The organism is Kribbella sp. NPDC051586 (assembly GCF_044453965.1).
GTDB lineage: Bacteria > Actinomycetota > Actinomycetes > Propionibacteriales > Kribbellaceae > Kribbella.
The window spans coordinates 342,343-569,277 of sequence record NZ_JBITDF010000003.1 but is presented as its reverse complement, the minus strand read 5'-3'; the positions used below and the strand labels follow the sequence as shown (position 1 = coordinate 569,277).

Sequence of the window (226,935 nt, the reverse complement as noted above, 5' to 3'; positions counted from 1 at the left end):
GCATCAGCTGCTCCTGGAACAGCGGCACACCCATGGTCCGCTCCAGCACCGGCCGCAGCTTCGGGTGCAGGTAGGTGATCGGCTCCTCACCGGTCCGGCGGCGGATGTACGGATGGACGGCGCCGCCCTGGATCGGGCCGGGCCGGATCAGGGCGATCTCGGTGACCAGGTCGTAGAACCTCCGCGGTTTCAGCCGCGGCAGTGTCGCCATCTGGGCGCGGGACTCGACCTGGAACACCCCCACCGAGTCCGCCCGGCAGAGCTGGTCGTAGACCCCCGCCTCCTCCCGCGGGATCGTGTGCAGCTCCCACGACTCGCCGATCTCCTCGCGGACCGTGTCCAGGCAGTACTGCAGCGCGGCCAGCATGCCGAGCCCGAGCAGGTCGAACTTCACCAGGCCCATCCAGGCGCAGTCGTCCTTGTCCCACTGCAGGACCGTCCGTTTCTCCATCCGGGCGTGCTCGATCGGCACCACCTCACCGACCGGGCGCTCGGTCAGCACCATCCCGCCGGAATGGATGCCGAGGTGCCGCGGGAACTTCAGCAGCTCGGTCGCCATCGACACCACCTGCGGCGGGATGTCGTGCTCGGTCGAGGTGACCTCCGGGCTCCAGCCGTCCACCTGCTTCGACCACGCGTCCTGCTGGCCGACGGAGTAGCCCAGCGCCTTCGCCATGTCGCGGACGGCGGACTTCGGGCGGTAGGAGATCACATTCGCCACCTGGGCGGCGTTGTGCCGGCCGTACTTCTCGTAGACGTGCTGGATGACCTCTTCGCGCCGGCCGGAGTCGAAGTCGACGTCGATGTCCGGCTCCTCGGCCCGGGTAGTGGCGAGGAACCGCTCGAACGGCAGGTTGTAGAGGATGCTGTCCACCGCGGTGATCCCGAGCGCGTAGCAGACCGCCGAGTTCGCCGCCGAGCCGCGGCCCTGGCAGAGGATCCCGTTGTCGTGCGCGAACCGGACGATGTCCTCGACGATCAGGAAGTACCCCGGGAAGCCCTTCTCCGCGATGACGTCGAGCTCCCGCTGCAGCCGCTCGTAGGCATCCGGCCGCTGCTCACGCGTCCCGTACCGCCGGGCGGCGCCGGCGAACGTCAGCTCCCGCAGCCAGGACATCGGGCTGTGGCCGTCGGGCACGTCGCGCAGCGGCAGCTTCGGCTTCGCGCGGGCGAGGTCGAACGCGAGCTGGTCGGCCAGCGTCACCGAGCGCGCCACGGCCCCGTCGAACCGCCGGAAGCGGGCTGTCATCTCCGCGCCGGAGCGGACGAACGCCATCCCGCTCGGTGGCAGCCAGCCGTCCATCGAGTCCAGATCGCGCCGCGCCCGGACGGCGGCCAGCGCCGCGGCCAGCTTGTGCTGCGTCGGCGTCGCGTAGTGAACGTTGTTTGTGGCAACGACCGGCAGGCCACGGTCAGCCGCCAGGTCGGCGAGGATCCGGTTCCGCGTGGTGTCCGCGGGCAAGTGGTGGTCGATCAGCTCCACGACCACGCGATCTTTGCCGAACAACCCGGTCAGCCGATCCAGCTCGCGCCCCGCGGCGGCCGGACCGTCGGCGTGCCCGCCGAGCTCCAGCGCCTGCCGGACCAGCCCCTTACGACAGCCGGTCAGGATCACCCACTCATCCCGACCCGCGGCAGCCAGCTCCTCCAGGTCGTAGACCGGCTTCCCCTTCTCTCCACCGGCGAGCTGCGCCTCGGTGATCGCCCCGGCCAGCTTGTGGTAACCGTCCTGCCCCTGCGCCAGCACCAGCAGGTGACTGCCCTCGGGGTCGGCCACGCCGTTCTGCGGGCCGGTCAGCCCGAGCGACAGCTCCGCCCCGAAGACGGTCGGCAACGAGTACGCCGCGGCGGCCTCGGCGAACCGCGCCGCGCCGTAGAACCCGTCGTGATCGGTCAGCGCCAGCGCGTGCAGCCCCTGGCGGATCCCGGCCTCCACCAGGTCCTCCGGCTGGGAGGCGCCGTCCAGGAAGGAGAAGTTCGAATGCACGTGGAGCTCGGCATACGGCACCGCGTGCTCCGGCCGGACGGCCGGCGCAGGCACATACGGCCCGCGGTGCTGCGACCACGCCGGGCTGTCACCGCCGTCACCCGTCACCGGCCGTCCGCCATGGCTGCCGGGGCGGGAGCGGTCCGACAGCTTGCGCTCCAGCTCCGACCACTTGATCGGCGGATTGTTGTAGCCCACGCACTACATATTAGAACACCTGTTCGATCACGCAAAATCGATGGCCGCGACGGCGATCAGCTTGGTACGGTGCCGTGGTCCGTGACACCACACCTGGAGGTGATGCCCCCATGAACGCTGCGAAGCAATGGGTGCTCCCCCTGTCGTGGTCACGGGCGGGCGACTGACACAGGTGTCAGCCGGGAGCGCCGCGACCAGCTCCCGAAGGGAAACACCTATGTCCAGATCAGCAGGCGGCATCGAAGTCGAGGGCACCGTCATCGAGTGCCTCCGCAACGCCAACTTCCGGGTCGAGCTCACCAACGGCCACCGGGTCCTCGCCCACATCAGCGGGAAGATCCGGAAGAACTACATCAAGATCGTCCTCGAGGACCGGGTCCTGGTGGAACTCAGCCCCTACGACCTCGACCGGGGCCGGATCGTCTTCCGCTACCGGAACTGATCGCCTATCGCACACACCTCCCGTCGACATCAAGACTAGAACATATGTTCGATCAGGCGCTAATCTGAAAACATGCTTGGTCGGTTCACGGTGCGCCCGTCCGACGACGGATCCAACAGGTTCGGCGTCTGGGACGGTGCGGTCAACGGGTGGCGTGCAACAGGGATCGACGACGAGGAGAAGGCCTACGAGCTGGCCTCCGATCTCGACGTCCAGTACGACGCCCACGGTCCCCGGGCGGCCGATGCCGTCCGCCACGTCGACCCGGCACAGCCGGTGCAGCGCGCCGCCTGGGCCACCGGGGAGCTCGACGTCTGGATCCGGGACAACGGCGAGTGGCTGGGTCGGGTCCGGGACAAGAACGGTCACATCACCTGGGTCCCGGGCACCGACCTCCGCCCACTCTGACGGCCCGGCCTGTTCCCGCCATCGGTCGCCCGATGCCAAACTCCGGAGAGGACGACAGGCATGACGGGAGGCGCCATGGCGATGACCGTGCAGCAACTGTTCCGCCGCAAGCCGGTTCCGGAGATGTCGCAGGAGAGCGGCACCGACACCGGCCGGAGCGAGCTGGTCCGATCGATCGGACTCTTCCAGCTGTCGATGTTCGGCATCGGCGCCACCATCGGCACCGGCATCTTCTTCGTTCTGGCGCAGGCGGTCCCGGTCGCCGGCCCGGCGGTGATCTGGTCGTTCGTGATCGCCGGTGTGGTGGCCGGACTGACCGCGATCTGCTACGCCGAGCTGGCCGGCGCGGTCCCGGTGTCGGGTTCGTCGTACTCGTACGCCTACGCGACGCTGGGCGAGCTGCCCGCGATCGGTGTGGCCGCGTGCCTGCTGCTCGAGTACGGCGTATCGGCGGCGGCGGTCGCGGTCGGCTGGTCGCAGTACCTGAACGAGTTGTTCGACAACCTGTTCGGCTTCACCCTGCCGGACAAGCTGTCCCAGGCGCCTGAACAAGGCGGCGTGTTCAACCTGCCCGCGGTCATCCTGGTCGCGCTCTGCGCGCTGCTGCTGATCCGCGGCGCGAGTGAGTCGGCCACGACCAACGCGGTCATGGTGTGTCTCAAGATCGGCGTGCTGATCCTGTTCGTCGTCCTCGGGCTCAAGGGCTGGAACGCCGATAACCTGTCGGACTTCGCGCCGTTCGGCATCACCGGGATCACCTCGGCCGCCGGCATCATCTTCTTCTCCTACATCGGCCTGGACGCCGTGTCGACCGCCGGTGAGGAGGTCAAGAACCCGCGGCGGACGATGCCGCTGGCAATCCTGATCGCGCTCGTCACGGTCACCGGGCTCTACATCCTGGTCACGCTCGTCGCGGTCGCGGCGCAGCCGGCGGACCAGTTCGAGGACCAGGAGGCCGGGCTGTCGGCGATCCTGGAGAAGGTGACCGGATCATCCTGGCCGGCCACGGTGCTGGCGGCCGGCGCGGTGATCTCGATCTTCAGCGTCACGCTGATCGTCATCTACGGGCAGACCCGGATCCTGTTCGCGATGGCACGCGACGGGATGATCCCGGAGCTGTTCCACCGGGTGAACCCGCGCACGCACACCCCGGTGCCGAACACGCTGATCGTCGCCGTGCTGATCGCGCTGCTGGCCGGGCTGATCCCGATCAACTTCCTCGCCGAGATGACCAGCATCGGCACGCTGGTCGCGTTCCTGGTGGTGTCGATCGGCGTGATGGTGCTGCGTCGTACCCACCCGGAGCTGCCGCGTGGCTTCAAGGTTCCGGGGTATCCGGTCACACCCGTCCTGTCGGTCCTGGGCTGCCTGTGGATCATCAAGGACCTGCGCGCGGTGACGATCTACGTGTTCCTGATCTGGCTCGCCGTCGCCCTCGTCTGGTACTTCGTCTACGGCTTCAAGCACTCGCACCTCGGCCGGCACGAGCACGTCGGGCTGATCCACGACGAGGACGAACCGCAGCCATGACGATGATCGTCGGCTACGCCTCCGACGAGCGGGGGAAGGCGGCCCTGCAACTGGCGGGCATGCTGGCCCGGTCCGCCGGCGACGACCTGATCGTCTGCAGCGTCGTACCCGCGCCGTGGATGCCTGGGATGGCGCGGGTGGACGCGGAGTACCAGGGCTTCCTGGCACAGGGTGCCGACCAGGCGCTGGAGCGGGCCCGGAGCTTCCTGCCGGACGACGTCCCCGCGACGTACGTCCGGCACAGCGCCCGGTCGGCGCCGGCCGGGCTGCTCGAGATGGCCGAGCAGAACGACGCCCGGCTGATCGTGCTCGGCTCGTCGTCGGCCGGCGCGTTCGGCCACATCGCGCTCGGCAGCGTCGCCGACCGGTTGCTGCACAGCTCGCCTGTCTCGCTCGCGCTGGCCACGCGCGGCTTCCGGTGCCCGGCGGATCGCAAGGTGTCCCGGGTGACCGCGGCCTTCGGCGGCACCGGGACCGCCGAGGACCTCGTCCTGGCGGCCGCCTCGATCAGCGCCGACGTCGACGCATCGTTGCGGATAGCAACGTTCGCGGTCTGGGCCCGGCCCGCCTACACGACCAGGCTCGGCACCGACTCCGAGGACCTGGTGACGCAGGAGTGGCGGTCCGAGCTGGACAAGGCGGTGGCCGCCACGCTCGCGCAGGTGCAGGACCTGCCCGGGCACCCGCGCACGGTCGAGACGGTGATCGGCTCCGGTACGACGTGGGCCGAGGCGATCGACGAGGTCGGCTGGGAAGCGGGCGACGTGCTGGTGGTCGGGTCGAGCGAGCTCGGACCGGTCGCGCGGGTCTTCCTGGGATCGCGGGCGACCAAGATCCTGCGGCACTCCCCCGTCCCGGTGCTGGTCGTCCCGCGCCGGCGGGCCGAAGAACTGGCCGGACAAGCTGCTGAGGACTGACCGAACTCACCCACGACGAGGACAAGCCACGGCGACGCATCCCCTCGAGCCGCTGGACGAGCACGAGTTCCGGCAGACGGCCGCGAGCAGGTGAACGCGCTCGGTACACACCACCCGGAGTGAGGCTCAGCGGGGGCCGGTGTTCGGCCTGGGGGTCGGTTTCGTGCTGGGCTTCTTCTCGGCGTCCGGCGGCTTGGGGTTGGGGTCGCCGATCATCTTCTTCGGCGGGGCGACGAAACGCTCGACCGGGAGGCCGCGGACGGCGCCCTGCATGGCGGACTCCCAGAGCGGACCGGCGGTGCCGGAGCCGGTGGGGTCGGCGATGTCCTCGCCGTTCAGCGTGTGGTGGAACATCAGGTTCGTGTACGGCAGGCTCGCGTCCGCGACGACCGCCGCCGCGGCGAGGTTCGGCGTGTAGCCGGCGAACCAGACGGCCAGGTTCTGCTGGATGGTGCCGGTCTTGCCGGCCATGTCGCGGGTGCCGAAGCGCAGGTGGCCGCCGGTGCCGCCCGGCATCATCACCGCGCTGAGGACCCGGTTCACCCCGTCCGCGACCGCGCGCGGCAACGCCTGCCTGCAGTCGAAGCCGGGACCGGGGATCGCCTTGCCGGAGTTGTCCCGGATCGACGTGACGACCAGCGGCTTGCAGTACTTCCCGCGCGCCGCGAAGGTCGCGTACGCGTTCGACAGCATCAGCGGCGTCACGTACCCGACGCCCAGAGTCATCGACGCCACCTGGTCGAGCGGCTGGCCGGTCTGGCCGTTGTACACCCCGAGCTTGGCCGCGATCTTCGCGATCGGGCACAACCCGGTCCGTTGCGACAGCTGCAGGAAGTACGTGTTGGTCGAGAAGCGCGCCGCCTCGACCATGGTCAGGTCACCGCTGTGCGTCGAGTTCTTCGGCTGGTACGTCGGATCGCGGGTGTACCCCGTACAGGTCTTGAACTTCTTGTTCCGCAGGTCGATCTGCTCCGGCGAGTTGATCCGGTAGTCCATCGGGATGCCCCTCGACAGGGCCGCCGCGATCGTGAACGCCTTCATCGTCGAGCCGTTCTGGAACCCGCCGAACCCGCCGGCGTACGACTTCTCGACGTTGTAGTTGTAGTTCGTGTGGTTGCGCCCGTTGCCGTACGGCTTGCTCTGCACCATCGCCTTGACCAGTCCGGTGCCGGGCTCGACCACAGTGATTGCCGCGACCGCGGTGTCGCTGCGCTTGCTGTGCTTGTCGATCGACGCCTGTGCGGCCGCCTGGATCCGCGGGTCGATCGAGGTCCGGATCAGCAGGCCGCCGGTCTTCAGGTAGTGGTCACGGTCCTTCGGGGTCGCGCCGAGCGCCGGGTTGGCCAGCAGCTTGGAGACCAGGTAGTCGCAGTAGAACGGGTACCGCGAGTTGGCGCAGCCGTTCGGCACCGGCTCGACCGTGGCCAGGTCGATCACCGGCGTCCGCAGCGCCTCGTTCGCCTGGTGCACCGTGATCACGCCGAGCTCGAGCATTCGCTTGATCACCACGTCGCGGCGAGCCTTGGACCGGACCAGGTCGTTGGTCGGGTCGTACCCGGTCGGGTTCTTCACCAGGCCGGCCAGCAGCGCGGCCTGCGGGAGCGTGAGTTTGTCGGCCGTGGTGCGGAAGTAGTGCTGCGCGGCCGCCTGGACGCCGTACGAGCCGTCGCCGAAGTTCACCAGGTTCAGGTACCGCTCGAGGATCTCGTCCTTGGACAGCTGGTCCTCGACCGCGATCGCGTACCGCAGCTCGGTCAGCTTGCGTTCGTAGGTGACCGCGGTCGCCGCGGCCCGCTCCGCCGCGGTCCGCGCCTTCTCGACCAGGCTCATCTTCACGTACTGCTGGGTGATGCTCGAGCCGCCCTGCTGCACCTCGCCCTCGGTCTGGTTGCGCAGCATCGCGCGCAGCGTGCCCTTCAGGTCGAGCGCGCCGTGGTCGTAGAACCGGGAGTCCTCGATCGCGACGATCGCCTTGCGCATGATCGGGCTGATCGTGCTGAGCGGGACCGGGACCCGGTTCTGCTCGTACAGCGTCGCGATCAGCGTGCCGTCCGCGGCCAGGATGCGGCTGCGGACGGCCACCGGATCGACCTCGAGCTCCTTCGGCAGGCTCTCGACGCTCGCCGCGACCTCGGCCGAGCCGCGCCCGACGAACCCGGCGAACGGCACCGCGAGCCCCGCCGCCAGCGCGCCTGACAGCACGCTCACGCCGATGAACGTGATCAACGACCGAGCCCAATTGCGACCGCCCCTGCCGGCACGCATATCTCCAGGGTAGGCGAGTGATCAGCTTCCGGGTACCCCGGAATTGATTGCCTCGATCAACTTTGGCCGCAATTCCCTTGCGCTGATGACCGCGTCGACCGACCCGACCTCGCGGGCCCGCTCGATGCTGTGCACCCGATCGAACTCGGTCGCGACCTCGCCCAGCTTCTCCGCCCGTACGACGGTCCGCACGTCCGAGAGCTCCGTCGCCAGCGCGGCCCGCTCCGCTCCGGTGGCCTCGCCGACCCGCTCGGCCAGTGTCGCGACCCGCGGATCCGCGGCGGTCCGGGCGTCGACCTCACCGGCGAAGACGACCGCCGCGGCCGGCGCGCCGCCGAGCACCGAGGCGAACGAGCCCTCGACCGCGAGGACCGTCATGGACGGATTCAGCGACTTCGAGAACACCACGAACGCGCCGCCGTGGTACCGCGAGACGACGCAGAAGACGATCGGTCCGGAGAAGTTCACGATCGCGCGGCCGATCTCGGCGCCGTACTCGAGCTGGAGGTTCCGCATCGAGTCCGGTGATCCGTCGAAACCGGACAGGTTCGCCAGCACCACCAGCGGCCGGTTGCCGCTGGCCGAGTTGATCGCCCGGGCCACCTTCTTCGACGACCGCGGGAACAGCGTGCCCGCGGTGTAGGTGTCCGGGCCGTCGGTGGGAGGGAAGCCCCGGCGCGGCACCGACTTGGACTCGATCCCGACCAGGCAGACCGGGAATCCGCCGAGCCGCGCGTCCTGGACGACCGCCGTGTCGGCGTCGGCCATCCCCGCCCAGCGCTCCAGCACCGGGTGGTCCTGGTCGGTGACGGCCCGCATCAGCGTGCGGATGTCGAACGCCTTCTTCCGGTCCGGGTTCGTCGACGGCGAGAAGATCTCACCGACCGTCTTGAAGTCGCTCCCGGCCACGTCGTGCGGGTAGGGCGTGACGTCGCGGTCGACCGGATCGCTCGTGAGCGCCCGGCGCGGACCGCTCTCCCCCGGCACGACGTAGGTGTGGTCGTAGTGCGTCATCAGCACGTCCCGGGCCGCCTTCAGGTCGGGCGCCCAGTACTGCGCCTGGCCGTTCGGGCCCATCACCCGGTCGTAGCCGCCGATGCCGAAGTTGTCCTCGGCCGACACGCTGCCGGAGAAGTCCAGCGTTTGCTTGCCGGTCAGCACCATCGCGCTGTCCGGCGTCATCACCAGGATGCCCTTGGTGTGCATCAGCATCGTCGCCTCGGCGTTCCAGTACGGCTGGGCGCCGACGTTGATGCCCGCGACGACGACGTTGATCTCGCCGCCGTCCTGGGTGAACTCGACGATCCGCTTCAGCGCCTTCGCGACCCAGTCCATGTTCTCGGTGCCGGAGTCCATCGAGATCCGGGCGCCGGCCGACAGCGAGTACCACTCGACCGGGACCTGCATCCGCTCGGCCAGGTCGAGCGCCGCGATGATCCGCGAGCACTCCCCCTCGGCGACCGCGCCGAGGGCCATCGTCGGGTCGCCGCTCATCGCGACCCGGGTTACACCCTCGGGGTACCGCTCGCTGGGCGTGGTGACGATGCCGACGATGATGCCGGCCTTGTTCAGGCCCTTCGGCCGCTCGACCGGGACCAGGTTGCCGGCGTCGTCGAGGTCGTGCTCGACGAACGAGCCGCCCTGGCCGGCGACCATGCCACTGACCTCGTACGGGTAGATCGTGTTGCGCCGCCGGGACCGCTGCACCTTCTGCGCGTAGTCGTCGAGCGGCATCAGCCGGCCGGTCGGCGGCTGCTCGATCGAGGTGACGACGCCGGCGCCGTGCTGGTAGTAGAACCGGGCCGCGACCGGGTTGATCGAGCCGTCCGGCGCCACGACGTCGCCTTGGACCAGGACTTCCTCGATCCCGGCGCCAGCGGTCATCGGGGCGATGTTGCGCTGCAACGCGGTCACCTCGTCGACCTGAACGTCGACCACCGGCCAGATCTGCACCCAGACGTGGTTCATGTCCAGCTTGGCGCCGGCGGCTCCGCGGGCCGAGCGGGCCCGGCGGATCGCCTCCAGGCAGTTCGCGATGGCGCGCTCCGCGTGCGGCAGCGACGTGACCTGGCCGTCCTCGTCCCGGACCACGGCGAACTGTCGAACCTGGGCCAGCGCGACGAGCCGCCGGTCGGCCGGATTGTCCCGCGCGACGCAGTAGTAGAGCAGGACGTCCTCAGGTGCCTCGAGCCGGGTGATCCGGAAGTCGCGCAGCCGCCACAGGTTCAGGCGGCGACCGACCATCGGGTGGACCCCGCGGACGTTGTCGTCCTCGGCCATCGACCCGCCGGCCGGGCGATAGGTGAAGTACGACACCGTGTGGTCCTGTCCCGATGCGACCGCGACCGAGATCCGGCGTACGCGCTGGGCGACCGGGAGGTCGGCGACCATCCGGCGGTACAGGTCGGAGGCCTCCTGCTGCGACTCCGGCAGGTCCGGCCCGTACAGGTAGAGCTCGATGACGGCCTCGTGGCCGGCCGTGCGGGCGTCGACCCGCGCGGTCAGTGCGCGCGACAGAGCGCTATCGCGGTCGGCGAGCTCGGCCACCGTCCCGACCGTCGTGACCAGGTGGCTCGGACGGTCGTCGATCGAGTAGTCGGCGGTGGCGACCGGGCGCCCGTCGACGGCGAACTCGCGCAGGTCGTGCAGCTCGTACTCGCGGTAGTGCCGCCGGACGAGCACCTCGAGCATCGGCTCGCGGTCGCCCCAGCCGCCCGCGAGCCGCTGGGCGAGGAACCGGACGATCGGCTCCGGGATCGCGGCCAGCGCGTCGATCCGCTGCTGCCGGTCCAGCGCGTCCGGGTGCGCGGCCAGATCGGCGACCTCGTCGCTCACGCCGGCGATGATCGACGCGCGCTCGGCGTCGACCTGCGGCTGGTCGAACCAGCGGAACCGGACACTCCGGGCCAGGTCGCCAACGACGGGGAAGCGCAGCTGGGTGGCCAGCACCAGGCGGTCCAGCAGCTCGTGCACGGACTCGTCGAGCGGCGCCTCCGGCAGCGGCTCGGCGATCCACCGCTGCAGCACGGACGTCACCAGCACGACGTCAGGACTCGACCGCTGTTGCGCCAGGAAGATCCGGAAGACCGCCTCTTCCAGCTCAGGGCTGCGCTCCAGACCGGTGACGCCGTAGTTGCTCAGCACTCGCGTCAGCCGGGCCTGGAACTCGGCCGGCAACCCGCCACGGTCCGGATCGAGGCTCTGCAGGTAGGTGTAGAAGTACTCGCGCGGGCTGTGCACCCGGTTCTCGATGGTCGTGTCCGTGCCGGCCGGCCGGTTCCGGCTGAGCTCGGCGAAGTCGGCGAACACCGTGAGCAGCTCGATCTCGGGCCCGACCGGTGGCTCGGCGAGCTGATGCGCGAGCTCGGCCCGCGCGGCGAGGTAGTCGGCCAGCATGCCGCCCTCGTCCTGCGGGTCGATGTCGAACCCGAGCAGCATGCTCCGCAGGTCGTCCAGCCCGCGCTCCACCCGCTCGGCCGCGGACTTCTCCCCCGAGCCGTTGGGCAGATCCAGCTGTACGCCGTTCGTGGTCGGAGCAACTTCTTCCGCGCCTGATTCGTCGGCGACAGGCTCCAGCCGGAGCAGCGGAGCGCCGGTCTCCACCTGGCTGCCGGTCGAGACCAGCAGCTCCTTCACGGTCGCCTTGAACGGCGCGTACAGCACCGTCTCCATCTTCATGCTCTCGAGCACGAGCACCGGCGCACCGGCCTCGATCTCGGCGCCGGTCTGCACCGGCGTCGCCACGACCAGCGCCGGCGCGGGCGAACGCAGTACGCCGCCCTCGTCGCGGCTGACGCGGTGGGTCACGCCGTCGACCTCGACGAGGTGCACCGGACCGTGGGTCGCTGTCACCAGGCGGAACCGCTGCCCACCGACGACCAGACGGCTCGTGTAGTCGTCCAGCCGCTCCAGCTCGGCGTCGACGACCTTCAGGTGGCCGCTGCCGTTGCCCACGCCGACCCGGAACCGCTCCGGGCCGATCCGCGCCACCGTCACCCGGTAGCTCGCGCCGCGCAGCTTCAGATCGATCGCGCGACCGACCTCGTGCTGCACCTGCGGGCGGCCGCCGTGCGCGGTCTCCAGCAGCCGGGTCCGCTCGACGCGCTCGGCGTCCTCGTACCCCTCGATCGCCGCCGCGACCAGCGCGATACCGGAGTGCCGGTGCGAGATCAGGCGGCCCTCGCCGCGGACCCGGTCGATCCAGCCGGTGTCCGCGCTGCCGTCGATCACCTCGGGCTGGTCGAGCAGCTCGAGGATGAAGCTCTTGTTGGTCGCGCCGCCCTCGATCAGCACGGTCGTCGCCTGCATCGCGCGCCGCAGCCGGGCCAGCGCCTCCTCGCGGGTCCGCCCGTACCCGATGATCTTCGCGATCATCGAGTCGAAGTCGGCCGGGATGCTGTCGCCGGCACTCACCCCGGTGTCCACCCGGATCCCGGGTCCGGCCGGCAGGTCGAGTACGGCGATGCGCCCGGGCGACGGCGCGAAGTCGCGGTCCGGGTCCTCGGCGTTCAACCGGGCCTCGACGGCGTGACCGCTCTCGACCGGCTTGACGCCCTCCAGCCGGCCACCGGACGCGACCTGCAACTGGGCCTTCACCAGGTCGAACCCGGTGGTCAGCTCGGTGATCGGGTGCTCGACCTGGAGGCGGGTGTTGACCTCGAGGAACGCGAAGGACTTCTCACCCGGGTGGTACAGGAACTCGACCGTCGCAGCGCCCTTGTAGCCGACCGCGAGCGCCAGCCGCTCGGCGGAAGCCTTCAGATCGTCGACCTGCGACGCGGACAGCAGCGGGGAGGCGGACTCCTCGATCACCTTCTGGTTGCGGCGCTGCACCGAGCAGTCCCGGACGCCGAGCGCCCACGCGGTGCCCTGGCCGTCCGCGATCACCTGTACTTCGACGTGCCGCGCGCCGGTGACGAGCCGCTCCAGGAACACGACGCCGCTACCGAACGCGCGCGCAGCCTCGTCACTGGTGCGCGCGTACGCGTCGGACAGCTCGTCGGCGGTGCGGACCACGCGGATACCGCGGCCACCGCCACCAGCCGTTGCCTTGAGCATCAACGGGTAGCCGATCCGGTCGGCCGCCTCGAGCGCGGCCTCGAGCGACTCGACCGCACCCCGGCTCCACGGCGCGACCGGTACGCCGACCTCCTCGGCGATCAGCTTCGACCCGATCTTGTCGCCGAGCTTGCGCATCGCCTCGGCCGACGGACCGATGAAGGTCACGCCGATCCGGTCGCACAGCTCGGCGAACGCGGGGTCCTCGGCAACGAAGCCCCAGCCGACCCAGGCCGCGTCGGCGCCGCTCTCGCGGAGCGCCCGCTCGAGGACGGCGAGATCCAGGTACGGCCGGGCCGACGCCGGGCCGAGCGGATAGGTGATGTCCGCCGCGCGCACGAAGGTTGCGGTCCGCTCACCCTCGGTGAACAAGGCCACGGTCTCGATCGGGTCACCGCCCTCGGCGTTGACTTCCCGGACCGCATTGATCAGCCGCATGGCGGCCTCGCCCCGGTTCACAATCGCGATACGCTTGAACATCGACCGCCTCCGTGTCTCACCTTGCTTGTACAGAAGGGATCGCCTCCTGCTGGCACAGGTTTTCAGCCCATGCCCGTTACCGTCGAGTCGGCCCCCCTTTCAGGCGTGTTTGCGCCGTCGTCCGAGCCTGACCCCGGCCTGGTGAAAGACTTCCGGGCAGTCGACGGAGGGGACGCATCGTGACGGATGAATTGATCGGCCGGCTGCGGGGAGCGGTCGCGGGCCCGGTGCTCGCGCGCGGCGAGGAGGGCTTCGCGGAGGAGCTGTCGGGGTTCAACCTGGCGGTCACGCACAGTCCCGACGTGGTCGTCGGGCTGACGTCCGAGGACGACGCGGTGGCCGTGGTCCAGGCAGCCGCGGAGACCGGTACGCCGGTCCGCGTGCTCGCGACCGTGCACGGCGTGCCGAACCCGATCCAGGACGGGATCGTGGTGACGACCTCCCGGCTCAAGGGCGTGACCGTCGACCCGGAGACCAGGGTCGCGCACATCGACGCCGGCTCGGTGTGGGCCGATGTCATCAGCGCCGCCGCACCGCACGGGCTGGCGCCGATCGCGGGCGCTTCGGACGTCGTCGGCTGTATCGGGTACACGCTCGGTGGTGGACTCGGGCCGCTCGCGCGGACGTACGGCTTCTCGTCGGACTGGGCCCGCGAGTTCCGAGTGGTCACGGCCGGTGGTCCGGTGACGGCCAATGCCACTGAGAACGCAGACCTGTTCTGGGCGTTGCGCGGCGGCAAGGGCGGCTTCGGCATCGTCACCGCGATGGACTTCGAGCTGGTCGAGCTCAGCACTCTGTACGGCGGGTCGGTGTTCTTCGACGCGGAGCACATCGCTCCCGTCTTCAGTACCTGGACCGAGTGGACGAAGACGCTCCCGGAGAGCGCGAACTCGTCGGTCGTGATCCTGCGCCTGCCGCCGCTCGAGTTCATCCCGGAGCCGCTGCGCGGCAAGACGGTGCTCAGCGTGCGGTTCGCGTACGTCGGTGATCCGGCCGAGGGCAAGCGGCTCTTCCAGCCGATCCGCGACGCCGGTGCGACGCTGATCGACGCGCTCGGCGAGATGCCCGCGAGCGACATTCCGCTGATCCACAACGACCCGAAGGCGCCCACGCCGTCGTGGGATCGCGGCATGATGCTCGACGAGCTGGACGCCGGCTTCGTCGCGGCCTTCCTGGCGGCGGCCGGTCCGGAGCAGCAGATCCCGTTGATCGCGGTCGAGATCCGGCACCTCGGTGGCGCGACCGAACGGGACGTGCCCGGGGGCAGTGCGGTCGGCGGGCGCGGCGGCGCGTGCACGATGACGCTGATCGGCGTACCGGATCCGAGCCTGTTCGAAAAGGTGCTTCCGGCAACGGTTGACGAGTTGCTGACCCCGCTGCGGCCGTGGATCTCGGCGGCCAACACGCCGAACTTCGCCGGCGGGTTCACGGTGCCCGGATCGTACGAGGCGTCGTGGCCCGCGGAGACGTTCGCGCGGCTGGCCGAGCTCCGCGCTGTTTACGACCCGGACACGCTCTTCCCGTTCGGTCCCCGCCAGGAGAACTGAGGTTCGTAGCCGAGCAGGCGCCGCGCCTTGTCGATCGACAGCAGCGTCTCGTTCGGCCCGAACGGCCGCTTCACCTCGACACCGGGGAACACCTCGGCGAGGAGTTCCTCGTTGGGCCGTGACATCACCGTGTCCGCGTTCGCGACGATGAAGACGTCGGTCCCGGTCACGCCGTACTCGAGTGCCTTGCGGACCGCCTGCGCGCCGTCGCGGGCATCGATGTAGCCCCAGAGGTTCCACTTGCGGGCCTGGGCGTCGGCGTCGAACGACGGGAAGCGGGCGTAGTCCTCGGGGTACATCACGTTGGAGAACCGCAGCCCGATCAGCTTGAGGTCCGGATGCCACCGGCACAGCTGCCGGGCCATCTCCTCCTCCAGCGTCTTCACCAGCGAGTAGGTGCTGTTCGGTCGCGGCGGGTAGTCCTCGTCCACCGGGACGTACGGCGGGAACTCGTCGAACGGCAGGCCGAGCACGGTCTCGCTCGACGCCCAGACGATGTTCCGGACGCCGGCCCGCAGTGCGGCGGAGAAGACGTTGTACGTCGAGGTCATGTTGTTGTGGAACGTCGCCGCGTTCGGCCGCAGGCCCGGCGCGGGGATCGCGGCCAGGTGCACGACCGCGTCGACGCCGTCGTGCCGGTCGTCGATCCCCGCGATCGCCTCGTAGGTCTGGCCGAAATCGGTCAGATCGAGCCGTGTCGACGTCACGTCGGCACGCGCCGGTGGAGCCTGGTCGAGGGCGACCACGTCCCAGCCGTTGTCCGCGAGGTGGTCGACCACGGCGCGGCCCAGCTTGCCGCTGCTTCCTGTCACCGCTACCCGTGCCATGTTCTTCATCGTTGCAGATTAGGATTTGCGTTGTGAAACTTGCTCAGCGGATGGGACGACTGGGGACCGAATCGGCCTTCGAGGTGCTGGCCAAGGCGAAGGCGCTGGAGGCGCAGGGTCGCGAGATCGTGCACCTCGAGATCGGCGAGCCCGACTTCGACACCCCGCCGCACGTGATCACCGCCGCCCAGCAGGCGCTGGACAAGGGCTTCACGCACTACGTGCCGGCGCCGGGCATCCCGGAGCTGCGCACCGCGGTCGCGGACTTCCTCGAGCGCACCGGCCGGCTGCACACCTCGCCGGACCGGGTGCTGATCACGCCGGGCGCGAAGCCGATCATGTTCTTCACGATCCTGGCGTTGTGCGAGGAGGGTGACGAGGTTCTCTACCCCGACCCCGGCTTCCCGATGTACGCGTCGATCGCCGCGTTCGCCGGCGCGAAGCCGGTCCCGGTGCCGCTGCGGGAGGAGAACGGGTTCGTCATCGATCCCGACGAGCTGCGCTCGCTGGTCACCGACCGGACCAAGCTGCTCATCCTCAACTCGCCGCACAACCCCTGCGGCAGCGCCTCCACCCCGGAGCAGCTGCAGGCGATCGCCGAGATCGCGATCGAGCACGACCTCGTCGTCCTCAGCGACGAGGTCTACTGGGCCTTGCGGTACGACGGTTCCGGTTCAGGGGAGCACCACAGCGTCCTCGAGGTCGACGGCATGCGCGAGCGGACCATCCTGCTCGACGGCTGGTCGAAGACGTTCGCGATGACCGGCTGGCGCCTGGGCTTCGGTGTGTTCCCGGAGCCGCTGGTCGAGCCGGTGACACGGCTGATGATCAACTCGGTGTCGTGTACGTCGGCCTTCAGCCAGTACGCCGCGATCGCCGCCCTCGAAGGGCCGTGGGACGACGTCGACCGGATGCTGGACGCGTTCCGCGAACGGCGCGAGGTGATCGTGTCCGGGCTCAACGCCGTACCGGGTGTCTCCTGCGTCGAGCCGAGCGGGGCGTTCTACGCGTTCCCGAACATCAGTGAGCTCGGCATGTCGGCGTCGGAGCTGGCCGACCGCCTGCTCGACGAGGCCGGGGTCGCGTGTCTGCCCGGCACGTCGTTCGGCGTGTACGGCGAGAACCACCTGCGGTTCTCGTACGCGAACTCGGTCGAAAACATCCGCAAGGCCCTGGATGCATTCTCAGAACTCGTGAAAGCGCACTGAGATGAGCGGCGAGAGGAATCAGCACGGGCACACGCATCGGCTCGACCTGGACGACGCGTCGGTCCGGGAGTGGGATGCGACGGTCGTCGGGATCGATCCGGAGCGTGGGATCGTGCTCGACCGGTCGGCGTTCTATCCCGGTGGTGGCGGGCAGCCGCCGGACGAGGGCGTGCTGCTGTGGGGCGGCGTGCGGACGCGGATCGTCGGGACGGTCCGCGGCGACGACCTGTACCTGGTGCCGCAGGACGGCGATCCGGTGCCCCCGGTCGGTACGGCGGTGCGCGGCGCGCTCGACGACGAACGGCGTACCCAGCTGATGCGGACCCACTCCGGGCTGCACGTGCTGACCGGGGTCGTGTTCCGCGACTTCGGCGCGCTCGTGACGGGCGGGAACATGGAGCCGCTGTCCGCGCGGATGGACTTCGACCTGACCGAAGTACCGCCGGACTTCAAGGAGCGCGTCGCCGAGGCGGTGAACGCCGAGATCCGCACCGACCGCCGGATCACGGTGAGCAACCTGCCGCGCGAGGAGGCCTTCGCGATCCCGGACATCATCCGCACCGCGACGAACCTGCTCCCGCCCGACATCGAGATCGTCCGCATCGTCGACATCGCCGGCCTCGACACCCAGGCCGACGGCGGCACCCACGTAGCCTCAACCGCCCTCATCGGCCACCTAGAAGTAACAAAAATGGAAAGCAAAGGCAAAGGCTTCCGCCGCCTCCGAGTCAAAATCACCTGAAACAAAGAGAACGAGAAGGCAAGGAAAGAACAGGATTTAGAGTGATGACCGACCTCGGTGGTCAACCGGAGGTTTGTCTGGCCCAAGGAGGCCGGAGCAAAGCAGAAGAGAAGAAGATCGAGAGTGGCGGCTGACCTGGGCGGTCCGCTGGACGTTTGCCTGAGCGCCGGCGCACGCCCGGAAGCTCTCCTCGGAGCATCCGGTCCTCGGCTCCCAGGTGCTCGCCGGACTTCTGGAGCGGCTGATCGCCGAAGCCAACCGCTACTCTAAATTTCTCTTCTTTCTTTTACTTTTCCTCAAGACCTCTAAAGCTTCTTCTGCTTTTGTTCAGCGGCCTGGCGGACCTCGGCTTGGGTGGCGCGTTTGTGTTCAGCCAGTCGGCACCTGCACGACGCTGGCCTGGGTCCGCGTCGAGCAGGGAATGCCGCCGCGACCAGCATGGTCCTCGCAGAGGCTGCAGACCCCGGCCGCAGAGCTTGCCCGCGATGATGGGAGCAAGCAGCCGTTCGCCTTGTAAATAAGGGGATTCGCCGCTCGAACCGATTTGGCAAACCAGAGTCGAACAGATAGAATCGAACACATGTTCGAGAACGATCTGAGTGAGCTCTCCACGGCCGACCTGCTCGAGTCGGCCGCCGAGCACCGCGCGATGGCCAACCGGGCCGACGCGCGGCTGCTGCAGCACGCCCAGATCTACGCCGACCGATTCCACCCGTCGGTCTGCGACGTCCGGCCCGGCCGCCGCTCCGCCGACGGGCGCGAACGGGCCGTCGTGCTGGGCGGTGACGGCTGTCCCGAGATCGCGGAGTTCGCTGTCGCGGAGTTCGGTGTGATGCTCGCGATCTCGCCGATGGTCGCGGCCGGGCTCCTGGGTGAGGCGCTGGCGTTGCGGCACCGATTCCCGTTCACCTGGGCCCGCGTCCAAGCCGGTGACGCCACCCCATGGAAGGCGCGTCAACTCACCTCGCTGTGCGCGAAGCTGTCCGAGGACGCCGCCCGCTACGTCGACCAGCGCGTCGCGCCACTGATCGACTCCATCACGCCCTACCGCCTGGACAAGATCATCCGCGCCGCCAAGCTCCACGCGGACTCCGACCTAGCCCGCGACGAAGCGGCCGAAGCAGCGAGCGAGCGTGGCGTCTTCATCGGCCGCAGCGACCACCACGGCAACAAAACCATCTACGCCAAAGCCCCCGTCGGCGCCGTCATCCGCCACGACGCCACCATCACCGCCATCGCCGAAGCCCTCAAAACCATCGGCGACACCCGCCACCTCCAACACCGCCGCGCCGACGCCATCGGCATCATCGCCGACCCCCGCTTCACCCAAGAACTCCTCACCCAAGCCCACAACCACCCATGCTCAACCACCCCGTCCTCCGCAGAAAGCTCGAGCCCAGCTTCGAGCCCCGGCCGGCGTTCGGCGAAGGAGAGCTCCGAAGCCGCCCCTGGCCTGCACCCGGAAGCAGCAGACCAGCAAACAGGCGTCGGTACGCGATCCGCAAGAGCGGGCTCGACGTCAGGTGCCAGCACGCGATCCGCAGCAGCGGACCCGCAAGCCGGCAGCGGCACGCGGCCGGCAGCTGGAGGTCGCGGCGCGTTCGGTCCGCTCGACCGCACGAGCCACGGACCGTGTACGTCGGCGGACCCGGCACGCGGTCGCACTACGGTGCGCACGGCGAACCCGTCGTACGAACGCCCGGATGGCGGTGCCTACCTGGCTGAGCCGGTCGCTGACCCGTTCGACAACCGGCCGATCGAGTACATCCCCGGCCCACGTAGCCAGCCCGACGAAGGCGTGCCAATGGACACCGCCGCGCAGCGGGCGCTCGACGCACGGCTGGCGCAGATCAAGCGCGACGCCTACGCCAACCCCGCGAGTCGCAGCGGCGGACAGGTGCGTCCCGGGCAGACCGAGGTGTTCGTGCACCTCACGGACCTCACGCTTGCTACCGGCAACGGGGTGCTTCGTGCTGAGGGGATCGGTCCGCTGCTCGCCGATCAGCTCACCGAACTTGTGGGCCACGCGCCGTACACCGTCAAGCCCGTGATCGACCTCAACGACGCCGTCAGCGCCGACGCCTACGAGATTCCCACCCGGATCCGCGAACGGGTACGACTCACCTATCCGGTCGAGCTGTTCCCATTCGGCACCCGCGAAACCCACCGGACCATCGACCTCGACCACATCGAGCCCTACGACCCGTACGGCCCCGCGGGGCAGACCAGCACCCGCAACCTGGCCCCGCTCAGCCGCTTCGGCCATCGGGTCAAGACCCATGCCCGCGGCTGGAACGTCCGCCGTGTCGACCACAAGACCCTGGAATGGACCACACCACACGGGTTCATGTTCGAGGTCGGTCTCACCGGGACGCACCGACTGCCCAACTCCACACCCGACAGCCGGCCCTGAGCTACCTCCTCACGCCCACTCGGAGGCCGGACGATTATCTGAGCACCGACGCACGACCAGCAGCCCTCTTTAGACCTTCGGCTTCGAGCGTCTCGCCGGCCGGTCGGAGCTGCTGTGCGGACGGACATTCGGACTCATGCCGATCTTGCTGGGAACCTCCGGCCGACCGCCGAAGCCGGCCACCACCCTAAATATCTTTCTTTGCTTTTTCTTTGATCTCTACGGCTTCTTTTGCTTTTGTTCGGCGGCTTGGCGGCGGACCTCGGCCTGGGTGGTGCGTTCGTGGTCTAGCCAGTCGGGGTTTTCGTCGCGGATGGCCTCGATGTCGGCTGTGGTTAGGGCCTCGGTGATGCCGGCCCGGGCCAGGCCACTGATCGAGACGCCGAGTCTGGCGGCCACCACGGAGCGTGGGTGCGGGCCGGTGCGGCGGAGCTCCTGAAGCCACTCGGGCGGGTCGGTTTGTAGCGCGTTCAGCTCGTCGCGCGAGACGACGCCCTCCTGGAACTCCGCCGGGGTGGCCGGGAGGTACACGTCCAGCTTCTTCGCCGCCGTCGAGGGCTTCATCGTCTGCGAAGTCTTCTGGGGTGCCTTGCGCGCTGTCATGACAGCAGGGTAACGCCCGGTAACCTGTGAGCTGTGACCGGATTCCGGCTGGGCTACGTTCCCGGTGTGACCCCAGCGAAGTGGGTCCGGATCTGGGCCGAGCGCCTCCCCCGGGTCCCGCTCGAGCTGATCCAGGTCACCGCGGCCGACGCTCCGGACCTCGTACGACGCTCCGAGGCCGACGCCGCCCTTCTGCGCCTGCCAATCGACCGCACCGGCCTGCACGCCATCCCGCTGTACGTCGAGCAGACCGTCGTCGTGGTCCCCAAGGATCACGTGATCACCGCCGCGGAGGAGATCACCGTCGAGGACCTTGCTGACGAGCTGATGCTGCACGCGCAGGACGACGTACTCGACTGGGAGGGACCGCCCGGCCGGGTGATCGACGAACGCCCGGCCCGCACCGCGGACGCGATCGAGCTGGTTGCCATGGGCACCGGCCTGCTCGTCGTGCCGCAGTCGCTGGCGCGGTTGCACCATCGCAAGGACCTGACCTACCGGCCGCTGACCGGCGTACCGGAGTCGCAGGTAGCGCTGAGCTGGCCGGAGGCCGAGACGAGTGAGCTGGTCGAGCATCTGATCGGCATCGTCCGCGGCCGAACCGTCAACAGCACCCGCGGCCCCGCACCCAGGACCCCGCAGCAGGCAGCCCCGAAGAAAGCAGCACAGAAGAAAGCCCCGGGCAAGAAGGCCGCGCCGGGCACCCGGCAGCAGAAGCCACGGCGCCGTCGCTAGTCTCAAGTTGAGTCCTCAACTACCATGGCGGTATGGCGATCTTCCGGCTGAACCACGCGGTCCTGTATGTGCGCGACGTCGCGGCGAGCGTCGCGTTCTACCGAGACGTTCTGGGCTTCGGGTACACCGAGACCGGTGACTCGATCCCGGGCGCGGCGTTCCTCCGGGCACCCGGGTCGAGCAACGACCACGACCTCGGCCTGTTCCAGATCGGCTCGCAGGCCGGCGCGTCGGGCGCGGGCCGGACGACGGTCGGGCTGTACCACCTGGCGTGGGAGGTGGACACGCTCGGCGACCTCGAGGAGTTGGCCGGCAAGCTGAGCGACCACGACGCGCTCGTCGGCGCCTCGGACCACGGCACGACGAAGTCGCTCTACGGCAAGGATCCCGACGGGCTCGAGTTCGAGATCGTGTGGATCATCCCGGCCGATCTGCTCACCGACGACGACCGCAACAAGACCGGTATCGCGCGGCTCAACCTGGCCGCCGAGATCGAGAAGTACGGTCGCGACGCCCGCAGCGGGGTTGGCATCTCCCGCGTCCTGGGCTGACCCTCACCGCACGATCTGGCCGGCGATCCGCAAGGAGTTGGCCAGGACGGTGAGGACCGGGTTCACCCCGCCGTTGGTGACGTGGAGCGAGGCGTCGGCAATCCACACGTTGTCGTGACCCCAGACCCGGCCGTGTGGATCGGTGACCGATCGCGCCGGGTCGTCACCCATACGGCACGACCCTGCCTGATGCTGTCCGGAGCTGGCCCGGCCGAGCGTGCCGACCCCGCCGACGGCTGTCCGGACCGCACCCGCTTCCTCGAGCCACGCCTTCGCCTTGGCGCTCATGAAGCCGTGGGCACGGACGTCCTCCGGATGGATCGACCCGCTGGTCACCACGACCGGATTGCCGAACCGGTCGACCACCGACGGATCGACCCGGACCCGCGACTCGGCCGACGACACTTCCTGGACCGGCCCGACCACGCGCAGCATCCGGCGTATCTCGTGCCGCATCGCCTGCTTGCTCGCGGCCCCGGCCGGCGGGATCAGCCCGGCCCCGGTCAGATAGTCGTACGTCGACGCCGGCGTCGGCACGAATTCGTTCGCGAGCATGCCGCCGCCGACGATCCCGTCGTTCCCGTGCCGGAAGTCGCAGGTCGCGATCGACGCGCCCGGTCCGACGAGATCGACCACCTCGTCCTCGAACAGCCCGACCGCACCGGCGTACACGTGGGCCTGCAGATGGCGGCCGACCTGGTCCTGGTTGTTGCCGATGCCGTGCGGCTCGCCGTCGTGGGCGCTGTTCAGCAAGAGCCGTGGCGTCTCCGATGCGCCCGCGGCGACGACGACCTCGCTGCAGGAGACAGTTCGACGCCATCCGCCGCTTGCCACGAGCGCGACGCCGGTGACCCGCCCGGTTGAGTCGGTCACCAGTCGCTCTGCGGTCGTCTCGGTGATCAGCGTGCAGTTGCCGGTCGCGAGCGCCGCCGGGAGCGCGGTGTTGTGCGTCCCGCCCTTCGCTTCGACCGGACAGGCGAATCCGACGCATTGACCGCAGCGCACGCAGCCGGAACGCCCTTGGTAGTCGACCGAGTTGATCAGCAGCGGTACGTCGAGAATCCCCCACCCCAACCGCTCCGCCGCTGCCGACAGCAGCTCAGCCGGCCCTGTCCGCGGCATCGGCGGCATCGGCAGCGGGATCGACCGCGGCCCGTGCCACGGATCCACCCCGCCACCACTCACCCCGAACCGCTGCTCGGCCAGCGAGTAGTACGGCTCGAGGTCGTCGTACGAGATGGGCCAGTCGGCGAGCGCGCTCCCGTCCGGTACGCCGTACGTCGTCGCCATCCGGAAGTCCCACGGTACGAACCGCCACGCCTGCGCGCCGTACACGCGCGTCCCACCGCCGACCGTGAACGCGTTGTTCCCCCAGCCACCATCCGGCGGCAGCACCTGACTCCGCACCCCGTCGACGACGGAGATCCGGGGCCGGCCCGCAGGATCCGGATCCGTCACCGCCGGCAGGCCCGCCACCGACCGCGGATTCCGCAAGTGGTCGCGGCTCAGCGAGTCGGTCGTCGGATAACGACCCAACTCCACGACGAGCACCGACCGCCCCGACTCCGCCAGCACCTGCGCCGCCGCTCCCCCACCGGCACCCGAGCCGATCACGACACAGTCGTACCGATCGGCCAGCCCGGGCCGCGGGGTGATCGCCAACTCGGTCTGCACCGTCGCGAAGTCGCCGCTCTGCCACCCGACCATCCCCCACGCCGCAGGCTCCGCGTAGTACCCCTGCGCCACCAACCGAACCAGCCAGGCCCCGTCCCCATCAGCCAGGGCCCCGTCGAGCCCAGCAGCGTCGGCAACCGCCAGCCCTCGCTCGATCCGCGGCAGCCAATCCGGCCGATCCTCAGCCAGCACCCGCTCGACGAACCCCACCGCGCCACCTGCCGCCGACGGATACTCGTCCGCGGGCACGACAAGCTCCGCCAGCCGCTCGAGTACGATCCGTTGCTGTTCAGAAAGGGCCACGACCAAATCCTTTCACGCACCACCGTGGGCCGCGACTTTGTACTTGCCGGTCCAATTTTGGCGAGCAACGCTGTGGGTATGGCACTTGACGAGTACTACCTGCTCGGGCGGTCGGGGCTGCGGGTCAGCCGGCTGGCGCTGGGCACGATGAACTTCGGACAGGCGGGTTTCCACGCGCCGTACGGGAAGAGCGAGGACGAGGCGCGGGCGATCTTCCGCACCTATCTCGATGCCGGCGGCAACTTCATCGACACCGCCGACTTCTACACCGCCGGTGAGAGCGAGCGGATCCTCGGCCGGCTGATCGCCGAGGCGGGCGTCCGGGAGCGGATGGTGCTCACCACCAAGGCGACCAACAGCGTCGACCCCGGCGATCCCAACGCCGGCGGCAACAGCCGCAAGCACCTCGTCCGCGCCCTCGACGAGTCCCTGCGCCGCCTCGGCACCGACTACGTCGACCTGTTCCTCCTGCACACCTGGGACCGCATCACCCCGGTCGACGAGGTACTGCGAACCCTCGACGACCTCGCTCGCGCCGGCAAGATCCGGTACGCCGGCCTGTCCGACGTACCGTCCTGGTACGCCGCTCGCGCGCAGACGCTGGCCGACGCGCATTCGCTGACCCCGATGGTGAGCCTGCAACTTCCGTACTCGCTGGCCGAGCGGACGATCGAGACCGAGCATGTCCCGATGGCCCGGCAACTCGGCCTCGGCATCACCGCGTGGAGCCCACTGGCGAGCGGCTTCCTCACCGGCAAGTACCGGCGCGACGACGCTCAGGGCGTAGCCGGCGAAGGCAGACTCACCGGGGACGGCTCACCCGCGCGGACGTGGGGCGACCGGCACTGGGACCTGTTGACGACGGTGAAGGACGTGGCGGACAAGCTCGGCGTGACGATGGCCCAGGTCGCGGTGAATTGGGCCGCCACCCAGCCCGGCGTCGCGTCCGCGATCATCGGCGCCAGCCGTCCGGAGCAGCTCGAGTCGAGCATCGCGGCGCTCGGTCTCGAACTGCCGTCCGAGCTCCGTACTGCGCTCGACGACGCCGGCGCCGTACCGCCGGAGTCGGTGTACCGCATGTTCACTCCGGAGTACCAGGGCTGGTTGGTCAACGCCGGAGCGAAGGTCGCCGACAAGCCGGCCGGCTACCGGCCGCCGGTGCTCAACTGGAGGTAGTCAAGGCAGAGGTCGAGCGCGTACTCCAGATGGGTCGACGAGCCTGACGACATCAGGATCACCACGCCGCCCTGGATCGCGGCGATCAGCGCGGCCGCGGCGCGGGCGGGATCCACATCGGCACGGATCTCGCCCGCGGCCCGCATCTCCTCGATACCGCCCTCCAGCCGGTGCTGCCACTGCGCGAGCAGCTTCCCCGTCACCGCTTGCGCCGCGGGCGTGTGCCGCCCGATCTCGGTGATCAGCACCCCGAGCGGACAGTGCACGCCCTGGCGCCGGTACTTCTCCACGACGACGTCACGCCACTCGGCCCAGGCGTCCCAGCTGGTCAGCCGGCCGAGGTGCGGCTCCTGGTCCTCGAGCACCCGCTCGGCCTCGCGCTCGGCCACGGCGAGGAGCAACTGCTCCTTGCCTTCGGGGAAGTAGTGGAACAGCTGACTCTTGCCGGTCCGGCTCCGCCGCCCGATGTCGTCCAGCTTCACCGCAGTGATGCCGCGCTCCCGGATCTCGGCCGCGGCCGCCATCACGATCCGATCCCGCGTCGCCGCACCCTTCGCCGTCAGCACGCCATCAAATGTACCCGTCAGTCCAGCACCGGATGCGGCCGGTACCTAGCCTCCAGGCGAGCCCGCTCCTCGGCGCTGAGCGTCAGCCCGACCGCTGCCACCGCATCGTCGACGTGTTTGGTCTTCGTCGCTCCGACGATCGGCGCGGTGACACCACGGGCTCCGCTCAACCACGCGAGCGCGACCTGCGCCGGCGGTACGCCGCGGTCCGCGGCCAGCGCGTGCACCTCCTCGACCACCTCGAGGTCGTTCGCGCCGTACAGGTCGTCGGCGACCGGGTCCGTCCCGGATCTCGTCGTACTCCCGGTCCGGGCCAGCAGACCGCGGGCGAGCGGGCTGTACGGGATCACGCCGACGCCCTGGTCGACGCAGAGCGGGATCATCTCCCGCTCCTCCTCGCGGTACACGAGGTTGTAGTGGTTCTGCATCGAGACGAACGGGATCGGTGCCGCCCGCTGCGCCTTCGCGAACTGCCACGCGTACATGCTCGACGCGCCCAGATACCGCGCTTTGCCCGCGCGGACGACGTCGGCGAGCGCCTCCATCGTCTCCTCGATCGGCGTCTCGTCGTCCCACCGATGGATCTGGTACAGGTCGACGTACTCCGTCCCGAGGCGGCGCAGCGACGCGTCGATCCCGGCCAGGATGTGCTTGCGCGACAGGCCACGGTCGTTGGGACCCGGACCTGTCGGGTAGTACACCTTCGTCGCCAGCACGTAGTCCTCGCGGTGAGCGAAGAACTTCCGCAGCAGCTGCCCGGTCAACTCCTCGCCGGTCCCCTTCGAGTACGCGTCCGCGGTGTCGAAGAACGTCACGCCCGCGTCGACCGCGCGCCGGACGATCGGCTCCGCGTCCTCGGCACCCAGGTGCCACTCCCGCGCCCCGCCGGTGCCGAAGCTCATCATGCCCAGGCAGATCTGCGACACCCGGAGCCCGGTCGCACCGAGTCGGACCTGGTCCATCAGCGCCGGCCCGCGTTCAGCTCGGCGAGCTTGCCGAAGACCTTCTTCGGCCGCCACTGCCCGTCGTCGCCGACCGCGACCAGCCCGTACGCCGAGAGGTCGAGATCGTGCCGCGGATCACCCGGACGGTGCGGCAGCTCGAAGCCCGCGAAGCTGAACCAGAACGCGGCCGCCAGCTCGATCCGGTGGAATTCCTCGACGAGCTCGGACAGATACTCCACTTGCTCCTCCTCGTCCCGTTCGTACGAGCCGTTGATCACCGGCGGGTCGACGCCGCGGTCCACGATCATCCAGCCCGATCCGCCCCGATCGGCCGCGCCGCGGTACGCGCAGCAGCCGAACTCGGTGGCGACCACCGGCTTGCCCCATTTCGACCGCGCCGCCAGTTCGCCGGCGAAGGTCGCCGCGTTGGCCGCGTCCCGGTACGCGTCGACGCTGACGATGTCGAACAGCTCCCAGTTCACGTCCTCCCACATGCCCGCGGCGTACGTGATCCGGCCGCCGAACGCACCCCTCGCGGCGCTTGCCAGCTGCTCCTGCACCTCGCCCCAGCGCTCGAGCCCGGCCTGCAGCTCCATCAGCTTCGCCGGATCGGTCCAGGTCGCCGGATCGCCCATCAGCGCCAGCCGCTCGCCTGTCGTCTCGCCCGGCACGAAGCCCTTGCAGAACACGGACAGCTCGCACCCGAGCACGAGCACGACGTCGCCGCGCCCGGACTGCCGCAGGGTCTCGGCCCGTGCGGCGCAGTCGGTGAGGAAGGCGATGAACGCGGACGGCTCGAGGTTCATCGGCATCGGCGAGAACCACAGGTCCATCCCGGCGGCCAGCGCCGCCTCGCCCGCCACCTCCAGCCGGTCGAGCTCGGTGCCCACCACCCGGACCGCCGGAGCGTGCAGCTCGTGCGCGATCACCGTCATGTCGAACCGCACCGACGCTGCGTCGAAGCGGTCGCGCGTACTGCGGCCTTCGTACCGCAGGCCGGTGTCGTAGTTCACCCCGATCGATTGCATGACGGCCAGCCTAGCAATCAAACCCATACTCGGTACATCTTTTTATCCAGTATGGTTTAGTCGTGAACCACTACGGCCGCCGGGAGCGGAAGAAGGCCGAGCTCCGGGTCCGGATCTCGGAGGTCGCGACCGGGCTCTTCCTCGAGCGCGGGTTCGACGCGGTGTCGGTGTCCGAGGTGGCCGAGGCGGCGGACGTCGCGCGGCCGACGGTGTTCGCGCACTTCCCTCGCAAGGAGGACCTGCTCTTCGACCGCTACCCCGAGGCGGAGGCCCTGGTCGTTGCCGCGGTCAACGATCGTGCCGACGGCACGTCCGCGGTCCAGGCGCTGTCCGGCCTGCTGGTCGCGCTCGCCGACGAGGGGCACCCGCTGTCCACGATCCGCGGTGCCTTCCGCCGCTTCTGGGAGGTCGTCGCCGAGTCCCGGGCACTGCAGTCCCGCGCCCGCGAGTTGCTGCAGCAGATCGAGCAGGCGATCTCGGCAGCGATGGCGAACACCGGCGTACCGGACCCGCGGCTGACCGCCGCCCTCACGGTCGCCGCCTACCGCACCGTCCATCTGGAGTCGGTACGCCGGATCTTCGCCGGCGACGATCCCGCCGTCGTGGCCGCCGAGCACCGCGAGCGCATCATCAGCACGCTCACGGTCGTCGATCAGCTCTTCAAGTAGGCGGCGATCGTTCGCGCGCAGTCGACCGGCGCGGTGTGCGACGTGTCGATCTCGACGTCGTACGTGATGCCTTGATGGACGATCAGCGCCTGCCCTTCGGCCATACCGGTGGGCCGATCCCCGCGGGCCGCCTCCCGCTGCGCTGCGATCGCCGGGTCGCAGTGGACGCCGACCCAGACGGTCTCGAGGTCGCCGATCGCGTTCTGCCAGCGCTGCTGGGAGGCCGGGCCGCCGAGGAATACGTCGTCCATGAGAACCCGGCCGCCCGCCCGGCACATCGCGACGATCCCGGCCGTCCAGCCTGCCTCCAGTTCGCGGAACGCGGGCCCGACCGACACGTCGCCGTCCGGGCCGATCTCGATCCCGTCCGGCGACCCTTCCAGCTTGGCCGGCAGCGCGTCGACGAAGTCGTCCACACTGAACCCGAGCCACGGCTCGTCCAGCACCTCCTGCAGAGCCCGCACGATCGCGGTCTTCCCGGAACTGGATCCGCCGTTGAGGATGATCAGTCGAGCCGTCACGCCTGCAAGGCTAGAGGTTGGCCCGGCTCGGGATCGACGGATTTCCGGGTCCGGCGGGCCAGGCTCAGGAACGGCACGGCCAGGATCTGGATCCCGGCCGAGACCAGGTACGCCTGTCCGTAGCCCCACAGGTCCGCGGACCGACCGAGTGCCGGCTGGATCACGACCCCACCGGCCGAGCCCAGCAGGTTGTCGAAGGACAGCACGGTCGCCCGCTGCGCCGACGGGATGTGACTGTTCAGGTACGCCTGGCGCACCGGCGTCATCGCGGCGAACATCGTGCCCCACACCATCAGCAGACCCAGCGCCGCCCAGAACGACGTCACCAGACCGATCAGCACGATCACGACGGCAGAGGTGACGATCGCCCCGATCAGGATGTTGATCCGATCGCGGAAGACGCGGGCGACGTACGACGCCGACGCCCCGCCGGCGATCTGGGCGCCGGCCACGATCCCGGCCGACAGACCGGCGATCCAGTACGAATCGGCGTGCCCGTAGAGCTGCAGAAGATAGGGCTGCGCGGCGTAGAAGCCGTACACGCTGACGCCGGCGGTGAACGGGCCGGCCAGCATCACCCAGCGCACCGGCGGGTTGAGCAGCCCGTGCCGCAGCGAGGCGCGGACGATGCCGCCCATCTCGCCGCGCACCGACACCCGCGGCTTCGGCGTGAACCCCAGGTCGCGCATCGCCCGCCAGGCCACCGCGAAGGTGGCCGCGAGCAACAAAGCGCGGACGACGTACGGCGCGCCGAGGTTGGTGACCTGCGCCAGGAACCCGCCGCCGATCGAGCCGCCCATCATCGCGATCCCGCTCGCCACCTGCCCCTTCGCGAACGCCGCGTCGAGCGAGCCGCGGTACCCGGTCGCGTGCAGCCCGTCCACCAGCCACGCGTCGGTCGCGCCGCTGAAGAACGTGAACCCGAGGCCGAGCAGCACCGACACCACCGCCCACAGTACGAACGGCGCGTGCGCCCGCCACAGCAACAGGTAGAGCAGCGTGGATCCGAACAAGGTCGCCGTCCCCAGCAGGTACGACATGCGCCGGCCGACCGTGTCCGCGACCACACCGGTCGGGACCTCGAACAGCACCATGCCGGCGGTGAAGAACGCGTTCGCGGCGAAGGTCTTCCCGATGCTCAGCCCGGCGTCGAGCAGGAACAGCGTGTTGATGCCCCAGATCATCGACGACGCGCCCGTCGACACCGCGACCAGCGTGACGTAGGTCCGCAGTACCCGCTCCGGTGTCATGTCCGGTGTCATGTCCCGTGTCATGTCGGTGTCCTCCTCGGTAGTCATGGGGTACGTCGGAACCGTGGCCGCGGACTCGACATCCACCTCGGAAACACTCGGGGCGGGTATCGTCCGGTCCCGTGACGGATCAGCAGCCGGGGACGGCAGACACCCCGGGTACGGCGGGCACAGCCGCGAGCGAACCAGACGATGTCGACAGCGGAGCGGCGCATGTGCCGAACGCGCACAACACGGCGAAGCTCGCCGTAGTCGTGGGAGCACTCGGTGTCGTCTTCGGCGACATCGGCACCAGCCCGATCTACACCCTCCAGACGGTGTTCAACCCCGAGGACCCGCACCCGGTGCCGGTCAGCGACAACAACGTCTACGGGGTGGTGTCGCTGATCTTCTGGTCGGTGATGATCATCGTCACCGTCACCTACATCCTGCTGGCGATGCACGCCGACAACGACGGCGAGGGCGGCGTGATGGCGCTGATCACGCTGCTGCGCCGCTGGCGGTCCACCCACCCGAGTCGCCGGGCCGCGGTCGTGCTGGCGTCGGTCGGGCTGTTCGGCGCGTCGCTGTTCTTCGGCGACGGGATGATCACACCGGCCATCTCCGTCCTGTCGGCGGTCGAGGGCCTCAAGGTGGTCGAGCCGTCGCTGACCGACTACGTCGTACCGATCACCGCGGTGATCATCATCGTGCTCTTCATGGTCCAGCGCCGCGGCACGGAGACGGTCGGCCGGGTCTTCGGACCGGTCATGATCGGGTGGTTCACCGTGATCGGCGCGTGCGGCATCGTCGGCATCACCGAGCATCCGCGGATCCTCGAGGCGCTCTCGCCGACGTACGCGATCGGATTCCTGGTCGGTCATTTCCACATCGCGTTCTTCGCGCTCGCGGCGATCGTGCTCGCCGTCACCGGCGCCGAGGCGCTGTACGCCGACATGGGCCACTTCGGCCGCCGCGCGATCAGCCGCGGCTGGCTGTTCCTCGTCCTGCCCGCCTGCACGCTCAGCTACCTGGGCCAGGGCGCGCTGATCCTGAAGGACCACGCGAACATCAGCAGCCCGTTCTTCCTGCTCGTCCCCGGCTGGGGCCGGCTGCCGCTGGTGCTGCTCGCCACGGCCGCCACCGTGATCGCATCGCAGGCAGTCATCACCGGCGCCTACTCGGTCGCGTCACAGGCTGCCCAGCTCGGGTACCTGCCGCGTCTGCGGGTGGCGCACACCTCGGCGACGACGATGGGCCAGATCTACGTGCCGTTCGTCAACTGGCTGCTGTTCGTCTCGGTCCTGACGCTGATCTTCGCGTTCCGCAGTTCGGCCGCGCTGGCGTACGCGTACGGCATGACGGTGACCGGCACGATCAGCATCACGACGCTGCTGTTCTTCTACGTGGCGCACTACCGGTGGAACGTGCCGAAGTGGCTGATCGCCCTCGGCGCGGTCCCGCTGCTGTCGGTCGACCTGCTGTTCATCGCGGCGAACCTGACCAAGCTGGTGCACGGCGCCTGGCTGCCGCTGCTGATCGCGCTGACCGCGTTCACGATCATGACCACCTGGCAGCGCGGCCGGCAGGTGGTCACAGCCGAGCGTGAGCGGGCCGAAGGCTCGCTGCAGGAGTTCATCGACCAGCTCGCCTCCGGGAGCATGACGGTCCGCACGGTGCCGGGCGCGGCGATCTTCCTCAACCGCGGCGGTGTCAGCGCACCGCTCGCGCTGCGGGCCAACGTCCAGCACAACGAGGTGCGCCACGAGCACGTCGTGATCGTGGCGATCGAGACGGAGCCGGCCCCGCGCGTACCCGAGGACCAGCGGGTCACCGTCAACGATCTCGGGTACGGCGACGACGGGATCACTCACGTCACGATCAAGTTCGGCTACATGGAGTCGCCGGACGTCCCGGCCGCGCTGGCCCGGCTGGACCCGGACGCCACCGAGGGCCCGATCGACCTCGACACGGCGTCGTACTTCCTGTCCAAGATCGAGCTCCGCCGCGGCAAGGCCGCCACGATGGCCGGCTGGCGCAAGCAGCTGTTCCTCGCCACGTCCCACATCACCGCCGACGCCGCGGAGTACTTCGGCCTGCCACGCGACCGCACCGTCATCATCGGATCCCATATCGAGGTCTAGCTGTGGACCAGACGTACGACGAGAGCCACCCGCTGCGACTGCTGTCGGGACTCGTCCGTACGGTCTGGATCCAGCGCACGGGGACACAGCCCTATCCGCAACGCGATCTGCCGACGGGTGGGGTCGAGCTGCAGTGCCCGGTCGGCGGCGTACCGCGGTTGATCGGGCCGCTGACCAGGGCACATCTGCAGGTGATCCCACCCCGGACGACGATCGTCGGAGTGCGGTTCATGCCGGGCGCGGGCACGCCGCTGCTCGGCGTACCGGCTGACGAGCTCGTCGATTGTGCCGTCGACCTGTGGGGGCCGGCGGGCGTGGCGATCGGGTCGATCGTGGCGGACGCGGTGACTCCGCAGGAAGCGTTGCTCGGAGTACAGCGGTATCTGGCTCGTCAGCAGCTGCGGCCGGACCCGGTGGTGGCGGAGATGGTCCGGCGGCTGATGCCGTGGGACCGCACCGGGATCGCCACGCTGGCCGACGATCTGGCGTTGTCCGAGAGTCAGTTGCGGCGGCGGTGCCTGACCGCCGTCGGAGTGAGTCCGAAGGCGTTGCAGCGGACGCTCCGGTTCCAGGGGTACCTGGCGTTGGCGCAGGCCGGGTTCGGCGGCGGGCTGGCCGATCTCGCGGCCGAGACCGGGTACGCCGACCACGCGCATCTGACCCGGGAGTGTGTGCGGCTGACCGGGGTGACTCCGCGGGAGCTGCTCGGCGACAAGGCTGATCGGTGCGACTGCGGTCATGACCACTCGGCGTCGTACGCGCCGTTCCTGGCCGGGTGGTACGACCGTTTCGTTCAAGCGCGGTCGTGGGAGGCGGCTCTAGCGTCGACCCATGGAGCTGATCGGACCTGACCACCCGCAGTACGACGAACTCCGCCGTCCTGCGCTGCCTCAATACGGTCATATCCGCCCGTCGGTGATCGCTCTGTGCGGCTCGACCGAGGACGTGGTGGAGGCGCTGGCGTACGCGCGCTCTGCCGGTCTGGCTGTAGCGCCACGGGGCGGCGGCCACTGCTTCGCGGGACGTTCGTCCACCACTGGGGTGCAGCTCGATCTCTCGGGACTTAGCGCTATCTCGGTGGCTGACGGGGTGGCGACGATCGGGGCGGGGGCTCGGTTGGCTGAGGTGTATCGCGGGTTGCACGAGCACGGGGTGACGCTTCCGGCGGGGTGTGGGCCGACGGTCGGGATCGCGGGGCTGACGCTCGGCGGTGGGCTGGGGTTGCTGGGGCGGCGGTACGGGCTGACATGCGATCGGCTCGTCGGGGCGACGGTCGTGCTCGCGGACGGCCGGGTTGTGGGGTGCTCTGAGGAGCAGGAGCCGGATCTGTTCTGGGCGCTCCGCGGAGCCGGAGGCGGGCAGTTCGGAGTGGTCACGTCGCTGGTGTTCGCCGCCGTACCGTCGCCGGACGCCACCCGCTTCGACCTCACCTGGCCGCGCACCCGAGCCGCCGAGGTGATCGCCGGCTGGCAGGCCTGGGCTCCCGACGCCCCGGACGACATCACCGCGAGCCTTGCTGTCACTGCCCACCAAGCCCGCGTCTTCGGTGCCACCCTCGCGCCGCTCGACCTCGGTCCGCTCAGGCAGCTCGACGGAGACCTGCGCGTCCGCTCCGGCCTCGCCTGGCCTGCCCTCAAACGCAGCTACTCCGAGGACGATCCCGCCGACGACCGCATCATCTACAGCAAGTCCGAGTTCTTCAGCTCGCCGCTCACCCGCGACACTGTCACCCAGCTCCTCGACAGCGGCTGTGACCTCAACTTCACCCCGATGGGCGGCGCGTACAACCGCGTTCCGGTCGACGCCACCGCCTTCGCCCACCGCACCGAACGCTTCCTGCTCGAACATGCCGCACCCGACCACGACGCAGTACGGCGCTCCTGGTCCATCGCGCATCCGCACGCCTCGGGGCACACCTACCCCAACTTCCCGGACCCCGACCTCGCCGACTGGCAGTCGTCGTACCACGGCGGCAACTTCGCCAGGCTGGTTGCCATCAAGCACAAGTACGACCCCGAGCTGGTGTTCACTTTCCCGCAGGCCCTAGGAGGAGTCCGATGATCGTCCTCTACATGAGCATGTCGCTCGACGGTTTCGTGGTCGGACCGGACGACAGTGTCGACGAGCCGATGGGGCGGGGTGGATTCCGGCTGTTCAACTGGCTCGACGACCGCGACTCCGACGGGCCGAGCGGGCACGTGTACCGCGAGGCGCAGGCGACCGGCGCCCTCATCGCCGGCCGCCGTACCTTCGAGCACGCCGGCCGCTGGCAGGGCGACCACCACGACGGCGTACCGATGTTCATCCTGACCCACCACATCGACGAGAACGACGTCCCGCCCGGGACCGCCCGCTTCGTCACCGACGTCGCCGAGTGCGCGGCCCAGGCCAAAGCCGCCGCAGGCGACCGCAACGTCCTCGTCCACGGCGCCGGCGCCGCCCAGTCCCTCCTCCGCGCCGGCCTCCTGGACGAACTCGAGCTCCACGTAGTCAACGTCCTGCTAGGCCAGGGTCGCCGCCTCTTCGACAACCTCCCCGCCAACTACATAGAACTAGAACAAGTCCGCCAACTCCCCTCCCGAGACGTAACCCACCTCCACTACCGAGTCGTGAAGTAGTCCGGCGATGGAGACCGAGAAGGCACAACTACTGAGGCACCTCGACGAGATCCAGCAGTCGCTCCTCTGGAAGGTGGAGGGCCTGGCCGACGCCGAGCTCCGGCGGCCGATGACGGACACCGGGACCAATCTGATCGGGATCGTCAAACACCTGACCGGTGTGACCTACGGCTACTTGGTGTCGGCGTTCGGGCGGGAACACGAGCCGCTGCCGATGGAGGCCGACGAGGAGTTGTTCTTCGGGCTTGATCTGTGGGCGACACCGGACGAGTCGACGGACGAGATCGTCGCCACCTACCGGCGGGCTTGTGCGGCTGGGGCGCGGACGATCGAGGAGCTGGAGCTCGACACGGTGGGCAGCCATCACAGCGGGTCGGCCGTCACGTTGCGGGAGATGGTGCTGGTCGTGCTGCTCGACACCACGCGGCACGCCGGGCACGCAGACGTCGTACGCGAACTGGTCGACGGGCGGGTCGGTAATCGACCCGGGGATCCGATGTCACCGGATGACCCGGAGTACCTGCGGATGTACCGGGCGCGGATCACCGGCGAGATCGACCGGGACACGTGGATCGCTTACGTGAAAGGCCGCCCTGACTACGACCCGTCGGTCTGGGCGGAGCACCGCGCGCGGCAGGCGGCTCAGAGCCAGGGTGGGAGTGGTTCTGCGGGGTGGCCGTCTGGGGTTAGTACGTTGGAGTATGGGCGGCCGGCCAGGTAGGCGGCTTGTTCGGGGAGGGGGCCGCGCAGTGGGGGTACGTCGGCGCGGAGGGTGCGGATGTCTTCGCAGAGGGCTTCGAGGAAGTCGGGTGGGAGGTCGGCGAAGGTGATGCCTGTGGCCAGGTCGACGGCGTGGATGAGGACCTCGCGGGAGCGCATCCAGGGGATTCGGGTGGCTGGGACGGGGGCGCCCTGGGCGGTGCGGACGGGAGACTGCCATTGGGCGTCGGTGAGTGCGGCCATGGCGGCGGTGAGGGTCGCGGCGGACGAGTCGAACCACGTGCGCAGCTCGTCCTCGGGGCGGAGGGCGCCGGATTGGATATCGGCGTTGCGGGCCTCGGGGGACGGATACATCGGGCGCTCTTCGCCGGTTCGGGCCCAGTGCACAAGGTTGCCCAGGGCCTCGGCGTTCAGCGACAGATGGGCGGCCACGTGCCGTCGTGTCCAGCCCGGCAGCGCCGACGGCGCGTCCAGGTCAACCAGTGCCGCGCGGCATCTCGCCGTACCCTCGTCGATCCACTCGTCAACCCGTGCCATGAGGGGAACGTAGCCGACGACGGCGCGGGTTCTTGCAGCGGTGGGTGGTTCTGGTGAGACTGAGCCGATGAAAGAGGGGGCCCCGCCATGGTGACGACGATCGGGGTGGTGGGACCGTCGGACCTGGTCACCTCCACCGGCCGGATCCTCAAAGGACTGCGCGGGGTCGAGGTCGTCCCGCTGAAGTACCGGCGAGAGACCGACACGCCCAAGGTGATGGCCGCCGCGCCGGGCAGTGTCGACGCGTGGCTGTTCACGGGCGTCGTCCCGTACCAGATGGCCGCCGCGCAGGACCTGCTCGACCGTCCGGCCGCGCACGTCGAGTACACCGGCGCCACGCTGATGCGCGCCCTGGCCCAGCTGCTCAGCGAAGGCCGCGACGTCACCTCGATCAGCATCGACGTACTCGACGAGGCCGAGGTCCGGGAGACGTTCGACGAGGTCGGGCTGCCGACACGCGACGTCCGCGTCCTGCCGTACCGGCCGGGCCTCAGCCTCGACGAGATCCTCGCCTTCCACCACGACGCGGGTGCCACCGTCGCGATCACCTGTCTGCGATCGGCGTACGAGAAGCTCCGGACCGAGCAGACCACGCTGCGACTCGCCCCGTCGGTCCACTCGGTGCGCAGCGCCGTGAACAGTCTGCTGCTCGTACATGACGCTTTGCGCAGTGACGATGCGCAGATCGCCCTCGGCCTGGTCGAGATCTCCCCCGACGCCGAGAGCGCGCTCCGCCGCGAGGCCGGTTCGCTCGGCGGCAGCGTCATCCGGTACGACGACAAGCGGTGGCTCGTCATCGCGACCCGCGGACCGCTCGAGCAGGCGACCGCCGCGTTCACCGAACTCAGCATGCTGACCCGGCTGAAGGAACAATTCGGACCGGTCCGGATCGGGTTCGGTATCGGTGGCTCGGGCACCGAGACCGAAGCGTTGGCGCGCCGCGCGCTCGGGCGAGCCCGGACCGCGGGCCGGACCGCTGCTGTCGTCTCGCTGCGGAACGACATCGACCTCGTGCTCGTCGGCGGAGCGGCGCCACGGGCCCAGCAGCGGTCGAAGCTGCAGTTGCTCGCGCAGCGCGCCGGCTTGTCCAAGGCGACCCTCGAGCGCCTGCAGGAGCTAGTGCACGCCACACCCGAGGACGGCCTGACGACGCGTTCGGTGGCCGACTACCTCGGCATTCAGCCGCGGACCGCCCGCCGCGTCCTCAACCGGCTCGAGCGCGCCGGCCTGGCCGACGCCACCGGCACCCAGCTCGGCACCGGCAGCGGCCGTCCCCTCGTGGTCTACCGCGTTCATCTCTGATTGTTTGCCGAGCGGTTGACGCATTGACGCACGTCCGGCTAATTTCAGCCATGACCGTAATTCAGTGCGTACTGTCCCGGGAGGCCTTGTGGACAAGCGAATCGCACGGGGATTGATCGCTGCTCTGGTCATCTGCGCAGGACTGGTGTGCGTTTCCACCCCAGCCGGCGCCGCTATTCCGGACGTGACCGAAAGTCCAACCGTCACCGATCTCGGTCCGGCGTCGGCCGTGACCTCGACCAGCGTCGCCGAGCAGGTCGGTGACCGGATCTGGACCATCACCTCCGGCGTCTCACCCGTCCAGGTCGGCGCGTTCGACCCGGTCGGCAAGACCGTCGACCGCAAGTTCTCGTTGCCGACCGGCGCCGGCGCGTGGGCGATGACCCACCTCGGCACCGACCTCTACATCGGCCTGTACACCCCCGGCGACGTCTACCGGGTCGACACGACAACCGGCACCGCGACCAAGGTCACGCAGTTCGGCTCGTTCATCTGGTCGATCGCCGCCACCCCCGACGGCAAGATCGTCGCGGGCACCTACCCGGACGGCGCCGTCCACGAGTACGACCCGGCCACCGGAGCCACCAAGTCGTACGGCGCTGCCGTCGCCGGCGAGCAGTACGTCCGCAGCATCGCCGCCGACGCGACCACGATCTACGCGGGTGTCGGCACCAGGGCGCATCTGATCGCCATCGACCGCGCCACCGGTGACCGCCGCGACGTACTCCCGGCCAAGTACGCCAACCGCACGTTCGTCGCCACCCTCGCACTCGACGGCACGAAGCTCGCCGCCAGCTTGTCCCCCACCGGGACGATGCTCGTCTTCGACACCGCCGACCTCGGCAACCCGGTCGAGGTCCAGACGCCCGGCGGCGACCAGTACATCACCGCGATCACGATCGACGGCGCCGACATCTACCTCGGCACCAGACCGTCCGGCACCCTCTACCGGTATCGCGACAACACGCTGACCAGGCTGGGTTCGCCGTACGACGGCGCGTACTTCAACCGGATCTTCGTCGACGGCTCGACGATCCGCGCCGGGCTGACCAGCCAGGTCGTCGACTTCGACGAGGCCACCGGGGAGTTCACCGGCACCGACCTCGGCCAGGCCGGCCTGCCACCCGCGCCCGAGCAGGCGATGGCGATAGCCGCCACCCAGAGCTCCGTGCTCGTCAGCGGCAAGGCCGGCATCCAGGTCCACGACCTGACCACCGGCGCGAGCACGCGCACCTTCCTCCCCGGCGAGGCGAAGACGCTGACCCCGATCGGCCGCGACATCTACCTCGGCGTCTACACATTGGCCCGCCTCTGGCAGATGCAGCCCGACGGTTCCGGCCTGCACGAGCTCGGCCAGATCGGCAACGAGCAGACCCGCCCGACGGACGCCGCGTACGACGCCCGGTCGCGCACCTGGCTGGTGTCCACCGAGCCCGACTACGGCAAGTACGACGGCACGCTCGTCGAGCAGCACCTGGACAACGGTCAACGCGAGGTCCACCGCGGCGTCGTACCGCAGCAATCGGTCCGCTCGGTGACCACAGCCGACGGCATCGCCTACCTCGGCGGAGCGACGCGCAACAGCCTCGGCACCGATCCGATCTTGCCCGAGGCAACCGTCGTCGCCTTCGACCTGCGCCGCAACAAGGTGCTGTGGGAAAACGCTCCGTTGTCGAAGGCACAGAGTTACAGCGATCTCATCGTCTACCGCGGCCGTCTCTACGCGACCACCGACGACGGCAGGCTCGCCGTCCTCGATCCGCGCACCGGCAAGCTCGTCAACCGCGCCACGCTCGGGACGACCCAGAGCCGGCTGACGATCGCCCGCTCCGGCCTGTACGGCACCGACAACAAGCGCGTCTTCAAGATCATGCCGGACCTCCAGATCACCACCGTGGTCGACAACCTCGGCGCCCAGATCTACAGCTACCCGCTGATCACCACCTCCCACAACGGCGACGCCCTGTACACCATCAAGGGCCGCGACCTGATCCGTATCGGAGGACTCCGATGATCATCTCCCGCCGTACGGCGCTCGCAGGCGCCCTGGCCGGCACAGCCGTCGGCGCCCTCAGCACCCTGCCCACCACCGCCCACGCGGAGGACACTCCCATCGACGGATCCACGCTGCCCAGCGCCGGCCCCGCGGTCGAGACGGCTGCCGTCGTCGCGATGGCGGTGCACGACGGACACGCCTACGTCATCAGCCGCGGCATCGTGCCGCCGAGGCTGACCGAGATCGACCTGACCACCCGTCTCGTCACCAGGACCGTCGAACTGCCGACCGGCGAGGGCGGCTGGGGCATCACCGTTGCTGCCGGCAAAATCTACGCCGGGCTCTATCCGGTCGCCGACGTCTACTGTTTCGACCCGGCCGACGGATCCGTGACCCACGTCGGCACCTTGGCCGGGGCGGGCGGCTTCGTCTGGGACATGGCAACGGCTCCCGACGGCCAGGTGTTCGCGGTCAGCTATCCGAACGGCGCCGTCTGGCAGATCGACCCGGCCACGAACACGCCGACCCAGCTCGGCGCGCCGGTGCCCGGGGCGCAGTACGGCAGGTATGTCGGTGCCGCTGGCAACCAGGTGTACGCCGGGATCTACACGCCGTCGCAGCTCGTCGGATATGACCGCGGTACCAAGGTCTTCCGGGATCTCACCCCCGAGGCGTCCCGGGGGCAGAACTTCGGCCCGTTCGCAGGCACCGACGACCGGATCTTCGTCGGCAGCAGCCAGGCGGTGCTCAGCATGGCGCTCGACGGCACCGATGTCCGCAGTACGCCACTCCCCGCCGGCGAAACGGGCGTCGACGCGATCACGGTCAGGGCGGACGGCACGGCGTACCTGACCACCCGGACGTCGGGCACGGTCTGGAGATGGGAGCCGGCGGGCCTCGTCGCGGTGGCGACGCCGGCGCCGCAGGACGAGCACCGCAAGCTCGAGTTCCTCGACGCGACGACGCTGCTCGGCGCTACCGGATCCGGCGTGCTCTGGTGGCTGGATGTGTCCACCGGTTCCTTCGAACTGCTCGATCTGATCGACGCCGGGTTCACACCCGCGCCGGACAAGCCCCAGTCGATCGTGCTCGGCGACCCGCACGTGTACGTCGGCGGGCACTGGGTGATCGCCGAGCACGCGATCGGCACCGGCACCGTCCGCCGGCTCAGGGTCGCTGGTGAGGCCAAGACGCTGACCTGGGTGCGCGGCGAGCTGTACTCCGCGCTGTATCCGAGCACCGAGGTCGTCCGCGTCAACCCGCGGACCAAGGAGGTGCACAGCTTCGGCACGATCGATCACGAGCAGATCCGTCCGTGGCAGGCGGCGTACGACGAGAAGTCGAAGCTGCTCGCGATCGCGTCGGCGCCAGGCACGGGGAAGCTCACCGGCGCGCTGACGCTGCTGGATGTGCGCACGGGCGAGCTCGACGTGCACTACGGGATCCTCCCAGACCAGAGCGTCATGACCGTTTCGATCGTCGACGGCATCGCCTACCTCGGCGGCGACGTGGTCGGCGGTGGCGGCGTCACCCCGACCCGTACTTCGGCCGCGATCGCCGCCTTCGACCTGTGCCGGCGCGAGCTGCTCTGGACCGTCGAACCGCTGGCCGGCGAACGCTCCATCCAGAGCGTCGCGGTCCACAACGGCGTCCTGTACGGCGTGCTGAAGCGGACCAGCGGCGGCTGGTTCCGCTACGACCTGCGGACCAAGACCGTCGTACGCGGCGAGAACAAGCTGTCCGGCTACGGCCAGATCCACACTGACCGGACCGGGGTCTACTGTGAAACGAACTTCGGCGGGAACCTGTACCAGCTCGGCTCCGGACCGGCGAAGCTCCTCGTCAACAAGCTCGGCGACGGCTGGTACACCGTGCCGCAGCTGACCCCCGTGCGCGGGGCCCGGCACAGCGTCTGGGGCCTCGCCGACCGCGACCTCGTCCAACTACCGTTGCCCTAAGCAAAGGATCTATCGCGATGGAGAACAGTCAGCTCGCCAAGGACGGCGGTACGCCGGTGCGTACCGAGCCGCTGCCGTCGGTGATGAACGCCAGCGGCCGGCGCTTCGGCGACGACGAGGTGAAGGCGGTCGAGCGGGTGCTCCGCAGCGGCATGCTGTCGGCCACCTGGGGCACCGAGGTGCCCGCCCTCGAGCTGGAGTTCGCCTCTCTCCTTGGCGCCGGCTACGCGGTCACCTGCAGCTCGGGTACGGCGGCCCTGCACCTGGCCGTCGCCGCGGTGAATCCGGCGCCCGGCGACGAGATCATCACCACGCCGATCAGCGACATGGGCACTGTGTTCCCGATCATGATGCAGAACGCCGTACCGGTGTTCGCCGACGTCGACCCGATCACCGGGAACCTGACGCCGGAGTCGGTCGCGGCCGCGATCACGCCGCGGACCAAGGCCGTGATCGTGGTGCACCTGTTCGGCAAGCCGGCCCGGGTGCGTGAGTTGCGGGAGCTGTGCGACCAGCACGGGATCCTGCTGATCGAGGACTGCGCGCAGGCGTACCTCGCGCCGGTCGGCGACTCGTTCGTCGGCCGGATCGGGCACATCGGCTGCTTCAGCCTGCAGCAGACCAAGCACATCAGCGCCGGGGACGGCGGCCTGACGGTCACCGACGACGCGCAGAAGGCCCGGCGGATGCGGTTGTTCGCCGACAAGGGCTGGCCGCGTGACACCGACGAGCGGACGTACCTGTTCCTCGCGCTCAACTACCGCATGACCGAGCTCGTCGCCTCGGTGACCCGAGCCCAGCTCAACCGGCTCCGCGGCGTCGTCGAGGATCGCCGTACGGCGGCCCTCCGGGCGACGGCCGCCATCTCCGACCTGGCCGGCATCACGCCGCCACCCGACGGGCACGACCACGTGTACTGGCAGTACCCGCTGATCATCTCCGAGGCGGCCGGCGACATGCGCGAGTGGGCCACCGCGCTGTCCGCCGAGGGCATTCCCGCGAACGGCGGCTACCTGACCAGCCCGCTGTACGCCGCACCCGCGGTCCGCGAGCGGATCACGTACGGCGACTCGGGGTTCCCGCTGCGGGACGTCTCGTACCCGGTCGGCCTGTGCCCGAACGCCGAGGAGCTCATCAACAACCGCCTCCTCGTCCTGCCCTGGAACGAGAACTACACCGAATCCGACGTCGACGACATCGTGGCGGCCGTCCGCAAGGTGCACCACGCTCTGGCCCGGGAGACCCGATGAGTGAAACTCCCGTACTGCTCGACTGCGACCTCCTGGTCGGGCACGACGTGACGACGGGACGTTGGGGGCAGCCCGACAAGGTTCGGGAGGTGCTCGACGCGAGCGGCATCTCCGGCGGGGTCGTGTCCGCGCTGCGGGCCGTGCACTTCGACGTACCGTCCGGGAACGACGAGGCACGCAAGGTTGCTGAGGGCAACGGGTGGACGTTGTGCCCGGTGCTCGATCTGCGCGATCCGCTCGGCGCCGAGAAGGAGCTGGAGCGACAGCTGTCGGGTGACGCACCGCCGCGGGCGGTGCGGTTGGCACCGACCGCGCAGAGCGTCGAGCCCGGATACCCGGCCTTCGGTCATGTCGTGCAGCTGCTGGTCGACGCCGGGCTGACGATCTTCACCGAGGGCGACGTTCGCAAGGTCGGACCGGCGTTGCGCGGGCTCGGGGCGCGGGTGGTGTTCCTCGACACGCACTTCTACTACCTCGGCGACTTCGTGGTCATGGCCCGGTCGGAGCCCGGCTTCCACACCTCGACGCGGATGCTGACCGGGCCCGACTCGCTCGAGATCGTCGCCGCGGAGGTCGGCGCGGAGCGGCTCGTGCTCGGCTGCCGGACGCCGTTCCACGAGACCCGGTCCGTGGTCGGCCGGCTGCTGAGCTCCAAGCTCAGCCCGGACGAGATCGCGCAGGCCGGCAGCCGCAGCCTCGAGACCCTCCTGGAGCCCGCATGCTGATCGACGTACACGCCCATTGGGGTCCGTGGTTCTTCTCGATGGACACCGCGAGCATCGATGTCAACATCGACCTGATCGACCGCTTCGGCATCGACCTCCAACTCGTCTCGGCGATCGAGGGCATCGTGTACGACGCCCCGCTCGGCAACCGCTCGCTGGCCGCGCAGCTACCGGCCGATCCGCGGCTGCGCGGGATGATCGTCGTCGACCCGCGGCGCCTCGACGAGGCCCGGACCGACCTCGACGAGTTCCTCGCCGGCGACGGTCGGACGCGGTGGGTCGGCGCGAAGATCCACAGCGAGTACAGCCGGACGCCGATCAGCTCGCCCGCGATGCAGGCGGCGATCGAGCTCACCACGGAATACGACCTGCCCACGCTCGTGCACACCTGGGGCGACACCGTCGTCGATCTCGCCGAGGTCGCCGCACGGATCCCCGGCGCGCGGGTGCTCGCCGGTCACATGGGCGCGAACGGCTGGCCGCGGGTCCCCGAGGCCGCCGACCGGTCCGACCGGATCTGGTTCGAGCCGTGCTGGTCGGCGCCGGAGGCCAACCGGATCCGCTGGATCCTCGACCGGATCGGGTCCGACCGGCTGATGTTCGGCACCGACGCCACGCTGATCGACCCGTCGGTCGCCCTGGGCGCCCTCGAAGCCGCCGAACTGACAGCCACCGAGCACGAGGCCATCACCTGGCAGAACGCGAAGGCACTCTTCGGGCTCTGAGCGCTTTGCGGAAACAAGTGGTCGCGTGGTGGCGACTTGTTTCCGGAGAAGCTCAGTGGCCGGCGGTGAAGACGACGATGTCGTGTTCGGGGCCGCGGACCTCGGGCTCCTGCCAGCCGAGGTGGCGGTAGAAGGCGATCGCGTCGTGGTTCTGGTTCCAGGCGAGGAGCCAGGCGCGGGAGCGCTCGCGGGTGGCCGTTTCGAGCAGGCGCCGCGCGAGTCCGGTGCCGCGGGCGTGCGGCAGCACACCGAGCTCGTCCACCTCGAAGGCGCCGATCAGCAGCTCCTCGACCTGCTCGGCGCCGAGCCGGTCGAGGACGCTGCCGTACGACCGGTCGGTCCGGAACGGCGCCGGCGTCGTCCACCCGGTCACGAACCCGGCGATCCGCCCGTCGTCCGAGCGCTCGATCCACGCCTGGAACCCGTCCCGCTCCACATCGCCCTCGAGGCGTTTCCGGAACGCGACCCGGGTCGCCTCCGGATCCCGGCGCTCGAACGGCGGCGCCGTGAACACCTCGACGTACGCCGTCGTCAGTTCGTCCGCGATCTCCAGCAGGTCCCGCCCATACCTCTGCACCGCTCCAACCTAACGGTGGAGCGGTGCCGTCGTGCGGCTCAGCTGGTAGACGCCGCCGATTCGAGGTCCGCTGCCGCGGCCGTCGGACCCACCGCCGGGCTGGTGATCGCCGAGTCCGGTGTCGCCGCGATCGTCTCCAGCTCGGTGCGGAACTGCGGCAGCAGCCAGCGCAGCGGCTGGTCCAGGACGCGCGCGATGGTTGCCTCGTCGACCCGGAGCAGCGCGCCGATCCGGGCCAGCGCGTCCGGCTCGTCGGTGGCGGCGTACAGCAGGTGGACGACCTCGTGCCGGTGCGCGAACACGGCGAGCGCCGCGGCGGCCAGACCGGCGTCGATCTCTGGCGGACTGGTGATTTCCCCGTTGACTGTCACGACAACCTCAACCCGTCAGAGCCCCGATCGGTTACGTGTCAGTCTTTACACTTGTCCAGTTTTCAACTGGGTAGCCAGGAAACCTTGCCCAGCAGGTACGTCGCGCCGATCAGCGCGGCGGTGTCGATCAGGGTGTGGGCGACCACGAGCGGCATGATCCGGCCCCAGCGCCGGTACAACCAGGTGAAGATGACGCCCATGATCACGTTGCCGGCGAAGCCACCGAGGCCCTGGTAGAGGTGGTACGACCCGCGGACGAGCGAGCTGGTGACGGTCGCGCGGCGGACTGACCAGCCGAGTTGGTCCAGCCGGTGGTTCAGGTAGCCGAGGACGATGACCTCCTCGAGTACGGCGTTCTGCGCGGAGACCGCGATCAGGATGGGGATCCGCCACCAGTAGCCGGGCAGCTGGGACGGGTCGACGGTCAGGTTGGCGCCGGTGGCGTGTGCACCGATGTAGAACAACAGGCCGGCGCCGCCGATGATCGCCGCGATCGCCGTACCCCGGCCGAGGTCCCGCAGGCGGTCGCGCAGGTCGAAGCCGATGGTCCGCAGCGTCTCGCCGCCCCGCGCGAGGAAGTGCCCCACCAGCGCGACCGGCACCAACGCCGTCACGATCGCGAACACCTGCCAGCTCAGATCCAGCCAAGGCCGTCCCGGCGCCCGCGACCCCACGATGACCGCCGTCTGACCGCTGATCGGCTTGGCCGACGTCAACACCCCCAGGAACGAGATGACCGCCGCCACCCCCGAGGCGCCCAGCGACAACGCCAGCACCAGCCAGATCTCCCGGACCAGCACCCGCCGCCCGACCGCCGGAGTGGCAGCCGCCTCATCCGCGAATCGCACCATGCCCCCAACTATCCCGCGCTCCACCAGCCCTTCGAAATTTTCATGGCAAGCGCTTGCTCTTGATCGCGTCCGAAACGGTCTGCAGGGTGTTGCCCGCCCCCCTCCGCCCAAGGGAGAACCGATGACGAACCCGTCCTTCAGCCGTCGCGCCCTCCTGCTCGCGACCAGCGGAGCGCTCGCGAGCACTCACCTCTCCCCGGCCGGCGCCACCACCGGGCTCACCACTCACCCGGTCGCCGGCGCTGCCTTCGCCCACCCCGGCCTCCTTCACTCTGCCGCGGATCTCGCCCGCATGCGGGCCGCCGTCGCCGCCGGTCTGTCCCCGATCTACAACGGCTTCCGGGCGCTCGCCACGCACCCCCGATCGTCGTACGAGTATCGCGTCGGCAACTCCGGCCAGATCACCTCCTGGGGTCGCGGTCCGGCGAACTTCATGGCCGAGGCGGTCAGCGACTCGTGTGCGGCATACCAGAACGCACTGATGTGGTCCGTCACCGGCGACATCCGGCACGCCGACAAGGCCCGCGACATCCTCGACGCCTGGTCGAGCAGCCTGACCGCGATCACCGGCGCCGACGGGCAACTCGGCTCCGGGCTGCAGGGGTTCAAGTTCGTCAACGCCGCCGAACTGCTCTGCCACACCGGGTACGACGGGTGGCCGCAGGCCGACCGCGATCGCTGCCGCGAGTCGTTCCGCAAGGTCTGGTACCGGTCGTTCGCCGGCTACGCGTTGTTCGCCAACGGCAACTGGGACCTGGCCGCGCTGCAGTCGATCATCGCGATCGCCGTGTTCTGCGACGACCGGGTGATGTTCGAGGACGCGATCCGGTACGCCGTCAACGGCGCGGGCAACGGCCGGATCGAGCACATCGTCGTCGCGGCCAGCGGTCAGGGCCAGGAGAGTGGACGCAGCCAGGGGTACGCGCAGCTCGCCATCGGGCTGCTCGCCGGCACAGCGGCCGTCGCCTGGAACCAGGGCGTCGACCTGTTCGGCCACGCCGACGATGCCATCCTGCGCGGGTTCGAGTACGTCGCCCGCTACAACCTCGGCAACGACGTACCGTTCGAGACGGACCTCGACCGCACCGGCAAGTACCTCAAGACAGTCGTTGCCACCGGCAACCGCGGCCAGTTCCAGCCGATCTACGAGCTCGCCTACGGCCACTACGCCGGCCGCCGCGGCCTGCCGGCGCCGTACCTGGAGCAGGTCGTCCTTCGGCAACGACCCGAGAGCACCAATGACGACCATCCCGGCTTCGGCACGCTGACCCACGCGCAACCGCCGGCCACACCCGGGGAACCGACCGCACCGCCAGGCATCCCGTCCGGCCTGAACGCCCGTCGCTCGGCGCAGGGCGTCGTACTGTCCTGGGCACGATCCGTCGACGCCCACAGCTACACCGTTCACCGCTGGACCGACGGCCGTCGCATCACGATCGCGACCGGCGTCACGGGCACGACCTACACGGACCGTCCGGCGAGAAGCTGCTCCTACACGGTCGAAGCCTCCAACTCCGCCGGAACCAGCCTCGAATCATTGCCCGTCGCGACCGCACGCTTGCCTTGGGCAACCGAGGACTTCGGTACTACCGGCAGCACAGACTTCGATGGCCGGCGCATCGTCGTCGAGGCCGGTGGGACCGACATCGGCGGCACCGCGGACAGCTTCCGATTCACCTACCGGACGCTGACCGGCGACGGCACCGTCACCGCGCGGGTCGTGAACCCGGTCAGCTCGCAGTACGCCACGCTCGGCCTGATGATGCGCGCCAGCCTGACGCCTGACTCCGCCCACGCCGCCATGCTCCTCAAAGGACTCCCCCTGCATACCTGGAGTGGCGTCTGGACCGTCCGCCGAACGTCCGGCGCAGCCACCACAGGCACCGGCAGCACACCCGTCCCGCCCACCCAGCAACAGGCCATCACCAGCGACGCCGGCTTCCCCATCTCGAACCTCGGCACGCTGCCCGAATCCGCCACGCCCCTCGAGGCGCCGTACGTCGAAGCAGCCAGCGACGGCTACCGCCTGCGCCGCCCGTACTGGGTCCGCATGATCCGCCAAGGCACCACTTGCACCGGCCTCATCTCCCCCGACGGCAGCACCTGGACCGAGGTCGGCTCGTCGCGGCTCGACCTCGGACGAACCCTGTACGTCGGTCTCGCGGTCTGCTCGACACTCGGGCAGGACACGACCACGGCCACCTTCGACAAGGTGAGCACTCCCGACTGGTCCGCGACCGAGGCGCCCGCCCTCACCGGAACCCTGACCGCCACACCTGACACCAGCGCGATCGAACTCGCGGTGACCGACCTCGACCACGCCGCCGACTTCACGATTCACCGCAGTACAAAGCCCACCGGCCCGTTCCTGGTGATCGCGAGAAACGTCACCGGTTTCGGCGTGGAGTGCCGCTACCGCGACGCGACGGGCACACCCGGAGCGACGTACTACTACCGCGTCACCAAGACCGGCCGCAGCTTCCTGACCGCCACCGCCACGATGCCCACTCCGCCCGCACCCGCCATCACCAGCGCGACAATCGCGTACGCCAATGCCGGCCGCACCTTCAGCTACCGGATCGCAGCCGCCAACGACCCGACGACTTACCACGCGACACGCCTCCCCCACGGCCTCACCATCGACCCGACCACCGGAATCATCTCCGGAACGCCTATTCAGCAAGGGCAATTCACCATCAGTCTCCAAGCGAGCAACGCGACCGGGACAGCCACCGCACAACTCACCCTGACCGTCGCCGCGCCTCCACCTGAGCCCTGGGCTTACCGCGACGTCGGCGACTACGTGCTCGACGAACGCCTACTCGCCACCTTCAGCGCGGTGCCGATCCGCGTCCCCGGCATCACCAGCTACCACGACGGCGCCTTCACCGTCCGCGGCGCGGGCGACGACCTCAACGTCATCAACCAAGGCATGAACGGCCACTACGCCGCCGTACCACTCACCGGCGACCTCACCATCACCGCGCGCATGGTATCCACCGAGGCCGGTGGCCGGGTCGGTCTGGTCATCGCCAAGTCCCACTCGCCGTTCGACCAGCTGGCCGGCCTGATCCTGACCGGCGGCAAGGCACAGTTCGTACGCCGTCTGCGCGTCGCGACCGGACTGGTCACCGTGGAAACCACCAGCTCCGCGACCTGGTTGCGCCTGCATCGCAGCGGCGAGACGTTCCACGCCGAGACATCTGCCGACGGCATGACCTGGTCCCCGCTCGGCGAGCCGGCCGCGATCCCCGGCTTCGGCGACGCCCAGTACTATGCCGGACTCGCCGTCGTGTCCGGCAAACCCTTCGTTCTCAACACCACCGTCTTCGACCACGTGTCGATCAGCCAAGGAGCCGACCGATGACCGGAGAATTGACCCGCCGCCACCTCCTCCAGGCCGCGGGCGCCACCCTCGCCGCGGGCTACCTGACCACTGAAGCTGCCACGGCCGAGGCCGTCACTCCCGCCAAGGCGCCGCGCCTCGTCACCTACCCGATCCCCGACGGCATCACCCAGGCCTCGACGTTCGACGTAAAGGTCCGGACCGGAGCCGGTCCCTGGCAGTCATTGTCGACGTACGACGTCGACCTCAAACAGATCGACGCCACCACGGGCCGCGGCGAGATCCACAAGTCGTCGCTCGGCTACTTCGACTTCGCGGGCCGGGTCGAGGTCAAGGTCACCTACCGCAAGGGCGCTGTCACCAAGGCCCGCATCCGCCCGCTGTCCACCGGCATCGAACCGGAGGTCGCGGACAACGAACTCACCTTCGTCCTGACCGAGCCCCGCAAGCTCGTCGTCGAGGTCAACGACGAGCTCTTCGACTGCCTCCACCTGCTCGTCCGCCCGATCGAACACACCCGCCCGTCCGCCGGCGACCCGGACGTCATCTACTACGGGCCGGGGGTCCACACCACCCCGACCGGTGAGCTCGTCGTGCCCAGCGGGAAGACGGTCTACCTGGCCGGAGGCGCCGTACTCAAGGCCTCGGTCACCTTCAGGAACGTTAGCGACGCCGCTCTGACCGGCCGCGGCGTCATCACCGGAACCAACGGCGGCGGCTGCACGATCGTCGACTCCAAGAACATCCGCGTGGACGGCATCTCCATGCTCAACCTGGCCACCGGCTACGCGATCACCGCCGGCCAGTCCGAACAGGTGTCGATCACCGACTTCGGGTACTTCAGCGCCGGTCAATGGGGTGACGGCATCGACCTGTTCTCCAGTCGTGAGGTGCTGATCGACGACTCGTTCCTGCGCTGCTCGGACGACTGCATCGCCGTCTACACCCATCGCTGGGACTACTACGGCGACACCCGCAACGTCACCGTCCGGAACTCGAGTCTGTGGGCGGACGTCGCGCACCCGATCAACGTTGGCACGCACGGCAACACCGACAGTCCCGAGCTGATCGAGAACCTGACCATCAGCAACGTCGACATCCTCGACCACCGGGAGCCGCAGAAGCTGTACCAGGGCTGCATCGCGCTCAACCCCGGCGACAGCAACCTGATCCGCACCGTCCGGATCGACGACGTCCGGGTGGAAGACTTCCGCTGGGGACAGTTCATCCATCTCCGGGTCGCCTACAACCAGACCTACAACACCTCGCCCGGACGCGGCATCGAGGGCGTCTACGTCAACAACCTCACCTACACCGGCACGCACGCCGAGACCGCCATGATGCTCGGGTACGACCAGACCCACGGCATCACCGACGTCACGTTCCAGAACCTCGTCGTCAACGGCACCGTGATGGCCTCGACCATGCGCAAACCCGGATGGTTCACGGTCGCCGACATGGCCGACATGCACGTCAACGAGCACGTGACGAACCTGCGCTGGCTCGACGCCGCCACCGCACCCACGACGGCACCGCCCGTCGTCACCACCCCGGACACGCTCGAGCTCGCAAAAGCTCCGACCGTGACCACCATCACCGCAACCGGCTTCCCCACTCACTTCGCCGCGACCGGACTGCCTCGCGGTCTGACCGCCGACCCCGCCACCGGAGTCATCACCGGCACACCCGCGAAGCCCGGAACGTACGCCGTCACGCTCAGCGTCACCAACGCCGTCGGAACCACCACCAAGACCCTCACCCTGACCGTGTCCTGAACTGTCCTGAACTGTCCTGAACTGTCCTGACACCCGCCCCAGAAGGAGAAGGATGAAAGACAGGGAGATCGATCGACGCACAGCACTCAAGGCCGTCGGAGGCGCCGCCGCTGCCGTACTGGCGGCCGGCGCCGGCGTCACGGCATTCGGCCGGCCGGCGGGTGCCGCACCGGCCACCTTCACCCACCCCGGCGGCCTGCACAACTGGGGCGACCTGAACCGCGCCAAGGTGCGAGTTGCCGCCGGCAACGACCCGTGGCTGTCCGGTTGGAACCGGCTGACCGCGAACGGACATTCCCAGTCGACCTGGCAACCGAACCCGCAGGCGACCGTCGTCCGCGGCGGTACCGGCGAGAACTACGGCATCCTCTACAACGACATCCACGCCGCCTACCAGAACGCCCTGCGCTGGTGGGTCCAGGGCAGCACCGCGAACGGCGACTGCGCCCGCGACATCCTCAACGCCTGGTCGGCGAAGCTGACCACGGTGACCGGTAACGCGGACCGGTTCCTGGCGGCCGGCATCTACGGCTACCAGTTCGCGAACGTGGCCGAGTTGATGCGCGGCTACTCCGGCTTCGACCTGGCGCGCTTCCAGACGATGATGCTGAACGTCTTCTACCCGCTCAACAACCAGTTCCTGGTCAACCACAACGACGCCTGCATCACCAACTACTGGGTCAACTGGGATCTGTGCAACCTGAACTCGATCCTTGCCATCGGCATCCTCTGCGACGACGCGGCGAAGTACGACCAGGCCGTCGGCTACTTCAAGACCGGCGCCGGCAACGGCTCGATCCAGCACGCGATTCCGTTCGTGTACGACGACCAGGGCCTGGCGCAGTGGCAGGAGTCGGGCCGGGACCAGGGCCACACGCTGATGGGCATCGGCCAGATGGGCGCCTTCTGCGAGATGGCCTGGAACCAGGGCGAGGACCTGTACGGCTACGACGACAACCGGTTCATGAAAGCCGCGCAGTACGTCGCGAAGTACAACCTCGGCCAGGACGTCCCGTTCACGAAGTACACCTGGGGCACCGGCCAGAACTGCGCCTACCAGGAGCACACCGTCATCTCCAGCGCGAGTCGCGGCCAGCTCCGCCCGGTCTGGGACATCCTCCACTTCCACTACACCCGCCGGAAGAACCTCTCCGTCCCGTACATCTCCCAGCTGGCAGCGCTGGTCCGTCCCGAAGGCGGGGGCGGCGACTACGGCTCGACCAGCGGCGGCTTCGACCAGACGGGCTTCGGCACCCTGGCGTACGCCAAGTAGCAAGCCGGTCAGGGGCGCAGAAGTCCCACCACATGATCCATCAGCTCGGCCGCCTCGGTCCCCAGGCGGAACTGGGACTGGATCTGCAGACCGTCGGACAGGGCGATCAGCACAGTTGCGATCTTCTCCGGATCCGCCGCCGCGTCGATCGTCCCGTCCGACTGCCGCGCCCGGACCGCCTCGGCCAGCGCGTCACGCAGCCGGTCGTAGCGTTCGACGAAGAACTCGTGCGCACTGTGTTCGGAATCCCCGGCCTCGGCCGAGAACGTCGAGTAGAGCTGCACCAGTCCCGGTACGTCGCTGTTGTGGCGGACGACCGAGATCAAGCGATCGATCAGATCGTCCCGGCCCGCGGACCGCTCCTGGTCCGCCTCGTCGCGGGCCCGGAGTACCGCCTCGAACAGCTTCTCCTTGGAGCCGAAGTAGTGCAGTAGGCCGGCCTCGCTGAGGCCGACCGCGGCGGCCAGTTCGCGGGTCGACGTCTTGCGGTAGCCGTGTCGCGCGATCACCTCGAGCGCTGCCCGCAGGATCTCCTCCCGCTTGGCGACACCCTTCGCGTACGGACCTCTGGAAGTGGCCATACCCAAAACCTAGCATCACTCGGTTTTCGGACGTACAGTCTTCGGCATGAACTTCGACGACCTGCTCGGCCGCCTCTCCCTCGAGGAGAAGGTCCGGATCCTGACCGGCCAGGACTTCTGGTCCACCCACGCGCTGCCCGTGATCGGCCTGCGCTCGATGGTGCTGTCCGACGGCCCGAGCGGCGTCCGCGGCCCGGTCTGGGACGAGCGCGACCCGTCGCTCAACCTCCCGTCCGCCACCGCCCTCTCCTCGTCCTGGGACGTCGCCATCGCCCATCGGTACGGCGTGGTGTCGGCGCTCGAGGCCCGCCGGAAGAACGTCGACGTCGTGCTCGGCCCGACGATCAACCTGCACCGCTCCCCGCTCGGCGGCCGGCACTTCGAGGCGTTCAGCGAGGACCCGGTGCTGACGGCGGAGCTCGCCGCGGCGTACGTCGCCGGTGTCCAGGAGCTCGGCGTCGGCGCCACCCCGAAGCACTACGTGGCGAACGACTTCGAGACCGAGCGCTTCACCGCCAACGTCGTGGTCGACGAGCGGACGCTCCGCGAGGTGTACCTGCTCGCTTTCGAGAAGGCCGTGACCGAGTCCAAGGCGTGGCTGGTGATGAGCGCGTACAACTCGATCAACGGCGCGACCGCCTCGGAGAACGACCTGCTCGAGACCCCGCTCAACTCCGACTGGGGATTCGACGGCGTCGTGGTCAGCGACTGGACCGGCGTACGCAGCGTCGAGAGCGCCAAGCACTCGCAGGATCTGGCCATGCCCGGTCCGATCGGCGCCTGGGGCGACGCGCTCGTCGAGGCCGTCCGGTCCGGCGAGGTGAAGGAGGACGCGATCGACCGCAAGGTCCTCCGCATCCTCGCCCTCGCCGCCCGCGTCGGCGCCCTCGAAGGCTTCGAGAAGCCCGCCGACCTACCGCAGGTCGACGGCGTCGCCTTCGCCCGGACGGCGTCCGCCGAAGGCACCGTCCTGCTCACGAACAAGGACGAGCTGCCGTGGGCCGCGCTGCAGCGCGTCGCCGTCATCGGCCACAACGCCCGCGACGCGCGCACCCAGGGCGGCGGCAGCGCGACCGTCATCCCGTCGGCCGTGGTCTCCCCACTCGACGGCCTCCGCGCGGCCCTCCCGAATGCCGAGGTCACGTACTCGATCGGCGCAGTCGTCCAGGAGGGCGTCGCCGAGCTCGCACCGGCCACGATGACCAACCCGCAGACCGGCGAGTCCGGGGCGCGCATACGTTTCCTGGCCGCCGACGGATCCGAGCTGTACGCCGAGGACCGGTTCTCCAGCGCGCTGGTCTACCTCGGCGGCGACGCACCGATCGCCGAGTCCGCGGTGTTCGAGTTCCGCACCACCTGGACCCCGGCCGAGTCCGGCGCGGTCCAGCTCGGTTTCGCCTCGGTCGGCCACGGCCGGATCTTTGCCGACGGCAAGCTCCTCCGCGAGGACACCGCAGTACCGGTCGGCACCGACCTCGGCGCCGCGCTGCTCTCACCGCCCTCGATCTCCACGCCGCTGGAGGTCACCGCCGGGACGCCGATCGAGGTCCGCGTCGAGCTCGACCTGCCCAAGCTCGAAAGCGGCCTGAGCAACGCTTTCGGAATCGTCGTCGGTGTCGAGCCGACCAACGACGACCCGCAGGCGCTGATCGACGAGGCCGTCGCCGCGGCCCGGGCCGCCGACGTGGCGCTAGTTGTCGTGGGCACCAACTCGAAGGTCGAGTCCGAGGGCTACGACCGCTCCTCGCTTGCGCTTCCAGGCCGCCAGGACGACCTCGTCCGCGCGGTGACCGCTGCCAATCCCCGCACGGTTGTCGTGGTCAACGCGGGCTCCCCCGTCCTGCTCCCCTGGCGGGACGACGTCGCGGCCGTGCTGGCGACGTACTTCGGCGGTCAGCAGTACGGCGAAGCGCTCGCCGACGTGCTTCTCGGCCGGACCGAGCCCGGCGGCCGCCTCCCGACCACTTGGCCGCGCGAAGAGGCCGACGTACCGGTCATCGACGTCACCCCGAAGGACGGCGTCGTGCGGTACGACGAGGGCATCCACATCGGGTACCGCGCCTGGCTCAAGGCGGGCACCGAGCCGGCGTACGAGTTCGGCCACGGTCTCGGGTACACCGCCTGGGAGCTGTCCGACCTCCGCGCCAACGACCCGACCTCGGTCGCGCTGACGGTTCGCAACACGGGCGATCGAGCCGGCAAGCACGTCGTCCAGGTGTACGTCGAACGCCCCGGCAGCACGGTGGACCGCCCAGTGCGCTGGCTGGCCGGCTTCGCCGTCGTACGCCTCGACGCCGGTCAGGCCCGCGAGATCACCGTCAACTTGCACGGGCACACCTTCGAGCACTGGGCTGCTGCCGAAAATGGCGCAGGCTGGACGACCGAGCCGGGTGCCTTCACGATCCGAGCCGGCTCGTCGGTTTCGGACCTGCCGCTCTCCACGGAGCTGCAGATCCGTTAGCTGCCCGGCTGTGCGAGCTCATCGGGGCTCGGGGCCGTTCGACGCCGGTCGCCGTACGACACGGCGACCGGTGTCGGACTGCCAGTACAGAACCGACCGGCCGGACCGGCGGCGTTCCAGCAGCCCGCTGTCGGTCAGGACCCGGAGATGGTCAGAGATCGTCGCGAGCGACAGTCCTGTCGTCGCGACCAGCAGCGTCGTACTCACCGGTGAGGCAGCCTCGACCAGGATGCGAGCCCGGTTGCGGCCGAGCAGCTGCACCAACGGCTCGGTCGGCGTCGCGGTCGTCGCGAAGATGCCGGTCACGGGGTAGGCCAGCGCGAACCGATCCGGCAACCGCCAGCTCACGTTCACCCGCTGGGTGTGCGCCGCGATGAACATCAGGTCCCGTCCGCGGACGTCCGTCGGCGGATAGTCCCACCGATTGACCTGGATCCGTCCGTCGCCCAGCCAGCGCACGTCCGGCCCCAATCCGCGGAGCACTCCCGACCACCCTCGTTCGCTGAGCCGCGACGTCCGCGACACGATATCGGCCTGCAGCACCCGCAATCGACGCGGCCACTCCGGCTCGATCGTCACGCGCCAGATCCACCGCAGCAAGTCAGCGGCCTCCGCGGCCAGCCCGGACGACGAGAGCAGGATCGACGGCAACGGCGTGCGTACGACGCTGAGGTCCGCGCGGATCTGGTCGTCGTCCAACGAGGTCAGGTACTCGAGCTCCGCGTCCAGGGCGAGGTCCGGCTCGAGCGGCGGCACGGTGAAGAAGTCGGCCGCCCAGCTCGTCCCGAACGCGCTGTCGACGATCGCCGCCCAGACCGGGTGCGTCGCGAGCTCGGCCTGGTAGGCGGCGTTGTGCGCGTCCTTCCACGGCCGGTACCACGGCTCGACCGGCGCTCGCAGCAGCTTCAGCGCCGAGACGGTCTCGGTGAGTTGCGACGTACCGAACCGGGCGTTCACCAGCGTGTCGGCATCGACCAGGAACTCGGACAATGTTTCGCCTCCACCCGAAACTGTAGGCGGCGAACGGGCCGCGGTCGATGGTGTCGTCATGAGCACGTATCGAGCGATCTTCGCCAACCGCGAGTTCCGCAACCTGTGGATCGGCAGCGCGCTGGGCAACGCGTCCGCGACGATGACCAGCCTGACGCTGGCGATCGTGGTCGACGCCACCACCGGGTCCGCGCTGCTCGCGGCGACGATCATGTTCGGCCCGTCGCTCGCCCAGGTCCTCGGTATCTCCACGCTGATGTCGGCCGCGGACACCGCCCGGCCCCGGCAGATCCTCACCCTGCTCGCGACCGGTTCGGCCGTTGCGGTCGGCATCCAGGCCGCGCTCGACCTCTCCCCCGGACTGCGCCTCACCCTGTCGCTCACGCTGGCGTACGGTCTGTCGATCGGCGCCGGCGTCCGCTACGGGCTGCTCGGCGAGGTTGTGCACGACGACCAGTTCATCCTCGGCCGGTCCGCGATGAACCTGTCGGTCGGCGCGATGCAGATCGCCGGGTTCGGCATCGCCGGCATCCTGCTGCAGGTCGTCAGCCCGTCGACGGTCCTGTGGATCGCGACCGGCTTCGCCACCCTCGCCGTACCGGTCATCCGCTTCGGGCTGCAGGACCGCCCGCCCCGCCGGGTCGCGCGGACCGGTCTCGCCGAGACCTGGCGTGGCAACCGCACGTTTCTCGCGGAGACCCGCACCCGTCCACTCCTGCTCGCCCTGACCTTGCCCAACGGCCTGATCGTCGGCTGCGAGGCTCTCTTCGTCCCGTACGCCGGACCGCGCGCCGGCTGGTTGCTGGCCGCGGGAGCCGCCGGCATGATGTCGGGCGATCTCGTCGTCGGCCGCTTCCTCACCCGCGCCGGCCGTCGGTCCGCGGGACGGTGGCTCCGGTTCGTGCTCGCCGCACCGTTCCTGGGCTTCGCGTTCGACCTGCCGATCGCCGCGCTGTGTGTGCTCGTCGCCGTGGGTAGCTTCGGCTACTCGGCTTCGCTGGCCCAGCAGGAGGTTCTGGTCGACCTGACTCCGGCGGAGCTGCGCGGACAGGTGCTCGGGCTTGAGTCGGCGCTGCGCGGGACGACGTTCGGCGTGGTCGCGATCCTGGCCGGCGCGCTGGCCGACCTGACCGCGGCCGCCCCGGCGATGACGGCCTTCGCCGTCGCGTCCCTGGTGGTCTCGGCGATCCTCACCCGTCCGCTGTCCCGGGTGATGCGGCCCGCCGTCTGGATAGGCTCGGCGCATGGAAGTGGTCCGGCTGCGGAAAGTCTCGAAACGGTACGGGCGACGGGAGATCCTGGCGGCCGTCGACCTGCAGGTGAACGCGGGTGAGCTGCTGGCACTCGTCGGCGCCAACGGCTCCGGCAAGTCCACGGTGCTCAAACTGATGGTCGGCCTGTCCCGGCCGTCGGCAGGATCGGTACGCCGCAACGCCGGCGTCGTCAGCTACGTCCCGGATGTCTTCGCATCCCACGATCGGCTCTCCGCGTCGGCGTACCTCAGGCACATGGGGCGGATCCGCGGACTCGGCACGAGTACGGCGCGAGCGCGCGCCGACGAGCTGCTGGACCGCCTCGCGCTCGCCGGCGGCGCGGACACACCGATGCGGAAGCTGTCGAAAGGCAACGGGCAGAAGGTCGCACTCGCCCAGGCGCTCCTCGCCCCGCCCGAACTGATGGTCCTCGACGAACCGTGGGCCGGTCTCGACGCAACCGCTCACACCACGCTGCGCGAGCTTCTCACCGAGACCGCCGCTCAGGGCGCCGCGGTTGCGTTCACCGAGCACTCCGCCCAGGTGGTCCGGTCGACGGCGACCCGGGTCTGCGAGATCGAGCACGGCCGTCTGGCGGCGCTGACCCGGCAGACGGACCTGACCGAGATCTCGATGGTTCCAGGGGCACAGATCGATTGGTCGAGGTACCCCGACGTGGTCGAGGTGCGGCCGCACGAGGCAGGCGTCACGTTGATGGTGCCGACCGGCCGTCACGACGCGACCCTGCTGACGGCTCTCCAGCACGGCTGGTCGGTCACGACGGTTCGCCAGGTGAGGTCAGAGTGACTGCTCTCTACCGCTACTTGCTGACCAGCGTCCTGCTCTCCCAGCGCTATCTCCCGCCGACGCTGATCTTCCTCGCGGCGATGGCCGTCGGTACGACGTCGGACAACGGGCCGCTGCAGTCGTCGTACGCGTTCTGCGTGCTCGCGATGCTGGTGTGTACGACGTGGTTGACCGTGAGCATCGTCAATCACGAAGACCCGACGCAGCGGCAGATCACCGTCGTGATGGTCGGGAGCTCCCTGCGTGTCGTCGCGATGACGGTCGCCGTCGTGGTGACGTGGTGCGTGCCGCTGGTCGTGATCGGCTTGGTCTATCCGATCGTCACCGGGAAGCACGACATCACCGCGGGAGATCTCGCGGTCGGTGCCGCGGCACAGTTGGGTGCCGCGCTGGTCGGGGCGGCGATCGGGCTGTTGTGTTCGCGGCTGGTGATCCGGCGGATCGGGATCGCGATGCTCACCGCGGCTGCCGCGATCCTGGCGGTCCTGCTGCTCCGCTGGGTCTCGCCGATCCGCCCGATCATGACCGTGCTGTCGGACGACAAAACGGCGGGTGCCAACGCCGTACCGCTCACTCTGCTGGCAGCCCTGTCCGTGGTGGTCCTGGTGGCGGCGGTGTTCGCGACCAAGGCCCTCGCAGACCGCAAGGAATGATCAGGACACCGCGACCGACGACAATTCGTGGGGCGCGGCCGAACCGCGGACGATGAGGCTCGTCGCCAATTCGACGTGGTGCGACGCCACCTGCTCTCCTGCCGCCAACTGCAACGCGGTCCGGAGCGCGACCGCGCCCATCTCGCGCAGCGGCTGCCGCACTGTGGTGAGCGGCGGCGACGCGAGCCGGGCCACCTCGGTGTCGTCGTAGCCGACCACGCTGAGGTCTTCGGGCACCCGCAGGCCGCGCGCCCGGGCCGCCTCGAGGATTCCGAGCGCGACCTCGTCGCTGCCGGCGAAGATCGCGGTCGGCGGGTCCCGCAGGTCCAGCATCGCCGAACCACCGGCCACGCCGTCGTCGTACAGGAAGTCACTCAGCCAGATGTACTCCGGCGGCACCGTCGCGCCGACCGCGTCCATGGCACTGCGGAAGCCGCTCATCCGCGCCCGGTTGCACCCGGACGTCGGCTGGCCGCCGACGTAGGCGATCCGCCGGTGCCCTAGCGACAGCAGGTGCTGCGCCGCGGCCGTCCCGCCAGCGAAGTTGGTCGAGCCGACGCTGGTCACCTCGGGCTCCGGAGTGTTCGCCGGGTCGATGACCACCAACGGCACCCGGGCCCGGGCCAGCGCGGCCAGATCGGCATCCGTCAACTCACTGGTGAGGCCGATCGCGGCCCGGCGGCCACTGGCGATCAACTCCCGGATCCAGCGCGCCGCGCGGCCCGTGCCCGCGTGCCTGGCCCCGTTGGTGGTCCCGGTCGTGGTCCCGATCGGCGGATGTTTCGGGCGGGAGTTCAGGACGACGTCGACCCCGGCTGCCTGGCCGGCCTCGACGACGCCCTGGATCACCTCGACCGAGTAGGCGTTGACCACGCCCTGGTAGAACAGCTCGATCGTGTCCCGGCGCGCCGGCTCCGGACGGCGGCCGACGTACCCGTGCTTCTCGAGGACCTCCTGGACGCGGGCGCGGGTGACCGGCGAGACGTCGCTGCGCCCGTTCAGCACCTTGGAGACCGTGGCGACCGAGACACCGGCCGTCCCGGCCACTGTCGCCAGGGTGACGCGACCCTTCAACCGAGTCATGTCGTCATCCTCCGCCAGGATCCTGGATCGTCACCGGCGTCGTCAGGACCCGGTCATGCCCTACCACCCTCACATCCCCGGTGATCCGCACCATGGCACGACACGGCAGGTCCAGGGACGACGTGCCGATCATCACTTCGAACTCTCCGGGCTCGACGATCCGCCGCAGATCCGGACCCGTGTACGCCGTGCGATCGGCGTGCACCTGGAACGTCACATCCGCCGCCTGGCCCGGCTCGAGCGACACCCGCGCGAACCCGGTCAGCAGCTTCAACGGCCGCGCGACCCGGGCGACGACGTCGCGCAGGTACAACTGCACGACCTCGTCGCCGGCCCGATCGCCGGTGTTGCGCACCCGGACGGTCGCCGTGAACTCGCTGTCGGCGGCGAACTCCTCCGCGCTCAGGCGCAGATCGCCGACCGTGAAGCTCGTGTACGACGCTCCATAGCCGAACGGGTACAACGGGCGGACCTCGAGCCCGCTGATCCCCGCGCTCTCCACGCTGCCGAGCGCCGGCTGCAGATACGTACCGGGCTGCCCACCGACGTGCCGCGGGATCTGCACCGGCAGCTTCCCGCTCGGCATGATCCGCCCGCTGAGCACGCCGGCGATCGCGGCCGCGCCTTCCTGCCCCGGGATGAACGCCTGCACGAGCCCGGCAGCCCGATCAGCGAAGAGCCCCAACGCGTAAGGCCGACCCGAGATCACCACCACGACGACAGGCTTGCCCGTGTCGAGCAACGCGTCGAGCAGCTCGCCCTGTACGCCGGGCAGTCGCAGATCCTCGGCGTCACACCCTTCACCGGACGTCCCGTGCCCGAACAGCCCCGACAGGTCACCGACGAAGGCAACGCACACGTCCGAGTCCTGGGCGACCGCAACAGCTTCCTCGAAACCGGAGCGATCGTCGCCGGTGACCTCACAGCCCTTCACACAGGAGAGTTCGGCGCCGGCCAACTCGTTGCGCAGGGCATCAAGCGGTGTCGGGATCTCGATCCCCATCCCCCGCTCGGGATAGCGCGGCAGAACGTGATTCGGGAAGGCGTAACAGCCCATCAGGGTTCGTGGGTCGTCGGCGCACGGCCCGACCACGGCGACCTTCGCCAGATCGGTCAGCGGCAACGCCGTGCCCGCGTCGAGCAACACGACCGATTTCTCCGCCAGCTCGGCAGCGAGCGTCCGGTTCTGCTCGGAGTCGAGGTCGACCGGTCCGGCGGCGACCGATCCTTCCGGAGTCCAGTCCTCGTCCAGCAGCCCCAGCTCGACCTTCTGCAGCAGCATCCGCCGCGCCGCGCGGTCGACCAGCTCCTCGGACACCTCGCCCGACTTCACCTTGTCCACCAGCCCGGCGAACCCGATCGTGTCCGGCAGCTCGACATCCGTCCCGGCCGTCAACGCCAGCGCTCCGGCGGCCGCGGTGTCCGCGGCGACCCGGTGCATCGACGCGAGGAACGGCACCGCCCAGTAGTCCGAGACCAGCGTCCCCTCGAAGCCCCACTCCCCCCGCAGTACGTCGGTGAACAGCCACGGATCCGCGCTCGCGGGCAACCCGTCGAGGTCGGCGTACGAGCTCATCACCGACCCGGCGCCGGCCGTCGCGATCGCGGTCTCGAACGTCGGCAGGATGACGTCGAGCAGCTCGCGCCGGCCCATCGACACCGGTCCGTGGTTGCGGCCGGCGCGCGAGGCGGAGTACCCGGCGAAGTGTTTCAGGGTCGCGAGCACACCCGCGCTCTGCAGACCACGCACGTACGCCGAGCCCAGGATCGCCACCAGGTAGGGGTCCTCCCCGATCGTCTCCTCGACTCGCCCCCAGCGATAGTCACGCACGACGTCGAGCACCGGCGACAACCCTTGGTGCACCCCGACCGCGGCCATGTCCCGCCCGATCGCGGCCGCCATCCGCTCGACCAGCGACGGGTCGAACGTCGCGCCCCAGGCGATCGACGCCGGGTAGACGGTCGCGCCGTACGTCGTGAAGCCGGTGAGGCACTCCTCGTGGACGAGCGCGGGGATGCCGAGTCGTGAGCTCTTGAGCACGACCTCGTGCTGCCGGATCACCTCGGCGATGCCCTGCTCCACCGTCTGCGGATAGCTGCCCCAGACGCGGGTGAGATGGCCGAGGCCGTCGCGGCTCGCGTCCTCCAGCGACCGCGATCCGCCGGCCGAGAAGACGTCTTCCATCGGTGCGACGTTGAGCGTCTCGTCCTGCGGGAGCTCCGCGTCGGCCATGTCGTTGCCGGCCCAGCGACTGCCCAGCTGCGCGACCTTCTCCGCCAGCGTCATCGCCCGCAGCAGCAGGCCGACCCGCTCCGCGGCCGGGAGGGCCGGGTCGCGCCAGGGCTGGTCAGTCGAGATGGACAAGAAAATCTCCCTTGATGATCATTCTTTTCGGTGAGCAATTATCGAAAAGTTTTCGAAGCTCTCCGGTCGACCCTGGCGATCCGCCCCGGATCTGTGAATCGCCTGTACCAGCAGGCGATTGCGTGACCTCACTGTGACCCCAAAGTCGACTTAGTTCAAGTCTTGACAGCACTATCTTCGAAATCTATGTTTCGAAAACAAGTCACATCGGCAGGTGCCTTCCGCAACCTGTGGGGGCAGCACGGAGTACGGAGATCACAGTGGATCCCATGACGACATCCCGGCGTACCTTCTTAGGTCTCGTCGGTGGCGGCGCTATGGCGGCCGGCCTTGCCGCCTGCGGCAGCTCCGGCCCGAAGAGCACGCCCGGTTCCACCACCGGAGCGGCGGCCGGCAGCGGCACGACGTACTGGTTCCTCACCGGTCAGCCGCAGCAGGCGATCCGGGAGGCGCAGGTCAAGCGGTTCAACGACGCGAACCCGAACAGCAAGATCAAGACCACCGAGTTCCAGAACGACGCGTTCAAGGCGAAGATCAAGACCGCGATCGGCGCCGGCCAGGGCCCGACGCTGATCTGGGGCTGGGGCGGTGGCGGCCTGAAGTCGTACGTCGAAGCCGGCCAGGTCGAGGACCTGACCGACTGGTTCAACCAGCAGTCCGACCTGAAGAACTCGATCTTCCCGTCCGCCTTCACGGCGGCGACGGTCAACGGCAAGCTCTACGCGGTGCCTGGTGAGACCGTGACGCCGATCGTGCTGTTCTACGACAAGCGCTCCTTCGAGAAGATCGGCGCCGAGCCGCCGCAGTCGTGGGGCGACATCATGGACCTGGTGCCGAAGTTCAACGACAAGGGCATCGCGCCGTTCTCACTCGGCGGCCAGTCCCGCTGGACCAACATGATGTGGCTGGAGTTCCTGTTCGACCGGATCGGCGGCAGCGAGGTCTTCCAGAACATCTACGACGGCAAGAAGGACGGCTGGTCCGACCCGTCCGCGCTCAAGGCGCTCGACGAGATGCAGAAGCTGATCAAGGCCAACGGCTTCGTCAAGGGCTTCTCCTCGATCACCGCCGACTCCAACGCCGACCAGGCCCTGCTCTACACCGGCAAGGCAGCGATGATGCTGCACGGCGCCTGGACCTACGGCAACATGAAGTCGTCCGGCAAGGACTTCGTCACCGGTGGGCACCTCGGGTACATGAACTTCCCGCCGGTCGACGGCGGCAAGGGCGACCCGAGCGACACCGTCGGCAACCCGGGTCAGTACATGTCGATCTCGTCCAAGGCGAGCCAGGGCGACAAGGACAACGCCAAGAAGTTCATCGCGAACAACACCCTCGACGACGCCACGATCGACGCCTGGGTGAAGTCCGGCAACATCCCGGTCGTGAAGAGCGCGAAGGACAAGCTCGCGTCGATCACCGACAAGAACGACTCCGAGTGGCTGAACTTCGTCTACGACACGGCGGCGAACGCGAAGAACTTCGCCCAGTCCTGGGACCAGGCCCTCAGCCCCACCCAGGCCGAGACCCTCCTCGACAACATCGCCAAGCTCTTCCAGCTGTCGATCTCCCCGCAGCAGTTCGCCGACAGCATGAACGCGGTGATCGGCCAGTGACTGTAACCGCTCCGCCCGTCGCCCCGGCGACCGGCCGCAATGTCTCGTCCGGCGCCGGGGGATCCCGGGTCGGGCGGAGCGGTCCGGTCACCTGGATGGTGCTGCCCGCGCTGTTGCTGTTCGTCGTGTTCGGGGTCGTCCCACTGATCGGCGTGATCGTGCTGAGCTTCACCCAGTGGGACGGCCTCGGCCCGATCCACGCGAACGGTCTCGCGAACTGGCGCTCGGTGCTGTCCGATCCGCAGACGTGGCACAGCGTCTTGGTGACCTTCGAGATCATGATCCTGTCCTGGGCGGTGCAGACTCCGATGAGCCTGCTGCTCGGCACGTTCCTGGCCGGCCGCCAGCGGTACCGCGCGTTCCTGGCCGTCCTGTACTTCATCCCGTTGCTGCTCAGCTCGGCCGCGATCGCGATCACCTACAAGGCCCTGCTCGATCCGAACTTCGGCCTGGGCGCGGGACTGCACATCGGTTTCCTCACCCAGGACTGGCTCGGCAAGAGCAACCTCGCCATCGGCGTGGTGATCTTCATCGTGTCCTGGCAGTTCATCCCGTTCCACTCGCTGATCTACCAAGGCGGCGTACGGCAGATCCCGACCACGATGTACGAGGCCGCCTCGATCGACGGCGCCGGGCGGGTCCGGCAGTTCTTCAGCATCACCGTCCCGCAGCTCAAGTACACGATCATCACGTCGTCGACGCTGATGGTGGTCGGTTCGCTGACCTTCTTCGACCTGATCTTCGTGCTGACCGCGGGCGGTCCCGGCGACGCCACCCGGGTCCTCGCCCTGGACATGTACAAGCGCGGCTTCATGTCGAACCAGATGGGTCCCGCCAGTGTGATCGCCTCCATCATCGTGCTGCTCGGCCTGGCGCTCGCACTGCTGCTCCGGCGGCTCGGCGGCAGTACGACGGCCAGCCAGCAGGAAGGTGCGTGACATGGCGGTCGCAACCACCTCGAGTACGACGACCCGCCCCGCGCGCGGCGGGCCGGTGCGCGCCCACAAGCTGCTCCAGCTGAACTGGTTCGGCGGACTGGCCGGCTGGATCTGGCTCGCGATCGTCGTCATCCCGCTGTACTGGATCGTCGTCACCAGCTTCAAGGACCAGAGCGACTACTTCACCCAGAACCCGTTCGCCCTGCCGTCCGCGCCGACGTCGGAGAACTACAAGCTGGTCATCGAGTCCGACTTCCCGCGGTACTTCATCAACAGCGTGATCGTCACCATCGGCACGATCGTCCCGGCGGTCGGGATCTCGTTCATGGCGGCGTACGCGATCATCCGCGGCGCCGGCAGCAGGTTCCTTGCCGGGGTCAACGGTCTGTTCCTGATGGGGCTGGCGATCCCGCTGCAGGCGACGATCATCCCGGTCTACCTGCTGATCATCAAGATGCACCTGTACGACAGCCTGCTCGCGCTGATCCTGCCGTCCGTGGCGTTCTCGATCCCGCTGTCGGTGCTGGTGCTGTCGAACTTCATCCGCGACGTACCCAAGGAACTGTTCGAGTCGATGCGGGTTGACGGCGCGACCGAGTGGGGCATGCTGCGCACGCTCGCGTTCCCGCTGACCCGGCCGGCCCTCGTGACCGTCAGCATCTACAACGGTCTCGCCGTCTGGAACGGCTTCCTCCTGCCGCTGATCCTGACCCAGAGCCCGGACAAGCGCACGCTGCCGTTGGCGCTGTGGACCTTCCAGGGTCAGTACAGCGTGAACGTCCCCGCGGTCCTCGCCTCGGTCGTCCTCACCACGTTGCCGATCGTCATCCTGTACGCCGTCAGCCGCCGCCAGCTGCTCTCCGGCCTGACCGCGGGCTTCAGCCGCTAGAGACGTCTGCTCCGGGGTCTGATCGCCCACGACGCGAGCGCCAGTACGGCGAACGTGGCGGGGGCGATCATCCCGGAGTACTGGTGCGCGGCGGCGTTCGAGGCCGCCGCGCCGATCATGTTGATCAGCACGCCGGCGTACGCCCACTCCTTCAGCCGCGGCAGCCCGGGCGCGAGCACGACGACCGCGGCGATCAGCTTCGCCGTACCGAGGATCGTGGCCAGGTAGCTCGGGTACCCGAGGTCGATCATCATCGGGTAGAACGGCGGCAGCCGGAGCAGGTCCATCGCCCCGCCGACGGCACACTCCCCCACCACGACCGTGGTGATCGCCCAGTACGCGCTGCTCCTCATCGGACCACCTGCTATCGAAACGGTTCCGTACTCTTATCTATCGGTACGATAGCGTTTCGATGGAGGAGGATCAATGGACGCTGGCAGCTTCCGTGCCACTCGCGGGGACGGCGCGCGGCAGCGCATGCTCACCGCCGCTCTCGAGGTCCTGGACGAGGCCGGACTGGCCGGCTTCACGATGGAGGCGGTCGCGCGGCGGGCCGGGGCGAGCAAGGCCACGCTCTACCGGCGCTGGCCGACCACCGGCGCGCTGCTGGTCGACGCGATGGACGCCACCTTCCGCCCGTTCCCGGCGCCGGACACCGGGTCCGTGGTCTCCGACGTCGCCGAGATCCTGAACGCGTTCGTGACGATGCTCGAGCGGACGCCGTTCCCCCGCCTGCTGGCCGCGTTCATCGACGCCGCCGAGCACGACCCGGCGCTCTCGAGCCTGCACACCGACCTCACCAATCGACGCCGCGAGCCGATGCTCATCGTCCTGTCCCGCGGTCGCGATCGCGGTGAGCTAGGTCCCGACACCGACCCAGAACTGACCACCGACCTGCTCACCAGCCCGTTCTTCTACCGTCACTTCGTTGCCCACCGCCCCATTCCGCGCAGCATGGTCGACGATGTCGTCTCACGCGTCCTGTCCCCGAAGAGCTGACGCGTCCCGTCGGCTAGGACGATCATGCCGGCGCGACCCGGACGTGACTGCAGCCAGGTGAGCGCGTCGGCGCCGAGCGCAAAGGCTGCTGTGGCGTCGATGTCGGCCTGTGTGAGCGATCGGTGCACGACGGTCACCGACGCGAGTGCGGTCGGCGTCGTACCGCTGCGAGCGTCGGTGATGTGGTCACCGCGGCGGTGCAGCCCGGAGGTGGCGATCGCACCGTTGCGGATCGGCACGACGGCAACCACCTTGTCCGGGTCGTGCGGATCCTCGATGCCGATCCGCCACGCGGCCGAGTTCGGGCCGGCGACGCGACAGGTCATGTCTCCACCGGCGGACAGGCAATAGTCCGTGCCGGCCAACAGGTCGAGGGCCTGCGCAGCGCGCTCGACCGCCCATCCCTTCACAACGCCACTCGGATCCAGCCCGGCGGCCCGCCGTACATCGAACGCACCATGGGATTCGAGGCGCGCCTGCTCGCCGAGCGCGAGGACCTCCGCGACCTCGGGCGGGCAGTCCGTCACAGTCAGCTCGCCGCGGTTGAGCCGGCAGACGTACGAGTCCGCTCGATACGTGCTGAACATGCGGTCGGCGGCACGCAGTACGTCGAGGGCCTTCGCCCACGCGCGTGTTGCAACGTCGTCATCGGTATGGCGGCCGCGCAATGCCAGGCTGATCGGCATACCCATCACGTGCTCGACGTACCGCGTGGTCATTTCGCCTGATCCAGAGCGCTTTGCAGAGAACGGATGTAGCCGTCGCTGGTCACCGTCGCGCCGCTGACCATGTCGATGTCGGCACTCTGCGCCTGGACGGTCTCGTTGATCAGGATCGGCAGCGCGTAGTCGTTGATCTCGCCGTCGCGGCGATTCCCGTTCGGGTACTGCGGAACGCTGACGGCCGTGATCTTGCCGCTTTGCAGGGTGAGTTGGACCTGGACCGGTCCCCATTGCGTCTGCGCGACGTCGCCGGTGACCGTCGACGACCCGCCGGCCGAGGACGGCGCGGCCGTCGGAACCGAGGCCGCGCCTTCCCCACCGGCCTGCGGGGTCGAAGTCTGTGGGATCACGGCCTGCGGGCCGGAGGTCGACGTGTGGTAGCCGAACATGAGAGCCACGGCCGACGCCGTACCGAGGAACCAGAGCACGATGCGTTTCACGGGGTCACCACTTGAAGGTTTCGAGGTGGAGCCGTTCGGCCGGGAGGCCGGCGGCGTCGAGGGTGTGTTTGACCAGCTGGGTCCAGGCGTCGGGTCCGCACAGGTAGACGTCGCGGTCGGCGATGTCCGGGATCCAGTGCCTCAGGGCCTGCAGGTCGTCGAGCTCGCCGGGACCGGGGCCGAACCACGAGGTTGGGCTGCGCCGGTGGCCGGGCAGGGTCAGCAGGGACAGGCCGCGCTCGTGATGAAGCGCCTGCAACTCGCTCCGGAACAACTGGTGCTCGGTGTACCGCTGGATGAGAACGGCATCTCCCGGGGCGTAGTTGAGCCCCTCGGCCAAGGCCCGCAACGGGGTGATGCCGACGCCCGCTCCGATCAGCGCGATCCGCCGCTCGGTGCGGGCTCGCGCGCTCAACCGGCCGAACGGTCCCTCGACAAGGACGCGCGTACCTGGCCGTACGCCGCGAAGTGCGGCGCTGCCGTCGCCTGCTTCCTGGACCGTGATCCGCAGCTGCCGGCCGTCCGGCGCGGCGGACAACGAGTACGGGTTGGCGCGGGTCCAGCCGGGCCGGCCGAGGAATCGCCAGGAGAAGAACTGACCCGCCTCGGTCCGGAGCTGGTCCAGGCGCCGTCCGGTGACGTACACGGAGACAACTCGATCGGCCTCGGGTACGACGGCCGTCACCCGCAGCCGGTGGCGCGCGTTGCGCCAGATCGGCACCCCGATCCGGAAAATCAGGATCGCCGCGGCGGCCAGCGCCCAGGCGGTCCACCAGAAGACGGTCCGGCTGGTCGATGACAGGAACTCCTCACCGGTCCACAGCTGGTGCGGCAAAGCCAGTCCGACGCCGAGGTACGCGTACAGGTGCAGGAGATGCCACGACTCGTACCGGATCCGGCGCCGTGCTGCCTTGACGCTCGTCAGCACGCTCAGGAACAGGCACGCCGGCGACCGCGAGCAGCATGCCCGGATAGTCGACCGTGAGGTCCCACAGCATCGCGGGCGTCCTGCCCAACTCCCCCGCCGCGTAGCCCCAGGTGATCATGACGAGATGCGCCAGCATCAGGTTGAACGACGTGAACCCGGTCAGCCGGTGGATCCGCGCCAACTGGTCCTGCCCGTACGCGGCCTCGAGCATCGGGACCCGGGCCATCAAGACGACCTGCGCCAAGAGCAGTGCTGCGGCGAGTAGGCCGGTGAGCCGGCCGAGTGACGTGAGGCCGGTCGCCCAGCCGCCCAACTCCTGGACGCCGCCGTCGGCCACCCACCAGTAGGTGACCAGCAGCAGGCTCAACCACAACGTCACGAACGCGATCGTCCGCACCGTGCTGTCGGTGTGGGCCCGCCGACCAGGCAGCACGGCGGCAGGCGATTCGATCATGGCGGCTCCTCGGGATGGCGGATCCACCCCAGTGTCGAGTCGCCGGCTGAGCGCGCCCTTCGGTCTTCCTGTGAGCCTGCTGTGAAGCGGTCGTTCCAGGAAGCCGGTCTTACCTGTTGCCCGCGGCCGGGGAAATGGCTATTGTTGGGTATTTGTGCGGGCAATAAAAAAGACGCCCGATTGGGCATCTGTTTCCAGATTAGCAGATGTGATCGGGGGTTCGCAAGAGCATTGGGGGCAGCGTGACGGATCGACTACTCGCGGACGAGATCACCGCAGAACAAGGAGAAGTGGACCGGATGTACGACCGGCTGGACATTCTGCGCGAACGATCCCGGACGGAACTCGACCGGGTCCTGATCGAGGAAACCACCGGAACCGAACAAGGCTGGACCGAGCGCGAGTCGTTCACGGATCTGTTTTCCGGGCGATTCTCGCAGTTGTCGTCGGTGGAGCGGGGATTGTGCTTCGGACGGATCGACGAGACCGCGGGCGAACAGTTCCACATCGGCCGGATCGGGCTGTTCGACGACGACTACGAGCCAATCCTGATCGACTGGCGGACGCCGGTCGCGCAGGTGTTCTACCGGGCGACCGCGGCCGATCCGCTCGGCGTCAAGCGCCGCCGGCACATCCGGCTGCACGGACGAACCGTCGTCGCGGTGGACGACGACCTGCTCGACCTGGACGCGCTGGGTGACGGCGAGCGCGGCACGCTGATCGGCGAGGCCGCGTTGCTCTCGTCGCTGACCGCGAGCCGCACCGGCCGGATGAACGAGATCGTCGCGACGATCCAGTCCGAGCAGGACCAGATCATCCGGGCCAGCCTGCCCGGCGTCCTCGTCGTCCAGGGCGGTCCGGGCACCGGCAAGACCGTGGTCGCGCTGCATCGCGCGGCGTACCTGCTCTACACGCATCGCGAGCAGCTCGGGCGCAGCGGCGTACTCGTGGTCGGACCGAACAGCACGTTCATCCGCTACATCGACCAGGTGCTCCCCTCGCTCGGTGAGACCGACGTCGTCCTCGCGACGATCAGCGAGCTGTACCCCGGCGTCTCGGCGACCGCGCCGGAGTCGGTCGAGGCCGCGCGGATCAAGGGCGATCTGGCGATGGCCGACGTACTCGCGGAGGCCCTCAACCATTTCCGCGTCGTACCAGCGGCGCCGATCAAGCTGAAGGTCGACCAGCACGAGCTGGTACTGCGGCCGAACGCGATCCGGAAGGCGCAGCAGGGCGCACTGGCGGCGAAGGAGCAGCACAACCGGGCGCGGCCCGTCTTCGTCCGGCGGATCCTCAAGACGCTCACCCGCCAGATCGTGGAACGGATCGGCCGGCAGTACGTCGGTGCTGTCGACATCGAGGACATCGAGAAGGAGCTGGCCGAGGACGATCGTGTCCTGGAACTGCTGGACCGGCTGTGGCCGGAGCTCACACCGCAGCTCCTGATCTCGGTCCTGTTCTCCTCGGCCGATCGCCTGGCCGCGGCCGCGCCGCAGCTCACCGACGACGAGCGGGCCGCCGTACTGCGCCCGTTGACGGCGGACTGGAGTCAGTCCGACGTCGCGCTGCTCGACGAGGCGGCCGAGCTGCTGGGCGAGACCGCCGGAGTCGTTGCCGGACGCAACCGTCAGGCCGCCGAGGAGGTTGCCGCGGTGGAGGCCAACCGCGAGTACGCGCACGGGGTGATCGACATCGAGCTGACCGCCGAGCGGATCGAGATCATGCCCTGGGAGATCGAGCAGTTCAAGGACCTGATCGCCCAGCGCACGCGGCTGATCGACACCCCTGTCACGCTGGCCGAGCGCGCCGCGTCGGACCGCACCTGGGTGTTCGGCCACGTCATCGTCGACGAGGCGCAGGAACTGTCCGCGATGGACTGGCGGATGCTGATGCGCCGCTGCCCGCGTCGGTCGATGACGCTGGTCGGCGACATCGCCCAGACCGGCTCGGCCGCCGGCGTCCGCTCCTGGGCGGACGTCCTCGACCGCTACGCCCCACGCCGCTGGCGAACCGCCGAGCTGACCGTGAACTATCGCACCCCGGCCGAGATCATGGCCGTTGCCGCCGACATCCTCGCCGCCATCGACCCGACGCTGCGTCCGCCGGCCTCGGTCCGCGTCACCGGCACAGAGCCCGTGATCGAGAACGTCGCGGCCGAAAAGCTCACCGACGCACTGGCCACCGCGATCAAGTCGGCACGCGACGCGATCGGCGACGGCCACCTGGCAGTGATCGTTCCCACCTCACGCTACGAGGAGTTCGCCCGCGCCCTTCCCGACGCGGCCCACTCCAACGACCCCGCAGTACTGGACGCCGCGGTCGCCCTGCTCGACGTCAACCAGTCCAAGGGTCTCGAGTTCGACGCTGTCGTCATAGCCGACCCAACCACCATCACCACAGAGTCCCCGCGCGGCCTCTCCAACCTCTACGTGGCCACAACCCGTCCCACCAAACACCTGACCATCCTCACTCCGGTGTGACGGACTCCGCGGTCGTCGCGGCCCAGCTGGCGAGGAGTTTGAAGGCGTCGAGGGTCGGCGATCCGGGTGGGGCGGTGTAGACGACCATGGTCAGTCCGGGGTCGGACGGGAACTCCATGGCCTCGAAGTCGATCTCGAGGTCGCCGACGACCGGGTGATGCAGCTTCTTCGTGCCGGACCGGTGGAAGCGGACGTTGTGCGCCGCCCACCGGGTCCGGAACGTCTCGCTGCGGGTGGAGAGCTCGCCGATGAGCTGGGTCAGGGCCTTGTCGTGCGGGGTCTTGCCGGCCTGCAACCGCAACGACGCCGCGACGTCGTCGGCCGCGCGATTCCAGTCCACGAAGAAGTCCTGCGAGGCAGGGTCGAGAAACGTGAAGCGGGCGGTGTTCGCCGGACGGCGCGGATCGGCGAACATCGACGCGTAGAGGGCGTGGGACATCCCGTTGGCCGCGACGACGTCGAAGTTGGTGTTGCGGATCCACGCCGGTACGTCGGTGATCGCGTCCAGGATCTGCTGGAGCGCGGGCCGGAGCGCCTTCGCCGGCGTACGTCGACGGACCGGCGCGGCGTCGGACTCGCGGGCGAGTGCGTACAGGTGGTCCCGCTCGGCGTCGTCCAGCTGCAGCGCCCGGCTGAGCCCTTCGAGAACGCTCTCGGACGCGCCCGCCAGATTCCCGCGCTCGATCCGCACGTAGTAGTCCACCGAGACTCCCGCCAGCAGCGCGACCTCCTCGCGGCGCAGCCCCTTCACGCGACGATTTCCGCCGTACGCGGGCAGACCTGCCTGCTCCGGTGTCAGGCGGGCTCGCCGGGAGCTGAGGAACTCCTTGATCTCGGCTCGGTGGTCCATGCACACAACATTACGGACCGTCGCCGCGACGAGGGAGGCACTGGCAGTACCTGGAACGACAGGATCTCCCGCGTGCACAGTGCGTGACCTTCACTGGATCCATGCGAGCGACTTACCTGTACGGCCCCGGCGATGTCCGAGTGATCGACGTACCGGATCCGGTGATCCAGCAACCAACTGATGCCGTGGTGCGGGTGGTCGGATCCTGCATCTGCGGCAGCGACCTGCATCCGTATCACAACCTGCCCGTCACGCCGGGCGGCAAGACCATGGGCCACGAGTTCGTGGGTGTGGTCGAAGACCTCGGCCGGGACGTCACCACGCTGCGGAGGGGCGACTTCGTCATCGCGCCGTTCGCGTGGTCCGACGGGACCTGCGACTTCTGCCGCGAGGACTTGCAGACGTCCTGCCGGCACGGCGGCTTCTGGAACGCGAACGGTGTCGCCGGCGGTCAGGCCGAGGCTGTCCGCGTACCACTGGCGGACGGCACGCTGGTCAAGGTGGCCGGGGGCGACGACCCTGCGTTGCTTCCTTCGTTGCTGACGCTGTCCGACGTCTACGGGACCGGCTATCACGCTGCGCTCAAGGGCGGCGTCTCGGCGAAGACCACCGTCACCGTGATCGGCGACGGGGCAGTCGGGCTGCTGGCGGTCCTCGCGGCGCGGCAGTTCGGCGCCGAGCGGATCATCCTGATGGGCCGGCACAAGGACCGCACCGATCTCGGTGTCGAGTTCGGCGCGACCGACGTCGTGGCCGAGCGTGGCGACGAAGGTATCGCCAAGGTCCGCGACCTCACCGGCGGCGACGGCACCCACGTGGTCCTCGAAGCGGTCGGCCACTTCCCGGCGTACGAGCAGGCCCTCGGCGTGGTCCGCCCCGGCGGCGTGATCAGTCGCGTCGGAGTCCCGCAGTACGACGAGGCGCCGATCGGGTTCGGCACGCTCTTCCTGCCGAACATCACCCTGACCGGCGGCCCGGCCCCGGCCCGCGCGTACATCGAACGGCTCCTGCCGGGCGTCCTCGACGGAAGCGTTGCCCCCGGCAAAGTGTTCGACCGGACCGTCGACTTCGACGGCATCGCGGACGGCTACCGCGCGATGGACGACCGCGAGGCCCTCAAGGTGCTCATCCGGCCGTGGTGATCGCCCAGCAGTGAGGAAACGGTCACTGTTGGTGAGATCGGTGGGCAAATGTGTAAATTCTGTAACGAGAAGAGTGCCGGAGGTACTCCACCTGACGTAATCTGCCCAACCATGCACAGAGGCGAACGGCGGGCCAAGCGGCCCAATGCCGTGATGTCGGTGTTCGTGTTCCTGCTGGTCAGTGTTCTCGCCGGAGCACTGAGCGCCGGGCTGGCCCTCCCCTTCGCCGGCCTGGCTGGCGTGACGACGGCCACCGCGCACGACACCGTGCAGTACCTGCCCCAGGACCTGAAGACCGCTCCGCTGGCCGAGAAGACCATCATCCAGGACGCGGCCGGTAAGACGATCGCGACGCTGTACCAGCAGAACCGGACGCCGGTGACGCTGAAGCAGATCAGCCCGGTCATGCTGAAGGCGATCGTCGCGATCGAGGACGACCGGTTCTACGAGCACGGCGCGATCGATGCCAAGGGCACGCTGCGCGCGCTGCTGCGCAACCAGTCGTCGGGCGGGGTGCAGCAGGGCGGTTCGAGCATCACCCAGCAGTACGTGAAGCTGAACCTGATCAACAAGGCCCGCACGCCGGAGGAGGTCAAGGAGGCCACCGCCGAGACGTACGAGCGGAAGATCGCCGAGCTGCGCTACGCGATCGCGGTCGAGAAGGAACTGAGCAAGAGCCAGATCCTCAACGGCTACCTGAACCTGGCCTTCTTCGGCGACCGCTCGTACGGCGTCGAGGCCGCGGCCATGCACTACTTCGGCGTCCACGCCGCCAAGCTGAACCTGCCGCAGGCCGCGATGCTGGCCGGTCTGGTGAAGAACCCGACCGGCTACGACCCGATCGACCAGCCGGTCCGGGCCAAGGCACGCCGCGACGTCGTCCTGCGCCGGATGCAGGAGCTGAACATCATCAACGCCAAGCAGGCGGCGGAGGCGATCAAGACGCCGGTCATCGACCCGGGCAAGGTCCGGGTCGCACCGAGCGGCTGCGCGAACTCGAAGTACCCGTTCTTCTGTGAGTACGTGGTGTCGAAGCTCAAGGAGAACGCGGCGTTCGGCAAGACGCCGGAAGATCGCGAGAACTACATCGAGACCGCAGGCCTGGTGATCAAGACCTCGCTCGACCAGAAGATCCAGGCGGCCGCGCAGACCTCGATCAACCAGCACTCCAAGGCCGGCGACCAGGCCGTCGCCGCGATCACGATGGTCGAGCCGGGCACCGGCCTGGTGAAGGCGATGGCGCAGAGCCGCTCGTACGGCTCGAAGAAGGGCCAGACGGCGTACAACTTCAACGTCGAGAAGTCGTACGCCGGTGGCTTCGGCGGCTTCCAGAACGGTTCGACGATGAAGGCCTTCACGATCGCGGCCGCGATCGCCAAGGGCGTGCCGACGACGTACCGGATCAACTCGCCGCAGACGATCAGCCTCGGCGGCAAGGAGTTCAGCACCTGTAGCGGCCCGACCTCGGTCGACAGCTACAACCCGACCAACTCGACCAAGACGATCGCCGACCCGTCGATGGTCGACGCGGCCAAGGCCTCCACCAACACGTACTTCCTGCAGCTGTCCGAGCAGATCGGGCTCTGCCCGATCGCCACGATCGCCTCGAAGCTCGGCATGTACGACGCGCAACTGCTGAAGCCGCTGAAGCAGGTCGTCTCGTTCACCCTCGGCTCGGCCGGTCTGATCACGCCGCTGATGCTGTCGAACGCCTACGCGACCTTCGCGGCCCGCGGCATGTACTGCAACCCGCAGATCGTCACGTCGGTCACCGTGATCAAGACGCAGAAGGCGATCCCCACCCCTGGCCCGGGCTGCCACCGGGTGCTCTCGCCGGGCGTCGCGGACGGCGTCAACTACGTGCTGCACCAGGTGATGATCAACGGCGGAACCGGGTCCAAGCTGAACTTCGGCAAGAGCGACCTGGCCGGCAAGACCGGAACGATCCAGGAGAACCAGGCGGTCTGGTTCTCCGGCTACTCGTCCAAGCTCGCGGCCGCGGCCGTCGTCGGGGACGCCGATCCGCCGGCGGAGAACCTGATCAAGCAGGTCTTCAACGGCAAGAAGCTGAAGGACGCGTCCGGTTCCGGAACCGCGGGCCCGATCTGGGAGACGGCGATGCAGGCCGCCCTGCAGGGCATCCCGACCAGCAAGTTCGTCAAGCCGGACGACAAGATCATCCGCGGCAACGTGAAGGACCTGCCCTACCTGAAGGGCATGACCCCCGCGGATGCCGGCGCCAAACTGCTGTCGATGGGCTTCAAGGTCGTCATGTCGCACGGCGACCGGGTCGACTCCGACGCCCCCGCCGGCACCGTCGCCTGGACCAACCCCCGCCAGGAGGACGGCGCACCGGCCGGCTCCACGGTCACGCTGATCATCTCCAACGGCAGCAAGGCCCAGCCGACAACCCCACCCACCGTCCCGCCGACCGTCCCGCCGGTGCCACCCACCGCACCACCCACCATCAAACCCCCACCCAACATCCCCACCTGCCTCCCCCAGATCCCCAAATGCCACCCCCGCCACGGCGGCTGACCCTGGTCCCCCGTTTCAGCGCGCTGCCGGGCGATCACTAGGCTGGGGCTCAACACCTAGCACTTGTGAAAGGACTCCCCGGTGAGTGTGGATGAGTTGGCTGGTCAGGTTGAGCGGGCGCGGCGGGATTACGAAGCGCTGGTGGCCAAGGGGCTCAAGCTGGATCTGACGCGGGGGAAGCCGTCGCCCAAGCAGTTGGACGCGGCCAACGGGGTCCTGGGGCTGGATGGCGAGCCGGTGGCGGCCGACGGGACCGACCTGCGCAACTACGGCGGCCTGCAGGGGCTGCCGGAGGTGCGGGCGATCTTCGCCGAGGACCTGCAGGTGCCGGTCGAGCAGCTGCTCGCCGCCGGGAACTCGAGCCTCGAGCTGATGCACGACGCGGTCGTGTTCGCTCTGCTCGGGAAGGTTCCGGGCGCCGAGCAGCGGTGGGCCGACGTGGAGGGCCTGGCGTTCCTGTGCCCGGTGCCCGGCTACGACCGGCACTTCGGGATCTGCGAGCGGTACGGGATCACGATGATCCCGGTGCCGATGACCCCCGAGGGTCCGGACATGGACGTCGTCGAGCGCCTGGTCGCGGAGAATGCCGCGATCAAGGGCATCTGGTGCGTGCCGAAGTACAGCAACCCCGACGGCACGGTGTACTCCGACGAGACGGTCCGCCGGCTCGCCGCGATGGCCACCGCCGCGCCGGACTTCCGGATCTTCTGGGACAACGCGTACGCCGTGCACCACCTGACCGACTCCCCCGCCAAGATCGCCGACGTGCTCGCCCTGTGCGCGGAGAACGGCCACCCGGACCGGGCGTTCGTGTTCGGCTCGAGCTCGAAGATCACGTTCGCCGGGGCCGGCGTGGCGTTCTTCGGTTCGTCGCCGGCCAACATCGAGTGGTGGCTGAGCCACACGGTCAAGCGGAGCATCGGGCCGGACAAGATCAACCAGCTCCGGCACGTGCAGTTCCTGCGTGACGCCGAGGGGTTGCGCGAGCACATGCGGACGCTGGCCGCGCTGATCCGGCCCAAGTTCGACGCCGTCGACAAGATCCTGACCGCGGAGCTCGGCGGCACCGGCCTCGCGTCCTGGAACGCGCCGGCCGGCGGCTACTTCGTGAGCCTGGAGGTCCCGGAGGGTTGCGCCCGCGAGGTCGTCGCGAAGGCGAAGGCGGCCGGTATCGCCATCACTCCGGCCGGCGCCACTCACCCCTACGGCGACGACCCGACCGACCAGGTCATCCGCATCGCCCCGACGTACCCCGAGCTGCCCGAGGTGGAAGCAGCCATCACCGGCCTGGCCACCTGCGTCCGCCTGGTGGCCGGCGAGAAGCTCCTCGCCGATCAGGCCGGCTGACGTCTCACCGCCGTGGCTTCGGGCGAGGCGATCTTCGGGCCGGGCGTCGCGCGCCGGCTCCAGGCCCAGTCCTGCAGCAGCCGGTCGTCGACATGGCGGCCTGGTTCCTGATGACGGTCAGCTTCGCGTGCTGCGCGATCGTCGTACTGCGGACGTCCGACGACGACTGGGACGTCCCCCCGCTCAGGACGTGAGCTCGAAGATCAGGCAGGTCGAGGTCGCGTGCGCGAGGAGTTTGCCGCGTTCGTCGTACAGGTGGGACTCGGCGATCGCCGTACGACGGCCGCGGCTGATGATCGCGCCCTCGCAGCGGAGTACGCCGGAGTTGACCGTGACCGGCTTGATGAAACGGGTCATCAGGTCGAGCGAGGTGTAGCCGACGCCGGCCGGCAGCGTCGAGTGGACGGTGCAGCCGGCGGCGGTGTCGAGCAGGGTCGCGATGACGCCGCCGTGCACCGAGCCGAGCGGGTTGTAGTGGAACTCGGCCGCCGGCATGAACACCGTGACCTTGCCTTCCTCGGCCTCGAACCCGGTCGCCCCGACCAGCTGCAGGATCGGCGGCGCCGGGATCAGCCCGTCCCGCATCGCCTGCAGCATCTCCAGCCCGGACGAGCCGCCGACCCGCACCGCCGTCTCGGCCGGGTCCGTCCAGGTGAAGGTCCGGCTCCGGGCGGCGGCTGCGTCGGCTTCGTCCGCCGGCACCTGCTGAGTCTCAGTCATGGATCGAGCCTCACACCACACCCCTGGGTCTGTCAACGAGACCTAGAACTCACTACGATGGCCGGATGAACAGCTTGACGACCTACAACGCGCTGGACTGGTCGGTGGCGAACTGCCCGATCGGCCGCACCATGGAGATCCTCGGCGAGCGCTGGACGGTCGTCGTGCTGCGCGAGGTGTTCAACGGCATCCGCCGGTTCGACGATCTCCGGGTCCGCACCGACATCCCCCGGCAGGTGCTGTCCAACCGGCTCGCCAAGCTCGTCGAGCACGGCATCCTGCGGCGTACGCCGTACCGCGAGCCGGGCGCTCGGCAGCGGTACGAGTACCGCCTCACCGCGCAGGGCCTCGATCTGTACCCGGTCCTGATCGCGATCCGCGACTGGGGCGACAAGTACCTCGCCGGCCCCGAAGGCTCACCGCTCACCATCGAGCATCGCGACTGCGGCGCGCAGGTCCACACCGAGCTCCGCTGCGAGTCCGGTCACGCGTTGACCACGCCACGCGACGCCGTACCTCGTCCCGGACCGGGGGCCCGCCGGCGGGCAAACGTATAAAACAAAGGGTTTTCGGTGGGTTTCGGTGGACCGGGTGTTTCTTCTCGCGACGTGGTGGTTAGGCTGCCCTCCGGGGAGGATGGAAAGTGCGGCAGTTCAACACACCACCACAGTGGCCTGACCCACCTACGCCGGATTGGCGACCACCGAGGCGGTGGCAGCCACCCAAGTCCTGGCCGACGGCGCCGGAGCGTTGGGTGTTCTGGGTCGACGAGTACGGCCGGTCCGTTCGCGGACCGATCGGACGGTACGGCGGACCACGCCGGCTGACGACCCTGGCGATGGTCGTCGTGCCGACTGCGCTGATGGCGCTCGTGCTGCTGAACCCGTTCAGCAGCACCGACTCGGAGAATTCGGTGCCGAGCCTCGGTCCGACGGCACCGGTGACACATGCGCCGGTGGTGCGCAGTGCAAAGCCGGCCCGCGCGGAACGTACGCCGTACTACCGGAGCTGCGCCGAGGTCCGCGCGGCCGGCAAGGCTCCGCTCCGCCGTGGCGAGCCCGGCTACTCCCGCGCGCTCGATCCGGACGGCGACGGCGTGGCCTGCGAGCGCGGCAGGTCCTGACGGATCCCGTCGTTCCACAGCTCCTGCGTCTGGCTGATCCAGAAGGCCGCGAACAGCACGATCAGCGTGCCCTCGATCCACAACACGGCGTGGTCCCACCCGAAGAGCTTCTTCCACAGCACCATCAGGAGCGGCGCGACCACCATCGCGGCGGCGATCACGGAGTACCGGTTGGCCGGCGAGTGCGGGACCGCGTGCTTGCGTTGCTTGCGCCGGAACTGCTCCGCGTTCAGCAGCACCACCGCGACGATGCACAGGAACATCACGATCGCGGCCGCGTAGTGCGCGTGCCCGATGAACCCGGACCGGTCGGCGAAGAACCAGGCCAGCCCGCCGCCGAAGATCAGCACCGCGACGCCGAGGCCGAGCAGGTACATCGGCGTCCAGCGATCCGGATGGTTGGCCCGGTCACGGAAGATGAAGACCGCGGTCAGGAGCAGGCACGGTACTCCGACGATGAACAAGGCAAGCATGTTGTTCGAGACGTTCGCCGCCGCGTCCCCCAGGGCCACCTGCACCGAGTGGCACGTGCCCTGCCCCGGCGTCGGGACCAGCGCGACCGCGGGCGCCAGGATGCCGGCCACGTTGAGCAGGATGTCCTCCGGCTCGGTGTTGCCCTTCAGCACCACCATGCAGACGCCGATGGTGATCAGCGCGCCGACGAAGATCGCGCGCACCGGCGTGTAGTAGTACGCGCTGATCGACGTCTGCAGGCAGCGCGGATCCGTCTTCGTCCACTCGATCACCACGGCGGTGCCGAGCAGGACGATCATCGCCACCATCGCCATCCGCAGGTAGCGATAGGTCTTGATGGAGTATTCACCGGGCACGGTCATCATCGGTCCCCCCTCGCTTACTCGCAGTATGCGCGGTTCACGGCCTCACGACGAGGGGTTGGAACGCGGACCGGATCGTTCCGGCCGTCGGCTTCACGTCCTGCGCCGTGTCGGGTGAGCCGATGCCGTTGTATGTCGTGTACGAGATCGTCGCGGGACAGACCGACCCGCTGATCTGCACCTTGCCGGTCCGTATCAGGCGGCCGGTGCGCAGTTCGTACACGCGGACCGGGACCTGGATCTTGTAGAACGTGACCCAGGTGTCGGACCCGCTGGAGCCGATGAACGGCGTGTACCGGCAAGTGCGCACGGCCGAGCCTTGCGTCTCCTCACCCGCGCAGACGACCAGGGCTGCGTTGTCGGCCGTAGTTCCCTTCCACTGTGACGGCAGCTTGCTCGTGTACTCGCCTGCTCCGGAGAACACCGCCCGGTTGACGCCGGCGCGAAGCCGCGGTGCGGGGCTGTACTTCGCGGGCACCGAGCAGTAACCGCCGGACGAAACGAGGCCGCGCACCCGCGCCAGCTCCGCCCGGATCTTCGCCTGCAGGATCTGGTAGTTCGCGTTCTGCACGCCGGCGCGAGCCCGGACCGCCTGCTTCGCCTGCGGATACCGGGTCACCAGCAGCTGGTACGTGCTGCGCGCATTCGTCCAATCGGCTTTGGCCGCCTGGGCGTCGGCGCAGCCGAGCAGCGCGTTCGGCTCGATCTTCGGGACCAGCGCGTTCGGCCGGTCGAGCACGTTGCCGACCGGCTTCCGGGTCCGCAACCAGTCGGTCAGCTCGAGACTCGCGCACGAGTCCTTCAATGGAAACCTGCCCACGAACTGGTCGACGGCCCTGCCCACGGTTTGCTGCTGGTTCGGGTCAGCGGCGACGGCCGCCAGTTGGTCGAAGCCCGCCTTCATCCTGGGTACGTCGACCAGAGCGGTGGCGCTCTTCAGCCCGTCCGCGGCGGCGTCGATCCGATCGCACGCCGCGACATCGCCCTCGACGCGGACGGTCCGCGACGCGTCGCCGATCCGATGCCCGAGGTTGTACTTCGCCTGGGCCGCCCGAACGCCGCCGCAGTCACCGGCCGCACGCGCCGCGACGGCCTGCTTGTCGATCCGCTGCGCGTCGTACCGCCCGAAGGCGATGCCACCGAGCACCACGACGGTGACGCCGAGGGCGACCAGCCGCTTGGTGGGACTGGTCGTCCGCAGCCGCTGCCGGCGGGCCAGGAACCAGCCGTGGACGATCTGGAGCACGCCCCACCCGAGCAGCGCGAGCTCGTAGCCGGACTTCCGTTGCGCGCAGAGGAGAACGACAAGGATCGCCGTACCGGCGAGACCGAGGATGCCGAACAGCCACCGGCGGATCAGGAAGTAGCCGAGGCCAAGCAACGAAGCGTTGCCTAGGGCAACGGCTAATGGGTCGTGCGGGCTGAGCTGCTTCGGCGGCCGTCCTGGGTACGGCGTACCTTGCGGGGGCGCGAACTGCTGGAAGCTCATATGCATCGCTCTCGGTCACGGATCGTCACCCCCAAGGATGGTGGGCTCCGCCCGCCGCCGCGGCTCGATGACCGGTTCCTGACATCAGAGCCGGATGGACTTCTTGTTCATGAATTCCTCGATGCCCGCGGGCCCGAGTTCGCGGCCGAGACCGGAGCGTTTGATGCCGCCGAACGGGAGGTCGGCCTGGGAGCCGCCGGCGCGGTTGAGGTAGACCATGCCTGCGTCGATCCGGTCGGCGACCCGGCGGTTGCGGTCGGGGTCGGTGCCCCAGACGGAGGCTCCGAGGCCGAACGGGGTGTCGTTGGCCAGGCGGACGGCGTCCTGTTCGTCGGAGGCCTTGAAGACGATCACGACCGGGCCGAAGATCTCCTCGTAGTACGCGTCCATCGCCGGCGTGACCTCGGTGAGGACGGTCGCCTCGAGGTACGCGCCGGGCGTGATGCGGCGGCCGCCCGCGCGGAGGGTCGCACCCTGCTCGACCGCTTTGGCGACCTGTCCCGCGACCTCGTCGGCGGCTGCGGTCGACGCCAGGGGCGGGAGCTTCGTCTCGGGGTCGGACGGATCGCCCGGGACGTAGTACTCCGCGACACGTTTGGTCAGGCGGTCGACGTACTCGTCGTAGATGCCGGCGAGGACGATCATCCGCTTCGGCGCGTTGCACGACTGGCCGCAGTTCCGCATCCGCGCGGTCGCGGTGGCGTTGACGGTCTCGTCCATGTCGTCGGTGTCGAGGATGACCAGCGGGTCGGAGCCGCCGAGCTCGAGGACGGTCTTCTTCAGGTTCTTACCGGCCTCGGCGGCGACCGAGATGCCGGCCTGCTCGCTGCCGGTCAGCGACACGCCCGCGATCCGCGGGTCGGCCAGGATCCCGGGGATCTGGCGGCTCGACGCGAACGTGTTCACGTACACGTCCTCGGGTACGCCGGCCGTGTGCAGGATCTCCTCGATCGCACTCGCGGACCGCGGGCAGATCGAGGCGTGCTTGAGCAGGATCGTGTTGCCGAGCACGAGGTTCGGCGCGACGAAACGGGCCACCTGGTAGCAGGGGAAGTTCCACGGCATGATCCCGAGCAGCGCGCCGATCGGGCCCTTGGTGATGACGGCCTGCCCGCCTTTGATGTCGATCGGCTCATCCGCGAGCAACGCCGGGCCGTGCTCCGCGTAGTACCGGAAGATGTCGACCACGATGCCGACCTCGCCGCGGCCCTCGTTGATCCGCTTGCCCATCTCCAGCGTCATGATCCGGGACAGCTCCTCCGCCCGCTCCTCGAACAGGTCGGCCGCCCGCGCCACGATCGCGGCCCGCTCCTGCACGGATCGACGTCGCCAGTCCCGGTACGCGTCGTACACCCGCCCGATCGCGACCCGCACCTCCTCCTCGGTCGAGTTGGCCACTTCCTCCACCAGCTGCCCACTTGCCGGGTCGGTGACTGAGTACATCGCTCCTCCATCCAAAGCCGGGACCACCGCTCACCGTGACTCACCACGGTCACCATACTGTATACAGTGATCCGAGCTGTTGTGGTCAGGCGTCTCGCCAGGCATCCTCATGACTTGTTCGATGTCCCGCCCTTCGTCGATCGGATGCCCGCCCGTGTCTGAGCAACGGAAAGTTCGTCGTGTCTTGCGGCTGGTCGCAGTGCTTGCCGCTGTCTCGGTGCCTTCGATGGCGCTCGCCGCACCGAGCACTCCCCCTGACCCCGTGAACGCCTGGCAGTACCCGCACTGGCCGCAGAAGCAGCCGTGGCAGGAGTCGGGGCAGGACCAGCGCGTCGCGAAGACCGTGTCCAAGGGTCTGCCGGGTCCGATCGACCCGCAGAACTGGGAGAACCCCGACCACATGACGTGGGACGACTACACCAAACCGCCGGGGACGAACTGGGCCGACCCCACGGTGAAGGGATCGCAGCGGACCTTCAAGGGTGCGCTCGTGCTGCTGGACTACCCCAACCAGGACTTCGTCATCACCAAGCCCAAGGGCTCGACCGTCTTCGGCAACCCGAGTGCCGCGGCGAACGGCGTCCCGCGGGACCAGGTCGCGTCCTTCTACCACGACTTCCTGAACAAGCCCGAGCCGCTGAACCACGGGCACACGCTGCACGAGTACTGGATGGAGGACTCCGGCGGCCGGTACGGCGTCGACCTCACCGCGTTCGGCCCGTACCGGATGCCGGGCAAGTCGCACGAGTACGGCATGGAGTTCCAGAGCCCCGCGGAATGCCCGGCCGGCGACAACTGCGACCGCGACATCCGCACGGACGGCAAGGCGGCGTGGGTCGCCGACCAGGGCCCCGAAGTACCGGCCGGCTACGACTTCGTGTTCTTCCTCAGCGCCGGGCAGGACGAATCGTCCACCTGGCAGGAGTTCGGGATGATGAAGTTCCCGACCAAGGAGGACGTCACCGATGACTTCGGCCCGCCCGACCCGGCGCTGCCGAACTGGTCCGACACGCGGTACGTCGACTGGACGTCGTGGGCCGCCGGCTCGTCGATCTGGCCGAACGCCGGCGGCGGCTCCTCGACGCAGGCCGAGAGCTCGGGCATGGGGGTGTTCGCGCACGAGTTCAGCCACATCCTCGGGATCGGCGACAACTACAACAACCCGTACGGCGTACCGCCGAGACGCTCGTACACCGGCATCTGGGAGATGCTGTCCCGGGGCAGCTTCAACGGTCCGGGCGGTCCACACAGCCGCTGGATGATTCCGGCGACCGGCGGCGCCTCGATGGGCGCTCAACACATGCTCCGCAACAAGATCAAGCTGCAGATGGTCGACGAGCAGAATGTACTGCGGCTGTCCCGCGAGGCGCTCGCGTCGTCAGGTGTCGTGATCGCGAACGTCACCGCGCGCAGCGTGAACCCGGGCGCGAAGGACCTGTCCGGCATCAACGTCGAGCTCGGCGGTGCCGGTGATCTCGACGCACCGTGCGACGCGACGGCGGATCCGCTCTGCGACGGCCGCGGGTACCAGAACTACACGGTCGAGGTGGTCGACCGGATGGGCACGGACTCGTTCACGCCCGATTCCGGCGTACTGCTCGCGAAGACGAAGAACCAGGACCGCGCGCCGTTCGAGTGGGTGGTCGACGCGAACCCGCAGGACATCAACCTGACCGACTACGTCCTGCCCGACGGCACGAAGGTCCCGATCACGATCGGCGACTACCGTCAGCTGTCGGACGCGCTCTTCCACGCCGGCACGAACTCGGGCAGCGAGTACGAGTACACCGACACCGCGAACCGCCTGCACTTCTACATCACCAACCTCCACCGCAACAGCGAGGGCGTCCTGTCCTACACCGTCGCGATCCGCTCGCTCGACGGCTCGGGCGCACAGAAGCGCGGCGTACGCGTCCTGCCCACGGTGGCGAAGCCGGACCGCAGCGGCGTACAGACCTGCAACTTCAGCCTCACCAACACCGGCAAGGCCGGCACGACGTCCGGTCCCGAGGACATCACGCAGTACCTGAAGGGCGACGTCTACCGCCTGACCGCCAAGTCCAACGGCTGGCCCGTCGCACTCCCGAACGCCCTGGCCACCGCGAACGCCGGCCAGCACACCACCGTCCCCGTCTACACCAAGGCCGGCGCCGGCCCCATCGGCAAGATCACCCTCACCGCCACCTCCGAAAGCGACCCCACCAAGTCATCCACCGCCACCTGCATAGCCATCAAGCGCTGACCGCAACGCGCCGGGCGTCCAACCCAGCTGGACGCCCGGCGCCGCGTGCAGATACTCCACAATCCGATCACTCCCCCATCCGTGCGCCTCAACGAGCCCAGCAGCAATCCACCGCAAGTACGCCGCGGTGGGCGCGACCGGGACGAGGTCCGCGACGGTGCCATGGGTGACCGTGAACATCGGGATGCCGTCGAGTTCGCCGAGCCGGGCGACTGTTTCGTAGCGGCCGGGGCCCATGGTGTGGAGGGTGTCGACGACCGCAAGGAGACCAGCCAGATCGCGGGCGAACTCGCCGCCTGGTTCGCGGCGCATCTCCTGCGCCGCGACATCGCCCAACTGGTCGGCCGACAGCAGGTAGGCCCGACCAGCGACCTGTCCGGACGCGGCAGGGTTGTAGAACGCGGACCCGCCGCCCCAGACGAGTGACTGTCCGGCGAAGACGAGGCCGCCGGGGAACTCGACACCGGCGACGCGTTCTGGATCGCTGTGGTCGCGGCAGCCCGGATACACCCGCGCGCCACCGGCCGGGCGGCCGCCGGCGAGGTAACACCGGAACCGCCCGAGAGCGAGATTGGAACCGTAGGCGACGTACCAGACTCGCTCCATCGAACCCCTCAGACCGGCAACGGATGCTCCGCGAAGGCCTGGTCTGCCTCGGCCAGCACGATGCGGGACGCATCACGGTACCGGCGATCGGCCTCGGCCGGGGTGTCGCCGACAGCCGTCAGCCCCAGCCGGCCGCACTCGGTCAGGCAACTGATCATGTGGAACACGATGCCCACCTGCCGCGACTGGTCGAAGTGCAGACCGTGCCGCGCCACGATGTCGAACAGGTCGGCCGGCATCAGGCCCCTCAACCGCTCCGATTCGAGGTGATCGGTAGCGACCAGATGCTTCTCGTCACCGAGTGGTGTGCGGAACATCGCGGTCTGCGGGTCGTACCGTCCGTCGGTCAGGAACTGCAGCGTCAGGAACGGATGCGTCGTCCCGCCCTTGCGCAGATTGAGTTCGATCGCGTACGACGTCCAATCTCCGTCGGGTCCTCTCACAACGACGAAGTCGACCGCGAACCGTCCGAGCGCACCCTCGCGCGCGAGCCGCGCACCGATCGTCGCCGCCTGCTCGGTGATCATCCGCGCGTACTGCGGCGCCGCCGGGAACACGCAGCCCAGGTAGCTCTGGCCGCTCGCACCGCCCAGCAGCTGGTCGTGGGTCGACAACAGCTCGACCTCGCCGCTGGGCAGGACCCGGAGCTGCACACTCGGACTCCGCAGTTCGTCGCCGACGATCCGCTCCTCGACGATGCCACCGTTGTCGGCGAATCTGGCGACGTAGGTCTCGAACGACAGCGTGGCCGACTCGAGCTCCATCTCCTCCAGCCGCTTGAGCACCTCCGTCCGCTCCTCCGGGGACCCCGGCGCGGGCAGGCCCTTCAGGCGGACCACGGCATTGCCCTCGCCGGAGACACCCTCGTTGAGCTTCACGATCGCGCTGTCCATCGCGGGATGCTCCGAGCGCATCGTCAGCACGGCGTCGGCGAGTTCGTCGAGACTGTGCAGGTTCTCGGCCCCCAACGGATGCGGTACGCCGAGCTCCGCGAACAGCTGCCGGCAGCCGGACTTCGACCCGAGCGGGGCCAGCCGGGGATCCGCGGCGTACATCGGGATCCCGAGGCTGATCGCGACATCGCGTTCGAGCTCGGTCGTGTTGTACGGGATGAGATGGGACCGCAGCGGGTTCGGGATCAGCGCTGCGATGCGCTGCAGGAGGCGCGGCCGGACCAGCAGCTTCTCGCTGAGCGAGATCGGCGACGCGTCGTTGACCGCGATCAGCGACAATCGGGCCCGCGCGTGACTCGGGATGACGCCCGGCAGCAAGGACAAGTAGTACTCGATGATCTCGGGCGCGATCGGCACCGACGTCACGTAGACCATCCGCAGTCGCGGCTCCCGCAGCAGGATCAGCAGGAACAGGAAGCGTTCCTCGTACGCCTGCATCATCGTCCCGGTCCCGAGCGACTCGCTGCGTTCCAGGGTGAGCGACGGTATGACGATCACCGACTCGTCCTCGTAGTTGAGCCGCATGGCGTCCCACACACCGCGCATCCGCGCCTGCAGCCGATCGAACACCTCGTACCGCTCGTCCTCGCTCAACGCCGACAGCATCCGGGCGCCGCCGTGCGGCGGGGTCCACAGGCCGCCGGTCATGAGACGACCCTCGAGTTGTCGAGCCCGCGGACGCTGTACGCGTGCACGGTCCGGGTGAAGCCGCGGACGTCGCGGAGTCCCGCGTCGTCGCCGATGACCGCGTCCCCCGCGGCGCTGAAAACCCGTTCGGTCACGAGGATCTGCCACGACTCGGCGTCGGCGCACAACCGGGCCGCCAGGTTGGTCACGCTCCCGATCGCGGCGTAGTCGAGCCGCCCGTCGAACCCGATCGTGCCGAGCGTCGCGTACCCCTGGGCGACACCGATGCCCAGGCCCAGGTCGTGCCCGCGCCGGCCCCAGGCCTCGGCGAGCCTGCGCACCCGGGTCCGCATCGCCACGCACATCCGCAACGCCCGCAGTGGCCCGTCCTCGCAGCGCACCGGATCGTTGAAGAACACCATCAATCCGTCGCCCGCGAAGCGCTCGAGGGTGCCTTCGAAGCGGAAGATCAGGTCACCGAGCGCGCGGTGATAGTCGTCCAGCACGCCCATCACCTCCTCCGGTTCGCTCGCCTCGGCGAACGAGGTGAAGCCGCGCAGATCGCAGAAGACCACGACGATCTCGCGGCGATGGCTGGCCAGGAACGACTCGTCCCCGGAGTCGACGATGAGCTCGGCGAGTTGTGGGCTGAGGAACCGCCGCAACCGTCCCATCCGCTCCAGTTGCGACACCTGGGTCTCGACCCGCGACTCCAGTTCGTGGTTCCACGCGGCCAGTTCGCCGGCCTGCCGCTTGATCGTGTCCTGGTACTGCTTGATCCGGGCCAGCGACGCCACCCTGGCCAGCAACTCGTTCTGGTTGACCGGCTTGGTCAGGAAGTCGTCGGCTCCGGCCTCGAGCGCCTTGACCTTCTGCTCGTCCCCGCTGGCGGTCACCATCACCACCGGCAGGTACGCCGTGTCGGCCTCGTCCCGGATCCGGCGGCACACCGTGTACCCGTCCATGCCGGGCATCAGGATGTCCAGCAGCACGAGGTCGACCTCCTGGGTCTTGACCAGATCCAGCGCCTGCTCACCCGAGGATGCGGTCAGCACGTCGTACCCGCGCGGACCGAGGATCGCCTCCAGCAGTCGGACATTCACCGGCTGGTCGTCGACGACCAGCACCCTGGTCATGTCGCGCCGCCGAGGCGGAGGAAATCCCTGATCTGCTGGGGTAACCGGCGCACGCTGATCGGCTTCTCGACGTACCCGGTGAAGCCGGAGTCGAACGCGTCCCGCCGGTCGTTGTCCATCGCGAACGCAGTCACCGCCACCACCGGCACGGCGTGACTGTTCTCGCCGGCGCGGATCCGGCGCAGCGCCTCGGCTCCGTCGATGCCCGGAAGCTGCAGGTCCATCAGGATCAGGTCGGGATGCTCGGACGCCGCGAGCCGGACCCCGTCCTCGCCCGAGGTCGCCTCGATCACGTCGTAGCCGGAGAACCGCAGCACGTCCCGTACCAGCTTCAGGTTCTTCGGGTTGTCCTCAACCACCAGGATGCGTCCTGGATTCATCGATCTTCCCCCTCGTCGAGTGCTCCCACCGCCCGTAGTGCCTGCAACAACGCATCCCGGCTGACCGGCTTGACCAGGTACTCCGCCGCACCGAGCGCCGCGCCACGCGTCTGTTCGTCGACGATCGACACGATGACGACGGGGATGTTCCGGGTCGCCTCCTCGGCCTTCAGCGCCTGCAGCACGGCCCATCCGTCGATCCCCGGCAGCCGGATGTCCAGGAGTACGGCGGCGGGCCGGACCCGGCGTACGGCGTCGAGGCCGGACTGGCCGTCCCCAGCGACCGTGACCTTCAGCGCGACCCCGGACAGGTACGCGGTGATCAGGTCGAGCGACGGCCGGTCGTCCTCGATGACCACCACGTCGCCGAGGCTCCGGGCAGGACCCGAACGGTTCCCGTTCTCCCTGGTGCGCAAGGAGAATCCGAACGTGCTGCCGACGCCGACCTCGCTGTCCAGCCAGATCCGCCCGCCGAGCAGCTCGACGATCCGCCTGCACAGCGTCAGCCCGAGCCCGGTGCCCTCCTCCTGCGAGGGTCCGCGGCCGCCCTGCTGGAAGGATTCGAAGATCCGCTCGCGGTCCTCGGGCGGCACGCCGCGGCCGGTGTCGGTGACCTCGATGTGGATGTCGGTCCCGGCCCGCGTCGCGCGGACCAGCACCGACCCGCCGTCATCGGTGAACTTGACCGCGTTCGTGATCAGATTCAGTACCACCTGCTTCAGCCGCAGCTTGTCGGCGTACACGTCGTCGATCCCGGGGCCGACCTCGACCCGCAGATCGATGCCATGGGCAAAGACGCGTTCGCGCAGCATCGACGCGGTGTTGTCGAGCAGCTGGTGCAGCGAGAAGGTCGTGTACTCCAGCTCCATCCGGCCGGCCTCGACCTTGGACAGGTCGAGGATCTCGTTCAGCAGTTCGAGCAGGTGCCGGCCCGAGCTGTTGATGTCGCGCAGGTACTCCTCCTGCCGCTCGTTCAGGTCCCCGAACATCCGCTCCAGCAGCACCTCGGAGAAACCGAGGACGGCGTTCAGCGGCGTCCGCAACTCGTGCGACATGCTCGCCAGGAACTCGGACTTGTGCCGGCTGGCGACCTCCAGCTCCGCACTGCGCTGCGACAGTTCCCGGTACAGCTGGGCGTTCAGCAGCGCCAGCGTCGACTGGTCGGCGAACATCTCCAGCAGGGAAAGCGTCTCCGCCGAGAACTCACCCGGCTGCTTGCGCCGGACGACGAGCGATCCGACGATCTGTCCGCCCTGCAGCAGCGGTACGGCGACCAGCGACCGCCAGCCGGCCTCGTACAAGACGGTCAGATGCGGATCGAGCTCGGCCTCACCGAGGTCCGGCACCGCCAGCGGGCGCCCGAGCTTGGCGGCCCGGCCGACCAGGGTCTCGTCGAGGTGGATGCGGGTCACGCGCAGCCGTTCGACCACCTCCGGGTCGGTGCGGTAGACGCTGCGGACCAGGAAGCACCGCTCGTTCTCGTCGTACTCCATGATCGAGCCGCCGTCGGTCGCCGAGATCCGGACCGCGTGCTTGGCGACCGTCGACAGCACCTTGGACACGTCGAGGCTGGAGTTGACCGCCTCACCCACCTCGCGCAACGCCTCCAGCTCACCCACCTTCCGCGCCAGCTCCGCCCCCCGAGCCTCGAGCTGCTGGACCAGCTTCACACTGTTCACGGCCATCGCGGCCTGGCCCGCGAACGCGGTGACGAGGTCCTGCTCGGCCTGCCCGAACGGGCTGACGTCGTTGCGCCAGACCACCAGCGCACCCACCACCTCGTCGTCGACGAGCATCGGCGCACCCATCGTGGTCCGGAAACCGGCCATCCGCTGGAGGTCCTGCCGTCCGTACGCCGGGTCGGCGAGGACGTCGGCGATTTGCTGGGTGGTGCAATCGAGGCCGACCCGGCCGATCAGCGTCGACCGGTCGAGCGGCGTCGGATGGGCGATCAAGTACTGGGTCGTCTCAGCCGTCAGGCCGACCGCTTTACTCAGCTGGAAGCGCCCGCCTTCGAGCTGGTACAGATGTGCGGCCTGTGAGCGGCAAAGGCGACAGGCGCTCTCGACGATCGTGGTGAGGACGGTGTCCGGGTCGCCGGCTGAGCGGCCGACGGCGGACAGGACCTCGTTGGCGGCGGCGAACTGAGTGGCCAACGACGTGAGTTCGCTCTGCAGCCGGTCCAGCTCGGACGCCGTACCGCCGACGAGCGCTCGTCCGCCCATCGCAGCCTCCCACCCCTGGGTCCCCCAGGCCGCGCTAGTCCAGTGTCTCGCCGTTCCCGGTGGGGAGCAATCAGGTTGGCGGTTTCGAACCATCGTTTGAGAGTGCGGAACGGTTTGAAAGCCATAGGAACGGGACAGGAAAGTTCATCTTCCGTCAGTTAATCGTTCAGGCTAAGGTGCGGGCGACGCAGTGCTGGTGTTTCAGACTCCACCCGCCCCGACAGCCGTTCCACCGCCCGTCAGGAGACTCGCATGCCAGACATCAATCGCCGGAGGTTTCTGCAGCTTGCTGGAGCGTCGGCCGCGTTTGCCGCGATGGCGAACAGTATCGAGCAGGCCGCCGCGATCCCGGCGCATCGCCGGTTCGGCGATATCCAGGACGTCGAGCACATCGTCGTGCTGATGCAGGAGAACCGGTCGTTCGACCACTACTTCGGCACGCTCAACGGGGTTCGCGGGTTCGGTGACCCGCGGCCGGTGACGTTGCCCAGCGGTCAGCCGGTGTGGCACCAGAAGGATGCGCTCGGCAGGGAGATCCTGCCGTTCCGGCCGGAGGCGGACAACCTCGGGCTGCAGTTCATCCAGGACCTCGCGCACAGCTGGGGCGACGCGCACCAGGCGGTGAACGGCGGCAAGTACGACCAGTGGATCCCGGCGAAGACGTCGACCACGATGGCGTACCTGACCCGCGAGGACATCCCGTTCCATTACGCGCTCGCCGACAAGTTCACGCTGTGCGACGCGTACCACTGCTCGTTCATGGGCTCTACCGACCCGAACCGGTACTACATGTGGACCGGTTACACGGGCAACGACGGCGCCGGTGGCGGCCCGGTCCTCGGCAACGACGAGGCCGGCTACGGCTGGTCGACGTACCCGGAGCGGCTCGAGCAGGCCGGCGTCTCGTGGAAGATCTACCAGGACATCGGCGACGGCCTCGACGCCGCCGGTGGCTGGGGCTGGATCGACGACGCGTACCGCGGCAACTACGGCGACAACTCGTTGCTGTACTTCAACAACTACCGCAACGTCTCGGCCGGGAACCCCTTGTACGACAAGGCTCGCACCGGTACGAACGCCAAGGCCGGCGAGAGCCTGTTCGCGCGGCTCGCCGCCGACGTGAAGAACAACCAGCTGCCGAAGATCTCCTGGATCGCGGCGCCGGAGGCGTTCACCGAGCACCCGAACTGGCCGGCCAACTACGGCGCCTGGTACATCTCCCAGGTCCTCGATGCGCTCACCGCGAACCCCGAGGTCTGGAGCAAGACCGCGCTGTTCATCACCTACGACGAGAACGACGGCTTCTTCGACCACGTCGTACCGCCGTTCCCGCCGCTGTCCGCCTCACAGGGCTTGTCCACGGTCGACCCGGGACCGGACCTCTACACCGGCACGAAGGCCGCGCATGGCGCCTACGGTCTGGGTCAGCGGGTGCCGATGCTGGTCGTGTCGCCGTGGAGCACCGGTGGGTACACGTGCTCGGAGACGTTCGACCACACGTCGATCATCCGGTTCATGGAGTCGCGGTTCGGGGTCCACGAGCCGAACATCTCGCCGTGGCGCCGCGCGGTCTGCGGCGACCTGACGTCGGCGTTCGACTTCGGTACGACGGCGACGCGGCCGGCCGAGCTCCCGGACACCAGCGCGTACCAGCCGCCGGACAACAAGCGCCACCCGGACTACGTGCCGACGCCGCCCGCGGTCGGTAAGGTCCCGGTGCAGGAGCGCGGCTGCCGCCGTACCCGGCCGTTGCCCTACGCACCGATCGTCGACGGAGCGGTTGCTGCTGGCAAGTACAAGCTGACCTTCAGCTCCGGTCCGCACGCCGGCGCACAGTTCCTGATCACGTCCGCGAACCGGACCGACGGCCCGTGGACCTACACCGCCGAGGCCGGCAGGACCGTCGCCGACAGCTGGAACCCGATCTACTCCGGCGGCGTCACCGACCTGACCGTCCACGGCCCGAACGGCTTCCTCCGCACCTTCAAGGGCAAGCCCGCCACCGGCCTCGAGATCACCGCCCGCGACAACGCCGGCAACGTGACCCTCACGCTCACCACCGACGTAGCCCGCACCGCCACCATCACCAGCGCGTACGGCGGCGCGGCGAAGAAGCTCACCCTCAAACCGGGCAAGACCACCTACACGGTCACCACGACCAGCCGCTGGTACGACGTCTCCGTCACCACCGACTCCGACCCGACGTACCTCCGCCGCTACGCCGGCCACGTAGAAACCGGCGCCCCCGGCACCAGCGACCCCGCCATCAAAACCGCCTGACCACGCCCGACCACGCCCGACCCGCCCGACCCGCCCGACCATTTGAGTGGTGAACCTCGGGCGTTGTCCCTTCACCCGCCGCATGCGTCAGGTGAAGGGACAACGGGAGCGGTGAACCACTGAAATGAACCGTCAGAGGATCGGGGCTTCCGGCTTGGTGGCGTCGGCGGGGGCGTTGTCGTCGACCGACTCCAGCTCGTCGACCTGGATCCGGGTGGTCCAGCGTTGGTCCGGGTCGGGGGACGGGATGGAGTCGAGGAGCAGTTTCGTGTACGGGTGGGTCGGCTCGTGCATGACCGTGGAGACCGGGCCGCGTTCGACGATCTGGCCCTTGGTGATGACCATGACCTCGCCGCCCAGGTAGTAGACCGTGGACAGGTCGTGGGTGATGAACAGTGTGGTCATGCCGTGCTCGCGCTGGAAGTCGAGCAGGATGTCGAGGAAGTGCCTGCGGACCTGGGCGTCCAGCATCGACACCGGCTCGTCGGCGATGATGAACGACGGGCGGAGCATGTGGACGCGGGCCAGCATGATGCGCTGCCGCTGGCCACCGGACAGCTGGTGCGGGTAGCGTCCGAGGACGTTCTCCGGCTCCAGCCGGACCGCCTCCAGGGACTCCTCGATCAGCTTCAGGCCGGCCTCGCGGGTCGAGGCCAGCTTGAACTTCTTGACCGCCTTCCAGAGCACGCGATCCACCCGGTAGAAGGGATTGAAGATCGCGTACGGGTCCTGGAACACGGGCTGCACGTCGCGCCGGTAGGCGTCGTACTCCGCACGGCTCAGCTTGAAGATGTCCTTGCCGCCGTACAGCACGGACCCGGCCGTCGGCTTCTGCAGGCCGAGCACGTTCCGCGCGATCGTGCTCTTCCCGCTGCCGCTCTGGCCGACCAGGCTGACGATCTGCGGCGGTGACGCGGCCAGGCTGAAGCTCACGTCGTCGACCGCGGTGATGTAGCCGTCGGCGACCCCACGGGCATGGAATCGTTGCTGTACGCCACGAAGTTCGAGCTCGGATTTCATGATGCCCTCCGTCCTACCTGCGGGATGGATTCGATCAGCTGCCGCGTATAGGGGTCCTGCGGATCCTTGAATACCTGCCGTACGTCGCCGACCTCGACCAACCTGCCCTCGTACATCACCGCGACCCGGTCCACCAGCTGCGCATGCACGCCCATGTCGTGCGAGATGACCATCAGCGTCACGCCGAAGTCGGTGCGCAGGTCCGCGAGCGACTGCAGGATCACCCGCTGGATCGTCACGTCCAGCGCGGTGGTCGGCTCGTCCGCGATCACCAGATCCGGTTCGAGTGCGACCGCGATCGCCATCAGCACCCGCTGCTTCATCCCGCCGGACAGCTCGTGCGGATACATCCGGGCCACCCGCGGCTCCAGACCGACCTGGCCGAGCAGCCGCGGGATCAGCTCGTTCAGCGATTCCTTGCGCGCCGGCGCGTGCTCCAGGATCACGTCCTTGAACTGCTCCTCGACGCGCATCACCGGGTTGAGCGAGCTCATTGAACCCTGTGGCAGATAGGACAACGCCGACCACCGAAGGACCCGCAGCTCTTCGCCTTGGACCTTGAGCAGATCGACGGGCGATCGGCCGGCCGGGTGGAACATCACCGAGCCGCCGGTCACCTTGCCCGGCGCCTTCAGCAGCCGCAGCAGCGCGACCGCGAGGGTGCTCTTGCCGCTGCCCGACTCCCCGGCGATCCCGAGGATCTCACCGCGGCGTACGTCGAGGTCGATACCGCGGACCGCCTGAACGTCGCCGCGGTTGGTCGAGTAGACGACCTCGAGCCCCTTGACCTCCAAGACATTCTGAGACTCGTCACTCACCGGCCACTCCCCTCAGTCGCGGGTTGTAGACCTCTTCGAGGCCGATGTTCACCATGTTCAGCGCCGCGAACAGCAGCGTCAGCAAGGCGATCGGGACCACGAACATCGGCCAGGCGCCCAGCGTCAGCGCGCCGGTGCCGATCGCGTTGAAGATGATCTGGCCGAGGTCGATCACGCCGCCCGGGCCGAGGCCGATGATCTCCAGGCCGACCAGGCCGAAGATCGCGCCCAGCGCCGACGATGCGAAACCGACGCCGATGAAGGGCAGCAGGTTCGGCAGCAGCTCGGTCACGATGATCTCGATGTCCCGCGCCTTGCTCACCCGCGCCAGATCGACGTACGGCCGCGTCCGCAGGCTCAGCACCTGCGAGCGGATCGTCTTCGCCGCGAACGGCCAGGAGAAGATCGAGATCATCACGCCGACCTGGAACAGGCTGACGTTCTTCGCGTACGCCGACAGCGCGATCAGCAACGGGAACGTCGGGATGACGAGCAGGATCCCGGTGAACGTGGAGAGCACGTTGTCGATCCAGCCGCCCTTGTACCCGGCGACGAACGCGACGATGACGCCGGCGACGGTCGAGATCACGCCGGCGATCGCGCCGATCTGCAGCGAAACCGCGAGCGCCTTCACCACCATCGCGAACACGTCCCGGCCGAACTGGTCGGTGCCGAGCAGATGCTTCGGTCCGGGCACCTGCCACTTGTCGTACGCCGCCAGCTCGATCGGGTCCTGCCCACCGCCGATCGCCTTCACGATCAACGGGCTGAGCAGCGCGACCAGGACCAGCAGCCCCAGGATGACGAGCCCGGTCGCCAGGCGCCGGCTGTTGCGGATCGTCCGCAGTACCGCGGTCAGAAGTCTCATCGTCATCACTTCCAGTACTTGACCCGCGGGTCAAGCAGCGGGAGCAGGAGGTCGAGGAGCAGTACGGCGGTCAGCACCGAGAAGATCGCGATGTCGGTGACGCCGAGAATCGTGTTGAAGTCCAGCTGCTGGATGGCGGTGACGAGTGTGGTGCCGAGCCCCGGATAGCTGAACAGCTGCTCGACCAGCACGTTGCCGTTGAAGATGAAGCCCAGCGAGATACCGAACGCGGTGATCTGCGGCAGGTAGCAGTTCCGCAGCGCGTACCGGGTCAGGATCCGGGAGTTCTTCAGCCCCTTGGCCTCGGCGTACACCAGGTAGTCCTCGCCGAGAATGGGGATCATCAGCATCCGGGTGGACAGGATCCAGCTGAACGTCCCGATGATCACGATCGACAGACCGGGCAACAACCCGTACTTCAGCACACTGCCGATGAAGGCCAGATTGATCCCGGGATTGATGTTCGAGTCGTACGCCGATCTCGCCGGCAACAGCCCCATCGAGTACGCGAAGACGTACACGAGGATCAGCGCGACGAAGAAGTACGGCACGTGCGACAGCGCGATCGACAGGTTGGTGGCGATCGCGGAGCCGACCTTGCCGCGCCGCCAGCCGGCGATGGCGCCGATGATCACGCCGAAGATCCAGGCCAGCACGGCCGAGATCCCGAGCAGACCGATTGTCCAGGGCAACGATCGCAGGATCACCGTCTGGGCCGGCGTCGGGTAGTTGATCAGGCTCGGCCCGAGGTCGCCGTGCAGGACCAGCTTCTCCATGTACTTGAAGTACTGGGTCAGCAGGTTCCCGTCCAGCCCGAACTCGTGCCGGTAGCGGGCGATGAGCTCCGTGCTCGCCTGAGCGTTGTAGACATAGTTCTGCTGCAGGGTCTGGATCAGCGTCTGGACCGGATCTCCGGGCATCAGCCGGAAGAAGAAGAACGCGATCGTCAGCGCTCCCCACAGTTCCACCAGGTAGAGGCCGAACCTGCGGATGGCGTACGCCGCCAGCGGATGCCGCGACAGCCAGGCCCGCACCCCCGACGGAGGTGCGGAGTCCTGGCTCTTGTCCACGGCTACCGCAGGCGGGGCTTCCGCCGTCACGCCGGTCCCTTCTGCCCGGTGGCGCTGATCTTGGCGAGCACGAAGATGAAGTGCGGCCACCAGTTGAGCGGCACCTCGTACAGGTCGTCGTCGGTCGGCCAGTCCTTCCAGAACGCCGTGTTGAAGTACGACGGGTAGCCGGTCTGGATCGAGGCGAGCAACGGCAGCTGCTGGAAGTAGATCTCCAGCGCCTTGTCGAGCAGCGGCTTGGCCTGCGGCGAATCCGGGTTGAGCTGGCCCAGTTGTTCGACGACCTTGTCGAAGTCGGGATTGCGGAACCGCATCTTGTTCTTCTGCGCGGCGTTCTTGCCGATCGGCTGGTACTTGTCGCTGGTCCAGTCGGTGTACAGCTGCACCGGGTCGATCGCGAAGCCGGCCCAGTTGGAGTCGATGTCGTACTGGCCGCGCTGGAACTTGTCGTCGTGGACGCTTCCGGCCAGGCTGCGCAGCGTGGCCGGGACGCCGACCTTCGCGAGTGCCGTCTTCAGCACATTGGCGATCGCGTACTCGGCGCCGTCGACCGGCGAGACCGTGATGATCTCGAGGTTGATCTCCTTGCCCTTGTACGTCCGCTTGCCGGCCGCGTTCTTCGGCGCGATCTCGTCCAGCAGCTGGCTCGCCTTGTCAGGGTTGAACTCGAACTTGTACTTGTTCGCGAGATCGTCGTTCTTCCACTTGTCGTTGGTCGGGTAGTCCGCCCACGGGTACTGGGCAGGCGGGACCTTGACCGGCCAGATCGAGTTGCCGATCTTCTCCCGGTCGATGCAGTAGTTGATGGCCCAGCGCATCTTCGGCTCCGCCATCACGCCGCGCGCCGGGTCGCAGTTCAGCCAGAAAACCCGGGGGTTCGGGTCGTGGAACTGCGTCGTCACGAGGTTCGGGTAGCCGGTGTTCCGCAACTGCTTGGCGTGCGGCTCGTCGACCGAGCCCACATCGAACTCGGCGCGCTCGAACGCCAGCGACGCCTGGTCGAGCTGCTTCGACGTGCTCTGGAACACGACGTACTGCGGTTTCACGTCGAGCTTGTCCTTGTTCCAGTAGTTCGGGTCCTTCTCCCAGACGAACATCTTCTGGTTCCGGATCGCCGTCTTCAGCTTGTACGGCCCGGAGCGAACCGGCGGGTTGTCCTTGTACTTCGTCGGGTCCTGCGACTTCCAGATGTGCTCGGGCATGATGTTGTTCGGCGCCCCGGAGATCGCGGCGATGAAGTTGTAGTGGAAGCGCGGTGCCGGCTTCAGGAAGGTGACCACCGCGGTGTGCGGGTCGGGAACGTCGATGGTCTTGACGAACTCCTTGAGGTCACCACCACCCCCGAAGAGGTCCGGACGATCCTTCAGCAGCATCACGGTGAACTTGAAGTCGTTCGCGCCCAGCGGCTGACCGTCGTTCCAGTGGGCCTTCGGATCGAACTTCAGGGTCAGCTCGGTGAAAGCGTCGTTGTACTTGTACTCCGTCGCCAGCCACGGCGTCAGCTTGCCGGTGGCGAAACTGAGGAAGAACAACGGCTCGGTGCTCAACTCCACGCCGGCGCCCGACGGCGAACCGTTCGGGATCATCCCGTTGAAGCTGTCGAAGACGGTGTACTCGACCTGGCCGACGATCACCGACTGGTCCCGTGGAACCGGGATGTTGGCCTTGCCGATCTGGATCGACTTGGTCGCAACCGGCTTGTTGTTGTTGGCCGGCTTGTCGGAGTACGAGCCGCCGCCGGAACAGGCCGCGAGGAACGCGGTCATCGCCGCGGCGGCACCTCCTCCGACCAGGCTTCGCCGACTCAGCTGGTAGCGGACGACATCTTGAACGTCTTCGAACTGGGGCCGCGGCCCACTGGATGACACCTCGTTCATGACGAAAGTCACCTCCGTTTCCGTTGCGCGGACAGGCTCATCACCCACCGAGAGGTGTCACGGACTATAAGTAGCTATGACAACGTTGGCAAGAGTTCATTGCCACGTTGAAACTTGGAGGTCATATCCGCAGATCAGTCGATATACCAACCTATGACAACGTTGGCTAGCTCTGAGTGACGCCCGTAGGCGGAAACGCTTCCAACCGCGATCACAGGGCGTACATTTTCGGCGCGGCGGCCGGATCCGGTCAGTCGTATACGGCGTCGACCAGAAGTTCCGTACTGCGGTCCGGTTCGTTCAGAACCGCACGGACAACGTGCCTGCGGTCCCAGCGACCGGCTGCCCAGGCAAGCGCTTTCGCAAGTCCGTCGAAGGTCGCCGCGTGTGGCGCGCCGTCGGCGTCCACCCACCACGAAACCTCGACGCCGTCGACCGTCAGCTCCTCGTGCTCCCACCAGGTCGCCGGTACCCCGGGCACCAGTTGTCGCACGATCGGCGGTACGTCGGCCGCCGTACCCGGGCCGTCGATCTTGCCTTCGGCAACTTCTTGTGCGGGCGGTACGTCGAGGAGGTCACTCAGCCCGTCGGCCGCCGCACCGGAGGCGATCACGAACCCGCCCAGATCCTCCCGCTGCACCCACATCGGACCGTCGATGACGACGGCCCGGTCCGCGTCGATCACCCGGGTCTCGCCGTCCGCGCCGAGCACGCGGACCTGCTCCGGAGCGTCGCCCGGGAACAGGGCGAGCGTGCCGAGGCGGGTCCACAGGCGGAGGATCGATGCGGCATCGACCTGGCGTTCTGGGTCTGCCAGCCGCTCGAGCACCAGACTGATGCCGTCGGCATCGAGATCGCCGACGTCGCGGACGAGACCGACCGCGGTACGGACCTCGGGATCGAGTCCGGCCGTCCAGGCGGGTGCTTCGTCCAGGAAGCTCGCGAGGACCGGTTCGGCGTCGGGGTCCGCCCGGCCGGCGAGGGGTTCGCCGTCTTCGAGCAGGACGTGCTCGCGGATCCACCAGGCGGCGTACGACGGTACGCCGAGTGGGCGGTCGTCCGGGCCGACGACGCGCACCTGGGTGACGAGTGCCCGGCGCAGATCGGGCTCGGAGCCGATGATTTGCAGGGCTTTCGGCCAGTTGTCGTCGGTGATCCAGTCGAGGTCGCGGATCGCTTCGAGTTCGCCGACCGTCGCGCCGTAGCGGGATCCGTCGGGGGCGACGTCGTACGCCCAGTCCTCGATGGCGTCGAGGTCCTGGACGGCTTCGGGCAGTTGGTCGAGCGCGACGTCGGAGGCAGTGACGAGGCCGAGGGACGCGAGGACGCCGACCGCTTCGAGCGCGGGCAGGCCGTAGCGATCCACGAGGTCACCTGCGATGGGTGCGACCTCGTCGGGGTCGAGGATGCTCTGGACGGCAGAACCCTCGACAACCAAGGCGTTCGCGGGGACGAGGTCACCCTCGGCGTCGCGGAGTACGAGGTCGTTCAGCCACCAGAGACCCTCGGCCTGGGCTGGGTCGGCTGCGACGAGGCTGAGTACGGCGTGGGCGACCGCGTCCGGGTCGTCGGCGTCGGCGGAGTGCTCGACCGCCGTACGGACAGCGCTGTCTTCGAGGAGTGATCGTGGAGTGGCGGGGATGGCGCCGAGTCGCTCGAGGGCCGGGTCGACGGCGTCAGGGTGGACGACGCGTACGCCGTACTCGCCGAACGCGGCGAGGATGTCGACCGGGATCTCCGGACCGGGCAGCAGCAGACCGCGGGCGCCGCGGACGAGACGACCGTCGGCCAGCGGGACGGGGAGAGTGCCGAGGGATTCCCGGATGAGCGCGTCGGTGACCATGGTGCCGAGCGAGTTGTAGAGCGCGCGCCACCAGCCCGGCGGCTCGTCTCCCCCGAGCTGATCCACGACTTCGGCCAGCTCCAGACGCTTTACCTGCAAGGCATCCAGCGCCAGCTGATCCTCACGCCGCGATCTGATCAGGCCCGGCACGATCGGCGCCAGCTTCTCGTCGAACGCGTCGTCCGCCCCCTCCACCACGACCGCATCCCGCGGCCGCAGCAGAGCCCCGCCCTCCACGGCTCTCAGCAACGGAGTGGCGGGGAGGTGGTCCAGGATCTGTTCGCGGAGGGCTCGATCCAGTGGGCCTGCCGCCAGGCCGGTTGGGACGAGTTGGAGGACCTCGTCGCCGGCCTCGGCCCGCTCTCGCAGAAGCTCCGCGAAGGCGGCGGCCGCTTCCCCGACCAGGCGATCGGTCAGCGGACCCTTGGCAACGTGCCGCCGGGTCGAGTCGAGCGGGAAAGTTGCCAGTAGCAACGCACCGAGCGATACGAGTTCGTCAGTGGGTGTTGGCGCATGGACTACTCCCGGTACGTCGGTCGTCGGGTTGCGGGGCAGGGCCCAGACGACCGACCAGGTCGGGCGCGTGCGTTCCTCGCTCGGGCGATCGGCCAGCAACTGCTCGCGTTCGGCAGTGTCGAACACGCCGCCGGCGCGGTGGATGTGCCAGCGGGACTCGGCGTCTTGCAGTACCCGGTGGTCGTCGTCGGTTTCGATTTCAATGCGTTGGAGGCCGGGAAGGGCGAGGAGGAGCGCGTCGTCGGCTTCGGCGAGCAGGCGCCGGACGAGCGCCGCGGCCGCCTCGTCGCGGAGGGGCAGGATGACGGCGGTGTCGTACCCCGCAGGCGGTTCGCCGTCCGCTTCGAACGGCAGCCGTAGAACAGGCACTTGCCCGTCACGTCGCCGTACCTCGGTGTCGAGATCACCTGCGAGTCCGGCGATCGCGGCCGCGGTGTCGGCCTTCGAGAACCGCACTCCGCCGGTGCGCGACAGGACGACCGGTTCGTCGGTCACTGCAAGCACAGCGGAGAAGCCGACCCCGAACCTACCCACCGAAGGCTCTTCGCGCTTCGCTGATGCCCTCAGGGTCGCCAGCGACTCGACGCCCTCCGCAGTCAACGGCGCACCAGTGTTCGCCACAACCAGCGTGTTGTTCTTGAACTCGAACAGCATCCGGCCCGGTACTCCGGCGCGGGCGGACGCGTCGGCGGCGTTCTGGGCCAGTTCGATCACCAGCCGGTCGACGTACCCGCCGAGGGCCAGTTCCTCCTCTGCGTTCGCGTCTTCACGGAAGCGAACAGGTGCGGCCGTCCATCCGGCCAGCACCCGTTCGCGGATTCCCGCCGTACCGAACACGTCGTCAGTCACCGAGGCAGTATGTCGCACCTCCGGGAGGACTATCGTGGTGCGGTGATCGCATCCGGCAGCCGGTACGTCGCCCTTGGCAGTTCGTTCGCGGCCGGACCGGGGATCAACCCGATCGTGCACCCTCCCGCCGGACGCTCGGGCAACAACTACGCGCATCTGGTCGCGGCCGAGCTCGGGCTCGAGCTGACCGACGTCACGTACTCCGGCGCGACCACCGCACACCTGCTCGACACACCACAGGACGACGCACCGCCGCAGCTCGAGGCGCTCACGCCGGACACCGCCCTGGTGACGATCACCGTCGGCGGCAACGACCTCGAGTACGTCGGCACGTTCCAGCGCGGGAGCTTCCTCAACACGGTCGCGAAGCCCGCGACGATCCTCGGCCGCCGGGTCGCGAACCGGATCCGCGCGCGGGTCAGCTACCTCAAGGCCGAGGCGTCGTACCAGGCTGTCGCGGACTCGTTGACGACTGTGGTCGAGCGAGCCCGGGACCGTTCGCCCGAGGCGCGCGTCCTGCTCGTCGACTACCTCAGTCTGGTCGGTCCGGCCACGCGGCCGCGTCTCGACGTACCGCTGAACGAGGAACAACTGCCGAGCGTCGCGATGATGGCCGACGGCCTGGCCGGCGCGTTCGCGAAGGCCGCGGCGGCAACGGGAGCGGATCTGGTCGCAGCGTCTGCCGCGAGCCTTGACCACGCGGTCGGTACGGCGGATCCGTGGACGACCGGTTTCACGCTGCGACCGCCGAGCCTCGGGGGCTTCGTCCCGTACCACCCGAACGCGGCGGGCATGCGTGCAGTCGCCGGCCTGATCCTCGAGGTGCTGCGGACGTGAAGGTTCGCGAGGCGACCGAGTCCGACGTCGACGCGGCCGTCGGCACCCTCACCCGCGCCTTGGTCGACTATCCGATGTCCCGGGCCTGCGTAGACCCGGACGGGTATCTCGAGCGACTGACGGAGTACCACCGGCTGTTCGTCGAAGCGATCGGGCTGCCGCACGGCCGGGTGTGGGTCACCGAGGACGTGAGTGCGGTCGCAGTCTGGTTCCCCCCGGACATGCCGGCGGACGCGTTCGCCCCGCACACCGCCGCCTTCCAGGAGCTGGCCGGATCCAGGGCCGCGCTCAACGCGGAGTACGGCCAGGCGATCGGCATCTTCCACCCGCGCGACCCGGTGTGGCTGCTCGCGCTCGCCGCGGTCGATCCCGATCGTCAACGCCAAGGCCTTGGCCATGCGGTCATCGAGCCGGGTCTGGCCGTGGCCGACGCCGCTCACTCCCCCGCGTTCGTCGAGACCCAGGACCCCGCAAACGTAGGCTTCTACGAGTCCTTCGGCTTCACCACGATCGCCGAGCTAGAGCTTCCTCACCACGGCCCGACCCATTACTCGATGTACCGCGCCGCCCGCTAGGCGGGCTTGTACACGTACGGCGTGGTGGTGGTGACCGCGAGGAAGCCGAGGCGTTGCAGGATCGGGGAGCTGTCGTCGGACGCGTCGACGTGGAGGTACTTGTAGCCGAGCTCGACGGCACGAGCGGCGCGTACTGCGACGAGCGCCGTGTAGATGCCCTTGCCGCGCCACTCGGCGAGCGTTGATCCGCCCCACAGGCCCGTGAACTCGGTGCCCTTCTTGTACACGGCCCAGGCGGCGGAGACCACCTGACCGTCGGCCTCGGCGACGAAGATGTCGGTGCCGCTCGCGTGCCGGCGTACCAGGTCGTCGGCCAGCCAGGACCAGTCGTCGTTCCACACGGTCGACTCCATCGCGGCGATCCGCTCGAAGTCGGCGCGGTCGGAGACCAGGCGGATCGTGACGCCGTCGACCGTGTCGCGGCCGCGCAGGCGCTCGGCGATGTCGGCGCTCTCGGCGACGAGCACGGTCTCCTGCTCCTCGGGCTCGAACCCGGCGGCCCGCAGCCGGTCCGGCAGGTCGGCGGGCCGGTCGTGGCCGCGGAGCTTCCATTCGACCGACTGGCCCTTCGCCGCGAAGTAGTCGCGCTGGCGGGCGATCAGTGCGTCGATCTCGGCGCTGTCGAGACCGTCGAGCGTGCGGTAGCTGACGAACCCGCGGCTCGGGTACTCGACCCGGATCACCGGGCCGTCCATGCTCGTCGGCACGTCCGCGCTCTCACTGGTTCCGCGCAGTTGGCCGTCGTACACGGCGAGCAACTGCCCGCGCTTCGAGGCATCAGTCACGAAAGGACTCTGACACGCGATCGGATCACCCACCAACTGCGACGACGCGCGCTCTTGTTCGTACGCCGATGACCGCGGCCGGCGGGCTCGCTGAGGCCGTGCTTGGTATCGCGGTTGTCGTTGGCGAAGTGGCTCAGCGAGACCATCAGGTTCAGCGGTTCCATCGGTCGGTCCTCCAGGTTCTCGGCGCTTATACCCAGAGGTCGGCGCCGACGGACTCAGATTGACATCCCGCGGCTAGGAATCTTTCTCGGTGACGAGAACCAACTGCCGCAGCAGGTCGTCGAGCCGGGTGCGATCAGCGGCCGGCAGTTGGTGGACCAGCTCCTCCTCGACCCGGCTGATGTCGCCGATGGCGCGCTCCCAGAGGTCGCTCCCGGTCCGGGTGAGGGTCGCGACGACCTTGCGCCGGTCGTCGCGGTCGTGCGCGCGGTCGATGAACCCACGCCGCTCCAGCGCATCCAGCCGATTGGTCAGCGCCGCCGCGGACATCCCGAGCCGCTTGGCCAACCCACCTGGCGTCTCGCGGTACGGCCAACTTCCCGCCGCAGACGTCGTCACCGCCGCCACTCACGACCTGGCGCTGGCGAGGCAACAGTGGGAGCGATCGACCGAACTGCGGCAGAAGGTCGGGCATCTGCTCGGAGCACTGGCCCAGCAGACGTTGCTCGCCGTACTGCTACGCGACGAAGGCGACATCGCGGGCTCGCAAGAACTGGCCGCCGAGGTCAACCGCTGGGCGACCCAGGTCGACCTGAAGTTCATCGTCCAGGAGACGGCTGGCCTGATGGCAGACCGAACGCAGCAGGCACGCCCGCGCTGAATGCGACATGATCCGGCGGCCGCCCCGGAGGCACCAGACCGACGGATTTCAGCAAGGCATCAGCGTCCAGCGAGGTAAGCGTCGCGGAGTGCAGGATCCACGGAGGGTGTTCGTTGGGCAGGTACCAGGTGCGGCCGGCGCGCTCGATGTGCAGACCCCAGCGCGCGGTGAGGAAGTCTTCAAGCGGCCCGACCGGCAAGCGCTCCCCCAGCGAGATCCCAACAGCTGACTCGATCCCACGCAAGCTCGACGTGTAGGTGTGGTGGCTGCGGTCGCGCACGTGACTCATGCGAGCCCATCGATACGGCAGCCCGAAGACAGTCCGCGCCGCCGCGACCACGGCCAGCCGGTTCGCGTCGAGGCTGAGGAACACGACACCACGCCGACCGGTCTCGTCGATCGAGTACAGGCGGATGTTCGTTTCCAGGAACGAGCCGAAGTACGGCACGCCCGGACCGTGCGGCAAACCGGTGTCGACCATCCGGAACGGCACGAGACCGACGTACGTGCGTCCTTCGAAGGTGTCCGGACGCGTCCCGGGCGGGAAGAACCGGGCAACCGCGGCCGGCTCGACCGCCCAGTGCACGAAGGTCAGATCCAGCCACCGCTGCCGCAGGATCCGCGGTCGCCGCAGCGCCGGAGCCGCTGGCCAGACCACCTAGTCGGCGGTCGGACGGATCTCGCACCTCGGCCGCCCGTCGTTCAGCTCGCAGACGACGTACGCCGTACTCCCCGACTCGGCCGGCTTCCACGGCATCACGGCGTCACCGGCGAGCAGTGCGTCCAGCGTCTGCAGTTCGGGGTCGCGCTGCTCCTCGTGGTGCCGGTATCCGGCCGCGCCCAGGGCCAGCGCGATCGCCATCCCGAGCAGGTTCACCTCGTTCGGCTGGTCCGGGACGGTGGTGCCCTCCCCCGGCTCCAGCTTGATGCCGTGGTCCGGGACCTCGACGATGCGCGCGGTGTACTTTCCAGCACTCATAGGCCGAGCGTAACCGTAGCGGTCAGCTGGTGTCCGCTACACCTTCTAGTGTCGGAGGTATGGAGTTTCGGACAGCGGTACCCCAGGCAGAGCTGGACGAGTTGCAGCGGCGGCTGGACGCGGCCCGGTGGCCGGATCAGTTGCCGGAGGCCGAGTGGTCGTACGGCGTGGAGCGCGAGCGACTGCGGGAGGTCGCGGAGTACTGGCGCGCGTCGTACGACTGGCGACGGTTCGAGGAGCGGCTCAATGCGCAGCCGCAGTACCTGACCGAGATCGACGGCCAGCGCGTGCACTACATCCACCGGCAATCGTCGGGCATCCCACTGCTCCTGCTGCACGGCTGGCCGGGAGCGAACTCCGACTTCCTGGACCTGATCGAGCCCCTCGCGGAGGACTTCGACCTGGTGATCCCGACCATGCCCGGCTTCGGGTTCTCGGGCCCGACGACAGCCACCGGCTGGGGCGTCGAGCGGATCGCGCGGGCGTGGGCGACGCTGATGGAGCAGCTCGGGTACGAGCGGTACGGCGTACACGGCTACGACTGGGGTGCGCGGATCGCGCCGGCGCTCGCCCGGTTGGCGCCGGAGCAGGTGATCGGGTTGCACCTGGACGGCTACCTGGCGTTTCCGCAGGGTGAGGAGCTGACGGAGGACGAGCAGCAGCGGCTGAGCGGCTTGGACAAGTGGCAGGCCGAGCGGTCCGGGTACGCGTCGATCCAGGCCACGCGACCGCAGACCCTGTCGTACGCCTTGGTCGACTCCCCCGTCGGTCAGCTGGCCTGGAATCTGGAGTGGTACGACGACTACGGCCACCGGATCGGCGCCATCAGCAACGACAAGATCCTGGACAGCGTGACGTTGACCTGGCTGACCGGGACCGCGGGGTCACAGGCCAGGCTTTACCGCGAAGGTCAGTCGTCGTGGGGCACCGAGGTCGCCTGGTGCCCGGTCCGGACGGGGCTTGCCGTGTTTCCCAACGACAGCACGGTTCGCAAGCTGGTCGAGCGGGAGTTCGACGTCGTGCACTACACCGAGTTCGACCGCGGCGGCCACTTCGCGGCGCTGGAGGTCCCCGACCTGGTGATCGAGGACCTCCGGGCGTTCTTCGCCAAGCTCTAGGACGAGAAGGCCGCGTCGAACGACGCGGTCGGCGCGTCGAAGGCGAGCGAGCGGACGAACTGGACGGCCTCGGCCGCACCGACCAGGCGGTCCATCCCGGCGTCCTCCCACTCGACCGAGATCGGGCCGTCGTACCCGATCGTGTTGAGCATCCGGAAGCACGCCTCCCACGGGACGTCCCCGTGGCCGGTCGAGACGAAGTCCCAGCCGCGCCGCGGGTCGCCCCAGGCGAGGTGCGAGCCCATCCGCCCGTTGCGGCCGTTGCCGACCTGACGCTTCGCGTCCTTGCAGTCGACGTGGTAGATCCGGTCCTTGAAGTCCCACAGGAACCCGACAGGGTCGAGGTCCTGCCAGACGAAGTGGGACGGATCCCAGTTCAGCCCGAACGCCGGCCGGTGCCCGATCGCCTCGAGCGTCGCGGTCGTCGACCAGTAGTCGTACGCGATCTCTGACGGGTGCACCTCGTGGGCGAACTTCACGCCCACCTCGTCGAACACGTCGAGGATCGGGTTCCACCGGTCCGCGAAGTCCTGGTACCCGGCCTCGAGCATCGCCGGCGGCACCGGCGGGAACATCGCGACCGTCTTCCAGATCGACGACCCGGTGAACCCGACCACGACGTCGACGCCGAGCGCACGCGCCGCCCGGGCGGTGGTCTTCATCTCCTCCGCCGCCCGTTGCCGGACGCCTTCCGAATCACCGTCGCCCCAGATGTGGGCGGGCAGGATCGCCTGGTGCCGCTGGTCGATCGGATCGTCGCAGACCGCCTGCCCGAGCAGGTGGTTGGAGATCGTCCAAACCTTGAGGTTGTGCTTCTCGAGGATGTCGAGACGATCCTGCACGTACGCCGGATCCTCGGCAGCCCGCCGTACGTCGAGATGGTCGCCCCAGCAGGCGATCTCGAGGCCTTCGTAACCCCACGACGCCGCCAGCCGGGCCACCTCCTCGAAGGGGAGGTCGGCCCACTGCCCGGTGAACAACGTGATCGGTCGAGCCATGTCGTCTGCCCCTTACCGGACGCCGAGGAGGTGTTCCATCGCCAACTGGTCCAGGCGTTCGAACCCGAGACCGCGGTCGCCCAGCGCGTCCGGGTCGTACGACGCGCTGCGGATGTCGGCCAGCGACTCGCCTTCGGCCAGCGTCGGCTCGTTCAACTCCCCGACCCGCGCGGCTGCGAGCGCCTCGACGACCTCCGGGTCGGCCCGGAACGCGTTCACCTTCTCGCGCAGGATCAGGTAGTTCCGCATACAACCGCGCGCGGTCTCCCAGACGCCGTCCTCGTCCTCGGTCCGCGGCGGCTTGTAGTCGAAGTGGATGTGCCCGTCGTACGCCGGGTAGCTTCCCGCCCCCTGCAGTACGTCGACCGTCCAGAACGCCTCGCGCAGGTTGCCGGCGCCGAACCTCAGGTCCTGGTCGAACCGCGGACCGTGCTGCCCGTTGAGGTCGATGTGGTACAGCTTCCCGTGCCACAACGCCTGCGCGATGCCGTGCGCGTAGTTCAGCGAGGCCATCTGCTCGTGCCCGACCTCGGGGTTGATCCCGACCAGCTCCGGGTCGGCGAGATCGTTGATGAAGGCAATGGCATGGCCGATCGACGGCAGCAGGATGTCACCGCGTGGTTCGTTCGGCTTCGGCTCGATCGCGAAGCGGAGGTTGTACCCCTGCTCGCGGACGTACGCGCACAGCAGGTCCATCGACTCCTTGTACCGATCCAGCGCGGCCCGCACGTCCTTCGAACCACCGGACTCGGCACCTTCACGACCGCCCCACAGCACGTACGTCGTCGCGCCGAGCTCAGCAGCGAGGTCGACGTTGCGCAACACCTTCGCCAGCGCGTACCGCCGTACCTGGCGATCGTTGGCGGTCAGGCCGCCGTCCTTGAAGACGGGGTGGCTGAACAGGTTCGTGGTCATCATCTCGACGCCCATGCCGGTCTCGGCGAGGGCCTTCGTGAAGCGCTCGAGCACCTGCCCGCGAGTGCTGTCGTCAGGTACGACGTCGTCGTCGTGGAACGTCACGGCCGCGGCGCCCAGTTCCGCGAGCTTCTCGACGGCGTGGACCGGGTCCATCGCCGGGCGCACCGCCGTACCGAAGACGTCGACGCCCTGCCAACCGACCGTCCACAGACCGAAGGAGAACTTGTCGTCCTTGGTCGGGGTAAAGCTGTTCATGCCGGAATCTCCTGCCATTGACGGGATGTGGAACTGGTCTCGACCGCGGCCAGCACGCGCTGGACCTGCAGTCCGTCGGCGAAGGACGGCGCCGGATCGGTGCCGTCGGCAATCGCAGTGACGAGGTCGACGACCTGGTGGGTGAAGCCGTGCTCGTAGCCGAGCAGGTGGCCCGGCGGCCACCACGCACCGACGTACGGGTGGTCGGGTTCGGTGGCGAGGATGCGGCGGAAACCGGCCGTCCTCGAGTCATCGGTTGCGTCGTAGTAGTGCAGTAGGTTCATGTCCTCGAAGTCGAACGCCAGACTGCCGAGGCTTCCGTTGATCTCGATCCGGATCGCGTTCTTCCGGCCGGTCGCGAAGCGGGTCGCCTCGAAGACACCCAGCGCCCCGGAGCGGAACGTCGCCAGGAACACGGCCGCGTCGTCGACGGTGACCGGTCCGCGCCCTGCGTCAACAGGCCCCGCCGTACCCGCGAGGCCGGAGTGCTCGGCCGCCACCGGACGCTCCTTGACGAACGTCTCCAGCCGCGCGCTGACCTCGCCGATCGTGTCACCGGTGATGAACTGCGTCATGTCGATGATGTGCGCGCCGATGTCGCCGAGCGCGCCGGAGCCCGCCTTCGACTTGTCCAGCCGCCACGACAGCGGCGCCTCCGGATCGGAGATCCAGTCCTGCAGGTACTGCGCGCGCACGTGCCGGATCGTCCCGAGCTTGCCCTCGGCAACGAGCTGGCGGGCCAGCGCGATCGCCGGCACGCGGCGATAGGTGAACCCGACCATCGACCTGATGCCCTTGGCCTCGGCCGCTTCGGCCGCCGCGGTCATCGCCTCGGCCTCCTCGACGGTGTTGGCCAGCGGCTTCTCGCACAGGACGTGCTTGCCGGCCTCCAGTGCGGCGATCGCGATCTCGGCGTGGCTGTCGCCCGGCGTACACACGTCGACCAACTGGACGTCGTCGCGGCCGAGCAGCTTGCGCCAGTCGGTCTCGGTCTCCTTCCAGCCGAGCTTGGCCGCGGCCGCTTGGACAGCGTCGGCGTTGCGGCCGCACAGCACGTTCATGGCCGGGTCCAGTGGCAGGTCGAAGAAGCGCGGCGCGCTCCGCCAGGCCTGCGAATGGGCCGCGCCCATGAACGCGTAGCCGATCAGGCCGATGCCCAGGTTCGTCATGACTCTCCTTAGCTCTCGTCAGTTCTCGAGATCTGTCATTGCGCGACGCCGGTCGCAGCGCGTCCGACCAGGGTCGGGTCGACGAAGACCTGGTCGAGGGAGATCTGCGCGCCGCCGCGGACGGCCGCGGTGAAGCCGAGCTCCGAGCGGACGACCCGGCAGCCGCCGCCGTCAGGTACGATCGCGCGGTCGCGGATCGCCTTCTCCAGTGGCTCCTGCAGCCAGGGCCCGAGCACGGCGAAGTACCCGCCGAGCACGAGCACGTCCGGGTTCAGCAGGTTGACCAGGATCGCTCCCCCGATGCCCAGCCAGCTCCCGACGTCCTGCAGCGCGGCCAGCGTCCGCGCGTCCCCGGCCTCGGCCCGCCCGGTGATCCAGGCCAGCCGTTGCTCCACGTCCAGCGACGGGTCCCGCACCGGGTCGTCCCTGTCCGTTGCCTTGTGCAACAGCGCGGTCAGTCCGACGACGGTCTCCCAGCAGCCGGTCCGACCGCAGCCGCAGGTCCTTCCCGGCGGCGCGACCGGCATGTGCCCGACCTCACCGCTGTAGCCGTGCCCACCGCGCAGCAGATGCCCGCCGGTGACCACGCCACCACCGACACCGATCGCGCCGGTCAGGAGGACGAGGTCATGAACCGCGCTCTTGTCCTCGGCTCGGCGGAGTTCGGCGTACGCCGCCAGCGTGGCCAGGTTTGCCTCGTTGTCGACGTGCAGCGGGTACGTCGGCTCGCCCAACCGGGTCCGCAGCTCCTCCGTCACCGACACCTCGCTCCAGCCGAGGTTCGGAGCGAGCCTCAGCTCGCCCGTCGCAGCGTCGACCAGACCCGGGACCGCGAGGGTGACGCCGGCGATCTGCCCGCTCTCCGCTGTGACGGCCGCGACAGCTTCCTGGACGAGCTCCGCCAGGTCGTCGAGCGTCGTCGCAGGATCGAGGTGAGCGACATCGATCGGCACCCGCTTCTCGAACACCACGCCGCCGGCGAGGTCGAGCGCGGCGACTGCCAGGTAGTCGACGTTGATCTCGGCGCCCACACCGCAGACGCCTGACCCGTCCAGCTCGACGAGCAGTCCGGGGCGGCCGAGGGCGCGGGAGGAGTCCGCGGAGCCTTCGCGCAGCAGCCCACGCTCGACCAGTTCGGCGACGAGGCTGCTGACGGTCGCTTTGTTCAGGCCGGTGTCGTCGGCGATCCGGGCCCGGGAGCGCGGACCGAGGTCCCGGACGTGCCGCAGTACGACCGAGAGGTTGTTGCGCCGGAGCGAGACGTGGTCGGCGGCGACACCCCGGCTGCCCGGGCGGCGACCGTCGGTCAACGTCATCTCGATGCCTCCAGCCTCGACTTTGTCTGTTGATCCAACAAACTAAGTTCAGGCTGACCGGGCGTCAAGAGTTCCGTAACCGTGAAGTTCTTGCAGGACTTTGTCCAGATTTGTACGCTCGCGGCGCACCTCCTGTCCGCCCCCTCCAGGAGCACACTCATGAAACTCACCCGCCGTTCCCTGCTCGCCACCGCCGCGGCGGCTGCCGTGGCCGGCAGATCTCAGCTCTCGTTCGCCGCGAGTCCGGCCGGAGACGTGGTCGGCAAGATCACCGTCGGCTACCAGGGCTGGTTCGCATGCCCCGGAGACGGCGCCCCGATCAACGGGTGGTGGCACTGGAGCAGCAACTGGGGTCAGCCGCCCTCGCCGACGAATACCGCGATCGTGAGCTGGCCGGACGTGCGCGACTTCAGCTCGACGTACGAGAGCGCGTACTCGAACCTCGGCAACGGGCAGCCCGCCAAGCTGTTCTCGTCGTACGACCAGCAGACCGTGAACACGCACTTCCAATGGATGCAGCAGAACGGCTGCGACACGGCCGCGCTGCAGCGGTTCAACCCGACGGGCGGCGAAGGGCCGACCCGCGACGCGATGGCCGCGAAGGTCCGGCAGGCTGCCGAGCAGTACGGGCGGAAGTTCTACGTCATGTACGACGCGACCGGCTGGGCGAACATGCAGTCGGAGATGAAGGCCGACTGGTCCGCGAAGATGAGCGCTTACACCTCGTCACCGGCGTACGCGCGGCAGAACGGAAAGCCCGTGGTGTGCATCTGGGGCTTCGGGTTCAACGAGGCGAACAAGGACTTTCCGGCGTCGGTCTGCCTCGACGTCGTGAACTGGTTCAAGGGCCAGGGCTGCTACGTGATCGGCGGCGTGCCCACCCATTGGCTGCCCGGCAACGAGGACTCGCGGCCCGGGTACCTGGACGTGTACCACGCGTTCAACATGATCTCGCCATGGATGGTCGGCCGGATCAGTGACATCGCGGGCGCGGATCACTACTACAACAACGTGAACCAGCAGGACCAGGCCGACTGCAACACCCACGGGATCGACTACCAGCCGTGTGTGATCCCGGGCGATCTGCAGTCCGGGCACCGGCTGCACGGCGATCTGATGTGGCGGCAGTTCTACAACCTGACGCGGGTCGGGGTGCAGGGCATGTACATCTCGATGTTCGACGAGTTCAACGAGGGCAACCAGATCGCGAAGACCGCGGAGACGTCCGCCTGGGTTCCGTCCGGGTCGGGTATTCGCGCACTCGACGAGGACGGTACGGCGTGCTCGGCGGACTACTACCTGCGACTGACCAACGACGGCGGTCGCATGTTCAAAGGCCAGGCGCCACTGACCTCGGTACGGCCGACACCGCCTCGGATCTAGAACAGCTCCATGCTGTCGGCGGTCGCGGTGATGACCGGGTTGTCGAAGTACATCCGGCAGGCGATGGCGTGGCCGGAGCAGGTGAGCAGGGCCGGGCCGGCAGCATCGACGACCTTGTAGGCGACCGGGTGCTCGCAGCGCTCGACCTCGCCCTCGTTCTGCCGGCCGCAGCCGAGGACGTGACAGGTCGCGGTGTCGCCGATGTTCATCAGCGTCAGGCCGTGCTCGGGGCAGACGCCCCAGCCGACACCGCAGACCTGGCCTTCGTTCGCGGCGAGCCGGACGAGTTTGCCGGCGGTGGCCTCGAGCTTGGTCGCCATCTCCCGGAACGTGGTGGCGGCCTGGTCGAGCTCGTGCCGGAACCGCCGCAACTCGGTGGAATCGGGCATGCTCTGCGTCGCAGCCTGCAGGTCCTCGGCCAGCGTCATCGCCGCGACCGCGATCTCGTCGACACGGACCGGGGTGTTGAACTGACGCAGCGTCGTACTGCTCTGCGCCCGCGGACGATCGCGCACCTCGGACAGCCAGTCCGAGCGTGGCGGTGTGTCGGTGCGGATCTCGGCGATCCGCTCGTCCGGCTGCCATGCGGCCGGCTTCACCGGCGGCATCGGCTGCTTCGGCTCAGGACGGCGGCCGTTCGGCCCGTCCGACTGAGCGGACTGCGCGGATTGTGTGGATTGTGCGGACTGCTCCGCGGCCGGCGGTTCGAGGTGAGCGGCTGGTTGCGGATCGTGACCGTTGGTCCCGTTGGCTGATCCGTTCACCGGGATCCGGCTCTCCTGCGCTGTCCGCCCGTTCATGCAGCCTCACTTATCAGTGCCTGGCACCCGCCACGCGATGCGCGTCCCCTGTTGTGCCCTCGGTGGCCGATCGTCGCATGTTCCAGGTACCCACGACCAGAGGAAAAACAACGGCGTCACGCACCGCTCCCCCGCCCTTGCAGACCGCAACGATCAACCCCCAGGCACAGGAAGATTCCCCGGTCCGATGGCCACCGAATCACATCGGGTGGGTTACTCAACGTGGTTTTGACATTTCCGCACTGACCGTCGTCAGGTGGTCGCTGTGAGGTGCTGCCGGAGGAACTCGACCGTGCGGGCGCGGGCGCGGAACGCCGAGTTCGGCGGGTTGTCGCGGATCTCCGCGGTGAGCACCGCGTGCGCGCCCTTCCCGTAGCCGTCCGGGTTGCCCGGCGAGGAGTCGAGCTCGATCACCTCGAACGCGTCGCCGAGCTGTGCACGGAGCGTGCTGAACCGCTCGGGGGCCGCCGCCCGGTCCCCACTGAACCGCAGGCCCAGGACGCACAATCCGTCGGTCCGGGTCCGCTCCTTGACGACCTCGAACTCCTGCTGCGACAGACCGGGATCACGGCGCCGCTTGGCGCTCACCGGGAACGGCACCGACGGCTGGCTGAGCACCGGTGCGTTGACGACGTCCTCGACGGCTGCAGCGAGTGCGAACCCGCCGGTGAAACACATCCCGATCACGCCGACCCCACGACCCGGCGTCCGCGCGGCCAGGTCCCTCGCGACGGCCCGCAGATACTTCGTGATCGGCCGCTCGGCGTTGACGGCGAAGCTGCGGAACTCCTTCGCGACGCACAACCGCGCGACGATCCCGAGCGTGTAGCCGATTGTGGGCGGGCGCCCTGGCGTGCCGAACGGGGACGGGATCACCACCGTGAATCCTTCGCCGACGAGATGCTCACCGAACTCGGCCACCTCCGGACTCAGGCCCGGGATCTCCGGAATCAGCACGACCCCCGGCCCCTTGCCCTTCTCGAAGCAGTCGTAGGTCAGCCCTGCGCCGGCAAACGGCGCCTTGCGCCACGATCCCAGATCCACGGTCATCACTCGCCGATTAGTGTCTTCAGGTCGTCGACGACCGGGCGGATCTCGACCTGGCCGGCTCCGGCGACGGGATGGGCAGCGGCGATCTCGATGGCCTCGGCGAGAGTTTCGCACTCGATCAGGTCGAAGCCGCCCATCTGTTCCTTGGACTCGGCGAAGGGACCGTCGGTGGTGACGATCCTGGCGCCTTGGCGGCGTACGCCGGTGGCCTGCGCCGGCGGGTGGAGGGCGCCGCCGGTCAGGTGGACGCCGCGGGCCTGAACGTCGGCGACCCAGGCTTCGGTCCGGCGGATCATGTCCTCGGGAACGCCGTCGGGATAGTCCTCATCCGGCCGGATCAACAGCATGTACTTCACGGGGCACCCTCCGTTGCTGCGGCGCCGCGGGCCGGCGCTCGATCGGGACGTCGTTGCGGGATTGCAGCTTTGGACATCAATTCTGGTCTGCACTGGAGTTCCTGGCTCTGGAATACTCCGCGTGTCTACCACTTTGACCCGTTTGGGGGGTCCTGTGAGTTTCCGCCCTGCTCATCTTCTGCGCCTCGGTCTGCCCGCCGCCCTGGTCGCCGGTTCGCTGATCGTTCTGACCGGCTCGTCCGGTTCGGCCGCACCGCTGCGGCCGTACAGTCCGCCGTTCACCGCCCATCGGCCGGCGCAGGCGGAGTTCGAGCCGAACGCGGCGATGGTGAAGTTCAAGCCCAAGGCAACGGCCTCCGCCCGCCGGGCTGCCGTCGCGAAGGCCGGCGGCAGCGCCGAGGACTCGGTCGCCTCCGACGTCGTGAAGGTCAAGGGTGCGCAGTCCGCGCCCGACCTGCTGAAGAAGATGAAGGCCGATCCGAACGTGGAGCTGGCCTCGCTCAACTACAAGCGTTACATCTCGGCCGTACCGAACGACGAGTACTACAACACCGATCAGAAGACCTATCTGAACACGGCCCGCGTGCCGCAGGCCTGGGATCTCTCGAAGACGACCGGCAGCCAGATCGTCGCCGTGCTGGACACCGGCGTCGACGCCGGCCACCCGGATCTCGTCGGCCATCTGGTCACCGGCTACAACGCCACGTCGCCGAACCGCGGGCCTGTCGACGACAACGGCCACGGCACGATGACGCTGGGCATCATCGCCGCCGCCGCGAACAACGGCGTCGGGGTCGCCGGCGTCGGCTGGAACGTGAAGGCCATGCCGGTCAAGGTCCTCGACTCCAACGGCGGCGGGTACGACGTCGACATTGCCGAGGGCATCGACTGGGCGGCCGCGCACGGCGCCAAGGTGATCAACATGTCGCTGGGCGGTCCGGGCGACAACCCCGTACTGCACGACGCCGTGAAGCGCGCCGTCGCCAAGGGAGTCACCGTCGTGGTTGCTGCCGGCAACAGCGGCACCGACGAGCTGCAGTACCCGGCGGCGTACCCGGAAGCGATCGCGGTGGCCGCGACCAACGCGGGCGGTGTGCTGACCGACTTCAGTTCGTACGGCGACTGGGTCGACGTCGCGGCCCCGGGCTGGAACATCCTCAGCACCGGCTCACGGGCGCTCACCCCGCCGGAGTACGCGCCGTACTGGTACTGCACCGGGACCTCTTGCTCGGCGCCGATCGTCACCGGCATCGCGGCACTGGTGAAGAACAAGTGGCCGACGCTGACCCCCGCCCAGGTCGCCCAGCGGCTCGAGGTGCTCGCCCGGGACGCGGGCCCGCGCGGCATCGACCCGTACTACGGCCACGGCATCGTGGACGCCTACGCCGCCCTCGGCGGTCGCTTCGCTCCGGACTTCCCGGTCAACCCCGAGGACAACCTCGACCTGCCGTCACGCTCGTTCCCGCTGGCGGTCCCGCCCTCGGGGTCCGCGACGACCAGCTCGACGATCAGTGTGGAGGGCGACGTCGACTGGTACCAGGTGACCTCGGCGACGAACCGCAACCTCAAGGTGTCGGTGACCGGGCCGCTGTTCAGCTGTGCCTACTCGGTGAACTTCGGGCCTCGCGTCGATGTCTACGACGCCCAGCTGCACTCGTTGGGGCATGCGGTGAACCCGTATCCGTCGACGCCGATCGACCCCGCCACCGGCTGTCCGAATCCCACCGCCCTCACCGCGACCGTGAACGTCACCGCGGGCGACACGACATTCATTGCCGTGCGCAACGATAATGGGTCGCGGGACACCCGGAAGTACACGTTGACCGTCTCCGAGGAGGGCGCCGGCGCGACGCCGAACGGAACCGCCTACCCGGTGGTGGACGTGCAGCCGCACGACCTGTCCGCGAACGCTGCGCTCACGACGGCGCCGATCGTGATGTTCGCGCGGGACGTCGTTGCCGGCAGCGTCACCCCGACGACGGTAAGGCTGCTGAACGGGAGAACCGGTACGGCTGTCGGCGCCACGGTTGCCTACGACGCCGGGACCCGGCTGGCCACGCTCAAGCCGACGGTGCCGTTGCTCGACAACACGCCGTACCGGATCGTCGTCGACGGCGTGCAGGAAAGCGGCGCGGCGCTCGCGCCGTTCACCAGCGTGTTCTCGACGGTGGACCAGGTGCCGGCCACGGTCGGGTCGTTCGATGCGACCGGCGCTTATCTGGCCGCGAACCTCGCCTGGAAGATCCCGCCGACGGGTGACCTCGACCAGGTGATCGTGCGGCGGAACCCGATCAGCAAGCCGCCGACCATCGACACCGGGACGTTGGTCTACGCGGGCACGGGCTCCGCGGTGAAGAACACCGGACTCGCTCAAGGCGTGACGTACACGTACGCGGCCTGGGTCAAGGATCGTGGCGGCAAGGTCAGCCCGGTGGCGACGACGCAGTTGCTCGGCATGAAGACCGGGATCTCGACGACGTCGACGCTGATCAATTACGGCGGGACGATCACGCTGCGCGGGAGCACGCTGCGGATCGACAACAAGGCGTACGCCGGATTGCCGACCAACCTGTACGTGCGACCGAAGAACTCCTCGAAGTTCACGCTGCTCGCGGCGCTGAAGACGTCGTCGACCGGGACCGTCAGCTTCGCGTACAAGCCGCTCGTGTCGTCGGTGTTCATGATGACCTTCCCGGGCAACGCCGACCTGATGGGGACGCGGACGCCTGACATCACCGTCCAGGTGGCGCCGACGATCTCGGCCACGATGACGCCGACGTCGATCAAGCTCGGGAACACCACGGCGATCAGCGGGTACGTCGCTCCGGCGCACGCCGGTCAGTCGGTCTACCTGCAGCAGTACGGGAACAAGGTGTGGAAGTCGATCGCCTCGGTGAAGCTGATCTCGTCCGGCAAGTACGCGTTCGGCATCAGGCCGGCGGTCCGGGGCCAGATCGCGTACCGGATCTGGTTCCCCGGTGATGCCGATCATGCGCAGGCGTTCTCGGCGAACAAGATCGTCACCATCAGCTGAGGCCGCACGTCGCGTCGTACGCCCTGGTCGCTTCGGCCGGGGCGTACGTGCGTTCAGGGGGCGTAGTGCTGGATCGCGCCTCCCTTGGAGAGGTCCACGAGCGTGTGGGCCAGGGACTTCGCGTCGGCCAGGACTTCGGTGAGGTCCATGGTGGTGAGGCTCCGGTCGCGCACCACGACCTGGCCGGCGACGAGGACGGTGACGACGTCGGAAGCCCGGACGGAGTACACGAGGGCTGCTCGTGGGTCGTGAACCGGTTGGTTGTGCGGTGCTGCGAGGTCAACGAGGGCGATGTCGGCTTGGCGGCCAGGCTCGAGGACGCCGATGTGGTCGGCGAGACCTGCGGCTGCGGCGCTGCCCCGGGTGGCCAGGCGGAGGGTGTCGGACAGGGTCATCCACTCGGCGTCGTGCTCGCGTTGCTTCTGGGTGAGAGCGACCATGCGGATCGCTTCCCAGACGTCGAGCGTGTTGTGTACGGCGGCTCCGTCCGTGCCGACGCCGACTGGGACGCCGGCTGCTTGGAGGCCCTTGATCGGAGTGACCTCGCCCATCGCGAGTTTGAGGTAGACCTTCGGGCAGGACGCGACGGTGGTGCGGTCGGCGTACCGCTGGAGGATCGGGAGGTCGGACTCGTGGATGCCACACCCGTGGGCGATCAGCGCACCGGCGTCCAGCACGCCGGTGCGGTTGAGCACCTGGATCGGCGTGACGCCGTGGTTGTCGAGAGATGCTTGTGTCTGGTCGTCGGTCTCCGCGGCATGCAGGTGGATGCGGAGGCTCTCCGCCCGCGCGAGGTCCGCCGTACGCTTCAGGTCCTCGTCGGTGACCGTGTACGTCGCGTGCGGGCCGAGGCTCGCGGTGATGCGCGGATGGAGGCGACTCAGCCCTCGGGTCGTGTCGATGGCTGCGTCGATGCCGTCCTGGCTCGCGGAGGAGAAGTAGGTCGGGGCGAGATCCGCGCGGATGCCCGACTCGATCGCGGCGGCTGCGATCTGGTCGGCGTGGAAATAGTGGTCGACGAACGTGGTGACGCCGGCCAGCAACATCTCGGCACACGCCAACCGTGCCCCGACTCGCACCCGCTCCGGCGTCAGATTCACCTCCATCGGCCAGATCCGCCGGTTGAACCAGTCCTCGATCGACAGATCCTCCGCCGCCCCGCGCATCATCACCATCGGACTGTGCGTATGCGAGTTCACCAACCCCGGCACCGCCACCAACCCCGTCCCATCCACCACGTCCATCTCACCCCGCACTCCAGCCGCACCGGCCACCTCAGCTGGCTCGGCCACCCCGGCCAGCTCAGCCACCCCGGCCACCCCGGTCGCGCCGGTGGAGGCGGTTGGGGTGATTGCGGTGATGAGGTTGTCCTGGATGTGGACGTCCTGGGCCTCGTCGACTCGGCATTCGCCGTGTTCGGGCACGACCAGGACGGCAACGTTGCGGATCAGGGTGCGACTCATCCAGCCTCCAACCATCGGGGTCGTCGTACAGCAGTCTTGTGGGTGCTCGGGTCCACACCGAGCGATCAGGGATGGCGGCTCGCGAGGATGCAGAACTCGTTGCCCTCGGGGTCGGCCAGGGTGACCCAGCTTTCGTCGCCGGTCTGGCCCACGTCGGCGTGCCTGGCGCCAAGGTCGAGCACGCGGCGTACCTCGTCGTCCTGGTCGACGTCGGTCGGATTGAGGTCGAGGTGGAGCCTGTTCTTGATCGTCTTGCCCTCCGGCACGCGCGCGAACGTCAGCGTCGGCGGCACCGGTCCGGGACGATCCCTGCCTTCAGGCACCTGCGGCGAACCGATCGTGACCACGCCGTCCTCCTCTTCCTGCACCTCGTAGCCGAGAACCGAGCACCAGAACCGCGCAAGAGCGCCCGGATCGGCACAGTCGATCGCGAGCTCGGTGAACTTACTGGTCATTTCACGACCTCCAGGTCGGGTACGGGGTCATCAAGCTACGTCGGAGGTGTACTGGAGGCCGGGACAATTCCTGCTCGCGGCCTGTCGGATCCGGGGCACGGCGTTCGTTGCGAGGGTGAGAGGCGGCCGGCGGGAGGCCGTCCGGACAAGGAGTGGTGAGATGACCGAGTATCTGATCTCGTTCGGCATGAACGCGATGGACTTTCCCGAGGAGGTCATGCCTGAGATCAGCAGAGCTGCCCGCGCGGTGATCAAGGAGGCCATGGCGGCCGGCGTGTACGTCTTCACCGGCGGACTGGACCCGGACGAGAAGCCGGCCGTGGTCGCCACGGACGGGACGGTCACCGAGGGAGAGCTCACCGAGGGAACGCGCGCCGAGGAAACGCGCACCGTGGGAATGGTCACCGACGGCCCGTACCCGGAGAGCAAGGAACTCATCGGCGGCTTCACCGTCGTCGACGTCCCCACCCGCGCCGAAGCCCTGCAATGGGCCGCCAAGATCGCCGCCGCCTGCCGCTGCGCCCAGGACGTCCGCGTCTTCCAGCCCGGCCCGAACAGCTGACCAGCAACATGTCCCCCGCCGCGATGCACCGGAATGGTCGGTGGAGGCTGCAAGTGTGTCGCCATGAGCGAACGTGTGCGGGCTGCAGCCGTTATCCAGCGAGGTCAGCGGGTCCTGATGGTCCGCGAACGGGTCCAAACCGCGCCTGGTCGCCACGACGGATCCGAGTACTGGACCCTCCCCGGTGGAGGCGTTGAGCCCGGCGAGGAAGCTGCGCTCGCGGTGCGGCGTGAGGTGCTTGAAGAGGTAGGACTCGAGGTGATCGCGGCACGTGAGGTTGCCCGCGTGCCGTACCCCTCCGGGACGACCATCGTCTTCCGGGTCGAGGTGTCGGCCGGGGAGCCCAGGCTCGGTGTCGATGATCTCGGCTGCGACTGCCCGCGCATGGTCGGCCTCGACTGGATCGACGTGCCTACCGTAAAAAGTCGGCTCGGCGGCTCCCCGGTGCCGCTGCTGATCTACTCGTGGTGAGTCGAGGCGCCGACTACCTCAAAAGGGTCACGTCATACCAGGCTCGGCGAGATTCGACGGAGGAGTGCGGGCCAGGGCTCCGTTGCAGCACTGGTCGTGAACGCGAGGATGTCGAGGAGTGTCGCACTGCGCGGCGCTGCCCAGTTTCGATCCTCCGACGTGGACGGCTCCTTGAGGAGTCGCGCCAATGCCAGGTAGAGGTGGTACCAGAGCGCGTCGCGCTCGAGAGCGAGGCCACCGTCTCGGTCGTCCCCCGAGGGAGCGACCCCGAGTGCTCTTCGATACCCGGACAGCAGGTCGGGCAGCGCCCGGATCGGCAGACCGACGAGATCACGAGCCGGAGAACCCCATTCGGCACAGCCCCAGTCCAGCAGCGCCGTCACCCGCCCTTCGCGGTCGACCATCACGTTGGACGGGATCACGTCGCGGTGGAGTAGCGCCGGATCCGCCTGGGACGGACCTTCGGGTTGCAAGAGCCCGAATCGCTCCAGCAGCCAGTCGTGCTGGGCACTGCCGATCTCGCCCGCCTCCATGAGCCTGCGGAGCAACGCGGGTGGTGCGAACGTGAAAGGCGCCGGGATCGCGCTGACAGGCCCGACCCTGCTGAGCCGGACCTGGTGAAGTGTCACCAGGATTTCGCCGAGGGATCCGAGCACGCGCCGTCGGCCGCTCGGATCGGGCGCCTGCGCCGCCAGGGTCGCGCCGTGCACTCGCTGCAGGACCATGTATGGCACGCTCCCGACCCGCAGGGTCGAGTCGTAACTGACGAGTTCCGGAGTCGGCACACCCGCGTCCTGGACCAGCGGGATGACCTCAGCCTCCTTCGAGAGCGACTCCGCTGCTCTGGTGGTGCGAGGGATGCGCAGGACCAGCTCACTGCCGAGGAAGACCGTCAGGTTCACCTCGCCCTGCGCGGGAGCCGGCGCCACGTCCTTCTCCGCCACACCGTAGTGCGCAGCCACGGCGCGCACGTCGTCAGCGAACGGGCTTTCATTCAGCACGCTCGTCATTTGAGCTCCTTCTGGTCAGCGGGATCCTCGAGTCCCTCCAGTGGGCGAGTTGCGACTGAGCACGGCGATCGCGGGGCGCGCTCGACGTCGCGGCCTAAGCCGCGGCGCCGACTGCAGGGCCAGCTCGTCGTTCACGTGATGGCCCTGGGCGTGGAGCCGATCACCGGCAAGCCCTACAAACCAACCACACAAGGCAAGAACGAACGCTTCCGGCCTGCCTGCTGTTGACCCACTCGATCCGAAACCTGATTGACAGTGGACGGGCCGACCGGTCCGATGGGGCTCGTGAGTCCCCGCAAGGTCCACGCCGATCAGGCCCATATCGACACACCGCTCGTCCGCGAGCTGGTGGCCGGTCAGTTCCCGCAGTGGGCCGCGTTGCCGCTGGAGCCGGTCGACTCCAGCGGATTGGTGAACGCGATCTACCGCCTCGGCTCCGACCTGTCCGTACGGCTGCCACTCCGCCCCTCGAGCATCGACGCAGTCCGTCGGGAGCTGGCGAAACTCGCGGCACTCGCGCCGTTCCTGCCGGTGGCCATCCCCGCTGTGGAGGCGATCGGCTCACCCACCGACGCGTTCCCGGGCGAGTGGTCCGTCCACCGCTGGCTCACCGGTGGGCACCCCTGCCCCGACGCGCTCGCCGACCCACGCGGGCTGGCGACGGACCTCGCGGCGTTCGTCGACGCGTTCCGCCGGATCGACCTGCCGGACCGGCCGCCGGCGTATCCGGGCGAGCGCCGCACGCGCGCTCCAATGGTCGAGATGGACTCCTCGACACGGAAGGCGATCGGCGAGCTGGACGGCCTGATCGACACGCGCGCAGCGCTGGCGTCGTGGGAGGAGTCGCTCGCGGCTTCGTACGACGGGCGCGAGGTTTGGGTGCACTCGGACCTGACGCCGGGCAACCTGCTCGTGTCGTCGGAAGGCCGCCTGACCGCGGTGCTCGACTTCGAGACATGCGGTGTCGGCGATCCGGCGTGCGACCTGTTCCCCGTGTGGCACCTACTGCCTCCGAGCGTCCGCGACGAGTTCCGCGCGGCGCTGGACGTGGACGACGCGACCTGGCTGCGCGGACGCGGGCGCGTGCTGTCCCAGGCCCTGATCGTGTGGTCGTACCAGAAGGACACCAACCCGGCGACGGCGAACCACGCGCGGCACGTCGTCGGCGAGGTGCTCGCAGCTCCTCGATGAGGTCTCTGCGCCGGCGTCCGGTGTGACTTGCCTCGGTAACGGCCGACCTCCCGGACAGCGCCCAAGACCGGGCTGAACGTCACCGATGTTCTGAGACAACACACCTGCGGAGGCGCCGGGATGAAGACTCATGGGAACACCTGTTCGAGTTTCGGGTATGGTGGGGGGTATGGGTGCTGATCTTCAGGGCTCGTTGCTGGATGCTTTCGAGGATCCGGAGTTGGGGTCGTTGGACGGGCTGGCGCGGACCGAGTTGGGGCGCGGGGCCTGGATCGACGTGTTGCCGGGGTGGTTGACCGGCGCCGACCAGGTGTACGAGCGGCTGGCGCGGGACGTCCCGTGGCAGGCGGAGCGGCGGCAGATGTACGACCGTGTGGTCGACGTACCGCGACTGCTCTGCTTCTACGGGGAGAACGTCGACCTGCCGCTGCCGATCCTCGAGGAGGCGCGGGACGCGTTGAGCGCGCGGTACGCCGAGGAGCTGGGCGAGCCGTTCCGCACGGCGGGGTTGTGCTTCTACCGGGACGGGCGGGACAGCGTCGCGTGGCACGGTGATCGGATCGGTCGCGGGGATCGCGAGGACACGATGGTCGCGATCCTGTCGGTCGGTGAGCCGCGGGTATTGGCGTTGCGGCCGCGGCCGGGTGGATCGGGTGGGCTGAGTGGGCCGGTGGGTTCGACGGTTCGGTATCCGCTGGGACATGGGGACCTCATCGTGATGGGTGGATCGTGTCAACGCACCTGGGAACACGCGATCCCCAAGGCTTCTGGCCGCGTCGGCCCGCGCATCAGCATCCAGTTCCGCCCGCGCGGCGTCCGCTAGCAAGACGCCCAGAGCAGCGCAGAGCAGCCCAGAGCGGCACGCGGCTGCGCGGAGCGGCGGGATCAGGCTGCGGTCAAGTTGGCGCGGGGCTGGTCGGTGAGTGGGTGGTTGACGGGTGGCTGGTAGACGCCGTCGCCGGTGGCTAGGTAGAAGCCGAGCAGGCGTAAGCGGGCGGCATGACAGATCGCGGTGCCGGCGTTGGCCCAGTCGAGGTCCACGACGGGCGAGCGAGCTGGCCCGGGTCGCCCGAGCGCGAGGATGACGCCTGTGCCGGGAGCTGTCTGAACGGCCGCGACAATCGGACGGAGTGCGGTCGAGCACAGTTGGCTGGTGTCGATGGCAGGATCCAGTCGATCGAACTCCGACGGCAGGTCGACGGTGATGGTGGCGCGGTAGCGGTCGTCCGGATCGCAGAGGATGACTGCCAGGGTGCCCCGTTGGCGGTCGCCGAGGGTCAGCATCAGGTCCACGACGTCGGCGGCGACTCGTGGGTCGGTGAGTGATTGGTCGGTCCAGGCGGGTGTCAGGTCGAGGAAGCTCATGTCTAGAAAGTGCCGCGTTTCCGGCCCCGGATCCGAGTTGTCCACAGAGAAAAGTGGCCCAACCTTCCAGGCGCGGAGTGGACCTGCCTGTTGGGCCGGTGACTACCTAGGCTCAAGTCATGAGCAGCAGAATCGGACAGATGCTTCCCCCGGCCGGAGCGCCGCGGGACCTGGCGATGGCGCAGTTGGCCAACGCGGTCGGCGACGGCGCGTTCGTCGTCACCTCGGCGTTGTTCTTCACCCGGGTGGTCGGGTTGTCGACCGCGGAGGTCGGCCTCGGCCTGACGATCGCATGGCTGGTGGGCTTCCTGGCCGGCGTCCCGTTGGGCAACCTCGCGGACCGGCGCGGAGCACGCGGCACCGCGGTACTCCTGGCGCTGATGACCGCTAGCGGCGTGGGAGCGTTCCTGTTCGTCCGCAGCTTCGCGGGCTTCCTGATCGCCGCCGTGGTCTATGCCTGCAGCCAGACCGGACTCACCGCAGCTCGCCAAGCGCTGCTCGCGGGCCTGGTCCAGCCGGCCGAGCGCACCCGCATCCGCGCCTTCCTGCAGTCCACGGTGAACGCCGGTCTCGCGGTAGGCGCGCTCCTCGGCGGTATCGCGCTCCGCTTCGACACGGAAACGGCGTACCTGACTGTGTTCGCGATCGATGCGCTCAGCTTCCTCATCGCCGCCGGTCTCATCCGCCGGGTCCCGTCGATCGCGACGACGATCCGCGTCAAGGGCGAGCCGCGCCTGGCCGTCCTGCACGACCGCCCGTACGCCGTCCTCGCGCTGCTCAACGCGATCATGCTGCTCTTCATGCCGCTGATCAGTCTCGTCGGCCCGCTGTGGATCGTCACCCGGACCAGCGCACCGAGCTGGGTCGTCGCTTCACTGATGATCGTGAACACGCTCGGCGTCACGTTCTTCCAGGTACACATCGCCAAGCGGGTCAAGGATCTCCGCACCGCCGCCCGCTCCGTCCGGTACGCCGGAGTTGCCATGCTGGCCGCCTGCGGCGTGTTCGCGACGACCGCCGCCCACCTGAGCCCGGCAGTCACCGCGGGGATCCTGGTGATCGCCGCCGCGCTGCTCACCGTCGGCGAGATGAAGCTCGCCTCCGGCGCGTGGGAGATCAGCTTCGGACTCGCACCCGCCGACAAGCAGGGCCAGTACCAGGGCTTCTTCGGGACCGGCCCCGCGATCGCCAGGATGCTCGGCCCCGCGCTGCTCACCACGGTCATCCTCGGCTGGGGCCCGATCGGCTGGATCGTCGTCGGCGCACTGTTCCTGGGGACCAGTTGCGCAACTGGTCCCGCCGTACGATGGGCTGCGCGGACGAGGGCCGTCAAGGAGGACGCCACGCCGTCGCTGGTAGAGGAGAACGCCGCCTGATGGAGATTCCCGGACTGGTCGAGTTGACGACGTACGACGAGCTGCGAGAGATCGTCCCGGCGCCGTTGGCAGCCGCCGCAGCCAAGGAGCGCAAGGAGCTGCACGACCTGGACCTGCAGTGGCTTGCCGCCTCCCCGTTCTGCCTGATCGCCACCTCCGACGCCGACGGCAACTGCGACGTCTCCCCCAAGGGCGACCCGGCAGGCTTCACCATGATCCTGGACCGTTCGACGATCGCGATCCCGGATCGGGCCGGCAACCGCCGCGTCGACGGCTTCACCAACATCCTCAGCAACCCGCACGTCGGGCTGATCTACTTCGTCCCCGGCCGCACCGACACCCTGCGCGTCAACGGCCGCGCCCGGATCGTCCGGGAAGCGCCGTTCTTCGACGACATGATCGTCAAGGGCAACCGTCCGCAGCTGGCACTGCTGATCGAGATCGAGCAGATCTTCCACCACTGCTCCAAGTCGTTCATGCGCTCGAAGCTCTGGAAGCCCGAGACGTGGAACCCGGACGCCCTGCCGCGCCGCGCGGTGATCTCCCAGACGCTGGAGCGTCCGGACGACGACCTCGAGACGCTGGACAAGCACTACGGCCCGCAGTACGAGGAATCGATCTACAAGGTCAAGTACTGAACTACCTCAGCAGGAGCAGGCCGAAGTACTCCGTGGCGACGATGACACCCGGCTCGCGGCCCTCTACGGTTTCGTACTGTGAGCACGACTGAGCCGATCGACGCACCCGCCATCGGGTACTGGGCGCGGCGGATCGGCCTGCCCCTGGTCGTCTCGATCATCGCGGTCGTCGGTTCGATCGGTGCGGCGGTCCACGGGGAGCCGGACAGTCGTCGGCCGGACTGGTTCATGGTGCTGCTGATCCTGATCGGATCGGTGTCGCTGTACTGGCTCCGGACCCGGCCTGTCCCGGTGCTGTGGGCAACAGTCGGGTCGACGCTCGTCTACATGCTGATGGGGTACGCCTACGGCCCGATGATCTTCGCGTTCGTCATCGCCGTGTTCACCACGATCCGGCTCGGCTACCGGGTTTCCGGCTGGTCGGCGCTGGCCGCGCTGTACATCGGGCACGTCGGCGGGCGGATCATCTTCGGGCTCAGCGAACTCGGTCTGTACCAGACTCTCCTCGTCGGCACCTGCTTCGTCGTCCTCGGCTTCCTCGCCGAGCTGTTCCGCGCGCACCGCGACCGCGTCAACGCGGCCGCTCGCACCCGCAAGGAGGAGGAACTGCGCCGCGCCGGTGAGGAGCGACTACGGATCGCGCAGGAGCTCCACGACGTCGTCGCGCACCACATCTCGCTGATCAACGTGCAGGCGTCGACCGCCCTCCACCTGGTCGACCGCCAGCCCGACCGGGCCGCTCCGGCGCTCTCCGCGATCAAGGACGCCAGCAAAGAAGCGCTGGTGGAGCTCCGCTCGATCGTCGGCATCCTGCGCCAGTCCGACGAGTCCGCCCCACGCCAGCCGGTCGCCGGTCTCGACCATCTGGACCATCTGGTCACCCGTACGTCGCGGGCCGGCCTCGAGGTGCACAAGATCGTCCACGGCGAGCCACGTCCCCTCACTGCGGGGCTCGACCGCGCCGCGTTCCGGATCATCCAGGAGTCACTGACGAACGTCGTACGGCACGCCAAGGCCACGTCCGCGACCGTCCGGATCCAGTACGGCGAACAGGCGCTGGTGCTCCAGATCGACGACGACGGCCGATCGCTGACCGCACCGCCGAAGGAAGGCAACGGCATCGGCGGCATGCGAGAACGGGCCACCGCGCTCGGTGGCACGCTCTCTGCCAGCCGCACACCCTCCGGCGGCCTGCGGATCACGGCGACCCTGCCGCTGTAGGTTTCCTGTGAAAACGGGCAGCGGCACGGGGTCGAGGCTCGACGTTCCGCTGGCACTACGGCAGGCGGACGTGGGACGGGTTCAGGTCGGCCACGCTGGAGACGCCGAGTAGCGCCATCGTGCGGCGCACCTCCTTGGTCAGGATCTCGGCGGCGCGGGCGACACCGCGCTGGCCGCCGGCCATCAGGCCGTACAGGTACGCGCGGCCGACCAGGCAGGCGTCGGCGCCGAGGGCGATCGCGGCGACGATGTCGGCGCCGGACATGATGCCGGTGTCGAGGTAGATCTCGGCGTCGCTTCCGACAGCCTTGCGGACGTCCGGGAGGATGCGCAGCGGTGTCGGCGCCCGGTCCAGCTGACGGCCGCCGTGGTTGGACAGCACGACCGCGTCCGCGCCGGCGTCGACCACGCGGCGGGCGTCCGCAACGGTCTGGATGCCCTTCACGATCAGCGGGCCGTCCCAGATCGAGCGCAGCCAGTTCAGGTCGTCGATCGTCATGGTCGGGTCGAACAGCTTGTCGAGAAGCTCGGCGACCGTGCCGTCCCAGGTGGAGAGCGAGGCGAACGTCAGCGGCCTCGTCGTGAGCAGGTTGGCCCACCAGGCCGGGTGCATCGAGGCGTCCAGCACCGTCTTCACAGTCAGCGACGGCGGGATCGTGAAGCCGTTGCGTACATCGCGGAGGCGTGCGCCGGCGACCGGTACGTCGACGGTCAGCATGAGCGCCTCGTACCCGGCCGCGGCCGACCGCTTCACCAGATCCTCACCGGCGTCGCGGTCCTTCCACACGTACAGCTGGAACCACTTGCGCGCGTCCGGGGCGGCGGCCGCGACATCCTCGATCGAGGTGGTGCCCATGGTCGACAGCGCGTACGGGATGCCGATCTGCTCGGCGACCTTCACCACCGCGCTCTCGCCCTCGTGGTTCATCATCCGGGTGAAGCCGGTCGGCGCGAACGCGAACGGCAGCTCGGAGCGGCCGCCGAGGATCGACGTACCGAGGTCGATCTCGGAGACGTCGCGCAGGATCGACGGCTGCAGCTCCATCTCGGCGAACAGCCGGCGGGCGCGGCGCAGGCTGATCTCGGCCTCGGCGGCGCCGTCGGTGTAGTCGAAGACCGAGCGCGGGGTACGGCGTTTCGCGATCGCGCGCAGGTCCGCGATCGTCAGGGCCTTGTCCAGCCGCCGCTCGGTCGCGTTCACCGTGATCGGCTTCGGCCGCAGCAGCGGCTTCAACTCGGACCATTTGGGCATCTGGCGATCGGTCATCACAACTCCCGGCTCAATCTGTGGTCGGACCACACCCTACCCTGTGGTCCGACCACACAGGTAGGCTCGTCCACATGAAGAACTACGAGCTGGTCCTGCACCGGGTCGAGAGCGATCTGGCGGCCGGGCGGCTGCGGATCGGCGGCCGGTTGCCCGGCGAGCGGGCGCTGGCGGAGCAGCTGGGGATCAGCCGGCCGTCGGTGCGCGAGGCGGTCCGGGTGCTCGAGGCGATGGGCGTGGTGCGGACCGCCACCGGGTCCGGTCCGGAGGCAGGCGCGGTGATCGTCGCGGAGCCGGTCTCGCCGCTGACCGCCGTACTGCGGTTGCACCTGGCAACGAATCACCTGCCGATGGGGGACGTCGTGCAGACGCGCCTGCTGCTGGAGTCGTGGTCGGCGCGCGAGGCTGCCGGGCGGCAGCTGGGGGCGGACGAGCTCAAGGAGGCCGAGGAGCTGCTGGATCGGATGGACGACACCGGGTTGTCGCCGGAGGAGTTCCATCTGCTCGACGCGGAGTTCCATGTTGCGTTGTCGGGATTGGCCGGGAACGTGTTGATCGCGGCGGTGATGACTTCGCTGCGGTCGGCGATCCACGGGTACGTGCTGGCCGCCGTACCCAATCTGCCGGACTGGGAGGCGGCGGCGGTCGGGTTGCGGGGCGAGCATCGTGGGATCCTGGCCGCGGTCCGGGCCGGAGAGCCGGAGCGCGCGGCCACGTTGGTGACCGCGCATATCCGGGGGTTCTATCAGGCGGCGCAGTTAGCACCGTTCGGCGGCGGACAATGCGGTGCGGCGGAGGCCGAGGATCACCGTCACGCCGACGATCAGGTGGAGTGACGCCAGACCGAGCTTCGCGCCGAGGCCGATGCCGTTGGTGAGCGGGCTGCCGAGCGACAGGACACAGACGATGGCCGCGATGACGGTCCAGGTGTCGCGCGCTCGCGAGGTACGGCGTTCGAGAATGGCGAGGAGGCCCCAGCCGGCGAAGGCGACGACGATGGTCGAAGCGAGGACGGCTGCGGCGCCGATGTGCTGGACGCCGCCCTGACGTGCGGTCAGGGTGAGGCCGGCGAGCGGGGCCAGGATCGCCCACCCGGCCACTGCAGCAGCTGCTGCTACCGCAACCACGGCGAGCCGACTACGTCCGGGGACGCGCCGCGAACCCGCGGCCGCGGCGGGGTTGGAGAGGGTTTGGGGGGTGGTGGGGGTTGGCATTGTGGCTCCTTCGGCGAGGTTGGTGGGACCACAGTGCGGGAGGTCCGGCGGGTGCGGCATCGGTCCGGCGGCCGGGGTGGGTTCGACTTTGGTCGGTGGTGGAGACGGTGGCGGGCCGCTTAGTCTCGGCGGCATGGAGCAGTTGTGTGAGCCGCGGCGGTCGGGGCGGTTGGCCGGTCTTGTGGCATTGGGCTTTGTCGCGGCGATGGTCGCGGGGACGATCGTCGGGCGGCAGTCGGACCCGGAGCATCGCAAGTTCCTGGTACTCGACATCGCGGTCGGGATCGTCTCCGTCGCGGTGATCCCGATACTGATCCGCCGGCCGGTCCACGGCGCGATCGCGCTCGCCGTACTCGCGATCTTCTCCCCCGCCGGTACGCCGCCGTCCACCGTCGGCACGCTGACGGTCGCACTCCGCCGCCCCTTCCGTACTGCGCTCCTGGTCGCGATCGCCGGCACCGTCGGCCACCTGATCCAGGGCCTCTGGCAACCGATCCACGGCCTCCCGTACCTCTGGTTCGCCGTCCTGGACGTCGTCGTGCACGCCGCCCTGCTCGGCTGGGGCCAAGGCGCCCAGGCCCGCCGGCAACTCCTGGAGTCGCTCCGCGAACGCGCCGACCGCGCCGAGGCCGAGCAGGGCCGCCGGGTCGCCGAGGCGCGCACCCTCGAACGCACCAAGATGGCCCGCGAGATGCACGACGTACTCGCACATCGCCTGTCCCTGCTCGCGACGTACGCCGGTGCACTCGAGTACCGGCCCGACTCGTCCCCGGAGCGGCTCGCGAAGGCGGCCGGCGTGATCCGCGCCGGCGTACACCAGGCGCTCGACGAACTACGTGAGGTCATCAACGTCCTGCGGGACGAGGACATCTACGAGGGACGGCCGCAGCCCACGTTCGACGACGTCCGTGCGCTGGTCGACGAGTCCCGCGAGGCGGGTACGACGGTCGCGTACGACGAGCGCGTCACCGATCCCGCATCATTGCCCCCGGCAACAGGACGGACGGCGTACCGGATCGTGCAGGAGGGGCTGACCAACGCGCGCAAGCACGCCGCCGGACGACCGGTCACGGTCACGGTGGACGGGCGGCCGGGCGACGGCCTGCGGATCGAGCTGAGCAACCCGGCGTCGAACGGGACCTCGCTGACCCCCGGGAGCGGGACCGGGCTCGTCGGTCTGACCGAGCGGGTCCAACTGGCCGGCGGGACGCTGGACCACGGGCAGGTGCCCGGTGGCGGCTTCCGGCTCGAGGCCTCGCTACCGTGGCCCGTATGAGCGAGCAACCGACGATTCGTGTGCTGGTGGTGGACGACGACGCGTTGGTCCGGGCCAGCCTGGAGATGATGCTCGACGGGACGAACGGGATCTCGGTGGTCGGCCAGGCCGCCGACGGCGACGAAGTGCCGGCCGCCGTCGACGCGCACTTCCCCGACATCGTGCTGATGGACCTGCGGATGCCCCGGGTGGACGGGATCGTCGCGACCCGGCGGCTGCGGGCGCGGACGAACCCGCCCGAGGTCGTCGTACTCACCACCTTCGACACCGACGAGAACGTGCTGCACGCGCTCCGCGCCGGGGCGAGCGGATTCCTGCTGAAGGACACCCCGCCGGCCCAGATCGTCGAGGCCGTACGCCGGGTCGCGGCCGGCGACCCCATCTTGTCGCCGGCGATCACCCGCCGCCTGATGGACCGCGCCGCCACGCAGGCAGACGCCCACACGATCGCCCAGGACAAGCTCCAGCGGCTGTCACCGCGCGAGTACGACGTGATGCTGGCGGTCGCGCAGGGCAAGGCGAACGCGCAGATCGGCGCCGAACTCTTCATGAGCCTCGCGACGGTCAAGGCGCACATCTCCCACATCCTCACCAAACTCGAGTTGGGCAACCGCACCCAGATCGCCCTCCTCGCCCATGACGCCGGGCTCGCATAAGCTCCAGCGCATGATCAGGGTGTTGCTGGCGGATGATCAGGCATTGGTGCGGGCCGGGTTCCGGTCGTTGCTGAACGCCGAGGACGACATCACGGTGGTCGGCGAGGTGGCCGACGGAGCGGAGGCGGTCGCGGTCGCGCGCACCGAGAAGCCCGACGTTGTGTTGATGGACATCCGGATGCCCGGCACCGACGGCCTGGAGGCGACGCGGCAGATCGGCGCGGACCCCGAGCTGGCCGACGTACACGTGGTGATCCTGACGACCTTCGATCTGGACGAGTACGTGTTCGAGGCGCTGCGGGTCGGGGCGAGCGGGTTCCTGGTCAAGGACACCGAGCCGGTCGAGCTGCTGCAGGCGGTGCGGGTGGTCGCCCGCGGGGATGCGCTCCTCTCCCCCGGCGTCACGCGGCGGCTGGTGGCCGAGTTCGCGTCCCGCAGCCGGCAACCACATGCCAGCAAGGAACTCGACGTACTCACGGACCGCGAGAAGGAGATCGTCGCGCTGGTCGGCGAAGGCCTGTCGAACGACGAGATCGCGGAGCGGCTCGTGCTGAGTCCGGCGACCGCGAAGACGCACGTCAGCCGCGCGATGATCAAGCTCGGCGTCCGCGACCGGGCGCAGTTGGTTGTGGTCGCGTACCAGACCGGGTTGGTCCGTCCTGGCTGGCTGGGTTGACCTTCCAGCTACTCGAAGCCCGAAGGTGGTCGCATGATTCGCCTTGAGGAGATCACGGCCGCCGTCTCGCTGGGACAGGCCGGAGATCGCGACGCGGCACGCACGCAACTGACCGCGCTGTGGGACGCAATCGACGACGGGCCGACCCGGTGCGTCATCGCGCACTTCCTGGCCGATGTGCAGGACGAGACCGAGGACGAGCTGACCTGGGACCTCCGTGCGTTGGAGCTGGTCTCCGACGACCAGTGGCTCCCGTCGCTACATCTCAGCCTCGCCGACGACTACCGCCGGCTCAGCCAGGCCGACAGAGCGCACGAGCATCTGAATGCCGCGCAGGCTCACCTCTCGAAGCTCCCCGAGGGTGATTACGGCGACGTGGTCAGGAGCGGCTTCGACCACGTCGCGGAGGCGCTCGCCGCGGGCAGCGTGCAACGCCTGGAGTCCAACCCGAGCACCTGAGTACTCCGCCGGGGGTAGGCGCGGTCACTCCTCCTGGGCGACGCCGTACGGGGGTGCTGAACGCCACGCTCTAGGTATGGATGCGCTAGTTGAAGTCAGTGGACTGACGAAGAGGTACGGCGACACCCTTGCGGTCGATGGTGTCGATCTGACAGTGCTGCCGGGCGAGGTCTACGGATTCCTCGGACCGAACGGCGCAGGCAAGACGACCACGCTCCGGATCCTCACCGGGCTGATCGCGCCGACCAGCGGAAGCGTGCGCGTGCTCGGCGGACAGCCCGGGCAGGCCGACGTACTGGGGCGGACCGGGTCGATGATCGAGTCGCCCGCCTTCTACCCGTACCTGTCGGGGCTGGACAACCTGCGGCTGCTGGCCGAGTACGCCGGGGTGTCGCGGCAGCGGATCGACGAAGTACTCGAGCTGGTCGACCTGGCCGACCGCGCCAAGGACCGGTTCTCGACGTACTCCCTGGGGATGAAGCAGCGGCTCGGGGTCGCGGCCGCGCTGCTCAAGGATCCCGAGCTGGTGATCCTCGACGAGCCGACCAACGGGCTCGACCCGGCCGGGATGCGCGACATGCGCCGGCTGATCCGCGAGCTCGGCACCGACGGCCGGACCGTGTTGCTGTCCAGCCACCTGCTCGGCGAGGTGCAACAGATCTGCGACCGGGTCGGGATCATCAACGCCGGCCGGATGGTTGCCGAGCACAACGTCGACGACCTGCGCGGCGAACAGGAACTGGTCGTCCGCGCCGACCCCAAGGACGCGGCGCAGGCGATCCTGACCCGCTTCGGCAGCGTGCATCAGTACGACGACACGCTGCGGGTGACCGTGGACCCGGCCCGCGCCGCGGAGGTGAACACCGTGCTCGTCGAGGCCGGGATCGCCGTCTCCGAACTGCACATGACCGAACGAGCGCTCGAGGACATCTTCTTCGAGCTCACCACGGAGGAGAAGGCCGATGTTGGGTAGCTACCGGGCGGAGATGCTCAAGCTCCGCAAGCGATCCGCGGTCTGGGTGCTGTTCGGCGCCGGGCTCGTGCTGAGCCTGATCTTCGGGTATCTGCTGCCGTACCTGAGTTACACCACCGGCGACGAGAACCCGTCGACCGGCGGCATACCCCGCGCGGAGGTTCTCCGCGGGATGCTGCCCGGGCGCGTCATCGACAACACCATCGGCGGGTATCCGATCTTCGCCGGTGCCCTCGCACTCGTCCTGGGCGCGATCGTGATCGGCGGCGAGTACACCTGGGGCACGCTCAAGACCGTGCTCACCCAGCGCCCACACCGCGGCACGATCCTCGGCGCGCAGTTCCTGGCGCTCGGCACGATGATCGCGCTGTGGGTGCTCGGGATCTTCGTCGCCTGCGGTCTGTGCAGTGTCGGCATCGCCGCCGCCGAGGACGGTTCGATGTCCTGGCCAAGCGTCGGGAGTCTCCTGCAAGGCCTGGCCGGCGGCTGGCTGGTCCTGATGATGTGGTGCCTGGCCGGCGCGGTACTGGCCGTTGCCTTCCGCAACGTCGCGCTGCCGATCGGGCTGGGCGTCGTGTGGATCCTCGGCATCGAGACGCTCTTGGCAGGCGTGGTCAGCAGCCTGCTACCGAGCCTGAAATGGCTGGCCAACGCCCTCCCCGGCACCAACGCCGGCTCCCTGGTCTTCGCCGTCACCGGCATGGCCAGCTCCGACGCCCCACCCGGAGTACGCGACGCGGTAGGCGGCACCCGAGCCCTACTAACCCTCTTCGCCTACTGCGCAGTCTTCGCCGCCCTGGCGACCTGGACAACCCGCCGCCGCGACGTCACCTGATGCCGGCGTGGACGAGGGCTAGTTCGCAGAACATGGCGTTGGCCCAGGAGAACCATTCGCGGGTGTACTGGTCGGGGTCGTCGACGTCGAAGCCCTCGTGCATCTGGCCGGTGCCGCCGGTCGTGTCGCGGAGCAGCTCCAGCAACTGCTGCCGCTCGTCCTCCGACGTGCTCGAGATCCCCTGCACCGCAAGGGCAATGTGCCAGATGTACCGCGGCGGCGTATGCGGACTGCCGATCCCGGCCGCGTGCGTACCGCTGTAGTAGTACGGGTTGTCCGGGCTGAGCAACACCTTCCGGGTGGCAAGGTACGTCGGATCGTCCGCGGCGGCGTACCCGGTCAGCGGGATCGACAACAGACTCGGCATGTTCGCGTCGTCCATCAGCAACGACTCCCCCAGCCCGTCGACCTCGTACGCGTAGACCTTCCCGTGCACCGGGTGATCCACGGTCCCGTACTCCGCGATCCCCTCGTCGATCTCCGCCTTCAGCGCCTTCGCGCGATCGGCCAGCGGCTCGTCCCGCAGTACCTCGGTCGCGATCTCCTGCAGGTACCCGAGCACCACCGACGCGAACATGTTCCCCGGCACGTTGAAGCCCAGCTCGGTCGCGTCGTCGCTCGGCCGGAACGCACTCCACGACATCCCGGTCGGCCGGGTCAGCCGCCCGCGGCCGTCGCGCACCAGCGTGTCCGACGGCCGGTCGTCGTGCCGCTGGAACCGGTACGGCGACCTCGCCTCATGATCCTGCTCCACGGTCCACAACTCGACGATCGCCTCCCCCGCGGCGCGGAACCGCTCGTCGATCACGTCCGCGCGACCGGTGATCCGCCACAACCGGTACGCGAGCTCGAGCGGGAAGCACAGCGAGTCGATCTCGTACTTGCGCTCCCAGACCCACGGCGACATGTCCGTCTCGTCGGTGACATGCCCGGCGCCGTTCGCCTCCTGGTTGAACGCGTTCGCGTACGGATCCAGTACGACGTACTCCAACTGCCGGTGCAGCACCCCGATCAGCGTGTCCTGCAGTCCCGGATCGTCCTTGCACAGCAGCAGGTACGGGCGAAGCTGCGCCGCGGAGTCGCGCAACCACATCGCGGGGATGTCGCCGGTGAGCACGAACGTCGTCCCGTCCGGCAGCCGCTCGGCGACCGCGGGCAGGTTCCCGGCCATCGAGCGCCGGAACATCTCCGCGATCACCTCGTCGCCGGTGGCCTGCTGAACAGCCGCAACGGCGCGGGCGAGGACCTCGGGGTCGATCATCAACACAATCACCTTTCAGCGGCAACAGAACTGCTTTGCAGCAACAAGGACGGGTTCGGCGAGAACGTCTGGTCGAGGACGAGGCTGGCGGCGCCGATCGCGCCGACGTCGGCGCCGAGCGCGGTACCGGCAACCTCGAACGGATGCACCGCGCGGACCAGGAAGCGACCGTCCAACGCATCCCGCACCGCGTCGCCGAGCACGGGCGCAAGGTGTTCCCAGTGCGGACCGCCGAAGACGACCCGCTCCAGATCGAGCAGGTTGGCGACATCCTCGACCACCTTGGCGATCCGGCCGGCCAGCGCGGCGACGATCTCCCGGGCGGCACCGGGACCATCCGCAGCCAACGCACACAGCTGGGCGAACGCCGCCTCGACCGCGGCCCGATCATCGATGCCTTGGGCAAGTACTCCGGCCTCGACAGCCTGCTGCACCAGGTACCGCGGCTGGCTGCTCTCCCCCACGCATCCACGCCGCCCGCAGTAGCAGACCGGCCCGTCGGGATCGACGATCACGTGCCCGACCTCGCCGACGTTGCTGGACGCGCCCCGGACGATCTCGTCACCGATCACCAGGCCGGCGCCGACTCCGGTGCCGAGGTAGAAGAAGAGGAAGCTGCCGCCCTGGCCGGCCCACCTCTCCGCGGAGGCGGCGGCCGTGACGTCCTTGTCCAGCACGACCGCGAGGCCGGTCCGCTCCCGCAGTTCGTCGCGGAGCGGGACCAGGTGCCAGGCCGAAAGGTTCGGCGGATCGAGGACCATGCCGCGCTCGACGTCGATCGGGCCGGGCGCGGCGATGCCGACGCCGGTGACGCGCTCACGGGGCGCACCAGATGTGCTGATCACCTCGTCGATCGTCTTCGCGATGCCGTCGATGAGTACGTCGGGATCGTCCGCGAACTGGTCGACGGGCCGCCGTGCGACCACCTCGCCGGTGAGATCGAGTAGGACGACGGTGACGACGGACGGGTCCAGATGCACGCCGACGGCGTACTGCCCGGTGGGCTCGAGCTCGAGCAACGTCCGCGGCTTGCCGAGACCGGCGCCGCGCAATCGGCCGGCTTCCCGGACGAGTCCGGCGTCGAGCAGTCGGCGGGCGATGTTGGAGATTGCCTGGCCGGACAGACCGGTGGCTTCGGCGAGTTCGACCCGGCTGAGTTGCTCGCTGCGGCGGATCGCGCCGAGCACGACGGCGTCGTTGAAGCCGCCGACCCGATCGAGATTCGTACCCCGCCGTACGCTCACAAGGCCCCCAGTCCGTTCAAATCCCGGCCCACCCACCGCCCCGGTCATAAGCCGGTCGGGTCCGCACCCCACGGACGAGACCAGTCGTAGTGGATGGCCTCGTCGCCCGACCGCCAGGCATTGGGTGTGGTGTTCACGAGCCAGTCGGTCGGCTCGATCCCAGCCGCCGCGCCACCACTGAGCGCCAAATGTATACCGTCCCGCAAGGCCCGGTCGGACCGCTCCGTCCGGGCTGCTGGATCGATCGACAAGAACAGCGCCGTACCGGACCGGGCGACCAGGTCGAGGAAGCGCGCGTTGAGCTCCCACGGCGTCTGCGGCGTACACGGAACGCAGTCCGCGTCGACGGCGAAGAAGCGGTTGTGCTGCGGGAGCCGGAACGCGAGCGTATTGACCCCCATCTTGCGGGTCCGCTCCCAGTCCCGCCCGGACGTGTCGTCCCCGGTCCGCTGTACGTCGACCAGTCCGGCAGCCAGATGGCCGACGGTGTTGCAGCCGATCAGTACGACGTCCTCTGCCGCGGCCCGGATCTCCCGGTAGAACGCGAGGACGATCTCGGCCGTAGTGCGCGAGGTGTCGTGAAGCTGCCAGCCCGAGTCGGTGAGCCGCGAACCCATCGCGGGGCCGAAGCGGCCGAAGACGTCGTAGGTGCTGAAGTCGTGCTTCACCAACTCGAAGCCCCAGGACCGGAAACGCTGCAGGTCGGCCCGCACACCATCCAGGACCTCGGGGTACGACGGATCGAGCGCGCGCCCCGGCTTGTCGTGAGGTCCCGTCGACGCCCACGGACCAGGCTCGCGGACGAGCAGCGGCCGGAACCACAGACCGGGTCGGGCACCGATCGCCTTGATCGCGGCCGCCGTGCCCGCGAGATCGTCGAAGACACCCGGCGTACCGCGGTCCCAGGGACCGCCGGAGGCGATGCCGCCCGGATACCAGCCGTCGTCGACGACGCTGAACGGCTTGACCGGGTGGCCGTCCGCGAGCTCGACGATCGTGGTCGCGTCCTGGAGGACGGCCTTCTCGTCGAAGTTCTCGCCGTAGGCGTAGTACCAGTTGTTGGCCCCGACCACCGGCGCGGGCTCAGGTCGCGCCGGTAGTCGGGTGCTCATGGTGGCGACCGCTGCGTTCAGGGTCTGCCAAGGTGTGCCGCCGTCCTCAATGTAGCCAGTCCTGAATGGTCGCACGGTCGCCGCGGTCAGCGTCCGGCCCCTCAAGTGTGCCGGACCGCCGCCGTTGCGCAGGTCGAGCCAGAGCGTGAACCCCTCGCCGTCGACGGTCCAGGCGCAGAACGCGCTCGGCTGGACGTCCACGCCGGCGCCGGTCGTGCTGCCGGTCTTCGGGTCGTGGACGAGGAAGTACCAGGGCAGCAGGCGTTCGGGTTGTATGTGCCGCCACTGCAGGTCGCCGTACGAGCGTTCCCAGGCGTCGCCGAAGACCAGCGCGTCCGTCGGGAGCCTCTCGGCCCAGCGGAGGGCGACGCGGGCGATCGTCGTCGCGGTGACGTCGACGACCCCGTCGTTCCAGCTGACCTCGGCGCCGGCCGCCGACCAGGTCGTGCCGGAGCGGACCGCGGTGGCCAACCCGTCCGAGAGATCCGGCTGGACGAAAACAGCACTCGGTTCTCTCACCAGGCTCCCTCGGGGCGGATTACTTTCCCCACAGACTTTAGTTAGTCTCGCTCGCACCGGTCAAGGCGGAGACCGCGGCGACGAGACGGTCGACATCCGACTGGTCCGTGTACGGCGCGAGGCCCGCGCGGACGGCTCCGGCCGGGCCGAGACCGAGGTGGCGGGCGGCCTCGTAGGCGTAGAACGAGCCGGCCGGAGCGTTGACGCCGGCCTTGGCGAGGTGCTCGGCGACGGCGGCCGGGGTGTGGCCCTCGAGCGAGAACAGCAGCGTCGGCGTCCGGTCGGCGGCATGCCCGTACAGCGTGATGCCCGGGATCGCGGCCAAGCGGGACTCGAGGTCGTCACGGAGGTTGTCCTCGTACTCCTCGACCAACTCCAGCGAGCTGACGAGTCGCTCCCGCCGGGTGGCGCCCGTCCCGCCGAGGCCGGCCAGGAAGTCGACCGCCGCGGTCGTGCCGGCCAGCGACTCGTACGGCAGCGTGCCGAACTCGAACCGCTCCGGTACGACGTTCGACGACGGCTCCAGCTTGTCCGGCGTGAGCGTCTCGAGCAGCTCCGGCGCAGCGGTCAGGACACCCAGATGCGGCCCGAAGAACTTGTACGGCGAGCAGACGTAGAAGTCGGCGTACGTCGCGTCCACCGGCGCGTGGGCGGTGAGGTGCACGCCGTCGACATAGATCAGCGCGCCGGCGTCGTGGACCTGATCGGCCAGCCTTCGCGTGTCGGGCCGCGTACCGAGGAGGTTGGAGGCGCCGGTGACCGCGACGAGGCGGGTGCGATCGGTGAGGAGCGGGGCCAGGTCGTCCAGCTCGGAGGTCTCGGGATCGAAGCCGAGCCACTTGATGGTGGCGCCGGCGGCCTCGGCGGCCTGGACCCACGGACGGACGTTCGCGTCGTGGTCGAGCCGGGTGACGATCACCTCGTCGCCCTCGGACCAGGTCTTGGCCAGCGTGCGGGAGAAGTCGTAGGTCAGCTGGGTCATGCTGCGGCCGAAGACGATGCCCTGCGCGGTCGTGCCGAGCAGGCCGGCCATCGCCTCGCGGGCACCGGCGACAACCTCGTCCGCCCGGCGCTCGGCGGCCGTCAGTCGGCCCCGGTTCGCCAGCGCCGAGGTCATGGTTCTCGCGACCGCGTCGGCGACGACCTGCGGGGTCTGCGAGCCACCCGGACCGTCGAAATGGGCCGCTCCCTCGTCGAGCGCGGGGAACTGCTTCCGGACCGCAACCACATCGAAGGCACTCATGAGCGTCATCCTCTCTCGCCCCTGACACCTGCCGCTATGTGCTGTCCATTACTGACGACCAGCTGCCCGAATACGGATAAATAGCTCCGGAATGTCGGCGACGTGGTGCAGGATGTCAGGAGTGAGTACCGTAACGACTCCTGACAAGGCTCCGGTTCGGGCCTGGCTCCCGGTGATGCTGGCCCTGGCCGCGATCTGGGGCTGCAGCTTCCTGTTCATCTCGGTCGGCGTGCGGGAGTTGCCGCCCCTCTACCTGGCGCTCGGGCGGGTGATCGCCGGGTCCCTCGTACTGCTCGCGATCCTGGTCGTGAAGCGCGAGCCGCTGCCGCGCGATCCGCGGGTGTGGGCGCATTCGTTCGTCGCCGGCGCGATCGGGTCGGCGATCCCGTGGACGCTGTTCGGGTACGGCGAGGAGCGGATCCCGTCCCTGCTGGCCGGCATCTGGAACGGGATCACCCCGCTGATCGTGCTGCCGATCGCCGTGCTGATCTTCCGGACCGAGGTGTTCTCGGTGCAGCGCGGGTTCGGGCTGCTGATCGGGTTCGTCGGGATGCTCGTCGTGCTGGGGGCCTGGCGGGTGGACAGCGGAGCCGATCTGGTCGGGCAGGGGCTGTGCATGCTCGCGGCGGTGTTCTACGGGCTCGCGATCCCTTATCAGAAGAAGTTCCTGGCCGGGACGACGTTGTCCGGTACCGCGCTGTCGGCGACCTTGTTGCTCTGCGCAACTGTTCAGCTGGCCGTCGTCGCGCCGATCGTGACCCGGCAGGCGCCGCCGGCGCCGTGGTCGTTGTCGGTCGAGGTGGCGCTGAGCGTCGTCGCGCTCGGCGCGCTCGGCAGCGGGCTCGCCTTCGTGCTCAACATGCGCAACATCCGGCTGATCGGCGCGAGCCGCTCGTCGATGGTCACCTACCTGATGCCGATCTTCTCGATCGTGGTCGGCGTGATCGTCCTGCACGAGCACATCACCTGGTACCAGCCCGTCGGCGGCCTCATCGTCCTCCTCGGCGTAGCCGTCTCCCAGGGCGTGCTCAGCGTGCGCCGCAAGCCGGTCGTCGCGCCGCCGGCACCGGCGACCACCTGAGACACGGACCTCCACCACTCACCAACCATCGCCGATCGGCGGCGCGGACCATCGGGTGAGCGTGAACCACGCGGATGGCGTGCGGTTGATGAGTGCTGGAGGCCCGCTCTCATCTCCGCCGGAGGTTGGGGACGGCGGCGACTGCCACGGCCACCAGGGCGAGGAGGGTGCCGGCCACGACCGGGGTTGTGACCGGCTTGTCCGCGACCGGGACGAAGATGTCGATGAACAGGCTGGCGATGAGCTGGCCGGCGATCGTGCCGAGGCCGAGGACGAAGACGCCGACCACGCGGACCACAGCGGCCGCGGCGCTGATGAAGATCACGCCGCACGCGCCGCCGAAGTACAGCCACGGTTCGCTCGGGAGGTGACGCGGTGCGCCGCGGAGTGCGAGGTCGACGAGGAAGACGAGCAGGAGGGCCGTGAAGCCGACCAGGAAGTTGACCACGCCGGCCGCGACCGCGCCGTAGGCGTCGGAGGCAGCGGTCCGCGCGACGCGTCCGTTGATGGCTTGCTGTACGGCGGTGCCGACGCCGCCGAGCGCGGGCAGGACGGCGAGCAGCAGACCGTCGGGGTGACTCACCTGCTCGGACACCGCTAGGGCGACCGCGACCAGCGCGATGGCTGCGCCGACCACGCGGATGGCCGTGAGCGGCTGCGGGCCGGCCGGGCCGAAGCCGAGGCGATCGACGACGAGGCTGCTGATCGCCTGACCGGCCACGCCCGCCACCAGGAACACCGCGACGCCGATCACGGACACGGTGATCGACTGGGTCGCGACGAGGAACGCGCCGGCGAGTCCGCCGAGACACTGCCACCAGCGCAGGCCGCCATGCGCGCGTACCGGCGTACTGATCGCCTGCCAGACCCGGCCGAGCGCCTTGCGGACCCGCGGAACGATCGCGGTAGCGACCAGCAGGATCAGCAGGCCGGTGCCGAACGAGATCAGCGCCGCCGGGATCCCGTCGCCGAGGATGCCGCCGAGCTCGCCGTTCAACCGCGACTGCACGGCGACGAGCATGCCGATCCCGAAGGCCGAAACCAGACCGACGACATGGTGCTGCCGGGTCGAGACGGCGGGACGCGTGGCGGTTGTTGTCACCTCACCATCATGACCGTCCGGCCTGTAGCGCCTGACAGCAGGTCCGCATTATGACCGGCGGATCAGCGCCAGGTACATCGCGTCGGTGCCGTGCAGGTGCGGCCAGAGCTGGACGTCCGGGCCGTCGCCCAGATCCGGCACGTCGGGGAACAGCGGCCGCGCATCCTCGAGGGACGCGTCGTCGCGCCGACCCAGTACGGCGTCGACGACGGCACGAGTCTCGTCGGGATGAGGTGAGCAGGTCACGTATGCGACCACCCCGCCCGGACGGACCGAGGTGATCGCGGAGTCGAGCAGGGCCTCCTGGAGCGGACGCAGCTCGACGACGTCTTCCGGCGTACGGCGCCAGCGGGCCTCCGGTCGACGCCGCAGCGCACCGAGTCCGCTGCAAGGCACGTCGGCGAGCACCCGGTCGAACGAGCCGTCCGGCCAGGTCGGCTTGGTCCCGTCGCCGACCAGCACCTTGTGGTTGCCGGGGATCGCCCGCAGGTTCGAGCGGACCAGTTCGGCGCGGTGCTTGAGCGGCTCAACCGCGGTCAGCTGCCCGTCCCGCTGCTGCACAAGCGCCGCAAGCAACGCCGACTTCCCGCCCGGCCCCGCACACAGGTCCAGCCACTCGGCGTCGTCGCCGTCAACCTTCGCCGAGGCCAACGCGATCGCCACCAACTGCGACCCTTCGTCCTGTACGCCGGCCCGCCCGGTGGCAACCGCCCCGATCCGCCCCGGATCGCCCCCACCCTCAAGCACAGCCCCGTACGCCGACCACCGCGCGGCGACCGCTCCCGCGGCAACCAGCTCGTCCACGTCAGCCAGCCCAGGACGGGCGACCAGCGTCACCCGCGGAGGATCGTTGTCAGCGGCAAGCAAATGCTCCAGCTCGACCGCCGCGTCTCCCGATGGGGCGGCGCCAGGCCCATCAGTGAGAGCTCGGTCGAAGGCCTCGATGACCCAGCGGGGATGTGCTTCAGCAATTGCCAGGTAGCCGAGGGGGTCGTCCTGGGGAGCGACTGTGGAGATCCACTGGTCCAGTGAGCGTTGGCTGATTTTGCGGAGTACGGCGTTGACGAGGCCGGTCCGCTTCTGGCCGAGCTCGGATCTGGTCAGGGTGACCATCTCGTTCACCGCGGCATACGAGTCGACTCGCATGTTGACGAGTTGGTGTGTGCCGAGGCGGAGGAGGTCGAGGAGCTCGGGGTCGAGGTCCGCGAGTGGTCGCGAGACGCTCCGCGCCAGGAACGCGTCGTACGTGCCCTGCCAACGCAACGTCCCGTGCACGAGCTCGGTGCAGAACGCGGCATCACGCCCCGACAGCCGGGCCTCCCGGAGCGCCTTGTTCAGTGCGAGGTTCGCGTACGCGCCTTCGCTCGTCACCTGGCGGATGACCTGGTACGCAACCCGGCGGACCCGATCCGGCCGGACCTGCGGGGCGCGGTTACGAGGAGACCGATCGCTCACGCGGACGGCCCCAGCACGTCCTCATCGGTGAGGCGGATACCGCGAGCCCAGTCGGCTGCGGCCATCGGCTTCTTGCCCTGCGGCTGCACCGTGACCAACTCGACCGCGCGGCTCCCGGTGCCAACCGTCACGCTCGACTTCGTCGCCTGCAGCTCGCCGGGCTTGAGCTCGTCGTCGGTCAGCCGTACGGCGAGGACCTTCAACCGCTCGCCCCGGAACGTCGTCCACGCCCCCGGAGCCGGATTGCACCCGCGCACCAACCGGTCCACCCGTTGCGCCGGCGCACTCAGATCCAGCTCGGCATCCTCGACCGTGATCTTCGGCGCGAGTGTCACACCGTCGGCCGGCTGCTCCCGGGCCTCCAGCACGCCGGCCTCGATCCCGTCCAGCGTGTCGACCAGGAGCTTCGAACCCGACACGGCCAGCCGATGCAGCAGGTCGCCCGATGTGTCCGAGGGCCCGATCGGCTCGGTGAGTACGCCGAACACCGGGCCGGCGTCGAGCGCCTTCACGATCCGGAACGTGCTCGCGCCGGTGACGTCGTCGCCCGCGATGATCGAGTGCTGCACCGGCGCGGCCCCACGCCACGCGGGCAGCACCGAGAAGTGCAGGTTGACCCAGCCGTGCTGCGGGATGTCGAGCGCGGCCTGGGGCAGCAGTCCGCCGTACGCGACGACCGGGCAGCAGTCCGGCGCGATCTCCCGCATCCGGGCCAGGAACTCCGGGTCGCTCGGCTTGACCGGCTTCAGGATCTCGATCCCGCCGAGCTCCTCGGCGTACTGCGCGACCGGTGAGGCGACCAACTTCCGTCCACGCCCGGCTGGCGCATCCGGGCGGGTGACGACGCCGACAAGCTCGTGGCGGCTGGCAACGATCGCCTCGAGTGCGGTGACGGCTGGTTCCGGCGTACCGGCGAAGACGACTCTCACAGTCCGAATCCGTTCGTGGGGTGGGGTGAGACCTTGAGCTGGGGTGGGCCGCTCAGGCCGGACCAGTCGGCTTCGCGGATCGCCTTCATCGCCAGCTTGCGGGTCTCCCGGTCGAGCCGGTCGACGAACAGGATGCCGTCCAGGTGGTCGGTCTCGTGCTGGATGCAGCGGGCGAGCAGGTCGGAGCCCTCGATCACCACGGGATCGCCGTACATGTTGAAGCCCTTGGCGATCACCGACTGGGCGCGCCGGCAGTCGAAGGCGAGGCCGGGGATCGAGAGGCAGCCCTCGGGGCCGAACTGCTCGTCGGCCGACAGCGACAGCTCGGGGTTGATCAGGTGGCCCAGCTCGCCCTCGACGTGGTACGTGAACACCCGCAGCCCGACGCCGATCTGCGGCGCGGCCAGCCCGGATCCGGGCGCCTCCTGCATGGTGTCGGTGAGGTCCGCGACCAGGCGGCGCAGCTCGGCGTCGAAGTCGACGACCGGGTCGGCCTTCGTGATCAGCACGGGGTCGCCGAACAGGCGGATGGGTTGGACCGACACAGACTCTCCACAGCGTTCCAGCAGGCAGGACCGGGCAAGTCTAGTTGGCCCGGCAGGTGGATTCAGGACGGGAGGGGCCTCCCGTTTGTTGCCACAAGCACGTACTGTGGTCTCAGGCGTACCCTCAGTCACTGCCGTCACACGCCGCTCGGGAGACCCAATGCTCACTGCAGCACGGGGGGCAACTCTGATCCTCCTGGGTGCACTGCTTGCGCAGGCACCCCTCACTGCCCAGGCCTATCAACCACGCGAGCCCGGGTACTCCGGGCCTCCGGCCGGCGCGACCGCGTCTGTTGCGCCCACCTCGGCGCCGATGTCTGCTCCTACCGCGGATCCCTCCGCGACACCGACAAGTACGCCCACAAGTACGCCGACGGGCGCGCCGACCGTGAGTGAGCCGGTCGCGGAGCCGACGGCGCGGTCGTGGAGCGAGGTGGTCAAGCAGGTGACGGAGACGTCGCCGGGTGATCTGCAGGTGCGGTCCGCGGACGAGTCCGAGCAGGCCGAGGCCATGCTGCGGTGCTTCAAGCTCGACACGGAGAACTACTGCCTCGGACTCGGGTTCGTCGACCGTGTCCCGACCGGTGCTCAGCTGCAGGAACTGGTGAGCCCGCCCAGCCTGCGGGCGGCGGACGAGGTCGGGGTCGAGCAGGACATCGCGACCGGCGATCTCACCCCGGCCGCGCTCGTCGCCGAACGCGCCGCGATGCCGAAGAGCACCCGGGTCACCGCCGAGCTCGACGAGATGCAAGCCGCCTGGAGCGGCCGCGAGAAGGCCCGCGAACTCCGCGAGTTCGCCGCAGCGAACACACCTCCGGTGAACCCGCAGAATCCGGGCGGCTCACCGGCGAGCGAGGAAGGGTTGGGGGAAGCACCGGCAGCCGGGACGACCCCTACGGCGACGCCGACGGTGGTGCCTACTCGTACCGCTCCTACGGTCGGGCCGTCCAAACCTGCGCCTCCGCAGACTCCGGCTGCTCCGGTGAAGACGCCGGCTTCGGCGTACATCATGAAGGGGTTCCAGACCTCGCAGGAGAAGGGGTACTGGTGCGGGCCGGCGACGTTCCAGTCGATCGACTGGGCCGACGACAACCAGAAGGACACGCAGGCCTCGTGGGCCAAGGATCTCGGCTCGACGACCGGCGGTACGGCGATCTCCGCGATGGTGAAGCAGACCAACGTGAAGACCGCGTGGCCGAAGTCCGCCGGCACCTACATCGTGCAGAACGTCTCGGACTGGAACGCGCAGACGTTCTTCACCGTCCACCAGAAGCACCTCGGCGTGTACAAGGCCCCGGTGATCGAGCACGTGCAGCTGCTGAAGCGGTACTTCCCGTACCTCGCCTTCAACCATAGCGGGCACTACCAGGTCGGCCGCGGCTACGACAAGGCGAACGGCACGATCGCGATCTTCGAGGTGTTCAACGAGCGCCGGTTCAACAGCCGCGGCAACGTCACCGACGGCCCGCGGAACGTTCCCGCGAGCGCACTGTTCAACGCCACCCTGGCCAACTCCTTCAAGAACATCGGGCTGTGATGCGTCGCCGTACGGTTGCCGCAGGCACCCTTCTCGTCCTGGTCGTGGCCGGCTGCTCGTCGACCGAACCGACCACCACACCAACACCAACACCGACACCAGCCACAACGACGCCGAAGCCGTCGATCACCACGCCGGGGCGGCCGACGGACAGCGGTACGGCGATCCCGGCCTGGGCGAACGTGCTGCGGCAACCGGTCGACGGCCAGCACCTCGTCACCCAGCAACGCAGGTACGTCGTGACCCGCGGAAGCGACGAGGCCGGTACGACGACGATCACCGACCGCACCAGCAAGAAGGTCGTCGTCCACCACGTCCCCGCGACCGGTTTCGTCGCCCAGTCCCCCGTCGTCCTCGACGACCACTGGGCCCTGATCGAGGACATCCGCTCCGACGGCCCGGATCCGCAGATCACGGTGATCCGCTACGACCTGACCACCGGCAAGGGCACAAGCCCCGCCACACTCCCGCCGGTGTCCGAACCCGAGATCGGCGCGTACGACGGCACCTTCGCCTACAGCTCCACCGACGCGAAGAACCGTTCCTGCCTCATCGTCGCGGACCTCGCGACCCTGAAGTCGCGCGCCGTCACCTGCGTCGCCGCCCCAGGCTACATCGCGGATCCGGTCGTGTCCGTCGACACCGTCACCTTCAGCGAGATCATCGCGCCCGAGACCGCCGGCCGCTGCAAGCGCGTCCTGTCCGCATCCCTGTCCAGAGGCACAGCACAACCGGTCCCCGCGGCAACCAACTGCATCCAGTGGAGCGGTGCCACCATCGGCGGCTCGACAGTGTGGTCCGAGGTCGCCGCCAATGACCCCGACCAGTACCAGAGCAAGGCCTACGTCCGTGAGTCCGGCGACTCCCCCGCCCGGCCGCTCGGCACCGTCGTCACCGACACGATCCTTGCCTGCGGCAACTGGATCCTCTGGGAGGTCCGCACCGTCGGCTCGACCGGCGAGGAGAGATACCAGATCAACCGCTGGCGTCGCGGTCTCACCACCCCGCAACGCATGTACGCTGCCAAACCCGGCGTCGCGCTCACCCCGATGACCTGTCAGGACAACACCGTGTACGTCGAGGCGGCGTACCTCGCGAGCACGCCGACGTACACCGAGACGATCTCGGCGGCAGTCTGAAAGCGGCTACCAGCGCGCGTGCCGGATCCGCACCTTGCCGAACCCGACCGCCCCGGTGATCCGGATCCGCGGACCGGTACCGCTGGACTGACGCGGCGGCTTGTACTGCGAGTCCTTCCAGGTGGTGTGCAGACCCTCGAGCTCGACGACCGCGTTGCGCGGCACCCGGATCTTCGCGCCGCCGGTGCCGAGTTTGAGCTCGATGTCGACCTCTTGGTGCTCGAAGATCGCCCGGGTCAGATCGAGCCGGACCCGGCCGAACGCGGAATGCACCTTCAGCTTCCGCGGCACCCGCCAGACGCCGGCGCGGGTGATCCGCCCGGACGCCGCGCCGATGGTCGCCGAGCGGCCCGGGTCCGGGGCCGGCAGCGAGGCCAGGGCCCGCTGGATGTCCTGCCGGGTCCTGGCGCTGAGCACCTGGTGCAGCCGTGCGTCCATCTCGTCGTGGGTGAGGATCCCGTCCGTATAAGCCTCCTGCACGCGTCGCACGGCGGTGTCGCGATCCACGTCACCGATTGCGGGCGAGCGGTCTCCAGGTACGGATGTCACCAAACCACTGTAGTACCGCTACACGGCCAGACCGCGGGCGCGGAGTTGCGTGCGCAGGTCGTCGGCGCCGGTGAAGACCTCGGCGTCGAGGCCGACCGCGCGAGCACCGTCGACGTTGTACGCCATGTCGTCGGTGTAGAAGGTGCGGGCCGGGTCCAGACCGAAGCGGTCGATGAGGATCCGGTAGATCTTCTCGTCCGGCTTCGCCGTCTGCTCGACCCCGGAGACGACCTCGCCGTCGAAGCGGGTCAGGATCGGGAACGCGTCCTTGGCCACCTCCCACTTGTCCCCGGAGAAGTTCGTCAACGCGTACGTCGGGAGGCCGAGCGCCTGGATCTCGGTGAGTACCGCGGCCGTGTCCTCGAAGACGCCCCTGACCATCTTCAGCCAGCCGGTGTCGTACGCCTCGATCCACTCGGAGTGCTCCGGGTGCAAGCCGATCAGCTCCGCAACCGCCTCGGCCCACGGGCGTCCTTCGTCCTGCTTGTGGTTCCAGGCCGGCGTGGCCACGTTGGTCAGGAAGTGCGACCGCTGTTCCTCGTCAGGAATCAGGTCGGCGTAGAGGTAGTTCGGGCTCCAGTCCAGCAGCACCCCGCCGATGTCGAACACCACCGCGTCGATCGTCATGTCCGCCACCCTACGAGACTCGGTGAGAACGGCGCGGCGGCCTTCACCCTGCCTCACTCGACCACGCTGTGTGGGTTGCGGACGCGGTCGACGTGGTGACGGTCGCGACCGCCCACCTCATGCGGTCGCCGCGTTTGCTGCGGCGCGGGCGTGGAGCGCCGGAGCCAGCGAGTACTGCCCGATGAAGATCGCCACACCAAGTACCGCGCAGCCGAGCCAGGTGGCGGCGGGGCCGAGGTGCTCGAGGGCGTTGGTGCCGGCCAGCGGGCCGATCACGGTGCCGACGCCGAACGCCATCCCGGACAGACCCATGTAGCGGCCGCGCAGATCGATCGGCGCGAGGTCGGCGAACACCGCGCCGATCACCGCGGCGAACCCGATCTCCCCGATCGTCCACACCACGACCGACAACGCGTACCCCCACCAGCTGTGTACGACCGCGCCCACCCCGAAGCCGAGGCCGACCACGAGCATCGACGCCGCGAGCAGCTTCGGCCGGTCGAGCTTGACGTACCACTTGCCGAGGAACGGCTGGACGAGCACGATCACCACGCCGTTGAGCGCGATCACCAGACCGTACGTCCGCGACGACAGGCCGTCGTCCGACATCGCCAGCGGGAGGGTCGAGTAGCCCTGCATGTAGATCGTCGCGTAGCCGATCTGGATCAGGATCATCAGCAGGAACACGGTGTCGCGTACGACGACGGGCAGCAGCGCGCGGCGTACCGAGTTGTCCTCGGGGGCCGGGCGACTCTCCGGCACCATCAGCCAGATGACCAGGCCGGCGATCACCGACGTCGCGGCGTTCACCCAGAACAGCAGGCCGTAGCCGAAGGACGCCAGGACGCCCGCGCTGACGGTCGAGACGGAGAAGCCGAGGTTGATGGCCCAGAACAGCAAGCCGTACGCGCGGACCCGTTCGGTCGGCTGCAGCAGGTCCGCGACCGTCGCCTGCACCGCCGGGCGGAACAGGTCGCCGAGGAGACCGACCAGGAAGGCGGTCACCCAGATCAGCGCCATCGAGCGGCTGGAGCCGAGCAGGATCAGCGCGGCGCCGGTGCCGAAGAAGCAGACCAGCATGGTCACCCGGCGTCCGACCCGGTCGGCCAGCCAGCCGCCGACGAGTTGCGCGCACACGGTCCCGGCGCCGACAGCGGCCGCGACCGCTCCCGCCGTACCGGCCGAGAGGTGACGGTCGTGGGTGAGGTAGAGGACGAGGAACGGTTGGACGAAGCTGCCGAGCCGGTTCACCAGCTGGCACACCCACAGCGCCCAGAAAGCCCGCGGGAGGGCGGTGTGGGGCGGACTGCCGACGGCTACTGCGCTCATGGGATCAACTCTCGGGTCCGGATTGGCCATTGTCGATGATTAGGGTCAGGACTAATCTTGGGCGGGTGATCACGATCAGGCTGAACGCCGGGGACGTCGGGCGGATCCGGTTCGCGCTGTCGCCGGTGTGGGAGGCCGTGACGAGCGTGCGGGCGCTGAGCAACAACACCGCGCGCAGTGTGCACGGCCCGTGGCTGCAGAAGGTCCGGCCGACGATCGAGGGCGACGACCTGACGTTGCTCAGGGCACTCATCCCGTCGTACGGGTACATCCCCGACTTCCTGACGCCGGCGCCGCCGCGGCGGTCGACGAGCTTCGAGTCGGGGCTGGCCGCCATCGCGGCAACGCCGTACGAGCTGGTGGTGGACGAGCTCGGGAAGCTGCAGCACGACACGCCGCATCCGCTGCTGCCAGAGCTGATCGCTCAGCCGGCGAAGGCGCTGGAGTTGATCACATCGGCGCTGGAGAGGTACTGGCGGCGGGCGATCGAGCCGGACTGGCGGCGGATGCGGTCCCTGCTGCAGGAGGACCTGGCGTTCCGGCTCGATGAGCTTGCCAGTGGCGGGATCGAGCGGCTGTTCCGCAATCTGCATCCGTCGATCTGCTACCGCGGCGACCGCGTCGAGATCGACCGGCCGTACACCTGCGACGGCGAACCAACGGCCGGACAGGGCCTGCTGCTCGTGCCCTGCGTATTCACGTGGCCCGCCGGGTTGGCGGTGACGTGCGCGCCGCACGTGCCCACGATCACCTACCCGCCGCGCGGCCTCGGGCGCCTGTGGGAGGACCGCCTGGACACCACGGACTCACCCCTGGCGGACCTCGTCGGCCGCACCCGAGCCGCCATCGTCGGCCACCTCGACCTCCCGATGTCCACGACCCACCTGGCCCACCAGCTAGGCGTCTCGGCTCCGACCCTGAGCGTCCACCTCAGCATCCTCCGCAACGCCGGCGTAGTCGATTCCCGCCGCGACGGCCGCGCTGTCCTCTACCACCGCACACCCCTCGGCCACCAACTCCTCGCTGCCGCCCCCATGGCCGCCTCCACCTGTCCGTGACGGATCAGCGCACTGATTCGAGCATGTTCAGCAGGTCGCTCCAGGCGCCGGACGCCGCGGCCGCGGAGTAGTCGGGGTGCGATTCGTCGGTGAAGTAGTGACCGGCGCCTTCGTACTCGCGGATCAGCGCGACCGCGGCGGCGGCCTCCGCGCTGCGGCGGAACTCCGTTACCTGCTCCGGCGGGGCGAAACGGTCGCCCGCCGCGTAATGCAGTTGCACAGGCGTGCCGGGGCGGACGCCCGGCGGGACCGCGGCCGGGGCGTGGAGACAGGCGACCGCCGCCGCGCCAAGCCGGTCGGACCAGACCTGACCGATCACGCCGACGCCCATCGAGAACCCGATCAGCGCGGCATCGTCGGCCACCCGGGACAACGCGTCGTACGCCCGTCCGGTGATCGTCGACCAGCCGATCTCCTCCATCAACGCGAAGCCCGCCTCGAGCTCAGCTGGAACGGTCCGGCCACCGAACAGGTCAGGCAACAAGACCTCGTAACCCAACGACCGCAGCCGCTCGGCCGCGGCCGCCTCCACCGGCCGCAGACCCCACATGGAATGGAACAGGACGATGTCCATCGGCTATCCGAAGCTCGGCGGGTCTACCTGGACTCGGACTGTGCCGGGGTTCTTCTTGGTGGTGCGGGCTGATTGGGATTCTTTGAGGGAGCGGACGAGGGTTGGGCCGTGTTGGCGGGGGGTGCGGACTACGGCTCGGACGGTTTCGTCGTCCAGGTCTACCGGGCCCAGCACCTCCAGGCCGGCGGATGGGGGGACCAGGTCGCGGAGGCGGGTGATGAGGTCGTTGACGGACTCCGACGGGCCGGTGAGCTCGGCCAGTTTGGCGGCGGGGGCCAGGCGGGCTGCACGGCGTTCTTCGATCTCGCGGGTTGCGTAGCCTTCGGGGCTCCATCGGACGATCGCCTGCAGCGGAAGCGCGGACGGGTCGCCGACGAGGATGACGGTGCCGCCGTCGCGGGCCGATCGGACCAGCGCGGCCGCGTTGAACCACCGGCGCACTGCTTCTTCCGGAGCTCGGAGGTCCTGGCGGGCGAGCATCAGCCAGGTGTCGAGCAGAAGCGCCGCGGCATACCCTCCCTCGGCCACCGGCTCGGCGCCTGGCGTGGTGACGATGAGCGCCGGCGTGTCCGGTACGACGTCGAGCATGTTGTCGCCCCCCGACGTACGCACCACGACACCGGGGAACGCCCGCCCCAACTCCTCCGCCGTACGACGCGCGCCCACGATCGCCGCCCGCATCCTGGTGTCGCCGCACTCCGGGCAGCGGTGATCGGCCGCCGGTCGCCCACAGACGCTGCAGCTCGCCGGCCCGGCTCCCCCGGTACGACGCAACGTCCCGCCACAGGTCGCGCATCGCGACGGCGCCCGGCACGTCTGGCACACCAGGCTCGGCAGATACCCGGCCCGCGGCACCTGCACCAGCACCGGGCCGGACCGCAGCCCGTCCCGCGCGATCTCGAACACCCGGTGCGGCAGCCGCGCCGCCCGCGCCTGAGGATCACGCGCCAGCTCGATATCGGACTCGCCCGCGATGTGCACCGACGGCGCCGCCGCGCGGATCACCTTCCGGTCCGCGATCAGCTCGTGCGCGAACCCGGACTCGATCAACGCCGCCGCCTCCGCGGACCGCGCGAACCCACCGAGCACGGCCGCGCAGTTCTGCCGGAAGGCACGCAGCAGCAGGACCTCGCGCGCATGCGGGTACGGCGCGCGCGGCTCGGCGTACGACTCGTCGCCGTCGTCCCACATCGCCACCAGCCCGAGATCCGCAACCGGTGCGAACGCGGCCGCTCGCGTCCCGATCACGACCCGCGCGCACCCGTGCAACGCGGCCAGGAACGCCCGATACCGAGCTGTCGGCCCCAGATCCGCCGACAACGTGACGAACCCCGACTCCCCCAGCACCGCGGTACACGCAGCAGCCAACCGCTCCAGATCCCGCGCGTCCGGCGCCAGCAACAACGCTCCGCGCCCGGACGCCGCGCACACCGCCGCGGCCTGCGCGAACGCGAGCGCCCAGTCAGCTCCCGGTACGGCGGTCCACACCGCGCGCGGCGACTCCGCCCGGGCGATCGCGTCGAGGAATCCAGCCGGGTACGCCGACCACTCCGAGCGTGACGTCGACACCGGCGGACGCGGCGGCTGATCGCACCGCAGCGGCTCGCCCTCGACCTTCGCATGCCGCGGCGGGACAGCCAGCCGAGTCACGTCCGCGAGCACCCCGGCGTACCGATCGGCGACCGCACGACACAGGTCCGCGACCTCCGGCGTCAGCACGCGCTCGGGCGACACGACCTTGCGCAGCCTCATCAGCTTGCCGTCGTGATCGGACTCCTCGAGCCGCTCCAGCACGAACCCGTCGAGATCCTTGCCGGCGAACCGGACCTTCACCCGGGCGCCCGACTGGGCCGCCGAGGCCATGTCGTCGGGAACGAGGTAGTCGAACGGCCGGTCCAGATGCGGGAGCGAGACATCGACCGCGATCCGGGCCACCGGCAACGTCTCGGTAATCTCGGCCGGCTCCTTGGTCCGGGATTTGCGCACGGTGTCCCGCAGCAGCGTGAGTTGCTCCGGCGAGTCCGATGTCACCGGGAAATGCTAGTCGTAGGGGACGACAGTGCGCTGACGCACTGCCGTCCCCTGTGGACAACTACTACTTGTTGACTACTTGTTGACTACTTGTTGACCGCGGCCTTGAGGGCTTCGACGCGGTCGGTGTGCTCCCAGGTGAAGTCCTCACCGGTCCGGCCGAAGTGGCCGTTGCGGGCGGTCTGGGCGTAGATCGGCCGGAGCAGGTCCAGGTCGCGGATGATCGCGGCCGGCCGGAGGTCGAACACCTCGCGCACCGCGTCGGCGATCTTGGCCACCGGCACCTTCTCGGTCCCGAACGTGTCCACGTAGAAGCCGACCGGCGCGGCCTTGCCGATCGCGTACGCGACCTGGCACTCGACCCGGTCCGCGAGCCCCGCGGCGACGATGTTCTTCGCCACCCAGCGCATCGCGTACGCCGCCGACCGGTCCACCTTCGACGGGTCCTTGCCGGAGAACGCGCCACCGCCGTGCCGCGCCATCCCGCCGTAGGTGTCGATGATGATCTTGCGCCCGGTCAGCCCGGCGTCGCCCATCGGGCCGCCGATCTCGAACCGGCCGGTCGGGTTCACCAGCAGCTTGTAGTCGGTCGAATCGATGTCGAACTGCTCGAGCACCGGGTCGACGACGTGCTTCTTGATGTCCGGCGTCAGCATCGAGTCGAGGTTGATGTCCGCCGCGTGCTGGCTGGACACCACCACGGTGTCGATCCGGACCGCCTTGTCACCGTCGTACTCGACCGTGACCTGGGTCTTGCCGTCCGGCCGCAGGTAGGCCAGCGTGCCGTTCTTGCGGACCTCGGACAGCCGCTCGGACAGCCGGTGCGCGATCGTGATCGGCAGCGGCATCAGCTCCGGCGTCTCGTTGGACGCGTAGCCGAACATCAGCCCCTGGTCGCCTGCCCCCTGCAGGTCCAGCGCGTCCTCGGACGCGGACGAGCGCGTCTCGTACGCCGTGTCGACACCCTGTGCGATGTCCGGCGACTGGCTGCCGATGGCGACCTGCACCCCACAGGACGCACCGTCGAAGCCCTTCAAGGACGAGTCGTAGCCGATCTCCAGGATGCGCGATCGCACGATCCCGGGGATATCGACGTACGCCGTCGTGGTGACCTCGCCCGCGACGACGACCAGACCCGTGGTGATCAGGGTCTCGACCGCCACGCGGCTCTTCGGGTCCTCGGCCAGCAACGCGTCGAGGATGGAGTCGCTGATCTGGTCAGCGATCTTGTCCGGGTGACCCTCGGTCACGGACTCGGACGTGAAAAGGCGCCTCGCCACAGGTTCTCCCTCGGATTCCTCTCGTGCCGCACGACCGTTCCCCACTGTCGCACGGTCCCCCCATGCACCGACGGTTGGCGATGCATCTTGGGCAGTATGCCAGCAGTTTCCACCCACGTCCCGGTGACGCTCCGAATTCATCCGGAATATGAGATCAGTGATCATATGCTGGGCGGTTGGCTCGCTTTCAGGCGTGGGCGCCGACCGTCACGTCGCCGAGTGTGAGCGACGGCGCACCTCCGAGGATCTCGCCCAGCCGATCCACCTCGGCGTCGAGCAGTGTGCGGCGGCGCCGGTTGAGCGGCCTCAGCGCCTCGACTGTGACGCGCAGCGTCCGGCCCGCCTTCTTCTGGTGCCAGACACCACCGACGATGCCGTCGACGAGCAGCAGGGGGTAGTTGCCGGCCTGCCCGCGGGCGGTCGCCCGGTCGAACACCTTGCCGGGGAAGAGCAGCTCTCTCGGGTAGCTGCCGACGCCGTACGCGTCGAAGTACGGCAGCAACCGCACGCCCTCGGCCCGCTCGTCCGGGAAGTCACCGTCACCTGGGGCATACCATACGGTATGGTCTGCCAGCTTCGCGTGCGGCAGATCGGCGAAGTACGGCTTGACCCTGGTCGGCGTAGTGCTCAGCCAGCGTGCGAACTGCTGCGGGGTCGCTGGACCGTACGAGTACAGGTAGCGGTGCAGGAGTTCGGTCATCGCCTTGTCGGCCGGCAGCGGCTCGAAGGGGCGAAGGCGGTGCGGGTTCGCGTAGGTCATCAGCCGGCCGCGCATCGGACCGTGGCAGAGCACGCCGGCGTTCGCCGCGACCGAGGTCGCCTGCCGCCACCGCGCCCACGCGCCCTGGAAGGCGGGGATCGTCGGCTCCCGTGCCCACGCCCCGGTCCGCCGTACGACTTCCTCGGTCAGCTCGTCGACGGTCAGGTCGTCGTGCGCGAGCGCCTCCCCGATGGCGACGATCACCTGGTCGACCTCGTCCGGGGACATCCGGATCGGCTCCGGCTGGCTGCCGGCCGACGGCAAGGCCGACAACGCACCGGTCCACATCGGCAGGTCCTCGAGCGGCAACAAGTGCACGGTCCCACGCGGCCCGAACGTCTTCACGAGCTCCTCGTCGCCCTGCACGGTCGCCCGCGTCGCCCCTCCGACGCGCAACGCCACCGACGCCTCCCCCGCCGTCGCGATCTGCGCATGCGCCCCGCACATCGCCCGCACGGCGTCGACCGGCGCACTGAACGCCTCCACCAACCCGTGCCGCCACATCCGCCGCGCAACAACCGCGTCCCACGTGATCTCCATACGCCCACGCTAGTACGCAAAGCGGACAGCTTCTGACCTCTTCCTCACCCCTCGCTCCCCTGCTCCCATTTGAGAGGTGAACCCTTTCCGATGCCCGTTCGCCAGCCGTATCCGCCTCAGGAACGGACAAGTTCAGAGGTTCACCCCTCAAAGGCTTTTGGTCAGGCGGCTTGGCGGGCGCGGACGAACGCGTCCCGGATACTGGTCAACAGCCGGTCCGGTCGGTTGAAGTCCACCCAGCCGGCCCGTACCACCTGGAGACCCAACGCTCGCAAACGGTCTTCGCGGACCTTCTCCTGCACGAGTACGTCGCCTGCCGCCTCCGCGTACTTCAGCCTCCCGTCGAACTCGACCACGGTGGAGAACTGGGGAAAGAAGAAGTCGACCCGGGCAACGAACCCGCGGATGTCGTGAAACTCGACCTGGAGCTCAGGGGCGGGCAATTCGTTGTTCGACATCAGCACACGAAGCCGGGATTCTCCGACGGATTCCGAGCGCGCATCGCCGAAATTCAGGGCAGCGCGCGCCGTCGGGCTCCCGGGCCAGTACTGCGTCACGTCAACAAGGCGGCGTACGTCGTCCTCGCTGATCGAGTGATCGCGCAAGGCCGCGTCGAAGGCCACGACGGCAGCCTCGAAGGACGTCGTACAAGCAGTCTCGAAGACCGCCCGAGCAACAGTCGTCGATGCGAGTCCGTCCGCGTCGGTCAGGTCGGCGTCCACCAATCCGCCTGCGTGGCAGTGGACACCTGCGACAGTCCCGCTGACCGTCTCGTCCTGCCGGGTGATGTGGGCCCGGCCGAGGTCGAGCCCCCACAGCGGCAGCCCATGCAAGGCCAGCGCAGACTGATGACTGACCACAACGCTGCTACGCCTGCGGGAATTGACGACGGCATGAACCAACTGGAGGTGCTCCAGTCGACTCCGGCTCCACGGTTCGAGGGCGGTCAGATCAAGCGGCTCGGCGTACTGTCCGTGGCGGATTCGAAGCCACCGACCGTCGTTCAGTCGCGCACGAATCTGCTTCGGCGTGTAGCCACAGCGCAGTGCCTGCTGCCGACTGAAGACACCGCGCTGCTGTTCCGCCACGAGTCTGAGTTTCTGGTTCACCCCGCCAGCATCGGCGCGGCGCCCACTCCGCGGAACCGGGATTCGCCGTTCTGTGGATAACACATTTCAGAGGTTGACCCTTGAAATGGTCGGTTCATCCCACGTATGCCGACTGCGAACGGGCACGCGGAGAGGTTCACCTCTGAAATGGCCCTGGGGAGCGGGCGGGCCTGGGTGGGGCGGGGCAGGTGGGTGGTCAGGACCAGTGGGTGGCGACCAGGTTCCAGATGACGCCGGCCAGGGCGTCCTTGCTGGTGGAGGGGACGGGGAGGGCGGTGCCGGCGCGGTCGAGGATCACTGCTTCGTTGACGTCGCTGCCGAAGACCTTGCCGCCGGAGACGTCGTTGATGACCAGGAGGTCGCACCCCTTGCGCTCGAGCTTGGCCTGGCCGAGCTCGAGGACCGTGTGCTCGGCGTCTCCGGTCTCCGCCGCGAACCCGACGATGACCTGGTCGGGGCGGGCGCGGTCGTGCGAGATGGTCTGCAGGATGTCCGGGTTCTGGATCAGGTTGACCGCGGGCACGGCGCCGTCGGCGGTCTTCTTGATCTTGTGCTCCGCCAGGTCGACAGGGCGGAAGTCCGCGGGCGCGGCCGCCATCACGATCGCGTCGGCGTCGGCGGCCCGCCCGGTGATCTCGTCGTACAGGTCGCGGGTGGAGACGACCGGGACGACCTGAACGCCGGCCGGGTCGGGCAGCTCGGAGTTGGCCGCGACGAGCGTGACCTTGGCGCCGCGGGCGGCGGCGATCCGGGCGAGGGCATAGCCCTGCTTGCCGGACGACGAGTTGCCGAGGTACCGAACCGGGTCGAGGTGTTCACGCGTGCCGCCCGCGCTGACCAGCACGTGCTTGCCGGTGAGGTCCGCGACGGACTGCCCGGCCGCGCGGGCCGCCTCGTCGGCGAGCATCAGCTGGCTGATCGCGAAGATCTCGGACGGCTCCGGGAGTCGTCCACGGCCCGTGTCGGCGCCGGTCAGCCGGCCCACCGCCGGGTCCAGCACCGTGATCCCCCGGGACCGCAGGGTCGCGACGTTCGCCTGGGTGGCCGGGTGCTCCCACATCTCGGTATGCATCGCGGCGGCGAACAGGATCGGGCAGCGCGCGGTCAGCAGTGTGTTCGTCAGGAGGTCGTCGGCCAGCCCGTGGGCGGCCTTGGCGATCAGATTCGCGGTCGCGGGCGCGACGACGACCAGCTCCGCGGCCTTGCCGATCCGGACGTGCGGCACCTCTTCGACGTGGTCGAACGGGTCGGCCGTCACGGGCTGCCCGGACAGCGCCGCCCAGGTCGCCGCGCCGACGAACTCCAGCGCGGCCGCCGTCGGCACCACCCGCACACTGTGCCCGGACTCGGTCAGCCGCCGGAGCAGATCACAGACCTTGTACGCCGCGATGCCGCCGCCGACCCCGAGCACGACATTCGGCTTGTGCTTGGACGGCGTCGCGGGAACGACAGAGTCCCCCGGGACGGCATGGGTCCCAGGGGTGTGCTCTTCACCGGATCCGGACATCAGCTGACTCCGTTCCCGGGCGTCATCGCGGGGCTGGTTACTCGGACTTCTCCGCGGCTGCGGCTTCCGCCTCGGCCTCGGGGTCGATGTCGGTGCAGGTCAGCACGCCCTCGTTGATCTCGCGCATCGCGATCGAGAGCGGCTTCTCCTGGACGTGCGTCTCGACCAGCGGTCCGACGTACTCCAGCAGGCCCTCGCCGAGCTGCGAGTAGTAGGCGTTGATCTGCCGCGCCCGCTTGGCCGAGTACAGCACCAGCTTGTACTTGGAGTCGGTGTGGGTGAGCAGGTCGTCGATCGGCGGCGAGGTGATGCCGATGGCGACGGGCTGGTTGCCAGACAAAGTCAGCTCTTTCCAGAGATGGAGGGTGATCGAATCAACTTTACCAACTGATCGGCAGCCTCCCGAACCGAGGCGTTCACGATCGTCACGTCGAACTCCTTCTCGGCCGCCAGCTCCAGTACGGCGGTCTCGAGCCGGCGGTCGCGCTCTTCCTTGGTCTCCGTGCCCCGGCCGACCAGCCGGCGGACCAACTCGTCCCAGGTCGGGGGCGCCAGGAAGACGAACTGCGCCTCCGGCATCGTCTCGCGGACCTGGCGGGCGCCCTGCAGGTCGATCTCCAGCAGGGCCGGCCGGCCGGTGGCGAGCTTGTCGAGCACCGGCTGCTTCGGCGTCCCGTACCGGGCCGCCTTGTGCACGACCGCCCACTCGAGCAGCTCACCGTCGGCGATCATCCGGTCGAACTCCGTGTCGGACACGAACAGGTAGTGCACGCCGTGCACCTCGTTCGGCCGCGGTTTGCGGGTCGTCGCCGACACCGAGATCCAGATGTCCGGGAACCGCTCGCGGATCTCCGCCGCGACCGTCCCCTTCCCCACCGCGGTGGGCCCGGCCAGCACAGTCAGCCGCGCCGGGCCGGGATCAGCCGGCACCGGCTCGTGCGAAACATTGTCAGGGTGCGTGGTCATCGTCACACCAGTGTCCAACGAGCCGGGATGGATTTCGGTCTGGCTCACCCTCAGCTCACTCGGCGAATTCGCGCTCGAGCGCCGCGATCTGGTTGGAGCCGAGGCCGCGCACCCGCCGCGTCTCCGAGATCCCGGCCCGCTCCATGATCTGCTGGGCCCGGACCTTGCCGACACCCGGGATGCACTGCAGCAACTGGCTCACCCGCATCTTGCCGATGACCTCGTTCGTCTGCCCCTCGTGGAGCACCTCCGTCGGAGACGCTCCCGAGTGCCGGATCCGGTTCTTGATCTCGGCTCGTTCACGCCGCGCCGCCGCGGCCTTGTCCAGAGCAGCCGCACGCTGCTCCGGGGTCAAAGAAGGAAGTGGCACCGTTTCACCTGTCCCGTTGTATGGCTTCGCAAGGGAACCTAACACGGGTCCAGCCCGTCGTCGGGCCGTGGTTGAGCAGAGTCGCGGGACAGGCGGCGGATTGGAACGATCAGTTGATCAATTCAGCGCCGGAAGGTCGACCTTGCAGCTGTCCTTGGCCTGGCTGCTGATGTTCTTGTACGCCGTCATCACGGCGCCGGTCTGCTTGCTCAGCTTGGCGAGCTCGACCCGGTCCGTGCCGGCCTTCTGTGCCTTCTCGGCGAACGTCACGACGGCGGCCCAGTCGTCCTTCACGTCCTTCGGCGCGGACTCCTGCAGCTTCTTCGCGTCGTCCAGGATCTTCACGTAGTCGACCGGCTTCTGCGGGTCGACGTCGACGGCCTTCGCGGCGTACTTGGCGAGGTCCACGCAGTACGCCTGCTCGTCGGTACAGGCGGTCAGCGCCCCGGCGGTGGCGGTCACGGTCGCGATGATGGCGAGAGTACGTTTCACGGCTTCATCCTCGGGGGTCGGGAGGTCGTGTGCGGCCGACGCTACCGGGAGTCACCAAACTATCCGAAACGAATACGTTCCGCTGTCAGGTGATTCGTCGTGACGCCGCCGTGGCGCCGGCGGGACGGCGATGCGACGCCGCCCTGCCGGCACCGCGGGCGTCAGTTGTTGCCGGCGCCCGAGAGGTCGATCTTGCAGGTGTCCTTAGCCTGCTTGGTGATCGCGTCCATGGCGGGCTGGACCTTGGAGCCTTCGCTCTTCGCCAGCTCCATCAGCTTGTTCGTGTCGCCCTTGGCGTCCTGCGCCTTCTCGGCATAGTCGATGACGGTCTTCCAGTCGTCCTTCAGGTCGTCCGGCGCCGACTTCGACACCTTCTTGGCCTGGTCCAGCATCTTGCCGACGGCGTCGGCGTTCTTGATGTCCAGGTCCTTCGCCGAGTCGACGTAGCCCTGCAGGTCACCGCAGTAGTCGCCACCCGAGCAGGCCGTCAGGACACCGGCACTCATCGTCACAACGGCCGCGAGGGCTGCCAGCTTCCGCATTCTGTTCCTTAACAAGTCGCGCGGGAAGACTGTGGCTCCCCGTCCGCCGACACCTTTCCGAACGCCGGGGTCACCGCGAGCTCCGGCAGGCCGTGAAGAAGATCGCACGGCACGACCGGAACCGGGCTGTGATGTGCCGCGTCGGGCCGGTCACATGTTCTCGAGGTCGAACTTGCACTTGTCCTTGGCGTTGGCGGCGATCGCCTTCCATGCAGCGTCGACCTTGGCAGCGTCGGCCTCGGCGACCTTCTCCTGGTTGCCGTTGGCACCCTTCACCTTGTTGGCGAAGTCCCGCACGGTCTTCCAGTCGTCCTTCACGTCGTCCGGCGCCGACTTGGACAGCTTGTTCGACCCGTTGGCGATCTTGTCGAGCGCCTGTGAATCCTTGATGTCGAGGTTCTTCACGAGATCGCCGTAGCTCTTCAACTCCTGGCAGTAGTCGCCTCCGCGCGAGCAGGCCGTCAGCAGGCCCGCGCTCATCGTCGTCGCCACCACCAGAACCGCAACCCGCTTCATGTCCGTCCTTCGGTCTCACGCGGCCAGTCCGGTGCTGCCCGTCGCGTCAACCCTGGCGGACCGCGGGGGTCACTGGTTTAGCACATACACTATGATTTACATCATATACTTTGCGATGCTGCCGGCTGCTGCTCGCTGCCGAGATCGCCACGGCGTTCGCCGACACGATGACGAGAATCGCCACCCAGTCGAGGATCGCCGGCTGCTGATGCAGAACCACCAGCCCGACCATTGCCGCGACCACCGGATTCACGCTCATGAAGACGCCGAAGAACTGCGCCGGCACGCGCCGCAACGTCAACAGATCAACGAGGAACGGCACCGCCGACGACAGCACGCCGGCCACCAGGGCGTACGACGCGGCGGCGAGCGTCGCGGGGTGGTGCAGCAGAACCACCACCCCGACAGGCACGTACGCGAGTCCGGACAACGCGGCAGCGGTGGCCGAACCCGTTGCGCCCGGCAACTCTCGACCGACCTTGCGGTTGAGGAGGATGTAGAACGCCCAGCCCATCGCGGCCAGCAGGCCGAGTCCGATGCCCACGTAGTCGGTTGACGCCTGGGGCCGCGCCAGCAGCACCACTGCGGGCGCGGCGACGAGCGCGCACACCAGGTCGAGCACGCGACGTGAGCCCAGCAATGCAACAGCGAGCGGGCCCAGGAACTCCAGGGTGACTGCCAAGCCGAGGCCTACTCGGTCGATGGCTGTGTAGAGGGACAGGTTCATGACCGCGAAGACCATGGCCAGCCCGATCACCGGTCGCCACTGACGGGCTGTGATGGATCGCAGACGTGGGCGCCCGACCGCGAGCAGCACGATCGCGGCGACCCACTGCCGGATCGCCACCACGCCCGCCGGACCGATCACCGGGAACGCGAGCGCCGCCACCGACGCACCGACCTGCGTCGACAGCCCGCTCCCGAGCATCATCGCCACTCCGACCAACCGTTCTCGCCTCACCCTCACGAGAGTCGACCCAGCCGGCTCGGTGACAAAATGCGGTCGACCGCCGATCTATACGCTGGAGTCATGGATCTCGAGCTGCGGCACCTGCGCTGCCTGGTCGCGATCGTCGACACCGGGACGTTCACCGACGCGGCGATCGAGCTCGGGATCTCGCAGGCCGCGGTCTCCCGGAACCTCCTCGCCCTGGAGCGCGCGCTCGGCGTCCGCCTGCTGCACCGGACCAGCCGGTCGATCACGCCGACGACCGCGGGCGTCCAGGTGCTGGCCCGTGCCCGGCAGGTGATGGCCGAGATCGAAATCCTGATGAGCGAGGCCAGGAGCGGCCATACGCGGCTCCGCGTCGGGCACGCCTGGTCGGCGTTCGGTGCGCACACGACAGAGTTCCTGCGCCGGTGGGCCGCCGCGCACCCCGACGTCGAACCGCAGCTCGTCCGCACGAACACGGCCACTGGTGGACTGACCGAGGGCCTGTGCGATCTGGCCGTTGTCCGAAGCCATCTCGACCTGAGCAGGTTCGGGCACGTGCTGCTGACTCAGGAGCCGCGGTACTGCGTCCTGGCCGCCGACGACGCACTCGCGCGCAAACGGTCGCTCACGCTGGCGCAGATCGGCGACCGGACGATCGTGATCGACCGCCGCACCGGGAGCACCACGATCGATCTGTGGCCCGAGGGCGCGCGACCGCGGATCGAGTTCACCCACGACGTCGACGACTGGCTGGCTGCCATCGCGTCCGGGCGATGTGTCGGCGTCACGCCGCAGGCCACGACCACGCAGTACCGCCGGGACGGTGTCGTCTATCGGCCGCTCCGCGACGCGCCGCCGGTCGACGTACACCTGATCTGGCACCGCGAGGACCCGCACCCGGCGACGCTGGCGGCCGTCGACCTGCTGACGAAGCTCTATCAGGAGTCGAGCAGCTCGACCAGGTGACGGCGGTCCGGCGCCTTCCACAGCAGGTTGCGGATCTGCTCGATTCCGCCGACGGGCCAGCGGTCGAGGATGCGCCGTACCTCCGGGTCCTGGATCCCCGCGGAGAGCGTGCCGATGAAGTCTCCCCAGACGACCTTGAACGGCCGGCCGCACATCTGCTCTACACCGAGCTCGATCGGCTCGGTGATGGCGAGCCGGTTGTGCAGCTCGGCGACGCCGCGATAGGCCCCCATCAGAGCTTCCTCGCGTTGCTGCCACGTGTCGGCCCGCAGGACCCCGCGCAGCAGCGGCGTCAGGGTCGGGCCACAGGACAGCCGGCCGAACGCCGTACCGAACCATTTCCGGTACGGCGCGTAGGTGCGCTCGATCAGGAAGCACAGCTGCATGAGGTCCTGCACGAGCTGCGCGCCGATCAACGCCGACCCGAGCTCGTCCCCGACGTACCCGACACGGCCGACCAGGTTCATCTCCGGATGGACGCGCCACCAGGCGGTGATCATCAAATAGCGCCAGACATCGTCGGGGTAGTAGGCCAGCCGATCACGGACCGCCGCGAGACCGACGTCGTCGTGGAACACGCCGCCGGCCGTGTGCTGCCGGAGAATCGACTCCGGAAAGGTCAGCCAATCCTGCGGCGTGAGGTCGGCGTCGATGTCGAACCTCAACTGGTCGGCGAAGTACTGGCGGAGGGTGTGTACGTCGACCTGCGTCGGACGGCCTTCGAACGTCGCCGGCAACTCCGGCCGCAGTTCGACTCCCTCCGCGACGAACAGCAGCACCCGCGCTTCATAGTTGTGGTCGGCCGACATCTCGTCGTCGAAGCCGAGCACCTCCGAGCCGCGCCCCAGCAACGCCGCGCTGTGCGCCACGTCCACCTGCGGCCGAACGATCTGCTGGTAGAACCGCCCGCAAATCCCCAGTCCCGAACCCATGCGAACAGGATCGCATGATCAGCATCTCGACAGGATGTGTCGGCCTGTCCTGCCCGATCGGCCGGGCAGTTGAGCGTGACAGCGCCGGGCGAAGCCGGACAGGTCCTGTCGAGATGCAGATCTCAGTAGCCGAGCACCGTTCGGTAGGCGTCGTTGGCCCGGTTGGCCGCAGCTTGCAGGGCGGTGGGGTTGGGTCCGGCGCCGAGGATCTCTCGCGAGCTCGACGGTACGACGTTGCGGACCGCCGTACCGAAGACCTTGGTGAGGCCCTCGGCCGTGCCGCCCTGGGCGCCGAGGCCGGGGGCGAGCAGCGGACCGTTGATGTCGAGGTTCTCGGCGGTGGAACTGATGGTCGCGCCAACGACCGCTCCGAACGAGCCAAGCTCGTCGGTGTCGGCGTTCAGTCCGCGCAGGCCGTCCAGCACCGCACCCGCGACGGTCGGCCCGTCGGCGGTGCGGGCCGACTGGAACTGCGGGCCCTCCGGGTTCGACGTCAGGGCCAGCACGAACAGGCCGGCCCCGGACTCGCGCGCCACGTCGATGGTCGGCTGCAGCGAGCCGAAGCCGAGGTACGGGCTGACCGTCAGCGCGTCGCACGCGAGCGGCCCCTTCTCGGCCAGGTACGCCGCCGCATACCCGCCCATCGTGCTTCCGATGTCGCCGCGCTTCGCGTCGATGATCACCAGCGCACCGGCGTCCCGCAGCCGGATCGTGGCCTGCTCGAGTACGGCGATGCCGGCCGACCCGAACCGCTCGAAGAACGCGGACTGCGGCTTGAACACCGCGACCCGCTCGGCGAGCGCGTCGACGACGCCGTAGGTGAACGAGGCCAGCCCCTCCGGGGTGTCGGGCAGGCCCCACGTGTCCAGCAGATGCGCGTGCGGGTCGATGCCGACGCAGAGTGGGCCGCGGGTATCCATGGCCGCGCGCAGGCGCGCACCGAACGGCTTGTTGTTGCTCATGGCAAGCTCCTGTTGATAGCTCGAATCAGTCCGGGGCCGCGATAGATCAAACCGGTGTACACCTGGACGAGGCTCGCGCCGGCGTCGAACAGGCGGGCCGCGTCGGACGGGTCGACGATCCCTCCGACACCGATGACAGGCACCGCTCCCCCGGTCTGGTTGTGGATGTGGGCGACGGTCTTGGCTGCGATCTCCGCCAGCGGGCGTCCGGACAGCCCGCCGGTCTCGTGGGCCAACGGATGATCCGGGACGCCCGTGCGATCGATGGTCGTGTTGGTGGCGATGATGCCGGCGACGCCGAGATCGGTGCAGACCTGGAGCAGTTCGTCGATCGCCGACGTGGTCAGGTCGGGGGCGATCTTCACCAGGATCGGTTTCGGACCGAGGCCGGCCACCGTCAGCGAAGCAGCCTCGGTGTGCAGCGCGGCGAGCAGTTCGCGGAGGTGGCCCGCGTCCTGCAAGGAGCGCAGGCCCGGCGTGTTCGGCGAGGAGACGTTGACCGCGAAGTAATCGCCGTACCGGTAGAGGCGGCGGAGCGAGGTCACGTAGTCCTCGACCGCGTCGTCCAGCGGCGTCACCTTCGACTTGCCGATCGAGATGCCGAGCGGGTAACCCAGCGGTCCGTACGCCGCCAGCCGGTGCGCGAGCGCCTCGGAGCCGAGGTTGTTGAAGCCCATCCGGTTGATGACGGCCTCGTGCTCGACCAACCGGAACAAGCGCGGCCGAGGATTGCCCGGCTGCGGATGCGCGGTGACGGTGCCGACCTCGACGAAGCCGAAGCCGATCGCCGGCCACGCGCGCAGGGCGATCCCGTTCTTGTCCATCCCAGCAGCCAGGCCGACACGGGACGGGAACCGGACACCGAAGACCGAATGCCCCTCACCCGACGCCCCGTACACCCGGGACCCGAGAGCAGAGGCCCCCGGGATGCGCCCGAGCAGGCGCATCCCCTTCAACGTCTGCTCGTGCGCAACCTCCGCGTCACCGTTGCCCAGCTTGTACAGGACCGGGCGGACAACCCGCCTATACACCGCGGATCCTCGGCACCCAGTCCTGCAGGGACCGTACGCCGATGTCGCCGGCGCGCTGCGCCTCGATGCCCTGTACGGCGGCCGCGAGGCCCTGGACCGTGGTGATGCAGGGGATGTTCCGTGCCACCGCGGCGCTGCGGATCTCGTACCCGTCCAGCCGCGGCGAACCGCCCTGGGTGATCCCGATCGGTGTGTTGACGATCAGGTTGAGCTCCCCGTCCTGCACCATCTGGACGATCGTCGGCTCGCCGTTCGGGCCGGGACCCTGGCTGCTCTTGCGAACCGTGACGGCCTCGACGCCGTTGCGCCGCAGTACGTCCGCCGTACCTTCGGTCGCGTAGATCTGGAAGCCGAGATCCGCCAGCCGCTTGACCGGGAAGATCATGTGCCGCTTGTCCCGGTTCGCGACCGAGACGAACACCTTGCCGGCCGTCGGCAGCGGCTGCGACGCCCCCGCCTGCGACTTCGCGAACGCCGTGCCGAAGGTGTCGTCGATGCCCATCACCTCGCCGGTGGACTTCATCTCCGGCCCGAGCACCGTGTCGACCGACGAGCCGTCGATGGTCCGGAACCGGTTGAACGGCATGACGGCTTCCTTCACCGCGATCGGCGTCGTCGTCGGCAGCGTGCCGCCGTCACCGGTGGCCGGCAGCATGCCCTCGTCACGCAGCGACGCGATCGTTGCCCCGAGCATCACCCGGGCCGCGGCCTTGGCCAGCGGGGTCGCGGTCGCCTTCGACACGAACGGCACCGTCCGTGAGGCCCGCGGATTCGCCTCCAGCACGTAGAGGACGTCGCCGGCCAGCGCGTACTGGATGTTGATCAGCCCGCGGACGCCGACCCCGCGCGCGATCGCCTCGGTGGAGGCGCGGAGCTTCTCGATGTCCGCGTTGCCGAGCGTTATCGGCGGCAGCGCACAGGACGAGTCACCCGAGTGCACCCCGGCCTCCTCGATGTGCTCCATCACGCCGCCGAGGAACAACTCGTTCCCGTCGAACAGCCCGTCCACGTCGATCTCGACCGCGTCGTCCAGGAACCGGTCGATCAGCACCGGGTGCTCGAACGCCTCACCGCCGCCGAGCCGCTCCAGGGCCGCACTCAGCTCGGCCGAGCTGTAGACGATCTCCATCCCGCGTCCGCCCAGCACGTACGACGGCCGCACGAGGACCGGGAACCCGATCTCCTCGGCCACCGCCTGCGCCTGGTCCGCGGACAGCGCCGTCCCGTGCTTCGGCGCCGGTAGCTCCGCGTCCGCCAGCACCTTGCCGAAGGCGCCCCGCTCCTCGGCCAGGTGAATGGCCTCGGGCGAGGTCCCGACGATCGGAACACCGGCATCCGCGAGCCGCTGCGCCAGGCCGAGCGGCGTCTGGCCGCCGAGCTGCACGATCACGCCGGCGACCGGGCCGGCCTGCATCTCGGCGTACACGATCTCGAGCACGTCCTCGCAGGTGAGCGGCTCGAAGTACAGCCGGTCGGAGGTGTCGTAGTCGGTCGAGACCGTCTCCGGGTTGCAGTTCACCATGATCGTGCAGTAGCCGGCCTCGCGCAGCGCCATCGACGCGTGCACGCAGGAGTAGTCGAACTCGATCCCCTGGCCGATCCGGTTCGGCCCCGAGCCGAGGATCAGCACGGCAGGCTCGGAGCGCGGTGCGACCTCGGACTCCTCGTCGTACGACGAGTAGTGGTAGGGCGTCTCGGCCTTGAACTCGGCCGCACAGGTGTCGACCGTCTTGTAGACCGGCCGGATCCCGAGCGCCTGCCGTACGCCGCGGACGACGTCCTCGGTCAGCCCGCGGATCTCGGCCAGCTGCAGGTCCGAGAACCCGTGCCGCTTCGCCAGCTTGATCACCTCAGGGGTGAGCCGCGGCGCGGCCGCCACCTGCAGCGCGGTCTCGTGCAGCAGGTACAGCTGGTCCACGAACCACGGATCGATGCGAGTTTGATCGAAGATCTGTTCCGGCGTCGCACCCGCGCGGATCGCGTCCATGATGATCCGCAGCCGCCCGTCCTGCGGCGTCTTGATCGTCTCCAGCAACGGCTCCAGCTCGCTCGCCGGGTGACCGGCCCAGGAGAACCGGGCCTCCGGCTTCTCCAGCGACCGCAGCGCCTTCTGCAGCGCCTCGGTGTAGTTGCGGCCGATCGCCATCGCCTCGCCGACGCTCTTCATGTGCGTGGTCAGCGTGGCGTCCGCGGCCGGGAACTTCTCGAACGCGAACCGCGGCACCTTCACCACCACGTAGTCCAGCGTCGGCTCGAAGCTGGCCGGGGTCTGCTTGGTGATGTCGTTCGGGATCTCGTCCAGCGTGTAGCCGATGGCAACCTTCGCGGCGATCTTCGCGATCGGGAAGCCGGTCGCCTTCGACGCCAGCGCGGACGAACGGGACACCCGCGGGTTCATCTCGATCACGATCAGCCGGCCGTCGGCCGGGTTCACCGCGAACTGGATGTTGCAGCCGCCGGTGTCGACGCCGACCTCGCGAATGATGCCGATGGCAAGGTCCCGCATGACCTGGTACTCGCGGTCGGTCAGCGTCATCGCCGGCGCGACCGTGACCGAGTCGCCGGTGTGCACGCCCATCGGGTCGACGTTCTCGATCGAGCAGATGATCACGACGTTGTCGGCCTTGTCGCGCATCACCTCCAGCTCGTACTCCTTCCAGCCGAGGATCGACTCCTCGATCAGCACCTCGGTCGTCGGCGACGCGTGCAGCCCGGCACCGGCGATCCGGCGCAGGTCGGCCTCGTCGTACGCCATCCCGGAGCCGACGCCGCCCATCGTGAACGACGGCCGCACGACCAGCGGGTACCCGAGCTGGCCGGCCGCGCCCATCACGTCGTCGAGCGTGTGGCAGATCACCGAGCGTGCGACCTCCGCGCCGAGCTTCTCGACGATCTGCTTGAACGACTGCCGGTTCTCACCGCGCTGGATCGCGTCGACGGACGCGCCGATCAGCTCCACGCCGTACTTCTCGAGCACGCCGTTCTCGTGCAGGGAGATCGCCGCGTTCAGCGCGGTCTGGCCGCCGAGGGTGGCCAGCAGCGCGTTCGGGCGCTCCTTCTCGATCACCTTCTCGACGTACTCCGGGGTGATCGGCTCGACGTACGTGGCGTCGGCGAACTCCGGATCCGTCATGATCGTGGCCGGGTTGGAGTTCACCAGGACGACCCGGAACCCCTCCTCGCGCAGCACCCGGCAGGCCTGCGTGCCGGAGTAGTCGAACTCGCAAGCCTGACCGATCACGATCGGCCCGGAGCCGATGACCAGCACCGACTCGATGTCTGTACGCCTCGGCATCAGACGGCCCGTCCTTCCATCAGTTCGACGAACCGGTCGAACAGGTACGCCGAGTCGTGCGGACCAGCCGCCGCCTCGGGGTGGTACTGCACCGAGAAGGCCAGCACCCGCCCGTCCTTACCGGTGAGCTTGAGCCCTTCGACCACGTTGTCGTTGAGCGAGACGTGGCTGACCTCAGCCGTCCCGTACGGAGTCTCGACGCCGCCGTCCAGGGGCGCGTCCACCGCGAAGCCGTGGTTCTGCGCGGTGATCTCCACCTTCCCGGTCGCCCGGTCGAGCACCGGCTGGTTGATCCCGCGGTGCCCGTACTTCAGCTTGAACGTCCCCAGTCCGAGCGCCCGCCCGAACACCTGGTTGCCGAAGCAGATCCCGAAGTACGGCTTGCCGCGCTGCAGCAGCTCCTTGAGCAGCGTGGTCGGGTGCTCGGTGGTCTCCGGGTCGCCCGGGCCGTTGCTCATGAAGATGCCGTCCGGGTTCACCGCGAGTACCTCGTCCAGCGACGCGGTGGCCGGCAGCACATGGACCTCGATGCCGCGCTCGGCCATCCGCTTCGGCGTCATCGACTTGATCCCGAGGTCGAGCGCGACCACGGTGAACCGCTTCTCGCCCTCGGCCGGTACGACGTACGTCGCGGGCGTGGTGACCTCGTCGGCCAGGTCGGCGCCGGCCATCGGCGGCTGCTGCAGGACCTTCTCCAGCAGGGCCGCCGGGTCGAGGATCTCGGTGGAGATCCCGGCTCGCATCGCGCCGCGTTCGCGCAGGTGGCGGGTCAGCGCCCGGGTGTCGATGCCGGAGATCCCGACGATCCCCTGGCTCTTCAGCTGGTCGTCGAGGGACTTGGTCGAGCGCCAGTTGGAGGGCACCCGGGCCGGGTCGCGGACCACGTACCCGGCGACCCAGATCTTCTGCGACTCGTCGTCCTCGTCGTTCACACCGGTGTTGCCGATGTGCGGCGCGGTCTGGGTGACGATCTGCCGGTGGTACGACGGGTCGGTCAGCGTCTCCTGGTAGCCGGTCATCCCGGTGGTGAACACCGCCTCGCCGTACGTCTCGCCGGTCGCCCCGTACGAGGTGCCGGCGAACGACCGGCCGTCCTCGAGGACCAGCAGCGCCGGATTGGATGCGGGCTGGCTCATCTTTGCTCGGCTCCGATCAGTGTTGCGATGGATTCGGTCAGGGCGGCGGTGTCGGCCTTGCGACGCGGGCGGAACCCGGTGTCGAGCTCGCGGCCGTCGTGCGTCCAGGTGACCACGACCAGCCCGGACTTCTCCGCGGTCACCTTGCCGGCGATGCCACGGTCGGTCCGGACGGCGGTCAGGTGGTCCGCGGGGATGAACACGTCCGCCGCTCCCTGCCGGTGGAAGATCAGGCCGGCCTCACTGACGGCCAGGTCCGCGATGCTGCGGACGCCCAGTTCGTGCACGGCGATCCGGTCCATCCAGTCGCCGGCACTCGTGGTCGCGACGTACACACCTTCGACGCCGCTGATTTTGGCCTCGGGGACCGCGGGCAGCGGCGCGAGGTCGGCCTGCCGGGACTGACGGTTCCGCCAGCCCCGGTACATGCCGAAGTAGCCCGCCGCCAAGATCAGCAGCGTGCCGAGAATGCCCAGGAAAGCCTTCACCTGGTCAGCTCACCGTCCAGGACGACCGGCGTACCGCGCAGGAACGTCGTGACCACCTTGCCCGGCAGCGTCATCCCCTGGAACGGCGTGTTCCGCGACAGCGACACCGACTCGTCCGGTACGACGGTCCGCTCGACGGTCGGGTCGTACAGCACGAAGTTCGCCGGGGCGCCCGCCTCGAGCGGACGACCGTGCTCGGAGATCTGGCCGATCGCGGCCGGCCGGTAGCTCATCCGGTCGGCGACGTCGGACCAGGTCAGCAGCTTGGTGTCGATCATCGCGTGCTGTACGACGCTCAGCGCGGTCTCGAGCCCGGTCATCCCGAACGCGGCCGCACTCCACTCGCAGTCCTTGTCCTCCACCGGGTGCGGCGCGTGGTCGGTGGCGACGATGTCGATCGTGCCGTCGGCCAGGCCCTCGCGGACCGCCTCGACGTCCTCCTTGGTGCGCAGCGGCGGGTTCACCTTGTACACCGGGTTGTAGGAGGCAGCCAGGTCCTCGGTCAGCAGCAGGTGGTGCGGGGTGACCTCGGCGGTAACCTCCAGACCGCGGCGCTTGGCGGCGCGGACGATCTCCACCGAGCCCTTGGTTGACAAGTGGCAGATGTGCAGCTTCGACCCGACGTGCGCGTTGAGCAGAATGTCGCGAGCGATGATCGCCTCCTCGGCGACACTCGGCCAGCCGGTCAGGCCGAGGACGCCGGACAGCGCGCCCTCGTTCATCTGCGCGCCCTGGGTGAGCCGGGGCTCCTGCGCGTGCTGGGCGATCACGCCGTCGAACGCCTTCACGTACTCGAGCGCGCGCCGCATCAACGCCGCGTCCCAGACGCAGTCGCCGTCGTCGGAGAACACCCGGACCCGGGCTGCCGAGTCCGCCATCGCACCGAGCTCCGCGAGCTGGGTGCCCTTCCGGCCGACGGTGACCGCGCCGATCGGGTACACGTCGGCGTACCCGGCGTCGCGGCCGAGGCGCCAGACCTGCTCGACCACTCCGGCGGTGTCGGCGACCGGGTCGGTGTTGGCCATCGCGAAGACCGCGGTGAACCCGCCCTTGGCCGCCGCGCGGGTGCCGGTCAGCACGGTCTCGGCGTCCTCGCGGCCGGGCTCGCGCAGGTGCGTGTGCAGGTCGACCAGCCCGGGCAGCGCGATCAGGCCCCGCGCGTCGACGGTCGTCGTACCGCCGGGGGTCTCGAGGTCAGTGCCGACAGCAACGATCTCGCCGTCGTCGATCAGCAGATCCGCCACCTCACCGCCAACGATGCGCGCGCCGGTGATCAGTTGTGCGGTCATGCGGTCTGCTCCTCTTCGTTACTACCTGACAACAGCAGATAAAGGACGGCCATGCGGATGGCCACGCCGTTCGTGACCTGCTCGACGATGACCGAGCGGGTCGAGTCGGCGACCTCGGCGCTGATCTCCATGCCCCGGTTCATCGGGCCCGGGTGCATGACGATGGTGTCGTCCGGCAGCTGCGCCATCCGGTGCACGTCCAGGCCGTAGCGGCGGGTGTACTCGCGGGCACTCGGGAAGAACGCGTCGTTCATCCGCTCCCGCTGCACCCGCAGCATCATCACCGCGTCGCTCTTCGGCAGCGCCGAGTCGAGGTCGTACGACGTCGCGCACGGCCACTGGGACATGTCGACCGGGAGCAGCGTCGGCGGAGCGACCACCATCACGTCGGCGCCCAGCGTGGCGAGCAGCAGCACGTTGGAGCGCGCGACCCGGGAGTGCAGGACGTCGCCGACGATCGTGATCCGTCGCCCCTCCAGCGAGCCGAGGTGGCGGCGCATCGTGAACGCGTCGAGCAGCGCCTGGGTCGGGTGCTCGTGGGTGCCGTCACCGGCATTCACCACCGAGCCGGTCATCCAGCCGGACTTCGCCAGCAGGTGCGGCGCGCCGGACGAACCGTGCCGGCAGACCACCCCGTCGGCGCCCATCGCCTGCAGCGTCAGCGCGGTGTCCTTGAGGCTCTCGCCCTTGCTCACGCTCGAGCCCTTGGCGGAGAAGTTGATGACGTCCGCCGACAGCCGCTTGGCGGCCGCCTCGAACGAGATCCGGGTCCGGGTCGAGTCCTCGAAGAACAGGTTGACCACGGTCCGCCCGCGCAGCGCGGGCAGCTTCTTGATCGGGCGGTCGGCCAGCGACCGCATCTCCTCGGCGGTGTCGAGGATCAGGTTGGCCTCGTCGCGGCTCAGGTCCGCCGCACTCAACAGGTGCTTCATCAGCCCTTCGCCCCCTTGTCGGCGATCAGTACGGCGTCCTCGCCATCGAACTCGTCCAGGTGGACGGTGACGCGCTCCACCAGCGAGGTCGGCAGGTTCTTGCCGACGTAGTCGGCGCGGATCGGCAGCTCGCGGTGGCCGCGATCGACCAGGACGGCCAGCTGGACCGCGCGCGGGCGGCCGATGTCGCCGAGCGCGTCGAGGGCCGCGCGGATCGTGCGGCCGGAGAACAGCACGTCGTCGACCAGGACGACGACCTTGCCGTCGATGCCGTCCGCGGGGATGTCGGTGTGCTCCAGGCCACGAGGTGGCTTGAGGCCGATGTCGTCGCGGTACATGGTCACATCGAGTGACCCTGTGGGCACGCTCTGCCCCTCGACGGCCTGGATGCGGGCCGAGACGCGCTGCGCCAGCGGGACACCGCGGGTGGGGATGCCGAGCAGGACGACCGGGTCGGCGCCGCGGTTCCGCTCGAGAATCTCGTGGGCGATCCGGGTCAGTGCCCGGGAAATGTCGGAAGCGTCGAGAACCTCACGGCCGCTGCGAAGCGGCGGCTGCGTGAACTCGGGTTGCTCTGCACTCTGGGCAGGGCTCATCGCTACCGTTCCTCCTTTCCCGCCTCTCTGGACGGGTCTTTAAAGGACGTTCGGACCGCTTGACATGGTATCGGATGTGACACGCCGTCTTGACGCTGGCCTCGCACCCAGAATATTGTTACTCTGTGTAATCGAGGGGGGTTTCACCTTTCGGGCCGTACCCTGCGGGCCGGACAAGACGAAACTAGTCGGAGGGAAGACCAGCGTGCCTAGCGAATACGCGAAGACACTGGGTGGCAAGCTACGCGCCATCCGCCAGCAGCAAGGGCTGTCGCTGCATGGTGTGGAAGAGAAGTCCAAGGGTCGCTGGAAGGCGGTCGTCGTCGGCTCGTACGAGCGCGGCGATCGAGCCGTCACGGTCCAGAAGCTCGCGGAGCTCGCCGATTTCTACGGCGTGCCGATCCGTGAACTGCTCCCTGGTTCCGCCAGCGCGGCCGCAGCTGCTGCCGCTCCGCCCCGGTTGATCCTCGACCTGGAGGCTCTGCAACACCTCGACGCGAGCGAGGCGGGTCCGCTGACGCGGTACGCCGCCACGATCCAGGCTCAGCGTGGGGACTACAACGGAAAGGTGCTGTCGATCCGGCAGGACGACATGCGGACGCTCGCCGTGATCTACGACGAGTCGCCGACGACGCTGACCGAGCGTTTCATCTCCTGGGGCGTGCTGAACCCGGAGGCGAAGGGTGAGGTAGAGGACGCGTCCGAGGCAGCCGGCGCCTGACGAAGGTGTTAGACGGTCGGGGCTTGTAGCAGCTGGCCCGCGGCCGCCCGCCTTCTCAACTGACCCAACGGAGCAACACCACAGCAGCACCGCAGTAGAGCGGCAGGTACCACCTCACCGGCCGCGCACGGGGACGCATCGGCGGCCCGGGACCGTACCGAGACGGTCACCGGGCCAGAGACAAAGAGGAACTCGGAGAGGGCTCGCCCCCCTCGTTCCTCACCGCCCGGACCGCCCAGACTTCTTCAACCCGCCCGGGGTTTCTCAGACGCCCGGAGTTCTCAGACGCCCAGCGTGGGCTTCAGCTGCAGCAGTCGTGCCAGCAGCCCGTTCACGAACGTCGGCGACTCGTCCGTCGACAGGTCCCGCGCGAGCGCGACCGCCTCGCTCACCGCGACCACGTCCGGCACCTGGTCGTCGAACAGCAGCTCGTAGGCGCCGATCCGCAGGATGTTCCGGTCGACGGCCGGCATCCGGTCCAGCGTCCAGCCGACCGAATGCGTCTCGAGCAGGTCGTCGATCAGCTCGATGTGCTTCGCGACACCCTCGACCAGCGCCACGGTGAACTCGTTCACCGGCGGGTCGTTGTCGGCCACCCGGTCGGCCAGGGTGCCGCCGACCGGCAGCCCCCTGACCTCGGACTCGAACAGCACGTCGAGAGCGCGCTTGCGGGCCTTGCTACGGGCAGACATCTTCTGTTGTCGACTCTCTACGGATCAGGAGGTGACGCGGCCGAGGTAGTCCCCGGTCCGGGTGTCCACCTTGACCTTCTCACCAGTGGTCAGGAACAGCGGGACCTGGATGTCGTAGCCGGTCTCCAGCTTGGCCGGCTTGGTGCCGCCGCTGGAGCGGTCGCCCTGCAGACCCGGCTCGGTGTACTCGACCGTGAGCTCGACCGAGGCCGGGAGCTCGACGTACAGCGGGAGGTCGTCGTGCACCGCGACGATGGCGTCCTGGTTCTCCAGCAGGAAGTGGACGGCGTCGCCGACCACCTCGGGCTGCAGCTGCAGCTGGTCGTACGTCGACTTGTCCATGAAGACGTACGCCGTGCCGTCGTTGTACAGGTACGTCATGTCACGCTTGTCGACCGTGGCCACGTCGACCTTCACGTCGGCGTTGAAGGTCTTGTCCACCACCTTGCCGGACAGCACGTTCTTGAGCTTCGTCCGGACGATGGCGCCGCCCTTGCCCGGCTTGTGATGCTGGAACCACACGACGGACCACAGCTGTCCGTCCAGGTCGAGCACCATGCCGTTCTTGAGGTCGTTCGTCGTTGCCACGCGGGTAAGCCCTTCGAATTCGATCAGCGGTCCAGAGTGCGCCCGAGGCCCCAACGCCGTAGCGAGCAGGTGCTCGGCGAGGTGCCGTGCCGAGTGCCGCGCAGTAGGCGGTGGGGCCTCGGGCGCACTCTCACACGAGATTGTAGCGGTCACACCCGCATTACTCCGATTCCGCGCACCCGGTGGGCCTTAGGCTGTCAGTCCAGACGTCCACGGAGGAGGCCGGCGATGACGGGGTTCGTGATCTTCGTCGTGGTGATGATCGTGGTGAGCCTGATCAACAAGGCCAAGCGGCAGTCCAACCGCGGCAACGGGAAGATGAATCCGCGTGTCCAGGCGCTGGTCGAGCGGATCCAGGCCCAGCAGGGCGGCAACCAGCCGGCCCAGTTCCAGGGGCAGTACACCCAGGCCGCCGGCCAGGGCGGTCCGCCGCCGGCACAGGTCCCGCAACAGACGTTCCCGACCCAGACCGGGACACCGCCGAGCAGCCAGCAGGTAGCGGCCGCGCTCTCGCAGCTCCTGCAGAGCGGTCGTCAGCCGGCGCGTCCGGGCGAGTGGACTCCCCCGGGCCAGCCGGCGCGGCCCAGCAGCCCCACCCCGTACCAGCCGCCGGCCCAGTACCAGCCGGCGCAGTACAACAACCTGAACCCGTACCAGCCGCCCGCGCATCGGCCGCAGCAGAGCCAGCTGCCGTCGTCGAACCAGGACCTCGACGCCAAGATCCGCGAGCTGATGAACGCGAACAACGAGGTCGGCGCGATCCGCCTGCTGGGCGAGCAGCGCGGGCTGGGCATCCTCGAGGCGCAGCAGTACGCCCGCTCCCTCGTCGCTCCCAAGACGACGCCCCGCAGCACGGAGGAGTCCGAGCCGGACGAGGACGACAGCCGGTACGTCGGTTCGGCCGCGTTCGCGGAGTCGATCTTCAACCTGGACGACCGCGAGGAGAACGTCTGGGCCAGCGGCTGGGTCGACAAGCCCGAGCCGGAAGACCGCTCCGACATCGACGAACTCTGGCAGACCGTCCGCAACGCACCGCGTCCCGGCACGCCCCCCAGTTGACCGTGATGCAGCCGCCTGGACGGGTCGTTCGTCGTGGGCGCTAGTCGCGCTTGTCGCCGAGGGATTCCAGCAGGGTGCGGAGGAGGCCTGCCAGTTGGGTGCGTTCTGTGGGTGAGAGGCCGGAGAGGAGCTCGGCCTCGATGTCTACATGGGTCGGTAGGACCTTGTCGATCAGCTTGAGGCCCTTTGCGGTCAGAGTCACCTGAACGCCTCGGCCGTCGGTCTCGCTGGGGGCGCGGGTCACCAGACCGCGGGCCTCCAGACGGTCCAGCCGCTGGCTGATCGCTCCGGACGTCACCATCGACGAATGCATCAGCCCGGCCGGCGTCAGGCTGTGCTCGGGGTTGCTGCGGCGCAGCGTCGCCAGTACGTCGAAGGACGCGCGGTCGAGCTCGTGCTTGGCGAAGTTCCGCCGGAGCTCGGCGTCGAAGAGCACGCTGAGCCGGCTCAGGCGACCGATGACACCCATCGGCGACGCGTCCAGGTCGGGCCGCCGATCCCGCCATTGCTCGAGCACCAGGTCGACGTGATCTGCCATCCGCCCAGCCTACTGCCGAATTGCTTAGCGCTGAGGGATTGCAAGTAGCTTAGCGCTGAGATACTTTATCTTAGTGCTAAGCAATCGAGTCTCTCTTCTTCTGGTCACGGCGATCACGCCGCTGCTCTGGGGTACGACCTACCTGGTCACCACCGAGTTCCTGCCACCCCACCGACCACTGCTGGCCGCACTGCTTCGGTCACTGCCGGCCGGTCTACTGCTGGTCGCGATCACGCGCGTCCTCCCCCGCGGCAGTTGGTGGTGGCGCTCACTGGTCCTCGGCACGCTCAACATCGGTGCCTTCAACGCACTGCTCTTCGTCGGCGCGTACCGGTTGCCCGGTGGCGTAGCTGCGACGGTCGGTGCGATTCAGCCACTACTGGTCGCAGTACTGTCTGCCGGTCTGCTGCGGCAGCACCTGTCGCTGCGCACGGTTCTCACAGCCATCGCAGGCGTGTTCGGTGTCGGTCTTCTGGTGCTGCGGGCGACTGCACAGCTCGACATGCTCGGAGTGCTTGCGGCTGTTGGCGGTGCGATCGTGATGGCGTTCGGCGTCGTACTCAGCAAGCGTTGGACGTCGCCCGCTCCCCTGTTGGCTACAACTGGCTGGCAACTGGTCGCCGGTGGGCTTGTGCTGCTGCCGGTCGCCTTCCTGGTCGAGGGCGGGCTACCTGACTTCACCCTGCGGAACCTCGCGGGCTACTCCTACCTCGCACTGTTCGGATCCGCGGTCGCGTATGCGCTCTGGTTCCGCGGACTGCGCGAGCTCGCTCCGACCGAGGTGACGTTCCTGGGACTGCTCAGCCCGGTCATGGCGACGACGCTCGGCTGGCTGGTGCTGGACCAGCACCTGTCGGTCTGGCAGGCCGTCGGCGGCCTGATCGTGCTGGGTGCCCTCGTGACGGCCCAGGTACGCCGGAAGGTCCGGCCGACGCCTGCCGCCGAAGCCCCTGTCCTCGTCGCGGCCGGGGAGCGGTGAGATGCGGATCCTGGTCTGGGGCGCAGCCGGCGCCGTCGGGAGCCGAGTCACCCAAGAAGCAGTTGCCCGCGGCCACCAGGTCACCACCGTCGGCCGCTCCGGCCCGGTCCGGGGTGACGCCGCGGACCCGGACGACGTCGCTCGCCTGAGTGCCGGTCACGACGTGGTGATCAGTGCGACCCGACCGCGTCCAGGAAGCGAAGCTGAGCTCGTCGCCGCGGCCAAGGGTTTGCTGATCGGCCTGCGCGGCAGCGGCGTACGACTGATCCTGGTCGGCGGCGCGGCCAGTCTCATCGTGCCCGGGACGGAGATGCTGCTGGTCGACTCACCTGGCTTCCCGGCCGAGCTGCTCCCGATCGCCTTGGCCTGCAACGAGCAGTACGACGTCGTGCGTATGGCGACCGGCTTGGACTGGACGTATGTGAGTCCGCCGGCGCTGCTCGAGCCTGGCGTCCGGACCGGTCGCTACCGGACGGGCTTCGACCACCTCGTCACCGATGCGGACGGCAGCTCGGCGGTGTCGATGGAGGACTTCGCGGTCGCCCTCGTCGACGAAGCCGAGCGAGCCGAGCACATCCGGCAACGGTTCACGGTGGGCTACTAGACGGCTGACAGGTGTTCAGATGAGGCCCTCGCGCAATGCGTATGCGACGGCATGTGAGCGGTTCCTCAGCTGGAGCCGGCTGGTCACGTCGTGCAGGACGTTCTTGACCGTCCGCTCCGAGTAGGACAGCTCACGGGCGATCTCCTGCGTGTCCTTGCCGTCGGCCACCAGTCGCAGGACCTGCGTCTCGCGGTCGGACAGCCCGGTGTGGGACAGCCCGCGCGGCGCCGGCACGTGCCGCTGCATCGGCGACACCTGCCCCAGCAGGCGGCCCAGGAGATCCGGGGGCAGGCTGCCGTCCCCGGCAGCGGCCGCCTGCACCAGGTGCACGATCCGGTCCGCGGTCGCCTCGGTCCGGCGCAGTACGCCGGACACTCCCAGCTCGACCGCGGTCATCAGCGCGTCGTCGTCGATCGTGCTGCCGATCAGCACCGTCCGGCGGCAACCGCGCTGGCTTGCGGCCCGCAGTACCTGGACGGCCCCCGCGTCCAGCGAGTCGACGGCGACCAACGCAACCACCGGCGGGGCGGTGCGCTGGTCTGCCGACAACCCCGAGAGCCCCGAGAGCCCCGACGGCCCGGGCAACACAGCGGCGAGCTCCGTGTCGTTGATCAGGCTGATCTCCGGGCGCTGTCCGAGCGTGTGGACCAGCCCGAACTGCGACAGCGGGTCCAGCGCCTTCATCCAGACCGGAATGCGGTGCTCCCCATGCGTACTCGTCATACCTGCGACTCCCCCAGAGCGTTGTTGAACGGAACCACGGTCGGCCGGCCGACGTCTGGCGAGGTGTGCCCGCGTGGCGGGTGGAATGTGCCCACACCCACCTGATGCCCGAAAGGGCAGTTTGGTTATGAATCCAGGCTGGTGATCGCGCGCAGGGCCAGCCGGTACGAGTCCAGGCCGAAGCCGGCGATGGTCCCGGTCGCCACGCCGGCGACGACGCTGGTGTGGCGGAACTCCTCGCGGGTGGCCGGGTTGGTGAGGTGGATCTCGATCAACGGCGCCGTCCGCTGCGCGATCGCGTCACGCAAGGCGTACGAGTAATGGGTGAACGCGGCCGGGTTGAGCACGACGGGCGTCCGGTCGTCGGCGGCCTCGTGCAGCCAGCCGACCAGCTCCGCCTCGTCGTCGGTCTGCCGCACCTCGACCTCGAGGCCGAGCTCGGCGCCGGTCTTCTCGCACACACCGACCAGCTCGGCGAAGGTCGTCGTACCGTACTTCTCCGGCTCGCGGGATCCGAGCCGTCCGAGGTTCGGACCGTTCAGCACCAGCACCCGCCTGCTCACATCCGTCACAGCACTCACCCTAGCGGCAGGCCGTCGAAGGCCGTCTCCGCTTCGGTCACCGCGTCCAGGTAGCGGTCGGCGGCGCGCCGGCCGGCGGCGATGACCTCCCAGTTGCGGCGCGACAGGACTCGCTGGACCGACACCGCCTGGGCAGCCAGGAGTTCGCCCGCAAGACCGGCTCCGAAAGCCTCGGCGAGAGCGCGCTCGTCGTCGTCCATGAACTGGTGCAGCCGGGTCGTGAGAGCGGGAGTGGTGAAGACGAGCTTGTAGTAGGCGAGGACCTGCGGGTGGTCGTTCAAGCCGGTGATCGGGTCGCGGGCGGTGAGCCCGGCGAGGAAGTGCTCGCGGAGCGCCTGGACCGGTGGGACCACCGCGGCCGCGACCACCCGCGCGGACTCGTGCCGGTGGTCGGCGATCCGGTGCAGGACGAGGTCCTGTTTGGTCGGGAAATACTTGAACAACGTCGGCTTGGAGACGTTCGCCGCCGCGGCGATATCGGTCACCGACACCTCGTCGAAGCCCCGCTTCAGGAACAGCGCGATGGCCGCCTCGGACAGGGCGTCGTACGTCTGCTGCTTCTTGCGCTCGCGAAGTCCGGTCACCTCAGCATGTTAACCTAGGCAAAAGATTGACCGAGTTAATCTTTTTCGGAGGGATGGATGCGGGATCTGACATCGGAGCGCGACTACGCCGGGCGCTGCCGGGACGCGCTGCGGCGGATGGTGGCCGGCGCGCGGGAGAACGTGGCGGTCGGCGAGCACACGTGGGGCGACCGGTACACGGCCGAGCGGCTCGGCTTCTACCTCAAGACGCTCGCCCGGGACATGGGCGAGGAGGGCGACAACCCGCCGTTCTTCGGCGTGATCGCGTACGGCGACGCGGGTGCCGGCGAGCACAGCCGGCAGACCTACTACCTCGGCCGGCGGCACATCTCGGACGCGATCGGCCGTCCGCCGATGGTGATCGACTGGCGCGCGCCGGTGTCGGCCGCGTTCTACCAGGCGTCGGCGGTCGAGCCGCGCGGTATCGAGACCCGCCGCCGGTTCGGCTGGTCCGGCCAGACGCTGACCAGCTTCGAGGACGAGCGCCTCACCGCCGGCGAGCAGGCCGACAGCGCCCTCGTACGCCGTGAGATCGAGCGGGCTCGCGTCGGTCCGATGCGGGACATCGTCGCGACCATCCAGCCGGAGCAGGACACGCTGGTGCGGACCGATCTGGACGTCTCGGTCTGCGTCCAAGGCGCGCCAGGGACCGGTAAGACAGCGGTCGGCCTGCACCGGGCCGCGTACCTCCTCTATGCGCACCGCTCCCGGCTCACGCGGAACGGCGTACTCGTCCTCGGGCCGAACCGGGCGTTCTTGCACTACATCTCCGCCGTACTGCCGACGTTGGGCGAGGTGGATGTCGAGCAGACGACGATCGAGCAACTGCTGGATCGTGAGGTCCGCGCCACGGACGAGCAGCCGGCGGCCGAGGTGAAGCACGACGCCCGGATGGCCGAGGTACTGCGAAAGGCGGTGTACGCGCGGATCGGCCGCCCGACGCAAGCAGTCGCGGTGCGGGACGAGTCGTACAAGTGGCGGGTCAACCAGCACGAGTTCGCCGAGATGGTGGCGGAGGCCGAGGCGGATGCGACGACGTACCTGACCGGGCGTGAGCGGGTGATCGCGCGGATCGTCGCTGCCCTGCAGCGCCAGGCCGAGGCGCGCGGGCAGAACTGCAACGGCGTCTGGCTGCGCCGGATGGCACGTGCTGTGACGCCCGACGTCGAAGCGGTGTGGCCGAGTCTGAAGGCCGACGAGGTGCTGGCCGAGGTACTGAGTGACCCCTCGTCGGCCGCGGACGGGATTCTGAGCGCGGACGAGCAGCGAGCCATCAGCTGGCCTCGACCGCGCAAGGCGAAGAGTGCGCGCTGGACGGCCGCGGACGCAGTACTGCTCGACGAGGTGAGTGCCCTGCTCGAGCGCGGTCCGACGTACGGGCAGGTGATCGTGGACGAGGCGCAGGACCTCTCCCCCATGCAGTGCCGAGCGATCGCGCGGCGGAGCGAGCACAGTTCGCTCACCGTGCTCGGCGATCTGGCGCAGGGTACGACGGCGTGGGCCGCCACGGACTGGTCGACGCAGCTCGGTCATCTCGGCAAGCCCGCCGCCGAGATCGTTGCCTTGAGCACCGGCTATCGCGTGCCGGCGGCAGTCGTCGAGCTGGCGAACCGTCTGCTGGTTGCCCTCGACGTCGACGTGCCGCCGACCACGTCCTTCCGCTCCGACGGCGAGCTGACCGTCACGAATGTCGACGACCTTCCCGTCGCCTGCGCTACCACCGTACGACTAGCCCTTACGTATGAAGGATCAGTCGGCGTGATCGCGGCCGACCATCAACTGCCCGCGCTGACGGACGCTCTGAAGGCAGCCGGGATCGAGGTGGCGGCGGCAGACGCCGACGGCCGGGTGGCCGTTGTACCGGCGAGTCTGGCGAAGGGACTCGAGTACGACCACGTGATCGCGGTCGAGCCCGCCGAGATCGTCGCCTCCGAGTCGCGCGGCCTGAACCGGCTGTACGTCGTCCTCACCAGAGCAGTCTCCCGGCTCGACGTACTGCACAATCGGCCGCTCCCGCCGGAGCTGAGCTAGGCACTCCAGGGTGCGCCCGGGCCGCCCATGCGCTGGGCGTACGGGCTGCCATGGGTGAGTTCGCCACGGCGGATCGGCTTGTCGGTGAAGGCGGAGGCGTAGATGGCGGCGGCCAGCTCGAGGGTGTTGCGGGCCTCGGCGAGCGTGACCGGAGTCCGTGCGCCCGCTGCCTTGGCGTCCAGGATCGCGGCCAGCTGAGCCGTGTGGCCGCTCGCTACGTCGGGGAGCTCGGCCGACCAGGCGTCGGCGATCTCCTCGTGGCCGGGCGCCGGCGTGACGGTCCAGTCGGGGTTCTTGTAGCCGTAGAGGTGCTCCAGCTCGACGGTCGCGTTCTCGCAGTCGAAGCGGAGCTGGGACGTCTGGCGGGCGGACACCAGCGAGTTCACGACCGAGGCGACCGCGCCGTTCTCGAAGGTCACCATGGCCAGCGAGACGTCCTCGGTCTGCGTCGGGCGCGCCTGCCTGGCCGCGAGCGCGGTCACCTTCTCCCACGGGCCGAGGACCGACAGCAGCAGGTCGTACTGATGGATCCCGTGACCCATCGTCGGCCCGCCGCCCTCGACGTCGAACGTCCCGCGCCACGGCACCGAGAAGTACGCGTCGTCGCGGTACCAAACGGTGTTGCACAGGGCAACCAACGGCCGGCCGAGCACACCGTCGGCGAGCAGTTGCCGCAGCCGGACCGCGCCCGATCCGAAGCGGTGCTGGAACACGCACGCCACCTGCGCCGACGACTTCTCCTCCGCCGCCAGCAGGGTGTCGAACTCGTCCAGCGAGAGGGTCGGCGGCTTCTCCATGTACACGTCGACGTCCGCGGCCAGGCACTCGGCGGCGAGCGGCACGTGCGAGTTCGGCGGCGTACACAGGTGGACCAGGTCGACGCGGTCCTCCGCGAGGAGGTCGGTCAGGCTCGGGTACGTCGCCGGGATGTTCCACTTGGCGGCGAACTCCTTGGCCCGGTCCAGGTCGACGTCCACAGCCGCGACCAGCTCGGCCCGCTCCGCCAGCGCCGTCACCGCCCGGGCGTGCGAGCCGGCGATCCCGCCGGTACCAACGATCGCGATCCTTGGCTTGCTCATATGGAAAGCCCTTTCCGAGGGGCTTCCATCCTCTGCGGACTCCCCCCGATCCACAACCCGTCGCCCACCATCTGACCACTTCCGGCCAGCTCACACTCCCCCGCAGGTACCCATCCTCGGCGGCAGCACGCCACCGCGCCCTCGGGCCGGACCGGCCGCCGTCAGCCGCACGGCCGCCACGAGGTTGGCTCCAATGGCGGGCTGTTTGGCGGCTGGCGTGTTGTTGCGCGCCAGTGGTGAAACAACCCGCCAGCCAGATCTCCCGTCCGGGCGTGGACCCGCGTTCGCTGATCTTGAAGAAGGAGCGCGGCACACCACCGGAGGGTGCGGCGGCTAGCTGATCTCGCCGTAGGCGGCGATCAACAGGCTCGGGTCCGGCGCCTCGAGGATGGTGGGTTTGGCCAGGGCGTCGAGGATGACGAAGCGGAGGCGGTCGGCGCGGGTCTTCTTGTCGAGCTTCATCGCGTCCTGCAGGTGCGGCCAGGCGTCGGCGAGGTAGGAGACCGGGAGGCCGAGCGACTCGAGGACGGCGCGGTGGCGGTCGGCCGTTGCGTCGTCGAGCCGGCCGGCGGCGCGGGCCAGCTCGGCGACGAACACCATGCCGATGCTGATCGCGGCACCATGGCGCCACTTGTACCGCTCGACGCGCTCGATCGCGTGTCCGAGGGTGTGCCCGTAGTTCAGCGCCTCGCGACCGATCCGGCCGCCGACCGTGGTGGTCCGCTCGCGCAGGTCCGCGCCGACCGTGTCGGCCTTCACCTGGATGGACCGGGCGATGAGCTCCTCGGTCGCGCCGTACGACGGGTTCGTGGCGCCGGACGGGTCCTTCTCGACCAGGTCGAGGATCACCGGATCGGCGATGAACCCGCACTTCACGACCTCGGCGAGACCGCTGACGTAGTCGTTGTGGGGCAGGCTCTCGAGGGCGGCCAGGTCGCAGAGGACCCCGGCCGGCTCCCAGAACGCGCCGACCAGGTTCTTGCCCTCGGCGGTGTTGATCCCGGTCTTGCCGCCGACGGCCGCGTCGACCATGCCGAGCAGCGTCGTCGGGATGTGCACGACCTTGACGCCGCGCAGCCAGGTCGCCGCCACGAACCCGGCCAGGTCGGTCGTCGTACCACCGCCGACACTCACGATCGCGTCCGACCGGGTGAAGCCGGCCTGACCGAGCACGGACCAGCAGTACGCCAGCACCTCGGCGGTCTTGGCCTCCTCCGCATCCGGGATCTCGATCGCGTGCGCGGTGAACCCGGACGCCGTCAGGTCGTCGCGAATCGCATCGCCGGTCTCGCGGAGCGCCCGGGGGTGGACGACAGCGACCCGCTGCACCCCTTCGCCCAGCAGCACCGGCAGCTCACCGAGCAAGTTGTTGCCGATGACAACGTCATAGGGGGCCGCCGCGGCGACCCGGATCCTGGTGGGACCATCGGTCATCCGAGGTGCTCCAGGATTTCGTCGGCGATCTGCTCCGGGGCCTTGTTGTCCGTCGTCACGATCAGCTTGGCGACCTCGGCGTACAGCGGCCGGCGGGCCTCCATCAGGTTGCGGAGCTGGGTGCGGACGTTGCCCAGGAGCAGCGGCCGGGCAACGCTCAGGCCGACGCGCTTGGACGCCTCGCCGAGGCTGACGTCGAGGAAGACGACGGTGTGGCCGGCCAGGTCGGCGCGGGTCGCCTCGTCGAGGATCGCGCCACCGCCGAGCGACAGCACCTCGCCGTCGTCCGTCAGTGCGGCGACGATCGCGGCCCGCTCCAGCTCGCGGAAATGCGGCTCGCCCTCGTCGACGAAGATCTCGGAGATCGGCTTGCCCGCGCCGGCCTCGATGTCGGAGTCGGTGTCGCGGTGGGTGACCTTCAACCGCTCGGCCAGCAGCGCCGCGATCGTGGACTTACCCGATCCCGGCGGCCCGACCAGGACGACGACCGGGCTCACTGCCACTCCCGCGGGGCGATCGTCGTCGGCAGGTTTGCCAAGTAGGACTGGTGGTTGCGCGCGGTCTCCGCGACCGAGTCACCGCCGAACTTCTCCAGCGACACCTCGGCCAGCACCAGCGCGACCATCGCCTCGGCAACGATGCCGGCAGCCGGTACGGCGCAGACGTCCGACCGCTGGTGGTGCGCCGCCGCGGCCTCGCCGGTCGACGTGTCGATCGTGCGCAAAGCGCGCGGCACGGTCGCGATCGGCTTCATCGCCGCCCGGACCCGCAGCGTCTCGCCAGTGCTCATCCCGCCCTCGGTGCCACCCGAGCGGCCACTGGTACGCCGGACGGATCCACCGGCGGGAACGATCTCGTCGTGCGCCTTCGACCCCGGCGTACGCGCGAGCTCGAACCCGTCACCGAGTTCGACGCCCTTGATCGCCTGGATGCCCATCAGCGCACCGGCCAGCTTGGAGTCGAGCCGCCGGTCCCAGTGCACGTAGCTGCCGAGGCCCGGCGGGAGACCGTCGACGACGACCTCGACCACACCGCCGAGCGTGTCGCCGGCCTTCTGCGCGGCGTCGATCTCGGCGACCATCTGCTTGCTCGCGTCCGGGTCCAGGCAGCGGACCGGATCCGCGTCCAGCTTCGCGACCTCGCCGTACGCCGGGATCACGCCGTACGGCGCCTTCACCGTGCCGAGCTCGACGACGTGGCTGACGATCGTCACGCCGTACGACTGGCGGAGGAAGCGGGCCGCGACCTCGCCGAGTGCGACCCGGGCCGCGGTCTCGCGGGCGCTGGCGCGCTCGAGCACCGGGCGGGCCTCGTCGAACCCGTACTTCTGCATGCCGGCCAGGTCGGCGTGACCCGGGCGCGGGCGGGTCAGCGGAGCATTCCGGGCCAGGCCGGCCAGCGTCTCGGCGTCGACCGGATCCGCGCTCATCACCTGCTCCCACTTGGGCCACTCGGTGTTCCCGACCTGGATCGCGACCGGGCTGCCGAGCGTCAGTCCGTGCCGGAACCCGCCGAGGAACGTCACCTCGTCCCGCTCGAACTTCATCCGGGCGCCACGGCCGTAGCCGAGCCGCCGACGGGCCAGGGCGTCGGCCACGTCATCAGTGGTGACCTGAACCCCGGCGGGGAGACCTTCGAGTACGGCGACGAGCGCTTGTCCGTGCGACTCGCCGGCGGTGAGCCAGCGCAGCATGCCTGGATTCTTTCACGCCGCGCCCACCACCCGGACGGCGGTCTCAGCGGCGACAGGGTCAGCGGCAGGTCTGGCTGTCCTGGGTCAGGCCGTCGCGGACGGACAGGACCATGTCGAAGGTCTTGATGATCGGCGACTCGTCGCAGCTGGTGGTGGCACTGGCTGCCTGACCGCCGGCGATCGCGGCGCCGGTCAGCGCGGTGGTGGCGAGCGCCGCCACGGCCAGGCGCCCGGCGGTACGACGGAATGCGGTGGTCATCATGGGCTCCCTTGAACGTCTCGGTTCCTTGTACCAACGACGGTAGAAGTTGGGAGCGCCGGGTGAACTGGCCCTGGAACCCGTCTTCGGGGTAGCGCTGGCACCACCCCCGATAGGGCATGTCAGACATGCCCTAAGGTCCTGGCATGAATCGGGCGGCTGAGGAGACGTGGCGGGCGCGGGTACGCGGGTGCTTGCTGGGCGGTGCGATCGGGGACGCGCTGGGCGGCCCGGTGGAGTTCGCGGATGGTCGGACGATCGTCGCGAAGTACCCGGACGGCGTACGGGCGTTCGTCGCGGGTGGTGAGGGCTGGCCGGCGGGGACGATCACCGACGACACCCAGATGACGCTGTTCACGATGGAAGGGCTGATTCGGGCAAGCGTGCGGACCGACCGCGGGCTCGGGTTCACTGTGGCTGTTGTCCAGCACGCGTACGACCGATGGCTGGACACGCAAAACCTGCCCGGACCGAGCGGTGAGCAGGACGGCTGGCTGCAGCGCGAGCAGTGGCTGTACGCACGGCGCGCGCCCGGCAACACCTGCTTGAGCGCGCTGACGCAGGCCCGCAAGGGCGAGCCGCGGATCCCGCAGTACGGCGAAGAGGCGGTGAACGACTCGAAGGGCTGCGGCGGGGTGATGCGGGTCGCGCCGTTCGGGCTGCTGCCGGAGGTCTTCCCGACCGACTGGATCTTCGACTCGGCCGCTACGGCTGCCGGGTACACGCACGGTCACGCGACCGGCAAGCTCGCGTCCGGCACACTCGCCGCGATCATCCGCGAGCTGTGCGGCGGCGCCGGGCTGGACGAGGCGCTGTCGCGGGCGACCAGCCTGCTCACCCAGCACGAAGGCCACGAGGAGACCAGTACGGCGCTCTCGTTCGCGCGGCACCTCGCCGCAACAGCGCCTGCCGGACCGGTCACCGTCGAGCGCCTCGGTGGCGGCTGGGTCGCCGAGGAGGCGCTCGCGATCGCCGTCTTCGCAGCGCTTGCCTGTCCGGAGCCCGAGCAGTTCCTCGACGCGCTGGCGCTCGCCGTCACTCACTCCGGCGACAGCGACTCCACCGGCGCGATCTGCGGGAACATCCTCGGCGCCCTCCACGGCGAGACGGCTCTCCCCTCAGAGCTCGTCTTCACCGTCGAGGGCCGCCCCACCATCCTCCAGCTGGCCGACGACTTTGCCCTGGAGTTCACCCAAGGAAAGCGCCTGCACGGCGACTACGGTCCACACACCACCTGGACCACCCGCTACCCCGGCTGGTGATTACGCCGGCTCGATCGAGAGCTTGTGGTGGAACACGTTGCGCGGGTCCCACTTCGACTTGATCTGCTGCAGCCGCGGGTAGTTGCCCAGGTAGTAGAGGTCGTGCCACGGCACACCCGACTTGTTGTACGCCGGATCGGCGAGGTCGGTGTCCGGGTAGTTGATGTATGCCCCCGCATTGATCGCGCTCGGGATCGGGGCGCCGCCCGTCTCGCGATAGATGTCGCCGTACACCTTGCGCGCCCAGGCGAGGTGCATCGCGTCGTCGGCGGCGGACTCCCAGGACGCAGTGAGCACCATCTTGCAGACCACGTCCCGCTGCGCGGCGGCGGTGGCGTTCGAGGGGACGGTGTTCACCTTGCCGCCGTACGGGACGAGCAGGATCGACGACTCCGGCCCGTTGTAGTCCGGATCCGTGAGCCCGTTGTACATCGCGACGATCTGCTCGTCGGTGTACCCCTTCTTCAGGTAGGCCGCCTTGTACTTGCCACGGCTCGGCGTCGGCGTCTCGCCGATCGAGCGCTCCATCGTCAGGTGCAGGAACGGGCCGACACCCATGTCGATCGTCTGCGGCTTGGCCTGTACGCCGGTCGTGATCGCGGCGTTGAACGCGTTCATCAGCTGTTCGGAGTTCGGTGCGGCGGCGTCGATCTGGGTCGAGAGCAGGAACTGTCCCGCCTTCTTCTGGCTGATCACGAACGGCGCGTAGAGCGTCGCGTACGGCGAGTCCGGCGTGTTGTGCTGTTCGAAGAACGTGAACCAGTTCCGCATCGTGCGGACGAAGTCGGCCTGGGTGGTCTTCGACCAGTCGTACACCAGCACGGTGGAGCGCAGCGCGGCCGGTGCCTTGGGCAACGATTCCTCCGGCGTCCGGCCGGTCGAGCCGCTGCTGCGGAGCAGGTACCGGACCACGACGCCGAAGTTCCCGCCGCCGCCGCCGGTGTGCGCCCACCACAGGTCGCGGTGCTCGTTGTCACGGGTCGCGACCACCGTGCGGGCCCGGCCGCGGGCGTCGACGACCACGATCTCCACGCCGTACAGGTGGTCGACGACCGAGCCGTACTTGCGCGAGAGCGGACCGTACCCGCCACCGGCGAAGTGGCCGCCGACACCGACGCCGAGGCAGCCGCCGGCCGGCACGGTCAGGCCCCAGCCGAAGAACAGTTCCTTGTAGAGGTTCTCCAGGATCGCGCCGGAGCCGACCGAGAAGGCCCGGTACCGCGGATCCCAGGTGATGTCGTTGTTCGTCGACATGTCCAGCACGACCTCGATGTCGCTGCTGTCGACGAAGTCCTCGAAGCAGTGTCCACCGCCCCGGACCGCGATCCGCTTGCCCGCGCGGACCGCCTCCTGGACGGCGGCGACCGCGTCCTGCGGCGACCGGATCACCCGGATGTAGTCGGGCGTACCGACGAAGCGCCGGTTCTGCCCACGGGTGACGAGATCCTGGTAGCGGGCGTCACCCGGGCCGATCTTGGCACCGATGGACGCGGCGGACGGTGCGGCCGACGGTGCGGCCGACGCCGTACCGGGAATGGCGAGCGATGCACCGGCGACTGCCGTTCCGGCCAACAGGCCACGACGACTGACTGGCATTGAATTCCCTCCCGAGATTCGATTGCTTCGACCCTAGGAAGGCAGGCCATACCCGCACATCAACCATCTGGTGGAGTAGCGGGATCCCCTATCCGGCGTACAGCCGCTCCAACGGCGCGCCGAGCAGTACGCCGCCCAACGCGCCGACCAGCATGAACGGCCCGAACGGGACCATCTGTTTGCGCGTCATCACCTTGAAGACGATCAGCACGATCCCGACGACCGCGCCGAGGAAGAACCCGCCGTACAACCCGGAGGCGAACTGTCCCCAGCCCAGCCAGCCGAGCGCCAGCCCGAGCAGCCCGGACAGCCGCACATCGCCGAAGCCGACGCCGCGCGGGAACGCGAACCACAGCACGTAGAACACCGCGAACCCGATCGCCCCGGCGATCACCGCCCGGCGCAACGATCCCCACTCCCCCGTCGCCACCGCCGCGGCCAGCAAGCCCGCCGCGACGACGACGTACGTCGGCCAGATGATCACCGACGGCAGGAACCGCGTCCGGGCGTCGATGTACCCGAGCACCGCCCCGGCGACCGCCAGCACCAGCCATGCGGGCAGCACCGCGTCCAGCCCGAGCATCCAGCCGAGCAGTCCACCGGACACCGCCGCCAGCCCGCCACACCAGTACGCCGCTCGCCGACCGCCCACCGACGCGTACGCGACCTTGGTCTCGCCCTCGTCCAGCACCGGCTCCGGGATGCGCCGCGTCAGCCACGGCCCGAGAACCGCCGCCGCGGGACCGCAGACGACCACCCCGATCCCCGCAGCGAGCAATGCGTTGTCAGCCGGCACGATCCAGGAGCCTAGACGATCCCGGGCCCCTGGATCGCAAGCCCTGTGGACAAGATTGTGGGAGTGTGATGGAAAGGTCATCTCTGGAAGAAGGATGCCGTGGACAAGAGCCGGGTGAAGGACGCGCTGGTGCGGCAGGTCGAGGCCGACGTGCGGGCTGCGCAGGGCAACGTGGCGCAGGAGGATTCGGCGGCGAAGCTGGACCAGGACTCGTCGTTCTCGGTCGACGACCAGTCCCAGGCCGCCGAGGCCGGTGATCTCGGCGGGCTGTTGGAGGGCCGGGAGCAGCGGCAGGCGGGCATCCTGAGCGCGATCGAGAAGCTCGACTTCGGGCCGCGGAGCGAGGTCGGGCCGGGCGCGATCATCGGGTTCGACGGCGACCGGTACGTCGTCGGCGTGGTCGCGGCGGCGTTCGAGTGCGACGGCGCGACGTACGAAGGGATCTCGGCCGACGCGCCGATCTACGCGGCGATCGAGGGTCTGCACGCCGGTGACGCGTTCAGCTTCGCCGGCCGCGACCACCAGATCGACTTCGTCAGCTGACCCGGGACCGCCGGACCAGCACGCGTGCGATCACCGCGGCACCGAGGCCGACCAGCAGCAGGCCTGCGAAGAGAACGCCGATCGTGCTCCAGAAGCCGTCGTTCTCGGTGATCACCTCGACCCGCTGGTACTCGGCGTCGGTCGCGGCCGGTGCGAACGTGAAGTCGTCGGTGATCCGGCCCGGCTCGCGATAGGTCGCCGTGTACGCGGTCAGGAAGGTCGCCGGCGTCGTCAGCGCGTCGTCCTCGACCCGGCCGGCGAACAGCAACTCGGGCCGCACCGCCGCATCCGGCAGCTTCGTCGCATCGACCCGGTGCTCGGCCGCGACGTACACCGTGACTGTCTGGTCGGTGGTCGCGCCCTTGCTCAGCCGCATCGGGTAGACGATCCGCTGCGACGCGAACGTCAGCCGCAGCGGCGGCGTCGCTCCGCTCAGGCTCTCGCCGTCCCGCTTCGGCGCGAGCTTCACCGCGACGATCTCCCACTTCTCGGTCAGGTACGGCGTGAGGTTGGCGGCCAGCGTCGCCGGTACGACGTACCCGTTCGTCCGCAGCCAGTCCGTGACCGCCGTACCGGTCGACCCGCTGAGCCGCGCGACCGCGAACGGGCCGAGCACCATCTGCTGGCGGACGTTCACCCCGGAGCCGGGCGCGGCCGCCCCCGCGGAGTCGCGCGCGTTGCCCATGATCCCGAGGCCGCGGAACGGCCAGTACGTCTTCTTGTACACGACCTTCGGCCGGGTCAGGCGGTCGAGCCGGTAGAACAGCTCGTCGTCACCCAGCTCGACCTTCGCCGCGGACGGGACCGGCATGATCCAGGCCGCCTTCTTCGACGTGCCGTTGATCGCCATCGAGAGCGTGATCTGCTCGGTGCCGCCGGCGTACTGGACCAGGGCGTTCTCGCCGTACGCACGGGCCCGCGACTGCGCGTCCGGCAGATAGCCGCCGCACGCGCACGCCCAGGCGGGCGTCACCCCGGCCGCGATGAATCCGACCGCCAGCACACCAGCCACTACCCGCCAAAGCTTCACGGGCCGAAGACTAGCTAGGCAAAGGTGTACGGGGTGTGGAAGAAGTTGGCCGGGTCGTACTTCTTTTTGGCGGCCTGCAGCTTGGCCGAGCTCGCGCCGTAGTACGAACTCACCGCCCGCCCCGTCTCGAGGTAGTTGACGTAGGCACCGGCCGAAGCCGCCCGGACGGCGCGATGGCCGTTCGCGATGAAGGTCTGGGCGTTCTTGTCCTGCGCGGAGGAGTACCACTGGATCACGCCCAGCCCGCCGCGCCACGGCCACGACGACCCACCGGCCGGCTGCTTCGCGGCCTGACCGCCGAGCGGGTCGAGGATCGCCGACGCCGCCGTCTTGGTCCTCGCGGCCGCCTTCACCGCGCCGAGCAGCGCCGTGATCGTCGCGGCGTCCATCGGCCCCTTGAGTACGTCGGAACCGGCGAGGAAGCCTTGCCGCGGACTCGTCGTACCGCCGCCGAGGTACTTCACCGCTTCCAGGTGCGTCTTCACCGTGATGGAGCGCCCCGACGCCTTCGCGCCGACGAACGACTCCAGCTGCGCGGCCGCCGCGTTCGCGTTGCCGGTGGTGGAGACGCCGAGCACGTGGACCGACAGCGTTCCGTTGCTCTGGGCATCGATATGCAGGTTGCCCCAGGCGGTCGTCGGCGCGCTCCGGGCGAACTTCTGCCAGCCGCTGACCACGGCCGCCGCCTGCGACTCGGGCCAGGTCAGCCGGAAGAACCCGAGCTTGGTCGCCGGGATCGTGGCGAACCGGAACGACGTGACCACGCCGAGGTTGCCGCCACCGCCGCCGCGCAAGGCCCAGAACAGGTCCGGCTCGACGGTCGCGCTGACGTTGTGCGACTTCCCGTCCGCGGTGAACACGCCCATCGACACGACCCGGTCGCAGGTCAGCCCGTACGTGCGGGTGTGGATCCCCATCCCGCCGCCGAGCGTGAGACCGGCGACGCCGACGGTCGGACAGGTCCCGGTCGGCAGGGAGCGGCCGTACCGGTCCAGAAACGCGTGTACATCGTACAGCCGGGCGCCGGCGCCGACGGTGAGGACGCCGTTGGAGTAGCTCATCGTCTTCAGCCCGCCGACGTCGACCTGCATCCCGTTCGCGATCGTGGACGCGCCGACGTACGAGTGGCCGCCGCTCTTCGGTACGAGCACGAGCTTGTTGTCGCGGGCGAAGTTGATCGCCTTCTGCACGTCGCCGGAATTCGCGGCCTTCACCACGGCGGTCGGCCGTACGCTGTCCCAGCGCGGGTTGAACAACTGGTGCGCGGCGGCGTACCCGGCGGTCGAGGACAGGTACAGCTTGCCCGTCAGCGAGCGGGAGAAGGTGTTCCAGTTCGGCGCGGTCGACGTCAGGGTCGGCGCGGAGGTGCTCGGGTTGCTGCTCGGCGTCGTCGTGGTCGGCACGGCGGTGCTGCTGGGGGCGGTCGTGCTGGGCGCCGGGGTGCTGGGCGCCGACGTCTGTGACGGGCTCGTTGTCGTGCCTGAGTTGTCGTTGGTGTCGCCGCACCCGGTCAGTGCGACAGCCGCGGCGGCGCCGCCGGCCTTCAGTACCGTACGGCGGTCAAGCAGGCTCACGATCCCCCAACTCCTCACGGGCGGCCGTCCTCATGGCCGCCAGAGGAGCCGGCGACCTACCCGTCATCATCTCCACCTGGAGGGTCGCCTGATGCACGAGTAGATCAAGTCCGTTCAACAGCTCTGTACCGATCCGGTGCGCCGCGATCGCGAGCCGGGTCGGCCAAGGGTGGTACGCCACATCGAACACCACCGGCGCGACAGCGGCGAAGTGCTCGGCCCACGGGTCGACCGCGCCACCTGGCAGGGTCGACACGCACAGGTCGAAGCCGCCGATCTGCTCGACCTGCGAGAAGTCCGCGACCGAAGTCCGGAGTCCCAACTCGGCGGCGAGGTCCAGCAACCGCTCGGCCTTGGACAGGTCCCGCACGACGAGCGTGACGTCGGTGACCTTCAGACCACGCAACGCCGCCAGCGTCGAGGCCGCGGTCGCCCCGCCGCCGAGAACGACCGCCGACTCGGCCGCCGTGATGCCCTGCTCGGCGAAAGCGTTCACCAGCCCGGGTACGTCGGTGTTGTGCGCGGACCGGGATCCGTCCGGCTCGAACAGCATCGTGTTCGCCGCGCCGATCAACTCCGCCACCGGATCGACCGTGTCGACCAGATCGAGCGCGACCCGCTTCAGCGGCATCGTCAGCGACAACCCACGGACGTCGGGTCCGAGAGTTGCCACGAAGCCGGCGAGTTCGGACTCTTCGACCTCGAAGGCGTCGTACCCCCAGTCCAGCCCCAGCTCGGCATACGCGGCGCGATGCATCGCCGGCGACAACGAGTGCGCAATCGGCGAACCGAGCACAGCACACCGGGTCAAATCAGCACTTCCCTGTGTGGGCCTGGCACCAGGTCTGGAGCTTCTTCACGTTGACCTGGTGTTCCGCGAACGTGTTGGCGAAGGCCGTCTCGCCGGTGTCCAGGTTGACCAGCGTGAAGTACTTCCAGTCGCCCTGCGCCGGGTTCAGCGCGGCGCTCAGCATGGCCCGGGTCGGCGAGTTGATCGGGGACGGCGGCAGGCCCTTGTGGTTGTAGGTGTTGTAGGCCGAGGGGTTCTTGCGCTGCTCGGGCGTCGTGTAAACGCCGCCGTTCTTGCCGACGACGTAGTGAACCGTCGAGTCCATGCCCAGGTACATGCCCGCCGAGAGCCGGTTGTAGATCACCCGTGCGACCTTGGGGAAGTCGGCCTGCTTGTTGGTCTCCGCGCCGATGATGCTGGCCACGATCACCACCTGGTACGGGTCCACCTTCTTGCGCTGCGCGGTCTGCACCAGATTCAGGTCCTTGGCGATCGACGCGTACTTCGCGGTCATCAGCTTGAGCATGACGGTCGCGTTCGCGTTCTTCGGCACGTCGTACGTCGCCGGGTACAGGAAGCCCTCGGGATTGCCCTTCGCGTAGGCCGGCAGGCCGAGCGCCGCCGGGTGGTTGATCGCGGTCGCGGCCGCGCCGGAAGACAGCTTGAGCTTGGTCTGCAGGATGACCGCGACGTCGCCCTTGGTCTCCCCGGACGGGACGCTGACGCGCATCACCTTGATCGACTCGGCGGTGTTCATCATCAGCGCCAGGGCGGCCTTGGCCGACATGTGCTTGCGCAGCGTGTAGGTCGCGGCCTGGATCTGCAGCGACCGCGGGTCGTCGCGGGCCGCGCGCTCGAACGCGCGGGCGCTCTTCACGACTTCCTTCTTCTCCAGGGTGTCGGCGATCGAGGAGGTCGACTGCCCCTTGGCGATCTCGACCTGCACGGTGCCGGTGCCCTGGCCGTCGTAGTCGGGCGCGGAGAACACGCCCTCGAGCGCGTCCTTGCCCTTGCCGAAGCCGACCACGGCCCCGGCCACGATCGCCCCGACGACGATCAGCGAGATCAGACCGGCGAAGCAGCCGAACGCCCGCCGGCTACGGGCCCGGCGGCGGTTGGCGCGGCGCTCGACACGGGTCTCGGCCCGCAGGCCGAGGCCGCTGCCGAGATCGTCGGCCTGCTCCTCGCCCTCGTTGAGGTCTTGATCCACCGATGGTCCGTTCACAGGGGCCTCCCGGGTGGGTTGCCGGTCTCGCGCTCGAGGTCGAGCGCATGTTGCAGAATCACGACCGCCGCGGCCTGGTCGACCACGGCGCGTCGTTTCGAGCCCTTCTTTCCCCGTTCCCGCAGCATCCGTTCGGCGGTGACGGTGGTGAACCGCTCGTCCACCAGCCGCATCGTCGTTTGGTCGCCTACCTTGTCCAGCACCTGTGCCGCCGTCTCCCGGATCTTCGCCGCGGCCGGCCCCTCGCCCCCGGACAGGGAACGCGGCAGCCCCACCACGATCTCGACCGCCTCCAGTTCGGCGGCGAGTGCGGCGATCCTATCCAGATCCCCGGGCCCACGGCGGACAGTCTCCACCGGGGTGGCCAGGATTCCGTGCGGATCGCTGCTGGCCACGCCGATCCGGGCATCGCCGATATCGAGCGCGATCCGCACGCCCCGTCTCATCTCCGTGGTCTCATCTGTGCTAGTCCCGGCTAACCGGTGACGAGGTGGCCGACGGTGTGCTCGACCGCCGCCAGGGCCTCGTCGGCGCCGGCCGGGTCCGTGCCGCCGCCCTGCGCGACATCGTCCTTGCCACCGCCGCGACCGCCGAGCTTCTCGGCCGCGACCCGGACCAGGTCACCGGCCTTCAGCCGCCATTCGCGGGCGAGGTCGTTGAGGGCGATCACCACACCGGGCTTGCCGTCGTTCACGCTCAGCACGGCGATGACGGCCGGCTTGTCGCTCGCCATCCGGCCGCGGATGTCGAGGGCCAGCTTGCGCAGGTCCCCGCCGTTCACCCCGTCGGGCGCACGGTGACCGACGTACTGGACGCCGAAGACGTCCTTCGGGTCCTTGGCCAGCTCGCCGGCGGCCTCGAGCACCTGAGCGGCGCGGACCCGCTCGAGCTCCTTCTCGGCCGCACGCAGCCGCTCGGCCAGGTCGGCGACCTTCGCGGGCAGCTCCTCCGGCCGGGTCTTCAGGTTCTCGCTGAGCAGCCGGACCAGGGCCCGCTCGCGGCCGAGGTAGTGCAGCGCCTCCATGCCGACGAACGCCTCGATCCGCCGTACGCCGGCGCCGACCGAGGACTCGCCGGTGACGGTCACCGCGCCGACCTGCGACGAGTGCTTGACGTGCGTGCCACCGCAGAGCTCACGCGACCAGGGGCCGCCGATCTCGACCACCCGCACCTGCTCGTCGTACGTCTCGCCGAACAGCGCCAGCGCGCCCCACTCCCGCGCCTCCGGCAGTGTCATGTACTGCGCCGACACCGGGAGGTCCTGCCGTACGGCGAGGTTCGCGACCTCTTCGATCTCCGAACGGGTCGACGGGTCCAGCGCCGACGACCACGCGAAGTCGAGCCGCAGGTAGCCGGGCTTGTTGTACGAACCGCTCTGCAACGCGTTCGGGCCGAGCACCTGGCGCAGCGCGGCGTGCACCACGTGTGTGCCGGAGTGCGCCTGGCACGCCGAGACCCGCCACTCGTGGTCGACCGCGGCGTGCACGTCCAGGCCGGGGCGCAGCACACCCTCGAGGACCTCGACCTTGTGCACGATCAGGCCCTTGACCGGCCGCTGCACGTCGAGCACCTTCAGCTTCACGCCGTCGGCGACGATCAGGCCCTCGTCCGCGATCTGGCCGCCGGACTCCGCGTAGAACGGGGTCTTCTCCAGCACGACCTCGACGGTCTCGCCCTGCTCGGCGAACGACGCGACCGCGCCCTCGCGGAGCAGACCGCGCACCTGGGAGTCGCTGGACAGCTCCTGGTAGCCGGTGAACTCGGTGACGCCCTTCTCGCGCAGCTCGCGGTACCCGGAGGTGTCCGCGTGGCCGGCCTTCTTCGCCCGGGCATCGGCCTTGGCCCGCTCGCGCTGCTCCTTCATCAGGGAGCGGAAGCCCTCGGTGTCGACGTTCAGGCCCTGCTCGGCCGCCATCTCGACGGTCAGGTCGATCGGGAAGCCGTAGGTGTCGTGCAGCTGGAACGCCTTCGCGCCCTCGAGCTGGTGCGCACCGCCTGCCTTGGTCTCCTTGACCGCGACGTCGAAGATGCTCGTCCCGGCGGTGAGGGTCCGGCGGAAGGCCTCCTCCTCGGCGTACGCGACCTGGCTGATCCGGCCGAAGTCGGGCTCGAGCTCGGGGTAGGACTTCTTCATCTGCTCGAGGCTGACCGGGAGCAGCTCGACCAGGCTCGGGTCCTCGTAGCCCAGCAGCCGCATGGAGCGGATCGCCCGGCGGAGCAGCCGGCGCAGTACGTAGCCGCCCTGCTCGTTGCCCGGGGTGACACCGTCGCCGATCAGCATCAGCGCGCTGCGGACGTGGTCGGCGACCACACGGAACCGGACGTCGTCGACGTGCTCCGCGCCGTACTTGCGGCCGCTGAGCTCGGAGGCCCGCTCGATCACCGGGTAGATCTCGTCGATCTCGTACATGTTGTCGACGCCCTGCAGCAGGTACGCGACCCGCTCCAGGCCGAGACCGGTGTCGATGTTCTTCTTCGGCAGCTCGCCGAGGATCTCGTAGCCGTCCTTGCCGCCGCCCTCGCCGCGGATGTTCTGCATGAAGACCAGGTTCCAGAACTCCAGGTAGCGGTCGCCCGCCTCCCAGTCCCGGTCCGCGCCGAACTCCGGGCCGCGGTCGATCAGGATCTCCGAACACGGGCCACAGGGACCCGGGATGCCCATCGACCAGAAGTTGTCCTTCATGCCGAGCCGGACGATCCGGTCGTCGGGCAGACCGGCGACCCGCTTCCAGATGTCGATCGCCTCGTCGTCCTCGTAGTAGACCGAGGCGTAGAGGACCGACTCGTCGAAGCCGTAGCCGCCTTCGTTCTGCGGCTTGGTGACCAGCTCCCAGGCGAACTTGACGGCGTCTTCCTTGAAGTAGTCGCCGAACGAGAAGTTGCCGTTCATCTGGAAGAACGTGCCGTGCCGGGTGGTCTTGCCGACCTCGTCGATGTCGAGCGTCCGGACGCACTTCTGCACGCTGGTCGCGCGCGCGTACGGCGGGGTCTGCTGGCCGACGAAGTACGGGACGAACTGGGCCATGCCGGCGACGTTGAACAGCAGGTTCGGGTCCGGCGACGGCAGCGGTGCGCTCGGCACCACGGTGTGGCCCCGGTCCTCGAAGTACTGCAGGAACCGCCGCCTGATCTCACTGGTTTCCATGGGTGTTACCGGTAGTCCTCACGATCGTTTGTGGTCTCGATACCCAGCGCGTCGCGCAGTTCGGTCTCCCGCTCGGCCATGCCCTCGCGGACCTGGTCGCCGAAGTGCCGGACCGCGGCGGCCAGCTTGGCCGCGGACTCCTGCATCCCCTCGGGGGCGAGCACCTTGGCACGCTTCTTCAGCCGGGTGACGGCATACACGCCGACGGCGATCCCGATGATCAGCCAGATGATCCGCTTCACCGTTTCCGCGCCTTCCGCTCGGCCTTCATCTCTTCCTTGACCCGGCGGCTCACGTCCTTGCGCTGCTGCTCGCCGAGCGCGCGGCGCACGCCGTACGTGAACGCGGCCGCCTTCACCAGCGGGCCGCCGGCGGTGGCCGAGAACAGCGACATCAACGCGGCCGCGTTGGTGGTCACCGTCGTGGCGTTGTCGGTGATCGTGTCCACCTTCGCCAGTTGGGCGTTCGTGGTCGCCACCGTGGTGGTCACCTCGCCGAGCAGCGGGATGCTGGAGTCGGAGACGCCCTTGACCATGATCCGGGTCTCGTCGAACACCTTGCCCAGCTTCAGGATCGGATAAGCCAGCAGGCCTACCAGGATGAGCAGCGCGCAGGCAGCTATCAGCCCCGCGACTTCACCGACGCTCATGGAAACGATCCACCTTCCCGTAGCGAGCCCGTTGTGAGCTGATGTGCCCTATGGACGCCCGACCCTATCGCGCGGCCATACCGCACTCTGCTCCAGGACACCATCCCTCACATCACAGTCGCCCACCAAACCGGCTCAACAGGTCGGTGATGCCCTGGAGGCCGAGGTTTCCGGCCGGGGACGGCGACGGCGTGGGGGTCGTGGCCGGGGAGGTCGAAGTCGGGGTCGCCGGCGTCGGAGTCGCGGCCGTCGGGGTCGCCGGCGTCGGGGTCGGAGCCGGCGTCGTGGAAGGTGGGGTTGCCGGTGTGCTCGGCGGGCTTGTCGGGCTCGTCGGGCTTGTCGTGGTCGGGGTCGGGGCGGGCGTGGTGGGGGTCACCGGGCCGGGGGTCGTCGGCGGTGGGGTGACCGGTTCGGTCGCCTGCGAGGTCGTCGGCTCCGGAGTCGTGGGCCCGGGGCTCGTCGGCGTCGTTCGCCCGGTGGTGGATCGGCTCGGTCGTGGCGCCAGGACGGACCACGGCGGTGCGACTCCGGTCGCCGACGGGCTGGGTGACGACGTCGGGATCGGGAGCAACGGCTTCCCGACCGGGAACGACGGTCGCGTGCTCGACCTCGACGTACCTTCCGACCGCTCGCCCGGACCGGACGGACCGGTCGGCTGCGACGCCTGTGTGTCGGCGGTGTCGTGCGATCCGGACGGGAAGAAGAACCAGACGCCGCCCACGGCGACCACGACCGCCGCGGCCACTGCCAGCTTCACGACCGGTGCGCGCCGTCGGCTGTGCCGCGCTCCGAACTTCCGTACATGTCGACCTATGTGGAACTGCCTCACTCGCTAACCTTTCGCCCCCAGGCCGTGAAGGAGCCTACCCATTCGAACGCTTCAGTCGAAGCTCACCGTGAGTGCCTGAACGGCCCCGTCCGGTGCCCAGCGGAGCTCCATCGAGCCGGTACCGCCGCCCGACCAGCGGAAACGCGCCAGTTCCTCGCCGTCGTCGAGCAGCGCCATCGTCTCGGTCGGCGGATTCTCCCGGTACGCCGCCGCGATCGCCGTCCGACCTTCGAACGGACCGGCCGGGACCTGTACGAAACTCATGACGGCGTCCTCGGCGAACCGCTCGGCGAACGTGGCCCAGTCGCCGGTCGTGACGGCCTGGTTGAAGGCGACGACGTGGTCCGCGGTCCGGCTCATTTCCGGTCCCTGAGGATCTTGCGGATGGCCGCGACCCGATCGGCGTACGCCGCCTCGCCGCCGCGCCGGGTGGGGTTGTAGTAGTCGGTGCCGTCGATCACGTCCGGGGCGTACTGCTGCGGTACGACGCCACGCGGGTCGTTGTGCGAGTACTCGTACGACGAGCCGTGGCCGAGCTTCTTCGCGCCGGAGTAATGCGCGTCCCGCAGGTGCGGCGGGACCGGGCCGACCTTGCCCGCCTTCACGTCCGCGATCGCGGCGTCGACGGCCATGATCACCGCGTTGGACTTCGGCGCGAGCGCCAGCGCGACAACCGCCTGCGCGAGGTTGATCCGCGCCTCCGGCATGCCGATCAACTGCACCGCGTCGGCGGCGGCGACCGCGACGCCGAGCGCGGTCGGGTCGCCCATGCCGATGTCCTCGCTCGCGGAGATCACCAGTCGCCGGGCGATGAACCGCGGGTCCTCCCCCGCCTCGATCATCCGGGCCAGGTAGTGCATCGACGCGTCGACATCGGAGCCCCGGATCGACTTGATCAGCGCCGATGCCACGTCGTAGTGCTGATCGCCGGCCCGGTCGTACCGCACCGCGGCCCGGTCGACCGCCGTCTCCAAGGTCACCAGATCGATGACCGCCCGCTCCGGCGCCTCGTCCGACGTGCCGTCGGTGGCTTGCTCGTACTTGACGGCCTGCTCGTGCTTGGCGCGGGCACCGCCGGCCGCGGCTTCCAGGTACGTGAGTGCGCGGCGGGCATCTCCGCCGGCCATCCGGAGCAGGTGGTCGCGTGCGTCCGGCGCCAGCTCGAAGTCGTCGTTGAGCCCCCGCTCGTCGGAAAGCGCGCGATCGAGAAGCAAGGAGATGTCGTCGTCGGTCAGGGACTCCAGCGTGAGCAGCAGACTGCGGGACAGAAGCGGCGAGATCACCGAGAAGAACGGGTTCTCCGTGGTCGCGGCGACCAGCGTCACCCAGCGGTTCTCCACGCCTGGCAGCAGCGCGTCCTGCTGCGCCTTCGTGAACCGGTGCACCTCGTCGATGAACAGCACGGTCTCCACCGCACCGCTCGCACGGGACAGGTCGCGGCGAGCGCCGTCGATCACCTGCCGCACGTCCTTCACGCCGGCAGTGACGGCCGACAGCTCCACGAACTTCCGGTTCGTCTGGTGCGACACCACTGCCGCGATCGTGGTCTTGCCCGTCCCCGGCGGACCCCACAGCAGCAGCGACATCGGCTGGTCTCCCTCCACCAGCCGACGCAACGGCGAACCAGGGGCCAGCAGGTGCTGCTGCCCCACCAACTCATCCAGGCTCCGCGGCCGCATCCGCACCGCCAACGGAGCCGCCGTGTGATCCACATCCGCCAAGCTCCCGCCACCACGGGCCGGCGCGGGAGCACCCGGAAGATCGAACAAGCCTTCACTCACCCCAGAAGCCTAACCAGCCCCACCGACACTCCAGTCAGACGCCCGCCCCAGCCATCCTCGGCACAGCCGATCCCCGCCTTCGCGGAAAGAATTGGTCACCGAGCGCCACATTCCTTCCGAAAAGCCGCCATGAGCGAAGCGGAGCCGGCACAGGGGGCGGATGGGGTCGGGTAGACGTGGGCCGAGGGTCAGCGGTGGACCGGGGCAGCCGGGTCCGGAGACGGCGTTGGGCCGGAGGCGGCGTTGGGCCGGAGGCGGCCGGAGGCGAGCCGGCGGGTCAGCGGCCTTGGGTGGGGCGGTGGGTGGGGGCGCCACGGAGGGCCCGGGTGTCGCGGCGGGTTGCGGGGATGGGAGAGTCGAGGCCGTCCGCGAGGCCCTTGCGGACGGAGCGGAGCTGCGCCTGCGCGGGGTCGAGTCGGGTGGCGACGGCGTTGCTGTGGTCCACCCAGGCGTCGCTGGTGCCCTTCGCGTACGCCGCCAGCGCGGGCGCCTTCATCGCCAGCTCGGCCCACAGCGGGGCACCGGTGAGGCTGACGCTCATCGAGTAGGCGAAGAACGCCGAGGTCATCCGCGCCTGCCGGAGGAGAACCTCGCGCCGGCTGATCGGCGCCTCCTGGCGCCGGGCGAGGTTCATCCGGTCGTCCATCAACTGCTGCCCCTGCCGGACGAGGTCGTCGGCAGCCTCGCGAAGCGGTCCGCTCACCCGGACGTGTGCTCCCTCGGCGACCACATCCCGCAGGACGCTCGCGCGGGCGAACCGGGTCAGCGACCGGGCCAGCCACTCGTCGTCGCGGGACGGGACGTCCGCGCGCCCGCCGTACGCGTCCTCGAACTGTTGCCGGAGGTCCGCGATGCTGCTGACCGGGAGCGTTCTGCCCTCGATCGCGGCCCGGTTGACCGCCTGGGCGGACGCCTCCTCGAGGCTCACGCCCCAGTCGTTGTCCGGATCGAGGGACAGCTCGGCCGCCTTCGCGAGGATCTGCTCGGCGTCCGTCCCGTTCGGATCCAGGCGTACGTCGTCCACGTCCAGCCTGCGCCACCAGTGCGCGAGCCGGTCCGCGGTACGTCTGGCCTTGTCGGTCGCAGCCGCCGGGAAGGACTGCTCGTACCGGTCGAGGGCCAGCAGGGCCTCGGCGGCGAACAGATCCACCACCTGCTGGGCGGCGGCGAGCTCGTCCCGGCCCGGCTCGCGAAGCTCGGCCCGCGGAGTCATGGCCGGCCGTCCAGCTCCGCCTGTACTCGCTCGACGGCTTCCGCGCGGCGCCGGAGGCTGTCGAACCGCTCGGACTTGTCCGGGTCGGCCGGCTGGTAGTCGGCGTCCTCCGCGGCTTCGACCGGGACGTACCACCAGCGGCCGGCGTACCAGGTCGGACCGACCTCCGTCCCGGCGAGCATCGGCGTCGCCTCCCCGGAGTCGAGCAACTCACGCATGCGCCCTTGCGAAAGGTTGTCCTCCGTCATCCGACGACTGTAGGACGCCGAGGGGCGAACACGAGGTGGTAAGTGCCGCTCCGCCGCAACAGCACGATGGTCGGCACCTGCAGCACGACGATGGTGGCGATCGTGATCACCGGGTCGAGCGCCGGGACGACCGAGATCGGCAGCGTGTAGGAAAGAGCGACGCGCACGATCGCGTCGACGATCGACGCGATTCCCCAGAACACGGTGATCCACTTCCAGGCGTGCCGGAACGGCGCGCTCGTCTCCCAGAGCTCGTCCATCAGCGCGGCCCGGCGCGCGAACATCGCGCGGGTGACGATGTACGTCAGCGGCTGCGGGTGCCGCAGCGACCACAAGGTGATGCCGGCGAACGGCAGGCTGATCCACGCGTTGCGGACAAGCAGCAGCCGCGCATCCCCACCCAGTACCGCGACGACCGTGCTTGCCACCATGCTGACGACGACGGCCATCCCGACCAGGTCCGTACGGCGTTCGCGCACGAGCGAGACGGCGGAACTGATCAGACCTGGGATCACGCCGGCGAGCAGTGCGATCAGGTCGCTGACACCGAGCGCCTTGAGGCCGTAGTACAAGGCGAGCGGGATCGCGACGTCGACGACGAGGAGCCATCGGCCTTTCCGCGTGGTGGGCATGCCGACAGCGTCGCCCGGCCGGCCGCCGGCCCGCATCAAGCCGACGGCTGCCCACCCCTAGACCAAAGTCTCAGTCCTTCTTGCCCGACTTCTCTTCGTCGTCGTCCGCATCGTCGCCCTCGTCGTCGGCGTCGCGCAGTTCTTCCGGGAGGTCTTCCGGGTCGAACTCCTCGTCGAGGATCTCCTCCGGCTCGGCGGCCGACTCGGGCTTGATCGCGTTGCGCAGGCGGCCGAGGATCCGGTCCGCCTCGGTGCCGAACGGGTTGTCGTTGATCAGGTACGTCCAGGTCGCGGTCGGCCGCGGGATCCCGCTGGCCTCCTCGTCCAGTCCGGCGGAGGTGATCTCCGCCGTGCCGAACGTCTCCGCCGCGTCCTTCCAGGCGTCCTCGATCAGCGTGTCGAACGACGCGATCGCCGACTTGTTGAACTCGTCGATCGGCTTCAGGTGCACGATGCCGCCGGCCAGCGACCGCAGGTGGATGCCTTCACGCAGGTCCGCCAGGTAGGCCAGGTGGTCCGTCCAGCGCCGGTCCAGGTGACCCAGCGCGATCCGGCGCGCGGCGGCCTTCACCACGTCCTCGCCGACCTCGTCGACCAGTTCGTCGTACCGCTCCTTGGCCCGCTCGGCGAGCTCGGTCGCGGCCAGGTCGTCGGCCAGCACCTTCTCCCGGGTCTCGAGCAGGATCGCCCGCTGCTGCCCGGTCAGCCGGTTGTACTGCCAGGTGGTCCGGTGCAGCTCCGCGTTCGCGCCGTCCGCGACGCGCTGCGCGTGCTCGAGCATCCCGATCGACTTGCGGTCGGTCAGCCGTCCGGTGTCGTCCGGGTGCGGCCGCAGACCGGACGAAACGGAGTACCGCGTGACCAGCTCGTCCGCGAGCGACGCGAAGAACAGCGTGCCGCCCGGGTCGCCCTGACGTCCGGCGCGACCGCGCAGCTGGTCGTCCAGCCGTCGCGACGCGTGCAGACCGGTACCGATCACGTAGAGGCCACCGAGCTCGATGGCCTTCTCCTTGTCGTGCGACTCGTCCTTGCCGCCCAGCCGGATGTCCGTACCGCGGCCGGCCATCTGCGTCGACACCGTCACGGTCCCGGGCACACCGGCCTCGGCGATGATCGCCGCCTCTTCGGCGTCGTTCTTCGCGTTCAGTACGACGTGCTCGATCTCGGCCGCCGCGAGCTTGTCGCTGAGCTGCTCGGACTCCTCGACGCTGTGGGTGCCGATCAGGATCGGGCGCCCGGACTCGTGGACGACGCCGATGTGCTTGACCAGCGCTTCGTTCTTCTGCTCGACCGTCAGGTACAGCCGGTCCGGGTCGTCCTTGCGGACGTTCGGCGTGTTCGGCGGTACGACCGCCACGTCGACGTCGTAGAACTCCTGCAGCGACTCTCCGACGACCACCGCCGTACCGGTCATGCCACACAGGGACTTGTACCGCTTGACCAGCGCCTGCACGGTGATGCTGTCCAGCACCTCACCGGAGTCGCTGACCGGCACGGCTTCCTTCGCCTCGACGGCGGCCTGCAGGCCGTCGGGCCAGCGCTGCAGCTTGGCCACGCGGCCGCGGTTGTTGTTGATCAGGCTGACCTTGCCGTCGCGAACCAGGTAGTCGACGTCGCGACGCAGCAGCACCTCGGCGTGCAGCGCGACGTTGATCTGGGTCAGGCGGTCCAGGTTCTCGTCCGCGTACAGGTTGAACTCCGGCACGGTCTCCGACTCATCGGTCACCGAGTCGGTCTCTGCGTCTGTCTCTGCGTCTGTCTCTGCGTCCGTCTCCGCGTCCGTGTCGTCGGACGCTGCGTCGCTGGGCGCTGCGTCGTCGGTCGCCGGCTCATCGGTCGCCAACGCCTCGGCCTTCTCGCCGAGGGCCTTCTCGATCTTGTCGGTGCCCCTGTCGGTCAGCCCGACCGTGCGGCCGTCGCCGTCGATCTCGTAGTCGACACCGGCGCGCAGTGTCCGGACCAGCTGGACCACGTCATCGTCCAGCGCCTCGGACCGGGTCGCACCGGCCAGCACCATCGGCACGCGGGCCTCGTCGATCAGCACCGAATCCGCTTCGTCCACCAGCGCCACATCCGCCTCGACCGTGACCCGGTCGACCACATCGGTGACGAGACGGTCGCGCAGTACGTCGAACCCGATCTCGTTGACCGGGACGTAGCAGACCTCAGCCTGGTACGCCTCGCGGCGCTCCTCCGGCGTCGACGCCTGACCGACGTGCGAGACGGTGACGCCGAGCAGCTCGTACACCGGGCCCATCCACTCGGCGTCGCGCTTGGCCAGGTAGTCGTTGACCGCCAGCACGTGCACCCTGCGGCCGCCGATCGCGTACCCGGCGGCGGCGATCGCTCCGGCCAGCGTCTTGCCCTCACCGGTCGCCATCTCGACGACCCGGCCCTGCAGCATCGCCAGCGCGCCGACGACCTGACCGTCGAAGGCCCGCTCGCCGAGCGCCCGCTGACCGGCCTCCCGGGCCAGCGCGAGGAACTCGATCTGCTCGTCCTCGTGCAGGCCACCGGTCGTCCGCAGCTCCGTGGCCGCCTCGGTGAGCTCTTCGTCGGTCAGGGACTGGACCGATTCCTCCGCCTCGCCGACCAGCTGGGTGAGCCGTTCGTACGGGCCGAGATCGATCGAGCCGGGGCGCTGCAGCAGCCGGCGGAAGCGAGAAGCGATTTTCAGGGCCATGATGCAGGCAACGTACAGCGTCAGCCGGTCGTTCCGCTCGTCAGGTCAGGGTGTCCACTCGTACGGTGTCGTGGTTGTAACTGCGTGGAGACCGAGCTTCTGGAGGATCGGGCGGGAGTCCTCGGAGGCGTCCACCCGGAGGAACTCGTACCCGCGCTCCTTCGCCAGCCGGGCGCGATGGACGAGCAGCGCACTGTAGAGCCCTTGGCGGCGCCACTCAGGTAGCGTCCCGCCGCCCCAGAGGCTGGCGAACCCGGTGCCCGGGTGGAACCGGATCCAGGCGGCCGACACCGCCGGGCCTTGCTTCAGTACGTCCTCGACCAGGAAGACCGAGAGCCGATCCGGGAACATCCGCGCCTCGTCCTGCAGCTGCTCCACGATCCGGGCCAGCCCGTTGCCCCACAAACTGTCGGTCAGTACGGCGATCCGCTCGAAATCGGCCGCACCGTCGGCCTCCCGCAACCGCACCTTCGACGGCAGCGCGGACGGCCGCTCGAGAATCCGGTCCACCTTGCCGAGGATCAGTGTCTCCGGCTCCTGCTTGCTGAATCCGTGCCGGACCAGCCGCTCCCCCAGGTCGGCCGGCTCGTCGTACGCGAACGTCTTCCATTCGAACGGCAGCTTCTTGTTCTGGAAGAAGGCCAGCTCCGCCGCGATCACCGCGTCCGGGTCGTCGCCCAGCCCGCGCGGCGTCTCCACGAAACCGGCGCCGTCCGGCCCCTCGACGTACGAGCGATGCACCAGCCCCTCGTGCTCCTGCTTCCAGCCGGGGATCGCATCCGCGTCCGGTAGCCGGATCCGGCGGTGGAACAGGTCGAGCAGCTCGTCAGGGGTCATTCCCGAAGTCAACCAATAGCGGGACTCCGGCGTCTAACAAATTGTCCTGAGAGGGGGGACATCATGAACATCCACCACATTTCCCGCAAGACGATCCTCGCCGCACTCGCAGTGATGGCAGTCCCCGCCGCCGCGTTCGCCGCGCCGGCCCTGACCGGATCGTCCGCCGCCCCCCACGCCACGTCCGTCGCCGCCTCCGTCACGACCGCTACCGCGTCCTGCCCGCGCGGCTGGGGGTCGCTGCCGGAGGTCAACAACCACGTCCGGTCGCCGCTGACCAGCGTGCCGACGACGGTCACCAACGTCCGCAGCGGACGCCACACCTGCTACGACAGGCTCGTCATCGATCTGACCGGCGGAGCCACCGGGTACGACGTTCGCTATGTGAGCAGCGTCCGCCAGGACGGCTCCGGCGCTCTCGTCCCGCTCCGGGGCGGTTCACGACTGCAGATCGTCGTGCGCGCACCGGCGTACACCATCGACACCGGCAAGCCGACGTACGCGCCGAAGAACGGCAAGGAGCTGACCGACGTCGCCGGATACAGCACGTTCCGGCAGGTTGCGTTCGCCGGCAGCTTCGAGGGGCAGACCACACTCGGGCTGGGGGTCCGCGCCCGGCTCCCGTTCCGCGTGTTCACGCTGACGGGGCCGGGCACGGGCGGCCGGCTGGTGATCGACGTCGCCCACCGCTGGTAGTTGCCTACAGCACCCGGTTGAGCAGGTCGTAGAACGTGTTGCCCAGGACCAGTTCGTAGGGATCGGTGAGCAACGGTGCGAGTTCGGCCATATCGGCCGGCGCCCAGTTCCAGGCGCCGATCAGGCCCGAGATGAACAGCGGGCTCGCACCGTCCCAGCTCGCGATCCGCTGGTCCAGTGCGGCCTTGAACTCGACGGCTTTACCGGGTGCGCCCCAGCCGCCGGTGACCGGCACGCCACCTTGGCGGACGGTCAGCGGATCGCCGTCCCAGGTCTGCATGATCCCCTTGGTCGGCGTGTAGTCGGCGTACCCCTTGGCGATCTCCTCGGACAGCAGGATCCACTTGTCGTCCTGCCGGCCGCTGTAGGCGTACACCACGTCCAGCGCGGTGCGGCGCATGAAGTCGCCGGTCATCTTGAGGTACTTCGTGAGCTCGGCGGGGGTCCACGAGGCTGGATACGTGTACCCGCCGCCGGACGGGCCGCAGACCAGGAAGTCGTTCGCGGTCGCGGTGCGCTGGTAATGGCTGTAGATGTTCGGACCGGCCTCGGCGAGCAACGGGCTGATGGTCCAGTTGGTCGGCACCTCGCCGCGCTTCGGGTCGTCCCAGATGTCGCGTAGCCGGCGCTGGCAGTACTGGATGTTGTCGCCTTCGCCGAAGGTCAGCGTCAGATAGACCTTGTTCTTCGGCTTGGCGATCCGCCGTATCGGCCGGGGCTTGCTGGAGATCGGCGCGGCCGTGCCGGCGTGGACCGTGCCGTTCATGTAGAAGTCGGCCGCGATGACCGGCGAACCGCCCTTGCTCGCGAGGTCGACGCCGTCCCACTCACCGGAGACGTCGTTCGCGAACCAGCCCATGTACGGCGCGAGCGTGGGCCACTTGGCGAAGTGCTCGATCAGCAGGTCGCCGGTATCTCCACCCGGTGGCAGCCAGCTCACCAGGGCCTTGGTGGCTACCACGTAGTCGCGGAAGTACGGGAACGGTTCGACGCGGGTCGGTGCGGTGTCCGTCGCGGTCACGAGGTACTGGTTCCACATCGTCACGGTGACGACGAGGGACGTCGTCCCCGCGGGTGGTTCGAAGCCGTAGATGAAGTAGCCGCCGCCGTCGCTGAACCGGTTGGCGTCGCCGCCGATGCTCGAGTTGGCGCCGTCGAAGAGGTACTGCGCCTCCTCCGGGGTGTTCGGCTTGAAGTGCGCGATCTCCGTGCCGTTGGCCTTCACCCAGACCTCGGAGACCGACGGACCCCAGCCGTCGTCGGTGAACGAGTCCTGGAACCGGACGAACACCTTCTCCTTGCCGAGTTTGGCGGAGACGTCGAGATCGAAGTTGCCGCGGTTCGACGAGTCGCGGATCTGCCGGGTCTCACGGGCGATCTCGAGCCACTGCACGTCCTCGACGTTCACCACCCGGGTCGGCGGCAGGCCGGCCAGCAGCTGCTTGGTGACGCGCGGGAACAGGTTGTCGAGCTGCCACCGGTAGGTCTTCACCCGGTCGTCGTCGAACATCCCGCGCAGGTCCTTCACGATCCGCAACCCGTACGCCTTGGCCTGATCGGCGTCCGCGACGACCGCGTTCTCCAGACCGGCGAGGGTCGTCGCGACGTTCAGCGAGTCGGGTACGGCGGGGTCGTACACGATCGCGCCGCGGACGCGATGGCGGTACTTCGCGACCAGGTCCAGCGGGTTCTTGTACAACGTGGCCGGCAGACGCAGGTCGGTCAGCCATTTGGCGTCCGGCACGCTCTGCGTCCCGGTGTCGTAGATGAAGTACAGCTCCGGCTCGGTCCGGTTGACGATGCCTTGCAACGTTGTCAGCAGGGTTTGGTCTCCCCCGCTGAGTTTGCTGACGTCGCCGTAATCCAGGTGTTTCGGGCGGTTGAACACCGGCAGCAGCCGGGCAGGGCTGCCGGACGTCGATGAAACCGCAGCCTGCGCTGAACTTGCGAACCCCGGGACGAGCCCCAGACCTCCCACCGTCACCGCACCGCTGCCCGCCAGGAACGCTCGTCTCGAAACCATCGTGACCACTCCCTGAGGTTGACATCGATGTCAAATCAGGCCGGACAGTAGCAACGCCAAGACGGTGTGTACAGAGCTCGTTACACCGTGACCCAAAGAAACTGGAATCGTTTCCGCCGACAACCATGAACAAGCAATCGTGACCTCGGACAAGGCATGCCCTGTTCAAGGTCCCCATCGCCGCCCCAAGGTCCCCACGGCCCGCAGACATGCGGCGGGGATCGGCCGTGGGTGGGGCCGCTCTGGATATGCGGGTCGGGCCGCTGCGACGGTGGTGGGGTGACGTGTTCGGATCTCATGTGTCTTCGCGACATCTGCTATGCGCGGCCCGATGGGGTTGAGCTTTGCCTGGATGTAGTTGGGCCGGCGCCACTGCCATCGGATCCGGTGCCCGTAGCTGTGCGGGTGGACGGGTGTCCGGGGTGGGGGCCTGGGGACCGCGGCGCGGCGATGTTGCCGTTCGTGAATCCGGCGATGGCTCGGGCCGGCTTTCTGGCTGTCGGGATCTCGGTGCGGCACAGCGGGCAGGCGATCTTCCCCGCGCAACTGGAGGACGTCCAGGCGGCAGTGAGGTGGCTGCGGCGCAACCCGCTCGGCCTACCGGTGAATCCTGAGCGCATCGGCATCTGGGGACAGTCCGCCGGCGGGCACCTGGCGGCCATGGCCGGCGCGAAGCCCAGCGGCACACCCGGCGACGAGGTTCAGGCGGTCGTCACCATCAGCGGACCCAGTGATCTCACTCGGCCGGGAGGCGACATGCGGATCGATCGCCCGTCTCCGGTTACCGCGCTGGTCGGCGGCGTCCGCCCCGAGCAGTTGCGTGCAGCAAGCCCGGTCGCCTACGTGACGACCGGCGCCCCGCCGTACCTGATCATCCACGGGACCCGTGACGAGACAGTCCCGTACGAGCAGGGCGAGCTGCTTCATCGCGCGCTGCTTGCCGCGGGCGCAGACAGTCGTCTCGTTCCGATCGCAGGCGGACACCACAACCTCCTCGACGATCCGGACGCGCCGTACGACGGGCAGGTCTGGTACGACGTCGCAAACGAGGCCGCCCGGTTCTTCCAGCGTCACCTGGGCGTCGGGCAGGGCTCGGCTGCTCGAACCTGATCAGGTGCGGCGGCGGAAGCGCGAGCGGAACTTCCCGTCGTACTCCAACTGCATGTAGCCCGAGGAATGCACACCGACCGCGAAGACCGCGACGAGTACGAAGACGATCCCGGCGACCAGCGAGATGTGCCAGAAGGCGGCGGCGATGCCGACGAACGCGGAACCCTGTGCGATCGCCTTCGCCACCGCCACCAGCCGTGATCTGGTCACCCGGTGGCGGAACGCCTCCTGCCGGTTCAGGACGAGGAGTGCGGCGAGCAGCGGGATCGAGACGGCGAAGGCGATGACGCAGATCTTCGCCGACAGGTCGAGCGGGGCCGAGGTCAGGAACGGCTGCACCACAACGAGTCCGGCCGCGGCCAGTCCACCGTAGATGAGGTTGGACTGCCGGATCCACTCCTCCTCGGCAGCCGGGTCGGCCGTCGCAGCTTCGACCTCCTGCTGGATGCGTTCGGCCTCGGCCTCGGCCTCCGCGCGGTGCGTCTGCTCCGCCTCGTCCATCAGCCGTCCTCCCGTCGGTCGCGGCCGTCGTCGGAATTGGGTGGTCAGGCGGACGGCAGCGAGACATAGTAAGCGTTCGACGACGCCGGAGGTCCGCGTGAGGTACTACTACGCCGAGCACCAGGCTGCGTACCAGCGGCTCGCGCAGCAGGGGCTGACGCAGTGGAGCGACCTCTTCGGGGAGACCGACGAGTACGACGTCTTCCCGAACCGCGCATTCCTCGTGCAGGCACTCACCCGGCTGGAGCTTCCGCATGAGCCCGATGTGCTGGAGTACGGCTGCGGCACCGGACCGGCGGCGTGTTTCCTGGCGGCGCGAGGTTTCCGGGTCGACGCGATCGACCTCATCCCCGAGGCGATCGCGCTGGCCCGGCGGTTCGCCCGGGAGCGGGGCGTCAACGTCAGCTTCAGCGTGCAGGACGTCTGCGCGATGGTGGCCGACGGCAAGCAGTACGACGTGGTCCTCGACAGCTACTGCCTGCAGTCCATCGTCACCGACACCGACCGCGCCAAGGTCCTCGCCGCCGTGCGCGACCGCCTGAAGAGCACGGGGTACTACGTGCTCTCAACCGCCATCCACGACCCGGACCGCGTGTACGAAGGCGACTTCCGGTACGACGCCACGACCGGCATCTGCTACCAGGCCGCCGAGCCCGGGGACGACGCGATCCAGCTCGACGGCAACTGGTACCTCCCCCACCGCCGCCATCTACGGCCCGCCGCACTACGAGCCGAGCTGGAAGCCGCCGGCCTCCAAGTCCACTCCCAAGAAGGCGGCGACCTCATCTGCGTCAGGCATCGCTAAACCTTCGACGGCCAGGTCGAGGCGCCTGCGCAGGCTCGCGTTTACAGTGAGTGTGTGGCTACGCGGGACTGGGTGCCGGTCGAGCAGCGCTGGTTCGGGCTGGATCGGCGTACGTTCACGGCTGGCTTTACCGCGCTCGGGATCGCTCTGCTGCTGATCTACGGGCTGCAGGGGCTCAACGCCGCGATTCCGTGGCACAACGAGATCCGTGCGGGGCAGGTGCTCGATCTGGGCGGCGGGGCGACGGCGGTCCCGCCGGTCGGGTGGCAGCTCGAGCAGGGCACGCTCGTCGGTGGAGCGGGGGCGAGCGCGACGGGCCTGCAGGTGCTGCTGGCGCAGGGTGGCGCGACGATCGAGCTGATCGGTACGACGTACGACGGCAGTGCGACCGCGTTCCTCGACCAGGTGCATCGGTCTCAAGGCAGTCCGCCAGGCGTCACCAGTGCGCGGGGCTCGCTGACTACCGACTCGGGGCTCGTCGGGGTGGTCGAGAGCGGGAGCGGGCCGAGCGGCGACGGGGTCGACGTGGCGTTCAAGATGGCTACGGGTGACGCCGTTGACAGTGCGCCGGCGCTACTGGTCCGGGTACGCACGGCGTCCGGGCAGTTCGAGCGCTATCAGGAGCAGGTCGGCGCGTTGTTGCGCAGCATCACTCCGGGACCGGCGCGATGACCGCCGTACCGCAGGAGCAGGAGAAGGCCGCGCAGCTCGACGCGATCGAGCAGTCCGGCTGGGGCCAGCCGTACCGGTTCCTGCAGCCGCACAACGTCGCGTTCTGGGTCTACGTGCTGGGCGTCGGCGGCGGTGCGCTCACCATGCTGCGGTACTTCGGCCCCGGAGCGCAGTTCTACACACCGGCGCTCGCGGGAGGCGTCGTACTGTTCGGCCTCTACCTCATCCCATGGCTGCTGCTCCTCCGCCATCACAACCGCTTCACCGCGCAGCCTGCGGCGCTGCTGGCGACCGGCTTCGTCTGGGGAGGGGTGGCTGCGACCTTCTGGATCGCACTGCCCGCCAACGCGGCACTGCTGGCGATCTGGGCGAAGATCGGCGGTACGTCGTTCGCAGCGGACTGGGGCGCCGGTCTGACCGCCCCGATCAACGAGGAGTGGGCCAAGGCGCTCGGCCTGGTTCTCCTGATCGGCCTGGCGCCACGACTCATCCGCAGCGCGTACGACGGGTTCATCATCGGCGCGTTCATCGGCCTGGGCTTCCAGGTCTTCGAAGACATCCTGTACGTGTACAACGGCGCCACCCAGCAGTACGGCGTCGACCAGCTCGGCTCGTCCCTGCGCGTGTTCATCGTCCGCGGCGCCGCCGGGATCGTGTCGCACGCCCTGTTCAGCGCGATCTTCTGCGCCGGGCTGATGTGGGTGCTGGGCCGCACCCGCGGCGAGCGCAACGTCGTCCGCGGCGTCCTGACGATGCTGATGGCAATGTTCTTCCACTTCGCCTGGGACGACATGAGCGGACTCAGCAACGGTGGCGTCTGGGCCGGCGTTCTCCCCTTCCTGATCGCCGCCGTCGAACTGACCGCCCTCTTCTACGTACTCCGCCACGCCGCACAACACGAACGCACCTGGATCCGGGAGCTCCTGGCCCCCGAACTAGCCACCGGAGCCGTCGATCCGCCCCTCCTGGACGCGGTCAGCGGCCTGCGCAAGGACCGCAAGAAGTACCGCAAACACCTCCACAGCCGCCGCAAGGCCAACCACCTGATGGAAGCGGCCAGCGACCTGGCTCAAGCAATAGCCCAGTCCAACGGCGCCGACTCCCCCGGCGTAACCCACACCCGCTCAGAACTCCTCCGGCTCCACACCAAGCCCTAACACCCCACGGCGGGTTACCAGGCTCGAGACAAGACCTCGGTGGCTTCCGCGAGGGACAGGCCTGCGGAGCGGGCCGTGCGGGCGAAGGCGCGGGCGGCGGCGTGGGTCTGTTCGTCGTCGACGTGGCTGCGGGAGGCCAGGACGAAGGTGCCGTTGCGGCCTCGGGTCTCGACCAGGTGGTCGGCTTCGAGTTCCTTGTACGCCCGAGCCACCGTGTTCACCGCCAGCCCGAGGTCCAGCGACAGTTGGCGCACCGTGGGCAGTCGGGTGCCGCGGGCGAGTTCACCCGCGCGGATCAGCGCCTCGATCTGTGACCGCACCTGCTCGTACGGCGGCGTGATGCCGACCGGATCGACTGTGATGTCCATCCGGTCAGCATGCCGCAACGATCAGGCGAAGTCCTCAGCGGTGTACGCCTTCTGCTCGACCAGCACGAGCCAGTTGCCGGAGTTGTCCCGCAGTACCGCCTCCACGCCGTACGGGCGATCCGCCGGCTCCTGGATGTACTCGACACCCCGAGCGGTCAGCTCCGCGAACGTCTTCCGGCAGTCGTCGGTCGCCAGACCGACGCCGTGCATCGAGCCCTTCGCCATGATCCGCCGGATCCACCCGGACGACTCCTCGTCCATCGGCGGTCCGGGCAACATCAGCGCCAGCTCCAGCTCAGGATGGTCGGCCTGGTGCACGGTGCACCAGCGGAAGTCCTCGCTGAGCTTGATGTCGTCGCCCAGCTCGAACCCGAGCTTCTCGGTGTAGAACGCCTTCGCCTCGTCGATGTCGTTGACGTAGACAGTCACCAGGCTCACGTTGGTGATCACAGTTCCTCCTCAACAGGTCGTGAGTACGACGCTAAGCCCCGGACTCCCCCGGCTGCTTCTCCGGAATTGCGGAGTTCAGCCCGAGCATGAACACGAAGCACCCCGGGATCCGCGCCCCGGTCTGCGTCCGCTGGTACGCCGTCGGCGTCATCCCCACCAACTCGGTGAACCGCTGCGAGAACGACCCCAGGCTGCTGTACCCGACCAGCCCGCACACCTCGGTCACCGTCAGGTTCGTCGCCCGCAGCAGGTCGGTCGCCCGCTCGATCCGCCGCCGGGTCACGTACTGCATCGGCGTCTCGCCGTACTCCGCCGCGAAGCACCGCAGGAAGTGGTACTTCGAGACGCCCGCCGCGGTCGCCAGCGCGGCCAGATCGAGCTCCGAGGCGTAGTTGCGATCGGCAACGTCCCGCGCCCTCCGAAGGTGCGGCAGCAGCTCCACCGGTACGACTGTCACGCAGACGACCATAGGTACTTTCGGCTCGTACCGAAAGACTCGCAGCGCCCGCACGCAGGCAGAAGACTCGATGTCATGAGAGTCGGACAAGGTGGCAACGGACCGGGACCGCTCACACCGGACGGGAGTTCGGTCGAGCTCTACGAGAACACGCAGGTACACGGCGAGGACGAGCTGATCGACGCCGCGATCGATCCGGGCAGCAGCATCCTCGAGCTCGGCTGCGGGACCGGACGGGTCACCCGTACGTTGCTCGCGCTCGGGCACCAGGTGGTCGCCGTCGACGAGTCGCCGGACATGATCGCGAGGATCACCGAAACCGAGACGATCTGCTCGACGATCGGCGATCTCCGGCTGGACCGGCAGTTCGACGTCGTCCTGATGATGTCGTACCTCATCAACGTCGCCGACGAGGCCGAGCGCCTCTGCCTGCTGCAGACCTGCGCCCACCACGTCCGCCCCGGCGGCTCGGTGATCCTCCAGCAGCAGACGCCGGGCATGCTCCGCGGTCCGGCCGTGATGGTGAGCGAACAGCGCAGGATGGAGATCTCCGACGTCGAGGAGCTCCCCGGCAACCGCCAGGCCGCGACACTGACCTACACCGTCGCCGGCAAGTCGTGGTCGCAGCGGATCCTCACCCAGAACCTCTCCGAGGAGCAGCTCGCGGCCCAGCTCGCCGAGGTCGGCCTCCAGCGCACCGACTACCTCACCCCCGACCTCACCTGGGTCCGCGCGCGACCGGTCTGACGCGCGGCAACCCCGCGGGGCCCTGCGGACCCTGCAAGGTATGACCATGACTTCGAGCCGGCCGGAAAAGCCTCCGACCGTGCGCGACGGGGACCTGTGGGACGCTTTGCGCCGCCAGGAACCGGAGGCGCTCGGCGAGCTCTTCAGCCGGTACGCCGCCACTGTGCATGCGTACGCCGTACGGCACACCGGCTCTTATGCGTACGCCGATGATGCCGTCCAGGCGACCTTCGTGACCGTCTGGCGGCACTTCGGGCGTTCGGATCCTGGTCCGCTCAAGTACGACACCGCCCTGCCGTGGCTGCTCGCCATCGCGCGGAACGAGCTGCGCAACACGGCGAGAGCGCGGCGGCGGCTGACGCAGTTCCTGCTCCGTCAACCGGAGCCGCTCTCCCACCCCGATCACGCCGAGACGGTCGCCGCCCGCGTCGACTCGGAGAAACACGTCCAGGCTGTGCGGGCGGCGCTGTCGTCACTGCCCGCCCACGAGCGCGAGACCGTCGAGCTCGTCTACTGGGCCGAGCTGTCGATCGCCGACGCCGCCGCCGTACTGGGCGTCGCGGAAGGCACCGTCAAGGCTCGCCTGTCCCGCGCCCGCCACCGGATGCCGGCCCTGCTGGAGGAGCACCGATGAACCTCACCACGCCCCCTCCCGTCGAGCCCCTCGACCCGGAGTACGTCACCGAACTGCAGCACGACCTCGTACGCCGTGCCCGCAAGAAGCGTCGCGTCCCCGCCTGGACGCCCGTACTCGCAGCCGCCTGCGGTATCGCGATCATCGTCGCCGGCGGCGTGCTGCTGGACCGCAGCAACAGCGAGCCCGCTCCGGCCGGCCGGCCGGCCATCGTCCAAGTGCCTGCCGGCCAGTCGCCGACGCAGTCGCTCGATCTCGGGCCGGCGTCGGACAACGAAGCAAGTGTCGCGGCCGTGGCCTGCCTGGCCAAGGAAGCCGCCGCTGCGAAGCCGAACCAGTACCCCGGAGGGTCACTGGATCCGGCCACCATCCAGCTCAAGTCCGCGCGCTGGATCAAGGCCCTCGGGATGCCCGGCCGCGAGCGGCAACTGGTGCAGTCGTTCTTGACCGCGAACGACGTGTGGTTCTTGTGCGTCGACGGCCACGCCGTGCCCTACCAGGGTGTCGGCGACCGAGCGACCGACGATGTCGTCGGATCCTGGTCCTGGTCCGAGGTGGGTTCGCCGAGCGCGCTGCGGGCGACGTTCGCGTTCCGTTCGCTCGCGATCGTGACCCGGGTCGAGCTGCGGATCAGAGGCATCAACGGGGCCTCCCCTTGGTCCGTGGTCTCGGTCGCCGACCGGGCCGGGTACGTGACGGCGGTTCTTCCGGATGCGCAGGCGCGGCATGGCTCGGCCCAGCTGGACATCCGCGGGCTCGACAAGACCGGCAAGGTGCTCTTCGAGAAGACGGTCGGCTGAGCGGCTGGACCCCGTCGCCGGGGTCCAGCCGTGGCGAGTCAGCCGAGGCCGCCGCCGTTCTTGGCCAGCGCGTCGAACTGGGTGCGGGTGAGGTCACTGGTGTCGCCCTTGAGTTTGGCCGGGCGGGTGCAGATGACGCCGGCCGGGATCGAGCCGGTCAGGTACTGCAGGGCGCTCTTGAACGAGTCGCAGCGGCGCTGGTCCTCGGCGCCGGCCGGGTAGCCGATGGCCGCGTTGACGCGGCCCATGTCGAGGTTGTCGGCGTACGGATTGATGTTGCGGGCAACGGTCCAGTACCAGCGGGCGATCGGCGCGCTCCATTGCAGCGACAGCGCGAGGTCCGGGTTGCCGAGCAGGTCGATGCCGAGGTACTGACCCGCCGGGCCGTAGTTGAAGTCGCCGGTCAGCTGGATGTAGCCGCGGCCGCCGTACACCCGGGTGTCGCCGATCTCGCGGATGTTGTACTCCAGCCGCGACTCGTGCACCAGCGTGGCCAGGAACGCGGCCTGGCGGTACGGCGTGTTGATGTTCGCGTCCCGCATCGCCTGGTTGAGCGACGGGAGGCCGGTCTCGACGATCGACGGGTTCGCGATCCGGCTGCCGAACATCGCCTGTACGTCGGCCAGCGTGATGTCACCGGTCTCAGGCGGCGGCCCGTCGCCACAGACCGGTACGCCGGGCAGCTGGTCCTCGGGGATCGCGACGTACACGACCGTGACGTAACCGCCGAGCGCGGGCACATGCGCCCACCACGAACTGGTCCCGTCGGAGTTGCTGACGAGGTCGCCCTGCTTCTGGCAGTCGACGTCGATCGACGTCGGACCGCTCAGCGTGCCGACGACGGCAGACGACAGGTAGGCGTCGGCGCGGACGTTGACGCCGCTGCCGTAGGTCTGGAAGACGGTCGCGTACGCCGGGGCCACAGCAGTGATCGTGAGGCCAAGACCGGCGAGAAGGGCAATGAGGAGACGACGCATGAGCACTCCTGGGGCGGTAGGAGAGGGCGGTGTCGTGAAAAGCTAACCAAGCCTCTTCACGACACCGCCAGTTTCCTCCCAAATCCAGGAGAGCTCAAGCCTTACTTGTCTTTCGGCTCAGCCTTCTCGGGCTGGGCGTCGACGCCGGCCTCCTTGCGCTGCTCCGGCGTGATCGGGGCCGGCGCGGCGGTCAGCGGGTCGAAGCCGCCGCCGGACTTCGGGAACGCGATCACGTCGCGGATCGACTCGGTACCGGCCAGCAGCGCCGTGATCCGGTCCCAGCCGAACGCGATCCCGCCGTGCGGCGGCGCGCCGAACTTGAACGCGTCGAGGAGGAACCCGAACTTCTCCGAGGCCTCCTCGTCGGTCAGCCCCATCACCTTGAAGACACGCTTCTGCACGTCCTCGCGATGGATACGGATCGAGCCACCGCCGATCTCGTTGCCGTTGCAGACGATGTCGTACGCGTACGCCAGCGCCGAGCCGGGGTCGGTGTCGAACGTCTGGAGCGAGTCCGGCTTCGGCGACGTGAAGGCGTGGTGTACGGCGGTCCAGGCGCCGGACCCGACCGCGACATCACCGGCAGCCGTCGCGTCGTCGGCCGGCTCGAACAGAGGAGCGTCCACAACCCACACGAACGACCAGGCCGACTCGTCGATCAGCCCGCCGCGACGGCCGATCTCCAGCCGCGCCGCACCGAGCAGCGCCCGCGACGACTTGACCGGACCAGCAGCGAAGAAAATGCAGTCGCCCGGCTTCGCACCGACGTGGTCGGCGATGCCGGCGCGCTCCTCCTCGGACAGGTTCTTCGCGACCGGACCGGCGAGCTCGCCGTCCTGGCCCACGAGGACGTAGGCCAGCCCGCGAGCGCCACGCTGCTTGGCCCACTCCTGCCACGCGTCCAGCTGCTTCCGCGGCTGGTCGGCGCCACCCGGCATGACGACCGCACCGACGTACGGCGCCTGGAAGACCCGGAACGGCGTGTTCTTGAAGTACTCCGTGCACTCGACAAGCTCGAGGCCCATCCGCAGATCCGGCTTGTCGGAGCCGAACCGCGCCATCGCCTCGCCGTACGTCATCCGCGGGATCGGCGTCTGCACGTCGTACCCGACGAGCTTCCACAGCGCGGTGAGGATCTCCTCGGACAGCGCGATGATGTCGTCCTGGTCGACGAAGCTCATCTCGATGTCGAGCTGAGTGAACTCCGGCTGCCGGTCGGCCCGGAAGTCCTCGTCGCGGTAACAGCGCGCGATCTGGAAGTACCGCTCCATGCCGGCCACCATCAGCAGCTGCTTGAACAGCTGCGGCGACTGCGGCAACGCATACCAGCTGCCCGGCTGCAGGCGGGCCGGGACCAGGAAGTCACGGGCGCCCTCGGGTGTCGACTTCGTCAGCGTCGGCGTCTCGATCTCGACGAAGTCGTGGTCGGCCAGGACCGTCCGCGCGGCCTGGTTGACCTTGCTGCGCAGGCGGATCGCCGCACCCGGACCCTGGCGGCGCAGGTCGAGGTAGCGGTACTTGAGGCGGATCTCCTCGTTCACCGGGGTCGCGTGGTGCTCCTCGACCGGGAACGGCAGCGGGGCCGCCTCGTTCAGCACCTCGACCTCGGTCGCGATGATCTCGATCTCGCCGGTCGGCAGGTTCGGGTTCGCGTTGCCGTCGGGGCGCGGCGAGACCTCGCCGACGATCTTCAGGCAGTACTCCGAGCGCAGCCCGTGCGCGGCGTCCTCGTCCCGGATGACGACCTGGACGGTGCCGGACGAGTCGCGCAGGTCGATGAACGCCACGCCGCCGTGATCGCGCCGCCGCGCCACCCAGCCCGCCAGGATCACGGTCTCGCCGGCGTCGGATGCGCGCAGCGAACCTGCGGAACGGTTACGGATCACGAGTTCTCCCTGTGCGATTCAATACTGTGCGTTTCGATACTTGGACGTAAGTCTTCGACCGGCGGGGCCCAGGTGGCAGCATCCGCGGGCACCTGCTCGCCGCTGCGGATGTCCTTCACCTCGGGCCCGTTCTCGGTGCTGAACCAGACGAACGGGATCCCCCGCCGATCCGCGAACCGGATCTGCTTCCCGAACTTCGCAGCCGCCGGTGCGACCTCGACCGGAATTCCCCGGCTCCGCAGCTGGATCGCAGTACGCATCGCGTCAGCTCGGGCGTCCTCGGAGTTCAGCGCGATCACCACAGCGGTCGGCGTACTCCGATTCGCCTTCAGCAAACCCTTGCTGATCAGCCGGTGCACCAGCCGCGACACACCGATCGAGATCCCGACCCCGGGGTACGTCGTCTTGCCGTCCGACGCGAGCGAGTCGTACCGCCCGCCGGAGCAGATCGATCCGTACCCCTCGTCGCCGATCAGCTGCGTCTCGTAGACCGTGCCGGTGTAGTAGTCCAGCCCACGGGCGACCTTCAGATCGGCGAGCAGCAGACCGGGCGCGTGCTCGTTGGCAGCCGTCATGATCTGCGTCAGCCGCTCGAGCCCCTCGTCGAGGATCTCGTGCTGTACGCCGAGCGCCCGGACCTGATCCGCGAAGGACGCGTCCGTCGACGAGATCTCGGCGAGCCGCAGTACCTGCTTGGCCGTCTCCGCGGACAGGCCGGACGTGGTCAGCAGGTCGGTCACCTTGTCCGGGCCGATCTTGTCCAGCTTGTCGACGATCCGCAGGGCGCCGGTGATGTCCTCGATGCCGAGGCCGCGGTAGAACCCCTCCGGGATCTGGCGGGTGTTCACCTGGATACGGAACGCCGGGATCGGCAGCTTGCGGAACGCGTCCGCGATCACCAGCGGCAGCTCGACCTCGTAGTGGAACGGCAGCTCGCCGCTGTCGATGATGTCGATGTCCGCCTGCGTGAACTCGCGGTACCGGCCGTCCTGCGGGCGCTCGCCGCGCCAGACCTTCTGGATCTGGTAACGCCGGAACGGGAAGGTCAGCTTGCCGCCGTGCTCCAGTACGTAGCGCGCGAACGGGACGGTCAGGTCGAAGTGCAGCCCGAGGGCCGCGTCCTCGTCGGCGTTCGCGGCGAGCCGCCGTACGCCGTAGATCTCCTTGTCGGCGTCCTCGCCCTGGTTGGACAGGCGCTCGACCGGCTCGACCGCACGGGTCTCGATCGACGCGAAACCGTGCAGCTCGAACGTCTCCCGGATGGTGTCGAGGAACTGCAGCTCGACGATCCGGTCGCTCGGCAAAAACTCTGGGAACCCACTCAGCGGGGTCACCTTGCTCATAAGTTCTGTATCTCCAGGTCCTGCAAGTAGGGGTTGGTCGCCTTCTCCCGGCCGATCGTGGTCTGGCCACCATGACCCGGCAGGACGACGATCTCGTCGCGCATCGGCAGGATCTTGGTGGCCAACGTATGCAGCATCGCCGGATGGTCGCCGCCAGGCAGATCCGTCCGGCCGATCGACCCGGCGAACAACACGTCACCGGAGAACAGCACCGCGGGCACGTCTTCCGGCCCGTCGTACGGCGTCGTGAACGTGACCGACCCCTTGGTGTGGCCCGGGGTGTGGTCGACGGTGAGGGTGAGGCCGGCCAGCTCCAGGCTCAGCCCGTCCTTGAGCTCGGCGACATCGTCCGGCTCGGCGAACTCGTGATCGACGCCGATCAGCATCCTGGCCGACGCCGGGTTGAGCCCGGCCATCGGGTCGGTGAGCAGGTGGCGGTCGTCGGGGTGGATCCAGGCGGTCGCGTCGTACGTCCCGCAGACCGGGAGCACGGAAAACATGTGGTCGATGTGACCGTGTGTGAGCACCACGGCGACAGGCTTGAGCTTGTTCTCCCGGACCACCTGCTCGACACCGTCGGTCGCCTCCATACCGGGGTCGACGACGATGCATTCCGCGCCCTGGCCGGTGGCGACGACGTAGCAGTTCGTACCCCACGCACCCGCGGGGAACCCGGCGATGAGCACGACGCACCTTCCTGAAACGGTTTCCGGACTCACCAAGGTTACCCGGGCGGATCGCCGTACTTCGCACCGGATTGTGACGCAACACCGTTGCGCGTGAGCTGGGAGTTTGTGATTGTTCAGGGATAAGCGTCGAGAAGGCAGCTCGACGCGCCCAGGCGGGGCCCTGTTCACGCGGTTGGACCGGGGACTGACCAGAATGGGCACGAGCGCAGTGCATACCGCCGGAAGGGGCGAGTTGTGGCCGGAGAGAACTGGGGCCGGGTAGCAGAGGACGGAACGGTCTTCGTACGGACGAAGGACGGTGAACGGGCGGTCGGCCAGTGGCCGGACGCGAACCCCGAGGAGGCGCTCGCCTTCTACACCCGCCGGTACGACGCGCTCGCGTTCGAGGTCGAACTGCTGGAGCAGCGGGTCCAGGCGGGCACAGTGTCCCCGGACGACGCCCGGGCCGCGGTGAAGAAGGTCACCGGCGCGATCGAGGAGGCCCAGGCGGTCGGCGATCTCGACGGCCTGCGCGCCCGGCTCGACGCGCTCACCCCGCTCGTCGCGCAGCAGCGCGAACGCCGCAAGGCCGAGCGCGCCGCGAAGGTCGAGGAAGCGCGGTCCGCCAAGACCAAGATCGCCACCGAGGCCGAGACCATCGCCGCCGGCACCGACTGGCGCCACGGCGTCACCCGTCTCCGCGAGCTCCTGGACGAGTGGAAGGCACTCCCCCGGCTCGACAAGTCGTCGGACGACGAGTTGTGGCACCGGTTCTCTTCCGCGCGTACGACGTACACGCGGCATCGCAAGCAGCACTTCGCGGAGCTGTCCTCCAAGCGTGAGGAAGCCGCCGTGGTGAAGGAGCGGCTCGCCGCCGAGGCGGAGTCGCTGTCGGCGTCGACCGAGTGGGGTCCGACCTCCGGCCGGTTCCGGGACCTGATGCGGCAGTGGAAGGCCGCCGGCCCCGCGCCGCGCGAGGTGGACGACAAGCTGTGGGCGCGGTTCCGGGCCGCGCAGGACCTGTTCTTCGGCGCGCGGGACGCCGTACAGGCCGAGGAGAACGCGGAGCAGGTCGAGAACCTCGCGGCCAAGGAAGCGCTGCTCGTCGAGATCGAG

At 69.0% G+C, this 226,935-nt stretch carries 213 protein-coding genes (2 of these 213 cut by a window edge); 84 read left to right on the top strand and 129 right to left on the bottom strand.

The window, feature by feature from the left end; all coding sequences use genetic code 11:
• On the bottom strand, positions 1–2,185 hold the 5' portion of the coding sequence (locus ACIA58_RS21555) for an error-prone DNA polymerase (RefSeq protein ID WP_396405510.1). Its footprint begins 1,241 nt before the window's first position; the window shows 2,185 of its 3,426 coding nt (coding positions 1–2,185); its start codon is at positions 2,183–2,185; its stop codon lies beyond the left edge, outside the window.
• A gap of 217 nt (positions 2,186–2,402) precedes the next feature.
• Here ACIA58_RS21555 and infA point away from each other — a divergent pair, with 217 nt between their 5' ends.
• The 4 genes from infA to ACIA58_RS21535 all read left to right on the top strand — a co-directional run bounded on the left by infA (position 2,403) and on the right by ACIA58_RS21535 (position 5,482).
• Positions 2,403–2,627: a translation initiation factor IF-1 gene (gene infA / locus ACIA58_RS21550; protein WP_396405509.1), complete on the top strand. Its 225-nt coding sequence runs from the start codon at positions 2,403–2,405 to the stop codon at positions 2,625–2,627.
• 72 nt (positions 2,628–2,699) lie between these two features.
• Positions 2,700–3,035, top strand: a complete 336-nt coding sequence (locus ACIA58_RS21545) for a hypothetical protein (protein ID WP_396405508.1) — start codon at positions 2,700–2,702, stop codon at positions 3,033–3,035.
• Positions 3,036–3,095: 60 nt separating this feature from the next.
• Entirely contained in the window at positions 3,096–4,565 is a 1,470-nt protein-coding gene (locus tag ACIA58_RS21540) for an amino acid permease (protein ID WP_396405507.1), read from the top strand.
• A complete protein-coding gene (locus ACIA58_RS21535; RefSeq protein ID WP_396405506.1) occupies positions 4,562–5,482 on the top strand; it encodes a universal stress protein in 921 nt (306 codons plus the stop codon). The genes ACIA58_RS21540 and ACIA58_RS21535 overlap by 4 nt, the downstream gene beginning before the upstream one ends.
• Positions 5,483–5,608: 126 nt before the next feature.
• On the opposite strand, the gene ACIA58_RS21530 is transcribed toward ACIA58_RS21535, so the two are convergent.
• Together ACIA58_RS21530 and ACIA58_RS21525 are read right to left on the bottom strand one after the other, a co-directional pair.
• Complete coding sequence (locus ACIA58_RS21530; RefSeq protein WP_396405505.1) at positions 5,609–7,747, bottom strand: transglycosylase domain-containing protein; 2,139 nt, start codon at positions 7,745–7,747, stop codon at positions 5,609–5,611.
• 21 nt (positions 7,748–7,768) lie between these two features.
• Positions 7,769–13,285 carry a carboxyl transferase domain-containing protein gene (locus ACIA58_RS21525; protein ID WP_396405504.1) on the bottom strand — a complete coding sequence of 1,839 codons (5,517 nt, stop codon included), beginning with the start codon at positions 13,283–13,285 and terminating at the stop codon, positions 7,769–7,771.
• 179 nt (positions 13,286–13,464) lie between these two features.
• Here ACIA58_RS21525 and ACIA58_RS21520 point away from each other — a divergent pair, with 179 nt between their 5' ends.
• The gene (locus ACIA58_RS21520) at positions 13,465–14,832 is read left to right on the top strand and encodes an FAD-binding oxidoreductase (RefSeq protein WP_396405503.1); all 1,368 of its coding nucleotides are present in this window, start codon (positions 13,465–13,467) and stop codon (positions 14,830–14,832) included.
• Here ACIA58_RS21520 and ACIA58_RS21515 read toward each other — a convergent pair.
• Positions 14,784–15,668, bottom strand: coding sequence for an NAD-dependent epimerase/dehydratase family protein (locus ACIA58_RS21515; RefSeq protein ID WP_396405502.1), 885 nt, complete (start codon positions 15,666–15,668; stop codon positions 14,784–14,786). The two genes, ACIA58_RS21520 and ACIA58_RS21515, sit on opposite strands and share 49 nt — an antisense overlap.
• Positions 15,669–15,691: 23 nt before the next feature.
• Here ACIA58_RS21515 and ACIA58_RS21510 point away from each other — a divergent pair, with 23 nt between their 5' ends.
• From ACIA58_RS21510 to ACIA58_RS21500, 3 genes are all read left to right on the top strand, one after another.
• On the top strand, positions 15,692–16,867 hold the full coding sequence (locus ACIA58_RS21510; RefSeq protein WP_396405501.1) for a pyridoxal phosphate-dependent aminotransferase: 1,176 nt from the start codon (positions 15,692–15,694) through the stop codon (positions 16,865–16,867).
• Position 16,868: 1 nt separating this feature from the next.
• A complete protein-coding gene (locus ACIA58_RS21505) occupies positions 16,869–17,609 on the top strand; it encodes an alanyl-tRNA editing protein (RefSeq protein ID WP_396405500.1) in 741 nt (246 codons plus the stop codon).
• A 580-nt stretch (positions 17,610–18,189) separates the two neighbouring features.
• A complete protein-coding gene (locus ACIA58_RS21500; protein ID WP_396405499.1) occupies positions 18,190–20,022 on the top strand; it encodes a hypothetical protein in 1,833 nt (610 codons plus the stop codon).
• Between the two features lie 219 nt (positions 20,023–20,241).
• On the opposite strand, the gene ACIA58_RS21495 is transcribed toward ACIA58_RS21500, so the two are convergent.
• A complete protein-coding gene (locus ACIA58_RS21495) occupies positions 20,242–20,625 on the bottom strand; it encodes a DUF5997 family protein (protein WP_396405498.1) in 384 nt (127 codons plus the stop codon).
• Positions 20,626–20,691: 66 nt separating this feature from the next.
• On the opposite strand from ACIA58_RS21495, the gene ACIA58_RS21490 reads away from it, so the two are divergent.
• Together ACIA58_RS21490 and ACIA58_RS21485 are read left to right on the top strand one after the other, a co-directional pair.
• Positions 20,692–21,360, top strand: a complete 669-nt coding sequence (locus ACIA58_RS21490) for a LysR substrate-binding domain-containing protein (protein WP_396405497.1) — start codon at positions 20,692–20,694, stop codon at positions 21,358–21,360.
• Positions 21,361–21,392: 32 nt separating this feature from the next.
• The gene (locus ACIA58_RS21485; RefSeq protein WP_396405496.1) at positions 21,393–21,911 is read left to right on the top strand and encodes a VOC family protein; all 519 of its coding nucleotides are present in this window, start codon (positions 21,393–21,395) and stop codon (positions 21,909–21,911) included.
• A gap of 3 nt (positions 21,912–21,914) precedes the next feature.
• On the opposite strand, the gene ACIA58_RS21480 is transcribed toward ACIA58_RS21485, so the two are convergent.
• A complete protein-coding gene (locus ACIA58_RS21480) occupies positions 21,915–23,888 on the bottom strand; it encodes a GMC family oxidoreductase (RefSeq protein WP_396405495.1) in 1,974 nt (657 codons plus the stop codon).
• Positions 23,889–23,966: 78 nt separating this feature from the next.
• On the opposite strand from ACIA58_RS21480, the gene ACIA58_RS21475 reads away from it, so the two are divergent.
• A complete protein-coding gene (locus ACIA58_RS21475) occupies positions 23,967–25,064 on the top strand; it encodes an aldo/keto reductase (protein WP_396405494.1) in 1,098 nt (365 codons plus the stop codon).
• Here ACIA58_RS21475 and ACIA58_RS21470 read toward each other — a convergent pair.
• Genes ACIA58_RS21470 through ACIA58_RS21460 form a run of 3 tightly spaced genes read right to left on the bottom strand, consistent with a single transcriptional unit; the run spans position 25,034 to position 27,602 of the window.
• Positions 25,034–25,630 carry a TetR/AcrR family transcriptional regulator gene (locus ACIA58_RS21470; RefSeq protein ID WP_396405493.1) on the bottom strand — a complete coding sequence of 199 codons (597 nt, stop codon included), beginning with the start codon at positions 25,628–25,630 and terminating at the stop codon, positions 25,034–25,036. The two genes, ACIA58_RS21475 and ACIA58_RS21470, sit on opposite strands and share 31 nt — an antisense overlap.
• Positions 25,631–25,647: 17 nt before the next feature.
• A complete protein-coding gene (locus ACIA58_RS21465) occupies positions 25,648–26,592 on the bottom strand; it encodes an aldo/keto reductase (RefSeq protein WP_396405492.1) in 945 nt (314 codons plus the stop codon).
• Entirely contained in the window at positions 26,592–27,602 is a 1,011-nt protein-coding gene (locus ACIA58_RS21460; protein ID WP_396405491.1) for a hypothetical protein, read from the bottom strand. Before ACIA58_RS21460 ends, ACIA58_RS21465 begins: the two co-directional genes overlap by 1 nt.
• Before the next feature lie 62 nt (positions 27,603–27,664).
• On the opposite strand from ACIA58_RS21460, the gene ACIA58_RS21455 reads away from it, so the two are divergent.
• A complete protein-coding gene (locus ACIA58_RS21455; RefSeq protein WP_396405490.1) occupies positions 27,665–28,270 on the top strand; it encodes a TetR/AcrR family transcriptional regulator in 606 nt (201 codons plus the stop codon).
• Here the strand turns inward: ACIA58_RS21455 and cpt are convergent.
• Together cpt and ACIA58_RS21445 are read right to left on the bottom strand one after the other, a co-directional pair.
• Complete coding sequence (cpt, locus tag ACIA58_RS21450) at positions 28,255–28,791, bottom strand: chloramphenicol phosphotransferase CPT (protein ID WP_396405489.1); 537 nt, start codon at positions 28,789–28,791, stop codon at positions 28,255–28,257. The two genes, ACIA58_RS21455 and cpt, sit on opposite strands and share 16 nt — an antisense overlap.
• Positions 28,788–30,065 carry an MFS transporter gene (locus ACIA58_RS21445; protein WP_396405488.1) on the bottom strand — a complete coding sequence of 426 codons (1,278 nt, stop codon included), beginning with the start codon at positions 30,063–30,065 and terminating at the stop codon, positions 28,788–28,790. Before ACIA58_RS21445 ends, cpt begins: the two co-directional genes overlap by 4 nt.
• Positions 30,066–30,163: 98 nt before the next feature.
• On the opposite strand from ACIA58_RS21445, the gene ACIA58_RS21440 reads away from it, so the two are divergent.
• From ACIA58_RS21440 to ACIA58_RS21420, 5 genes are read left to right on the top strand one after another with little or no spacing between them, the layout of a single operon-like run.
• A complete protein-coding gene (locus ACIA58_RS21440; protein WP_396405487.1) occupies positions 30,164–32,164 on the top strand; it encodes a potassium transporter Kup in 2,001 nt (666 codons plus the stop codon).
• A 2-nt stretch (positions 32,165–32,166) separates the two neighbouring features.
• Positions 32,167–33,015 carry a helix-turn-helix domain-containing protein gene (locus tag ACIA58_RS21435; protein ID WP_396405486.1) on the top strand — a complete coding sequence of 283 codons (849 nt, stop codon included), beginning with the start codon at positions 32,167–32,169 and terminating at the stop codon, positions 33,013–33,015.
• Positions 32,996–34,225, top strand: coding sequence for an FAD-binding oxidoreductase (locus ACIA58_RS21430; RefSeq protein WP_396405485.1), 1,230 nt, complete (start codon positions 32,996–32,998; stop codon positions 34,223–34,225). The genes ACIA58_RS21435 and ACIA58_RS21430 overlap by 20 nt, the downstream gene beginning before the upstream one ends.
• Entirely contained in the window at positions 34,222–34,782 is a 561-nt protein-coding gene (locus ACIA58_RS21425) for a dihydrofolate reductase family protein (protein WP_396405484.1), read from the top strand. The genes ACIA58_RS21430 and ACIA58_RS21425 overlap by 4 nt, the downstream gene beginning before the upstream one ends.
• A 7-nt stretch (positions 34,783–34,789) precedes the next feature.
• On the top strand, positions 34,790–35,503 hold the full coding sequence (locus tag ACIA58_RS21420) for a DinB family protein (RefSeq protein ID WP_396405483.1): 714 nt from the start codon (positions 34,790–34,792) through the stop codon (positions 35,501–35,503).
• On the opposite strand, the gene ACIA58_RS21415 is transcribed toward ACIA58_RS21420, so the two are convergent.
• Positions 35,425–36,039, bottom strand: a complete 615-nt coding sequence (locus ACIA58_RS21415; protein WP_396405482.1) for a maleylpyruvate isomerase family mycothiol-dependent enzyme — start codon at positions 36,037–36,039, stop codon at positions 35,425–35,427. The genes ACIA58_RS21420 and ACIA58_RS21415 overlap by 79 nt on opposite strands.
• Before the next feature lie 87 nt (positions 36,040–36,126).
• Between ACIA58_RS21415 and ACIA58_RS21410 the strand changes: the two genes are divergently transcribed.
• From ACIA58_RS21410 to ACIA58_RS21385, 6 genes are all read left to right on the top strand, one after another.
• On the top strand, positions 36,127–37,341 hold the full coding sequence (locus ACIA58_RS21410; protein ID WP_396405481.1) for a helix-turn-helix domain-containing protein: 1,215 nt from the start codon (positions 36,127–36,129) through the stop codon (positions 37,339–37,341).
• A 184-nt stretch (positions 37,342–37,525) separates the two neighbouring features.
• The gene (locus ACIA58_RS21405; RefSeq protein ID WP_396405480.1) at positions 37,526–39,355 is read left to right on the top strand and encodes a PQQ-binding-like beta-propeller repeat protein; all 1,830 of its coding nucleotides are present in this window, start codon (positions 37,526–37,528) and stop codon (positions 39,353–39,355) included.
• Positions 39,352–41,295, top strand: a complete 1,944-nt coding sequence (locus tag ACIA58_RS21400) for a hypothetical protein (protein WP_396405479.1) — start codon at positions 39,352–39,354, stop codon at positions 41,293–41,295. The genes ACIA58_RS21405 and ACIA58_RS21400 overlap by 4 nt, the downstream gene beginning before the upstream one ends.
• 17 nt (positions 41,296–41,312) lie before the next feature.
• Positions 41,313–42,545 (top strand): DegT/DnrJ/EryC1/StrS family aminotransferase, encoded by a 1,233-nt coding sequence (locus tag ACIA58_RS21395; RefSeq protein WP_396405478.1) that lies wholly within the window; start codon positions 41,313–41,315, stop codon positions 42,543–42,545.
• The gene (locus tag ACIA58_RS21390) at positions 42,542–43,270 is read left to right on the top strand and encodes a hypothetical protein (protein WP_396405477.1); all 729 of its coding nucleotides are present in this window, start codon (positions 42,542–42,544) and stop codon (positions 43,268–43,270) included. Before ACIA58_RS21395 ends, ACIA58_RS21390 begins: the two co-directional genes overlap by 4 nt.
• Entirely contained in the window at positions 43,264–43,995 is a 732-nt protein-coding gene (locus ACIA58_RS21385) for an amidohydrolase family protein (protein ID WP_396405476.1), read from the top strand. The genes ACIA58_RS21390 and ACIA58_RS21385 overlap by 7 nt, the downstream gene beginning before the upstream one ends.
• A gap of 52 nt (positions 43,996–44,047) precedes the next feature.
• Here ACIA58_RS21385 and ACIA58_RS21380 read toward each other — a convergent pair whose 3' ends face one another.
• The 3 genes from ACIA58_RS21380 to ACIA58_RS21370 form a co-directional block, all read right to left on the bottom strand.
• The gene (locus ACIA58_RS21380) at positions 44,048–44,572 is read right to left on the bottom strand and encodes a GNAT family N-acetyltransferase (RefSeq protein ID WP_396405475.1); all 525 of its coding nucleotides are present in this window, start codon (positions 44,570–44,572) and stop codon (positions 44,048–44,050) included.
• A gap of 38 nt (positions 44,573–44,610) precedes the next feature.
• Positions 44,611–44,943: a hypothetical protein gene (locus ACIA58_RS21375; RefSeq protein ID WP_396405474.1), complete on the bottom strand. Its 333-nt coding sequence runs from the start codon at positions 44,941–44,943 to the stop codon at positions 44,611–44,613.
• A 62-nt stretch (positions 44,944–45,005) separates the two neighbouring features.
• A complete protein-coding gene (locus ACIA58_RS21370) occupies positions 45,006–45,794 on the bottom strand; it encodes a CPBP family intramembrane glutamic endopeptidase (RefSeq protein ID WP_396405473.1) in 789 nt (262 codons plus the stop codon).
• 121 nt (positions 45,795–45,915) lie between these two features.
• Between ACIA58_RS21370 and ACIA58_RS21365 the strand changes: the two genes are divergently transcribed.
• The 3 genes from ACIA58_RS21365 to ACIA58_RS21355 are packed head-to-tail and all read left to right on the top strand — an operon-like array spanning position 45,916 to position 52,188.
• On the top strand, positions 45,916–49,161 hold the full coding sequence (locus ACIA58_RS21365; RefSeq protein WP_396405472.1) for an alginate lyase family protein: 3,246 nt from the start codon (positions 45,916–45,918) through the stop codon (positions 49,159–49,161).
• A complete protein-coding gene (locus ACIA58_RS21360; RefSeq protein ID WP_396405471.1) occupies positions 49,158–50,915 on the top strand; it encodes a putative Ig domain-containing protein in 1,758 nt (585 codons plus the stop codon). Before ACIA58_RS21365 ends, ACIA58_RS21360 begins: the two co-directional genes overlap by 4 nt.
• Before the next feature lie 52 nt (positions 50,916–50,967).
• Positions 50,968–52,188 (top strand): alginate lyase family protein, encoded by a 1,221-nt coding sequence (locus ACIA58_RS21355; RefSeq protein ID WP_396405470.1) that lies wholly within the window; start codon positions 50,968–50,970, stop codon positions 52,186–52,188.
• Between the two features lie 8 nt (positions 52,189–52,196).
• Here the strand turns inward: ACIA58_RS21355 and ACIA58_RS21350 are convergent, their stop codons facing one another.
• Positions 52,197–52,769, bottom strand: a complete 573-nt coding sequence (locus tag ACIA58_RS21350; protein ID WP_396405469.1) for a TetR/AcrR family transcriptional regulator — start codon at positions 52,767–52,769, stop codon at positions 52,197–52,199.
• 46 nt (positions 52,770–52,815) lie between these two features.
• Here ACIA58_RS21350 and ACIA58_RS21345 point away from each other — a divergent pair, with 46 nt between their 5' ends.
• Complete coding sequence (locus ACIA58_RS21345) at positions 52,816–55,230, top strand: glycoside hydrolase family 3 protein (protein ID WP_396405468.1); 2,415 nt, start codon at positions 52,816–52,818, stop codon at positions 55,228–55,230.
• 18 nt (positions 55,231–55,248) lie between these two features.
• On the opposite strand, the gene ACIA58_RS21340 is transcribed toward ACIA58_RS21345, so the two are convergent.
• Entirely contained in the window at positions 55,249–56,220 is a 972-nt protein-coding gene (locus ACIA58_RS21340) for an ArsR/SmtB family transcription factor (RefSeq protein ID WP_396405467.1), read from the bottom strand.
• A gap of 58 nt (positions 56,221–56,278) precedes the next feature.
• Here ACIA58_RS21340 and ACIA58_RS21335 point away from each other — a divergent pair, with 58 nt between their 5' ends.
• Genes ACIA58_RS21335 through ACIA58_RS21325 form a run of 3 tightly spaced genes read left to right on the top strand, consistent with a single transcriptional unit; the run spans position 56,279 to position 58,933 of the window.
• A complete protein-coding gene (locus ACIA58_RS21335; protein WP_396405466.1) occupies positions 56,279–57,553 on the top strand; it encodes a hypothetical protein in 1,275 nt (424 codons plus the stop codon).
• The gene (locus ACIA58_RS21330) at positions 57,465–58,280 is read left to right on the top strand and encodes an ABC transporter ATP-binding protein (protein ID WP_396405465.1); all 816 of its coding nucleotides are present in this window, start codon (positions 57,465–57,467) and stop codon (positions 58,278–58,280) included. Before ACIA58_RS21335 ends, ACIA58_RS21330 begins: the two co-directional genes overlap by 89 nt.
• A complete protein-coding gene (locus tag ACIA58_RS21325; RefSeq protein ID WP_396405464.1) occupies positions 58,277–58,933 on the top strand; it encodes a hypothetical protein in 657 nt (218 codons plus the stop codon). Before ACIA58_RS21330 ends, ACIA58_RS21325 begins: the two co-directional genes overlap by 4 nt.
• Here ACIA58_RS21325 and ACIA58_RS21320 read toward each other — a convergent pair whose 3' ends face one another.
• A complete protein-coding gene (locus ACIA58_RS21320) occupies positions 58,934–60,016 on the bottom strand; it encodes a LacI family DNA-binding transcriptional regulator (protein WP_396405463.1) in 1,083 nt (360 codons plus the stop codon).
• A gap of 4 nt (positions 60,017–60,020) precedes the next feature.
• Positions 60,021–62,381: a glycoside hydrolase family 3 N-terminal domain-containing protein gene (locus ACIA58_RS21315; RefSeq protein ID WP_396405462.1), complete on the bottom strand. Its 2,361-nt coding sequence runs from the start codon at positions 62,379–62,381 to the stop codon at positions 60,021–60,023.
• A gap of 269 nt (positions 62,382–62,650) precedes the next feature.
• Here ACIA58_RS21315 and ACIA58_RS21310 point away from each other — a divergent pair, with 269 nt between their 5' ends.
• Genes ACIA58_RS21310 through ACIA58_RS21300 form a run of 3 tightly spaced genes read left to right on the top strand, consistent with a single transcriptional unit; the run spans position 62,651 to position 65,824 of the window.
• Complete coding sequence (locus ACIA58_RS21310; protein ID WP_396405461.1) at positions 62,651–63,997, top strand: extracellular solute-binding protein; 1,347 nt, start codon at positions 62,651–62,653, stop codon at positions 63,995–63,997.
• Entirely contained in the window at positions 63,994–64,935 is a 942-nt protein-coding gene (locus ACIA58_RS21305; protein ID WP_396405460.1) for a carbohydrate ABC transporter permease, read from the top strand. The genes ACIA58_RS21310 and ACIA58_RS21305 overlap by 4 nt, the downstream gene beginning before the upstream one ends.
• 1 nt (position 64,936) lies before the next feature.
• Positions 64,937–65,824, top strand: coding sequence for a carbohydrate ABC transporter permease (locus ACIA58_RS21300; RefSeq protein WP_396405459.1), 888 nt, complete (start codon positions 64,937–64,939; stop codon positions 65,822–65,824).
• On the opposite strand, the gene ACIA58_RS21295 is transcribed toward ACIA58_RS21300, so the two are convergent.
• Positions 65,821–66,177, bottom strand: a complete 357-nt coding sequence (locus tag ACIA58_RS21295) for a DoxX family protein (RefSeq protein ID WP_396405458.1) — start codon at positions 66,175–66,177, stop codon at positions 65,821–65,823. The two genes, ACIA58_RS21300 and ACIA58_RS21295, sit on opposite strands and share 4 nt — an antisense overlap.
• Before the next feature lie 73 nt (positions 66,178–66,250).
• Between ACIA58_RS21295 and ACIA58_RS21290 the strand changes: the two genes are divergently transcribed.
• A complete protein-coding gene (locus ACIA58_RS21290) occupies positions 66,251–66,823 on the top strand; it encodes a TetR/AcrR family transcriptional regulator (protein ID WP_396405457.1) in 573 nt (190 codons plus the stop codon).
• Here the strand turns inward: ACIA58_RS21290 and ACIA58_RS21285 are convergent.
• From ACIA58_RS21285 to ACIA58_RS21270, 4 genes are read right to left on the bottom strand one after another with little or no spacing between them, the layout of a single operon-like run.
• Positions 66,745–67,542 (bottom strand): FAD:protein FMN transferase, encoded by a 798-nt coding sequence (locus ACIA58_RS21285; RefSeq protein WP_396405456.1) that lies wholly within the window; start codon positions 67,540–67,542, stop codon positions 66,745–66,747. The genes ACIA58_RS21290 and ACIA58_RS21285 overlap by 79 nt on opposite strands.
• On the bottom strand, positions 67,539–67,985 hold the full coding sequence (locus ACIA58_RS21280) for an FMN-binding protein (protein ID WP_396405455.1): 447 nt from the start codon (positions 67,983–67,985) through the stop codon (positions 67,539–67,541). The genes ACIA58_RS21285 and ACIA58_RS21280 overlap by 4 nt, the downstream gene beginning before the upstream one ends.
• A 4-nt stretch (positions 67,986–67,989) precedes the next feature.
• Positions 67,990–68,913 carry an oxidoreductase gene (locus ACIA58_RS21275; RefSeq protein WP_396405454.1) on the bottom strand — a complete coding sequence of 308 codons (924 nt, stop codon included), beginning with the start codon at positions 68,911–68,913 and terminating at the stop codon, positions 67,990–67,992.
• Entirely contained in the window at positions 68,795–69,367 is a 573-nt protein-coding gene (locus tag ACIA58_RS21270) for a ferric reductase-like transmembrane domain-containing protein (protein ID WP_396405453.1), read from the bottom strand. The genes ACIA58_RS21275 and ACIA58_RS21270 overlap by 119 nt, the downstream gene beginning before the upstream one ends.
• 242 nt (positions 69,368–69,609) lie before the next feature.
• Between ACIA58_RS21270 and ACIA58_RS21265 the strand changes: the two genes are divergently transcribed.
• The gene (locus ACIA58_RS21265; RefSeq protein WP_396405452.1) at positions 69,610–71,847 is read left to right on the top strand and encodes a HelD family protein; all 2,238 of its coding nucleotides are present in this window, start codon (positions 69,610–69,612) and stop codon (positions 71,845–71,847) included.
• On the opposite strand, the gene ACIA58_RS21260 is transcribed toward ACIA58_RS21265, so the two are convergent.
• Entirely contained in the window at positions 71,834–72,697 is an 864-nt protein-coding gene (locus ACIA58_RS21260; protein WP_396405451.1) for a helix-turn-helix transcriptional regulator, read from the bottom strand. The two genes, ACIA58_RS21265 and ACIA58_RS21260, sit on opposite strands and share 14 nt — an antisense overlap.
• A 101-nt stretch (positions 72,698–72,798) precedes the next feature.
• On the opposite strand from ACIA58_RS21260, the gene ACIA58_RS21255 reads away from it, so the two are divergent.
• The 3 genes from ACIA58_RS21255 (at position 72,799) to ACIA58_RS21245 (ending at position 77,724) form a co-directional block, all read left to right on the top strand.
• Positions 72,799–73,839 (top strand): zinc-binding dehydrogenase, encoded by a 1,041-nt coding sequence (locus tag ACIA58_RS21255; protein WP_396405450.1) that lies wholly within the window; start codon positions 72,799–72,801, stop codon positions 73,837–73,839.
• Positions 73,840–73,950: 111 nt separating this feature from the next.
• On the top strand, positions 73,951–76,377 hold the full coding sequence (locus ACIA58_RS21250; RefSeq protein WP_396405449.1) for a transglycosylase domain-containing protein: 2,427 nt from the start codon (positions 73,951–73,953) through the stop codon (positions 76,375–76,377).
• A gap of 81 nt (positions 76,378–76,458) precedes the next feature.
• Entirely contained in the window at positions 76,459–77,724 is a 1,266-nt protein-coding gene (locus ACIA58_RS21245) for an aminotransferase class I/II-fold pyridoxal phosphate-dependent enzyme (protein ID WP_396405448.1), read from the top strand.
• 183 nt (positions 77,725–77,907) lie between these two features.
• Here ACIA58_RS21245 and ACIA58_RS21240 read toward each other — a convergent pair whose 3' ends face one another.
• Complete coding sequence (locus ACIA58_RS21240) at positions 77,908–78,444, bottom strand: PaaI family thioesterase (RefSeq protein ID WP_396405447.1); 537 nt, start codon at positions 78,442–78,444, stop codon at positions 77,908–77,910.
• A gap of 65 nt (positions 78,445–78,509) precedes the next feature.
• On the opposite strand from ACIA58_RS21240, the gene ACIA58_RS21235 reads away from it, so the two are divergent.
• A complete protein-coding gene (locus ACIA58_RS21235) occupies positions 78,510–79,001 on the top strand; it encodes a winged helix-turn-helix transcriptional regulator (RefSeq protein WP_396405446.1) in 492 nt (163 codons plus the stop codon).
• A 197-nt stretch (positions 79,002–79,198) separates the two neighbouring features.
• Positions 79,199–79,567, top strand: a complete 369-nt coding sequence (locus tag ACIA58_RS21230) for an excalibur calcium-binding domain-containing protein (protein ID WP_396405445.1) — start codon at positions 79,199–79,201, stop codon at positions 79,565–79,567.
• Here the strand turns inward: ACIA58_RS21230 and ACIA58_RS21225 are convergent.
• From ACIA58_RS21225 to ACIA58_RS21215, 3 genes are all read right to left on the bottom strand, one after another.
• A complete protein-coding gene (locus ACIA58_RS21225) occupies positions 79,507–80,406 on the bottom strand; it encodes a hypothetical protein (RefSeq protein ID WP_396405444.1) in 900 nt (299 codons plus the stop codon). The two genes, ACIA58_RS21230 and ACIA58_RS21225, sit on opposite strands and share 61 nt — an antisense overlap.
• A gap of 34 nt (positions 80,407–80,440) precedes the next feature.
• Entirely contained in the window at positions 80,441–81,892 is a 1,452-nt protein-coding gene (locus ACIA58_RS21220) for a hypothetical protein (protein ID WP_396405443.1), read from the bottom strand.
• Positions 81,893–81,976: 84 nt separating this feature from the next.
• Entirely contained in the window at positions 81,977–83,335 is a 1,359-nt protein-coding gene (locus tag ACIA58_RS21215) for an NAD-dependent succinate-semialdehyde dehydrogenase (protein ID WP_396405442.1), read from the bottom strand.
• A 226-nt stretch (positions 83,336–83,561) separates the two neighbouring features.
• On the opposite strand from ACIA58_RS21215, the gene ACIA58_RS21210 reads away from it, so the two are divergent.
• On the top strand, positions 83,562–85,577 hold the full coding sequence (locus ACIA58_RS21210; protein WP_396405441.1) for a M6 family metalloprotease domain-containing protein: 2,016 nt from the start codon (positions 83,562–83,564) through the stop codon (positions 85,575–85,577).
• Here the strand turns inward: ACIA58_RS21210 and ACIA58_RS21205 are convergent.
• Genes ACIA58_RS21205 through ACIA58_RS21185 form a run of 5 tightly spaced genes read right to left on the bottom strand, consistent with a single transcriptional unit; the run spans position 85,542 to position 91,504 of the window.
• Positions 85,542–86,183 carry a histone deacetylase gene (locus ACIA58_RS21205; RefSeq protein WP_396405440.1) on the bottom strand — a complete coding sequence of 214 codons (642 nt, stop codon included), beginning with the start codon at positions 86,181–86,183 and terminating at the stop codon, positions 85,542–85,544. The genes ACIA58_RS21210 and ACIA58_RS21205 overlap by 36 nt on opposite strands.
• Before the next feature lie 8 nt (positions 86,184–86,191).
• Positions 86,192–87,784 carry a peptide ligase PGM1-related protein gene (locus tag ACIA58_RS21200; protein ID WP_396405439.1) on the bottom strand — a complete coding sequence of 531 codons (1,593 nt, stop codon included), beginning with the start codon at positions 87,782–87,784 and terminating at the stop codon, positions 86,192–86,194.
• A complete protein-coding gene (locus tag ACIA58_RS21195) occupies positions 87,781–88,899 on the bottom strand; it encodes a response regulator (protein ID WP_396405438.1) in 1,119 nt (372 codons plus the stop codon). Before ACIA58_RS21195 ends, ACIA58_RS21200 begins: the two co-directional genes overlap by 4 nt.
• Positions 88,896–89,279: a response regulator gene (locus tag ACIA58_RS21190; RefSeq protein WP_396405437.1), complete on the bottom strand. Its 384-nt coding sequence runs from the start codon at positions 89,277–89,279 to the stop codon at positions 88,896–88,898. Before ACIA58_RS21190 ends, ACIA58_RS21195 begins: the two co-directional genes overlap by 4 nt.
• Positions 89,276–91,504, bottom strand: coding sequence for a GAF domain-containing protein (locus tag ACIA58_RS21185; RefSeq protein WP_396405436.1), 2,229 nt, complete (start codon positions 91,502–91,504; stop codon positions 89,276–89,278). The genes ACIA58_RS21190 and ACIA58_RS21185 overlap by 4 nt, the downstream gene beginning before the upstream one ends.
• A gap of 252 nt (positions 91,505–91,756) precedes the next feature.
• Here ACIA58_RS21185 and ACIA58_RS21180 point away from each other — a divergent pair, with 252 nt between their 5' ends.
• Positions 91,757–93,784, top strand: coding sequence for a phosphocholine-specific phospholipase C (locus ACIA58_RS21180; RefSeq protein ID WP_396405435.1), 2,028 nt, complete (start codon positions 91,757–91,759; stop codon positions 93,782–93,784).
• A 132-nt stretch (positions 93,785–93,916) separates the two neighbouring features.
• On the opposite strand, the gene ACIA58_RS21175 is transcribed toward ACIA58_RS21180, so the two are convergent.
• From ACIA58_RS21175 to ACIA58_RS21150, 6 genes are all read right to left on the bottom strand, one after another.
• Positions 93,917–94,804 (bottom strand): ABC transporter ATP-binding protein, encoded by an 888-nt coding sequence (locus ACIA58_RS21175; protein WP_396405434.1) that lies wholly within the window; start codon positions 94,802–94,804, stop codon positions 93,917–93,919.
• A complete protein-coding gene (locus ACIA58_RS21170; protein ID WP_396405433.1) occupies positions 94,801–95,622 on the bottom strand; it encodes an ABC transporter ATP-binding protein in 822 nt (273 codons plus the stop codon). Before ACIA58_RS21170 ends, ACIA58_RS21175 begins: the two co-directional genes overlap by 4 nt.
• Entirely contained in the window at positions 95,615–96,490 is an 876-nt protein-coding gene (locus tag ACIA58_RS21165) for an ABC transporter permease (RefSeq protein WP_396405432.1), read from the bottom strand. The genes ACIA58_RS21170 and ACIA58_RS21165 overlap by 8 nt, the downstream gene beginning before the upstream one ends.
• Before the next feature lie 5 nt (positions 96,491–96,495).
• A complete protein-coding gene (locus ACIA58_RS21160; RefSeq protein WP_396405431.1) occupies positions 96,496–97,590 on the bottom strand; it encodes an ABC transporter permease in 1,095 nt (364 codons plus the stop codon).
• On the bottom strand, positions 97,587–99,326 hold the full coding sequence (locus ACIA58_RS21155) for an ABC transporter substrate-binding protein (RefSeq protein WP_396405430.1): 1,740 nt from the start codon (positions 99,324–99,326) through the stop codon (positions 97,587–97,589). Before ACIA58_RS21155 ends, ACIA58_RS21160 begins: the two co-directional genes overlap by 4 nt.
• 361 nt (positions 99,327–99,687) lie before the next feature.
• The gene (locus tag ACIA58_RS21150) at positions 99,688–102,645 is read right to left on the bottom strand and encodes a sacsin N-terminal ATP-binding-like domain-containing protein (RefSeq protein ID WP_396405429.1); all 2,958 of its coding nucleotides are present in this window, start codon (positions 102,643–102,645) and stop codon (positions 99,688–99,690) included.
• A gap of 42 nt (positions 102,646–102,687) precedes the next feature.
• Between ACIA58_RS21150 and ACIA58_RS21145 the strand changes: the two genes are divergently transcribed.
• Both ACIA58_RS21145 and ACIA58_RS21140 read left to right on the top strand, forming a co-directional pair.
• Positions 102,688–103,482: an SGNH/GDSL hydrolase family protein gene (locus ACIA58_RS21145; RefSeq protein ID WP_396405428.1), complete on the top strand. Its 795-nt coding sequence runs from the start codon at positions 102,688–102,690 to the stop codon at positions 103,480–103,482.
• Positions 103,479–104,057, top strand: coding sequence for a GNAT family N-acetyltransferase (locus ACIA58_RS21140; RefSeq protein ID WP_396405427.1), 579 nt, complete (start codon positions 103,479–103,481; stop codon positions 104,055–104,057). The genes ACIA58_RS21145 and ACIA58_RS21140 overlap by 4 nt, the downstream gene beginning before the upstream one ends.
• Here ACIA58_RS21140 and ACIA58_RS21135 read toward each other — a convergent pair.
• The 3 genes from ACIA58_RS21135 to ACIA58_RS21125 form a co-directional block, all read right to left on the bottom strand.
• Positions 104,054–104,842, bottom strand: coding sequence for a GNAT family N-acetyltransferase (locus ACIA58_RS21135; RefSeq protein WP_396405426.1), 789 nt, complete (start codon positions 104,840–104,842; stop codon positions 104,054–104,056). The genes ACIA58_RS21140 and ACIA58_RS21135 overlap by 4 nt on opposite strands.
• Positions 104,839–105,006 carry a hypothetical protein gene (locus tag ACIA58_RS21130; protein WP_396405425.1) on the bottom strand — a complete coding sequence of 56 codons (168 nt, stop codon included), beginning with the start codon at positions 105,004–105,006 and terminating at the stop codon, positions 104,839–104,841. The genes ACIA58_RS21135 and ACIA58_RS21130 overlap by 4 nt, the downstream gene beginning before the upstream one ends.
• A 73-nt stretch (positions 105,007–105,079) precedes the next feature.
• Entirely contained in the window at positions 105,080–105,352 is a 273-nt protein-coding gene (locus ACIA58_RS21125) for a MarR family transcriptional regulator (protein ID WP_396405424.1), read from the bottom strand.
• On the opposite strand from ACIA58_RS21125, the gene ACIA58_RS21120 reads away from it, so the two are divergent.
• Positions 105,345–105,665, top strand: a complete 321-nt coding sequence (locus tag ACIA58_RS21120) for a hypothetical protein (RefSeq protein ID WP_396405423.1) — start codon at positions 105,345–105,347, stop codon at positions 105,663–105,665. The two genes, ACIA58_RS21125 and ACIA58_RS21120, sit on opposite strands and share 8 nt — an antisense overlap.
• On the opposite strand, the gene ACIA58_RS21115 is transcribed toward ACIA58_RS21120, so the two are convergent.
• On the bottom strand, positions 105,604–106,323 hold the full coding sequence (locus tag ACIA58_RS21115) for a YqjF family protein (RefSeq protein ID WP_396405422.1): 720 nt from the start codon (positions 106,321–106,323) through the stop codon (positions 105,604–105,606). The genes ACIA58_RS21120 and ACIA58_RS21115 overlap by 62 nt on opposite strands.
• The gene (locus tag ACIA58_RS21110) at positions 106,324–106,644 is read right to left on the bottom strand and encodes a hypothetical protein (protein ID WP_396405421.1); all 321 of its coding nucleotides are present in this window, start codon (positions 106,642–106,644) and stop codon (positions 106,324–106,326) included.
• 59 nt (positions 106,645–106,703) lie between these two features.
• Here ACIA58_RS21110 and ACIA58_RS21105 point away from each other — a divergent pair, with 59 nt between their 5' ends.
• Complete coding sequence (locus ACIA58_RS21105; protein WP_396405420.1) at positions 106,704–107,762, top strand: epoxide hydrolase family protein; 1,059 nt, start codon at positions 106,704–106,706, stop codon at positions 107,760–107,762.
• On the opposite strand, the gene ACIA58_RS21100 is transcribed toward ACIA58_RS21105, so the two are convergent.
• Genes ACIA58_RS21100 through ACIA58_RS21085 form a run of 4 tightly spaced genes read right to left on the bottom strand, consistent with a single transcriptional unit; the run spans position 107,759 to position 112,418 of the window.
• A complete protein-coding gene (locus ACIA58_RS21100; protein WP_396405419.1) occupies positions 107,759–108,760 on the bottom strand; it encodes a sugar phosphate isomerase/epimerase family protein in 1,002 nt (333 codons plus the stop codon). The genes ACIA58_RS21105 and ACIA58_RS21100 overlap by 4 nt on opposite strands.
• Before the next feature lie 12 nt (positions 108,761–108,772).
• Positions 108,773–109,933: a xylose isomerase gene (gene xylA / locus ACIA58_RS21095; protein WP_396405418.1), complete on the bottom strand. Its 1,161-nt coding sequence runs from the start codon at positions 109,931–109,933 to the stop codon at positions 108,773–108,775.
• Positions 109,930–111,102 (bottom strand): Gfo/Idh/MocA family protein, encoded by a 1,173-nt coding sequence (locus ACIA58_RS21090; protein ID WP_396405417.1) that lies wholly within the window; start codon positions 111,100–111,102, stop codon positions 109,930–109,932. The genes xylA and ACIA58_RS21090 overlap by 4 nt, the downstream gene beginning before the upstream one ends.
• Before the next feature lie 35 nt (positions 111,103–111,137).
• A complete protein-coding gene (locus ACIA58_RS21085; protein WP_396405416.1) occupies positions 111,138–112,418 on the bottom strand; it encodes an ROK family protein in 1,281 nt (426 codons plus the stop codon).
• A 159-nt stretch (positions 112,419–112,577) separates the two neighbouring features.
• On the opposite strand from ACIA58_RS21085, the gene ACIA58_RS21080 reads away from it, so the two are divergent.
• Positions 112,578–113,801 carry a glycoside hydrolase family 71/99-like protein gene (locus tag ACIA58_RS21080; protein ID WP_396405415.1) on the top strand — a complete coding sequence of 408 codons (1,224 nt, stop codon included), beginning with the start codon at positions 112,578–112,580 and terminating at the stop codon, positions 113,799–113,801.
• Here the strand turns inward: ACIA58_RS21080 and ACIA58_RS21075 are convergent.
• From ACIA58_RS21075 to ACIA58_RS21065, 3 genes are all read right to left on the bottom strand, one after another.
• Positions 113,798–114,601: a hypothetical protein gene (locus tag ACIA58_RS21075; RefSeq protein ID WP_396405414.1), complete on the bottom strand. Its 804-nt coding sequence runs from the start codon at positions 114,599–114,601 to the stop codon at positions 113,798–113,800. The genes ACIA58_RS21080 and ACIA58_RS21075 overlap by 4 nt on opposite strands.
• Positions 114,602–114,853: 252 nt before the next feature.
• Positions 114,854–115,651 (bottom strand): dienelactone hydrolase family protein, encoded by a 798-nt coding sequence (locus ACIA58_RS21070; protein ID WP_396405413.1) that lies wholly within the window; start codon positions 115,649–115,651, stop codon positions 114,854–114,856.
• Positions 115,651–115,998: a YciI family protein gene (locus ACIA58_RS21065; protein WP_396406498.1), complete on the bottom strand. Its 348-nt coding sequence runs from the start codon at positions 115,996–115,998 to the stop codon at positions 115,651–115,653. Before ACIA58_RS21065 ends, ACIA58_RS21070 begins: the two co-directional genes overlap by 1 nt.
• Before the next feature lie 163 nt (positions 115,999–116,161).
• Here ACIA58_RS21065 and ACIA58_RS21060 point away from each other — a divergent pair, with 163 nt between their 5' ends.
• Positions 116,162–119,041 (top strand): S8 family serine peptidase, encoded by a 2,880-nt coding sequence (locus tag ACIA58_RS21060; RefSeq protein WP_396405412.1) that lies wholly within the window; start codon positions 116,162–116,164, stop codon positions 119,039–119,041.
• A gap of 53 nt (positions 119,042–119,094) precedes the next feature.
• Here ACIA58_RS21060 and ACIA58_RS21055 read toward each other — a convergent pair whose 3' ends face one another.
• Positions 119,095–120,504: an amidohydrolase gene (locus ACIA58_RS21055; RefSeq protein ID WP_396405411.1), complete on the bottom strand. Its 1,410-nt coding sequence runs from the start codon at positions 120,502–120,504 to the stop codon at positions 119,095–119,097.
• Between the two features lie 65 nt (positions 120,505–120,569).
• Positions 120,570–120,959, bottom strand: a complete 390-nt coding sequence (locus tag ACIA58_RS21050; RefSeq protein ID WP_396405410.1) for a VOC family protein — start codon at positions 120,957–120,959, stop codon at positions 120,570–120,572.
• 160 nt (positions 120,960–121,119) lie between these two features.
• On the opposite strand from ACIA58_RS21050, the gene ACIA58_RS21045 reads away from it, so the two are divergent.
• Entirely contained in the window at positions 121,120–121,521 is a 402-nt protein-coding gene (locus ACIA58_RS21045; protein WP_396405409.1) for a YciI family protein, read from the top strand.
• A gap of 63 nt (positions 121,522–121,584) precedes the next feature.
• Positions 121,585–121,992, top strand: coding sequence for an NUDIX domain-containing protein (locus ACIA58_RS21040; protein ID WP_396405408.1), 408 nt, complete (start codon positions 121,585–121,587; stop codon positions 121,990–121,992).
• Between the two features lie 32 nt (positions 121,993–122,024).
• On the opposite strand, the gene ACIA58_RS21035 is transcribed toward ACIA58_RS21040, so the two are convergent.
• Positions 122,025–123,002 carry a phosphotransferase family protein gene (locus ACIA58_RS21035; RefSeq protein ID WP_396405407.1) on the bottom strand — a complete coding sequence of 326 codons (978 nt, stop codon included), beginning with the start codon at positions 123,000–123,002 and terminating at the stop codon, positions 122,025–122,027.
• Positions 123,003–123,287: 285 nt separating this feature from the next.
• On the opposite strand from ACIA58_RS21035, the gene ACIA58_RS21030 reads away from it, so the two are divergent.
• Together ACIA58_RS21030 and ACIA58_RS21025 are read left to right on the top strand one after the other, a co-directional pair.
• The gene (locus ACIA58_RS21030; protein WP_396405406.1) at positions 123,288–124,193 is read left to right on the top strand and encodes an aminoglycoside phosphotransferase family protein; all 906 of its coding nucleotides are present in this window, start codon (positions 123,288–123,290) and stop codon (positions 124,191–124,193) included.
• Between the two features lie 169 nt (positions 124,194–124,362).
• Positions 124,363–125,016, top strand: coding sequence for an alpha-ketoglutarate-dependent dioxygenase AlkB (locus ACIA58_RS21025; protein ID WP_396405405.1), 654 nt, complete (start codon positions 124,363–124,365; stop codon positions 125,014–125,016).
• A gap of 62 nt (positions 125,017–125,078) precedes the next feature.
• On the opposite strand, the gene ACIA58_RS21020 is transcribed toward ACIA58_RS21025, so the two are convergent.
• Complete coding sequence (locus tag ACIA58_RS21020; RefSeq protein ID WP_396405404.1) at positions 125,079–125,558, bottom strand: hypothetical protein; 480 nt, start codon at positions 125,556–125,558, stop codon at positions 125,079–125,081.
• A 119-nt stretch (positions 125,559–125,677) separates the two neighbouring features.
• On the opposite strand from ACIA58_RS21020, the gene ACIA58_RS21015 reads away from it, so the two are divergent.
• The 3 genes from ACIA58_RS21015 to ACIA58_RS21005 all read left to right on the top strand — a co-directional run bounded on the left by ACIA58_RS21015 (position 125,678) and on the right by ACIA58_RS21005 (position 128,793).
• A complete protein-coding gene (locus tag ACIA58_RS21015) occupies positions 125,678–126,934 on the top strand; it encodes an MFS transporter (RefSeq protein ID WP_396405403.1) in 1,257 nt (418 codons plus the stop codon).
• Entirely contained in the window at positions 126,934–127,572 is a 639-nt protein-coding gene (locus ACIA58_RS21010) for an MSMEG_1061 family FMN-dependent PPOX-type flavoprotein (RefSeq protein ID WP_396405402.1), read from the top strand. The genes ACIA58_RS21015 and ACIA58_RS21010 overlap by 1 nt, the downstream gene beginning before the upstream one ends.
• Before the next feature lie 78 nt (positions 127,573–127,650).
• The gene (locus ACIA58_RS21005) at positions 127,651–128,793 is read left to right on the top strand and encodes a sensor histidine kinase (RefSeq protein WP_396405401.1); all 1,143 of its coding nucleotides are present in this window, start codon (positions 127,651–127,653) and stop codon (positions 128,791–128,793) included.
• A 55-nt stretch (positions 128,794–128,848) separates the two neighbouring features.
• Here ACIA58_RS21005 and ACIA58_RS21000 read toward each other — a convergent pair whose 3' ends face one another.
• Positions 128,849–130,060 (bottom strand): alpha-hydroxy-acid oxidizing protein, encoded by a 1,212-nt coding sequence (locus ACIA58_RS21000; RefSeq protein ID WP_396405400.1) that lies wholly within the window; start codon positions 130,058–130,060, stop codon positions 128,849–128,851.
• 74 nt (positions 130,061–130,134) lie between these two features.
• On the opposite strand from ACIA58_RS21000, the gene ACIA58_RS20995 reads away from it, so the two are divergent.
• Positions 130,135–130,896, top strand: coding sequence for a FadR/GntR family transcriptional regulator (locus ACIA58_RS20995; RefSeq protein ID WP_396405399.1), 762 nt, complete (start codon positions 130,135–130,137; stop codon positions 130,894–130,896).
• Here the strand turns inward: ACIA58_RS20995 and ACIA58_RS20990 are convergent.
• Entirely contained in the window at positions 130,819–131,274 is a 456-nt protein-coding gene (locus ACIA58_RS20990; RefSeq protein WP_396405398.1) for a DUF6069 family protein, read from the bottom strand. The genes ACIA58_RS20995 and ACIA58_RS20990 overlap by 78 nt on opposite strands.
• A 133-nt stretch (positions 131,275–131,407) precedes the next feature.
• On the opposite strand from ACIA58_RS20990, the gene ACIA58_RS20985 reads away from it, so the two are divergent.
• The 6 genes from ACIA58_RS20985 to ACIA58_RS20960 all read left to right on the top strand — a co-directional run bounded on the left by ACIA58_RS20985 (position 131,408) and on the right by ACIA58_RS20960 (position 136,149).
• Entirely contained in the window at positions 131,408–132,550 is a 1,143-nt protein-coding gene (locus ACIA58_RS20985) for a histidine kinase (protein WP_396405397.1), read from the top strand.
• On the top strand, positions 132,547–133,206 hold the full coding sequence (locus ACIA58_RS20980; RefSeq protein ID WP_396405396.1) for a response regulator: 660 nt from the start codon (positions 132,547–132,549) through the stop codon (positions 133,204–133,206). Before ACIA58_RS20985 ends, ACIA58_RS20980 begins: the two co-directional genes overlap by 4 nt.
• A 10-nt stretch (positions 133,207–133,216) precedes the next feature.
• Entirely contained in the window at positions 133,217–133,882 is a 666-nt protein-coding gene (locus ACIA58_RS20975) for a response regulator (protein WP_396405395.1), read from the top strand.
• A gap of 33 nt (positions 133,883–133,915) precedes the next feature.
• Entirely contained in the window at positions 133,916–134,341 is a 426-nt protein-coding gene (locus ACIA58_RS20970) for a hypothetical protein (RefSeq protein ID WP_396405394.1), read from the top strand.
• 76 nt (positions 134,342–134,417) lie between these two features.
• On the top strand, positions 134,418–135,314 hold the full coding sequence (locus ACIA58_RS20965; protein WP_396405393.1) for an ABC transporter ATP-binding protein: 897 nt from the start codon (positions 134,418–134,420) through the stop codon (positions 135,312–135,314).
• Positions 135,304–136,149, top strand: a complete 846-nt coding sequence (locus tag ACIA58_RS20960; RefSeq protein ID WP_396405392.1) for an ABC transporter permease subunit — start codon at positions 135,304–135,306, stop codon at positions 136,147–136,149. The genes ACIA58_RS20965 and ACIA58_RS20960 overlap by 11 nt, the downstream gene beginning before the upstream one ends.
• Here ACIA58_RS20960 and ACIA58_RS20955 read toward each other — a convergent pair.
• The 4 genes from ACIA58_RS20955 to ACIA58_RS20940 are packed head-to-tail and all read right to left on the bottom strand — an operon-like array spanning position 136,142 to position 141,528.
• Positions 136,142–137,410, bottom strand: a complete 1,269-nt coding sequence (locus ACIA58_RS20955) for a glycoside hydrolase family 125 protein (RefSeq protein ID WP_396405391.1) — start codon at positions 137,408–137,410, stop codon at positions 136,142–136,144. The two genes, ACIA58_RS20960 and ACIA58_RS20955, sit on opposite strands and share 8 nt — an antisense overlap.
• A gap of 8 nt (positions 137,411–137,418) precedes the next feature.
• Positions 137,419–138,654 (bottom strand): ROK family transcriptional regulator, encoded by a 1,236-nt coding sequence (locus ACIA58_RS20950; protein WP_396405390.1) that lies wholly within the window; start codon positions 138,652–138,654, stop codon positions 137,419–137,421.
• A gap of 44 nt (positions 138,655–138,698) precedes the next feature.
• A complete protein-coding gene (locus ACIA58_RS20945) occupies positions 138,699–140,285 on the bottom strand; it encodes a hypothetical protein (RefSeq protein WP_396405389.1) in 1,587 nt (528 codons plus the stop codon).
• 37 nt (positions 140,286–140,322) lie between these two features.
• Positions 140,323–141,528, bottom strand: coding sequence for a cysteine desulfurase-like protein (locus ACIA58_RS20940; protein WP_396405388.1), 1,206 nt, complete (start codon positions 141,526–141,528; stop codon positions 140,323–140,325).
• Positions 141,529–141,649: 121 nt separating this feature from the next.
• Between ACIA58_RS20940 and ACIA58_RS20935 the strand changes: the two genes are divergently transcribed.
• On the top strand, positions 141,650–142,609 hold the full coding sequence (locus tag ACIA58_RS20935) for a DMT family transporter (RefSeq protein ID WP_396405387.1): 960 nt from the start codon (positions 141,650–141,652) through the stop codon (positions 142,607–142,609).
• A 109-nt stretch (positions 142,610–142,718) separates the two neighbouring features.
• Here ACIA58_RS20935 and ACIA58_RS20930 read toward each other — a convergent pair whose 3' ends face one another.
• From ACIA58_RS20930 to ACIA58_RS20910, 5 genes are all read right to left on the bottom strand, one after another.
• On the bottom strand, positions 142,719–143,711 hold the full coding sequence (locus ACIA58_RS20930) for a DMT family transporter (RefSeq protein ID WP_396405386.1): 993 nt from the start codon (positions 143,709–143,711) through the stop codon (positions 142,719–142,721).
• A gap of 48 nt (positions 143,712–143,759) precedes the next feature.
• Positions 143,760–145,166 carry an RsmB/NOP family class I SAM-dependent RNA methyltransferase gene (locus tag ACIA58_RS20925; RefSeq protein ID WP_396405385.1) on the bottom strand — a complete coding sequence of 469 codons (1,407 nt, stop codon included), beginning with the start codon at positions 145,164–145,166 and terminating at the stop codon, positions 143,760–143,762.
• A complete protein-coding gene (gene fmt, locus ACIA58_RS20920; protein WP_396405384.1) occupies positions 145,163–146,095 on the bottom strand; it encodes a methionyl-tRNA formyltransferase in 933 nt (310 codons plus the stop codon). Before fmt ends, ACIA58_RS20925 begins: the two co-directional genes overlap by 4 nt.
• On the bottom strand, positions 146,092–146,640 hold the full coding sequence (gene def, locus ACIA58_RS20915) for a peptide deformylase (RefSeq protein ID WP_396405383.1): 549 nt from the start codon (positions 146,638–146,640) through the stop codon (positions 146,092–146,094). The genes fmt and def overlap by 4 nt, the downstream gene beginning before the upstream one ends.
• A 240-nt stretch (positions 146,641–146,880) precedes the next feature.
• The gene (locus ACIA58_RS20910; protein ID WP_396405382.1) at positions 146,881–147,081 is read right to left on the bottom strand and encodes a hypothetical protein; all 201 of its coding nucleotides are present in this window, start codon (positions 147,079–147,081) and stop codon (positions 146,881–146,883) included.
• Between the two features lie 4 nt (positions 147,082–147,085).
• Here ACIA58_RS20910 and ACIA58_RS20905 point away from each other — a divergent pair, with 4 nt between their 5' ends.
• Together ACIA58_RS20905 and ACIA58_RS20900 are read left to right on the top strand one after the other, a co-directional pair.
• The gene (locus tag ACIA58_RS20905; protein ID WP_396405381.1) at positions 147,086–148,177 is read left to right on the top strand and encodes a C39 family peptidase; all 1,092 of its coding nucleotides are present in this window, start codon (positions 147,086–147,088) and stop codon (positions 148,175–148,177) included.
• Entirely contained in the window at positions 148,177–149,316 is a 1,140-nt protein-coding gene (locus ACIA58_RS20900; RefSeq protein WP_396406497.1) for a hypothetical protein, read from the top strand. Before ACIA58_RS20905 ends, ACIA58_RS20900 begins: the two co-directional genes overlap by 1 nt.
• A 6-nt stretch (positions 149,317–149,322) precedes the next feature.
• On the opposite strand, the gene ACIA58_RS20895 is transcribed toward ACIA58_RS20900, so the two are convergent.
• The 3 genes from ACIA58_RS20895 to ACIA58_RS20885 form a co-directional block, all read right to left on the bottom strand.
• Positions 149,323–149,865, bottom strand: a complete 543-nt coding sequence (locus tag ACIA58_RS20895; protein WP_396405380.1) for a DUF1707 domain-containing protein — start codon at positions 149,863–149,865, stop codon at positions 149,323–149,325.
• 18 nt (positions 149,866–149,883) lie between these two features.
• Entirely contained in the window at positions 149,884–150,492 is a 609-nt protein-coding gene (locus ACIA58_RS20890; protein WP_396405379.1) for an HAD family hydrolase, read from the bottom strand.
• A 117-nt stretch (positions 150,493–150,609) separates the two neighbouring features.
• Positions 150,610–151,821: an MDR family MFS transporter gene (locus ACIA58_RS20885; protein ID WP_396405378.1), complete on the bottom strand. Its 1,212-nt coding sequence runs from the start codon at positions 151,819–151,821 to the stop codon at positions 150,610–150,612.
• Positions 151,822–151,886: 65 nt separating this feature from the next.
• Between ACIA58_RS20885 and ACIA58_RS20880 the strand changes: the two genes are divergently transcribed.
• Positions 151,887–152,879, top strand: a complete 993-nt coding sequence (locus ACIA58_RS20880; RefSeq protein WP_396405377.1) for an ArsR/SmtB family transcription factor — start codon at positions 151,887–151,889, stop codon at positions 152,877–152,879.
• A 4-nt stretch (positions 152,880–152,883) separates the two neighbouring features.
• Here ACIA58_RS20880 and ACIA58_RS20875 read toward each other — a convergent pair whose 3' ends face one another.
• From ACIA58_RS20875 to ACIA58_RS20815, 13 genes are all read right to left on the bottom strand, one after another.
• Positions 152,884–153,453, bottom strand: a complete 570-nt coding sequence (locus ACIA58_RS20875; protein WP_396405376.1) for a dienelactone hydrolase family protein — start codon at positions 153,451–153,453, stop codon at positions 152,884–152,886.
• A 3-nt stretch (positions 153,454–153,456) separates the two neighbouring features.
• Positions 153,457–155,484 (bottom strand): primosomal protein N', encoded by a 2,028-nt coding sequence (locus ACIA58_RS20870; protein ID WP_396405375.1) that lies wholly within the window; start codon positions 155,482–155,484, stop codon positions 153,457–153,459.
• A gap of 86 nt (positions 155,485–155,570) precedes the next feature.
• Positions 155,571–156,764: a methionine adenosyltransferase gene (gene metK, locus ACIA58_RS20865; protein ID WP_396405374.1), complete on the bottom strand. Its 1,194-nt coding sequence runs from the start codon at positions 156,762–156,764 to the stop codon at positions 155,571–155,573.
• Between the two features lie 187 nt (positions 156,765–156,951).
• Entirely contained in the window at positions 156,952–158,064 is a 1,113-nt protein-coding gene (locus ACIA58_RS20860) for a winged helix DNA-binding domain-containing protein (RefSeq protein ID WP_396405373.1), read from the bottom strand.
• Positions 158,065–158,225: 161 nt separating this feature from the next.
• Entirely contained in the window at positions 158,226–159,173 is a 948-nt protein-coding gene (locus tag ACIA58_RS20855) for a type IV toxin-antitoxin system AbiEi family antitoxin domain-containing protein (RefSeq protein WP_396405372.1), read from the bottom strand.
• Positions 159,174–159,369: 196 nt separating this feature from the next.
• Complete coding sequence (gene coaBC / locus ACIA58_RS20850; RefSeq protein WP_396405371.1) at positions 159,370–160,680, bottom strand: bifunctional phosphopantothenoylcysteine decarboxylase/phosphopantothenate--cysteine ligase CoaBC; 1,311 nt, start codon at positions 160,678–160,680, stop codon at positions 159,370–159,372.
• A 37-nt stretch (positions 160,681–160,717) separates the two neighbouring features.
• The gene (gene rpoZ / locus ACIA58_RS20845) at positions 160,718–161,020 is read right to left on the bottom strand and encodes a DNA-directed RNA polymerase subunit omega (RefSeq protein WP_325039561.1); all 303 of its coding nucleotides are present in this window, start codon (positions 161,018–161,020) and stop codon (positions 160,718–160,720) included.
• Between the two features lie 2 nt (positions 161,021–161,022).
• Positions 161,023–161,646 carry a guanylate kinase gene (gene gmk, locus ACIA58_RS20840; RefSeq protein ID WP_396405370.1) on the bottom strand — a complete coding sequence of 208 codons (624 nt, stop codon included), beginning with the start codon at positions 161,644–161,646 and terminating at the stop codon, positions 161,023–161,025.
• Between the two features lie 55 nt (positions 161,647–161,701).
• The gene (mihF, locus tag ACIA58_RS20835; RefSeq protein ID WP_130449575.1) at positions 161,702–162,016 is read right to left on the bottom strand and encodes an integration host factor, actinobacterial type; all 315 of its coding nucleotides are present in this window, start codon (positions 162,014–162,016) and stop codon (positions 161,702–161,704) included.
• Between the two features lie 117 nt (positions 162,017–162,133).
• Positions 162,134–162,508 (bottom strand): hypothetical protein, encoded by a 375-nt coding sequence (locus tag ACIA58_RS20830; RefSeq protein ID WP_396405369.1) that lies wholly within the window; start codon positions 162,506–162,508, stop codon positions 162,134–162,136.
• Between the two features lie 161 nt (positions 162,509–162,669).
• Positions 162,670–163,050 carry a hypothetical protein gene (locus tag ACIA58_RS20825; RefSeq protein WP_396405368.1) on the bottom strand — a complete coding sequence of 127 codons (381 nt, stop codon included), beginning with the start codon at positions 163,048–163,050 and terminating at the stop codon, positions 162,670–162,672.
• Between the two features lie 150 nt (positions 163,051–163,200).
• Positions 163,201–163,566: a hypothetical protein gene (locus ACIA58_RS20820; protein ID WP_396405367.1), complete on the bottom strand. Its 366-nt coding sequence runs from the start codon at positions 163,564–163,566 to the stop codon at positions 163,201–163,203.
• Positions 163,567–163,612: 46 nt separating this feature from the next.
• Complete coding sequence (locus ACIA58_RS20815) at positions 163,613–164,527, bottom strand: EamA family transporter (protein WP_396405366.1); 915 nt, start codon at positions 164,525–164,527, stop codon at positions 163,613–163,615.
• 69 nt (positions 164,528–164,596) lie between these two features.
• Between ACIA58_RS20815 and ACIA58_RS20810 the strand changes: the two genes are divergently transcribed.
• A complete protein-coding gene (locus tag ACIA58_RS20810) occupies positions 164,597–165,466 on the top strand; it encodes a LysR family transcriptional regulator (RefSeq protein WP_396405365.1) in 870 nt (289 codons plus the stop codon).
• Here the strand turns inward: ACIA58_RS20810 and ACIA58_RS20805 are convergent.
• The 9 genes from ACIA58_RS20805 to pyrR form a co-directional block, all read right to left on the bottom strand.
• Positions 165,439–166,398 (bottom strand): DUF4037 domain-containing protein, encoded by a 960-nt coding sequence (locus tag ACIA58_RS20805; RefSeq protein WP_396405364.1) that lies wholly within the window; start codon positions 166,396–166,398, stop codon positions 165,439–165,441. The genes ACIA58_RS20810 and ACIA58_RS20805 overlap by 28 nt on opposite strands.
• Positions 166,399–166,520: 122 nt before the next feature.
• Complete coding sequence (gene pyrF, locus ACIA58_RS20800) at positions 166,521–167,360, bottom strand: orotidine-5'-phosphate decarboxylase (RefSeq protein WP_396405363.1); 840 nt, start codon at positions 167,358–167,360, stop codon at positions 166,521–166,523.
• Complete coding sequence (locus ACIA58_RS20795) at positions 167,357–168,391, bottom strand: quinone-dependent dihydroorotate dehydrogenase (protein WP_396405362.1); 1,035 nt, start codon at positions 168,389–168,391, stop codon at positions 167,357–167,359. The genes pyrF and ACIA58_RS20795 overlap by 4 nt, the downstream gene beginning before the upstream one ends.
• A complete protein-coding gene (gene carB, locus ACIA58_RS20790) occupies positions 168,384–171,686 on the bottom strand; it encodes a carbamoyl-phosphate synthase large subunit (RefSeq protein ID WP_396405361.1) in 3,303 nt (1,100 codons plus the stop codon). The genes ACIA58_RS20795 and carB overlap by 8 nt, the downstream gene beginning before the upstream one ends.
• Positions 171,686–172,822 (bottom strand): glutamine-hydrolyzing carbamoyl-phosphate synthase small subunit, encoded by a 1,137-nt coding sequence (gene carA / locus ACIA58_RS20785; RefSeq protein ID WP_396405360.1) that lies wholly within the window; start codon positions 172,820–172,822, stop codon positions 171,686–171,688. The genes carB and carA overlap by 1 nt, the downstream gene beginning before the upstream one ends.
• Complete coding sequence (locus ACIA58_RS20780; protein WP_396405359.1) at positions 172,819–173,310, bottom strand: hypothetical protein; 492 nt, start codon at positions 173,308–173,310, stop codon at positions 172,819–172,821. Before ACIA58_RS20780 ends, carA begins: the two co-directional genes overlap by 4 nt.
• Positions 173,307–174,599 carry a dihydroorotase gene (locus ACIA58_RS20775; RefSeq protein ID WP_396405358.1) on the bottom strand — a complete coding sequence of 431 codons (1,293 nt, stop codon included), beginning with the start codon at positions 174,597–174,599 and terminating at the stop codon, positions 173,307–173,309. The genes ACIA58_RS20780 and ACIA58_RS20775 overlap by 4 nt, the downstream gene beginning before the upstream one ends.
• Positions 174,596–175,531: an aspartate carbamoyltransferase catalytic subunit gene (locus ACIA58_RS20770; RefSeq protein ID WP_396405357.1), complete on the bottom strand. Its 936-nt coding sequence runs from the start codon at positions 175,529–175,531 to the stop codon at positions 174,596–174,598. The genes ACIA58_RS20775 and ACIA58_RS20770 overlap by 4 nt, the downstream gene beginning before the upstream one ends.
• The gene (gene pyrR / locus ACIA58_RS20765; RefSeq protein ID WP_396405356.1) at positions 175,531–176,127 is read right to left on the bottom strand and encodes a bifunctional pyr operon transcriptional regulator/uracil phosphoribosyltransferase PyrR; all 597 of its coding nucleotides are present in this window, start codon (positions 176,125–176,127) and stop codon (positions 175,531–175,533) included. The genes ACIA58_RS20770 and pyrR overlap by 1 nt, the downstream gene beginning before the upstream one ends.
• A gap of 205 nt (positions 176,128–176,332) precedes the next feature.
• On the opposite strand from pyrR, the gene ACIA58_RS20760 reads away from it, so the two are divergent.
• Positions 176,333–176,848, top strand: a complete 516-nt coding sequence (locus ACIA58_RS20760) for a transcriptional regulator (protein ID WP_396405355.1) — start codon at positions 176,333–176,335, stop codon at positions 176,846–176,848.
• Between the two features lie 281 nt (positions 176,849–177,129).
• Here ACIA58_RS20760 and nusB read toward each other — a convergent pair whose 3' ends face one another.
• Together nusB and efp are read right to left on the bottom strand one after the other, a co-directional pair.
• Positions 177,130–177,540, bottom strand: a complete 411-nt coding sequence (gene nusB, locus ACIA58_RS20755) for a transcription antitermination factor NusB (protein WP_396405354.1) — start codon at positions 177,538–177,540, stop codon at positions 177,130–177,132.
• A gap of 24 nt (positions 177,541–177,564) precedes the next feature.
• Entirely contained in the window at positions 177,565–178,128 is a 564-nt protein-coding gene (efp, locus tag ACIA58_RS20750) for an elongation factor P (protein WP_396405353.1), read from the bottom strand.
• Positions 178,129–178,356: 228 nt separating this feature from the next.
• On the opposite strand from efp, the gene ACIA58_RS20745 reads away from it, so the two are divergent.
• Positions 178,357–179,187 carry a hypothetical protein gene (locus ACIA58_RS20745; protein ID WP_396405352.1) on the top strand — a complete coding sequence of 277 codons (831 nt, stop codon included), beginning with the start codon at positions 178,357–178,359 and terminating at the stop codon, positions 179,185–179,187.
• Positions 179,188–179,227: 40 nt separating this feature from the next.
• On the opposite strand, the gene ACIA58_RS20740 is transcribed toward ACIA58_RS20745, so the two are convergent.
• A complete protein-coding gene (locus ACIA58_RS20740; protein WP_396405351.1) occupies positions 179,228–179,725 on the bottom strand; it encodes a MarR family winged helix-turn-helix transcriptional regulator in 498 nt (165 codons plus the stop codon).
• Positions 179,726–179,798: 73 nt separating this feature from the next.
• Here ACIA58_RS20740 and ACIA58_RS20735 point away from each other — a divergent pair, with 73 nt between their 5' ends.
• On the top strand, positions 179,799–180,704 hold the full coding sequence (locus tag ACIA58_RS20735; protein WP_396405350.1) for an EamA family transporter: 906 nt from the start codon (positions 179,799–179,801) through the stop codon (positions 180,702–180,704).
• A 1-nt stretch (position 180,705) separates the two neighbouring features.
• Positions 180,706–181,308, top strand: coding sequence for an NAD(P)-dependent oxidoreductase (locus tag ACIA58_RS20730; RefSeq protein ID WP_396405349.1), 603 nt, complete (start codon positions 180,706–180,708; stop codon positions 181,306–181,308).
• 15 nt (positions 181,309–181,323) lie between these two features.
• On the opposite strand, the gene ACIA58_RS20725 is transcribed toward ACIA58_RS20730, so the two are convergent.
• The 3 genes from ACIA58_RS20725 to ACIA58_RS20715 all read right to left on the bottom strand — a co-directional run bounded on the left by ACIA58_RS20725 (position 181,324) and on the right by ACIA58_RS20715 (position 183,196).
• A complete protein-coding gene (locus tag ACIA58_RS20725; protein WP_396405348.1) occupies positions 181,324–182,031 on the bottom strand; it encodes a LuxR C-terminal-related transcriptional regulator in 708 nt (235 codons plus the stop codon).
• Between the two features lie 125 nt (positions 182,032–182,156).
• A complete protein-coding gene (gene aroQ / locus ACIA58_RS20720; RefSeq protein WP_396406496.1) occupies positions 182,157–182,594 on the bottom strand; it encodes a type II 3-dehydroquinate dehydratase in 438 nt (145 codons plus the stop codon).
• Positions 182,595–182,608: 14 nt separating this feature from the next.
• Complete coding sequence (locus ACIA58_RS20715) at positions 182,609–183,196, bottom strand: TetR/AcrR family transcriptional regulator (RefSeq protein WP_396405347.1); 588 nt, start codon at positions 183,194–183,196, stop codon at positions 182,609–182,611.
• A gap of 57 nt (positions 183,197–183,253) precedes the next feature.
• On the opposite strand from ACIA58_RS20715, the gene ACIA58_RS20710 reads away from it, so the two are divergent.
• Positions 183,254–185,227 carry a HelD family protein gene (locus ACIA58_RS20710; RefSeq protein WP_396405346.1) on the top strand — a complete coding sequence of 658 codons (1,974 nt, stop codon included), beginning with the start codon at positions 183,254–183,256 and terminating at the stop codon, positions 185,225–185,227.
• Here the strand turns inward: ACIA58_RS20710 and ACIA58_RS20705 are convergent.
• From ACIA58_RS20705 to ACIA58_RS20685, 5 genes are all read right to left on the bottom strand, one after another.
• Positions 185,224–186,306, bottom strand: coding sequence for a Gfo/Idh/MocA family protein (locus tag ACIA58_RS20705; protein ID WP_396405345.1), 1,083 nt, complete (start codon positions 186,304–186,306; stop codon positions 185,224–185,226). The two genes, ACIA58_RS20710 and ACIA58_RS20705, sit on opposite strands and share 4 nt — an antisense overlap.
• A 333-nt stretch (positions 186,307–186,639) precedes the next feature.
• On the bottom strand, positions 186,640–187,740 hold the full coding sequence (aroB, locus tag ACIA58_RS20700; protein ID WP_396405344.1) for a 3-dehydroquinate synthase: 1,101 nt from the start codon (positions 187,738–187,740) through the stop codon (positions 186,640–186,642).
• Positions 187,737–188,237 (bottom strand): shikimate kinase, encoded by a 501-nt coding sequence (locus ACIA58_RS20695; RefSeq protein ID WP_396405342.1) that lies wholly within the window; start codon positions 188,235–188,237, stop codon positions 187,737–187,739. The genes aroB and ACIA58_RS20695 overlap by 4 nt, the downstream gene beginning before the upstream one ends.
• Positions 188,234–189,433, bottom strand: a complete 1,200-nt coding sequence (aroC, locus tag ACIA58_RS20690) for a chorismate synthase (RefSeq protein WP_396405341.1) — start codon at positions 189,431–189,433, stop codon at positions 188,234–188,236. The genes ACIA58_RS20695 and aroC overlap by 4 nt, the downstream gene beginning before the upstream one ends.
• A 58-nt stretch (positions 189,434–189,491) precedes the next feature.
• Positions 189,492–189,692, bottom strand: a complete 201-nt coding sequence (locus ACIA58_RS20685) for a hypothetical protein (protein WP_396405340.1) — start codon at positions 189,690–189,692, stop codon at positions 189,492–189,494.
• Between the two features lie 146 nt (positions 189,693–189,838).
• On the opposite strand from ACIA58_RS20685, the gene ACIA58_RS20680 reads away from it, so the two are divergent.
• A complete protein-coding gene (locus ACIA58_RS20680) occupies positions 189,839–190,954 on the top strand; it encodes an ADP-ribosylglycohydrolase family protein (RefSeq protein WP_396405338.1) in 1,116 nt (371 codons plus the stop codon).
• Here the strand turns inward: ACIA58_RS20680 and ACIA58_RS20675 are convergent, their stop codons facing one another.
• Together ACIA58_RS20675 and ACIA58_RS20670 are read right to left on the bottom strand one after the other, a co-directional pair.
• A complete protein-coding gene (locus tag ACIA58_RS20675) occupies positions 190,955–192,550 on the bottom strand; it encodes an FAD-dependent oxidoreductase (RefSeq protein WP_396405337.1) in 1,596 nt (531 codons plus the stop codon).
• Positions 192,551–192,638: 88 nt separating this feature from the next.
• Positions 192,639–193,346, bottom strand: coding sequence for a prepilin peptidase (locus tag ACIA58_RS20670; protein ID WP_396405336.1), 708 nt, complete (start codon positions 193,344–193,346; stop codon positions 192,639–192,641).
• A 99-nt stretch (positions 193,347–193,445) separates the two neighbouring features.
• On the opposite strand from ACIA58_RS20670, the gene ACIA58_RS20665 reads away from it, so the two are divergent.
• A complete protein-coding gene (locus ACIA58_RS20665; RefSeq protein WP_396405335.1) occupies positions 193,446–193,889 on the top strand; it encodes a hypothetical protein in 444 nt (147 codons plus the stop codon).
• Here the strand turns inward: ACIA58_RS20665 and ACIA58_RS20660 are convergent.
• The 8 genes from ACIA58_RS20660 to ACIA58_RS20625 are packed head-to-tail and all read right to left on the bottom strand — an operon-like array spanning position 193,882 to position 202,302.
• Positions 193,882–194,919 carry a DUF2330 domain-containing protein gene (locus tag ACIA58_RS20660; protein ID WP_396405334.1) on the bottom strand — a complete coding sequence of 346 codons (1,038 nt, stop codon included), beginning with the start codon at positions 194,917–194,919 and terminating at the stop codon, positions 193,882–193,884. The genes ACIA58_RS20665 and ACIA58_RS20660 overlap by 8 nt on opposite strands.
• Before the next feature lie 14 nt (positions 194,920–194,933).
• The gene (locus ACIA58_RS20655) at positions 194,934–196,493 is read right to left on the bottom strand and encodes an FAD-binding protein (protein ID WP_396405333.1); all 1,560 of its coding nucleotides are present in this window, start codon (positions 196,491–196,493) and stop codon (positions 194,934–194,936) included.
• On the bottom strand, positions 196,480–197,304 hold the full coding sequence (locus ACIA58_RS20650) for a shikimate dehydrogenase (RefSeq protein WP_396405332.1): 825 nt from the start codon (positions 197,302–197,304) through the stop codon (positions 196,480–196,482). Before ACIA58_RS20650 ends, ACIA58_RS20655 begins: the two co-directional genes overlap by 14 nt.
• A 1-nt stretch (position 197,305) precedes the next feature.
• Positions 197,306–198,508 (bottom strand): endolytic transglycosylase MltG, encoded by a 1,203-nt coding sequence (gene mltG, locus ACIA58_RS20645; RefSeq protein WP_396405331.1) that lies wholly within the window; start codon positions 198,506–198,508, stop codon positions 197,306–197,308.
• Positions 198,505–198,954, bottom strand: a complete 450-nt coding sequence (gene ruvX, locus ACIA58_RS20640; protein WP_396405330.1) for a Holliday junction resolvase RuvX — start codon at positions 198,952–198,954, stop codon at positions 198,505–198,507. The genes mltG and ruvX overlap by 4 nt, the downstream gene beginning before the upstream one ends.
• Before the next feature lie 29 nt (positions 198,955–198,983).
• Entirely contained in the window at positions 198,984–201,653 is a 2,670-nt protein-coding gene (alaS, locus tag ACIA58_RS20635) for an alanine--tRNA ligase (protein ID WP_396405329.1), read from the bottom strand.
• A 5-nt stretch (positions 201,654–201,658) separates the two neighbouring features.
• Entirely contained in the window at positions 201,659–201,895 is a 237-nt protein-coding gene (locus ACIA58_RS20630) for a DUF6167 family protein (protein WP_363874653.1), read from the bottom strand.
• A complete protein-coding gene (locus ACIA58_RS20625) occupies positions 201,892–202,302 on the bottom strand; it encodes a DUF948 domain-containing protein (RefSeq protein ID WP_396405328.1) in 411 nt (136 codons plus the stop codon). Before ACIA58_RS20625 ends, ACIA58_RS20630 begins: the two co-directional genes overlap by 4 nt.
• Positions 202,303–202,451: 149 nt before the next feature.
• Between ACIA58_RS20625 and ACIA58_RS20620 the strand changes: the two genes are divergently transcribed.
• Positions 202,452–203,138, top strand: a complete 687-nt coding sequence (locus tag ACIA58_RS20620) for a hypothetical protein (protein ID WP_396405327.1) — start codon at positions 202,452–202,454, stop codon at positions 203,136–203,138.
• 44 nt (positions 203,139–203,182) lie between these two features.
• On the opposite strand, the gene ACIA58_RS20615 is transcribed toward ACIA58_RS20620, so the two are convergent.
• The 7 genes from ACIA58_RS20615 to ACIA58_RS20585 form a co-directional block, all read right to left on the bottom strand.
• On the bottom strand, positions 203,183–203,491 hold the full coding sequence (locus ACIA58_RS20615; RefSeq protein ID WP_396405326.1) for a nuclear transport factor 2 family protein: 309 nt from the start codon (positions 203,489–203,491) through the stop codon (positions 203,183–203,185).
• On the bottom strand, positions 203,488–204,912 hold the full coding sequence (locus tag ACIA58_RS20610; RefSeq protein ID WP_396405325.1) for a replication-associated recombination protein A: 1,425 nt from the start codon (positions 204,910–204,912) through the stop codon (positions 203,488–203,490). Before ACIA58_RS20610 ends, ACIA58_RS20615 begins: the two co-directional genes overlap by 4 nt.
• A 277-nt stretch (positions 204,913–205,189) precedes the next feature.
• Positions 205,190–206,125 (bottom strand): hypothetical protein, encoded by a 936-nt coding sequence (locus ACIA58_RS20605; protein WP_396405324.1) that lies wholly within the window; start codon positions 206,123–206,125, stop codon positions 205,190–205,192.
• Entirely contained in the window at positions 206,122–206,373 is a 252-nt protein-coding gene (locus ACIA58_RS20600) for a hypothetical protein (protein ID WP_396405323.1), read from the bottom strand. Before ACIA58_RS20600 ends, ACIA58_RS20605 begins: the two co-directional genes overlap by 4 nt.
• The gene (locus ACIA58_RS20595; RefSeq protein WP_396405322.1) at positions 206,370–207,005 is read right to left on the bottom strand and encodes a VC0807 family protein; all 636 of its coding nucleotides are present in this window, start codon (positions 207,003–207,005) and stop codon (positions 206,370–206,372) included. Before ACIA58_RS20595 ends, ACIA58_RS20600 begins: the two co-directional genes overlap by 4 nt.
• Before the next feature lie 70 nt (positions 207,006–207,075).
• Positions 207,076–209,688, bottom strand: a complete 2,613-nt coding sequence (locus tag ACIA58_RS20590; RefSeq protein WP_396405321.1) for an accessory Sec system translocase SecA2 — start codon at positions 209,686–209,688, stop codon at positions 207,076–207,078.
• 45 nt (positions 209,689–209,733) lie between these two features.
• A complete protein-coding gene (locus ACIA58_RS20585) occupies positions 209,734–210,525 on the bottom strand; it encodes a GNAT family N-acetyltransferase (RefSeq protein ID WP_396405320.1) in 792 nt (263 codons plus the stop codon).
• 63 nt (positions 210,526–210,588) lie between these two features.
• Here ACIA58_RS20585 and ACIA58_RS20580 point away from each other — a divergent pair, with 63 nt between their 5' ends.
• Complete coding sequence (locus ACIA58_RS20580) at positions 210,589–211,221, top strand: hypothetical protein (RefSeq protein WP_396405319.1); 633 nt, start codon at positions 210,589–210,591, stop codon at positions 211,219–211,221.
• A 4-nt stretch (positions 211,222–211,225) separates the two neighbouring features.
• Here ACIA58_RS20580 and ACIA58_RS20575 read toward each other — a convergent pair whose 3' ends face one another.
• Positions 211,226–213,244: a GxGYxYP domain-containing protein gene (locus tag ACIA58_RS20575; protein WP_396405318.1), complete on the bottom strand. Its 2,019-nt coding sequence runs from the start codon at positions 213,242–213,244 to the stop codon at positions 211,226–211,228.
• A gap of 156 nt (positions 213,245–213,400) precedes the next feature.
• Between ACIA58_RS20575 and ACIA58_RS20570 the strand changes: the two genes are divergently transcribed.
• Positions 213,401–214,354: a prolyl oligopeptidase family serine peptidase gene (locus tag ACIA58_RS20570; RefSeq protein ID WP_396405317.1), complete on the top strand. Its 954-nt coding sequence runs from the start codon at positions 213,401–213,403 to the stop codon at positions 214,352–214,354.
• On the opposite strand, the gene ACIA58_RS20565 is transcribed toward ACIA58_RS20570, so the two are convergent.
• On the bottom strand, positions 214,355–214,855 hold the full coding sequence (locus tag ACIA58_RS20565; protein WP_396405316.1) for a hypothetical protein: 501 nt from the start codon (positions 214,853–214,855) through the stop codon (positions 214,355–214,357). It lies immediately after the preceding gene.
• Between the two features lie 97 nt (positions 214,856–214,952).
• On the opposite strand from ACIA58_RS20565, the gene ACIA58_RS20560 reads away from it, so the two are divergent.
• The 3 genes from ACIA58_RS20560 to ACIA58_RS20550 are packed head-to-tail and all read left to right on the top strand — an operon-like array spanning position 214,953 to position 217,489.
• Positions 214,953–215,660, top strand: coding sequence for a class I SAM-dependent methyltransferase (locus tag ACIA58_RS20560; protein ID WP_396405315.1), 708 nt, complete (start codon positions 214,953–214,955; stop codon positions 215,658–215,660).
• Positions 215,661–215,714: 54 nt separating this feature from the next.
• A complete protein-coding gene (locus tag ACIA58_RS20555) occupies positions 215,715–216,332 on the top strand; it encodes a hypothetical protein (protein WP_396405314.1) in 618 nt (205 codons plus the stop codon).
• Entirely contained in the window at positions 216,329–217,489 is a 1,161-nt protein-coding gene (locus ACIA58_RS20550; RefSeq protein WP_396405313.1) for a PrsW family intramembrane metalloprotease, read from the top strand. The genes ACIA58_RS20555 and ACIA58_RS20550 overlap by 4 nt, the downstream gene beginning before the upstream one ends.
• A 14-nt stretch (positions 217,490–217,503) precedes the next feature.
• Here ACIA58_RS20550 and ACIA58_RS20545 read toward each other — a convergent pair whose 3' ends face one another.
• Genes ACIA58_RS20545 through ACIA58_RS20535 form a run of 3 tightly spaced genes read right to left on the bottom strand, consistent with a single transcriptional unit; the run spans position 217,504 to position 218,764 of the window.
• The gene (locus ACIA58_RS20545; RefSeq protein ID WP_396405312.1) at positions 217,504–217,857 is read right to left on the bottom strand and encodes a GntR family transcriptional regulator; all 354 of its coding nucleotides are present in this window, start codon (positions 217,855–217,857) and stop codon (positions 217,504–217,506) included.
• A gap of 21 nt (positions 217,858–217,878) precedes the next feature.
• Positions 217,879–218,307 (bottom strand): VOC family protein, encoded by a 429-nt coding sequence (locus ACIA58_RS20540; RefSeq protein ID WP_396405311.1) that lies wholly within the window; start codon positions 218,305–218,307, stop codon positions 217,879–217,881.
• A gap of 31 nt (positions 218,308–218,338) precedes the next feature.
• Positions 218,339–218,764, bottom strand: a complete 426-nt coding sequence (locus tag ACIA58_RS20535) for a helix-turn-helix transcriptional regulator (protein WP_396405310.1) — start codon at positions 218,762–218,764, stop codon at positions 218,339–218,341.
• A 75-nt stretch (positions 218,765–218,839) separates the two neighbouring features.
• On the opposite strand from ACIA58_RS20535, the gene ACIA58_RS20530 reads away from it, so the two are divergent.
• The 3 genes from ACIA58_RS20530 to ACIA58_RS20520 are packed head-to-tail and all read left to right on the top strand — an operon-like array spanning position 218,840 to position 220,945.
• Positions 218,840–219,511 carry a class I SAM-dependent methyltransferase gene (locus ACIA58_RS20530; protein ID WP_396405309.1) on the top strand — a complete coding sequence of 224 codons (672 nt, stop codon included), beginning with the start codon at positions 218,840–218,842 and terminating at the stop codon, positions 219,509–219,511.
• Positions 219,512–219,551: 40 nt separating this feature from the next.
• Positions 219,552–220,145, top strand: coding sequence for an RNA polymerase sigma factor (locus ACIA58_RS20525; RefSeq protein WP_396405308.1), 594 nt, complete (start codon positions 219,552–219,554; stop codon positions 220,143–220,145).
• Positions 220,142–220,945, top strand: coding sequence for a hypothetical protein (locus ACIA58_RS20520; protein WP_396405307.1), 804 nt, complete (start codon positions 220,142–220,144; stop codon positions 220,943–220,945). Before ACIA58_RS20525 ends, ACIA58_RS20520 begins: the two co-directional genes overlap by 4 nt.
• 38 nt (positions 220,946–220,983) lie before the next feature.
• Here ACIA58_RS20520 and ACIA58_RS20515 read toward each other — a convergent pair whose 3' ends face one another.
• The 4 genes from ACIA58_RS20515 to ACIA58_RS20500 form a co-directional block, all read right to left on the bottom strand.
• Positions 220,984–221,922, bottom strand: a complete 939-nt coding sequence (locus ACIA58_RS20515) for a glycoside hydrolase family 19 protein (protein ID WP_396405306.1) — start codon at positions 221,920–221,922, stop codon at positions 220,984–220,986.
• Between the two features lie 101 nt (positions 221,923–222,023).
• A complete protein-coding gene (gene aspS, locus ACIA58_RS20510; RefSeq protein WP_396405305.1) occupies positions 222,024–223,808 on the bottom strand; it encodes an aspartate--tRNA ligase in 1,785 nt (594 codons plus the stop codon).
• Positions 223,805–225,151 (bottom strand): histidine--tRNA ligase, encoded by a 1,347-nt coding sequence (hisS, locus tag ACIA58_RS20505; protein WP_396405304.1) that lies wholly within the window; start codon positions 225,149–225,151, stop codon positions 223,805–223,807. Before hisS ends, aspS begins: the two co-directional genes overlap by 4 nt.
• Entirely contained in the window at positions 225,148–225,837 is a 690-nt protein-coding gene (locus ACIA58_RS20500) for an MBL fold metallo-hydrolase (RefSeq protein ID WP_396405303.1), read from the bottom strand. Before ACIA58_RS20500 ends, hisS begins: the two co-directional genes overlap by 4 nt.
• Positions 225,838–226,074: 237 nt before the next feature.
• Here ACIA58_RS20500 and ACIA58_RS20495 point away from each other — a divergent pair, with 237 nt between their 5' ends.
• Positions 226,075–226,935: the 5' portion of a DUF349 domain-containing protein gene (locus ACIA58_RS20495; protein WP_396405302.1), read on the top strand. 366 nt of this gene lie beyond the right edge of the window; the window shows 861 of its 1,227 coding nt (coding positions 1–861); it begins with the start codon at positions 226,075–226,077; the stop codon falls past the right edge of the window.

Bases quoted from the DNA above. Each gene is read 5' to 3' on its own strand.
- infA (WP_396405509.1), top strand. From the start codon at position 2,403: ATGTCCAGATCAGCAGGCGGCATCGAAGTCGAGGGCACCGTCATCGAG.
- ACIA58_RS21545 (WP_396405508.1), top strand. From the start codon at position 2,700: ATGCTTGGTCGGTTCACGGTGCGCCCGTCCGACGACGGATCCAACAGG.
- ACIA58_RS21540 (WP_396405507.1), top strand. From the start codon at position 3,096: ATGACGGGAGGCGCCATGGCGATGACCGTGCAGCAACTGTTCCGCCGC.
- ACIA58_RS21535 (WP_396405506.1), top strand. From the start codon at position 4,562: ATGACGATGATCGTCGGCTACGCCTCCGACGAGCGGGGGAAGGCGGCC.
- ACIA58_RS21530 (WP_396405505.1), bottom strand. From the start codon at position 7,747: ATGCGTGCCGGCAGGGGCGGTCGCAATTGGGCTCGGTCGTTGATCACG.
- ACIA58_RS21525 (WP_396405504.1), bottom strand. From the start codon at position 13,285: ATGTTCAAGCGTATCGCGATTGTGAACCGGGGCGAGGCCGCCATGCGG.
- ACIA58_RS21515 (WP_396405502.1), bottom strand. From the start codon at position 15,668: ATGAAGAACATGGCACGGGTAGCGGTGACAGGAAGCAGCGGCAAGCTG.
- ACIA58_RS21505 (WP_396405500.1), top strand. From the start codon at position 16,869: ATGAGCGGCGAGAGGAATCAGCACGGGCACACGCATCGGCTCGACCTG.
- ACIA58_RS21500 (WP_396405499.1), top strand. From the start codon at position 18,190: ATGTTCGAGAACGATCTGAGTGAGCTCTCCACGGCCGACCTGCTCGAG.
- ACIA58_RS21495 (WP_396405498.1), bottom strand. From the start codon at position 20,625: ATGACAGCGCGCAAGGCACCCCAGAAGACTTCGCAGACGATGAAGCCC.
- ACIA58_RS21485 (WP_396405496.1), top strand. From the start codon at position 21,393: ATGGCGATCTTCCGGCTGAACCACGCGGTCCTGTATGTGCGCGACGTC.
- ACIA58_RS21475 (WP_396405494.1), top strand. From the start codon at position 23,967: ATGGCACTTGACGAGTACTACCTGCTCGGGCGGTCGGGGCTGCGGGTC.
- ACIA58_RS21465 (WP_396405492.1), bottom strand. From the start codon at position 26,592: ATGGACCAGGTCCGACTCGGTGCGACCGGGCTCCGGGTGTCGCAGATC.
- ACIA58_RS21460 (WP_396405491.1), bottom strand. From the start codon at position 27,602: ATGCAATCGATCGGGGTGAACTACGACACCGGCCTGCGGTACGAAGGC.
- ACIA58_RS21445 (WP_396405488.1), bottom strand. From the start codon at position 30,065: ATGACACGGGACATGACACCGGACATGACACCGGAGCGGGTACTGCGG.
- ACIA58_RS21430 (WP_396405485.1), top strand. From the start codon at position 32,996: ATGGAGCTGATCGGACCTGACCACCCGCAGTACGACGAACTCCGCCGT.
- ACIA58_RS21425 (WP_396405484.1), top strand. From the start codon at position 34,222: ATGATCGTCCTCTACATGAGCATGTCGCTCGACGGTTTCGTGGTCGGA.
- ACIA58_RS21420 (WP_396405483.1), top strand. From the start codon at position 34,790: ATGGAGACCGAGAAGGCACAACTACTGAGGCACCTCGACGAGATCCAG.
- ACIA58_RS21415 (WP_396405482.1), bottom strand. From the start codon at position 36,039: ATGGCACGGGTTGACGAGTGGATCGACGAGGGTACGGCGAGATGCCGC.
- ACIA58_RS21410 (WP_396405481.1), top strand. From the start codon at position 36,127: ATGGTGACGACGATCGGGGTGGTGGGACCGTCGGACCTGGTCACCTCC.
- ACIA58_RS21400 (WP_396405479.1), top strand. From the start codon at position 39,352: ATGATCATCTCCCGCCGTACGGCGCTCGCAGGCGCCCTGGCCGGCACA.
- ACIA58_RS21395 (WP_396405478.1), top strand. From the start codon at position 41,313: ATGGAGAACAGTCAGCTCGCCAAGGACGGCGGTACGCCGGTGCGTACC.
- ACIA58_RS21390 (WP_396405477.1), top strand. From the start codon at position 42,542: ATGAGTGAAACTCCCGTACTGCTCGACTGCGACCTCCTGGTCGGGCAC.
- ACIA58_RS21385 (WP_396405476.1), top strand. From the start codon at position 43,264: ATGCTGATCGACGTACACGCCCATTGGGGTCCGTGGTTCTTCTCGATG.
- ACIA58_RS21370 (WP_396405473.1), bottom strand. From the start codon at position 45,794: ATGGTGCGATTCGCGGATGAGGCGGCTGCCACTCCGGCGGTCGGGCGG.
- ACIA58_RS21365 (WP_396405472.1), top strand. From the start codon at position 45,916: ATGACGAACCCGTCCTTCAGCCGTCGCGCCCTCCTGCTCGCGACCAGC.
- ACIA58_RS21360 (WP_396405471.1), top strand. From the start codon at position 49,158: ATGACCGGAGAATTGACCCGCCGCCACCTCCTCCAGGCCGCGGGCGCC.
- ACIA58_RS21355 (WP_396405470.1), top strand. From the start codon at position 50,968: ATGAAAGACAGGGAGATCGATCGACGCACAGCACTCAAGGCCGTCGGA.
- ACIA58_RS21350 (WP_396405469.1), bottom strand. From the start codon at position 52,769: ATGGCCACTTCCAGAGGTCCGTACGCGAAGGGTGTCGCCAAGCGGGAG.
- ACIA58_RS21345 (WP_396405468.1), top strand. From the start codon at position 52,816: ATGAACTTCGACGACCTGCTCGGCCGCCTCTCCCTCGAGGAGAAGGTC.
- ACIA58_RS21335 (WP_396405466.1), top strand. From the start codon at position 56,279: ATGAGCACGTATCGAGCGATCTTCGCCAACCGCGAGTTCCGCAACCTG.
- ACIA58_RS21330 (WP_396405465.1), top strand. From the start codon at position 57,465: ATGGAAGTGGTCCGGCTGCGGAAAGTCTCGAAACGGTACGGGCGACGG.
- ACIA58_RS21320 (WP_396405463.1), bottom strand. From the start codon at position 60,016: ATGACTCGGTTGAAGGGTCGCGTCACCCTGGCGACAGTGGCCGGGACG.
- ACIA58_RS21310 (WP_396405461.1), top strand. From the start codon at position 62,651: ATGACGACATCCCGGCGTACCTTCTTAGGTCTCGTCGGTGGCGGCGCT.
- ACIA58_RS21300 (WP_396405459.1), top strand. From the start codon at position 64,937: ATGGCGGTCGCAACCACCTCGAGTACGACGACCCGCCCCGCGCGCGGC.
- ACIA58_RS21295 (WP_396405458.1), bottom strand. From the start codon at position 66,177: ATGAGGAGCAGCGCGTACTGGGCGATCACCACGGTCGTGGTGGGGGAG.
- ACIA58_RS21290 (WP_396405457.1), top strand. From the start codon at position 66,251: ATGGACGCTGGCAGCTTCCGTGCCACTCGCGGGGACGGCGCGCGGCAG.
- ACIA58_RS21285 (WP_396405456.1), bottom strand. From the start codon at position 67,542: ATGACCACGCGGTACGTCGAGCACGTGATGGGTATGCCGATCAGCCTG.
- ACIA58_RS21270 (WP_396405453.1), bottom strand. From the start codon at position 69,367: ATGATCGAATCGCCTGCCGCCGTGCTGCCTGGTCGGCGGGCCCACACC.
- ACIA58_RS21260 (WP_396405451.1), bottom strand. From the start codon at position 72,697: ATGGACCACCGAGCCGAGATCAAGGAGTTCCTCAGCTCCCGGCGAGCC.
- ACIA58_RS21255 (WP_396405450.1), top strand. From the start codon at position 72,799: ATGCGAGCGACTTACCTGTACGGCCCCGGCGATGTCCGAGTGATCGAC.
- ACIA58_RS21250 (WP_396405449.1), top strand. From the start codon at position 73,951: ATGCACAGAGGCGAACGGCGGGCCAAGCGGCCCAATGCCGTGATGTCG.
- ACIA58_RS21240 (WP_396405447.1), bottom strand. From the start codon at position 78,444: ATGACTGAGACTCAGCAGGTGCCGGCGGACGAAGCCGACGCAGCCGCC.
- ACIA58_RS21235 (WP_396405446.1), top strand. From the start codon at position 78,510: ATGAACAGCTTGACGACCTACAACGCGCTGGACTGGTCGGTGGCGAAC.
- ACIA58_RS21225 (WP_396405444.1), bottom strand. From the start codon at position 80,406: ATGATGACCGTGCCCGGTGAATACTCCATCAAGACCTATCGCTACCTG.
- ACIA58_RS21220 (WP_396405443.1), bottom strand. From the start codon at position 81,892: ATGAGCTTCCAGCAGTTCGCGCCCCCGCAAGGTACGCCGTACCCAGGA.
- ACIA58_RS21215 (WP_396405442.1), bottom strand. From the start codon at position 83,335: ATGTACTCAGTCACCGACCCGGCAAGTGGGCAGCTGGTGGAGGAAGTG.
- ACIA58_RS21210 (WP_396405441.1), top strand. From the start codon at position 83,562: ATGGCGCTCGCCGCACCGAGCACTCCCCCTGACCCCGTGAACGCCTGG.
- ACIA58_RS21205 (WP_396405440.1), bottom strand. From the start codon at position 86,183: ATGGAGCGAGTCTGGTACGTCGCCTACGGTTCCAATCTCGCTCTCGGG.
- ACIA58_RS21200 (WP_396405439.1), bottom strand. From the start codon at position 87,784: ATGACCGGCGGCCTGTGGACCCCGCCGCACGGCGGCGCCCGGATGCTG.
- ACIA58_RS21195 (WP_396405438.1), bottom strand. From the start codon at position 88,899: ATGACCAGGGTGCTGGTCGTCGACGACCAGCCGGTGAATGTCCGACTG.
- ACIA58_RS21190 (WP_396405437.1), bottom strand. From the start codon at position 89,279: ATGAATCCAGGACGCATCCTGGTGGTTGAGGACAACCCGAAGAACCTG.
- ACIA58_RS21185 (WP_396405436.1), bottom strand. From the start codon at position 91,504: ATGGGCGGACGAGCGCTCGTCGGCGGTACGGCGTCCGAGCTGGACCGG.
- ACIA58_RS21180 (WP_396405435.1), top strand. From the start codon at position 91,757: ATGCCAGACATCAATCGCCGGAGGTTTCTGCAGCTTGCTGGAGCGTCG.
- ACIA58_RS21175 (WP_396405434.1), bottom strand. From the start codon at position 94,804: ATGAAATCCGAGCTCGAACTTCGTGGCGTACAGCAACGATTCCATGCC.
- ACIA58_RS21165 (WP_396405432.1), bottom strand. From the start codon at position 96,490: ATGAGACTTCTGACCGCGGTACTGCGGACGATCCGCAACAGCCGGCGC.
- ACIA58_RS21155 (WP_396405430.1), bottom strand. From the start codon at position 99,326: ATGACCGCGTTCCTCGCGGCCTGTTCCGGCGGCGGCTCGTACTCCGAC.
- ACIA58_RS21130 (WP_396405425.1), bottom strand. From the start codon at position 105,006: ATGGAACCGCTGAACCTGATGGTCTCGCTGAGCCACTTCGCCAACGAC.
- ACIA58_RS21110 (WP_396405421.1), bottom strand. From the start codon at position 106,644: ATGAGTGCTGGAAAGTACACCGCGCGCATCGTCGAGGTCCCGGACCAC.
- ACIA58_RS21105 (WP_396405420.1), top strand. From the start codon at position 106,704: ATGGAGTTTCGGACAGCGGTACCCCAGGCAGAGCTGGACGAGTTGCAG.
- ACIA58_RS21100 (WP_396405419.1), bottom strand. From the start codon at position 108,760: ATGGCTCGACCGATCACGTTGTTCACCGGGCAGTGGGCCGACCTCCCC.
- xylA (WP_396405418.1), bottom strand. From the start codon at position 109,933: ATGAACAGCTTTACCCCGACCAAGGACGACAAGTTCTCCTTCGGTCTG.
- ACIA58_RS21090 (WP_396405417.1), bottom strand. From the start codon at position 111,102: ATGACGAACCTGGGCATCGGCCTGATCGGCTACGCGTTCATGGGCGCG.
- ACIA58_RS21085 (WP_396405416.1), bottom strand. From the start codon at position 112,418: ATGACGTTGACCGACGGTCGCCGCCCGGGCAGCCGGGGTGTCGCCGCC.
- ACIA58_RS21080 (WP_396405415.1), top strand. From the start codon at position 112,578: ATGAAACTCACCCGCCGTTCCCTGCTCGCCACCGCCGCGGCGGCTGCC.
- ACIA58_RS21075 (WP_396405414.1), bottom strand. From the start codon at position 114,601: ATGAACGGGCGGACAGCGCAGGAGAGCCGGATCCCGGTGAACGGATCA.
- ACIA58_RS21070 (WP_396405413.1), bottom strand. From the start codon at position 115,651: ATGACCGTGGATCTGGGATCGTGGCGCAAGGCGCCGTTTGCCGGCGCA.
- ACIA58_RS21065 (WP_396406498.1), bottom strand. From the start codon at position 115,998: ATGCTGTTGATCCGGCCGGATGAGGACTATCCCGACGGCGTTCCCGAG.
- ACIA58_RS21055 (WP_396405411.1), bottom strand. From the start codon at position 120,504: ATGAGTCGCACCCTGATCCGCAACGTTGCCGTCCTGGTCGTGCCCGAA.
- ACIA58_RS21050 (WP_396405410.1), bottom strand. From the start codon at position 120,959: ATGACCAGTAAGTTCACCGAGCTCGCGATCGACTGTGCCGATCCGGGC.
- ACIA58_RS21045 (WP_396405409.1), top strand. From the start codon at position 121,120: ATGACCGAGTATCTGATCTCGTTCGGCATGAACGCGATGGACTTTCCC.
- ACIA58_RS21040 (WP_396405408.1), top strand. From the start codon at position 121,585: ATGAGCGAACGTGTGCGGGCTGCAGCCGTTATCCAGCGAGGTCAGCGG.
- ACIA58_RS21035 (WP_396405407.1), bottom strand. From the start codon at position 123,002: ATGACGAGCGTGCTGAATGAAAGCCCGTTCGCTGACGACGTGCGCGCC.
- ACIA58_RS21025 (WP_396405405.1), top strand. From the start codon at position 124,363: ATGGGTGCTGATCTTCAGGGCTCGTTGCTGGATGCTTTCGAGGATCCG.
- ACIA58_RS21020 (WP_396405404.1), bottom strand. From the start codon at position 125,558: ATGAGCTTCCTCGACCTGACACCCGCCTGGACCGACCAATCACTCACC.
- ACIA58_RS21015 (WP_396405403.1), top strand. From the start codon at position 125,678: ATGAGCAGCAGAATCGGACAGATGCTTCCCCCGGCCGGAGCGCCGCGG.
- ACIA58_RS21010 (WP_396405402.1), top strand. From the start codon at position 126,934: ATGGAGATTCCCGGACTGGTCGAGTTGACGACGTACGACGAGCTGCGA.
- ACIA58_RS21000 (WP_396405400.1), bottom strand. From the start codon at position 130,060: ATGACCGATCGCCAGATGCCCAAATGGTCCGAGTTGAAGCCGCTGCTG.
- ACIA58_RS20995 (WP_396405399.1), top strand. From the start codon at position 130,135: ATGAAGAACTACGAGCTGGTCCTGCACCGGGTCGAGAGCGATCTGGCG.
- ACIA58_RS20990 (WP_396405398.1), bottom strand. From the start codon at position 131,274: ATGCCAACCCCCACCACCCCCCAAACCCTCTCCAACCCCGCCGCGGCC.
- ACIA58_RS20985 (WP_396405397.1), top strand. From the start codon at position 131,408: ATGGAGCAGTTGTGTGAGCCGCGGCGGTCGGGGCGGTTGGCCGGTCTT.
- ACIA58_RS20980 (WP_396405396.1), top strand. From the start codon at position 132,547: ATGAGCGAGCAACCGACGATTCGTGTGCTGGTGGTGGACGACGACGCG.
- ACIA58_RS20975 (WP_396405395.1), top strand. From the start codon at position 133,217: ATGATCAGGGTGTTGCTGGCGGATGATCAGGCATTGGTGCGGGCCGGG.
- ACIA58_RS20970 (WP_396405394.1), top strand. From the start codon at position 133,916: ATGATTCGCCTTGAGGAGATCACGGCCGCCGTCTCGCTGGGACAGGCC.
- ACIA58_RS20965 (WP_396405393.1), top strand. From the start codon at position 134,418: ATGGATGCGCTAGTTGAAGTCAGTGGACTGACGAAGAGGTACGGCGAC.
- ACIA58_RS20960 (WP_396405392.1), top strand. From the start codon at position 135,304: ATGTTGGGTAGCTACCGGGCGGAGATGCTCAAGCTCCGCAAGCGATCC.
- ACIA58_RS20955 (WP_396405391.1), bottom strand. From the start codon at position 137,410: ATGATCGACCCCGAGGTCCTCGCCCGCGCCGTTGCGGCTGTTCAGCAG.
- ACIA58_RS20940 (WP_396405388.1), bottom strand. From the start codon at position 141,528: ATGAGTGCCTTCGATGTGGTTGCGGTCCGGAAGCAGTTCCCCGCGCTC.
- ACIA58_RS20900 (WP_396406497.1), top strand. From the start codon at position 148,177: ATGCGTCGCCGTACGGTTGCCGCAGGCACCCTTCTCGTCCTGGTCGTG.
- ACIA58_RS20890 (WP_396405379.1), bottom strand. From the start codon at position 150,492: ATGACGATCGACGCGGTGGTGTTCGACATCGGCGGGGTGCTGCTGGAC.
- ACIA58_RS20885 (WP_396405378.1), bottom strand. From the start codon at position 151,821: ATGAGCGCAGTAGCCGTCGGCAGTCCGCCCCACACCGCCCTCCCGCGG.
- ACIA58_RS20875 (WP_396405376.1), bottom strand. From the start codon at position 153,453: ATGGACATCGTCCTGTTCCATTCCATGTGGGGTCTGCGGCCGGTGGAG.
- ACIA58_RS20860 (WP_396405373.1), bottom strand. From the start codon at position 158,064: ATGGAGATCACGTGGGACGCGGTTGTTGCGCGGCGGATGTGGCGGCAC.
- coaBC (WP_396405371.1), bottom strand. From the start codon at position 160,680: ATGTCCGGATCCGGTGAAGAGCACACCCCTGGGACCCATGCCGTCCCG.
- gmk (WP_396405370.1), bottom strand. From the start codon at position 161,646: ATGACCACGCACCCTGACAATGTTTCGCACGAGCCGGTGCCGGCTGAT.
- ACIA58_RS20825 (WP_396405368.1), bottom strand. From the start codon at position 163,050: ATGCGGAAGCTGGCAGCCCTCGCGGCCGTTGTGACGATGAGTGCCGGT.
- ACIA58_RS20820 (WP_396405367.1), bottom strand. From the start codon at position 163,566: ATGAAGCGGGTTGCGGTTCTGGTGGTGGCGACGACGATGAGCGCGGGC.
- ACIA58_RS20810 (WP_396405365.1), top strand. From the start codon at position 164,597: ATGGATCTCGAGCTGCGGCACCTGCGCTGCCTGGTCGCGATCGTCGAC.
- ACIA58_RS20805 (WP_396405364.1), bottom strand. From the start codon at position 166,398: ATGGGTTCGGGACTGGGGATTTGCGGGCGGTTCTACCAGCAGATCGTT.
- pyrF (WP_396405363.1), bottom strand. From the start codon at position 167,360: ATGAGCAACAACAAGCCGTTCGGTGCGCGCCTGCGCGCGGCCATGGAT.
- carB (WP_396405361.1), bottom strand. From the start codon at position 171,686: ATGCCGAGGCGTACAGACATCGAGTCGGTGCTGGTCATCGGCTCCGGG.
- carA (WP_396405360.1), bottom strand. From the start codon at position 172,822: ATGAGCCAGCCCGCATCCAATCCGGCGCTGCTGGTCCTCGAGGACGGC.
- ACIA58_RS20775 (WP_396405358.1), bottom strand. From the start codon at position 174,599: ATGACCGCACAACTGATCACCGGCGCGCGCATCGTTGGCGGTGAGGTG.
- ACIA58_RS20770 (WP_396405357.1), bottom strand. From the start codon at position 175,531: ATGAAGCACCTGTTGAGTGCGGCGGACCTGAGCCGCGACGAGGCCAAC.
- pyrR (WP_396405356.1), bottom strand. From the start codon at position 176,127: ATGAGCCCTGCCCAGAGTGCAGAGCAACCCGAGTTCACGCAGCCGCCG.
- nusB (WP_396405354.1), bottom strand. From the start codon at position 177,540: ATGTCTGCCCGTAGCAAGGCCCGCAAGCGCGCTCTCGACGTGCTGTTC.
- ACIA58_RS20745 (WP_396405352.1), top strand. From the start codon at position 178,357: ATGACGGGGTTCGTGATCTTCGTCGTGGTGATGATCGTGGTGAGCCTG.
- ACIA58_RS20740 (WP_396405351.1), bottom strand. From the start codon at position 179,725: ATGGCAGATCACGTCGACCTGGTGCTCGAGCAATGGCGGGATCGGCGG.
- ACIA58_RS20730 (WP_396405349.1), top strand. From the start codon at position 180,706: ATGCGGATCCTGGTCTGGGGCGCAGCCGGCGCCGTCGGGAGCCGAGTC.
- ACIA58_RS20725 (WP_396405348.1), bottom strand. From the start codon at position 182,031: ATGACGAGTACGCATGGGGAGCACCGCATTCCGGTCTGGATGAAGGCG.
- ACIA58_RS20710 (WP_396405346.1), top strand. From the start codon at position 183,254: ATGCGGGATCTGACATCGGAGCGCGACTACGCCGGGCGCTGCCGGGAC.
- ACIA58_RS20705 (WP_396405345.1), bottom strand. From the start codon at position 186,306: ATGAGCAAGCCAAGGATCGCGATCGTTGGTACCGGCGGGATCGCCGGC.
- aroB (WP_396405344.1), bottom strand. From the start codon at position 187,740: ATGACCGATGGTCCCACCAGGATCCGGGTCGCCGCGGCGGCCCCCTAT.
- aroC (WP_396405341.1), bottom strand. From the start codon at position 189,433: ATGCTGCGCTGGCTCACCGCCGGCGAGTCGCACGGACAAGCGCTCGTC.
- ACIA58_RS20685 (WP_396405340.1), bottom strand. From the start codon at position 189,692: ATGACCACCGCATTCCGTCGTACCGCCGGGCGCCTGGCCGTGGCGGCG.
- ACIA58_RS20680 (WP_396405338.1), top strand. From the start codon at position 189,839: ATGAATCGGGCGGCTGAGGAGACGTGGCGGGCGCGGGTACGCGGGTGC.
- ACIA58_RS20675 (WP_396405337.1), bottom strand. From the start codon at position 192,550: ATGCCAGTCAGTCGTCGTGGCCTGTTGGCCGGAACGGCAGTCGCCGGT.
- ruvX (WP_396405330.1), bottom strand. From the start codon at position 198,954: ATGAGACGGGGCGTGCGGATCGCGCTCGATATCGGCGATGCCCGGATC.
- alaS (WP_396405329.1), bottom strand. From the start codon at position 201,653: ATGGAAACCAGTGAGATCAGGCGGCGGTTCCTGCAGTACTTCGAGGAC.
- ACIA58_RS20625 (WP_396405328.1), bottom strand. From the start codon at position 202,302: ATGAGCGTCGGTGAAGTCGCGGGGCTGATAGCTGCCTGCGCGCTGCTC.
- ACIA58_RS20620 (WP_396405327.1), top strand. From the start codon at position 202,452: ATGCCCTGGAGGCCGAGGTTTCCGGCCGGGGACGGCGACGGCGTGGGG.
- ACIA58_RS20615 (WP_396405326.1), bottom strand. From the start codon at position 203,491: ATGAGCCGGACCGCGGACCACGTCGTCGCCTTCAACCAGGCCGTCACG.
- ACIA58_RS20605 (WP_396405324.1), bottom strand. From the start codon at position 206,125: ATGACTCCGCGGGCCGAGCTTCGCGAGCCGGGCCGGGACGAGCTCGCC.
- ACIA58_RS20600 (WP_396405323.1), bottom strand. From the start codon at position 206,373: ATGACGGAGGACAACCTTTCGCAAGGGCGCATGCGTGAGTTGCTCGAC.
- ACIA58_RS20595 (WP_396405322.1), bottom strand. From the start codon at position 207,005: ATGCCCACCACGCGGAAAGGCCGATGGCTCCTCGTCGTCGACGTCGCG.
- ACIA58_RS20590 (WP_396405321.1), bottom strand. From the start codon at position 209,688: ATGGCCCTGAAAATCGCTTCTCGCTTCCGCCGGCTGCTGCAGCGCCCC.
- ACIA58_RS20585 (WP_396405320.1), bottom strand. From the start codon at position 210,525: ATGACCCCTGACGAGCTGCTCGACCTGTTCCACCGCCGGATCCGGCTA.
- ACIA58_RS20580 (WP_396405319.1), top strand. From the start codon at position 210,589: ATGAACATCCACCACATTTCCCGCAAGACGATCCTCGCCGCACTCGCA.
- ACIA58_RS20575 (WP_396405318.1), bottom strand. From the start codon at position 213,244: ATGGTTTCGAGACGAGCGTTCCTGGCGGGCAGCGGTGCGGTGACGGTG.
- ACIA58_RS20570 (WP_396405317.1), top strand. From the start codon at position 213,401: ATGCCCTGTTCAAGGTCCCCATCGCCGCCCCAAGGTCCCCACGGCCCG.
- ACIA58_RS20565 (WP_396405316.1), bottom strand. From the start codon at position 214,855: ATGGACGAGGCGGAGCAGACGCACCGCGCGGAGGCCGAGGCCGAGGCC.
- ACIA58_RS20550 (WP_396405313.1), top strand. From the start codon at position 216,329: ATGACCGCCGTACCGCAGGAGCAGGAGAAGGCCGCGCAGCTCGACGCG.
- ACIA58_RS20545 (WP_396405312.1), bottom strand. From the start codon at position 217,857: ATGGACATCACAGTCGATCCGGTCGGCATCACGCCGCCGTACGAGCAG.
- ACIA58_RS20530 (WP_396405309.1), top strand. From the start codon at position 218,840: ATGAGAGTCGGACAAGGTGGCAACGGACCGGGACCGCTCACACCGGAC.
- ACIA58_RS20525 (WP_396405308.1), top strand. From the start codon at position 219,552: ATGACCATGACTTCGAGCCGGCCGGAAAAGCCTCCGACCGTGCGCGAC.
- ACIA58_RS20520 (WP_396405307.1), top strand. From the start codon at position 220,142: ATGAACCTCACCACGCCCCCTCCCGTCGAGCCCCTCGACCCGGAGTAC.
- ACIA58_RS20515 (WP_396405306.1), bottom strand. From the start codon at position 221,922: ATGCGTCGTCTCCTCATTGCCCTTCTCGCCGGTCTTGGCCTCACGATC.
- hisS (WP_396405304.1), bottom strand. From the start codon at position 225,151: ATGAGCAAGGTGACCCCGCTGAGTGGGTTCCCAGAGTTTTTGCCGAGC.